This window comes from Streptomyces sp. NBC_00887 (assembly GCF_045207585.1).
Genome location: NZ_CP108788.1, coordinates 916734 through 1147419 on the forward strand (window position 1 = coordinate 916734; position 230686 = coordinate 1147419).

General features: G+C 70.1%; 189 protein-coding genes, 5 pseudogenes and 1 riboswitch (2 of these 195 only partly in view). Of the genes and pseudogenes, 104 read left to right on the top strand and 90 right to left on the bottom strand.

Going from position 1 to position 230686, the window contains the following annotated elements; genetic code table 11:
• From OG844_RS04205 to OG844_RS04215, 3 genes are all read right to left on the bottom strand, one after another.
• Window positions 1–503, bottom strand: the 5' portion of a protein-coding gene (locus tag OG844_RS04205) for an electron transfer flavoprotein subunit beta/FixA family protein (RefSeq protein ID WP_406388168.1). 283 nt of this gene lie to the left of the window's left edge; the window shows 503 of its 786 coding nt (coding positions 1–503); its start codon is at window positions 501–503; the stop codon falls past the left edge of the window.
• Between the two features lie 201 nt (window positions 504–704).
• A complete protein-coding gene (locus tag OG844_RS04210; RefSeq protein WP_406388170.1) occupies window positions 705–1211 on the bottom strand; it encodes a flavin reductase family protein in 507 nt (168 codons plus the stop codon).
• 195 nt (window positions 1212–1406) lie between these two features.
• Complete coding sequence (locus OG844_RS04215) at window positions 1407–1733, bottom strand: TlpA family protein disulfide reductase (RefSeq protein ID WP_406388171.1); 327 nt, start codon at window positions 1731–1733, stop codon at window positions 1407–1409.
• 220 nt (window positions 1734–1953) lie between these two features.
• Between OG844_RS04215 and OG844_RS04220 the strand changes: the two genes are divergently transcribed.
• The gene (locus tag OG844_RS04220; RefSeq protein WP_406388172.1) at window positions 1954–2676 is read left to right on the top strand and encodes a lysophospholipid acyltransferase family protein; all 723 of its coding nucleotides are present in this window, start codon (window positions 1954–1956) and stop codon (window positions 2674–2676) included.
• A 22-nt stretch (window positions 2677–2698) separates the two neighbouring features.
• Here the strand turns inward: OG844_RS04220 and OG844_RS04225 are convergent, their stop codons facing one another.
• From OG844_RS04225 to OG844_RS04240, 4 genes are all read right to left on the bottom strand, one after another.
• Window positions 2699–3391 carry a B3/4 domain-containing protein gene (locus tag OG844_RS04225; RefSeq protein ID WP_406388173.1) on the bottom strand — a complete coding sequence of 231 codons (693 nt, stop codon included), beginning with the start codon at window positions 3389–3391 and terminating at the stop codon, window positions 2699–2701.
• A 169-nt stretch (window positions 3392–3560) separates the two neighbouring features.
• On the bottom strand, window positions 3561–4640 hold the full coding sequence (locus tag OG844_RS04230) for a threonine aldolase family protein (protein ID WP_406388174.1): 1080 nt from the start codon (window positions 4638–4640) through the stop codon (window positions 3561–3563).
• Window positions 4619–5386 carry an SDR family NAD(P)-dependent oxidoreductase gene (locus tag OG844_RS04235; RefSeq protein WP_406388175.1) on the bottom strand — a complete coding sequence of 256 codons (768 nt, stop codon included), beginning with the start codon at window positions 5384–5386 and terminating at the stop codon, window positions 4619–4621. Before OG844_RS04235 ends, OG844_RS04230 begins: the two co-directional genes overlap by 22 nt.
• A gap of 26 nt (window positions 5387–5412) precedes the next feature.
• The gene (locus OG844_RS04240; RefSeq protein WP_406388176.1) at window positions 5413–6810 is read right to left on the bottom strand and encodes a DUF6421 family protein; all 1398 of its coding nucleotides are present in this window, start codon (window positions 6808–6810) and stop codon (window positions 5413–5415) included.
• 278 nt (window positions 6811–7088) lie between these two features.
• Between OG844_RS04240 and OG844_RS04245 the strand changes: the two genes are divergently transcribed.
• The gene (locus OG844_RS04245; protein WP_406395995.1) at window positions 7089–7739 is read left to right on the top strand and encodes a glycerophosphodiester phosphodiesterase; all 651 of its coding nucleotides are present in this window, start codon (window positions 7089–7091) and stop codon (window positions 7737–7739) included.
• 14 nt (window positions 7740–7753) lie between these two features.
• Here OG844_RS04245 and OG844_RS04250 read toward each other — a convergent pair whose 3' ends face one another.
• Window positions 7754–8302, bottom strand: coding sequence for a GNAT family N-acetyltransferase (locus tag OG844_RS04250; protein ID WP_406388177.1), 549 nt, complete (start codon window positions 8300–8302; stop codon window positions 7754–7756).
• Window positions 8303–8478: 176 nt separating this feature from the next.
• On the opposite strand from OG844_RS04250, the gene OG844_RS04255 reads away from it, so the two are divergent.
• From OG844_RS04255 to OG844_RS04275, 5 genes are all read left to right on the top strand, one after another.
• A complete protein-coding gene (locus OG844_RS04255; RefSeq protein WP_406388179.1) occupies window positions 8479–9078 on the top strand; it encodes a DUF5134 domain-containing protein in 600 nt (199 codons plus the stop codon).
• Between the two features lie 87 nt (window positions 9079–9165).
• Entirely contained in the window at window positions 9166–10101 is a 936-nt protein-coding gene (locus OG844_RS04260; protein WP_406388180.1) for a M56 family metallopeptidase, read from the top strand.
• A 35-nt stretch (window positions 10102–10136) separates the two neighbouring features.
• Window positions 10137–10829, top strand: coding sequence for a phosphatase PAP2 family protein (locus tag OG844_RS04265; protein ID WP_406388181.1), 693 nt, complete (start codon window positions 10137–10139; stop codon window positions 10827–10829).
• A gap of 20 nt (window positions 10830–10849) precedes the next feature.
• The gene (locus OG844_RS04270; protein ID WP_406388182.1) at window positions 10850–11575 is read left to right on the top strand and encodes an HAD family hydrolase; all 726 of its coding nucleotides are present in this window, start codon (window positions 10850–10852) and stop codon (window positions 11573–11575) included.
• 79 nt (window positions 11576–11654) lie between these two features.
• The gene (locus OG844_RS04275) at window positions 11655–11834 is read left to right on the top strand and encodes a hypothetical protein (protein WP_383175449.1); all 180 of its coding nucleotides are present in this window, start codon (window positions 11655–11657) and stop codon (window positions 11832–11834) included.
• 227 nt (window positions 11835–12061) lie between these two features.
• Here the strand turns inward: OG844_RS04275 and OG844_RS04280 are convergent, their stop codons facing one another.
• Window positions 12062–13552 carry an LVIVD repeat-containing protein gene (locus tag OG844_RS04280; protein ID WP_406388184.1) on the bottom strand — a complete coding sequence of 497 codons (1491 nt, stop codon included), beginning with the start codon at window positions 13550–13552 and terminating at the stop codon, window positions 12062–12064.
• Window positions 13553–13709: 157 nt separating this feature from the next.
• Here OG844_RS04280 and OG844_RS04285 point away from each other — a divergent pair, with 157 nt between their 5' ends.
• Window positions 13710–14396, top strand: coding sequence for a DUF305 domain-containing protein (locus OG844_RS04285; protein ID WP_406388185.1), 687 nt, complete (start codon window positions 13710–13712; stop codon window positions 14394–14396).
• 88 nt (window positions 14397–14484) lie between these two features.
• The gene (locus tag OG844_RS04290) at window positions 14485–15867 is read left to right on the top strand and encodes an FAD-dependent oxidoreductase (RefSeq protein WP_406388187.1); all 1383 of its coding nucleotides are present in this window, start codon (window positions 14485–14487) and stop codon (window positions 15865–15867) included.
• Between the two features lie 31 nt (window positions 15868–15898).
• On the opposite strand, the gene OG844_RS04295 is transcribed toward OG844_RS04290, so the two are convergent.
• The 10 genes from OG844_RS04295 to OG844_RS04340 form a co-directional block, all read right to left on the bottom strand.
• On the bottom strand, window positions 15899–16246 hold the full coding sequence (locus OG844_RS04295; RefSeq protein ID WP_406388188.1) for a transcriptional regulator: 348 nt from the start codon (window positions 16244–16246) through the stop codon (window positions 15899–15901).
• A gap of 50 nt (window positions 16247–16296) precedes the next feature.
• Window positions 16297–17088 carry a class I SAM-dependent methyltransferase gene (locus OG844_RS04300; RefSeq protein WP_406388189.1) on the bottom strand — a complete coding sequence of 264 codons (792 nt, stop codon included), beginning with the start codon at window positions 17086–17088 and terminating at the stop codon, window positions 16297–16299.
• Between the two features lie 55 nt (window positions 17089–17143).
• Window positions 17144–18247, bottom strand: a complete 1104-nt coding sequence (locus OG844_RS04305; protein WP_406388190.1) for an NADH:flavin oxidoreductase/NADH oxidase — start codon at window positions 18245–18247, stop codon at window positions 17144–17146.
• A gap of 162 nt (window positions 18248–18409) precedes the next feature.
• Window positions 18410–18811, bottom strand: coding sequence for a hypothetical protein (locus OG844_RS04310; protein ID WP_384610511.1), 402 nt, complete (start codon window positions 18809–18811; stop codon window positions 18410–18412).
• A gap of 29 nt (window positions 18812–18840) precedes the next feature.
• Window positions 18841–22044 (bottom strand): glycosyl hydrolase 115 family protein, encoded by a 3204-nt coding sequence (locus OG844_RS04315; RefSeq protein ID WP_406388191.1) that lies wholly within the window; start codon window positions 22042–22044, stop codon window positions 18841–18843.
• A gap of 87 nt (window positions 22045–22131) precedes the next feature.
• On the bottom strand, window positions 22132–22791 hold the full coding sequence (locus OG844_RS04320; RefSeq protein WP_406388192.1) for a sodium:solute symporter family transporter: 660 nt from the start codon (window positions 22789–22791) through the stop codon (window positions 22132–22134).
• Between the two features lie 177 nt (window positions 22792–22968).
• Window positions 22969–25371 (bottom strand): glycoside hydrolase family 3 N-terminal domain-containing protein, encoded by a 2403-nt coding sequence (locus OG844_RS04325; protein ID WP_406388194.1) that lies wholly within the window; start codon window positions 25369–25371, stop codon window positions 22969–22971.
• Between the two features lie 53 nt (window positions 25372–25424).
• The gene (locus OG844_RS04330) at window positions 25425–26321 is read right to left on the bottom strand and encodes a carbohydrate ABC transporter permease (protein ID WP_329213668.1); all 897 of its coding nucleotides are present in this window, start codon (window positions 26319–26321) and stop codon (window positions 25425–25427) included.
• A gap of 4 nt (window positions 26322–26325) precedes the next feature.
• A complete protein-coding gene (locus tag OG844_RS04335; RefSeq protein ID WP_406388195.1) occupies window positions 26326–27255 on the bottom strand; it encodes a carbohydrate ABC transporter permease in 930 nt (309 codons plus the stop codon).
• Window positions 27256–27257: 2 nt separating this feature from the next.
• Window positions 27258–28505, bottom strand: coding sequence for an extracellular solute-binding protein (locus OG844_RS04340; RefSeq protein WP_406395997.1), 1248 nt, complete (start codon window positions 28503–28505; stop codon window positions 27258–27260).
• Between the two features lie 214 nt (window positions 28506–28719).
• Here OG844_RS04340 and OG844_RS04345 point away from each other — a divergent pair, with 214 nt between their 5' ends.
• Window positions 28720–29778 carry a LacI family DNA-binding transcriptional regulator gene (locus OG844_RS04345; RefSeq protein WP_406388197.1) on the top strand — a complete coding sequence of 353 codons (1059 nt, stop codon included), beginning with the start codon at window positions 28720–28722 and terminating at the stop codon, window positions 29776–29778.
• 44 nt (window positions 29779–29822) lie between these two features.
• Here the strand turns inward: OG844_RS04345 and OG844_RS04350 are convergent.
• Window positions 29823–30534, bottom strand: a pseudogene (locus OG844_RS04350) (cupin domain-containing protein).
• Between the two features lie 265 nt (window positions 30535–30799).
• On the opposite strand from OG844_RS04350, the gene OG844_RS04355 reads away from it, so the two are divergent.
• The 4 genes from OG844_RS04355 to OG844_RS04370 all read left to right on the top strand — a co-directional run bounded on the left by OG844_RS04355 (window position 30800) and on the right by OG844_RS04370 (window position 34675).
• A complete protein-coding gene (locus OG844_RS04355) occupies window positions 30800–31885 on the top strand; it encodes a WD40/YVTN/BNR-like repeat-containing protein (RefSeq protein WP_406388198.1) in 1086 nt (361 codons plus the stop codon).
• A 55-nt stretch (window positions 31886–31940) separates the two neighbouring features.
• Window positions 31941–32618: a uracil-DNA glycosylase gene (locus tag OG844_RS04360; protein WP_406388200.1), complete on the top strand. Its 678-nt coding sequence runs from the start codon at window positions 31941–31943 to the stop codon at window positions 32616–32618.
• A complete protein-coding gene (locus tag OG844_RS04365) occupies window positions 32603–33613 on the top strand; it encodes an N-acetylglucosamine kinase (protein ID WP_406395999.1) in 1011 nt (336 codons plus the stop codon). The genes OG844_RS04360 and OG844_RS04365 overlap by 16 nt, the downstream gene beginning before the upstream one ends.
• A 138-nt stretch (window positions 33614–33751) precedes the next feature.
• Complete coding sequence (locus tag OG844_RS04370; RefSeq protein ID WP_384610529.1) at window positions 33752–34675, top strand: sirohydrochlorin chelatase; 924 nt, start codon at window positions 33752–33754, stop codon at window positions 34673–34675.
• A 133-nt stretch (window positions 34676–34808) separates the two neighbouring features.
• Here the strand turns inward: OG844_RS04370 and OG844_RS04375 are convergent, their stop codons facing one another.
• Window positions 34809–35888, bottom strand: a complete 1080-nt coding sequence (locus tag OG844_RS04375) for a lactonase family protein (RefSeq protein ID WP_406388202.1) — start codon at window positions 35886–35888, stop codon at window positions 34809–34811.
• 169 nt (window positions 35889–36057) lie between these two features.
• A complete protein-coding gene (locus tag OG844_RS04380) occupies window positions 36058–37569 on the bottom strand; it encodes an FUSC family protein (protein WP_406388203.1) in 1512 nt (503 codons plus the stop codon).
• A 273-nt stretch (window positions 37570–37842) separates the two neighbouring features.
• On the opposite strand from OG844_RS04380, the gene OG844_RS04385 reads away from it, so the two are divergent.
• The 3 genes from OG844_RS04385 to OG844_RS04395 all read left to right on the top strand — a co-directional run bounded on the left by OG844_RS04385 (window position 37843) and on the right by OG844_RS04395 (window position 40456).
• Window positions 37843–38325: an Lrp/AsnC family transcriptional regulator gene (locus OG844_RS04385; protein ID WP_406388205.1), complete on the top strand. Its 483-nt coding sequence runs from the start codon at window positions 37843–37845 to the stop codon at window positions 38323–38325.
• Between the two features lie 24 nt (window positions 38326–38349).
• A complete protein-coding gene (locus OG844_RS04390; protein ID WP_406388206.1) occupies window positions 38350–39042 on the top strand; it encodes an HAD family hydrolase in 693 nt (230 codons plus the stop codon).
• 223 nt (window positions 39043–39265) lie between these two features.
• Window positions 39266–40456: a serine/threonine-protein kinase gene (locus OG844_RS04395; RefSeq protein ID WP_406388207.1), complete on the top strand. Its 1191-nt coding sequence runs from the start codon at window positions 39266–39268 to the stop codon at window positions 40454–40456.
• 37 nt (window positions 40457–40493) lie between these two features.
• On the opposite strand, the gene OG844_RS04400 is transcribed toward OG844_RS04395, so the two are convergent.
• Together OG844_RS04400 and OG844_RS04405 are read right to left on the bottom strand one after the other, a co-directional pair.
• Window positions 40494–41486 (bottom strand): aldo/keto reductase, encoded by a 993-nt coding sequence (locus OG844_RS04400; protein ID WP_406388209.1) that lies wholly within the window; start codon window positions 41484–41486, stop codon window positions 40494–40496.
• Window positions 41487–41546: 60 nt separating this feature from the next.
• On the bottom strand, window positions 41547–42467 hold the full coding sequence (locus tag OG844_RS04405; protein WP_406388211.1) for a family 16 glycosylhydrolase: 921 nt from the start codon (window positions 42465–42467) through the stop codon (window positions 41547–41549).
• A 189-nt stretch (window positions 42468–42656) separates the two neighbouring features.
• Between OG844_RS04405 and OG844_RS04410 the strand changes: the two genes are divergently transcribed.
• Window positions 42657–43181: a DUF4232 domain-containing protein gene (locus OG844_RS04410; RefSeq protein ID WP_406388212.1), complete on the top strand. Its 525-nt coding sequence runs from the start codon at window positions 42657–42659 to the stop codon at window positions 43179–43181.
• 214 nt (window positions 43182–43395) lie between these two features.
• Window positions 43396–43896: a DNA polymerase ligase N-terminal domain-containing protein gene (locus tag OG844_RS04415; protein ID WP_406396001.1), complete on the top strand. Its 501-nt coding sequence runs from the start codon at window positions 43396–43398 to the stop codon at window positions 43894–43896.
• Window positions 43897–43909: 13 nt separating this feature from the next.
• Here the strand turns inward: OG844_RS04415 and OG844_RS04420 are convergent, their stop codons facing one another.
• The 4 genes from OG844_RS04420 to OG844_RS04435 form a co-directional block, all read right to left on the bottom strand.
• Window positions 43910–44293 carry a MerR family transcriptional regulator gene (locus tag OG844_RS04420; protein WP_406388214.1) on the bottom strand — a complete coding sequence of 128 codons (384 nt, stop codon included), beginning with the start codon at window positions 44291–44293 and terminating at the stop codon, window positions 43910–43912.
• 29 nt (window positions 44294–44322) lie between these two features.
• The gene (locus tag OG844_RS04425; protein ID WP_406388215.1) at window positions 44323–45357 is read right to left on the bottom strand and encodes an MDR family NADP-dependent oxidoreductase; all 1035 of its coding nucleotides are present in this window, start codon (window positions 45355–45357) and stop codon (window positions 44323–44325) included.
• Window positions 45358–45452: 95 nt separating this feature from the next.
• On the bottom strand, window positions 45453–46154 hold the full coding sequence (locus OG844_RS04430; protein ID WP_406388217.1) for a class F sortase: 702 nt from the start codon (window positions 46152–46154) through the stop codon (window positions 45453–45455).
• 128 nt (window positions 46155–46282) lie between these two features.
• Complete coding sequence (locus OG844_RS04435) at window positions 46283–47011, bottom strand: hypothetical protein (RefSeq protein WP_406388219.1); 729 nt, start codon at window positions 47009–47011, stop codon at window positions 46283–46285.
• 490 nt (window positions 47012–47501) lie between these two features.
• On the opposite strand from OG844_RS04435, the gene OG844_RS04440 reads away from it, so the two are divergent.
• Complete coding sequence (locus OG844_RS04440; RefSeq protein WP_406388220.1) at window positions 47502–49685, top strand: discoidin domain-containing protein; 2184 nt, start codon at window positions 47502–47504, stop codon at window positions 49683–49685.
• 74 nt (window positions 49686–49759) lie between these two features.
• Here the strand turns inward: OG844_RS04440 and OG844_RS04445 are convergent, their stop codons facing one another.
• Both OG844_RS04445 and OG844_RS04450 read right to left on the bottom strand, forming a co-directional pair.
• Window positions 49760–51382 carry an FAD-dependent monooxygenase gene (locus tag OG844_RS04445; RefSeq protein WP_406388221.1) on the bottom strand — a complete coding sequence of 541 codons (1623 nt, stop codon included), beginning with the start codon at window positions 51380–51382 and terminating at the stop codon, window positions 49760–49762.
• Between the two features lie 148 nt (window positions 51383–51530).
• Window positions 51531–54233, bottom strand: a complete 2703-nt coding sequence (locus OG844_RS04450; RefSeq protein WP_406388223.1) for a cellulose binding domain-containing protein — start codon at window positions 54231–54233, stop codon at window positions 51531–51533.
• Window positions 54234–54997: 764 nt separating this feature from the next.
• Here OG844_RS04450 and OG844_RS04455 point away from each other — a divergent pair.
• The 4 genes from OG844_RS04455 (at window position 54998) to OG844_RS04470 (ending at window position 61247) form a co-directional block, all read left to right on the top strand.
• Window positions 54998–55225 carry a type A2 lantipeptide gene (locus OG844_RS04455; protein ID WP_329213613.1) on the top strand — a complete coding sequence of 76 codons (228 nt, stop codon included), beginning with the start codon at window positions 54998–55000 and terminating at the stop codon, window positions 55223–55225.
• An 82-nt stretch (window positions 55226–55307) separates the two neighbouring features.
• The gene (locus OG844_RS04460; RefSeq protein WP_406388225.1) at window positions 55308–56111 is read left to right on the top strand and encodes a hypothetical protein; all 804 of its coding nucleotides are present in this window, start codon (window positions 55308–55310) and stop codon (window positions 56109–56111) included.
• Window positions 56108–58387 (top strand): NHLP family bacteriocin export ABC transporter peptidase/permease/ATPase subunit, encoded by a 2280-nt coding sequence (locus OG844_RS04465; protein ID WP_406388227.1) that lies wholly within the window; start codon window positions 56108–56110, stop codon window positions 58385–58387. The genes OG844_RS04460 and OG844_RS04465 overlap by 4 nt, the downstream gene beginning before the upstream one ends.
• A gap of 1 nt (window position 58388) precedes the next feature.
• Window positions 58389–61247, top strand: a complete 2859-nt coding sequence (locus tag OG844_RS04470) for an NHLP bacteriocin export ABC transporter permease/ATPase subunit (RefSeq protein ID WP_406388228.1) — start codon at window positions 58389–58391, stop codon at window positions 61245–61247.
• A gap of 38 nt (window positions 61248–61285) precedes the next feature.
• On the opposite strand, the gene tkt is transcribed toward OG844_RS04470, so the two are convergent.
• Window positions 61286–63475, bottom strand: coding sequence for a transketolase (gene tkt, locus OG844_RS04475; protein WP_406388230.1), 2190 nt, complete (start codon window positions 63473–63475; stop codon window positions 61286–61288).
• A gap of 270 nt (window positions 63476–63745) precedes the next feature.
• Window positions 63746–66013 carry a heavy metal translocating P-type ATPase gene (locus tag OG844_RS04480; RefSeq protein ID WP_406388231.1) on the bottom strand — a complete coding sequence of 756 codons (2268 nt, stop codon included), beginning with the start codon at window positions 66011–66013 and terminating at the stop codon, window positions 63746–63748.
• A 239-nt stretch (window positions 66014–66252) separates the two neighbouring features.
• Between OG844_RS04480 and OG844_RS04485 the strand changes: the two genes are divergently transcribed.
• The gene (locus OG844_RS04485; protein WP_406388233.1) at window positions 66253–67215 is read left to right on the top strand and encodes a hypothetical protein; all 963 of its coding nucleotides are present in this window, start codon (window positions 66253–66255) and stop codon (window positions 67213–67215) included.
• Between the two features lie 117 nt (window positions 67216–67332).
• Here OG844_RS04485 and OG844_RS04490 read toward each other — a convergent pair whose 3' ends face one another.
• Window positions 67333–68412, bottom strand: coding sequence for a GH25 family lysozyme (locus tag OG844_RS04490; protein ID WP_406388234.1), 1080 nt, complete (start codon window positions 68410–68412; stop codon window positions 67333–67335).
• A gap of 184 nt (window positions 68413–68596) precedes the next feature.
• Between OG844_RS04490 and OG844_RS04495 the strand changes: the two genes are divergently transcribed.
• Together OG844_RS04495 and OG844_RS04500 are read left to right on the top strand one after the other, a co-directional pair.
• Window positions 68597–69409, top strand: coding sequence for a peptidoglycan DD-metalloendopeptidase family protein (locus OG844_RS04495; RefSeq protein WP_406388236.1), 813 nt, complete (start codon window positions 68597–68599; stop codon window positions 69407–69409).
• 171 nt (window positions 69410–69580) lie between these two features.
• Window positions 69581–71839 (top strand): HelD family protein, encoded by a 2259-nt coding sequence (locus OG844_RS04500; protein WP_406388238.1) that lies wholly within the window; start codon window positions 69581–69583, stop codon window positions 71837–71839.
• A 43-nt stretch (window positions 71840–71882) separates the two neighbouring features.
• Here the strand turns inward: OG844_RS04500 and OG844_RS04505 are convergent, their stop codons facing one another.
• Both OG844_RS04505 and OG844_RS04510 read right to left on the bottom strand, forming a co-directional pair.
• Entirely contained in the window at window positions 71883–72530 is a 648-nt protein-coding gene (locus OG844_RS04505) for a hypothetical protein (RefSeq protein WP_406388239.1), read from the bottom strand.
• Window positions 72531–72648: 118 nt separating this feature from the next.
• Entirely contained in the window at window positions 72649–72777 is a 129-nt protein-coding gene (locus OG844_RS04510; RefSeq protein ID WP_406388241.1) for a hypothetical protein, read from the bottom strand.
• A 162-nt stretch (window positions 72778–72939) separates the two neighbouring features.
• Here OG844_RS04510 and OG844_RS04515 point away from each other — a divergent pair, with 162 nt between their 5' ends.
• Entirely contained in the window at window positions 72940–76107 is a 3168-nt protein-coding gene (locus OG844_RS04515) for an ATP-binding protein (RefSeq protein WP_406388242.1), read from the top strand.
• A gap of 77 nt (window positions 76108–76184) precedes the next feature.
• Here OG844_RS04515 and OG844_RS04520 read toward each other — a convergent pair whose 3' ends face one another.
• The 5 genes and pseudogenes from OG844_RS04520 to OG844_RS04540 form a co-directional block, all read right to left on the bottom strand.
• Window positions 76185–79580 carry a CARDB domain-containing protein gene (locus tag OG844_RS04520; protein ID WP_406388244.1) on the bottom strand — a complete coding sequence of 1132 codons (3396 nt, stop codon included), beginning with the start codon at window positions 79578–79580 and terminating at the stop codon, window positions 76185–76187.
• A 285-nt stretch (window positions 79581–79865) separates the two neighbouring features.
• Complete coding sequence (locus OG844_RS04525) at window positions 79866–80816, bottom strand: LysR substrate-binding domain-containing protein (RefSeq protein ID WP_406396002.1); 951 nt, start codon at window positions 80814–80816, stop codon at window positions 79866–79868.
• A 3-nt stretch (window positions 80817–80819) separates the two neighbouring features.
• Window positions 80820–81278: pseudogene (locus OG844_RS04530) on the bottom strand (maleylpyruvate isomerase N-terminal domain-containing protein); the annotation flags it as partial.
• Window positions 81206–81520 (bottom strand): annotated as a pseudogene (locus tag OG844_RS04535) (maleylpyruvate isomerase N-terminal domain-containing protein); the annotation flags it as partial. The pseudogenes OG844_RS04535 and OG844_RS04530, both read right to left, overlap by 73 nt.
• 267 nt (window positions 81521–81787) lie before the next feature.
• Window positions 81788–82180 (bottom strand): STAS domain-containing protein, encoded by a 393-nt coding sequence (locus tag OG844_RS04540; protein ID WP_406388245.1) that lies wholly within the window; start codon window positions 82178–82180, stop codon window positions 81788–81790.
• 314 nt (window positions 82181–82494) lie between these two features.
• Between OG844_RS04540 and OG844_RS04545 the strand changes: the two genes are divergently transcribed.
• Window positions 82495–82992: a MarR family winged helix-turn-helix transcriptional regulator gene (locus OG844_RS04545; RefSeq protein ID WP_406396004.1), complete on the top strand. Its 498-nt coding sequence runs from the start codon at window positions 82495–82497 to the stop codon at window positions 82990–82992.
• Window positions 82993–83029: 37 nt separating this feature from the next.
• On the opposite strand, the gene OG844_RS04550 is transcribed toward OG844_RS04545, so the two are convergent.
• Window positions 83030–84217 carry a PP2C family protein-serine/threonine phosphatase gene (locus OG844_RS04550; RefSeq protein ID WP_406388247.1) on the bottom strand — a complete coding sequence of 396 codons (1188 nt, stop codon included), beginning with the start codon at window positions 84215–84217 and terminating at the stop codon, window positions 83030–83032.
• A gap of 291 nt (window positions 84218–84508) precedes the next feature.
• Between OG844_RS04550 and OG844_RS04555 the strand changes: the two genes are divergently transcribed.
• The 4 genes from OG844_RS04555 (at window position 84509) to OG844_RS04570 (ending at window position 89895) form a co-directional block, all read left to right on the top strand.
• On the top strand, window positions 84509–85366 hold the full coding sequence (locus tag OG844_RS04555) for a SigB/SigF/SigG family RNA polymerase sigma factor (RefSeq protein WP_406388248.1): 858 nt from the start codon (window positions 84509–84511) through the stop codon (window positions 85364–85366).
• A gap of 804 nt (window positions 85367–86170) precedes the next feature.
• Complete coding sequence (locus tag OG844_RS04560; protein ID WP_406388250.1) at window positions 86171–87583, top strand: family 2B encapsulin nanocompartment shell protein; 1413 nt, start codon at window positions 86171–86173, stop codon at window positions 87581–87583.
• 109 nt (window positions 87584–87692) lie between these two features.
• Window positions 87693–89003 carry a family 2 encapsulin nanocompartment cargo protein terpene cyclase gene (locus OG844_RS04565; RefSeq protein WP_406388252.1) on the top strand — a complete coding sequence of 437 codons (1311 nt, stop codon included), beginning with the start codon at window positions 87693–87695 and terminating at the stop codon, window positions 89001–89003.
• A gap of 16 nt (window positions 89004–89019) precedes the next feature.
• On the top strand, window positions 89020–89895 hold the full coding sequence (locus tag OG844_RS04570; protein ID WP_406388253.1) for a geranyl diphosphate 2-C-methyltransferase: 876 nt from the start codon (window positions 89020–89022) through the stop codon (window positions 89893–89895).
• Window positions 89896–89986: 91 nt separating this feature from the next.
• Here the strand turns inward: OG844_RS04570 and OG844_RS04575 are convergent, their stop codons facing one another.
• Window positions 89987–91948 (bottom strand): acyl-CoA dehydrogenase, encoded by a 1962-nt coding sequence (locus OG844_RS04575; RefSeq protein WP_406388255.1) that lies wholly within the window; start codon window positions 91946–91948, stop codon window positions 89987–89989.
• Window positions 91949–92140: 192 nt separating this feature from the next.
• Between OG844_RS04575 and OG844_RS04580 the strand changes: the two genes are divergently transcribed.
• Entirely contained in the window at window positions 92141–92566 is a 426-nt protein-coding gene (locus tag OG844_RS04580; protein ID WP_406388257.1) for a VOC family protein, read from the top strand.
• A gap of 143 nt (window positions 92567–92709) precedes the next feature.
• On the opposite strand, the gene OG844_RS04585 is transcribed toward OG844_RS04580, so the two are convergent.
• Both OG844_RS04585 and OG844_RS04590 read right to left on the bottom strand, forming a co-directional pair.
• Window positions 92710–94944 carry a serine/threonine-protein kinase gene (locus tag OG844_RS04585; RefSeq protein ID WP_406388258.1) on the bottom strand — a complete coding sequence of 745 codons (2235 nt, stop codon included), beginning with the start codon at window positions 94942–94944 and terminating at the stop codon, window positions 92710–92712.
• Between the two features lie 202 nt (window positions 94945–95146).
• Complete coding sequence (locus OG844_RS04590) at window positions 95147–95884, bottom strand: DUF4232 domain-containing protein (protein ID WP_406388260.1); 738 nt, start codon at window positions 95882–95884, stop codon at window positions 95147–95149.
• Between the two features lie 300 nt (window positions 95885–96184).
• Between OG844_RS04590 and OG844_RS04595 the strand changes: the two genes are divergently transcribed.
• The 4 genes from OG844_RS04595 to OG844_RS04610 all read left to right on the top strand — a co-directional run bounded on the left by OG844_RS04595 (window position 96185) and on the right by OG844_RS04610 (window position 100949).
• A complete protein-coding gene (locus tag OG844_RS04595) occupies window positions 96185–97693 on the top strand; it encodes a DUF4246 domain-containing protein (RefSeq protein WP_406388262.1) in 1509 nt (502 codons plus the stop codon).
• Window positions 97694–97938: 245 nt separating this feature from the next.
• Window positions 97939–98592, top strand: coding sequence for a hypothetical protein (locus OG844_RS04600; protein ID WP_406388264.1), 654 nt, complete (start codon window positions 97939–97941; stop codon window positions 98590–98592).
• A gap of 350 nt (window positions 98593–98942) precedes the next feature.
• Complete coding sequence (locus tag OG844_RS04605) at window positions 98943–100205, top strand: DUF6357 family protein (protein WP_406388265.1); 1263 nt, start codon at window positions 98943–98945, stop codon at window positions 100203–100205.
• Between the two features lie 252 nt (window positions 100206–100457).
• The gene (locus OG844_RS04610; RefSeq protein ID WP_406388266.1) at window positions 100458–100949 is read left to right on the top strand and encodes a hypothetical protein; all 492 of its coding nucleotides are present in this window, start codon (window positions 100458–100460) and stop codon (window positions 100947–100949) included.
• 66 nt (window positions 100950–101015) lie between these two features.
• On the opposite strand, the gene OG844_RS04615 is transcribed toward OG844_RS04610, so the two are convergent.
• The 4 genes and pseudogenes from OG844_RS04615 to OG844_RS04630 all read right to left on the bottom strand — a co-directional run bounded on the left by OG844_RS04615 (window position 101016) and on the right by OG844_RS04630 (window position 106725).
• Window positions 101016–104267 (bottom strand): GH92 family glycosyl hydrolase, encoded by a 3252-nt coding sequence (locus OG844_RS04615; RefSeq protein WP_406388267.1) that lies wholly within the window; start codon window positions 104265–104267, stop codon window positions 101016–101018.
• 408 nt (window positions 104268–104675) lie between these two features.
• Window positions 104676–104939, bottom strand: coding sequence for a hypothetical protein (locus OG844_RS04620; protein ID WP_406388269.1), 264 nt, complete (start codon window positions 104937–104939; stop codon window positions 104676–104678).
• Window positions 104933–105400, bottom strand: a pseudogene (locus tag OG844_RS04625) (trehalase-like domain-containing protein); the annotation flags it as partial. The pseudogene OG844_RS04625 and the gene OG844_RS04620, both read right to left, overlap by 7 nt.
• 554 nt (window positions 105401–105954) lie before the next feature.
• Window positions 105955–106725 carry a hypothetical protein gene (locus OG844_RS04630; protein WP_406388270.1) on the bottom strand — a complete coding sequence of 257 codons (771 nt, stop codon included), beginning with the start codon at window positions 106723–106725 and terminating at the stop codon, window positions 105955–105957.
• Between the two features lie 490 nt (window positions 106726–107215).
• Here OG844_RS04630 and OG844_RS04635 point away from each other — a divergent pair, with 490 nt between their 5' ends.
• Both OG844_RS04635 and OG844_RS04640 read left to right on the top strand, forming a co-directional pair.
• A complete protein-coding gene (locus OG844_RS04635; RefSeq protein WP_406388272.1) occupies window positions 107216–107527 on the top strand; it encodes a CU044_2847 family protein in 312 nt (103 codons plus the stop codon).
• A gap of 6 nt (window positions 107528–107533) precedes the next feature.
• Complete coding sequence (locus tag OG844_RS04640; RefSeq protein WP_406388274.1) at window positions 107534–111637, top strand: trypsin-like peptidase domain-containing protein; 4104 nt, start codon at window positions 107534–107536, stop codon at window positions 111635–111637.
• Between the two features lie 52 nt (window positions 111638–111689).
• Here the strand turns inward: OG844_RS04640 and OG844_RS04645 are convergent, their stop codons facing one another.
• From OG844_RS04645 to OG844_RS04665, 5 genes are all read right to left on the bottom strand, one after another.
• Window positions 111690–112637: an IS481 family transposase gene (locus OG844_RS04645; protein WP_406388275.1), complete on the bottom strand. Its 948-nt coding sequence runs from the start codon at window positions 112635–112637 to the stop codon at window positions 111690–111692.
• Window positions 112638–112738: 101 nt separating this feature from the next.
• Window positions 112739–112888: a hypothetical protein gene (locus OG844_RS04650; RefSeq protein WP_406388276.1), complete on the bottom strand. Its 150-nt coding sequence runs from the start codon at window positions 112886–112888 to the stop codon at window positions 112739–112741.
• A gap of 196 nt (window positions 112889–113084) precedes the next feature.
• Complete coding sequence (locus tag OG844_RS04655) at window positions 113085–113213, bottom strand: hypothetical protein (protein WP_406388278.1); 129 nt, start codon at window positions 113211–113213, stop codon at window positions 113085–113087.
• A 368-nt stretch (window positions 113214–113581) separates the two neighbouring features.
• Complete coding sequence (locus OG844_RS04660) at window positions 113582–113755, bottom strand: hypothetical protein (RefSeq protein WP_406388280.1); 174 nt, start codon at window positions 113753–113755, stop codon at window positions 113582–113584.
• A 724-nt stretch (window positions 113756–114479) separates the two neighbouring features.
• The gene (locus OG844_RS04665) at window positions 114480–117212 is read right to left on the bottom strand and encodes a KGGVGR-motif variant AAA ATPase (protein ID WP_406388281.1); all 2733 of its coding nucleotides are present in this window, start codon (window positions 117210–117212) and stop codon (window positions 114480–114482) included.
• A 1373-nt stretch (window positions 117213–118585) separates the two neighbouring features.
• Here OG844_RS04665 and OG844_RS04670 point away from each other — a divergent pair.
• Window positions 118586–120511: a DUF262 domain-containing protein gene (locus tag OG844_RS04670; protein ID WP_406388282.1), complete on the top strand. Its 1926-nt coding sequence runs from the start codon at window positions 118586–118588 to the stop codon at window positions 120509–120511.
• A gap of 268 nt (window positions 120512–120779) precedes the next feature.
• Here OG844_RS04670 and OG844_RS04675 read toward each other — a convergent pair whose 3' ends face one another.
• Window positions 120780–121202, bottom strand: coding sequence for a YjbQ family protein (locus tag OG844_RS04675; protein WP_406388283.1), 423 nt, complete (start codon window positions 121200–121202; stop codon window positions 120780–120782).
• 99 nt (window positions 121203–121301) lie between these two features.
• Here OG844_RS04675 and OG844_RS04680 point away from each other — a divergent pair, with 99 nt between their 5' ends.
• Window positions 121302–122402 carry an FAD-dependent oxidoreductase gene (locus OG844_RS04680; protein ID WP_406396005.1) on the top strand — a complete coding sequence of 367 codons (1101 nt, stop codon included), beginning with the start codon at window positions 121302–121304 and terminating at the stop codon, window positions 122400–122402.
• A gap of 610 nt (window positions 122403–123012) precedes the next feature.
• On the top strand, window positions 123013–124851 hold the full coding sequence (locus OG844_RS04685; protein WP_406388284.1) for an SMI1/KNR4 family protein: 1839 nt from the start codon (window positions 123013–123015) through the stop codon (window positions 124849–124851).
• A 340-nt stretch (window positions 124852–125191) separates the two neighbouring features.
• Here OG844_RS04685 and OG844_RS04690 read toward each other — a convergent pair whose 3' ends face one another.
• The 3 genes from OG844_RS04690 to OG844_RS04700 all read right to left on the bottom strand — a co-directional run bounded on the left by OG844_RS04690 (window position 125192) and on the right by OG844_RS04700 (window position 128687).
• Window positions 125192–125788, bottom strand: a complete 597-nt coding sequence (locus OG844_RS04690; protein ID WP_406388286.1) for a hypothetical protein — start codon at window positions 125786–125788, stop codon at window positions 125192–125194.
• Window positions 125789–126211: 423 nt separating this feature from the next.
• Window positions 126212–126829 (bottom strand): hypothetical protein, encoded by a 618-nt coding sequence (locus OG844_RS04695; RefSeq protein WP_406388287.1) that lies wholly within the window; start codon window positions 126827–126829, stop codon window positions 126212–126214.
• Between the two features lie 52 nt (window positions 126830–126881).
• Window positions 126882–128687, bottom strand: a complete 1806-nt coding sequence (locus OG844_RS04700; RefSeq protein WP_406388289.1) for an ABC transporter ATP-binding protein — start codon at window positions 128685–128687, stop codon at window positions 126882–126884.
• Between the two features lie 137 nt (window positions 128688–128824).
• Between OG844_RS04700 and OG844_RS04705 the strand changes: the two genes are divergently transcribed.
• The 6 genes from OG844_RS04705 to OG844_RS04730 all read left to right on the top strand — a co-directional run bounded on the left by OG844_RS04705 (window position 128825) and on the right by OG844_RS04730 (window position 139460).
• The gene (locus OG844_RS04705; protein ID WP_383175683.1) at window positions 128825–129271 is read left to right on the top strand and encodes a MarR family winged helix-turn-helix transcriptional regulator; all 447 of its coding nucleotides are present in this window, start codon (window positions 128825–128827) and stop codon (window positions 129269–129271) included.
• A gap of 45 nt (window positions 129272–129316) precedes the next feature.
• Window positions 129317–132259 (top strand): FAD-binding and (Fe-S)-binding domain-containing protein, encoded by a 2943-nt coding sequence (locus OG844_RS04710; protein ID WP_406388291.1) that lies wholly within the window; start codon window positions 129317–129319, stop codon window positions 132257–132259.
• Between the two features lie 376 nt (window positions 132260–132635).
• Window positions 132636–134072, top strand: coding sequence for a Gfo/Idh/MocA family protein (locus OG844_RS04715; protein WP_406388293.1), 1437 nt, complete (start codon window positions 132636–132638; stop codon window positions 134070–134072).
• 264 nt (window positions 134073–134336) lie between these two features.
• Window positions 134337–136175 (top strand): ABC transporter transmembrane domain-containing protein, encoded by a 1839-nt coding sequence (locus tag OG844_RS04720; protein ID WP_406388295.1) that lies wholly within the window; start codon window positions 134337–134339, stop codon window positions 136173–136175.
• Window positions 136172–137953 (top strand): ABC transporter ATP-binding protein, encoded by a 1782-nt coding sequence (locus OG844_RS04725; RefSeq protein WP_406388296.1) that lies wholly within the window; start codon window positions 136172–136174, stop codon window positions 137951–137953. The genes OG844_RS04720 and OG844_RS04725 overlap by 4 nt, the downstream gene beginning before the upstream one ends.
• Before the next feature lie 145 nt (window positions 137954–138098).
• Window positions 138099–139460, top strand: coding sequence for an NAD(P)/FAD-dependent oxidoreductase (locus OG844_RS04730; RefSeq protein WP_406388298.1), 1362 nt, complete (start codon window positions 138099–138101; stop codon window positions 139458–139460).
• A gap of 63 nt (window positions 139461–139523) precedes the next feature.
• Here OG844_RS04730 and OG844_RS04735 read toward each other — a convergent pair whose 3' ends face one another.
• Together OG844_RS04735 and OG844_RS04740 are read right to left on the bottom strand one after the other, a co-directional pair.
• Window positions 139524–141059 (bottom strand): ATP-dependent DNA ligase, encoded by a 1536-nt coding sequence (locus OG844_RS04735; RefSeq protein WP_406388299.1) that lies wholly within the window; start codon window positions 141057–141059, stop codon window positions 139524–139526.
• Between the two features lie 55 nt (window positions 141060–141114).
• Window positions 141115–141906 (bottom strand): metal-dependent hydrolase, encoded by a 792-nt coding sequence (locus OG844_RS04740; RefSeq protein ID WP_406388300.1) that lies wholly within the window; start codon window positions 141904–141906, stop codon window positions 141115–141117.
• Window positions 141907–142062: 156 nt separating this feature from the next.
• On the opposite strand from OG844_RS04740, the gene OG844_RS04745 reads away from it, so the two are divergent.
• Window positions 142063–144576: a DEAD/DEAH box helicase gene (locus tag OG844_RS04745; RefSeq protein WP_406388302.1), complete on the top strand. Its 2514-nt coding sequence runs from the start codon at window positions 142063–142065 to the stop codon at window positions 144574–144576.
• 34 nt (window positions 144577–144610) lie between these two features.
• On the top strand, window positions 144611–145489 hold the full coding sequence (locus tag OG844_RS04750) for an acyl-CoA thioesterase II (RefSeq protein ID WP_329213498.1): 879 nt from the start codon (window positions 144611–144613) through the stop codon (window positions 145487–145489).
• A 14-nt stretch (window positions 145490–145503) separates the two neighbouring features.
• Here OG844_RS04750 and OG844_RS04755 read toward each other — a convergent pair whose 3' ends face one another.
• Together OG844_RS04755 and OG844_RS04760 are read right to left on the bottom strand one after the other, a co-directional pair.
• Window positions 145504–145734, bottom strand: coding sequence for a DUF6011 domain-containing protein (locus tag OG844_RS04755; protein WP_406388304.1), 231 nt, complete (start codon window positions 145732–145734; stop codon window positions 145504–145506).
• Between the two features lie 54 nt (window positions 145735–145788).
• Complete coding sequence (locus OG844_RS04760) at window positions 145789–147603, bottom strand: glycoside hydrolase family 15 protein (RefSeq protein ID WP_406388305.1); 1815 nt, start codon at window positions 147601–147603, stop codon at window positions 145789–145791.
• 87 nt (window positions 147604–147690) lie between these two features.
• Between OG844_RS04760 and OG844_RS04765 the strand changes: the two genes are divergently transcribed.
• The 3 genes from OG844_RS04765 to OG844_RS04775 all read left to right on the top strand — a co-directional run bounded on the left by OG844_RS04765 (window position 147691) and on the right by OG844_RS04775 (window position 151652).
• Window positions 147691–148644 carry a DUF389 domain-containing protein gene (locus OG844_RS04765; RefSeq protein WP_406388306.1) on the top strand — a complete coding sequence of 318 codons (954 nt, stop codon included), beginning with the start codon at window positions 147691–147693 and terminating at the stop codon, window positions 148642–148644.
• A gap of 116 nt (window positions 148645–148760) precedes the next feature.
• The gene (locus OG844_RS04770; RefSeq protein WP_406388308.1) at window positions 148761–150191 is read left to right on the top strand and encodes a DUF2252 domain-containing protein; all 1431 of its coding nucleotides are present in this window, start codon (window positions 148761–148763) and stop codon (window positions 150189–150191) included.
• Between the two features lie 129 nt (window positions 150192–150320).
• The gene (locus tag OG844_RS04775; protein ID WP_406388309.1) at window positions 150321–151652 is read left to right on the top strand and encodes a chloride channel protein; all 1332 of its coding nucleotides are present in this window, start codon (window positions 150321–150323) and stop codon (window positions 151650–151652) included.
• Here the strand turns inward: OG844_RS04775 and OG844_RS04780 are convergent.
• Window positions 151609–152040 (bottom strand): hypothetical protein, encoded by a 432-nt coding sequence (locus OG844_RS04780; protein WP_329213486.1) that lies wholly within the window; start codon window positions 152038–152040, stop codon window positions 151609–151611. The two genes, OG844_RS04775 and OG844_RS04780, sit on opposite strands and share 44 nt — an antisense overlap.
• A gap of 148 nt (window positions 152041–152188) precedes the next feature.
• Between OG844_RS04780 and OG844_RS04785 the strand changes: the two genes are divergently transcribed.
• Genes OG844_RS04785 through OG844_RS04795 form a run of 3 tightly spaced genes read left to right on the top strand, consistent with a single transcriptional unit; the run spans window position 152189 to window position 153850 of the window.
• Window positions 152189–152764, top strand: a complete 576-nt coding sequence (locus OG844_RS04785) for a helix-turn-helix domain-containing protein (protein ID WP_406388311.1) — start codon at window positions 152189–152191, stop codon at window positions 152762–152764.
• A 19-nt stretch (window positions 152765–152783) separates the two neighbouring features.
• The gene (locus OG844_RS04790; RefSeq protein WP_406388312.1) at window positions 152784–153326 is read left to right on the top strand and encodes a GNAT family N-acetyltransferase; all 543 of its coding nucleotides are present in this window, start codon (window positions 152784–152786) and stop codon (window positions 153324–153326) included.
• A 32-nt stretch (window positions 153327–153358) separates the two neighbouring features.
• Window positions 153359–153850 (top strand): glutathione peroxidase, encoded by a 492-nt coding sequence (locus OG844_RS04795; RefSeq protein WP_406388314.1) that lies wholly within the window; start codon window positions 153359–153361, stop codon window positions 153848–153850.
• Between the two features lie 61 nt (window positions 153851–153911).
• On the opposite strand, the gene OG844_RS04800 is transcribed toward OG844_RS04795, so the two are convergent.
• A complete protein-coding gene (locus OG844_RS04800) occupies window positions 153912–155138 on the bottom strand; it encodes an acyl-CoA dehydrogenase family protein (protein WP_406388315.1) in 1227 nt (408 codons plus the stop codon).
• Window positions 155139–155315: 177 nt separating this feature from the next.
• Here OG844_RS04800 and OG844_RS04805 point away from each other — a divergent pair, with 177 nt between their 5' ends.
• The gene (locus tag OG844_RS04805) at window positions 155316–155966 is read left to right on the top strand and encodes a TetR family transcriptional regulator (RefSeq protein ID WP_383175739.1); all 651 of its coding nucleotides are present in this window, start codon (window positions 155316–155318) and stop codon (window positions 155964–155966) included.
• A 20-nt stretch (window positions 155967–155986) separates the two neighbouring features.
• Here OG844_RS04805 and def read toward each other — a convergent pair whose 3' ends face one another.
• Window positions 155987–156532: a peptide deformylase gene (def, locus tag OG844_RS04810; protein ID WP_406388317.1), complete on the bottom strand. Its 546-nt coding sequence runs from the start codon at window positions 156530–156532 to the stop codon at window positions 155987–155989.
• 114 nt (window positions 156533–156646) lie between these two features.
• Between def and OG844_RS04815 the strand changes: the two genes are divergently transcribed.
• The 7 genes from OG844_RS04815 to OG844_RS04845 all read left to right on the top strand — a co-directional run bounded on the left by OG844_RS04815 (window position 156647) and on the right by OG844_RS04845 (window position 163145).
• Window positions 156647–157885 (top strand): MurT ligase domain-containing protein, encoded by a 1239-nt coding sequence (locus OG844_RS04815; protein ID WP_329213472.1) that lies wholly within the window; start codon window positions 156647–156649, stop codon window positions 157883–157885.
• Between the two features lie 34 nt (window positions 157886–157919).
• Window positions 157920–158648 (top strand): glutamine amidotransferase, encoded by a 729-nt coding sequence (locus OG844_RS04820; RefSeq protein WP_351178879.1) that lies wholly within the window; start codon window positions 157920–157922, stop codon window positions 158646–158648.
• A gap of 202 nt (window positions 158649–158850) precedes the next feature.
• Window positions 158851–159876 (top strand): 6-phosphofructokinase, encoded by a 1026-nt coding sequence (locus OG844_RS04825; protein ID WP_406388320.1) that lies wholly within the window; start codon window positions 158851–158853, stop codon window positions 159874–159876.
• A gap of 111 nt (window positions 159877–159987) precedes the next feature.
• Window positions 159988–160938: a cytochrome c oxidase assembly protein gene (locus tag OG844_RS04830; protein ID WP_406388321.1), complete on the top strand. Its 951-nt coding sequence runs from the start codon at window positions 159988–159990 to the stop codon at window positions 160936–160938.
• Window positions 160939–161004: 66 nt separating this feature from the next.
• Window positions 161005–161163: a hypothetical protein gene (locus tag OG844_RS04835; RefSeq protein WP_351178871.1), complete on the top strand. Its 159-nt coding sequence runs from the start codon at window positions 161005–161007 to the stop codon at window positions 161161–161163.
• A gap of 156 nt (window positions 161164–161319) precedes the next feature.
• The gene (locus tag OG844_RS04840; protein ID WP_406388322.1) at window positions 161320–162030 is read left to right on the top strand and encodes a lysophospholipid acyltransferase family protein; all 711 of its coding nucleotides are present in this window, start codon (window positions 161320–161322) and stop codon (window positions 162028–162030) included.
• An 86-nt stretch (window positions 162031–162116) separates the two neighbouring features.
• Window positions 162117–163145, top strand: a complete 1029-nt coding sequence (locus OG844_RS04845; protein ID WP_406396006.1) for an NAD-dependent epimerase/dehydratase family protein — start codon at window positions 162117–162119, stop codon at window positions 163143–163145.
• 67 nt (window positions 163146–163212) lie between these two features.
• Here OG844_RS04845 and OG844_RS04850 read toward each other — a convergent pair whose 3' ends face one another.
• The 8 genes from OG844_RS04850 to OG844_RS04885 form a co-directional block, all read right to left on the bottom strand.
• Window positions 163213–164790, bottom strand: coding sequence for an alpha/beta hydrolase (locus OG844_RS04850; protein WP_406388324.1), 1578 nt, complete (start codon window positions 164788–164790; stop codon window positions 163213–163215).
• A gap of 150 nt (window positions 164791–164940) precedes the next feature.
• On the bottom strand, window positions 164941–165726 hold the full coding sequence (locus tag OG844_RS04855) for an urease accessory protein UreD (RefSeq protein ID WP_406388325.1): 786 nt from the start codon (window positions 165724–165726) through the stop codon (window positions 164941–164943).
• A complete protein-coding gene (ureG, locus tag OG844_RS04860; RefSeq protein WP_406388326.1) occupies window positions 165723–166400 on the bottom strand; it encodes an urease accessory protein UreG in 678 nt (225 codons plus the stop codon). The genes OG844_RS04855 and ureG overlap by 4 nt, the downstream gene beginning before the upstream one ends.
• Before the next feature lie 32 nt (window positions 166401–166432).
• The gene (locus OG844_RS04865) at window positions 166433–167098 is read right to left on the bottom strand and encodes an urease accessory protein UreF (protein ID WP_406388328.1); all 666 of its coding nucleotides are present in this window, start codon (window positions 167096–167098) and stop codon (window positions 166433–166435) included.
• Window positions 167099–167115: 17 nt separating this feature from the next.
• Complete coding sequence (locus tag OG844_RS04870; RefSeq protein ID WP_406388329.1) at window positions 167116–168837, bottom strand: urease subunit alpha; 1722 nt, start codon at window positions 168835–168837, stop codon at window positions 167116–167118.
• Window positions 168830–169141: an urease subunit beta gene (locus OG844_RS04875; RefSeq protein ID WP_351178849.1), complete on the bottom strand. Its 312-nt coding sequence runs from the start codon at window positions 169139–169141 to the stop codon at window positions 168830–168832. Before OG844_RS04875 ends, OG844_RS04870 begins: the two co-directional genes overlap by 8 nt.
• A gap of 15 nt (window positions 169142–169156) precedes the next feature.
• Window positions 169157–169459 (bottom strand): urease subunit gamma, encoded by a 303-nt coding sequence (locus OG844_RS04880; RefSeq protein ID WP_329213448.1) that lies wholly within the window; start codon window positions 169457–169459, stop codon window positions 169157–169159.
• A gap of 136 nt (window positions 169460–169595) precedes the next feature.
• Complete coding sequence (locus tag OG844_RS04885) at window positions 169596–170225, bottom strand: TetR/AcrR family transcriptional regulator (RefSeq protein WP_406388331.1); 630 nt, start codon at window positions 170223–170225, stop codon at window positions 169596–169598.
• A 107-nt stretch (window positions 170226–170332) separates the two neighbouring features.
• Between OG844_RS04885 and OG844_RS04890 the strand changes: the two genes are divergently transcribed.
• Window positions 170333–171325, top strand: a complete 993-nt coding sequence (locus OG844_RS04890) for an ABC transporter permease (protein ID WP_406388333.1) — start codon at window positions 170333–170335, stop codon at window positions 171323–171325.
• A gap of 77 nt (window positions 171326–171402) precedes the next feature.
• On the opposite strand, the gene OG844_RS04895 is transcribed toward OG844_RS04890, so the two are convergent.
• Together OG844_RS04895 and OG844_RS04900 are read right to left on the bottom strand one after the other, a co-directional pair.
• Window positions 171403–171693 (bottom strand): type II toxin-antitoxin system Phd/YefM family antitoxin, encoded by a 291-nt coding sequence (locus OG844_RS04895; protein WP_406388334.1) that lies wholly within the window; start codon window positions 171691–171693, stop codon window positions 171403–171405.
• Window positions 171694–171840: 147 nt separating this feature from the next.
• Entirely contained in the window at window positions 171841–172236 is a 396-nt protein-coding gene (locus OG844_RS04900) for a PPOX class F420-dependent oxidoreductase (protein WP_406388335.1), read from the bottom strand.
• 725 nt (window positions 172237–172961) lie between these two features.
• Between OG844_RS04900 and OG844_RS04905 the strand changes: the two genes are divergently transcribed.
• Complete coding sequence (locus OG844_RS04905) at window positions 172962–173597, top strand: ATP-dependent Clp protease proteolytic subunit (RefSeq protein ID WP_406388336.1); 636 nt, start codon at window positions 172962–172964, stop codon at window positions 173595–173597.
• Between the two features lie 6 nt (window positions 173598–173603).
• Entirely contained in the window at window positions 173604–173912 is a 309-nt protein-coding gene (locus OG844_RS04910; protein WP_406388337.1) for a hypothetical protein, read from the top strand.
• A gap of 7 nt (window positions 173913–173919) precedes the next feature.
• On the opposite strand, the gene OG844_RS04915 is transcribed toward OG844_RS04910, so the two are convergent.
• Entirely contained in the window at window positions 173920–174606 is a 687-nt protein-coding gene (locus OG844_RS04915) for a TetR/AcrR family transcriptional regulator (protein WP_406388338.1), read from the bottom strand.
• Between the two features lie 75 nt (window positions 174607–174681).
• Here OG844_RS04915 and OG844_RS04920 point away from each other — a divergent pair, with 75 nt between their 5' ends.
• From OG844_RS04920 to OG844_RS04935, 4 genes are all read left to right on the top strand, one after another.
• Window positions 174682–175374 carry an NAD(P)-dependent oxidoreductase gene (locus OG844_RS04920; protein WP_406388340.1) on the top strand — a complete coding sequence of 231 codons (693 nt, stop codon included), beginning with the start codon at window positions 174682–174684 and terminating at the stop codon, window positions 175372–175374.
• A complete protein-coding gene (locus tag OG844_RS04925; RefSeq protein WP_406388342.1) occupies window positions 175371–175775 on the top strand; it encodes a pyridoxamine 5'-phosphate oxidase family protein in 405 nt (134 codons plus the stop codon). The genes OG844_RS04920 and OG844_RS04925 overlap by 4 nt, the downstream gene beginning before the upstream one ends.
• Before the next feature lie 32 nt (window positions 175776–175807).
• Window positions 175808–176680, top strand: a complete 873-nt coding sequence (locus OG844_RS04930) for a haloalkane dehalogenase (protein ID WP_406388343.1) — start codon at window positions 175808–175810, stop codon at window positions 176678–176680.
• 480 nt (window positions 176681–177160) lie between these two features.
• Window positions 177161–177334: riboswitch (cyclic di-AMP (ydaO/yuaA leader) on the top strand.
• 2 nt (window positions 177335–177336) lie between these two features.
• Complete coding sequence (locus OG844_RS04935) at window positions 177337–177807, top strand: C40 family peptidase (RefSeq protein ID WP_406388345.1); 471 nt, start codon at window positions 177337–177339, stop codon at window positions 177805–177807.
• A gap of 68 nt (window positions 177808–177875) precedes the next feature.
• On the opposite strand, the gene OG844_RS04940 is transcribed toward OG844_RS04935, so the two are convergent.
• A complete protein-coding gene (locus OG844_RS04940; RefSeq protein WP_406388346.1) occupies window positions 177876–178514 on the bottom strand; it encodes a LysE family translocator in 639 nt (212 codons plus the stop codon).
• 72 nt (window positions 178515–178586) lie between these two features.
• Between OG844_RS04940 and OG844_RS04945 the strand changes: the two genes are divergently transcribed.
• Window positions 178587–179504 carry a LysR family transcriptional regulator gene (locus OG844_RS04945; RefSeq protein ID WP_406388348.1) on the top strand — a complete coding sequence of 306 codons (918 nt, stop codon included), beginning with the start codon at window positions 178587–178589 and terminating at the stop codon, window positions 179502–179504.
• A 2-nt stretch (window positions 179505–179506) separates the two neighbouring features.
• Here OG844_RS04945 and OG844_RS04950 read toward each other — a convergent pair whose 3' ends face one another.
• Entirely contained in the window at window positions 179507–179938 is a 432-nt protein-coding gene (locus OG844_RS04950; protein WP_406388349.1) for an ATP-binding protein, read from the bottom strand.
• A gap of 232 nt (window positions 179939–180170) precedes the next feature.
• Between OG844_RS04950 and OG844_RS04955 the strand changes: the two genes are divergently transcribed.
• Entirely contained in the window at window positions 180171–181028 is an 858-nt protein-coding gene (locus OG844_RS04955; protein WP_406388350.1) for a helix-turn-helix domain-containing protein, read from the top strand.
• Window positions 181029–181059: 31 nt separating this feature from the next.
• On the top strand, window positions 181060–181281 hold the full coding sequence (locus OG844_RS04960) for a DUF397 domain-containing protein (protein ID WP_406388351.1): 222 nt from the start codon (window positions 181060–181062) through the stop codon (window positions 181279–181281).
• Here the strand turns inward: OG844_RS04960 and OG844_RS04965 are convergent.
• Window positions 181274–182422, bottom strand: a complete 1149-nt coding sequence (locus OG844_RS04965) for an 8-amino-7-oxononanoate synthase (protein WP_406388352.1) — start codon at window positions 182420–182422, stop codon at window positions 181274–181276. The two genes, OG844_RS04960 and OG844_RS04965, sit on opposite strands and share 8 nt — an antisense overlap.
• 143 nt (window positions 182423–182565) lie before the next feature.
• Here OG844_RS04965 and bioB point away from each other — a divergent pair, with 143 nt between their 5' ends.
• From bioB to OG844_RS04985, 4 genes are all read left to right on the top strand, one after another.
• Window positions 182566–183729: a biotin synthase BioB gene (gene bioB / locus OG844_RS04970; RefSeq protein ID WP_406388353.1), complete on the top strand. Its 1164-nt coding sequence runs from the start codon at window positions 182566–182568 to the stop codon at window positions 183727–183729.
• The gene (locus OG844_RS04975; RefSeq protein ID WP_406388354.1) at window positions 183722–185026 is read left to right on the top strand and encodes an adenosylmethionine--8-amino-7-oxononanoate transaminase; all 1305 of its coding nucleotides are present in this window, start codon (window positions 183722–183724) and stop codon (window positions 185024–185026) included. Before bioB ends, OG844_RS04975 begins: the two co-directional genes overlap by 8 nt.
• Window position 185027: 1 nt before the next feature.
• Complete coding sequence (bioD, locus tag OG844_RS04980; RefSeq protein WP_406388355.1) at window positions 185028–185717, top strand: dethiobiotin synthase; 690 nt, start codon at window positions 185028–185030, stop codon at window positions 185715–185717.
• Window positions 185718–185783: 66 nt separating this feature from the next.
• Window positions 185784–186476: a class I SAM-dependent methyltransferase gene (locus OG844_RS04985; protein ID WP_406388356.1), complete on the top strand. Its 693-nt coding sequence runs from the start codon at window positions 185784–185786 to the stop codon at window positions 186474–186476.
• Window positions 186477–186616: 140 nt separating this feature from the next.
• On the opposite strand, the gene OG844_RS04990 is transcribed toward OG844_RS04985, so the two are convergent.
• Complete coding sequence (locus OG844_RS04990) at window positions 186617–186988, bottom strand: fic family toxin-antitoxin system, toxin component (RefSeq protein ID WP_329213409.1); 372 nt, start codon at window positions 186986–186988, stop codon at window positions 186617–186619.
• Window positions 186985–187212 carry an antitoxin gene (locus OG844_RS04995; RefSeq protein WP_329213408.1) on the bottom strand — a complete coding sequence of 76 codons (228 nt, stop codon included), beginning with the start codon at window positions 187210–187212 and terminating at the stop codon, window positions 186985–186987. The genes OG844_RS04990 and OG844_RS04995 overlap by 4 nt, the downstream gene beginning before the upstream one ends.
• Before the next feature lie 356 nt (window positions 187213–187568).
• On the opposite strand from OG844_RS04995, the gene OG844_RS05000 reads away from it, so the two are divergent.
• Complete coding sequence (locus OG844_RS05000; RefSeq protein WP_406388357.1) at window positions 187569–189104, top strand: amino acid permease; 1536 nt, start codon at window positions 187569–187571, stop codon at window positions 189102–189104.
• Window positions 189105–189158: 54 nt separating this feature from the next.
• Here OG844_RS05000 and OG844_RS05005 read toward each other — a convergent pair whose 3' ends face one another.
• Window positions 189159–189794, bottom strand: coding sequence for a TetR/AcrR family transcriptional regulator (locus OG844_RS05005; RefSeq protein ID WP_406388358.1), 636 nt, complete (start codon window positions 189792–189794; stop codon window positions 189159–189161).
• A gap of 181 nt (window positions 189795–189975) precedes the next feature.
• Here OG844_RS05005 and OG844_RS05010 point away from each other — a divergent pair, with 181 nt between their 5' ends.
• The 11 genes from OG844_RS05010 (at window position 189976) to mug (ending at window position 203918) form a co-directional block, all read left to right on the top strand.
• A complete protein-coding gene (locus OG844_RS05010; protein ID WP_406388359.1) occupies window positions 189976–190794 on the top strand; it encodes an urea amidolyase associated protein UAAP1 in 819 nt (272 codons plus the stop codon).
• A complete protein-coding gene (locus OG844_RS05015) occupies window positions 190791–191420 on the top strand; it encodes an urea amidolyase associated protein UAAP2 (RefSeq protein WP_406388360.1) in 630 nt (209 codons plus the stop codon). Before OG844_RS05010 ends, OG844_RS05015 begins: the two co-directional genes overlap by 4 nt.
• Complete coding sequence (locus OG844_RS05020; protein WP_406388361.1) at window positions 191417–194977, top strand: 5-oxoprolinase/urea amidolyase family protein; 3561 nt, start codon at window positions 191417–191419, stop codon at window positions 194975–194977. The genes OG844_RS05015 and OG844_RS05020 overlap by 4 nt, the downstream gene beginning before the upstream one ends.
• Window positions 194974–196653, top strand: a complete 1680-nt coding sequence (atzF, locus tag OG844_RS05025) for an allophanate hydrolase (protein ID WP_406388363.1) — start codon at window positions 194974–194976, stop codon at window positions 196651–196653. Before OG844_RS05020 ends, atzF begins: the two co-directional genes overlap by 4 nt.
• A gap of 64 nt (window positions 196654–196717) precedes the next feature.
• On the top strand, window positions 196718–197158 hold the full coding sequence (locus tag OG844_RS05030) for a GNAT family N-acetyltransferase (RefSeq protein ID WP_406388365.1): 441 nt from the start codon (window positions 196718–196720) through the stop codon (window positions 197156–197158).
• 329 nt (window positions 197159–197487) lie between these two features.
• A complete protein-coding gene (locus OG844_RS05035) occupies window positions 197488–198825 on the top strand; it encodes a hemolysin family protein (RefSeq protein ID WP_406388366.1) in 1338 nt (445 codons plus the stop codon).
• Window positions 198822–199844: a hemolysin family protein gene (locus tag OG844_RS05040; protein WP_406388367.1), complete on the top strand. Its 1023-nt coding sequence runs from the start codon at window positions 198822–198824 to the stop codon at window positions 199842–199844. Before OG844_RS05035 ends, OG844_RS05040 begins: the two co-directional genes overlap by 4 nt.
• 104 nt (window positions 199845–199948) lie before the next feature.
• Complete coding sequence (locus OG844_RS05045) at window positions 199949–200785, top strand: SGNH/GDSL hydrolase family protein (protein ID WP_406388369.1); 837 nt, start codon at window positions 199949–199951, stop codon at window positions 200783–200785.
• A 211-nt stretch (window positions 200786–200996) separates the two neighbouring features.
• Window positions 200997–201791, top strand: a complete 795-nt coding sequence (locus tag OG844_RS05050; RefSeq protein ID WP_406388371.1) for an SAM-dependent methyltransferase — start codon at window positions 200997–200999, stop codon at window positions 201789–201791.
• A 107-nt stretch (window positions 201792–201898) separates the two neighbouring features.
• Window positions 201899–203341, top strand: a complete 1443-nt coding sequence (gene purB, locus OG844_RS05055; protein ID WP_406388373.1) for an adenylosuccinate lyase — start codon at window positions 201899–201901, stop codon at window positions 203339–203341.
• Between the two features lie 19 nt (window positions 203342–203360).
• The gene (gene mug / locus OG844_RS05060) at window positions 203361–203918 is read left to right on the top strand and encodes a G/U mismatch-specific DNA glycosylase (protein ID WP_406388374.1); all 558 of its coding nucleotides are present in this window, start codon (window positions 203361–203363) and stop codon (window positions 203916–203918) included.
• Window positions 203919–204090: 172 nt separating this feature from the next.
• Here the strand turns inward: mug and OG844_RS05065 are convergent, their stop codons facing one another.
• Window positions 204091–204834: an ABC transporter permease gene (locus OG844_RS05065; protein WP_406388376.1), complete on the bottom strand. Its 744-nt coding sequence runs from the start codon at window positions 204832–204834 to the stop codon at window positions 204091–204093.
• Between the two features lie 5 nt (window positions 204835–204839).
• Window positions 204840–205775, bottom strand: a complete 936-nt coding sequence (locus OG844_RS05070; protein ID WP_406388377.1) for an ATP-binding cassette domain-containing protein — start codon at window positions 205773–205775, stop codon at window positions 204840–204842.
• Between the two features lie 108 nt (window positions 205776–205883).
• Between OG844_RS05070 and OG844_RS05075 the strand changes: the two genes are divergently transcribed.
• From OG844_RS05075 to OG844_RS05085, 3 genes are all read left to right on the top strand, one after another.
• A complete protein-coding gene (locus OG844_RS05075; protein ID WP_406388378.1) occupies window positions 205884–207056 on the top strand; it encodes a sensor histidine kinase in 1173 nt (390 codons plus the stop codon).
• A gap of 4 nt (window positions 207057–207060) precedes the next feature.
• Window positions 207061–207711, top strand: a complete 651-nt coding sequence (locus tag OG844_RS05080; protein ID WP_406388379.1) for a response regulator — start codon at window positions 207061–207063, stop codon at window positions 207709–207711.
• A 100-nt stretch (window positions 207712–207811) separates the two neighbouring features.
• Entirely contained in the window at window positions 207812–208969 is a 1158-nt protein-coding gene (locus OG844_RS05085; protein ID WP_406388380.1) for an ROK family protein, read from the top strand.
• An 82-nt stretch (window positions 208970–209051) separates the two neighbouring features.
• Here the strand turns inward: OG844_RS05085 and OG844_RS05090 are convergent, their stop codons facing one another.
• Complete coding sequence (locus OG844_RS05090; protein WP_329213376.1) at window positions 209052–209819, bottom strand: GntR family transcriptional regulator; 768 nt, start codon at window positions 209817–209819, stop codon at window positions 209052–209054.
• Between the two features lie 297 nt (window positions 209820–210116).
• A complete protein-coding gene (sigJ, locus tag OG844_RS05095) occupies window positions 210117–211001 on the bottom strand; it encodes an RNA polymerase sigma factor SigJ (RefSeq protein WP_406388382.1) in 885 nt (294 codons plus the stop codon).
• Window positions 211002–211159: 158 nt separating this feature from the next.
• Here sigJ and OG844_RS05100 point away from each other — a divergent pair, with 158 nt between their 5' ends.
• The gene (locus OG844_RS05100; protein WP_406388384.1) at window positions 211160–211990 is read left to right on the top strand and encodes an alpha/beta fold hydrolase; all 831 of its coding nucleotides are present in this window, start codon (window positions 211160–211162) and stop codon (window positions 211988–211990) included.
• A gap of 168 nt (window positions 211991–212158) precedes the next feature.
• On the opposite strand, the pseudogene OG844_RS05105 reads toward OG844_RS05100, so the two are convergent.
• A pseudogene (locus OG844_RS05105) lies at window positions 212159–212956 on the bottom strand (EamA family transporter); the annotation flags it as partial.
• 47 nt (window positions 212957–213003) lie between these two features.
• On the opposite strand from OG844_RS05105, the gene OG844_RS05110 reads away from it, so the two are divergent.
• From OG844_RS05110 to OG844_RS05130, 5 genes are all read left to right on the top strand, one after another.
• Complete coding sequence (locus tag OG844_RS05110; RefSeq protein ID WP_406388386.1) at window positions 213004–214461, top strand: PLP-dependent aminotransferase family protein; 1458 nt, start codon at window positions 213004–213006, stop codon at window positions 214459–214461.
• Between the two features lie 136 nt (window positions 214462–214597).
• Window positions 214598–216193: an alkaline phosphatase D family protein gene (locus tag OG844_RS05115; RefSeq protein ID WP_406388387.1), complete on the top strand. Its 1596-nt coding sequence runs from the start codon at window positions 214598–214600 to the stop codon at window positions 216191–216193.
• A 73-nt stretch (window positions 216194–216266) separates the two neighbouring features.
• Complete coding sequence (locus OG844_RS05120) at window positions 216267–217658, top strand: SWIM zinc finger family protein (protein WP_406388388.1); 1392 nt, start codon at window positions 216267–216269, stop codon at window positions 217656–217658.
• The gene (locus OG844_RS05125) at window positions 217655–220411 is read left to right on the top strand and encodes a DUF6493 family protein (protein ID WP_406388389.1); all 2757 of its coding nucleotides are present in this window, start codon (window positions 217655–217657) and stop codon (window positions 220409–220411) included. Before OG844_RS05120 ends, OG844_RS05125 begins: the two co-directional genes overlap by 4 nt.
• Before the next feature lie 40 nt (window positions 220412–220451).
• A complete protein-coding gene (locus tag OG844_RS05130) occupies window positions 220452–221855 on the top strand; it encodes a GNAT family N-acetyltransferase (RefSeq protein WP_406396007.1) in 1404 nt (467 codons plus the stop codon).
• Here OG844_RS05130 and OG844_RS05135 read toward each other — a convergent pair.
• Window positions 221773–223005: a trans-sulfuration enzyme family protein gene (locus tag OG844_RS05135; RefSeq protein WP_406388390.1), complete on the bottom strand. Its 1233-nt coding sequence runs from the start codon at window positions 223003–223005 to the stop codon at window positions 221773–221775. The genes OG844_RS05130 and OG844_RS05135 overlap by 83 nt on opposite strands.
• 59 nt (window positions 223006–223064) lie before the next feature.
• Here OG844_RS05135 and OG844_RS05140 point away from each other — a divergent pair, with 59 nt between their 5' ends.
• The 3 genes from OG844_RS05140 (at window position 223065) to OG844_RS05150 (ending at window position 226391) form a co-directional block, all read left to right on the top strand.
• A complete protein-coding gene (locus OG844_RS05140; RefSeq protein WP_406388391.1) occupies window positions 223065–223577 on the top strand; it encodes an Lrp/AsnC family transcriptional regulator in 513 nt (170 codons plus the stop codon).
• A gap of 68 nt (window positions 223578–223645) precedes the next feature.
• Complete coding sequence (locus OG844_RS05145; RefSeq protein WP_406388393.1) at window positions 223646–225331, top strand: DUF885 domain-containing protein; 1686 nt, start codon at window positions 223646–223648, stop codon at window positions 225329–225331.
• 166 nt (window positions 225332–225497) lie between these two features.
• The gene (locus OG844_RS05150) at window positions 225498–226391 is read left to right on the top strand and encodes an ATP-grasp domain-containing protein (protein WP_406396009.1); all 894 of its coding nucleotides are present in this window, start codon (window positions 225498–225500) and stop codon (window positions 226389–226391) included.
• 47 nt (window positions 226392–226438) lie between these two features.
• Here the strand turns inward: OG844_RS05150 and OG844_RS05155 are convergent, their stop codons facing one another.
• Window positions 226439–226924, bottom strand: a complete 486-nt coding sequence (locus OG844_RS05155) for a rhodanese-like domain-containing protein (protein WP_406388394.1) — start codon at window positions 226922–226924, stop codon at window positions 226439–226441.
• Between the two features lie 94 nt (window positions 226925–227018).
• Between OG844_RS05155 and OG844_RS05160 the strand changes: the two genes are divergently transcribed.
• A complete protein-coding gene (locus tag OG844_RS05160) occupies window positions 227019–227465 on the top strand; it encodes an Lrp/AsnC family transcriptional regulator (protein ID WP_351168390.1) in 447 nt (148 codons plus the stop codon).
• Here the strand turns inward: OG844_RS05160 and OG844_RS05165 are convergent.
• Together OG844_RS05165 and OG844_RS05170 are read right to left on the bottom strand one after the other, a co-directional pair.
• Window positions 227455–230529 carry an AAA family ATPase gene (locus tag OG844_RS05165; RefSeq protein ID WP_406388396.1) on the bottom strand — a complete coding sequence of 1025 codons (3075 nt, stop codon included), beginning with the start codon at window positions 230527–230529 and terminating at the stop codon, window positions 227455–227457. The two genes, OG844_RS05160 and OG844_RS05165, sit on opposite strands and share 11 nt — an antisense overlap.
• A protein-coding gene (locus tag OG844_RS05170) for an exonuclease SbcCD subunit D (protein ID WP_406388398.1) crosses the window boundary here: on the bottom strand, window positions 230526–230686 show its 3' portion. The gene runs 1006 nt beyond the window's last position; 161 of the gene's 1167 nt are visible here — the last part of the coding sequence; its start codon lies off the right edge, out of view — the gene reads right to left on this strand; it ends in the stop codon at window positions 230526–230528. The genes OG844_RS05165 and OG844_RS05170 overlap by 4 nt, the downstream gene beginning before the upstream one ends.

Below are 230686 nucleotides of genomic sequence, written 5' to 3' on the forward strand. Positions count from 1 at the left end.
TGCTCGGACGCGGAGTCGCCGTCGCGGCGGCCCTTGACCGTGCCGTCCTCGACCGAGACCTCGGAGAGCAGGGTGACCTGCGGGACGGAGAGCCGCTCGGCGAGCAGCGCCGGGAGCACACCCATGGTGCCGTCCGTCGACGCCATGCCGCAGATGACCAGGTCGTAGCCGGTCTTCTCGATGGCCTTGGCGAGCACCAGCGAGGTGCCGATGACGTCGGTGCCGTGCAGGTCGTCGTCCTCGACGTGGACGGCCTTGTCGGCGCCCATCGACAGCGCCTTGCGCAGCGCGTCCTTGGCGTCCTCGGGGCCCACCGTCAGCACGGTGATCTCCGCGTCGTCCGCCTCGTCGGCGATCTGCAGTGCCTGCTCGACCGCGTACTCGTCCAGCTCCGACAGCAGACCGTCGACGTCGTCACGGTCCAGGGTCAGGTCATCGGCGAAGTGCCGGTCGCCGGTGGCGTCGGGCACGTACTTCACACAGACAACGATCCTCAAGCTCACGCCGGCTCTCCTACTGCATCGTCTTTTCTGGGCTGCCTTGTTGCACGCAGCATAGGCGCCTTATGGGGCGGTTTCCGGTCAGGGCGACCGATGCTCCGGTGGAAATATTACTCGTCAGTACACCCATTGATCTGCCCATAAGCAAGCGCTTGGAACTGTGACGTTGCCAACGCGGTCCGCTCATGTGCCGCATGCGGGTCCTCAGTCTCGCAGAGCGGTGAATCGGCCCTGGTGGTAGACCAGCGGGCGGCCACCTCCGGAGGGATCCCCGGCCACCGCCTGAGCGATCACCACGCGATGATCCCCGGCCGGAATCCGGGCCACCACTCGGCACACGAGCCAGGCGACCACACCGTCGAGCAGGGGCACGCCTTCCGGCCCACTGCGCCAGCCGGTGGACGGGCCGAACCGGTCGGCGCCGCTGCGCGCGAACGCGGCGGCCAGCTCCCGCTGTTCCTCGCCGAGTATGTGCACGCCGATGTGCTCGGCCTCGGCCACCACGGGCCAACTGGAGGACGCGGTGCCCACACCGAAGGAGATGAGGGGCGGCTCGGCGGCGACGGAGTTGAGCGAGGTGGCCGTGAAGCCGACCGGGCGCTTGCCGGCCGCGGTGATCACGGCGACACCGGCGGCATGCTGCCGGAAGACAGAACGGAGAAGTTCGGGCGAGGCCGTCCGGGGGGCGGCGAGATCGGGCGAGGCCGTCATGGGATGTCCTTCTGCGAGGGGATGTACGGGGGCCGTGGGTTCTCAGGCACCCGGACAGCGCGCACTGGCATGGCGTACGAGGTCGACGTGGACCCGGCCGTAGAGAAGGAGTGCTGGCGGCATGCCGTCAGACTTCCGATACGTGGTGTGTGCAGTCAAGCGTGTCCCGCCATGTGGGAGATGCATCACGGTCCGTCACAACGCCCGCCCCAGCGCCGCGACGACGTCGGCCGTCCTCGGCTGCCCCGCGGCCCGCCGGACGATCCTGCCCGCCGCGTCGAGCACGAGGACGGTGGGCGTGCGACCGATGCCGAGTCTGCGTACGAGCGTGAGATGCGCCTCGGCGTCGATCTCGATGTGCGCCACGCCGTCGACCATCCCCGCGACCTCGGCCAGCGTGCGCCGAGTGGCCCTGCAGGGCTGACAGAAGGCGCTGGAGAACTGCACGAGGGTCGCTCGATCCCCCAGTTCCGCGCCGAGTTGGGCAGCGTCCAGGGTCTCGGCAGCCGTCTGCCCGTCCATCCGCGTCCTCCTTCTCAGAGCTCTGCGCAAAGGGTCAGCACCCTATGGCCCCATTACATTCCCGGAGGTTTCACGTGACGAGAATCTCGCGCGCCGGGCCCTTTGGGGCTGGCCACGGCGTCGCGCATGGGGCACGATCGCCACAATGCCGATTACCTACGGCTGCGTAACTTCCGCCGGGAGAACCCACCCCAGGCACTGAAGAAGGGTCTTCATCCAGATGGCAGAACTCGTCTATCGGCCGGTCGTCGGCGCCGCTCGTACGCTGTTCAAGGCGCTCGACCTGAAGATCGACACCCAGGGTTCGGAGCACATCCCGAAGACCGGTGGCGCCGTACTGGTCAGCAACCACATCAGCTATCTGGACTTCATCTTCACCGGACTCGGCGCCCTCCCGCAGAAGCGGCTCGTCCGCTTCATGGCGAAGGAATCGGTCTTCCGGCACAAGGTCTCCGGCCCGCTGATGCGCGGTATGAAGCACATCCCCGTCGACCGCAACCAGGGCGAGGACGCCTACGCGCACGCGCTCGCCTCGTTGCGGTCCGGCGAGATCGTCGGTGTGTTCCCCGAGGCGACGATCTCCCAGTCCTTCACCCTGAAGAGCTTCAAGTCGGGTGCCGCGCGGCTGGCCCAGGAGGCCGGCGTGCCGCTGATCCCGATGGCGCTGTGGGGCACGCAGCGGCTGTGGACCAAGGGCCGCCCGCGCAACTTCCGGCGCAGCCACATCCCGGTCACCATCCGGGTGGGCGAGCCCCTGGATGCGCCCACCGACCAGTACGCGGGCGCGATCACCCGTAGGCTCCGGGAGCGCGTGCAGGAGCTCCTGGAAGCGGCGCAGCGCGCCTATCCGGTGCGCCCCAGGGACGCGAGCGACACCTGGTGGGTTCCGGCGCACCTCGGCGGTACGGCTCCGACGCCCGCCGAGGTCCGCGAGCTCGGCTGACCGGCCGGTCAGCAGCGAATCGTCACGCCGGTTCGTGGAGGGTGATCCGTACCCCGGGGCTCAATTTCTCGAGGGACTCGGCGAGTTCGGTGGCTGCGACCCCGAGCTCGCCGGGCGTCACGGGGGCAAGACCCTCCAGCAGGAAGAGGGCGTTCACCGATTCCTCGGTGAGACGCGTGCGCACGCCCTGACGCCAGTTCCAGCGGCGGCAGGTCACGGCCTCGTCGTCGCGCCAGACGACCTCGCCGGGCTCGGGGTGTTCCACGGCGTCCTCGCCGCCGGCGACGGTGGGGAACGGCTCCAGCCCCGTCGCGCGCACGATCCGCATGGCACCGCCGATGCGGTCCAGGTCCTCGCCGCCGACAGGGATCAGGTGGGCGACGCTGATGGCGTTGTAGAGGTCGACCAGCAGATTGATCCGGGGCAGTCCGGCCTCGGTGAGCGCGCGCCTGGCCAGCGCCTCGGCGGAGTTGCGGGTGCGTGAGGGCTTGGCACCGAATGACGTGTAGGTCTCGCGCCAGGCGGCGATGTGCGGGTCCTCGTGCGGCGCCCGGCCGCCGAGCCGCTCGACCAGCCTGCGGGTCGCATCGTCCAGCAGCGCCGAACTGTCCTCGTTGCTGGGCCCGTTGACCAGACCGTGTGCCTCGACGGCAACATGGGTGAAGCCCGGGGCCAGGCTGCGCACTTCGTCGGTAACCGTGATCGTCAGGGCCATCGTCCGCCTCGCTCCGACGCGTTGCGGGCACAGGTCCGGGCGTTCCGGAACCACCGCACGCGGTACGGCACAGTGTACTGGACAGCCCAATCCACTGGACTTGCGCGTGCGCCCGCCGGGCACAGCGATGCGGCCGACCGGGCGCTCCGGTCGGCCGCATCCCCCACGACTACTTCGACATCTCGTCCTTGAGCGCGAGCACGAAGGCGTCGACGTCCTCTTCCCGGGTGTCGAAGGCACACATCCAGCGGACGTCTCCGGCCTTCTCGTCCCAGAAGTAGAAGCGGAAGCGCTTCTGCAGCCGTTCGCTCACGTCGTGCGGCAGGCGGGCGAAGACGGCGTTGGCCTGGACGGGATAGAGGATCTCCACGCCGTCCACCGAGCGGACCCCCTCGGCGAGGCGCTGCGCCATGGCGTTGGAGTGCCGGGCGTTGCGCAGCCAGAGGTCACGGGCGAGCAGCGCCTCGAGCTGGACGGAGACGAAGCGCATCTTGGAGGCCAGCTGCATCGACAGCTTGCGCAGGTGCTTCATCGCACGGACGGAGTCCGGGTCAAGGACGATGACAGCCTCGCCGAAGAGAGCGCCGTTCTTCGTGCCCCCGAAGGAGAGGACGTCGACGCCGACCGCGTTGGTGAACGTACGCATCGGCACGTCCAGCGACGCGGCGGCGTTGGCTATCCGGGCTCCGTCGAGGTGGACCTTCATGCCCCGCTCGTGGGCGTGATCGCAGATGGCCCGGATCTCGGCCGGTGTGTAGACCGTACCGAGCTCGGTGTTCTGGGTGATCGACACGACCTGTGGCATCGCCCGGTGCTCGTCGTCCCAGCCGTAGGCCTGGCGGTCGATGAGCTCCGGCGTCAGTTTGCCGTCCGGGGTCGGGACGGTGAGCAGCTTCAGTCCGCCCATCCGCTCCGGCGCTCCGCCCTCGTCGACGTTGATGTGGGCGGATTCGGCGCAGATCACCGCGCCCCAGCGGTCGGTCATGGCCTGGAGCGCGACGACGTTGGCTCCGGTGCCGTTGAACACCGGGAAGGCCTCGGCGGTCGGGCCGAAGTGGCTGTGGATGACCCGCTGGAGGTGCCCGGTGTAGTCGTCCTCGCCGTAGGCGACCTGATGGCCGCCGTTGGCGAGGGCAAGGGCGGCGAGGATCTCCGGGTGCGCGCCCGCGTAGTTGTCACTGGCGAAACCGCGTACATGCGGATCGTGGTGACGTCGCGCATCGGTCCTTACGGTTGCGGGGTCAGCCACAGACGCTTTCCGTTCACTTCTCCGGCGGGCATGTCCCAGACGCCGGCGATGGCCTCGGCCAGCTCCTTGACATCGGTGAAGCCCGCAAACTTCGCATTCGGGCGCTCGGCGCGCATCGCGTCGTGCACCAGTGCCTTGACGACCAGGATCGCAGCAGCCGAGGTCGGACCGTCGTCGCCCCCCGCCTTGCGGAAGGCGTCGCCCAGAGCGAGCGTCCAGGCCTCTGCCGCGGCCTTGGCTGCGGCGTAGGCCGCGTTGCCCTCCGTGGGCTTGCTGGCTCCTGCCGCGCTCACCAGGACGTAGCGGCCGCGGTCACTGCGCTGCAGGACGTCCTGGAACGCGAGAGAAGTCGACTGGACCGTACGGATCAGCAGCTTCTCGAGGAAGTCCCAGTCGGCGAGCGACGTCTCGGCGAAGGTCGCGCTGCCGCGCCAGCCCCCGACGAGATGGACGAGGCCGTCGATCCGGCCGAACTCCTTCTCCGTCTTGTCCACCCACTCACGCGCGGCACCCACGTCGAGCAGATCGACGGTGTCTCCCGTGACGGTCGCTCCACCGTGCGCGTACCGCGCGGCGTCGACCGCCTCGGCGAGCCGTTCCGGATGGGAGTCGGACGCCACCACGGTCGCGCCCGCCTCGGCGAGCCTCAGCAGTGTGGCCCGGCCGGCGGGCCCCGCCGCTCCGGCCACCGCGATCACCGCACCCTCGAGCACACCGCTGCCCTCGTTCCTGTCTGTTCCGTTCATGGCCACCGACTCCTCAGAACGCGCGTTCACGCAGCTGCCCGCTCGGCATCCGTCGCCGTGATCCCCTTGGTGGCGGCGATCACGTGCTTCAGCTTCTTGGAAAGCGCCTCATAGAACATGCTCAGGGGAAACTCGTCCGGAAGCACGTCGTCGACGAGCTTGCGTGGCGGCTGGGTCAGGTCCAGGGCGTCCGGACCCTTGGCCCAGCGGGAGCCGGGGTGCGGGGCGAGATAGGTGGCGACCAGGTCGTACGCGGCGAACCAGTGCACCAGCTTGGGCCGGTCGATGCCGTCGCGGTAGAGCTTCTCGATCTCGCCGCAGAGCTGGTTGGTGACCTGCGGGGCGCGGTCCCAGTCGATCTTCAGGGTGTTGTCGGTCCAGCGGACCACGTCGTGCTTGTGGAGGTACGCGAAGAGGAGCTGGCCGCCGAGGCCGTCGTAGTTGCGCACGCGCTCGCCCGTGACGGGAAAGCGGAACATCCGGTCGAACAGCACCGCGAACTGCACGTCGCGGCCCTGGCCGAAGCCGTCGGCCTCCAGGTTCACAGCCTCCCTGAAGGCGGTGAGGTCGCAGCGCAGCTCCTCGAGTCCGTACATCCAGAACGGCTGGCGCTGCTTGATCATGAAGGGGTCGAACGGCAGGTCGCCGTGGCTGTGGGTGCGGTCGTGGACCATGTCCCAGAGTACGAATGCCTGCTCGCAGCGCTTCTGGTCGCCGATCATCTCGCGGATGTCGTCGGGCAGCTCGACAGCCAGGAGCGCGACGGAGGCCTCGGTGACGCGGCGGAAGCGGGCCGCCTCGCGGTCGCAGAAGATGCCTCCCCAGCTGAACCGCTCGGGAGCCTCGCGCACGGCGATGGTCTCGGGGAAGAGCACGGCGGAGTTGGTGTCGTAACCCGAGGTGAAGTCCTCGAAGGTGATGCCGCAGAACAGCGGGTTGTCGTAGCGGGTTGCCTCGAGGTCGGCGAGCCACTCGGGCCAGACCATGCGCAGCACGACCGCTTCGAGGTTGCGGTCCGGGTTGCCGTTCTGCGTGTACATCGCGAAGACGACGAGGTGCTGGAGTCCGTCGGCGCGGTTCTTGGCGGGCTGGAAGGCGAGGAGCGAGTCGAGGAAGTCCGGAACGCCGAAGTCGTCGGCGGCCCAGCGGCGCAGGTCCTGAACGAGGGCGCGGTGGTACGCGGCGTCGTACGGGAGCAGGGGGGAGAGCTCCTCGACCGCGGTGATCACGCGCTCGAGCGTGGCGGTGGCCGTCTCCGTGGAGGGGGCTCCCACGGCCGCGAAGTCGATGGAGCCGTCCTTCGACTGCCAGGGACGCAGCTCTTCCACGGCACTCTTGAGCACGGGCCAGGCCGGGTGCTCGACTACCCGCGGGGCAGCAGCTATCGCGCCGGTGGCGGCGGCGTGCTCAAGAATTTCCGTCATAACACTTCCTTCACAGAAGAACCTCGCGTGGAGCAACGGTAACCACCGTCGGCCACTTCGAACAAGTCGGATCCAGAAAATTATCCTGCGATCCTCCATCATCACCGCTATTTTTCCTGCCACACATCCGCTGGACAACTTCTTCCGCCGCACGGGCAGGACGTTAGCCTTCCTGCGCGCGAGACCTGGTTCCCTGGGGTATGAGCAGCACGCGGGGGCCGACGACGGACGGAAGCGGGATTGCCTTGACTTTTCTCACCATCGGTCACCGCGGAGTCATGGGTGTCGAGCCGGAGAACACGCTGCGCTCCTTCGTGCACGCGGAGCAGGCCGGCATGGACGCCATCGAACTGGATCTCCATCTGAGCAAGGACGGCGCACTCGCCGTCATGCACGACGCCGCGGTGGACCGCACGACGGACGGCAGGGGGCAGATCGCCGAGAAGACGCTGGCAGAGCTCCGCGAGCTCGATGCCGGACAGGGTGAGCGGGTGCCCGTCTTCGAGGAGGTGCTCGACGCGGTCGGCTCACCCCTGCAGGCGGAGATCAAGGACCTGGCCGCGGCGCGGGCGCTCGCCGAGGTGATGCTGCGGCGCGATCTCGCCGGCCGGGTCGAGGTGTCGTCGTTCCATGACGGGGCGGTCGCCGAGATCGCGCAGCTGGTACCGGGGGTGCGGACCGTGCTCATCGCGAGCCACTGGGGCGGGGACGTGGTCGAACGCGCCCGGGCGGTGGGCGCTGCCACGCTTGCCCTGAACATCCGCCGCACCACGCTGGAGGTCGTGGAGCAGGCGCACGCGGCGGGTCTGAAGGTGATCGGCTGGGTGGTGAACACCCAGGACCATCTGCGTCTGGTGCGCGGACTCGGCCTGGACGGAGCGACGACCGACTATCCGGAGATCCGCCGGGCGGGCCGCTTCACCGCCTGAGCCCCGGGACGGGTCTACAGCTCCTTGACGAGCAGCTCGAACGCGAGGTCGTCGCGCTGCGGGATGCCGAAGCGCTCGTCGCCGTACGGGAAGGGGGTCAGCTCTCCCGTACGGCGGTAGCCCCGGCGCTCGTACCAGGCAATCAGCTCCTCGCGGACCGAGATCACCGTCATGTGCATCTCGGTCACACCCCAGCTCTCGCGGACCATGCGCTCCGCCTCGGCGATGATGACCTTGCCGAGGCCGGCGCCCTGGAGCCCGGGCTTCACCGCGAACATGCCGAAGTAGGCAGCCTTGCCCCGGTGCTCGAGCTGGCAGCAGGCGACCGGCTCTCCGTCCCGCTCGGCCACCAGGAGCCGCCCCGAGGGAGCCGTGACCACCTCGCGCACCCCGTCCGCGTCCGTCCGCTGCCCTTGGAGGATGTCCGCCTCCGTGGTCCATCCGGCCCGGCTCGAGTCGCCGCGGTAGGCGGACTGGACGAGCTGCACGAGAACCGGCACATCGGCTTCGGTCGCGTCGCGGAAGGTCAGCTGTGCCCGGTCAGGGGACGGTGCGATGTCCATGGTGGCGTTCTCCGTTTGTCTGCTGCCGACGGTGCGGTCCGAGACTAACCCGGCCGCCGGCCGCCCCCTTCGGGCCCTGGTGCGCTCCCCCAGTACCCCAATGCGCCCCGGTAGGGCGATCCGGCGCTGGGCACCGAGTAGATGACATCGGCGATCACCGTAGGGGGAGGTGCACCGTGCACGGACCGGCGCCGGCCGGCTGGCTGTTGATGGTGCTGTGCGGAGCCACGGGGGCGTACAGCCTGGTGCGTACGCGCAGCGGAACGGAGGAGGAGCGCAGGACGGCGCGCGCGGAAGGACTGATGGGTTTCGGCATGGCCGCGATGGCCGTGCCCGCGGCCGTGTTCACCCTGCCCGGCTGGACCTGGGCGGTGTACGCGGTGCTGTTCGGCGGGGCGGCTCTGCGCGTGCTCGTGGCCGCCCGGTACCGCGCCCACCATCTGCACCATCTGGTCGGTTCGCTGGCCATGGTCTACATGGCGGTGGCGATGGCGCGCAACGCGGGCCGGGGCGTGAGCGGCGGGCACATGGATCACGGAGCCGCCGGATCCGCGGCGTCGGCCGGAGGCATACCCCTGCTGACCGGAGCGCTGCTGGCGTACTACGCGCTGTACGTGCTGCGCTCCGCGGGACGGTTGATCCCGGTGACCGCAGCCGCCGGCCCGGGCAGTCCTGGCCGTGCGGCGGGCCCCGGCCGGGGGTCGCGCCCCGAGCTGGCACTGGCCTGCAGGCTGACCCTGGGGATAGGCATGCTCGCGATGCTGCTCACTCTGTGAGACAGCGGGCCCGTTGTGCCGTGTCGTGCGTCACTTGGCGTGCACGGCCATACCCGCGAGTACCGCGGCCCTCATAGGGTGACGCCCATGCTGGTCTCCCTCGTGCTGCTGGTCCTCGGTGCACTGACCGCCGTTGTGACTCCGCGCCTGATGGCCCGGGCACAGTGGCCGGAGCGCGAGCCGGTCGTGGCCCTGTGGGTCTGGCAGTGCGTGGTCGCCGGGGTTCTGCTGTCCTTCGGGCTCTCCATGATGCTCAGTGCGGCCGCCGCCTGGCAGGCGGTACGGGGACAGGTCTTCGCGCCCGCCCCCCGCGCGGTGGTGGAGGCCTACGCGCTGGCCGCCTACGGGCCCTGGTCGGCCGTCATCGCGGTGCTGCTCGCGCTGGGCGGTCTCTGGACCGTGGCCATGCTCGTACGGGAGATCCACCGGGCGCAGCAGCGGCGCAGGCGGCGCCGGAGCGAACTGCTGGTCCGTTCCCCACTGATGCCCGGCGAGGAGCCCGGCAGCGGCCCTCTGGTGGTGCTGGAGGGCGAGCGTCCGGATGCCTGGTGGCTGCCCGGTGCGGCGCCTCGACTGGTCATCACCACAGCGGCTCTCGGGCGGCTGAAAGGCCGTCAGCTCGATGCCGTACTGGCTCATGAGCAGGGTCACGCGCAGGCCCGCCACGACTGGCTCCTGCACTGCTCGACCGCGCTGGCGACCGGGTTCCCGCAGGTGCCGGTGTTCGCGGCGTTCCGTGACGAGATGCACCGACTGGTCGAACTGGCGGCGGACGATGTGGCGTCCCGGCGCTTCGGGCGCCTCACGATCGCCCTCGCCCTGGTCGAACTCAACGAGGACCGCGGAGTGTTCGGCCCGTGCCCGACCCCGGACGCGCAAGTGCCGCTCCGGGTGAACCGGTTGCTCGCCCCGGTGGAGCGGCTGACCGCGGGCCGTCGGCTGCGGCTGACCGCGGCGGCCGCCCTGGTGCCGGTCGTACCGCTGTTGGTGGCCTTCGTTCCGGGACTCAGCGCACTGGGATGAGTGGGTTTCGCCCCACGTCCGCGAGGATCGTCCCCATGCACTCCCCTTCCCGGCCCCCGCACACCGAAGCCGGCTTTCCGACGACCGGAGTCATCTGCGCGGCCCTGGCCGCTGTGCTGCTGATCCTGGTCGCGGTGCGCTGGTCACCCCTGATGTCGCTGGACCGCACGGTCGCCGAGGCTCTGCACCGCAGAGCGGTGACCGAGTCCGGGCTCGTCCAGGTCAACCGGGTGCTGACGGACTGGGTATGGGACCCCTGGACGATGCGCGCCCTGATCGCCGTCGCCGTGATCGCCCTGTGGTGGCGCGGGGCGCGGTTGCTCGCGGTGTGGGTGGCCGCGACCAGTGCGCTCGCCACGGCGTCTCAGCAAGGGCTGAAGGCCGCCCTGGGCCGCGAGCGCCCCCGGTGGCCCGACCCGGTGGATTCGGCGAACTACGCGGCCTTTCCGTCGGGCCACGCGATGACGGCGGTGGTGAGCTGCGGACTGCTGCTGTGGCTGCTGCGCCTCTACGGCGCGGGGCCGAGGCTGTGGCGTACGGCACTGACGGTGGCGGGGGTCTCCGTGGTGGGCGTGGCCGTCACACGCCTCTACCTGGGGGTGCACTGGATGACCGATGTCGTGGGCGGCCTGCTGCTGGGCGCCGCCGTGGTCGCGTTCTCGACAGCCGGTTACACGGCACTCCGGCGGCGCGGCGGACGGGACGCGGCCTTGTCGCGACGCCCGTGAAACGGCGAGGATCAGGGACCATGGCCGTCAAAGGTGTGCTCTTCGACTTCTCCGGGACCCTCTTCCGTATCGAGTCGGTCGACTCGTGGCTGCGTGCCGTCCTCGACGCACGGGGCGCGACCATGGGACGGGCCGACTTCCGACGGTTCGTACAGCGGCTGACAGCTGCCGGGGCCCTGCCGGGCGGCCCTCATCCGCAGCGGGTTCCGTCGCACCTCACGGCGGCCTGGGCCGATCGGGACAGGAGCGCGGAGCTGCACAGGCAGGCGTACACCGGGCTGGCCCACCGGGCCGAGCTGCCGGATCCCGGCCTGTGCGACGCGTTGTACGACCGCCATATGACGCCCGAGGCATGGCGCCCGTACCCCGATGCCATGGAGGTGCTCCGTGGGCTGCGGCACAACGGGATCGCGGTCGCTGTGGTCAGCAACATCGGCTGGGATCTGCGGCCCGTCTTCCGGACACACGGCCTGGACGGCCTGGTCGACGCGTACGTCCTGTCCTTCGAGCACGGCATCCAGAAGCCGGATCCCCGCCTGTTCCGGACCGCCTGCACGCTGCTGGGGCGCGATCCGTCGGACGTGGTCATGGTCGGCGACGACCGGCACGCGGACGGGGGCGCGGCCGCACTGGGCTGTGACGTGCGTTTCGTGGATCACCTGCCCGTACGGGAGCGGCCGGACGGGCTCCGTGCGCTCGGGCTGGTGGCGCTCGCGGACGGGCGCCCGGATCCGCACGCTTCGTGAAGACTTCTTGGAGACGGTGTGAGGGATGTCCTGTCCGCCGATGGGGCTGATTGTCGGACAGGGGCCTTAGCCTGGACGCATGTCCCCGTATCCGAACACGTCCGGTTCCGTGCGTTCCGCCTCAGTGGTCAACGAAGAGATCCGTGACCTGTGGCAGCGCTCGGGCGGACTGCTGTCCCCGGACGACGAGACGGAGTACCAGAGCCTGCTGGTGGAGTGGGCCGCGGCGGCGGGTACGAGCGTGAGGCCTGCGGCCTGAGAGCCTCCGGTGTGGCACGGGCCCCGGCTGGTACCGCCGTTGCCCCGCCGGTACCGTCCGGCTCCCGCCGGTGTTGCTGGGTCCTCTGATTCCGGCGATCCCCCGCGTCGCCGGATCCAGGGGTACAGCATGTCCCCGCGTGGCTCGTCGGTCAATGAATTAAGCGTGCCCCGCCAGGTGCGATCCACCCGGCGGGGCACGGCGTTTCGTGCGGAGATGCGGCCGGGTCAGCGGTCGAAGTAGTCCGGCTGCGTCTGCACGTTGAGCTCGTGCATCCGCACCCGCTTCGCCGGGTCCGTCCGCCAGTCGTCGAGCCTCAGCACGTCGAAGCCCTTGGCGATGTCGTTGGAGTAGATATAGCCGTTGTAGTAGTAGGCCGACCAGGGACCGGCCGTGGTGACGGCCGCGGTCGTGATGGGACCGCGCTCGAAGAAGGCGATCTCCTTCGGCTTCGCGGAGTTGGTGAAGTCCCATACGGAGACGCCACCCTGGTACCACGCCTGGACCATCAGGTCGCGGCCCTTGACCGGGATGATCGACCCGTTGTGGGCGACACAGACCTCGGTCTCGGCCTGCGGGCGGTCGATCTTGAAGTAGCTGCGGAAGACCAGCTTGCGGTGGTCGCCCCTGCCGATGATGTCGTAGATGCCGTCGGCGCCGCGGTTCGGACCGACCTCGTCGTTGCAGGTGGCCGCGCCGCCTCCGCCGAGCTCATCGGTGAAGACGACCTTGTCGGCACCCTGGTTGAAGGTCGCGGAGTGCCAGAACGCGAAGTTCACGTTGTCCTGGACCCGGTCGATGATCTTCGGGTTCTCGGGGTCCTCGATGGAGAACAGCAGACCGTCCCCCATGCACGCGCCGGCCGCCAGGTCCTTCGACGGGAGCACGGTGATGTCGTGGCAGCCGGTGGTCTTGGAGACACCCGGGTTGTCCGGAGCGCCCGGGTTCCCGCCGTCCGGGAAGAGGATCGGGAAGTTGACGATCCGGGACTCCTCGGGAGCGTTGCGCGGCACCTTGATGACGGAGATCCCGTCGTGCGGCGGCTGGCAGTCCGGGAACGTCGCGTTGGGCGAGTACGAGGAGACGTACACGTAGACGTTCTTGCGCTCGGGAACGATCGTGTGGGTGTGCGAACCACACGCGGTCTCGACTGCGGCGACGTACTGCGGGTTGCGCTTGTCGCTGATGTCGAAGACCTTCATGCCCTCCCAGGAGGACTTCTCCGTGGCGGGCTGGGTGGTGCTGGCGCACGAGTTGTCGCTGCGTGAGGAGTCGGTCGACAGGAAGAGCAGGTCCCCGGAGACCGAGATGTCGTTCTGCGAACCGGGGCACAGGACCTGTGCGACGGTCCTCGGGCTCTTCGGGTTGCTGATGTCGAAGATCCGGAAGCCGTCGTAGTTTCCGGAGAAGGCGTACTTGCCCTGGAAGACCAGGTCCGAGTTCGTGCCCTTCAGCGCGTCCTTCGGAACGTTGGCGACGTGAGTGATGTTGTCGCTGTGGACGATCTCGTCCACGCCGGGTATCTCGCCGCTCTTGATGGCGGCCCTGGCTTCGGCCTGCTGGCTCACGGAGACACCGCTGCTGGTGGCAGCCTTGTCACCGGGGTCGGGTGTCGCGGCCGCGGGCCCGGCCGTGAACAGCGTGGCGATCAGTCCGGCCGCGGCTGCCGCCACACCCAGACGTCTGCGCCGCACTCTGGTGGTGTGCAACGAGGTCACTGCGTCCTCCCTTGTGGCCGTTCATGGTTGAACGGTGCATCGACCCCGGCAGTATCGTCCCTCGCATGTACACACCAACAGATGGCAACAGAGACGTAATAAAAGTTTTTGATCTTTGCCCTGCGGAAGGTGTTAGGACGGTCTGCAACACACCCATGTGGCACAGGAGGTCGCCGTGTTGATTCGCTGTCAGATCCCGCGCGCACGCGCAACCGCTCTCGCGGCGACGCTCGCGGTGGCCGTACTCGCCCTGGGGGCCTGCGATTCCGGAAGCGGCGACAAGGAGACGAAATCCGCGACGGGCAAGGGGCCTTCGGTGGTGGCGCCCGGAAAACCGGGCGAGCCCGCAAGGACGCTCTCCGCCGAGGAGGCGGTGAAGGCCGCCGGGGACGACACCCCCAACTCCGCGGACTTCCGCTACGCCGAGCTGATGATCGAGCACCACAAGCAGGCCCTGGTCCTCACCGCACTGGTCTCCGGACGGAGCGCCTCCACATCTGTCGAACGGCTCTCCGAACGCATATCGGCAGGTCAGAAGCCGGAGATCGGCGCGATGGAAGGCTGGCTGAAAAACAACGGCGGAGACAAGCGCACAGAGTCCCACGACCACTCCGCCATGCCCGGCATGGCGACCGAGGGCCAGCTGAAGAAGCTGCGCGCGGCACGGGGCAAGGCCTTCGACGCACTGTTCCTCGACCTGATGATCACTCACCACCAGGGCGCGATCACGATGGCGACGGAGGCACTCGCCGACGGCAACAACGTCACCGTCGAGGAGATGGCCACCGATGTCGTCGCCCAGCAGACCGTGGAGATCGACCGGATGCGCAAGCTGATGACCTGACGGCCCGGGCGAACCGGACCCCGCGTGCCTCTCCCCCGTTTCGCGCCGCGGTGCGATGCTGGAGGCATCCTGCGGGAAGAGGTGCGCCGTGCTTCGTGTCGCCGTCGTCGGTTCGGGCCCCAGCGGTGTCTACACCGCCCAGGCCCTGCTGCAGCAGTCGCGGGTGCCGGATGTGCGGGTCCATGTACTGGACCGGCTGCCCACCCCGTACGGTCTGGTCCGCTACGGTGTCGCCCCCGACCACGAGAAGATCAAGTCGCTCCAGAACAGCCTCCGGGCGGTTCTGGAGGACGACCGGATCACCTTCGTCGGGCATGTCGAGGTGGGCGGCGAGGGCGGGCTGTCACCCGCCCGGCTCAAGGAGCTGTACCACGCGGTGGTCTACTGCGTCGGTGCGGCGGCCGATCGCCCGCTCGCCGTTCCCGGCGAGGATCTGCCGGGGAGCTTCTCCGCGACGGAGTTCGTCTCCTGGTACAGCGCGCACCCGGACACGGCCGCCGACGGCTTCACGCTCGGGGCGCGCTCGGCCGTGGTGATCGGCGTCGGCAACGTCGCGGTCGACGTGGCCCGGATCCTGGCCCGCGGCGCGGCGGAGCTGCGTTCCACCGATGTGCCCCCGGCAGCCCTGGACGCACTCGCGGCGAGCCGGGTCCGGGAGGTCCACATCGCGGGCAGGCGCGGCCCCTCACAGGCGAGGTTCACCACGAAGGAACTGCGCGAGCTCGGTGCGCTGCCGCGCGCACGGATGGTCGTGGACGGTGCGGAGCTGGCCCTCGACCCTGCTTACGCGTCCCCGGCGGGCGCGCCCGGGACGCCGCCGCTGCCCGCCGTGGTGCGGCGGAATCTGGAGGTGCTGCGCGGGTGGTCGGCCGATCCGCCGCCCCTGGGGGGTGACCCTGAGCGCCGCATCCGGCTCCGCTTCTTCCTGCGCCCGGTCGAGCTGCTGGAGAGGGGCGGACGGGTGGCGGGTGTGAGGTTCGCGCGGACGGCTCCGAACGGTGCCGGTGGAGTGCGGGACACCGGTGGCTACGAGGACATCGAGGCCCAACTCGTGCTGCGGGCCGTGGGCTACCGGGGGACTCCGCTGCCCGGTCTGCCGTTCGACCCGGCGCGGAGCACGGTGCCGCATCTGGCCGGCCGGGTGCTGCGGGACGGGGTCGCGTCGCCCGGGGAGTACGTCGCCGGGTGGATCAAGCGAGGCCCGACGGGAGTGATCGGTTCGAACAGGTCCTGCGCCAAGGAGACGGTCGCCTCGCTGATCGACGACGCGCCGCTGCTGGCGGAAAGGGCAGTGCCCGCCGACCCGCTGGGCGCCCTGAGGGACTGGGGGCTGCGGCCGGTGGAGTGGAACGGCTGGCTGTCGATCGAGCGGGCGGAGGCCGCACTGGGCCGTTCGCTCGGACGTGGACGGGTGAAGATCCCCGACTGGCCCGGACTGCTCGACGCGGCACGGGGCGACGGCACCGGGTGACGGGACAGCCCTTGAGCGGCCCGCCGTGGGGTCAGTCCTCCCCGAGACGTTTCGCCTGCCGGTCCGCCGCACCGAGGACACTGTCGAGCAGGCCCGGAAAAAGGGCGTCCAGGTCCTCCGTCCGCAGGCCGCTCAGCTTGGCGGTGCCACGGTAGATCTGCCGGATCACACCGCTTTCGCGCAGCACCCGGAAGTGATGCGTGCTGGTGGACTTGGTGACCGGAAGCCCGAAGCGGGAGCAGGCCAGTTCATCTGCGGCGCCTGCCAGTTGGCGCACGATCCGCAGTCGTATCGGGTCGGAGAGCGCATGGAGCACGTCCTCCAGGCGGATCTCGTCCCGCGAGGGGTGTGCGAGCGCACGGGCGGCATTCGATGTCACTGTGGCTCCACTTCGTCCGGGCTGTCCATTGTACGAGACCTGTCGTAGTTTTACCGGCGGGTGGCGACCACCAGACGGGCGCGGGGACTGCCGTCCGGGCCCTGGCCGAGGTCCGTGAGGGGAAGCAGCCGCACGGAGAATCCGGTGCGCACGAGATCCTCCGTCACATCCGGAAGCCGGAACGTGCGGTAGTACATGACGAACGGCGGACGCCACAGCACGTTGCGCACGCGCATGGCCGCGTCGAAGCCGAGCAGCGACCAGTAGGCACGCGAACCCACCGGGGGCGGCGCACCGACCGGGAAGACGAACCGGCCACCCGGCCGCAGCGATGCGTACACCTGCCCGAACAGCTCGGGGCGCTCCTTCGGCAGGAAGTGACCGAACGCCCCGAGGCTGATGGCCAGATCGAAGACCGGCGCGAAGGGCAGCGCCAGCGCGTCGGCGCGTACCCAGTCCACCCGCGGACCGCCGTCGCCCCCTGCCTGTGCCGCCCGTGCGGCTTGTGCCGCCTGCGCCACTTGCGCCACTTGCGCCACTTGCGCCACTTGCGCCACTTGCGCCACGGCGAGCATTCCGGCGCTGAAGTCGACTCCGGTGACCCGCTCCCGGCACAGCTCGCCCAGTACGCCCACACCCGCTCCGGTGCCGCAGCAGACGTCGAGCCCCCTGTCGAAGGGGCCGAGGGGGCGCACCGCCCGGGTGACGGCGTCGAGCACCCGGTCCGGGGTCCGGTAGGGCGTCCGGTCGAACTTGGGGGCGAGCAGGTCGTACCCGCGCATCGTGGACGAGAGCGCCTGAACGGCCAGTTCGCGGAGGGTCGGGCCCTGTGGAGTGAACATCGCGGATCAGCGTACCGAGAAAAGCCCGGGCCCCCGCCCCGGGCGCAGCCTCGTGTCAGACAGCCCGCTGGTACTGCTCGGGTGTCGGAACATCTCCGCCGAGTGCGCGCGAGGCGTTGCGGGCGAAGTAGGGGTCGCGCAGCAGTTCCCGTCCGAGCAGAACGGCGTCGGCGCGCTCATCCGAGAGGATCTTCTCGGCCTGTACGGGGTCGGTGATCAGACCGACGGCGGCCACCGGAAGGCCCGCCTCGGTGCGGACCCGCTCGGCGAACGGCACCTGGTAGCCCGGCCCGACGGGGATCTGCGCGCGCGGCGCGAGCCCGCCGGTGGAGACGTCCAGCAGGTCGACGCCGTGCGCCCGCAGCTCGCGTGCGAAGCGGACGGTGTCGTCCGCCGTCCAGCCCTCCCGCTCGTCGTCCGCGTTCTCGGTCAGCCAGTCGGTGGCGGAGATCCGGAAGAACACCGGGAGTTCCTCGGGCCACACGGCCCGGACCGCGTCCACGACCTCCAGGGCGAAGCGGATGCGGTTCTCGAAGGAGCCGCCGTAGGCGTCGGTCCGGTGGTTGGCGTGCGGGGAGAGGAACTCACCGATCAGATATCCGTGGGCGCCGTGGACCTCGACGACACGGAAGCCGGCCGCGAGCGCCCGGCGGGCGGCATCCGCGAACCGGGCGACGACCTGTTGGATGCCCTCGACCGTCAGCTCGGCGGGCACCGGGTGGCCCTCGTCGTACGCGACCGGGCTCGGGGCGACCGGCTGCCAGCCCTCACTGTCCGGGGTCGCCTCGACCGGACCGCCGCCCAGCCAGGGGCGGTCCGTCGACGCCTTGCGGCCGGCATGGGCGAGCTGGACGCCGGGAACGGTTCCGTGGCGCGTGAGGAAGTCGGTGATGCGGCGGAGTGCGTCCGCCTGCCGGTCGTTCCAGATGCCGAGGTCGGCGGGGCTGATCCGGCCCTCCGGGCTGACGGCCGTGGCCTCCACCAGGATCAGACCCGTGCCGCCCGTCGCGCGGGAGGCGTAGTGGGCGAAGTGCCAGTCGTTCGCCGCGCCCGTGTCCGGCCCCGACGTCTCCGCGCTGTACTGGCACATCGGGGCCATCCAGATGCGGTTGGGAATGGACAGCGACCGCAGGGTGTAGGGCTCGAAGAGTGCGCTCACGGGAGACTCCGCTTCCTCTGGATGCGACGATGCGACGGGCAGGACAGGCGGGCGGACATGCCGAGCACGCCTTATACGAGATTCACCGTACTACGAGATCTACCGTACTACGGGAAACGTCGAATTACGAAGCCTCTCGTACAACCGGCCCGGGTCCGCCCTTCACCTCCCCGGCCGCCGCCGCCTGAGCCTGATGTCGGCCTCGGCCGCGTACATCTGGCTCCAACTGCGTCCGCCGCCCGACGTCCACGTCACCTGGACGTTCGCCCCGTCGACCCTGACGCCCTCCACCGTCATGGCCCGGTCGCCGTCGCGTACGTCGCCGCGGAGCAGTTCGCGGGCCTTGACGGTCACCGGATCCGACAGACGCGCGTTCTCCGCCTCCTCGGCCGCCCCGACGAGCGCCGCGGCCAGTTCCCTGGCCGCGGCCGGGGAACAGGACCAGGAGGCGCCGGCCGACGGGCCCTCGATCAGGATCCCGACCCTGGGGGCGCCCTCGGCCGGGCCGGGGGTCACCTCCAGCGCCGCACCGCGTCCCTCGGTGTCCTCGATCTCGATGCTCATGCCTGTCGCGCCTCCTCGTCCCGCTCCGGTCAGCTCAGCCGGAGACTCTCCGGCGGGCCCAGATAGCTGGGCTTGAGGCCGCCGGTGTCCACCACCAGGTTCTGCAGCACCACCGTCGGGTCGACCATCCAGAATTTCAGCACATGGACGCCGGCCCGGCCGATGTGGTGTGCGGTGCTGGTGCGGTTGACGTTGTCCGAGGTGTTACGGGCCCACTGCGGGTTCATGGTGCCGTCGTCGGCGCCGGTGACCGCGGTGACGTTGACGGACTGCGGCGCGTCGTCGTCGAAGGAGACGGCGTACGTGAGCCCGTCGGCCGCCCGTGCGTTGTTCCGGGGCGAGAGGTACGCCCAGACCGTGACCGGCCCGGTAGTGAACAGGCTGACCCGGTACTCCAGCCTCGGCCCCTTCCCGCCCGGCGTCTGGCGTGCGGCCGTGACCGGGAAGGGCTCCATGCCCGAACCGGTGCGGCCGATGCCGGGGATGCGCTGCCAGGAGATGCCGTCGCGGCCCAGCGCCCGGTGGAAGTGGTCCGCCTCGATGGAGACGTAACCGTTGGCCTCGACGAAGCCGGAGAGCTGTGCGCGCCGCGCTTGGGGGCGGTCGATCACGGCCTGGACGACCACCTCGCTGCCACCGGGGCCGGAAACGGTGACCGGAACCCGGGTGACACCCTCGGGTGCCCGTGACCAGTCGACCCTGAAGGTGACCCGGGTCTGGGCGTCCACCCGCCCCTGCGTCCGGTCGGCGATCAGCCACGACGCGCCCGTGCGGATGCGGTAGTCGAAGGGTTCGGAGCCACGGTTGAACACCTCGACGTACTGCGCCGGCTGGCTCTGGTACGGGCTGAAGACCGGCAGCACGGGCTCGGCACCGTCCTGCCCCGCGGCCGGCCACCAGGCGGCCGAGCCGTCGATGGCCACCCCCATCTCGGCCGTGCGCGGGAGTTCGATGCGGCGCACGGCGGGGAAGATCTCGTCGGCGATCGCCACGTTGTTGAGCTCGGGCTGCTGCCAGGGAGCGTTGGGGCCGTAGCGGTCCACATCGCCGTAACCGATGTGCGGCTGGGTCTGGAAGCCCTCCCACTTCCCGTCGGCCACCTCGGTGTTGAAGCGGCGCGCCAGCGCGAAGTCGTCGGCGAGCCTGGCCTCGGCGGTGGCCGCGAGCTGGTTGGTGAGGGCCCTGCCCTGGGGCGCGTAGTGGAGGTTGGTGAACTCGGCCTCACGCAGGGCGTACAGGTTGGCGGTCGCCCGGACCTCGTAACCGACCAGCTGGTACCAGGCGTCCTGGGCCGAGGCGGGGAGCTTGCGCCCGATGCGCGCCGCCGCGGTGTCCAGTCGCTCCCAGTCCCCCGTGACCCGCTCCAGCTCGCGGTAGTCGGTCAGGCTGAAGGGGGTGGCCCGGTCGTCGTAGACGATGGCGGACGAGTCCTTCGCCGGGTCCTTGGCGGGGTCGAGGGTGATCCTCCGGTTGAGCAGTTCGGGCTTGCGGCGGGACTGCAGCTGGGCGTAGGTGCGCAGGACGGCGGCCACGTCCTCGGCCTGCTTCTCGCCGAAGTTCTGCCGGGCGTACTGCTCCTCCCACTCCGGGATCCGGTCCAGGGTCCAGCGGTCGGGGTTCCAGGCGTACTCCAGGAAGAACTGGGTGGGCAGTTCGTTGCCCTTGAGGTCTCCGACGTTGGTGATCCAGAGGCCGTGGTTGCCGTAGGCCGCGCTCTGGTGCAGCTGGTCCCACATGTTGGGGAGCGAGGCGGTGTCGACCCACTTGTAGTTGCGGCCCACCCCGACGTAGTCGAAGTGGTAGTAGAGGCCGTACCCACCGCTGCGGTCGTCGTTCTCCAGGTCGGGCAGCTTGCGGATGTTGGCCCAGTTGTCGTCGGTGAGGACGACGGTGACGTCGTCGGGGACCCGCAGTCCGCGGTCCCAGTAGCGCTGGACCTCCTTGTAGAGCGTCCACACCTGCGGAACGTCGGCGTCGGGGCCGAGTTCCTCGGCGAGGATCTGGCGCTGGGTGGCGATGATCTCGCTCATCAGCTCGATGCCGTCGCCGTCGGGCAGGCTGACGTCGCCGTTGCCACGCATGCCGAGGGTGACCACACCCTCGAAGTCCTCGTCCGCCATGCGGCGGATGCCCTGCCTCCAGTAGGCCTTGATGGCTTCGGCGTTGCGGCGGAAGGACCACTCCCCGGTGCCGCCGTAGGGGTCGTTGCCGGGCTTGGTGATGTTTCCCGCGCCGTCACGGACGGCCGCGACGGCATGCCTGTTCCACTCCTCGATCCCCCGCATCATGGGTGCCTCGTGCGAGGTGCCCATGACGACGCCGTACGCCTTCGCGGTGGCGTGGTTCTGCGGGTCGTCCTCGGCGAAGGCGCGGCCCCAGACGGCGGGCCACAGGTAGTTGGCCTTGAGCCGCAGCATCACTTCGAAGATCTTGGCGTAGAAGTCGGCGTTGAATCCGCCCTCGAAGCCCGGCGCCTTGCCGGGGCCGAAGAAGGCGGGGGCCCAGGTCCCGAGCGCCGGGTTCTCGTCGTTGACGAAGAATCCGCGGTACTTCACGGCGGGGGTGCCCTGGCTGTGCAGACCCGGCAGGACGTACAGCGCGTCACGGTGTACGGGTGCGACGTCGTCCCACCAGTACCAGGGCGAGACGCCGATGCCCCGGGAGACGTCGTACGCGCCGAAGATCGTGCCGCGCTGGTCGCTGCCCGCGATCACGAAGGCACGGTCAACGCCCGGCAGCGGCTTCTCCACCACGGTCTGCAGGCTGGTCTCCCACTGTCCCTCGATCGAGGAGACCTTGAGCTTGCGCGCGGCGACCAGGGCGTCGATCAGCGGGCTGCGGCCGAGGGTTCCCACGAGCACGATCTCGCGGCTGCCCTTGGGAGCGGTGTCGTGCGCGAGCACGGGGCGGACCCCGGTGACGCGCTCGATGTCCGCCCGGAGGTCACCGGCCACCCGCACGACTCCGGCGTAGTCGCTGTCGCTGACCACGATCGGGGCCGCCCTGCCGGCCCTTACCAGCGGGAAGGCGCCGGAGCGCGGGGTGAAGGAGACGTAGGCACCGGGGTCCGTGGGCCGGAGAGGGGCGGGGCCGCCGGACAGCGGTGTCGTCGCTGCCGCCTCACCCGTGATCCCCATCAGGGAGCCGAGGGGTGTGGCCGCGAGCGCGGTCAGCCCCAGGCCGGCCCCCAGGACCGATCGGCGACTGCTGTGGTGCGGGACGTGCTGGTCCATACTGCTCTCCCAGTTTTGTTCACACTCTTGACAAATTGGACGGGTATGAGTCCTTGGCATGTGTTCGGGTGGAGGGGGTGTGGCGCGTCAGTCGATGGCGCCGGACGCGGCGGGCTGGGCAGCGGTGGCTGTCACCGCTTCGCCGTCGCCGTCGGAGGCGGGTGACAGGGCCGCCACGATCGCGTCGGCGGTGTCGTCGGGCTCCGGGCTGATCAGACCGACGGCGATGTACACCACCAGCGAGGTGACCAGCGGGGTGACGATCACCAAGGTCTGGTCCGTGCTCTCGAGCACGGACTTCACGAGGACGTAGCCCAGCAGCCCCGACGCCCAGGAGGACAGGGCCGCGCGGGGCCCGAACCTGCGGAACGCCGGCAGCAGCCCCAGCAGCATCGGGATGGAGATGGGGCCCATCACGGCCACGACGAGTCCGACGATGATGCCCAGCACACCACCGGAATGGTCCGCCTCGATGGCGACGATCATGCTGAGGGTGATGAACACGACGGTGCACACCCGGGCGACGAGGAGTCCGGTCGCCGGGGACAGGTCCCTGGCGCGGCGGACCACCGCGGGGATGATGTCGCGGGTGACGACCGCGGAGACCGCGTTGGCGTCCGACGAGGCCATCGTCATCGTGTGGGAGAACATTCCCGCCAGGGTCAGACCGACGAGCCCTGGGCGACGGCGTGGCAGGCCTCGGAACCATCTGGAACAGGCTGCCGGACGGGCAACTTGAGGCGGCACCGACGGCCAGCGAGCAGGTTGCCTTGAGCATGACAGACGCCTTTTCGCAGTGGCGCCCCGTCCGGAGCCCTCGGCTCACGCCGAGGGCTCCGGGGCAGCCTTCGAAAGTTTCGACAGCACCTCCGCACACCCCCGGGCGTGCGGAGCGGGCGGGCAGGGAACCGCTGCCCCTGCCCGTCAGTTCTCCGGGACCACCGGCTCGTGCGACGTGGTGCAGACGAGGCGGCGCCGGTGATCGACGGTTCGCTCGGGCCCGGTGAGGCGCAGCCGTACCGTGTGCCGAACGTCGGCGTAGTCGCTGGATGCGGCGAAGCGGAGCTCGATGTCACCGGGCTCGACGATGCGGCGCCCGCCCGTCCCGGTGAAGGACACCAGGTCCGCATGGAAGCGGAAGCGGACCCGCCGGGTCTCCCCCGCGGCGAGCGGCACGCGGGCGTAGCCGATCAGCCGCGACTCGGGGCGGGTGGTCTGGGCGACCGGGTCGTGGACGTAGAGCTGGACGACTTCGGCGCCTTCGCGTTCGCCGCTGTTGCGGACGGTGAGCTCGAGGTCGGTCGCGCCGTCGGTGGGCAGCTCGGCCGGGACGGGAGCGCCGGCCTCCCACTCGAAGGAGGTGTACGAGAGTCCGTGGCCGAACGGGTGGAGCGGGGTCGGGTCCAGGTTGCTGACCCCGTTGACCCGGCCGAGCGGCGGCTGCAGGTAGGTCCACGGCTGGCCGCCGGGACCGTGGGGGACACCGATGGGCAGCCGTCCGGAGGGGTTGACCCGCCCCGACAGCACGCCCGCCAGTGCCGGTCCGCCCTCCTCGCCCGGGAAGAAGGCCTGCACGCACCCGGCCAGCCGGTCGGCCCGGCCGCCGAGCGCGTACGTGCGGCCCGTCAGCAGCACGAGGACCACCGGGGTTCCCGTGTCCAGCAGCGCGTCGAGCAGCTCGGCCTGGATACCCGGCAGGGACAGATCGGCCGCGTCGCAGCCCTCGCCCGAGGTGCCGCGGCCGAACAGGCCGGCCCGGTCGCCGAGCACGGCCACGCAGACATCGGCGCCGACGGCCATTTCCACGGCCTGCGCGATTCCGGCAGTGTCCGCCCCGTCGACGTCGCAGCCCTCCGCGAAGTCGATCCCGGCACCCGGGAATTCCTCGCGCAACGACTCGAGCACCGTCGGAACGGCGATGCCCATCGGCATCTCGGGGTGCAGGACGCCCACATGGCTGGGGAAGGAGTAGCAGCCGAGCATGGCCAGCGGGTCGTCGGCGCGTGGCCCCACCACCGCGATCCGTCCGGTGCCGCCGAGCGGCAGCACATCGCCGGGGTTGGCGAGCAGGACACAGGACCGCTCGGCCAGGATCCGGGCCAGGGCCCGGTTCCGCGGCGGGTCGAGGTCCACGGTGCCGCGCGCCCGGTCCGGGTCCACCCCGTCGAGCGCGGCGGGCAGGACCGGCCGTTTCGGGTCGAGCAGCCCGAGCTCGCACTTCTGCAGCAGGACACGGCGCAGAGCCCGGTCCACCAGATCCTCGGCCACCGCTCCCTCACGCACTGCGGCGATGAGCTCGTCGCCGTAACTGCGCACGGTGGGCAGTTCCACATCGACGCCCGCGGTGAGTGCGAGCCGGGCGGCATCGGCGCGACCGGCGGCGACCTTGTGCAGGGTCTCCAGGAACCCGATGCCGAAGTAGTCGGCGACGACGGTCCCGCCGAACCCCCAGGTGTCCCTGAGCAGCTCGGTGAGCAGTGCCGGGTCCGCGGCGGTGGGCACCCCGTCGATCTCGGCGTACGAGTGCATCACCGAGCGGGCACCGCCCTCGCGGAGCGCCATCTCGAAGGGCGGAAGGATCACGTCGGCCATCTCACGGCCGCCCGCACGGACCGGCGCGAGGTTCCGCGCCCCGGCGGACGCGGAGTAGCCCGCGAAGTGCTTCAGCGTGGCGACGATCCCGGCGGACTCGAGGCCCCGGACGTAGGCCGAACCGATCGTCGCGACCAGGTACGGGTCCTCGCCGATGGTCTCCTCCACGCGGCCCCAGCGAAGGTCCCGCACGACGTCCAGAACGGGAGCGAGCCCCTGGTGGACGCCGACCGACCGCATGTCGGCGCCGATCAGACGGGCCATCTCCTCGACGAGCTCGGGGTCCCAGGCCGCACCCCAGGCCAGCGGCACGGGATAGGCGGTGGCGCCCCACGCGGTGAAGCCGGCGAGGCACTCCTCGTGGGCGAGCGCCGGGATGCCGAACCTGCCGGCCTCGGCGATCCGGGTCTGCGCCCGCGCCAGTGCGACGGCGCCGACACCCGGGTCCACCGGGGCGGTGCCGAACGGCCGGGTGAGCTGGCCGAGTCCGCGGGTCGTGAGCTCCTCGAAGTCGACCGGGTCGACCATGTCGTTCTGGTGGGGTGCGACCCCGTCGCCCTCGGCGTCGGCGCCCACCCAGATTCCGTAGAGCTGTGCGGCCTTCTCCTCGAGGGTCATCCGGGTGATGAGATCGGCCACCCGCACCTCTGGGGTGAGCGAGGGGTCGCGCCAGGGGCCGTCGGCCTCGGGTACCGGGTCGGCCTCACGGGCTTGGGGGTGGGGGTGGATCGCCATGGCGGCAGGGGTTCCTCTCAAGAGTGCGGTGGTGCGGGGCGGCAGAGGTGTCGCTACTTGCCGCCCACCCCCATCAGTCCGTTGACCAGCGCACGCCGGGCCACGAGGTACACGGCGAAGATGGGCACGACGGAGAGCACGATCGCCGCCAGCACGGCCGGGATGTTCACGCCGAACTGGGTCATGAAGTTGAACAGCCCGAGCGTGAGCACCCGGTTCTCCTCCGACTGCGTCAGGATCAGGGGGAACAGGAAACCGTTCCACGCCTGCAGTGCGGAGAAGATCGCCACTGTGCTGATGCCGGCCTTGGAGAGCGGTATCGCCAGCTGCCACAGCATCCGCACGGGCGAGGCGCCGTCGAGGGACATCGCCTCGTACATCTCCTCCGATACGTCCCGCATGGTGCCGCTGAGTACCAGGACGGCAACCGGCATGGAGAAGGCCGCGGTCGGCAGGATGATCGCGTAGAGGGTGTCGTAGAGACCCATCTTGCCGATGAGCAGGTACAGGGGAACGATCACCGCCTGCGCCGGTATCGCCACACCGAGCAGGAACGTCCGGAACGCCAGTGAGGAGAGGCGGCTGCGGGTGCGCACCGCCACGTACGCCACCGGGATGGACAGCACCAGCACGATGGCCACCGTGGACACCGCGACGATCGCGGTGTTGCCGAGCAGCGTGAGGAACCCGCTGTGCAGCACGGTGTTGTAGTTGTCGAACGTCGGATCCGTCGGGAAAGCCAGCGGGTCGCCGTTCAGCGCCTCGTCCTGGCGCATGAGCGACGCGGAGACGAGCGTGTAGAGCGGCACCAGGACGATGACGAGCCAGACCAGCGAGCCCAGGCCGGCCAGCGGGTTGCCCAGCAGCTTCCGGCGGCGGGCGGAGGCCTGATGGCGCTTCAGGGACGGCGAGATCCGCTGCGGGGCAACGGGGCGGGTGTCGATCGACATCGCGTCACATACCTTCCCGGGTGGATCGCATCGATCCGAAGCCGCTGAAGCGGACCAGGATGAGCGAGAGACTGGTGGCCACGACGACCAGTGCGGTGGCGATGGCTGCGGCATATCCCAGGTCGTACGTCTGGAAGCCGGTCCGGTACATCAGGTACGGCAGGATCGTCGTGTCCGTGCCGGGACCGCCCTTGGTCATGATGAGCACGGTGTCGAAGTACGTCAGCGAGCCGACGATCATCAGGACCGACGAGGTCGTCATGGTGTGGCGCAGCTGCGGCAGGGTGATGTGGAAGAACTGCCGCACCATGCCGGCGCCGTCGATGGCGGCGGCCTGGTAGAGGACCTCCGGGATCTGCCGGGCACCGCCCTGGTAGATCAGCGTGTGGAAGGGCATGAACTGCCAGCCGCCGACGAACGCCACCATGAGCAGCGCGCCCGTGGACGACCCCATGATGTTGGGATCGATTCCGATCCAGGGGCCGATCTCCTTGATCACGCCGAAGTTGGGGTCCAGCAGGGCGTGGAAGAGCATGGCGATCGCGGTGGTGGAGAGCAGCAGCGGAATGAAGAAGATCGCGGACAGCACGGCCCGGCTGCGTTGGCGTCCCGCCGCCCAGACGCCCAGCAGCAGTGCCACGGGGGTCTGGAAGGCCCAGCTGATCGTGGTGAGCAGGAGGCTCAGCCAGGCCGCCTGGCCGAACTCGGAGTCCTGGAACAACCGGGTCCAGTTGTCCAGGCCCGTCAGGGTCGGGGAGTTGAGCCCGTCCCATTCGCAGAAGGAGAGGTAGACGGCGATCGCCAGGGGGATGATCGCGAAGACGGCGAAGAAGAGGATGCCGGGCAGGGCCCAGGCGACCGGGGGGCGGCCGACGTTGCCGACGGCCGCCTTCCTGTCTCCGCGCCTCTTCGCGTGCGGAGTGTGGTGGGACATCGTCAGTGTGCGGCCTTCATTGCTTCGACGAACTGCTCCGGAGTGCTCTTTCCGGCGAACAGCTTGCTGATTTCGGTGAGCAGCGGGGTGGCGTACTGGGCCTCCAGCGCCTGGTCCCACGAGAGGGTGAAGCTCGGGGCCTTCTGGACCAGCTGGTACTGGTCGTTGGCGAACTCGGGGTTGGGCGAGGTGCTCAGCATCGAGGCCGCGTTGGAGGTGGTGGGGATGTCACCGTTGTCGACGAGGGCCTGGGCGTAGGTCTTCGACGCCATCGTCTTCAGGAACGCGATGGCGGCGTCCTTGTGCTTGGTACGGGCGTTGACGGACCAGTAGTTGGTGGGGTTGCCCACCACGTTCGCCGGGTCACCCACGCCGCCCGCCACGGTCGGGAACGCGGCCCAGCCGAGGTCCTTCTTGGCGAATTCGGGCGCCTTGCCCAGCTGGGTCGAGTACTCCCACGAGCCCATGAGGTGCATGGCGGCCTTGCCCTTGTTGAGCAGGGTCGGGGCTCCGCCGTTGCCGTAGTCGACCGAGTTGAAGTTCTTGCCGAACGCGCCGTCGTCGATCAGCTCCTTGACGGTCTGCGCCGTCTTGAGCACCGCCGGGTCGCCCCAGCCGTCGGTGTCGCCGTTCTGGATCTTCTGGAAGACCTCGGGTCCGCCGATCCGGTCGAGCAGGTACTCCATCCACATCAGCTCGGGCCACTTGTCGGAGCCGCCCAGGGCGAAGGGGGTGATGCCCGCGGCCTTGAAGGTGGTGATGGCCTTCTGGAGGTCCTCCCACGTCTTGGGGACCTCGAGCTTGTGCTCGGCGAAGAGGCTCTTGTTGTAGAAGACCATCACGGGCTGCATGCCGCGCATCGGCACCCCGTATATCTTCCCGTCGAGGCTGCCCGCGGTCATGATCGACGGGAGGAAGCCGTCCTTGAGCGTGGCGTCGTTCTTGACGGTCGAGGTGAGGTCGACCAGGTTCTTGGAGTCGACGTACGGCTTGATGGAACCGCCGCCCCAGTTGAAGAAGACGTCCGGGGCGCTGGGCGAGCCCATGGCACTGCGGAGCTTGTTCACGTAGTCGGTCCCGGGGACCGACACCAGCTTGACCTTGACCTCGGAGGTCTTGTTGAACGTGTCGACCGCGGCCTGCTGTACCTTGACCGCGTCATCGCCGTAGACGTACGCGGTGATGGTGCCGCCGCCGTCGCTGCCGCTGTCTCCCGAACCGCAGCCGGCCAGGAGACCGGCCATCGCCATCGCCGCACCGACTGCGACCCATCTCGTCGTACGTGTGCCCTGAGTGAAAATACCCGACCGCATGACCGCACCCTCTGTCGAATGTTTCGGCTTGCCTTTCGAATGTTGCCGGAACCGTACGGTCGTGTTTCGGGCCCGTCAAGAGGGCAGGACCAAGGATTTACCAACACCGCCCGGCCACCTGTTCGGGGCTTCGGGGAGCTACGATTCGTGCATGAGCGCTGCAAAGGTCCAGCCCCAACAGGAGAAGGTGTCCGTCGACGAGTCGTCGGAGAGCACCGCCACGCTGGCAGAAATCGCCCGAGCGGCCGGAGTTTCGGCTCCGACAGTTTCGAAAGTGCTGAACGGGCGAGCCGATGTCGCCCCCAGCACCCGCACCAGGGTGGAGGAACTGCTGCTGCGCCACGGCTACCGCCGGAGGCGCGGCGCCTCGCAACAGTCCCAGCTCATCGACCTGGTCTTCCACGAACTGGACAGCGCCTGGGCGATGGAAGTCGTCCGGGGAGTCGAGAACGTCGCCCGTGAGGAAGGCCTGAGCCTGGTGCTCTCGGAGAGCGCCGGCAGGCTGACCCCGGGCCAGACCTGGGTGGACGGCGTCCTGGCACGCCGCCCGGCCGGCGTCATCCTGGTGCTCTCGGACCTCGACGCCGCCCAGCGCGCCCAGCTCAACAGCCGCAGCATCCCGTTCGTCGTGGTGGACCCGGCGGGCGATCCCGGTGACGACATCCCTTCGGTCGGCGCGGCCAACTGGCAGGGCGGTCTCGCCGCCACACGCCATCTGACGGGTCTGGGACACCGCCGGATCGGCGTCATCGGCGGGCCGACCCGCATGATGTGCAGCCGCGCCCGCATCGACGGCTACCGTGCCGCGCTGGAGACCTCGGGCATTCCGATGGACCCCGAGCTCGTGCGCGAGGGCGAGTTCCACCACGAAGACGGCTACACGGCGGCCCTGGAGCTGCTGCGCCTGCCGAACCCCCCCACCGCGATCTTCGCCGGCAACGACCTGCAGGCACTCGGCGTGTACGAGGCGGCGCGTGAGCTGGGACTGCGGATTCCGGAGGACCTCAGCGTGGTCGGATTCGACGACCTGCCGCTCACCCGGTGGATCGGGCCGCCTCTCACCACCGTGCGGCAGCCGCTCATAGAGATGGCCGAGACCGCCGCCCGGCTGGTGCTCGACCTCGGCCGGGGCCGGCAGCCCGCCACCACCCGGGTCGACCTGGCGACGAGCCTGGTGGTCCGCAGCAGCACGGCCCCGCCGGCCGGCTGACGCACGAGCGGGACCCTGTCGGCGGGGCGGCGATCGGGAGTCGGTCAGCCCGGGCATACGTCGAGGCGGCCGCACATACCGAACCTCCCGAGTGCGAAAGCCTGTTCTGCCTGCACCCGGGCATCGCGGAGGTGCGCGTCCTCGCCGCGGGCCAGGGCGTCGAGGTGCCGGCCGGTCGCCCGGGACGCGGCCGCCGCGCCCTGCTGCCGGCGTGCGCGCCAGTCCTCGGTCCGGGGGCGCACGAGCTCCGCGGCGGCCCGGTGGAACGCGGCCGGCGGCCCGGGGTCGCCCGCCTCGGTGGCGCCGCGCAGTGCGAGGAAACCTGGACGGCGAGGTCGCGGCGGGTGCGTGCGGCGAACGTCTGCGCTTCCTCGGTGCCGCCGGGAAGGGTGGCTGCCGCACGGTAGAGCCCGGCGTCCGCGAGGATCCGGGGCGGAAACGTGAGCACGGCGTCACCCGCTTCCGGCAGCCCGCTGTTCTGCATGAGGACGACGATGCGCAGCCCGTCCTCGTTGACCAGCCGGTGGATGGTGCCCGGGGTGAACCACACGAGGGCCCCCGGAACCAGGGGGGTCTCCTGGAGCCCGACGCCGTGAGTGTCTGCACGGACCCGCTGCCTCCGACGACCACGTAGCCCTCGGAACACCTCAGGTGCAGATGCGGGGTGCCACCGCGCAGGCCGTCCTCCGTGGGCCAGTCGTAGACCCTGAGGTGGGACACCGCGACAGCGCCCCGCAGCCCTTCGAAGGCCGTCACAGGTGCTCCTCGGTCGGGTGCCGCCTTCGCCTGCCGGGCACGCCGCTCCGTGCGTCCCCGCGCCTGTTCCACCGCCCGCCCCCGGTCTGTCGCGCCTGGGCTGCAAGCGCTTTCCACACCAGACGACCCGGCGTACGACCGGGGGTCAAGAGCGCCTGCCGCAACCGCCCCGGCCAGGGCGGCGACCGAATGTGCGGGCTGCTGTCAGTGGCCCGGTGCAGACTGTCCCCTATCCGGCATAACGGCGTTTCGGGAGGTCTCTGTCATGACCGACGTACTGCTCACCGTGGGCACCCGCAAAGGACTCTTCATCGGCCGCAGGCGCGGCGGCGCATGGGAGTTCGGAGATCCGCACTTCAACGCGCAGGCCGTCTATTCGATCGCGATCGACACCCGCGGGCCGGCACCCCGCCTTCTGGTCGGCGGCGACAGCGCACACTGGGGCCCCTCCGTCTTCCACTCCGACGACCTGGGCGCCACATGGGTCGAGCCGAAGCAGCCGGCGGTGAAGTTCCCCCAGTTCACCGAGGCGTCGCTGGAGCGGGTCTGGCAGCTGCATCCGGCCGGACCCGAGGCGCCCGGCGTGGTGTACGCGGGGACGGAGCCGGCGGCCCTGTTCCGGTCCGAGGACGGTGGCGAGTCCTTCGAGCTGGTCCGCCCGCTGTGGGAGCACCCGACGAGGTCGAAGTGGGTACCCGGCGGGGGAGGCGAGGGTCTCCACACCATCCTGACCGACCGGAGGGACGCCCGTGCGGTGACCGTCGCCGTCTCCACCGCGGGCGTGTTCCGGACGAAGGACGGCGGCGAGCGGTGGGCTCCGTCCAACAAGGGGGTCTCCGCGGTCTTCCTGCCGGACCCCGACCCCGAGTTCGGCCAGTGCGTGCACAAGGTCACCCGTGACGCGGCCGATCCCGACCGGCTCTACCTGCAGAACCACTGGGGGGTCTTCCGCAGCGACGACTCCGGGGACAACTGGACGGACATCGGCGCGGGCCTGCCTTCGGACTTCGGCTTCGCCGCGGTCGCGCATCCGCACCACGCGGACACGGTCTACGTCTTCCCGATCAACGCGGACGCCGACCGCGTCCCCGCAGGTCGCCGCTGCCGGGTGTTCCGTACGCGTGACGCCGGAGCGACCTGGGAGCCCCTGACGCAGGGCCTGCCGGACGGCGCCCACTACGGCACGGTGCTCCGCGATGCGCTCTGTACGGACGACGCCGACCCGGCGGGCGTCTACTTCGGCAACCGCAACGGCGAGGTGTACGCCAGCGAGGACGACGGGGACAGCTGGCAGCAGCTCGCCTCGCATCTGCCCGACGTGCTGTGCGTGCGGGCGGTGGTGCTCGACTGACCCGCAGCCGACCGGTGTGGTCGTAGCACCGGTGGAGACCAGTAGAGTGCGGCCCGTGGCAGCACGACCGTTGAAAGAAATCGTTGAGCCGGGGTGGGCGCAGGCCCTCGAGCCCGTGGCCGAACGCATCGCCGCTATGGGCGACTTCCTCCGCACGGAGATCGCCGCGGGGCGCACCTACCTGCCCGCGGGACCGAATGTGCTGAGGGCGTTCCAGCAACCCTTCGACGAGGTACGCGTCCTGATCGTCGGCCAGGATCCGTACCCGACACCGGGGCATGCGATCGGCCTGAGTTTCGCGGTGGCACCCGAGGTGAGTCCGGTGCCCGGGAGTCTGGAGAACATCTTCCGGGAGCTGCACTCGGATCTTGGCCTTCCACGGCCCTCCAACGGCGATCTGACGCCCTGGGCGCAGCAGGGGGTGCTCCTGCTCAACAGGGCGCTGACGACGGCTCCCAGGCGGCCTGCGGCGCACCGGGGCAAAGGCTGGGAGGAGGTGACCGAGCAGGCCATCCGCGCGCTGGTCGCGCGCGGCACACCGCTCGTGTCGGTGCTGTGGGGCCGTGACGCCCGCAATCTGCGGCCGCTGCTGGGCGACTTCCCGGCGATCGAGTCCTCGCACCCCTCCCCCATGTCGGCCGACCGCGGCTTCTTCGGTTCACGTCCGTTCAGCCGGACCAATGAACTGCTGCAGCGCCAGGGGGCGCAGCCGGTCGACTGGCGGCTGCCGTGACGGCAGCGCCGGACCCGTTCGTCATCGGCGTGGACTCCGGCGGGTCCGGGCTGCGCGTGGCGCTCGGGACCGTAGGCACGGAGCATCCCGTGTCCACCACGGTCTGCGCCGAACCGGTGCGGACGGGAACGGCCGGCATCGATGCCGGGCACATGCTGGAGCAGCTTCTGCCGGCGGTCCGGGGGCTGCTGGAGGAGGCCGGGCCGGGGGCGGAGATCGCCGCTGTGGCCGTCGGGGCCGCCGGGATGGCGACGCTCGGCGGGCAGTTGCGTACCGAGCTGCCGGCAGCTCTGGCGCAGGCGCTGGTCGTGCGGCGGGTGGCGCTGGCCGCCGACGCGGTGACCGCTTACGCGGGTGCCCTCGGACAGCGACCCGGAGCGGTCGTCGCGGGCGGCACGGGCATGATCGCGCTCGGCACCGATCTGACGACGTGGCGAAGGGCCGACGGCTGGGGTCATCTGCTGGGCGACTCCGGCGGCGGTGCCTGGATCGGCCGCGCCGGACTCGACGCGGCGATGCGCGCCCACGACGGGCGGGCCGGGGGTTCCCCCGACCTGCTCGCGCGGCTCCGGAAGATTTTCGGTTTTGCTCCCGATCTTCCGGGGCTCCTCTATCCGCGAGGCGACCGTCCGGCTCTGCTCGCTTCCTTCGCCCCCGAAGTCGCGGCCTGCGCCGCCGAGGACGAGGTCGCGGCCGGCATCCTGCGGGAGGCTGCCGTCCACATCGCCGAAGCCGCAGCGGCGGTCTGCCCCCCGGCCACGGACGCCGGGAACGGCGGGTGCGAAGTCGCCCTGACGGGAGGTCTGTTCAGGATGGGCGATCCGCTCACCGGGCCCTTGTACGCAGAGCTCGCGCGACAGGTCCCGCAGGCCCGCGTGGTGCCCGCCGCAGGTGATCCGCTCCACGGTTCGCTGGCCGTCGCGCGGGCTCTCGCCCTGGCGGAACTGCGGCTGCCCACCCACCCGGCACTGCTGTTCGTGGCGGAGGTGACGTGAGCATACCGAGCATCTGACCGCCCGGACAGAGCAGGGCAGTTGACTGGTATGCCACTCAACAGACATAACCGGACAGATAACGCCCGACCACCCCCTCCCCGAACAGAGGGGCACCCAAAACCAGTAGCATGCGGCGCCATGAGCACCCCCACTGGGCCCGCTTCCGGCCTGCCTGTACGAATGCCGCGACCTCGCCAGTCCGGACGGCACCGCCGCCCGGAGCCCGTGGTCGCACCTGAGGGCGCTGCCGCGCTCGTTCTCGCTGTTCCCGGTACCCCTTCCTCGGCCACGCGCAGCCTCGCCGAAGAAGTGATCAGCATCGCCCGTTCCGAGCTTCCCGGCCTGAACGCACAGATCGGTTATCTCGACGGTGACGACGCCGAGTACCCCACGCTCGTCTCCGTACTCGCGCATACCGCCACCGAGCGCACCGCGCGCTACGAGCAGGCCGTTGCCGCGGGTCGTGAGGTCTCCGAGCCGCAGGGCCCGTCCGCCGTCGTGGTGCCGCTGCTGGCGGGGCCGGACAGCGCCCTGATCCGGCGGATACGGCAGGCGGTCATGGAGAGCGGCACCCAGACCGAGCTGACCGATGTGCTGGGCCCGCACCCGCTCCTCGCCGAGGCACTCCACGTGCGCCTTTCGGAGGCCGGCCTGGCGCGCGCCGACCGTGCCAGGCTGTTCACCGTGGCGACCGCGGCCGACGGCATCGTGCTGGCCACGGTGGGCGGCGACGAGGCCGTGCAGGCCGCCGGGATCACCGGCATGCTGCTGGCCGCGCGCCTCGCGGTTCCGGTGATGGCCGCCGCACTGGATGTGGAGGGTTCGGTCGCCTCGATCGCCGCACAGCTCCAGAACTCCGGTTCCGCCCAGCTCGCGCTCGCGCCGTACCTGGTGGGCCCGGAGGTCGACACCGGCCTGCTGGAGGCCGCCGCGAGGGAGGCCGGCTGCGCGACCGCCGAGCCGCTCGGCGCGTACCCGGCCATCGGCAAGCTCGTGCTCTCGACCTACGCGGCGACGCTCGGCATCACGCCGGCGACACCGCAGGGCGCCCAGGCGCACTGATCGGCGCCCGCACCTCCGACTGATCGGGCGGCACGGACCGGATAGCCCCGGCCCGTGCCGCCTGTCGTTCCCGGGCGCCTCCCCGGGACTCACGGGGCGTCTCCCGGGGCGCCCCGGGGCGCCCCGGGGCGCCTCAGGCGAAGACGACGCAGGAGGCGGCGGGAGCGTCGATGGAGCCCGCGTGGGCCGGAATGCCCGTTTCCGCGTCGACGGCGAACCAGCTGACGTTGCCGGAGTGCTCGTTCGCCACGTACAGCCACTGCCCGGTGGGATCGAGGGTGAGGTCGCGGGGCCATTGCCCGCCGCAGCCCACGGCCGCGGCCAGGAGCGGTTTCTCGGCCGTCTCGTCGAGCGTGAGGACGGAGATGCTGTCGTGGCCGCGGTTCGCGGTCCACAGGAACCGCCCGTCGTACGAGACCACGACCTCGGACGGGTACGTACGCGCGTCCCCGGCCGTGACGCCTTCGGAATCCACGTCGTGGGGCAGCACAGGTGTCTCCCCGAACGGCTCGAGCCGGCCCGTGGCCGCGTCCCAGCGGCATACGGTGACCGTCGGCTCCAGTTCGTTCAGCACGTAGGCGTGTCCCCCCGACGGGTGGAAGGCCATGTGTCGCGGCCCGCTGCCGGGGCGCATGGCCGTCTCCCCGTGCAGCCGCAGCGACCCGGTGCGCGGGTCGAGGGCGCAGACGCGCACGGAGTCCGTACCCAGGTCCACGCTCAGCACCCAGTTCCCCGAGGGGTCGGCGAGCACCTGGTGGGCGTGCGGGCCCGCCTGCCGGCCGGTGTCGGGCCCGCTGCCCTCGTGCCGGAGCACGGAGGCCGCCGGGCCGAGGGAGCCGTCGGCCCGTACCGGCAGCGCGGTCACGCTCCCGGAGCCGTAGTTGGCGGTGACCAGATGACCGGCGGCGAGTGCCAGGTGTGTGGGGCTGCTCCCGTCGACGGACCGCACCGGGCCGGCGGGCCGCAGGCCGTCGTCGCCGATCTCCCATGCGGCGGCGGCGCCGTCGGAGGTCTCGCTGACCGCGTACAGAAGCCTGACACCCGTTGCGGAGGCGGGGCCGACCGTGAGGAAGGAGGGGTCGGGAACGGCGTCCGTGGCCGCGAGCACGGTCAGCGCCCCGGTGTCCGGGTCGACGGCGACCGCGGTGACACCGCGTCCGCCGGCCGAGGTGAACGACCCTATGAATGCCCGCCCGGCGCTTCTGCTGCCCATCGCGCTACCCCGCCTTTGCCGTCTGTGCCGTCTGTCGCGATCTTCCCCGGCGACGGTAGCAGGCAGCCCTTCGTGGTCCAGACCAATCCGGAAAGCCCCTTCGGACACGTACCGCGCGCCTGCGTGCCGGTGGCCGGCCGAGCGGCCCCCTCAAGGGGCCTAGGGGACGTCAGGCACGGATCAGCGGGGCCCGGGGGGAGCTGTGCAGGGGCGCGGCCAGTTCGGCGAGCGCCCGCTCCAGGCTGTGCAGGTGGGCGAGCGCGGGTTCGGCGACACCGGCGGCCGGCAGGTGGCCGGCGGCGGAAGCCGTCTCGTGGCGCCTGCGGTCCGGGGCCGTCAGCGCTTCCACGGAGGCTTCGACACGCCAGCAGGCGGCGGCGAGACGGGCGTCGTGCGACGCCTCCGGGTCCGCCGCGACGGACGCGAGACCGCGTACCTCGCGTGCGCACACGTCGAGCAGTGCGAGCACCTGCCCGGCCCGCGCCTTACGGGCGCGCAGCGGGCTCAGGGGATGCACCAGCGGGCCGAGCGAGAGCCGTACGCGCCCGAGGAGCGCTTCCAGTTCGGCGACGCGGGGGGCCGGGTCCGCCGTCGCCGAACCCGCGAGCCGCGCGGCCGCCTCCGCGGTGCAGGCGTGCACACAGCGCAGGGCCCGCTGGATCCAGGCATCGGTCGTGGCGTGCGTGGTGACCGGCAGCAGGAGGAGCACCGCCGCCATCGCGCCGAGCGCCCCCACACCCGTCTCCACGAGCCGCAGTGCGAGCAGTGAGGGGTCCAGCACGCCGAGAGCCCCGTAGAGCGCACCTGCCATGACGGTCACCGAGAACATCATCCAGGTGTACGAGACCGCCGCCGAGTAGAAGATCCCGAAGACAGCGGCCGCCACGACGACGGCGGTCGGCACGGCGGCACCGTGCAGCGGAACGACGACGACCAGACCGACGGGGATACCGATCAGCGTGCCCAGGACCCGGCGGAATCCCCGCACCAGGGTCTCGCCACGGGACGCGGTGTTCACGAAGACCCACCAGGTGGCGCCGACGGCCCAGTACCAGCGCTCCTCGGAGAGGAGCTGCCCCACCAGGAGCGCGAAGGCGCCACCCGCGGTCGCCTGGATCGCCTGGCGTGTGGTCGCGCGGGCCAGCCCCCGGCCGGCCACCGGGGTGAGCACCGAGGGGGCGGGCAGCCGCCGCTCGTAGCACCAGAAGCCGAAGCGGACGGCGGACGAGGCCAGCAGGGAGAGGGCGACCGCGGAGTACAGCTCGGGCAACTGCGCGGGCAGCGTGTGCAGGAACTGCGTGACGAAGAAGGACATGAAGGCGAACACACCGAGGGCGTGCCCCCGCGGCCCCCACCGCCGGGCGTACACGCCGGCACCCATCACCGCGAGGAAGGCCACGTCGCGCGCCACAGGCTGGTCGTGCAGCAGGGCTGCCAGGGCCAGCACGGGGAGCCCCGCGGCAGGCAGCAGAGCCGTCGTGATGGCCTGCCCGCGCACGGTGGGGTCGGTCACCGTGAACAGGGCCAGCAGTGCGGCGAGACCGCCGGTGATCGCCCCGACGAGCGAGTGGCCGGCCAGCCCGCACACCACGACCGCCAGCCCGATGCCGAGGACGGCCCGGACCCCGCTGCGCAGGCGCAGTCGTCCCGGATCCGCGGCAACGAACATCCTCTTCAGCAACGAAGGCTCTCCCCTGTGAACCCGGCCCGTGCACCGGCATGAAAAAGGCGCCACGGGGATCCGCAGCGCCATCGACAGATACATCAGAGCATCCCGGCACCTCATGGCTCAAATCGAGGCGAAACCACTGGGCCATTGGTACATCTCCGGAGGCGTATGGCGTGCCACAAGTAGGCCAACGGACCCGGTCGCCCGTGGAAGGCACCGATCCCGGGCCGGGCCACGGTTAGAGTCGGGCGAAGGATCACCGAGCCGGGAGGAGAACGGCCGATCATGGCGGTGGACGCCCTCGACACCCGAATCCTGCGGCTGCTCATCGAGCAGCCGCGCACCAGCGTCCGCGAGTACGCGCGCATCCTGGCAGTGGCGCGCGGCACCCTCCAGGCCCGGCTGGACCGTCTGGAGCGGGACGGCGTGATCACCGGCACGGGACCGTCGATCTCCCCCGCGGCACTCGGTCACCCGGTGCTCGCCTTCGTCCACCTGGAGGTCACCCAGGGGCACCTGGACGAGGTGGGGGACGCGCTCGCGGCGGTCCCGGAGATCATCGAGGTGTTCTCGACGACCGGCGGCGGTGACCTCCTGACGCGCGTCGTGGCCCGCGACAACGGTCACCTCGAGGACGTGATCCAGCAGCTGATCCAGCTCCCCGGCGTCGTCAGGACGCGCACGGAGGTGGCCCTGCGCGAGAGGGTGGCGCACCGGGTCCTGCCGCTGGTCGAGGCCGTGGGGCGGGCGGCGGGCAGTCCGGACTGATCACCGTCCGGCATGCTGGGAGCCATGAGTTCCAGGCGCACCCCGGCCCTTCGGGTCATCTTCGATCTCGACGGCACGCTCGTCGACAGCGAGCCGAACTACTACGAGGCGGGGCGCCGCCTCCTCTCCCGGTACGGCGTACAGGACTACGACTGGGAGAAGCACGCGCGCTTCATCGGGATCGGTACCCGGGAGACCCTGACCGTCCTGCGCGCGGAGTACGGGATCGAGGCGCCGGTCGAGGAACTGCTGGCGGGGAAGAACGCCCTGTATCTGGAGCTCGCCGGCGCTTCGACGAAGGTCTTCCCGCAGATGCGGCTCCTGGTCGAGCGGCTGCACGAGGACGGGGTCGCGATGGCGGTGGCCTCGGGTTCGTCCCGGGCGGCGATCGGAGCCACCCTCGCCGTCACCGGGCTGGACGCGTACATCCGGCTGTACGTGTCCGCCGAGGAGGTGGCGCACGGAAAGCCGGAGCCCGATGTGTTCCTGGAGACCGCCCGGCGGCTCGGCGCCGAACCGGCGGACTGCGTGGTGCTGGAGGACGCCGTGCCGGGCGTCGAGGCGGCGTACGCGGCGGGAATGCGCTGCATCGCGGTTCCCTTTGCCGAAGAGATCGCCGGTGAGCCCGCGTTCGCGACTGCGGAACTGCTCTTCCCCGGCGGGCAGGACGAGTTCACCGCACAGGCCGTGTTCGACCGCCTCCGCCAGGGACTTTGATGCGGATCAGGCCGGATTCGGCGGGGTGGTGGCGGCCCCGGCAACCGGAGGCCCGGCGGACGGATATCCTGATCATGCCGCACACCCCACGTACCGTACCGAGCCGTTGAGCCCGATGAGGTCGCCGCTGCGGCAGTCGGAGCGGGCCACAGTTCGAGATAGGTGTGCACAGGTGCTGGTAGCTGGTCGGTACCGGTTGATATCCCCCATCGGTCGTGGCGGCATGGGTGAGGTGTGGCGCGCCACGGACGAAGTCCTGGGCCGGGCCGTGGCGGTGAAACTGCTGCTCGGGGACCATGCCGACGCCTCGTCGACCGCCCGGTTCCGCCTGGAGGCGCAGACCGCGGCGCGTCTGAGCCATCCTCACCTGGTGGCCGTGTTCGACTTCGGCTCGTGGGAGGACCGCTTCTATCTGGTGATGGAGCTGGTCGAGGGCAGGAGTCTCGGGGACCTGCTGGCGGCCCAGGAGTCGGTTCACCCCGAGCAGGTGGCCGACATCGCGGGTCAGGCGGCTGCGGGTCTGGCGGCCGCGCACCGGCAGGGCATCGTGCACCGCGACATCAAGCCGGGCAACCTCATGCTGGATGCCGACGGTACGGTGAAGATCGGCGACTTCGGCATCGCCCAGTTCGTCGACGACCCCTCGACGGCTCTGACCACCGCCGGCCACATCGTGGGCACGAGCCTGTACCTGGCTCCGGAGCGGGCGCTCGGCCGCACCGCCGACTCCGCGTCGGACATGTACTCCCTCGGTTGTGTCGTCTACCAACTACTGGTCGGTCAGCCGCCGTTCCGCTCGGACACCGCGACCGCGACGCTCTACCAGCACGTGGACACGCCTCCGGTGCCGGTGAGACAGCGGGGGGTCGACATCTCCCCCGCCTTCGATTCGTATCTGCTGGGCCTGCTGGCGAAGCAGCCCGAGGACCGGCCGAGTGCACAGCAGGCCTCGGAATGGTTCCGCAGCGGCGCCTGGCGCGGGCGCCCCGAGCCGCTGCCGCAGCAGCATGCCGCCGCCCCGCGGCCCGTCGTCCCTGCCGCTCCGGCGCCGGGTGCCGCCACTCCCGACACCGGGGGCATGTCGGCGTACCGGCTGCCGCAGCCCACCGGGCGCAGACGGGCGACGCCTGCGCCCCGGGCCGCCAGATCAGCGTCCACGCGCCGGCTCCGCGCGGGTGAGGCCATCCGCCGACGGCCCCGTGTGGCGAGTGCCGTCGCCGGAGCCGTCGCCTTCGTGGCGGCGGTGTACCTGGGAACGGTCCTGTTCTCGCCGGACTCCGGTGCGGCGGATACCCCGGATCCCGGTCCTACGCCGACGGCCACACTGCAGCCGTCCGCGCCTGTCGAACCGGCCGGCCCTGCCGGGGACGGGCCCCGGCAGGACGGCGAGGACGGCGAGGAGTCGGACGACTGAGCCCCTCCGCGGTGCTCGGCCCCGGCTCGTGTCCGCGTCACCAGCGCGCGTGGATCTCCGCGCGGATCCGGCGGTCGTACAGCTCCCGCACCGCGTCCAGCGTGCTCAGCGGCAGCGGGGCAAGAACGGCCGCGGCAGCGTTGGCCCGGGCCTGAGCCACGGAACGCGCACCGGGGATGACGCTCGTGACACCGGGCTGCTGGATGATCCAGCGCAGCGCGGTCTGCGCCGAAGTGGCGCCTTCGGGAACGAGTTCGGCGAATTCGGCGGCAGCCGCCACACCGGTCGCGAAGTCGACGCCGGAGAACGTCTCGCCCTGGTCGAAGGCCTCGCCGTGGCGGTTGTACGTGCGGTGGTCCTCGGGAGCGAAGACCGTGTCCTCGGTGTACTTGCCGGACAGCAGTCCGGAGGCGAGCGGAACCCGCGCGATGATCCCGACTCCCGCCGCGGCAGCCGCCGGAAGCACCTCGTCCAGCGGCTTGAGGCGGAACGGGTTGAGGATGATCTGCACGCTCGCGACACCCGGCCTGGCGATCGCCGCGAGTGCCTCCGCGCACGTTTCGACGCTGACCGCGTAGGCCTTGGTCCGCTTTTCCGCGACGAGCGTGTCCAGGGCGTCGTAGACCGCGTCCGAGGAGTAGACGCTGGTCGGCGGGCAGTGCAGTTGTACGAGGTCGAGCGTGTCGACGCCGAGGTTGGCGCGCGAACGGTCGTTCCAGGTACGGAAGTTGTCCAGTACGTAGTTCTCGGGGACCTGGTCGGCGCGCCGGCCCATCTTGGTGGCGACGAAGACGTCCGCGTCCGGACGGTCCTTCAGGTATCGGCCGATGAGCTGCTCGCTGCGGCCGTCCCCGTAGACGTCGGCGGTGTCGAAGAAGGTGACTCCCGACTCGACGGCCGCGTCCAGGACGTCGAAGGCGTCGGCCTCCCGCACCTCACCCCAGTCCCCGCCCAGCTGCCAGGTGCCCAGTCCTACGACCGATACGTCACGTCCGGTCCTGCCCAGTGTCCGCTGCTCCATGAGGATCATGCTACGTCGCCGCCCGGGGCCGGCGGCGTGGTGGACCGCCGGCCCCGGGGTGGGCCCTCGTCAGTTGGTGGTGACGCGTACGTAGTCGACGACGAGCTGCTGGGGGAACGTGGTGCTGCCGTCCGGATCGCCGGGCCAGTAGCCGCCGACGGCGAGGTTGAGTATGAGGAAGAACGGCTTGTTGAAGACCCAGGGATTGCCGTTGAGGTCGGCGGGAGTGCGCCTCTGATAGACGGTGCCGTCGACGGACCAGGTGACGGAGTCCGGTGCCCAGTCGACGGCGAAGGTGTGGAAGTCGTCCGCGAAGGCCGCCCCGCCCGGGAGGCTGTATCCGGCACCGATTCCTCCGGATCCGGAGTAGCCGGGGCCGTGCAGGGTCCCATGGACGGTACCGGGCTCGAAGCCGACGTTCTCCATGATGTCGATCTCACCGCTGTTCGGCCAGCCGACGCTGCCGATGTCGGCGCCGAGCATCCAGAACGCGGGCCACATCCCCTGTCCGCGCGGGACCTTCATCCTGGCCTCGACATGACCGTACGTCTGGGTGAACCTGCCGGAGGTGTTGAGACGGGACGAGGTGTACTCGCAGGTTCCGTACCAGCACCGGTAGTTGCCGGGGTTCTCCTTGCGCGCGGTGATGACCAGGTTGCCCTGGCCGTCGAGGGCGGCGTTGTTGTTGCCCGCCGTGTAGTACTGCCGTTCGTGGTTGTTGACGTTGTCGCCGGTCTCGATCTGCCACTTGCCGCCGTCGACGGCCGAACCCGCGGCTCCGTCGAACTCGTCGGCGAACACCACGGCGGCCGGGGCCGCGGCCTTCGGTGCCGCGGAGGACGCGGTCGTGTGGGGAGACGGGGCGGCCGACGCGCCTGCGGGAAGGGCGGTCAGGGCGGCCGAACAGCAGAGCAGCGAGAGGGCGTACATCATCGTGCGACGCCGTTTCGCCGGACGCCTCATGGTGTGATCAAAGGGGTGCACAGTCATCACGTCACTTCGAGGTGGAGGATGGTGGGGGGCATGTGCATGACAGGTGGACGCCGAGAGGTGAACGGTTGGGGCGCTCATCCCGGGCGTATATTTCAACTCTTGATTTAAGACAGGCGCCGAAGAGCCGTCAAGGTCCCGGTCCGGACCGGGCGGGTAGAAGTCATCGCCATGGGGAACGGACATCTCATGCGTATGCGACCCGTACTCGCCGTTCCCGCCGCAATCGCCCTGGCCCTGCTGGCTCCGACGGGTGCCCTGGCGGCCTCCTCAGCCGTCGCGGCCCCGGTGCCGCCCACCTGCCGAGACAGCCGCCTGGCGGTCGCCGCCACCGCCTCGGACCAGCCCGACGCTGTACGGATCAGCATCACCAACCGCGGTGGCACGGCCTGTGTCGTCGACCGCATCCCCACCGTGGTCTTCGGCGGCTTGGACGGCTCGGCACAGCCGGTGCCCGCGAGCGGGAGCGCACCGTACCGCCTGGCGGCCGGCCGATCGGCGTACGCGGCTGTGCGCACGCTGGCCCCCACGTCGACGGAGCTGCGGGTGGCGGACCGGCTGACGGTCGCCGGGGACCCGTCCCACCGGGGACGCACCTTCGACGCCGCCTCTCTGGGAGCCCCCGACGGTATCCGGGTGTGGGAACCGGTCACCACGTCGTGGCACCCGTCGCAGGCCGCTGCCGACGCGGTGCTCGAGCGGCACACGGACTGACCGCCGGGGCAGATCCCACGGCCCCCCTACGGCCGCCGTCGTGCGCCGCGCGGCCGACGGCGGCACAGTGGAGGTACGGGCCGCGCAGTGCCTGCGCGGGCCTGGCCGGGCGGAGCCGCACGCCTCGTCCGACGGCAGTCCAGGGCGGAAGGATCCAGCCGTGAGCAGCGACGACGCACAACGTTTCGTGGTGCAGATCCATGAGGCCCGGCGGATGCACTTCGACTTCCGCCTGGAACTGGACGGCGTATTGAAGTCGTGGGCCGTGCCCCGCGGCCCGTCGGACAATCCGCGCGACAAGCGGCTTGCCGTGCCGACGGAGGACCACCCGCTGGAGTACCGCGAGTTCGAAGGAGTCATTCCACAGGACGAACAGGGCAGCGGCACCGTCATCGTCTGGGACCAGGGCACCTACCGTCCGCTCAGCCACGACGCCGAGGGCGCTCCCGTACCGTTCGGCGAGTCCCTGGACCGCGGGCACGCCACGTTCTGGCTCGACGGAAGCAAACTGCACGGCGAATTCACGCTCACCCGCTTCCACATCGGCAACGAGGACGACACCGACGGCCCCGAGGCCTGGCTGCTCATCAAGGCCGACGACCGGCAGGCCGTACGCGACAGGCCCGGCACACCCGACCCGTACCACGCCCGCTCGGCCCGCACCGGCCGGACACTGCACCAGGTCGCCGCCGCGGAACGGGAGCGGGCCGGCTGACCCGTGGTCCGGGTCAGGACACGGTCGTCCGCCCCTCGACCCGCGCCGCGAGCTGCTCCCGCAGCCGGCTCAGCCGGGCGATCTCCGCGTCGAGTACGGCAAGCCGCCGCGCCGCCACCCCCTCGCTCTCCGCGCCCCCTTCCCCGGATCCGGCACAGGACCGGAGCGGTCCGTCGACCAGGAGGTCCAGTCGGTCCGAGCAGTGCCGCACATCCTCGACCGTCAGCCCCAGCGACAGCAGCTCACGGATGACGCGGACCCTGGCGACATCACGCGTTCCGTACTCCCGCTGGCCCGTCGTGCTGCGCCCGGGCGGTGGCAGCAGTCCCCGCTCCTCGTAGAACCGCAACGCTCTCGGCGTGGTCCCCGCTGCCGCCGCAGCGTCACCGATCCGCATCCGCCACCCCCAGGGTTCCCGCAGCGTTCTCACAACGTGACGACGACGGTGCCGAGATGGTGACCGCCGATCATCTCGTGCAACGCCCGTGCGGCGTTGTCCATGCCCGCGATCCGCACATGCGGGAAGGTGATCTCTCCGGAACGCAGCCACTGCCCGAACCTCCGGTTCCACTCACCGTGCGCCTCCGGGTGGTCGAGCCCGCTGATGCCGGTCATCGTGACGCGCTTGACGACGAGTTGGAACGAGTCGATCTCGACGGGGGCCGTGGTGCCGCTCCCCCGCTCGGACAGCTGACCCGACAGCGCCCCGACCAGTACGAACCGGGCGCCCGGGCGCGCCGCCCCGACGGCCGCCCGCAGCTGCTCCCCCCCGACCATGTCGACGAACACATCGATGCCCTCGGGTGCCGCTTCGGCCAGCCGATCGGACAGGGAACCCTCCTGCCCCCTCAGTACGACCGCGTCGTACCCCAGGCGCTCCCGCATCACGGCGGCCTTCTCGGGTGAGCCGGTGCTGCCGATCACGCGGCCGGCCCCGAGCAGCCTGGCGGTCTGTCCCGCCATGGATCCGACCGCTCCGGCCCCGCCGGACACGAACACCGTCTCCCCGGCCCGCAGTTCCGCGACCCGGGTGAGTGCCGCGTACGCCAGGGACCCCTGGGACAGATGGGCCACCGGGTCGGGCAGGACGTCACCGAGCGGCGTGCATCCGGCGGCGGGGACCACGGCGTACTCCCGCCAGCCGAGATAGTGCGAGACCAGCTCCCCCACGGCCGGTCCGCCGGGGCCTGGGTTCGTCACGACCTCTCCGACGGCCGCACCGAACAGGGTGTCCCCGGGGCCCACACCCGGGAAGGGGGCTCCCTCGACTCCCCCGCCGATGACCGTACGCAGGGCGGGAAAGACCTGGAAGCAGCCGTTGCGCACCAGGACCTCACCCTCCCCGGGCTGCGGCAGCGGTGTCTCCACGACACGGAAGTGCTCCGGGCGGGGCAGTCCTTCGGGAACGGCGGCAAGCCGCACTTCCCGGGAGGTGCGAGGCAGGGGCGGTCGAACGGTCATGCGGGCTCCTCGTCTGCGGGCCTCCGGCCGATCGGCCGGAGGCCCGCAGACGCTAAACCCTCACCTGTACGTCAGGGGCAAGCCCCGGGCTGTACTCACGCGGGCCTGACGGCTACCAGGTGGGCGAACACCACCACGTTGTCCTTGTAGTCCTTCGCCTTCTTGTCGTACTCGCCGCCGCACGTGATCAGCCGGAGCTGGGCGGTGCCGTCGTCGGCGTACACCCGCTCGTCGGGGAAGTTCGCCTTGCTGAACGTCTCGACCGAATCCACCTGGAACACGGTGACGATGCCGTCCTCGCGGGTGATGCTCACCTTGTTGCCGGGCTTGAGCGTCCCGAGCAGCAGGAACACGGCCGGGCCCGTCATGGTGTCGACGTGACCGGCGACGACCGAGGTGCCGCGCTCGCCGGGGGTCGCCCCGTCCTTGAACCAGCCGGCCAGATTCATGTCGTTCGGGGGCGGCGCGTCCAGCCGCCCCGACGGGCCGATGGCCAGCGGAGTGAACGGGGCGTCGACGGCGATCTTCTTGATCCTGATCCGCGCGGGTTCCGACCGGGACAGCCCGTAGGACTCGGAGGACTCGGAGGGCGCCGGAACGGGCGAGGGCGGGGCGGCGGCGGGAGAGGACGCGGGCGCCGGCGCCACGGCCGCGACGGGCGGCGGGACTCCTGCCGAGGCGTCGAGGGAGTTGTAGACGAGGAGGAAGCCCAGGCCCACCGCCACGGCGGGCCACAGCAGGGAACGGCCGAGGCCGGGGGAAGCGGACTCTGTGTCGGACGGCTGCTGGGCGGCCATGCGCATGCTGCCTTTCGGGTACGAGGAGGGCGGAACGGACCGGGGGACGCCGGGGGAAAATCGGCGCGGCCACCGCCCGGGGAGGGCGGCGGCCGCGACAGGAATATCTTCGGCCCGGCGGATGCCTGTCAGGCTGCCGCGACACCCGAGGTGTTGCGGCGGCGCAGCCGGTATGCGGCCGCCCCGATACCGCCGAGCATCAGCAGGGAGCCCGCTGCCAGGCCGCCGCCGGACAGAGCCATCGCTCCACCGCCGGTGTGGACGCCGCCCTCCGGCTTCTCGTGCTTCCAGGTCTCCGACTTCTCGCTGCCCGTGGTGCTGCCGGACTCGGAGCCCTCTTCCTTGTCCTTCTGCCAGTCGTCCGCCGTGATGCCGGCCAGCGCACCGCCACCGGTGTGCACGCCACCCTCCGGCTTCTCGTGCTTCCACGAGTCCGGCTTCTCACGGTCCGCGTTGTTACCGCCCGCGGACTCCTCCTTGTCCTTCTGCCAGTCGTCCGCCGTGATGCCGGCCAGCGCACCGCCACCGGTGTGCACGCCACCCTCCGGCTTCTCGTGCTTCCACGAGTCCGGCTTCTCACGGTCCGCGTTGTTACCGCCCGCGGACTCCTCCTTGTCCTTCTGCCAGTCGTCCGCCGTGATGCCGGCCAGCGCACCGCCACCGGTGTGCACGCCACCCTCCGGCTTCTCGTGCTTCCACGAGTCCGGCTTCTCACGGTCGTCGTTGTTGCTGCTCGATGAGGAGCCGCTGTCCTTGTCCCAGCCATCGGCCGAGGTCACGGCGTACGCGGCTGGGGCAGAGACCGCGAGGACCGCCGTGACGGCGGCCGATGCGAACAGGGTGCGAGCAGAGCGCATGGATACACAGTCCTTTCACCACCCCCGCGAAGGCCGACACATCGTCGGCTCATCGGATCGCAGGTGCGACGTGATCCACCGTCAGCTGAAATCCCGTGTCCCACCACTGGGGAGAGCCGCATTCGAGGGACTCCATGGGCTCTTCGTGTGACAGCAGGCCAGATGTCACCCGTTGGACGGCACGCCACGCCGAGGCGATGTTTGGGCGGCGGCGGCCCCGTTACGGGACACACGGGGCCGATGAGCCGATCCCCCACTTCCTGAACAGACGAGGTCTCAGATCTCACGCTCCGTCACTGAACAGGACGAATCAAAGGGGCAATCACTGCAGGGGTGTCATCAGTTCTTGTCGTCAACAGGCCCTGATACATCTGTTGTTGCACATCTCTTGACGTGTTCGTAACAAGGGTGGAGTATCTGCCGCAGCCGGAGAGAGCGCTCTCTGGCTGTGCGCGTCGTGTACCCGCCCCACGACTCAGGAGACACTCGTATGTACGCACCCCCTCTGTTCCACAGACACGTTGCCCCGCTGGGCAGAAGACGCGGCGGTGTGCTGGCCGTCGTCGCCGGCCTCGTCCTCTCGCTCCTGGCGTTCGTCCCCTCGACCCCGGCGAGCGCGGCACCCGCGCTCCTGTCGCAGGGCAAGACGGTCACCGCTTCCAGCCAGGAGAACGGCGGCACTCCCGCCGGCTTTGCGGTGGACGGCGACAACGGCACCCGCTGGGCGAGCGCCTTCGCCGACCCCCAGTGGATCAAGGTCGACCTGGGCGCCTCCGCCTCGGTGAGCCAGATCGTGCTGCGGTGGGAGGCCGCCTACGGCACCGCCTACCGCATCGAGTTCTCCACGGACAACAACAACTGGAGCACCGCCTACTCGACCACGACGGGCCCCGGCGGCACGGAGACGCTCAACGTCTCCGGCACCGCCCGCTACGTCCGGCTGACCGGTACCACCCGGGCCACCGGGTACGGCTACTCCCTCTGGGAGTTCCAGGTGTTCGGGACGACGGGCGGCGGGGGCGACCCGCAGATCCCCGGCGGCGGTGACCTCGGCCCCAACGTCCTGGTCTTCGACCCGTCGACCCCGAACATCCAGGGCAAGGTCGACGAGATCTTCAAGAAGCAGGAGTCGGCCCAGTTCGGGACCGGCAGGTACGCGCTGATGTTCAAGCCGGGCACGTACAACAACATCAACGCCCAGATCGGCTTCTACACCCAGATCGCGGGTCTCGGCCTGAAGCCGGACGACACCACCTTCAACGGTGATGTCACCGTGGACGCCGGCTGGTTCAACGGCAACGCCACCCAGAACTTCTGGCGTTCGGCCGAGAACCTCGCCCTCAACCCGGTCAGCGGCACCAACCGCTGGGCCGTCTCCCAGGCCGCCCCCTTCCGCCGCATGCACGTCAAGGGCGGGCTCAACCTCGCGCCGAACGGATACGGCTGGGCCAGCGGCGGCTACATCGCCGACAGCAAGATCGACGGCCAGGTCGGCCCCTACTCGCAGCAGCAGTGGTACACCCGCGACAGCTCCATCGGCAGCTGGGGCAACGGCGTCTGGAACATGACGTTCTCCGGAGTCGAGGGGGCGCCCGCGCAGAGCTTCCCCGAGCCGCCGTACACGACCCTGAACAACACCCCGGTCTCCCGCGAGAAGCCGTTCCTGTACCTCGACGGCAACAACTACAAGGTCTTCGTCCCCGCCAAGCGCACCAACGCACGCGGTGTCTCCTGGAACGGCACCCCGCAGGGCGAGTCCATTCCGCTGAGCCAGTTCTACGTGGTCAAGCCCGGCGCGACCGCGCAGACGATCAACGCCGCCGTCCGCCAGGGGCTGCACCTGCTGTTCACCCCGGGCATCTACCACGTCAACGAGCCCATCGAGATCAACCGCGCGAACACCGTCGCACTGGGCCTCGGCCTCGCCACGATCATCCCGGACAACGGGGTGACCGCGATCAAGGTCGGTGACGTCGACGGCGTCAAGCTGGCCGGCCTCCTGGTCGACGCCGGTACGCAGAACTCCTCGGTGCTCGTCCAGGTGGGCCCCGACGGCGCGGCGGCCGACCACTCGGCCAACCCGACCTCGCTCCAGGACGTGTTCGTCCGGGTCGGCGGAGCGGGCGCCGGCAAGGCGACCACCGGCATGGTCGTCAACAGCGACGACACGATCATCGACCACACCTGGCTCTGGCGCGCCGACCACGGCGACGGGGTCGGATGGGAGACCAACCGGTCCGACTACGGTCTGCGGGTGAACGGCGACGACGTGCTGGCCACCGGGCTGTTCGTCGAGCACTTCAACAAGTACGACGTGCAGTGGTACGGGGAGAACGGCAAGACGATCTTCTTCCAGAACGAGAAGGCGTACGACGCCCCCAACCAGGCCGCCATCCAGAACGGCGGCACCAAGGGGTTCGCCGCCTACAAGGTGGCCGACTCGGTGACCACCCATGAGGGCTGGGGCATGGGCAGTTACTGCTACTACAACGTCGACCCGACCATCCGTCAGGAGCACGGTTTCCAGGCACCGGTGAAGCCCGGAGTGAAGTTCCACGACCTGCTCGTGGTGTCCCTGGGCGGCCAGGGACAGTACGAACACGTCATCAACAGCACCGGATCCCCCACATCCGGCACCTCGACCATCCCGTCACAGGTGGTGTCCTTTCCCTGAGACGGGGTGAGGTGAGCGGAGCTCCACTCACCCGACGGCGCGGGGCCCGGCAGCAGTCACCGCCGGGCCCCGCGTCACGTCCCGACGAGCATCTCCAGGTAGGAACGCAGTTCCGGGCCCGTCGCGGCGGTGATCCGCAGCCCCAGGTAGCCGTCGGGCCGTACGAGGATCGCCTCGCCGCCCCGAGCGCCGTACATCGACCGGAACTCGTCGAGGCCGTCGTGCACGGCGGGCAGTCGCAGCCCGGGTGCCCGCACCTTCGGAGCGAGGACCGCGCAGGCGTTCAGCAGGCCGGGCGCCGCCCGCTCGGCGGCAGCCGCCACCTCGTCGAATCGCGCCGGCTGCTCCTCGTCGTCCGCGTAGAGCAGCAGGGTGTGGTCGCGTCCCCGCAGCAGGGTGAACAGCCGTACGGGGAAGGACGCCAGACCGTACTCGAGGCCGCCGCAGTCGGGAGCGCGGTCGCCCGGGGCGGGGCCGTCGTGCGCGGTGCCGTCCGGGCCCACGACGGGGCTGCCCCGGTAGCCGACCAGGAGCTGTGCCTCCCGGCGCATCATCGTCGCCGGGTCGTCCGGATCGGACTGCATGCCGCTCCGCGCATGACGGACCGTTCGCCGCACCACTTCCTCTCCGACCGGGCGGCGCTCGGAGTCGTAGCTCGCCAGCAGGCCCTCGCCCGCCCGGCCGCGCACGGCGGCGGCCAGTTTCCACGCCAGGTTGTAGGCGTCCTGCACACCGGTGTTCATGCCCTGGGCTCCCGTGGGCGGGTGGATGTGGGCGGCGTCCCCCGCAACGAACACCCGCCCCTGCCCGTAACGGTCGACCAGCCGATGGCTGATGCGGAAGACGGAGGACCAGCGCAGCGACGATGCGGTCGTGGGCACGGGTGAGAGCCGGTCGAGCACCGCCTGGATGTGCTCCAGCCCGGGCTGCGGGCCGCGGTCACCGCTCAGACCGTGCACCACCTCGTCCTTCCCGGTCCGCTGGGCCTGCGACAGTTCCGGCGGAGTCAGCATCGACATCCGGTAGCGGCGGAGCCCGGGCAGCGGGATGCACACCAGCAGGTCGTCGGTGCGCCCGTCGACGACGTGCGAGGACCGGACCGTGTACCCGAAGGGCAGGTCCCAGTCGACCTCGACATCGCCCAGCATGTACTCCTCGGGGAGGGCCGCACCCTCGAAGGTGAGCCCGAGGCCCTTGCGTACGACGCTGTGGGCGCCGTCGCAGCCCACCAGGTAGCGGGCCCGGACCTCCTCCGTTCCGCCGGAGGGCAACGCGAGACGTGCCCTGACCTCGCCGTCGTCCTGCTCGAAGGAGACGAGCTCCGTACCGCGCTCGACCTGTCCTCCCAGGCGGACCAGGAGCTCTTCGAGGAGCCGTTCCGTCTCGTACTGCGGGAGGGCGGCGAAGGCGTAGGGAACGTCCGCGGGCAGGGTCAGGTCGATCCGGCCCTGTTCCTCGCCGTTGACGTAGAGCAGTTGCCCCTTCAATGGGATTGCGGTCTCCAGCGCCTCGCGGACCATCCCCATCCGGTCCCAGATCTCCAGGGTCCTGGGCTGGACGCCCACCGCCTTGGCGAAGGGCTGACGGGCGCGGAGCCGGTCGACGACCCTGTTCCCGATGCCCCGCCGCTGCAGCTCCGACGCGGCCGTGAGACCGACCGGGCCCGCCCCTACGACCAGCACGTCGACGTCGATCACGGTGCCTCCCGGGAGGAAGTGCGTCACTCAAATGCAGCACACCGGGGGCGTTGTGTCCATTTCGCGAATCGGGTGGGCCGACGCGGGAGGACTCGTTCCCTCCCGCGCCGCCCCGAGATCGCCGGCCCGTGCAATCTGCCCGTGGGCGTCAGGCGACGGTGCAGGCCTCACCGCCCAGGGTGAAGGCGGTGGGCTCGACGTTGCTGCCCGACCAGCTGCCCGAGAAGCCGAAGCCCACGGAGGAGCCGGACGCCACCTTGCCGTTCCAGCCGACATTGGCCGCGGTCACCTTCGCACCGTCCTGCCGCGGGGTGGCGTTCCACATCTGGGTGACCTTCTGCCCGCCGGAGAAGGACCAGGCCAGCTGCCAGCCGTCGAGGGCCGCGCTTCCGGTGTTGGTGACCGTCACATCGGCCTGGAAACCACCGGACCACTGGTTGGTGATCGTGTACGTCACCGAGCAGTCGGCGTCCGCCGGAGGCTCCTCCGGGTCGGGACCCGGATCCGGGTCGGGGTCCGGGCTGCCGGAGTCCGAGGACTCGCCCACCTGGATCCCCCGGCCGTTCGTGGAGACGTACACCCGTCCGTAGACCCGCGGGTCTCCGGTGATCGCGGCCCCGGTCCAACCCCACTGGCGGGTGTCGTCGTTGATGCGGGTCCAGTGCGCACCCGCATCCGTGGACCGGAAGATCCCGCGCACCCCACCGATCTTCGCGCTCACGAAGACGGTCTGGTACGAGGCGCCGGGGGCCGCCTTGCCGAAGCCGACGCTGTCCGCCTGCTCCACGCCGGAGAACTTGGTGAAGCTCGTACCGGAGTCGGTGGAACGCCACAGCCCGTAAGCGCCTGTCGACGTGCCGCCCGCGAGCCAGATGTCGCCCTCCTTACCGGGCAACGCCTTGAAGCGGACGTTGCCTTCGGCGGGCAGGCCGTTCGCCTTGGCGGTGAAGGTGGCGCCGCCGTCCGTCGACACGTAGAAGGTGCCGGCCTTGAAGCCGTAGAACTTCTTCGGGTTCTTGCGGTCGGACTCGACCGTCGCCCCGGCCGGAATGCCGGTGGACGCGGTCCAGGAGTTGCCGTAGCCCGTCGTGCGGTGGACGGCCGCGCCGTCCGGGCTCCAGACGAATCCACTGGCGTCCGCCGCTGCGGCGACCGTGCCGCCGCCGGTCACTCCGGAGGGCTCGGAGCCCTGGAACCAGTTGGCTCCGTTGTCGGTGGAGAAGCCGATGTGCGGTGCCGCGTCGGCGTTGCCGACCCGGACGACCGTTCCCGGTGACGCCTCCGCGAAGTCCAGGCTGGTGGTCGAGTCGAGGTTCGGCGAGGTGAACATCAGGCTGGGCACCGCGTCGAGATTCGTGTGGCGGAAGCCTCCGATGTCGCCGAGCGCACTCAGCAGCGGAGCTCCGGAGGGCGGGCTCGCCAAGTCGTTGACGGCCGTCTCCTCCAGCCCCTTGACCATCGGGGTGATCTTGAACTGGCTGCCCGAGTCCCAGGAGGTGAGGTTCTCGGTGCCGTAGACCGTCGCGCCCGTGCCGTACATCATCCGGTCCGAGTCGAACGGGTCGATCTCCAGTGCCTCCGTCATCCAGCCCAGCTTGGGCGAGGTCTCGGGCGGTGACGGGTGGGCGCCCCAGCTGAGCCAGGGGACGGTGGAGACGTCCAGGGTGTAGCGGTTGGAACGGTTCGGGTAACTGGTGTAGTCCCAGGCCTTCGTCCAGGTCGCGCCGCTGTCCGTGGAACGGAAGAGCTGGGTGTCGGGCCACCAGGAGCTGTAGGCGGTGGCCATCAGGGTGCCGGGCTGCTGCCGGTCCACGGAGAGTCCGCTGAAGCCGTAGTAGGTGTCGGCCTCCGCGACCGGGCTGACGTCCGTCCACTCGCCGGTCCCGGTGGCGTACCGCCAGATGCGCCCCTTGCCGCCGTCGTACGGGCCGCCCGTGTCGCTCAGGGTCAGATACAGGTGGCCCGTCGAGGAGTCGAGCACGCCCTTGTGCGCGAGATACCCGGTCGGCTGTCCGGCGATCCGCGACCAGGTGCTTCCGCCGTCCTTCGAGCGGTAGACGGTGTTCGCCTTGTCGGCGACCCCCACGTAGATGTCCTTGGTGGTGCTGCCCGCGCTGCCGGAGCGCTCGTCGAACGTCACCCAGACGATGCCCTGGTTGTCGCTGGCGTACCCACTGGTGTCGGACGGGTCCTGCGCGTAGTTGCCGGGATTCGGAAAGGCCGTCACCTCCGACCAGGTGACCCCTGAATCGGTGGACCTCCACAGCCCGTTGCCGCTGGGGGCACCCAGGTAGAGGACGGAGCTCTTGTTCGGGTCGACCGTGAGGCGCTCACCCATCCCGCGCCCCGGCATGTTGCCGCCCAGCTTGAAGGGAAGCGTGGTCGCCTTCCAGGACGCGCCGCGGTCCGAGGACCTGAGGACGGCGCCGTTCGTCGGGTCCCAGCTGTTGGTGTACGTGCCGACTGCCGCGTACACGTTGTCGGGCTCAGCCGTGTCGGAGGCGAGACTGACGACGCCGGACCAGCCCCATCGGTCCCAGTCCACCCAGTCGAGCAGCGGGGTCCACTGTTTGCCCGACTGGTCCCACCGGTAGGCACCGCCGATGTCGGTACGTGCGTAGGCGAGGTTCTTCTCGGACCGGTTGAAGACGATGCCCGGCACGAAACCGCCGCCGTCGATCCGCGCGTTCTTCCATGTGTAGGTGTCTGCGGCGATCGACACATCGGATGCTTCGGCCGTGCGGGGCACATCGTCGGAGCGTGCCGCCGCCGGGGATCCGGTGACGGCCAACCCGGCGGTCAGGGTGAGTGCCGCCAGTAGTGCGGCGAATGGTCTGGCGCTCAAGCGCACGGAAACGTCCTCTCCGAGCTGGGCCGCCGAGGACGGCGGCTGGGGGGTGGACACAGAGATGGGAGCGCTCCCATGAAGCAACACGATGGTAGCGTCGCGCGCCGCCGGGGAGAAGGGTGGTGCGCACGGTTCATCGGATGAATCGGCCACGAGCCCCGCGCAGACCACCCCGCACCCTTCCGACGGCACCGCCTGCCGACTGCTGACGCCCTCACCCCGCGCCCAGGTCCCCGCAGCATCAGGGAAAGGGGCACATCTCCGCCACATTCCCGGAGGCCGCGTGACGGATGAACACGCAACGAGAGAAATAGCTCCACCTATTCACTGACTGCACTCATTCCCGGCCTCCTCTTCCCAACTCGTGCGGACGGGGATACGCACGCGTTTCTTCACGCGGACACGCATATCGCCGGTTCCGCAAAAACCTGCACACCGCATACGCAGACCGAGCACGCGGCCGCCGAGAAACACCCGGTCCGAACCAGGTACGTACCAGGTCCAGGGCCGTTTGGTACGGGAGTGCCCCACTTGGAGCAAGGAGAGTCACGACCACGAGGAATTCGTCCCGTGAAGCTCGTGAAGGATTTGCCGTCAGAAAATGAACGGGTCTGCACGCGAGGCGATTCGAGGGCGCAGATATCGACCGCGCCACCCTTGTTCGATTGGCTGCGCAAGCCATCGGCGTGCTTTGATCCTGGCCCATACGGGAGCCGCACCACGGGTTTCCGGTTTAAGGAATTTCCAGACGAAGGGCAGCGCTCATCATGAACCTCACCCCCCAGGTTGAGACCCTCGAGATCTCCGACAACGACCTGGACAACGTGTCCGGCGGCCTCATCGGTGGCGTTCTCGGCAATGTCACCGCCACCGCCGACTCGATCGCCCCGGTCACCGGCATCGTGGGCTCCGTCACCGGTCTGGTCGAGTCGACCACCGGCGTGAACACCGGCGCGGTCACCGGTCTGGCCACCGGCCTCACCGCCGGTCTCTGAGAGACGGCAGCACCCACCGAGCCCCGGAACCCGTCGGTTCCGGGGCTCGGTGCCGACCGCCGACAGGTGAGGGAAGAGTTCCGTGCAGTTCCGCCAACAGGCCCTTTCCAAGCTGCAGTCGCCCGAACAGCTCAACCTGCCGGTGCGTTTCGCGCGCCCGCAGGGACTGCTCGTCCTGAGCATCACCGTGGCGGTGATGGCCGCTGCCTGCTTCTGGGCGGTCACCGGCACCGTGGCCACCACACTCAGCGCCCCCGGGATCCTCACACACGCCAAGGGCAGCTACATCCTGCAGAGCCCCGTAGCCGGACAGATCACCGAAGTGCTCGCGGAAGAGGGCGAAAGCCTGCCTGCCGGCGCACCGTTGCTCAAGGTCCGCACGGAGCAGGGCGATCACGTCGTCCGCACCATCGACGCCGGCAGGCTGACCACGGTGACGGCCACGATCGGCGCCGTGGTCACCACCGGCGCCGATGTGGCGAGCGTCGAACGCGTCGACGGCACGGCCGATCCGCTCGTCGTGATGCTCTACGTACCGGGCAACAAGGGGGCGGCCGTCCCGGTGGGCGCCTCCGTCGACCTCACCGTCCAGTCCGTGCCCTCCCAGCAGTACGGGGTGCTGCGCGGCCGGGTGGCCGCGGTCGGCCGGCCCCGGACCCAGCAACAGATCACCCGGTTCCTCGGTGACGGCCAGCTGGGAGAGCAGTTCTCGCGCCGAGGCAGGCCGGTGGCAGTCCTGGTGAAACTCGACCGCTCGGCCGCCACCGAGTCCGGCTACCGGTGGTCATCGACCCAGGGGCCCCCGTACGCGATCGACTCCATGACCCTGGCCACCGGCTCCGTCCATCTGGCCGACCGGCATCCGATCGATTGGCTCCTCCCGTGACCGCACCGCACCCCTCCCCCGCAGCGCAGCGGCTGCCGCCCCCCGGTCGCGGCAGACACCGCCCCGAGAGCGCCTCCGGAGGCAGGCGGCGGTCGCGGCCGCGGCCTGCGCCGAAGACCGGACGGACCAGGACCGTCCGCACGCCCACCGTGCTCCAGATGGAGGCGCTGGAGTGCGGGGCGGCCTCGTTGGCCATGGTGCTCGGCCACTACGGCCGGCATGTGCCGCTGGAGGAGCTGCGCATCGCCTGCGGAGTGTCGCGCGACGGGTCGCGAGCCAGCAACGTGCTGAAGGCGGCCCGCAGTTACGGCCTGACGGCCAAGGGCATGCAGATGGAGCCCGCCGCACTCGCGGAGGTCCAGGCGCCGGCCATTCTGTTCTGGGAGTTCAACCACTACGTCGTGTACGACGGCATCGGCCGGCGGCTCGGACGCCGGGGCGTGCACATCAACGACCCCGACAAGGGTCGCCGTTTCGTTGCCTCCGAGGATTTCGACACCAGCTTCACCGGAGTGGTGCTCGTGCTGGAGCCGGGCGACGATTTCCGGCGCGGCGGCCGGAAACCCGGCGTCATGGGCGCCCTGCCCGCGCGGCTGCGCGGCACCACGGGCACGATGCTGGTGGCACTGCTCGCCAGCCTGCTGCTCGTGGCCGTCGGCGCCACGCTGCCGGCCCTGAGCCGTACGTACATCGACATGTTCCTGATCGGCGATCAGACCTCGCTGCTGGGTGTGCTGTTCGGCGCGATGGGCACGATGGTCGCGCTCACTCTCGTACTGACCTGGCTGCAGCAGGCGAATCTGCTGCGCGGCCGCATCATCTCCTCCACGCTCGGCAGCGCCCGCTTCTTCCGTCATCTGCTGCGGCTGCCGGTGACCTTCTTCGCCCAGCGCAGTCCCGCCGACCTCGTCCAGCGCCTGCAGTCGAACGACGCCGTGGCCGAGACACTCGCCCGCGACCTCACCGCGGCCGGTGTGGACGGAATCGTCGTCATCCTCTACGCGTTCCTGCTGTGGACCTACGATCCGCAACTGACCGTCATCGGGGTGGGAATCGCCCTGCTCAACGTGGTCGCGATGCGCATCGTCGTACGGCTGCGGACCACCGGTACCCAGAAGCTGCGGGCCGACAGCGCCCGGCTGACGAACACCTCGTACACCGGGCTGCAGTTGATCGAGACCATGAAGGCGACCGGCGGGGAGAACGGGTACTTCCGGCGCTGGGCGGGCCAGCACGCGACGACGCTCGACGAGCAGCAGCGGCTCGGAGTGCCGAGCGCCTGGCTCGGCGTCGTCGCTCCCGCGCTCGCGACGCTCAACAGCGCGCTGATCCTCTGGATCGGCGGGCTGAGGGCGGTCGAGGGGCACATCTCGATCGGGCTGCTCGTCGCCTTCCAGGCGCTGGTGACCCGCTTCACCGCACCCGTCACCCGGCTCAACGGGGTGGCCGGGCGGGTCCAGGACTTCGCGGCCGATGTGGCCCGTCTGAAGGATGTCGAGAACTTCCCGGTGGACCCCCTCTACTCCCGCCGCGAGCCCGCGGCGAGTACACGCCGGCTCAAGGGCCATGTGACGCTGGACGACATCAGGTTCGGTTACAGCCCGCTCGACAAGCCGCTGCTCACCGGATTCTCGCTGTCCGTGGGCCCTGGTCAGCAGGTGGCGCTCGTCGGCGGGTCCGGCAGTGGCAAGTCGACGGTCTCCCGGCTGATCTCGGGGCTCTACAGCCCGTGGGAGGGCACGATCCGGATCGACGGGCAGCGCTTGGAGGACATTCCGAGGGGCGCGTTGGCCGCGTCGGTCTCCTTCGTCGACCAGGACGTCTTCCTGTTCGAGGGCACGGTGCGGGACAACGTGGCGCTGTGGGACCCCTCGGTGCCGGACGAAGCCGTGGTCGCCGCGCTCCAGGACGCCGCACTGTACGAAGTCGTCGCCCGCCGCCCGAGGGGTATCCACAGCAGGGTGGAGCAGGACGGCCGCAACTTCTCCGGCGGCCAGCGCCAGCGTCTGGAAATCGCGCGCGCTCTCGTGCGACGGCCCAGCATCCTGGTGCTGGACGAGGTCACCAGCGCACTGGACGCGGAGACCGAGCAGGTCATCATCGACAATCTGCGGCGGCGCGGCTGTGCCTGCGTCGTGATCGCACACCGGCTGAGCACGGTCCGCGACAGCGACGAGATCGTGGTCCTGGACCACGGATCCGTCGTCGAACGCGGGCGGCACGAGGACCTGGTCGCTGCCGGGGGTCCGTACGCCGAACTGGTCAGGGAGCACTGACGTGACGTCCGTACACCACCCTGCGGGCGCGGAGTCCCTAGGACAGGACCCGGTCATCGGAGCGCTGGGAGGGCTCGGCGCTCCCATCGACTGCACCGGGCTGCGCAGCCTCTCGCTCGAAGGGCCCCAGGTGCTGTGGCTCGTCGTGGGCGGTGCCCTCGACCTGTTCGCGGTCGACGCGCTGGAGCAGGGCCACTGGCACTTCCTCGGTCGGCTCGAGCCGGGAACACTGGTGCTGGGACCCGTCGAGGGGCCTCAGCACACGCTGGTCGGCCGGCCCCTGCAGGAGTGCGTGCTGCGCCGGATCCCGCTGCGGGAGCTCTACCGGCCCGAGTACGCGGCCCAGGGGGCGTTCGAGGGGCAGTACCGCAGCCATTACGACACGGGCGATGCCGCTCTGAGTCTGCTGGAGCACGCCTTCTCGCTCGGTGTCGGGCGCAGTCAGCGTGTCCTGTTCGAGGCCCCGCTGGACAGCAGGACCGCTCTCGAAGAGACGGTGGGCGACGACAACATCCTCTGGCTGCCGGTGTCGCCGGGCAGCGTGCAGTACGGTGCCGCTTTCAGCGCCGAGGCGGCCGGTGACCTGCTCGTCGACGGCGCGTTGTGGCAGGGGATGGTCAACCAGCAGTACCGGTTGCTGTCCGCGCTCGACCGCTGGATCGAGCAGCTGGAGCGCGCCCACGAGGACCGTACGGCGGCCGGTATGAAGGCGGGCGAAGCCGTCCGCAAGGAGGCCGACGAGGCGCTGCTGACCTCGATGGGCCGTTCCGGCAGGAGCTCTTCGCGCAGGGCGGGCGCCACCGATGACGCGGTGTACGCGGCCTGCCGGCTGGTGGCGCGTGATTCGGGGATCGTTCTGTCGGAGGCTCCGGCAGGCGGTGCGGTGAGCGACCGGATCGATCCGGTCGAGCGCGTCGCGGTCGCCTCCCGGATCAGGACGCGCCCCGTGCGGCTCGACGGGCGCTGGTGGCGGGAGAACTCCGGGCCTCTGGTGGGCCACCGGGCCGCGTCGGGGGCACCGGTCGCGCTGCTCTGGCGCCGCGGCGGGTACGAGTCGGTGAACCCACTGACCGGCCGGCGCTCCCGCGTCGACAGCACAGCCGCCCAGGACTTCGAGCAGCGTGCCGTCATGTTCTACCGGCCGTTGCCCGAGCGGCCGCTGGGCACGTGGCAGCTGCTGCGCTTCAGCCTGTTCGGCACGCGGGCCGATCTGCGCAGACTGCTGCTGACCGGACTCGTGACGGTGGCGCTCGGTTCGCTGGTGCCGCTCGCGACGGGCCAGGTGCTCGGCGTGTACGTGCCCAATGCCGAGAGCGACCTCATCGTCCAGGTCTCACTGGCCGTGATCATCACCGGTGTCGTGTCGGCCGCCTTCATGCTGCTGCAGAACCTCACCATCCTGCGAATGGAGGGGCGCATCGAGAGCACGCTCCAGCCCGCTGTGTGGGACCGCTTGCTGCGTCTGCCCACGAAGTTCTTCACAGAGCGGTCGACGGGCGAGCTGGCGGGCGCGGCGATGGGTGTCGGTGCGATCCGTCGCGTGCTGTCCGGGATCGGGCCCGTGGCCGTGCAGGCCGGCACCCTCGGTGCGATGAATCTCGGCCTGCTGTTCTGGTTCAGCGTCCCGCTGGCGCTGACCGCCATCGCGATGCTGGTCGTCATCGCGGGTGTGTTCCTCACCCTGGGCATGTGGGAACTGCGGTGGCAGCGGCGGCTGGTGGAGCTCGGCAACAAGCTGAACAACCAGGCGTTCCAGACACTGCGCGGGCTGCCCAAGCTGCGGGTCGCCTCGGCGGAGAGCTTCGCGTACGGGGCGTGGGCGGCGGAGTTCGCGCGCAGCCGCGAGCTGCAGAAGCGGGCGGGCCGGATCAAGAACCTGACGACGGTGCTCAACGCGGTCTATCTGCCGTTGTGTTCGCTGGTCATGTTCATCCTGCTGGCGGGCCCTGCCCGCGGCTCGTTGTCCGCCAGCGAGTTCCTGACCTTCAACACCTCGGTGACCATGCTGCTGACCGCGGTCACGCAGCTCACCGGGGCGTTCGTGTCCGCTGCCGCCGTACTGCCGATGTTCGAGCAGATCAGGCCGGTGCTCGACGAGGCGCCCGAGGTACGGGGTGCCAGCACGCAGCCCGGCGCGCTGTCCGGGGAGATCGAGGCCCGGGGCCTGTCCTTCCGCTACACCGATGACGGTCCCGCCGTGCTCGACGACCTGTCCCTTGCCGTGCGGCCGGGCGAGTTCGTCGCGATCGTCGGTCCCAGCGGCTGCGGCAAGTCGACGCTTCTGCGGCTGCTCATCGGCTTCGACAAGCCGGCTTCCGGCAGCGTCCTGTACGACGGCCAGGATCTGGCGGCACTCGACCAGGCGGCCGTGCGCCGCCAGTGCGGGGTCGTCCTGCAGAACGCCCAGCCGCTGTCCGGCTCGATCCTGGACTGCATCTGCGGCGCCGAGGTCTTCACCCAGGAAGAGGCGTGGGAGGCCGCCGCGATGGCGGGTCTGGCCGAGGACATCACGCGCATGCCGATGGGCCTGCACACCATGATCTCCGGTGGCGGCGCCATCTCCGGTGGCCAGCGTCAGCGGCTGATGATCGCCCAGGCGCTCGTCCGGCGGCCCCGCATCCTGTTCTTCGACGAGGCCACCAGCGCGCTCGACAACGAGACCCAGCGCACGGTGATCGAGAGCACCCGGTCCCTGAAGGCCACCCGCGTCGTGATCGCGCACCGGCTCTCCACGGTCCTGGACGCCGATCGTGTGATCGTCATGTCGGACGGCCGGATCGTTCAGCAGGGGCCGCCCGCCGAGTTGCTCGCGGACACGGGCGGGCGGCTTCATGAGCTGGTGCGGCGTCAGATGCACTAGGCGACAGTTGCGGGCGCCGCTTCCGACGCGGCCACCGCTCAGTCGGACGAGCCGCGCCGGCCGCCGGGCCTCGGAGCGGCCGCGGCGTCGCGGATGCTGTCGTGTGCCGCCGCAGCGACCGCTTCGGCGGTGATCCCGAATTCCCGGTACAGCCGTGCGTAGTCGGCGGACGCGCCGTAGTGCTCGAGGCTCACGATCCGCCCGGCGTCGCCGACCACCTCGCGCCAGCCCTGGCCGACGGCGGCCTCGACACTGACCCGGGCGCGCACGGTGGGCGGCAGGACCTCGTCCTGGTACTCCGGCGACTGCTCGGCGAACCATTCGCGGCAGGGCATCGAGACCACACGTACGGCCAGGCCCTCGCCCGTCAGGAGGGCGCGCGCGTCGAGGGCGATGTGGACCTCGGATCCCGTCGCCACGAGGATGACGTCGGGAACCACTCCGGACGCGTCGGCGAGGACGTAGGCGCCGCGTGCCGCCCCCTCGGCCGGGGCGTTCGCCAGGTTCCCGCGGTCGAGCACCGGGAGGTTCTGCCGGGTCAGGACGAGACCGGCGGGCCGGTCGGTGTGCTCCAGGACCGTCCGCCAGCAGACCACCGTCTCGTTCGCGTCGCCCGGGCGTACGACGTCGAGCCCGGGGATCGCCCGCAGTGCGGCGAGGTGTTCGACGGGCTGGTGCGTCGGACCGTCCTCGCCCAGACCGATCGAGTCGTGCGTCCACACATAGGTGACGGGCAGCTTCATCAACGCGGCCAGGCGGACAGCGGGGCGCATGTAGTCGCTGAACGTCAGGAACGTACCGCCGTAGGGGCGGGTCAGGCTCTGCAGGGCGATGCCGTTGAGGGCGGCTCCCATGGCGTGTTCACGGATGCCGAAGTGCAGGGTCCTCCCGTAGGGACCGCCCTTGAACTCCGCGGTCTGCCGGTCCGCCGGAACGAAGGAGGGCTCGTCCTCCATCGTGGTGTTGTTGCTCCCGGCCAGGTCCGCGGAGCCGCCCCACAGTTCGGGCAGCACGGGAGCCAGGGCACCGAGCACCTTGCCGGACGCCTTGCGGGTGGCCATGCCCTTCGCGTCGGCCGGAAACGCGGGCAGTGCCTCGGTCCAGCCTTCCGGGAGCCGCTGCTCCCGGAGGCGGTCCAGAAGCGCGGCCCGCTCCGGGTTCGCGGCTCGCCAGCTCTCGTACCCCGGCTGCCACTGAGCCCGCGCCGCCCGGCCCCGCTCACCGACCGCGCGGGTGTGGACGAGGACCTCGTCCTCGATGGCGAAGGACACCTCGGGGTCGAAGCCCAGGAGCTTCTTCGTGCCGGCGACCTCCTCGTCGCCCAGGGCCGACCCGTGCGCCTTGCCGCTGTTCCTCTTCGTCGGGGCGGGCCATCCGATGATGGTGCGCAGCATGATCAACGACGGGCGGGTCCGGTCCTCCTTGGCCGCTTCGATCGCGGCGAGCAGCGCGTCGACGTCCTCGACGTAGTCGCCCGTGCGGGTCCAGTCGACCGTCTGCACGTGCCAGCCGTAGGCGGCGAAGCGGGCGGGGACGTCCTCGCTGAAGGAGATGTCGGTGTCGTCCTCGATGGAGATGTGGTTCGAGTCGTAGAACACCACCAGGCTGCCGAGCCGCTGGTGGCCGGCGAGCGACGCGGCCTCGGAGGCCACGCCCTCCATCATGTCGCCGTCGGAAGCCACCACGTACACCTGGTGGTCGAAGGGGCTGGCGCCCGGCGCGGCGTCCGGGTCGAGGAGCCCCCGCTCCCGGCGGGCCGCCATCGCCATGCCGACCGCAGCGCCCATGCCCTGGCCCAGCGGGCCGGTGGTGACTTCGACACCGCGGGTGTGCCGGTACTCCGGATGCCCGGGCGTCGCCGAATCCCAGGTCCGCAGCGCCTCCAGATCCTCCATCTCCAGGCCGTAGCCCGCGAGATAGAGCTGGATGTACAGGGTGAGGCTGGTGTGACCGCAGGAGAGTACGAAGCGGTCCCTGCCCAGCCATTGGTCATCGGCCGGATCGTGCCGCATGACCTGCTGGAACAGCAGATAGGCGAGCGGCGCCAGGCTCATCGCCGTGCCCGGGTGGCCGTTGCCGGTCTTCTGTACGGCGTCGGCGGCCAGCACCCGGACGGTGTCCACCGCCCGCACGTCCACCGGACCCCAGCCGGCCCGGTCCGCCACCGGCAGCGCGAGGCCGGGGTCGCGCGGTGCGGTGCTGCCGGAAGAGGATCGCTCGGGCGCCATGGTGGTGTCTCCCTCGGGATGTCGCTTACCGGCCCGTACGGGCCCGGCCCTGTGGCTCGGTCCCTCTTGGCATCCTCGGTTCCCTGGGCGCCCTTCGCATCCCGGGGCGGGAGCGGTGGAGCGGATCGGGCGATGCTTCGGGGAAGCCGGCCGGGACGACGCGTACCCGTTCCTGCCCGAGACACGCTCGGCACCTGTCACTTCCGGCCTCGTTCCCGGCTCTCCCGGCGCGGTCCGCGCGGGACCGTGCCGATTCTCGCCGTGCCCGGCTCAGTCCGCGGCGCGGAAGCCCCGCAGGCGCAGGCTGTTGCCGACGACGAAGACGGAGGAGAAGGCCATGGCCGCTCCGGCGATCATCGGGTTGAGCAGTCCGGCGGCGGCGAGCGGCAGGGCGGCCACGTTGTAGGCGAAGGCCCAGAACAGGTTCGAGCGGATGGTGCCGAGCGTCCTGCGGGAGAGCCGGATCGCGTCGGCTGCGGCCCGCAGGTCTCCCCGTACGAGGGTCAGATCGCCGGCCTCGATGGCGGCGTCGGTACCGGTGCCCATCGCGATCCCGAGATCGGCCTGGGCGAGTGCGGCAGCGTCGTTGACGCCGTCACCGACCATCGCCACGCTGCGGCCCTCCGCCTGGAGCCTCTTGACGACGGCCACCTTGTCCTCGGGCATGACCTCGGCGATGACGTCGCCGATGCCGACCTCGGCGGCCACGGATTCGGCGACGGCCTTGTTGTCGCCGGTCAGCAGCACCGGGGTCAGGCCCAGTCCGCGCAGCCGCCTGATCGCCTCGGGGCTGGTCTCCCTGACCACGTCGGCCACCTCCAGGACCGCACGCGCCTCGCCGTCCCAGGCGACGAGCACGGCGGTCCTCCCTGCCTTCTCGGCGTCGTCCTTGGCCCTCCTGAGCTGCTCGGGCAGGTCGATGGCCCACTCGATGAGCAGCTTCTCCCGGCCTGCGAGAACGGCGTGGCCCTCGACGACGCCCTGCACGCCGAGGCCGGGGACGCCGGCGAAGTCCTCGGGGGTGGGCAGGGCACCGGCCTTCGCGACTGCCCCGGTGGCGATCGCTCGGGCGATCGGGTGCTCGGAGGCGTGCTCCAGGGCGCCCGCGAGACGCAGGACCTCCTTCTCGTCCGTGTCCCCGACGGTGCGCACGCCGACCAGGGTCATCAGCCCGGTGGTGACGGTGCCGGTCTTGTCCAGGACGATGGTGTCCACCCTGCGGGTGCTCTCCAGTACCTCCGGGCCCTTGATGAGGATGCCGAGCTGGGCGCCACGGCCGGTACCGACCATGAGGGCGGTCGGGGTGGCCAGGCCGAGTGCGCAGGGGCAGGCGATGATCAGGACGGCGACGGCGGCGGTGAACGCGGCCGTGAGGCCGGTGCCGTTGCCGAGCCAGAAGCCGAGCGTGGCGAGCGCGAGCCCGATGACGACCGGCACGAACACCGCGGAGATCCTGTCGGCGAGGCGCTGGGCGGCGGCCTTGCCGTTCTGCGCGTCCTCGACGAGCGCTGCCATGCGGGCGAGCTGGGTGTCGGCACCGATCCGGGTGGCCTCGACGACCAGCCGGCCCCCGGCGTTCAGCGTCGCCCCGGTGACGGTGTCGCCGACGGACACCTCGACGGGTACGGACTCCCCCGTGAGCATCGACGCGTCCACGGCGGAGGACCCCTCGACGACGGTGCCGTCGGTGGCGATCTTCTCCCCGGGACGGACCAGGAAGCGGTCGCCCACCCGCAGATCCGCGGTGGGCACGGTGACTTCGAGTCCGCCGCGCAGGAGGGTCACCTCCTTGGCGCCGAGCTCCAGGAGTGCCTTGAGAGCGGCACCCGCCTTGCGCTTGGAGCGGGCCTCGAAGTACCGGCCGGCCAGGATGAAGGCCGTGACACCCGCCGCGGCCTCCAGATAGATGTTCCCCGCGCCGTCGGTGCGGGCGATCGTGAACTCGAAGGGGTGCGTCATGCCCGGTGTGCCGGCCGTTCCGAGGAAGAGCGCCCACAGTGACCACAGGAAGGCGGCGCCGGTACCGACGGAGATCAGGGTGTCCATCGTGGCCGCCCCGTGCCGGGCGTTGGTGAGGGCGGCGCGGTGGAAGGGCCAGGCCGCGTACGTGACGACGGGCGCGGCAAGGGTGAGCGAGAGCCACTGCCAGTACTCGATCTGCAGGGCGGGGATCATCGCCATCGCGACGACGGGTACGGCGAGGACGACCGCGATGACCAGGCGCTGACGCAACGGCCTCAGCTCGTTGTCGGCACGCTCGTCGTCGCTCATGCCGCTCGCGGCGTCCTCGTCGTTGCCGGTCCGGGGCCGGGTGGGTACCTGGGCGGAGTAGCCGGTCGCCTCTACGGTGGCGATCAGTTCCTCGACCGAGATGTCGTCGCCATGGGTGACCTTCGCCTTCTCGGTGGCGTAGTTGACGGTGGCCTCGACCCCGTCCATGCGGTTCAGCTTCTTCTCTATGCGGGCCGCGCACGAGGCGCAGGTCATACCGCTGATGGCGAGCTCTACCCGGGCGGCGCCCGGCGTCCTGGTGGTCATGTGGCTGCTCCTACGTTCGGCGGGGGGCCCGGGCCGGAAGTACGGGTCGACGGAGGCCGGGGTGCGAGGGCTCCCCCTTGAGATCCTGATACCCCCATGGGGTACCTTGAAGATCTCCAGGTATACCCCCCTCCCGTATCTTGCGCAAGCCGGCGCGGGGCCTTGCGTATACCCCTAGGGGTATAGCCTGATGACGGTGGGCACCGCCCCGGAGCCCGCCCGGACGACAAGGAGCAGCCATGAACACCGCCGGGAGGATCACGTCCTTCACCGCAGCACTCGCTGTGTCCTTCGGCGCCGCCTACGGCCTCGGCAACACCGTCGGCCCTCTGGGCGGCACCGAACCGGCCCCGCAGGCCGACCACATGAACAGCACGGCGTCGGAGGGAAGTGGCGACGGCAGCGACCCTGCGCCATCACCGCCCGGAGGGCTCCAGATCTCCGAAGGCGGCTACACCCTCGACCTCTTCACCCCGCGCCTGAAGGCGGCACAGGAGGGCGAACTGCGTTTCGCCGTACGCGACCGGCCCGGTCGGCCGGTCACGGCGTACCAGCGCGAGCACGACAAGGAACTCCACCTCATCCTCGCCTCACGTGACCTGGCCACCTATCGGCACCTGCACCCCACCCGGGCCGCCGACGGCACCTGGAGCACCCCCGTCACCCTCCCTGCCGCCGGTGACTACCGGGTCTTCGCGGACTTCACCCCCGGCGCGAGGAACGCCCCCGACCTCACTCTCGGCGCCGACCTCGCCGTGTCCGGCGCCTACAAGCCCGCCGAGCTCCCCAAGCCGTCCCGCACCGCCACGGTCGACGGCTACACCGTGACCCTGAACGGGACGCTTCGGCCCGGCGCCGCGGAAGACCTCAGGCTCGACGTCAGCAGGGGCGGCCGCCCGGTCACCGACCTCCAGCGCCACCTCGCCGCCTACGGACACCTCGTCGCCCTGCGCGCCGGTGACCTCGCCCACCTGCACGTCCACCCGACCGGGGAGCCCGGTGACGGCAGCACCGAGACCGGTCCGGAGGTCTCGTTCACCGCGACGGCGCCCAGTTCCGGGACCTACCGCCTCTTCCTGGACTTCAAGCACAACGGCACGGTCCGCACCGCGGCCTTCACGGTCCGGGCCGGAGCGGCGCCGTTCACCCCCCGGCCCGCCGAGCCCACGACGGAGCACGAGGACGGCGGCCACACGCACTGAACCAGGGTCATTTCGGAGGCGGTGCCACGGGCTCGGGTCAAGTGGTGCGCACTCAGCGGGGCGTGCTGATGCCCGCGCACGGCGCGGCGGCCCGGACCGCGGCCTGACCGGGGTGGGTCAGTCCCAGCGGTCCTGGTTGATGAAGTGGCCGAAGCCCCGCCAGGAGTTGGGTCCCATGGCCCCGTCGATGGGTCCGGTGTAGCCGTTGGCGGCGGCCAGTCGTTGGACCGCGGCCCAGGAGTTGGGTCCCATCACGCCGTCGATGGGTCCGGTGTAGCCCCAGTTGCGCATGTTCCTCTGGAGCGCGGCGTATGTGTTGGTCCCGGGGACACCGTCGATCGGGCCGGTGTAACCGGACTCGATCCGCAGCCAGTTCTGCGTCCGCTTCCACATGATCGGACCCGGAATACCGTCCTGCTCGGTCGTCGACTTCGGCAGCGCGTCCCCTCCGGGCGGCGGGTCGGTGGGCTCCGTGAGGTCGAAGGCCCAGGAGCGGGCGAGGTTGAGGTCGACGGGAGAGACTCCGCCCGCGGATCCGACCGACGTGTACTGGTGGGCGGCCCAGGCGGGGTAGCGGCCGCCGAGGTCCGGTGCGCCGGGATAGGTGCCGTTGTCGGACCCCCAGGATGCCGCCCACAGGTGAGCGCCGGCGGCGACGGTGCGGCTCCAGGTACCGGCCCGCAGCGCACCGGCGCTGATGTAGAACCAGGGCACGTAGGCGCCGACCCGTTCCCGTACGCGGTTGAACCAGGCGGACACATCCGTGTCGTTCCACAGCCGGGTGGAGTCGTCGAGCACCTCGACGTCCAGCGCGAGCACGTCACCGACGCGGTAGTCGTGGAGGTGGTCCACGAAGTAGTCGGCGGCGGCGGTGGGAGTGAGGAAGTCCCCCGACAGCCAGTAGTGGCCCACGCGCAGACCTGCGGCGCGGGCGCCGTCCACATGGCCGGCGTAGGAGGACGTGACGTAGGGGCCCTCGGCGAGCTGGCACCCTCCGGCCTTGGCGATGAGGAAGCTACGGCCTTCCCCGACGGCGCGGGCGTAGTCGATGCCGCGCTGGTAGTTCGAGACGTCCACGCCCTGCACGTCGGCAGCGGGAGCCGGCCCGGTGGTGGCCGCGGCGCGGGCGGCCGTGACGATGCCGGCCGGGGCCAGGGCCGTCGCGACGGCGCCACGGATCAAGGTTCTCCTGCGCATGCTTCCTCCGGTGGGGGCGGGGCTCACAGCGGCAAACGTGACATGTTCTTATCAATATCTATGCGCGTAGGCTACCGTGGTGCCGCGTTCCTCCGCCAGCTCAAGTCGCCGTATTAACAAGGGAGTTGCTGTGTGCGAGAACCATCGGCCTGACGACGGCCGGCAGGATCGGCCACGGCTCGAGATGAGCCGCCGCACCCTGCTGCGCGGCTCGGTCACCACGCTCGGCCTGGCCGCCGGCGGCGTACTGTTCTCGGGAACCGCCGCCCACGCCCTGGACATCTACAACCCGTTCAGCGGCTACCGGATGACGGGTACCTGGCAGGATCACCTCAACAGTGGCTCCCTGGGCGGGCTCGACTACGGGATGGGCGTCGGAACTGCGCTGCCCGCCGCCGGCGCCGGCGTCGTCACCAACATCCCGAACAACGGCACGGGTGGACACACGGTGACCATCACCCACAGCGACGGGTACCGGACGCAGTACATGCACCTGTCGCAGTTCCTGCTGGCCAACGGCACCTCGGTCGGCAAGGGCGCCATCGTCGGACGGTCCGGGGGTGCCGTCGGTGCCCCCGGCTCCGGGAGCTCAACCGGACCGCACGTCCACTGGCATCTGATCACCCCGGGCGGCACCCGGGTCAACCCGCTCAATTACCTGGGCGGGGGCGGCGGGCTGCCGAAGTCGACGACCGAGCAGGACGGTATTCCGGGTCCGATCATGTGGAAGCGGACGCAGAACTGGCTGCGGATCGAGTCCGGTTACACCGGCCCGATCGACGGTGTCCCCGGGACCAACACATACGCCGCGCTCCAGAGGAACATGCGCAACTGGGGCTACACCGGACCCATCGACGGCGTGATGGGACCCAACTCCTGGGCCGCGGTCCAACGACTGGCCGCCGCCAACGGCTACACCGGACCCATCGACGGGGCCATGGGACCCAACTCCTGGCGGGGCTTCGGCCACTTCATCAACCAGGACCGCTGGGACTGACCCACCCCCTTCGGCGCACAAGGAAATCCCCGGTCCGCAATTGCGGATCGGGGATTTTCTCACGTATATTGAATTCTTCTGTGTGCCCACAGAAAAGGCCCCGCACAGGGGGCCTACCAGAAACACAGTATCCGGCAGGGAGCCATTTTGTCAAATCGGGAAAGCGTCGAATTGGAGAAGGAGCAGGAATACGTCGACCGGCTCCATCACCGTGTCGACGTGCTGCGCGGGGCCGCCTCGGACGCCGTCGAGGAGGCGCTGACGCCGGTCGGGACCGGCCTGCAGGCGCGCCTCGAACGCGATGTCCGCGTCGCGGAACGCTCGGGTCTGGTGGCTGCCCTCGACGCGGTGGACGGTTCGCTGTGTTTCGGGCGCATCGATCTCGCGAACGGCGACACGCACCACATCGGCCGGATCGGGATCCGCGAGGACGACACCGAACACACTCCCCTGCTGATCGACTGGCGTGCGCCGGTCGCCCGCCCCTTCTATCTCGCCACCGGGCACACACCGATGGGGCTGCGCCGGCGTCGGCACCTCACCACCGAGGGCCGCGTCGTCACCGAACTGCACGACGAGGTCCTCGACCTCGGGGACCGGGAGCGCACCGGCTTCGAGGACCCGAGCGGCGATGCCGTGCTGCTCGCGGCCGTGGACTCCGCCCGCACCGGCCGCATGGGCGACATCGTGCGGACCATCCAGGCGGAGCAGGACCGGATCATCCGCGCCCCGCACCGCGGTGTACTCGTCGTCGAGGGTGGCCCGGGCACGGGCAAGACCGCTGTCGCGCTGCACCGGGCGGCCTTCCTCCTGTACGAGCACCGCGAGCTGCTCGCCAAGCGTGCCGTCCTGATCGTGGGCCCCAACCCCGCCTTCCTGCGCTACATCGGCGAGGTGCTGCCCGCGCTCGGCGAGACGGGTGTCCTGCTCTCCACGCAGGCCGAACTCTTCCCGGGCGTCCACGCACGCGGCACCGACGCCCCGCGCGCCGCCGCCGTCAAGGGCGGCGAACCGATGGCCGAGGCGCTCGCCCTCGCCGTACGCGACCGGCAGCAGCTGCCCGAGCCCGGCGCCCCGCTGATCATCCGGAACGACGACGGGGACCTCGTCCTCGACTGGGAGATCGCCTACGAGGCCCGGCAGGGGGCCCGCGACACCCGCCTCCCGCACAACCTCGCCCGCCCGTACTTCGCCTTCCGGATCATCGACGCCCTCACCGCGCAGCTCGGCGAGCGCCTCGGTGCGGACCCGTACGGCGGCCCCAACTTCCTCGGCCCGGACGACTTCGCCCAGTTGGGCAAGAGCGTCGCCGTCAGTGAGGAGGTGCACGCCGCCATCGACGCGCTGTGGCCCGAGCTCACCCCGGAGGAGTTCCTGACGGACTATCTGGCCGAGCCCGTGTACGTGCCGGACGAGGACGCCGACGCCATCCGTCGAGCGCCGGGCGACGGGGAGTGGACCCCCGCCGACGTCCCGCTGCTCGACGAGGCCGCCGAACTGCTCGGGGCGGACGACAGCGCCGATCGGGCCGCCGCCGAGGCAGGGCGCCAGGAGCGGATCGCGTACGCGCAGGCCGTCCTGGAGATGTCGCGGGGCTCGGAGACGTACGAGTTCGAGGACGAGGAGGAGTCCGAGATCCTCGCCGCCCACGACATCATCGACGCCGAACGCATGGCGGAGCGGCAGGAGGAGGCCGACCACCGCAGCGCGGCCGAACGCGCCGCCGCCGACCGGACCTGGGCGTTCGGGCACATCATCGTCGACGAGGCGCAGGAGCTGTCGCCCATGGCGTGGCGGCTGCTGATGCGCCGTTCGCCGACACGCTCGCTGACCCTTGTCGGCGACCCGGCGCAGACCTCCGAGGAGGCCGGGGTCGGCTCGTGGGACACGATCCTCCAGCCGTACGTCGGTGACCGCTACGAACACGTCAGGCTGGGCGTGAACTACCGTACGCCTGCCGAGATCATGGAGCTCGCCGCCCGTGTCGTACGGGCCGTGGACCCGTCGTTCGAGCCTCCCGGCTCCGTGCGGTCCACCGGTGAGGCGCCCTGGACGCGCGACGCCGGCGAGGATCTGGCGGGCGCGGTGGCGCTCGCGGTCGCTGAGCTGATGCCCGAGGAGGGACGACTCGCGGTGATCGCGCCTGCGGCGCTCCACGAGGAGGTCGCTGCCCGGCTGGACGGTGTGACGGCCGGTGAGGAGCCCGATCTCACCCGCACGGTGGTGCTGCTCGACCCGCGCCAGGCCAAGGGGCTCGAATTCGACCATGTACTGGTCGTGGAGCCCGCCAGGTACGGGACCAGCGACCTGTACGTGGCACTGACCCGCGCCACGCAGCGCCTGGGCATCGTCCACCGTGAAGAGCTGCCGGCTTCGCTGACGACGCCGCCGCCGGGCAGTGCCCCGGCAGCCGCGGGCACTAACGGGTAATGGGTATGGGCGGGTAATGAGGGCTTCCTACCGTGGCGCGGCATCATGGTCCGGCGTACGGAGGGAATGCGGTGACTCCGTCAGCGGTGGAGATCGTCACCATCAGGGTGCTCGGCGGCTTCCGGGTGGACCGCGCCGGTGAGACGGCCCCGGCCGCGCGGTGGTCACGGCCCGGTGCGCGCCGGTTGCTCAAGGCCCTGGCACGGGCGGACGGCGGGCGGATGCACCGCTCGAGGAGCGGGCCGGGGCGGACCAGGACGGAGGCGCTCTGCGTGCCCGGGCCGTCGACGGGCGCGGGCAGGATCGCCAGTTCGCGGTCGACGATCACCATCTCTATTGGAAGCCTGGGTGCTGATCGTGCTTCCTCCCCCGCGTCGACGTACCGGCCGATCCGGCCCGGACCGCCGGGGCTCTCCAGTGCCCGGCGGTCGTAGACCGTCCGGTAGCGCACCCCTGCCGAAAGCTGTTCCATTTCACGGTCGTTGGCGAGCAGGTCGAGGCCGGCGGCGCGGGACACGTACGGCGGGATGCCGAAGACGAGGACCTCCTTGCGCGCGTTGCTCCGGAGCTGGTCGAACCGCTGGGCGACCGTTGCGCCGGGGATGAACTCCACCGGCACGGAGTCGGTCCTCTGCTGCTCCGCGGTCGTTCGGTACGCGGCGGCGAGCCGGCCCATGGCCGCGCGGGCCACGTGCAACTCCTGCATCGCGCAGCAGGACTTCGCCCGCGATGTCCGGCGGGGAGACGATCACCCGGGGCCCCTCACCTTCCGTCCTGGTCAGCAGGCCCCGCGCCGCCAGACCGGTCGGCTACACCTCGATCCGCTCGGGCGGCAGTCCTGTCAGCGCGGGCAACCGGTCGACACGGCAGGGCCCCTGCCGTACGAGCTCTGCATAGATCCGGGTCTCCTCATCGGTCAGTCCCAGCGCTTCGGACATCACAATCCCTCCCTGTTCCGGCACGGTCGGCTTCAGGCTCCCGGTCTGCGCGGGTGGGCGAAACCAGCAGGAACGGGAGGCCCCGCCCGCTGTAACACCCCAGTAACGGCGGCCGTGTACACAGCAGCCGTACAGGTGCCATTTGATCGTTGGGGTGTGCGCATGCCAGTACCGGCCGAACTCTCACGCGCCCCGATGCTGTCCCTGCACCTCCTCGGGGGGTTCGCGGCGGTCCGCGACGACGGCGTGGCGATCCCCCGCCGGTGGCGGCGCAGCACCGCGCAGACCCTGGTGAAGCTGCTGGCGGTGGCTCCTGGTCTGCGCCGCCACCGCGAGGAGGTCATGGATCTGCTGTGGCCGGACGCCCCGATGGACACGGCGGTGCGGAATCTTCGCGTCACCCTGCATGCCGCCCGCCACGCGTTGCAGCCCGAGCTGGCACCGCGGGTTCCTTCCTCCTATCTGATCGCGGAGGGCGATCTGCTGTTCCTGGCGCCGGACCGGGTGCGGGTCGACGCCGACGGGGCCGAGGAGGCCGGGCGCGCCGCGCTCGCTTCGGGGGACGCCGACGTGATCGGAGAGGCACTGCAGGTCCTGGACCGCGAGCTGTTGCCGGAGGACCGGTACGCGGACTGGGCCGGGGAGCGCCGTCGCCGCATCGAGGTGCTGCGCGAGCGGCTCGTACCGGCTCTGGCCGAGCGGCTGTTGGCCGACGGTCGCACCGAGGCGGCGATCGGTGTGCTGCGGGACGCGGTCGACCGCTCGCCCGCCGACGAGCCGTTGAACCTGCTGCTGGCCCGCACGTGGTGCGACATGGGCAGGCCGCGGCAGGCCATCCGCCAGTACCACGCCTGCCGTGAGGCGCTCGACGATGAGCTCGGGGTGCGTCCCGGTGCCGCGCTGGAGGCGTTGCACCGTACCGCCCTGTCCGCACTGGATGCTCTCGGCACGGCGCCGGTCGCCCGGACCGCGCCGGAGCCCACGCCCTTGCCACCCGCGATCCGACGTCCCGAACGGCTCCCGCTGTTCGGCCGCGAGCGCCCTCTGGCGCTGCTCGCCGAGCACGCCTCGGCGTCGGCGGGCGACACCCCGCTCGTCGTGGTGCGCGGTGAGGCGGGGATCGGGAAGACCAGGCTGGTCGCGGAGGCGGCGCGCTGCGCGGCGGCGCAGGGTGTGTGCGTGCTCTGGGGCACGAGCCACGAGGCGGAGGGGCAGACACCGTACGGGGTGTTCGCCGACGCGCTCGACGGTCACCTCGCCGGCTGCAGCGCCGAGGAGCGTTCCCGGGTCAGCGCCGAGCACAGCGGCCTCGCCGCCCTGCTGCCCTCCCTGGGCGGCGGGCCGCCGGCCGCCGCCAGCCCGGAGGAGGAGCGCGCCCGGCTGTTCCGGGCCGTCGCCGGTGTCCTCACCGACCTTGCGGCCACCCGGCCGGTCCTCGTCGTCCTCGACGATGTGCACGCCGCCGATCCGGGTTCGCTGAGCCTGCTGCATCACCTGGTGCGGACCGCGCAGGCCAGACGATGGAGGTTCATCGCCACCTGCCGCGACGACACCCTCGATCCGGACGACGTGCGGCGGCAGGTGCTCGACGGCATCCTGCGGCAGCGGATGGCGATGGAGGTCGACCTGCTGCGTCTGAGCCGTGCCGACTGCGCGGGACTCGCCGCCGCGGCAGCCGGCCGCGGCGGGCCGGCTGAGGACCGCCGTACCGCCTCACGCATCTTCCGGCTGTCGCTCGGGAACCCGCTGTTCACCCTGGAACTCACCACCAGTGCGGAATCGGACCTGGAACGCATGGGACCCCGCCACCGCACCACCGCCGAACCGGCCGCGGACGCCGTCCCGGACAGCATCCGGCGCCTGGTCGGCGGACGGCTGGCCCGGCTCCCCGGGGACGCCCGGCGCACCCTCGTGGCCCTGTCCGTGGCGGGCGGCACCGCGGTCTCGCTCGCCGAGCTCCAGGCCGTCACCTCCGCCGGGCTGCATCCGCCGCTGGACGGGGCGGAGGTCGTGGCGGCGCTCGATGCGGCAGCCGGTTCCGGCATTGTCGAGGAGCGCGATGTGGTCCTCGGCGGCCGTCAGGTCCTCGGCTACGCGTTCCGACACCCGCTGGTACGACTGGCGTGTGCCGAACAGCTCAGCAGGGCCGCGCGACGTCGCCTCCATCAGGCGTATGCCGACACCGTGCTCGGGCTGCGTCCCGATGCCGTCGACACCCTCGCCTTCCACATGTCGGTGGCGGACGACTCACGAGCACCTGTCTTCCTCAGGGCCGCCGCCGACCGGGCCGCCGCCCTGTACGCCAACGACAGTGCAAGCGACTACTACCGCGAACTGGTGGCCCAACTCGACGCCACGGACAGCGTCGCGGCCGCCGAGGCGCGGCTCGCCTGGGGGAATGTGCTCCGCCGCGCGGCACGGTATCCGGAGGCCGAGGAGGTACTGCGGTGTGCGCTCCGCGATCTGGCGTCGGCCGCCGAACACGCCGGGGCGCTCCGTGCCGCGGTGTCCCTGGCCGAGGTGCTCGGACGTGCCGGGCGCCCGCTCGAAGGTCTCGCGGTGCTCCGTGAGGCGCCCTCGCCGAAGCGGTCCACGGTTGCCGACCGGGTCGGTCTTCATCTCGCCGAGGGCGCGCTCAGCTTCTACGCCGGGCGGCCCGACGGGACGATGGCCGCGCTGCGCCGGGCGGAGCTGGAGGCGGCCCGGCTGCCCGAGGACGACCGCGATCCGCTGCTGTCCCGCCTGTTCACGATCCGTGCCGCTTCGCTGCTCACCTCCGGGCAGGTACGCGAGAGCCGCGGGGCGGCCGAGGCGGCACTGCTGACCGGCGAGCGGACCGGTGATGCGGCGCTGATCTCCAGCGCACTCTCCGTCGTGGGTGAACTGGCCCGCGAGGAGGGCCGGACGGAGGCCGCACGGGACTGCGCACGGCGCGCGGTGTCGGTCGCCCGGCGTACCGGGGACCCTACGGTGCTCGCCTTCGACCAGAGCAATCTGGCGGGCGCCGAACTACTGGTGGGCGATCACCGGCGGGCGACGGCACTGGCGAACGCGGCGGTCCGGCTGGCCCGTTCACTCGGTTCCTCGTGGGTGCTGCCCTACGCGCTGGTGGGGCTCGCCGAGGTCGAGCTGCGCTGCGGGCGGCTGGCGGAGGCGGACGAGGCGCTGCGCGAGTGTGCCGACACGGGGGCGCTGGCGCGTGACCCTCAGATACTGGAGGGGATGCGGCGGCTGGCGCAGGAGCTCGTCGCCGCCAGGGCCGCACAGGCGGACGGATCGCAACCGTCACGGCCGAGGGAGCGCATGGGTATTCCGGCCCCAGGAAGGTGAGTCGGCGCTCCCCCGGCCGGCGCGCTCGGACAGCGCGCCGGCCGGGGGCCGGGTCGTGCCCGGTCCGAGGACCGGATCTACCTCCGGGTGGACGCCGGACCGGCGCTGCCGTTGATGACGAACTGCGATCCTGGTTCGACCACGACGTCACCGTCGGCCGAGCCGGTGATGGTCACACCGGTCAGGGTCGCACTGCCCCGCGCACCTCCGTGGGCGAGGATTCCGGACCCGTTGACGGAATTGTCGATGCGGACGTTCGAGATCTGCGCTCCGGGCACGGACCCGCCGCCCGACTTGAACTGGATGCCGTCGTAGGTCGAGTCATGGATGTCGGTGTCCCGGATCGTGACGCCGGGAATGTCCTGACCGGCCGCGAACAGGGTGATGGCACCGAACTCCTGGGCCTCGCCCCAGAACGCACCGCCCGTGCGGTGGAGCGCGTTGTTGGCGATGAGTGTCTGCCCGGAGAAAGGCAGCGGATCATGGTCCGTCGCCAGCATGATGCCCGGGTAGTTCATCGTGTCGGCGATGATGTTGTTCTCGATCGTGTTGCCGTAACCGCCGTATACCGCAATGCCGTTGGCCCTCCAGGGCAACTGGATGGTGTTGTTGCGGAAGTGGTTGTCATGGCCGATGTCCACCGACGGATTCTTGACGTACTTGCTCGACCACACGGCCAGTGCGTCGTCGCCGGTGTTCCTGAACGAGGAGTTGAACACGGTCGAATTGCGCGTGCCGTTCGCGAAGTTGATGCCGTCCGCGTACGTGTTGCGAATCCGCATGCCGGTGAACTCGACGCCGTCGCCCGGTCCCCAGAGGTCCGGGATGTTGTCGTAGTCACGGCCGACCCACACGCCCACGTTCGCGTGCTCCAGCCACACGTTGGTGATCTTGGTGCCATCGCCGAAGCGTCCGTTCAGACCCACTCCGCCCTCGGCGTTGCCGTCTCCGCCCCGGATGGTGCCGGAACCGAAGATCGCCAGGTCCGAGATCTTGGTGTTGTCGTCGATGTCGAAGCCGAAGTTCCCCTCGTGCGGGTGGTTGATGCCGCCCGCGTTCTGGGGCTGGGTGAGGGTGTACAGCTGGGAGTGCCACATGCCCGCGCCGCGGATGGTGACGTCCTTGATGCCGACCTGGTTGAACTGGCCCCGGTTCAGCGGGTCGTCGGTCAGGATCTTCTGCTCCTGCCGCCACTGGCCCTGCGGGATCCACACGCAGCCGATGTCACCGTTCTGATCGGCCGTCACTGCCCGCTGGATGGCGTCCGTGTCGTCGATTCCGTCGTTCGGGACGGCACCGTAGGTGGTGATCGACGTGCATCCGGCCGGCTGGGCGGCGGGCGGCGCCACCTGCTCCAGATCGACGAGGTCGATGATGTAGAAGGAGGCCGAGTCGCCCGCGTCGCGCTGGAGACGGAACTTCGTGCCGGCGGGGTAGGTCTGGCCGAGCAGGGCGTTGGACTCGTCGAACAGCCTGCGGGCGTCGGCCTGCGGCTGGTTGGACAGGCCTTCGGGACTGTCCGTGTCACCGTAGAGCCAGCTGTGCTTGGAGGAGAGTGTCAGCTTGCGGGCGAAGGTGTCGTTGACGTACAGGCTGATCGTGGCTTCCGTCCCGCCGCCACCGGAGGCGTCGGGGATCGAGTTGCGGACCACGAGGGAGTTGGACGGTACGGTCGAGGTGACCTCGACGTACTGGCCGGTGGAGTTCAGCCGCACGGATTCGCGGCCCGAGGATTCGGTGGCGAAGTTGGTGTGCCCGAAGGTGCGCTCCTGGTCGGCCTTCAGCAACGTGCCCTCGTAGTCGGCCTGTTCCGCCTCGTACTCGGTGTACGGGACCGCAGCCCCCCGGCCGACCACGATGGCGCGGGAGAAGACGTTGTTGTTCTCGTTGGTCTCGGTGAGGACTCCGGTCGCGTCCGCGGTGGCGGTCAGGTTGGCCCCGCCGCTCTTCGCGGTCCAGCTCCCGCTGATGGGCACGCTGACCGTACCTCCGGCGGGAACGGCCCCGGTCGCGCCGTTCAGTGTGGTGCTCTCCGCCAGGAGACGAGTGACCGTCGAGGAACTCACCGCCGTGGTACCGCGATTGTGTACGGAGACGGTGAAGGTGACGGCGGCGCCCACCGCGGGATTCGACGGGCTGGAGGTGATGCCCAGCACCTCCAGGTCGGGTCCGGGGCTCTGGGAGACCACGAGCTTCGACGCGGCGGTGCGGCTGTTGTTGCTGTTGTCCTGCTCGACGATCGTGTCGGTCGGGTCAACGACGGCCGAGACGCTGTAGGCGCCCATCGGGCGCTTGCCGACGGCGACCGGCACGGTGGCCGATGCTCCGGCGGCGAGACCGCCCACGGACGCGCTGCCGGCGACCAGGCCTTCGAGGCTGACGTCGACCGTCGTCGCGGCGGACGCCGCCGTACCCGTGTTGCGCACCGTGGCGTTCACGGTGACGTCGTCCTTCTCCGACGGCGTGGCGGGCGACCATGCCAGCTCGGAGACGGTCAGGTCGGGGTTGGGGGCGGCGGTCCCGACGACCTGGATCTCTGCTGCCTGCGCACCGGGCGCACCGGTGTTGGAGAAGAACTTGAGCTGTACGTCCGCGTACCGGCCGCTGACCGGGATGGTCACCGTGTTCTGGTTGCCGGAGGGGTTGAAGGAGTAGTCGGCGCGGTCCTTCAACGAGGCGAATATTGTGGCGTCCTGGGCGCGGCCGAGCACCTGGACGCTCTGCGTACGGGTCGCCCACGCCTGGTCCGGGGAGAGCTTGACGACGACGGCCTCGATGTCGGCGTCGGCGCCGAGCTTCACCGTCAGCGTCGAGGGGTATCCGTTCGACTCCCAGTACGTGGAGAGTTTGTCGTCATTGGCGTTCGCCGCCACATAGGTCTGTGTGACCGACGAAGCCTCGATCGGCTTGTTCAGTGCCAGGTTGGAGCCGTCCGGGGACGGTGGGCCGGGATCCTCCCCGCCGTCCCCGGAGACCTCCACCTGGGAGAGCTGCGCGGCGTTCCAGCCGGTGTTGGCGGTCACGTGCACCCGGATGAACCGTGCCTGCTTCGCGGGGAAGCCGATGGTGACGGTGTTGCCCGCCGAAGGGCTGAACACCCGGGCGGCCGACGCGGACAGGGTACTGAAGCCACTCCCGTCCGTGCTGCCCTGGACGGCGAGCGTCTGCGTCCGCGCCTCCCACGTCGTCGGCAGTTTCAGCACCACCTGGTCGACGTCGAACCGGTTGCCGAGGTCGATCTGGACCCACTGCGGGAAGGTGCCCGGGCTCTCCCAGTACGTCTGCTGACTGCCGTCGGTGACGTTCGACGCCGCGTAGCCACCGTGCGACCCGCTGGTCGTCGCCTGTTTACCGAGAGCCAGGTCGGGGCTCCGGACGGCCGCCGATGCGGCGACGGGCAGGAGCCCGACGGTCATCAGCGCGGCTGCCACCGCTCCGACGGCGAACCGCCGTCCGAGTTGCTTCCATCTCATGCTGTCCTCAGTTCCGTGGGCTGCGGGACCGGGAGGGCACAGCGGCGCGTCACCGACAGCGCGACGCGTTCTGCGTCACGCGGTCGGTGACGGCCGGGTACGGGCTGCCGGTACACCGATGGGGGGACGATCGGGGACGCCGGCAGGGGGAAGGCAGGCCACCCGCCGGAAACTCGCGTGCATTGCCTAGGATTTTGAGTGATCCGGTCAATATTTTGCGGTGCCGAGGTGACAGGTTTCTAGCAGGTCACACTTTTGTCAACGGTCCTCACACCGGCACCACCCTCACGCCCGCCAACTGCGCAGCTCAGCGCCACCAACCGGATCGCAAAGGATCAGGAGTGACCAGCGAAGCCCTCTCCGACGCACCACGGCCTTCGCCGTTCCTTGGCGGCGCAACCGCCAGTTGCCGGTCAGCACAGTCCGGTCGGAGGCGACGTGGCGCAGGTCCGCAGCTTCAACGCCGCCGGCACCGGGGCCGCGGGCAGTGCAATGTGTACGCTCCGGTGCGGGGGGGCCGAGCCGACACAGGACGAGTCCGGCCGGGACCGCGTGGGTCGCCGACGAGGGGACCAGGGCGATCCCCGGTCCGGCGGCGGCACTCCGCGATCCTGATGACCTTCCTGGGCTTGAAGCCCGCCCGTGCCCACGCGCCAGCGAGCATGGCGGGGCTGTCCGAGGGCGCGTCCTGGAGCCAGACCTCGTCGCACAGATAGCGCAGCTCGACGGTCCCGGCTCCCGCCAGGGAATGGCCGTGGTGGAGCGACGAGCAACTCGTCCCCGGGAGAGCCGTCGTCGTGACACCCCCGGCCGGCGGAAGACCGGACGGAGTTCACTGACCACGGCGAGATCGAGATCCCTCTCCGTGAGCTGCCGCATCAGGGTGCCGCTCCGCCCCTCGACCGCGGTGACCTCCACGTCCGGCCCGTCCCGCTTGAACTCGCGCAGGGCCGCGCGCACCAGGGAGATGGTGGCGGTGGCGAACGCACCGATGCGCAGGATTCCGCCGCGGCCCGCGTGCAGCGCGGCGCGTTCGTGTTCCGCCCTGGACCCGGAACAAGCCTTCGGACCGAGCCACCACGGCCTGGCTGCGCCCGTTCTCCCGGAGGCATTCCCTCGACCTTGACGGTGGCGCATCGTCAGGTCCTCCCCCTCCGGCTCCCAGGCGCGGAGCAGGTCGATGAGACCTGCGTCTCCGTCGATCCGCAGGGAGTCCGCCGGGATGCGGTCGTACATGAACAGGACCAGCTCACCGGCCGTGCCGCGGCCGGAGACTCCGGCCGCTTCCTGACCCTCGTCGGCAGCGGTGGCGGGCGGCGTTCCGGGGACGGGGAGACGCGTGGAGCGTGCGCCGTCGCCGTCGGCCGTCAGGCGCCAGGAGTGGCCCTCGGTGGCGTGGAAGCCGAAGGCAGTGGGCTTGTGCGGCCAGGCGCCGGGAGTTGCGCAGCAGGTGGACAGGAATTCGTCGACACCCTCGAGTGCCACCTCGTCCGGCAGCGGCTGCGGGTCACCCGCGGTGACCTGCGCGTCGTAGGTGTGCACCGCGATCTCCTGGAGCTGGTGCCGGGCGACGGCGCCGCAGGTCCTCGGCGACTGCGCCGTGCCCCACCACGTCCAGCAACCACGGTCCGGGCCGGCCTCCCGCAGTTCGTCCAGGAGCTCCTGCGTCGATGCGGCCAGCCAGGCCGGCAGGGCCTCGCGCTCCCGAGGTGGGACCGGGCCTTCCCTGCGGACTTCATCAAGGCGGCAGGGCCTGCCGCGACGGTGGCGGCCCAGGAGCGACACCCCTCGCCCAGGTGCCGCACCAGGTCGAACAGCGTCCACCCGGGGCAGGTCGGCACCTGCACGTCGAGGCTGGGCGCGGAAGCGACGGCGGCGCGGAAGGCCGGCCGTTCGTCGATCAGCCGCAGCAGACCGGGGGACTCCAGATTCTTCCCCACTCCGGATGCCTGACACTGCGCTCCGGCAACCGGACAGCGATTTCCGCTGACAACACGCCTGCCGTGGAACGCCGTTGCACTCCCGGACCCGAGGTCCAGCCTTCGTGGGCCTGGTGGTCCCGGCGGCCCCGTACCGGCTGCTGGCGCGCCGCGAGGCGCCGCAGGCAACGGATGGGCCCCGCGAGTCCTGCCCGCTCCGCAGCAGGCCTGAACTGATGAGATCGAGCCCCGCCCGGCAGTCCCTGGCCTGGGCTTCGTCGTGCCCGTCTAGAGGGGTTCCTGCTGCTCCGGCGTACCCCCGGGCATCGTGATGTGTGTCAGCACCTCGGCCGTGGTGGGTAGTGCGGGTATCAGGTCGCCGACACCCGTGACGCCCAGCAGCCTCGTCAGGTGGGGCGGTGCGGCGGCCAACGACAGGGACCCGTGCCGGTCCTTCGCGTACCGGAGGATGGCGATCATCGCGTTGAGACCGGAGGAATCGCAGAACTCCACGGGCGCCAGGTCCAGGACCAGGTGTGGCCTGCCCTGCCTGATCAGCTCCATGGCCCGGGTCCGCAAGGCCGGCGCACTGTCCACATCGATCTCTCCGGCAACCGTGAGGACGGCGATCGAGTCCGCCGGATACCTGACAGTGAGGATGAGGGTCTGGCTGTGCGTCATGGGTGTCAGTACTCCAGGCCGGGAGCGGGTCGCCGTCACGGCGGGAGCGGCGTGGCCCGCTCGAAGATCACGCATCAGATGTCGACTGCCGAACCGTACCCCATGACAACTGTTGTCGTACGGAAACCCATCGAGCCTCCGTCGCGACCCGGGGAACCTGTGGCGGACGGGGGTAGGATATTCGGGGCCGTGCATGTGTGTCCCGGAACCTCGGTCCTGGCTCTCCGTACGAGCGCAGCGGATGCCCGGCTCGATTGCTCGGTCCGGTGGCCAGACGGACGAGTGAGGCGATGCCGGATCGGAGTGTCATCAATATGGGCCTGAGCCCCGAACCCGACCATCGGTCGCGGGATGTGGCCCGTGAGGGTTCCGAGTTCGTCGAACTCCTCGAAGTCCTCTGGGAGCACGGACGCGAAGCCGTGCCGACAGGCCCGGTCTCCCCTTCCCAGCTCCGCGTGCTGTACACGCTGGACCGGGAGGAGGGCATCAATCTGCGGATGCTCGCCGATGCCCTGGGATCGGCCTCCCCCTCGGTCAGCAGGCTGTGCGACCGCTTGCAGGCCACGGGGTTCGTGGAGCGCACCCCCAGCCCGGTGAGCCGCCGGGAACTGGAGCTCCGGCTGACCAGTCTCGGCAAGGCGTATCTGGTCGACCTGCGCATGCGCAGGGAGGAGGTGCTGATGTCCACGATCGACGCGATGCCGGCCAAGGCACGGCGTTCGCTCCTCGAAGGGCTCAGGGCCTTCCGCGGCGCGGCTGCGTCCTCGGGGCAGGACAGCGACGGGGCGAGACCCTTGCGGTCGACCGGATAGAAGCCGGCCGACCGCACGGCCGCCTGATCGGCCACGGTCACACGAACGTGCCACCGGTGGAGGACTGCCGTCCGAACCAGTCCAGGCAGACCACCAGGGCATCGTCCTCCAGCGGTGTCGCGCCCCGGTAGTCCCGCAGATCGCGGAGAACCGCGAGAGGCACCTGCTCGGAAGGCAGGAAGCGGTGCGCGGACAGTGCCCGTGCGAGGGCACGCTGCCCGTAGTGCTCCCCCGCCGCCGACGCGCTGTCGTAGACACCGTCACTACCGATCAGCAGCCGGTCGCCCGGCTCCACGCGAAGGCGCTCCGCGACGTACTCCGTCTCTTCGAACATGCCCAGCGGGAGCTGCGCGTCGAAGTCGAAGGATTCGACGCCGCGTCCCCTCAGCCGCCACATGCGGGGGGAGCCGGCGTCCACGGCCTCCACCTCGCCCGTGGCCAGGTCGAAACGGAGCAGCAGGACCGACGCGTGCAGGGCGCCCCGGTGCTGGGCGTAGACGGCCTGGTCGGCAAGGCTGGCCTGGCCGGAAAGGTCGAGGCCGGCGCGGCGGGCGTTGCGCAGCGCGTTCACTACGAGATTGGTCAGCAGGGCCGCCTCCATCCCCTTGCCCATACCGTTGGTGACGGTGAGGGTGAGGTGATGGGCCGACACCGACCAGTCGAAGTTGTCGCCGAAGATCGCGTACGCGGGCTCCAGGTGGGCACCCAGCGAGAATTCGGGGCGGGACACGGAGCGGCCGGGCAGCAGCTGCCACTGCATCTCCGCGGCCAGGGTCAGCCGTGTGGCGCGGCGGGCGAGGAGATAGAGGTCGGTGTCCCGTTCGGCTACGAGGATCTCGTGGCCGAGCGCTTCGCAGATCTGCTGCATCTCCGCGAGGCACTCGCGGGACCAGCCGCCCTCCCGCGCCGTGACGCTGAGGACACCGAGCCGGTCTCCCCGGACGGTCACCGGCAGGTGCGCCGTCGCCGGACCCGGCGTGGTCCGGGGCTCCACGTACGCCTCCTGGGCGCCGAATGCCCGCCCTTGCGGGCTGTCATGTATGGGCACCGGCTCGGCGAGAGGCGCCTCGGACACCACTTGGAGCGTGGTCACGCCGTAGTCGGCGAGCCGCAACTCCACGCTCTGTACGTCGTACTGCTCCCGCAGAGTCGTCGTGACGACGTCGAGGAGCTGATGAGGTGCGGCCTTGCGCAGCTCTCGCTCGACGGCAGCGAATCTGTCCACGTGATCCTGTTTCTCGTCGTGCTGCGCCGAAGCCCCGGACCGTCCGTGGGCCTCGGCCGTCAGCCTCCAGCGTACGGGGCCTGTACCCGATCCAGCGCGGCGCGCCCAGGGGGGTCGCACCGGTGATCGGCGCTGCTCATCTTACGATGCCCAGAGACAACTGTTTCCGCACAGCAAGAAAATTCGCGTCACCGCGCATGGTCCTCCCGAGGCGGGGCAAGGGCTCGTCAGGAAGCGAGCTCGTTCCAGGGAGGGTGACAAGAAGTGATTGCTGAACAGACTGCCGGGCTCATGCCGACTGACGTGACGTCGGCTTCGGAGGCTTCGCCGGAGCGTGTCGGTGAGCTGCCCTGGATCGAGGACGCGGGCAAGGTGGCCCCGAAGGACGCGCGCGCCCTGTCGACGCTGTTCTTCGAGCAGCTGCAGGTCCTGGAGGAGGGCACGCGCGAGTACCAGTACGCGCGCAACACCCTCATCGAGATGAACATCTCCCTGGTCAGGTTCGCCGCGCGCCGCTTCCGCAACCGGGGCAGCGGTGAGATGGAGGACATCACCCAGGTCGGAACCATCGGACTCATCAAGGCCATCGACCGGTTCGAGCTCTCCCGTGAGGTCGAGTTCACCACCTTCGCCGTCCCCTACATCATCGGCGAGATCAAGCGCTTCTTCCGTGACACCACCTGGGCCGTCCACGTCCCCCGACGGCTGCAGGAACTCCGCGTGGATCTGGCCAAGGCGAAGGACGAACTCGCCACCCACCTGGACCGTGACCCGACGGCGAAGGAACTGGCCGAACACATGGACCTCACCGAGGACGAGGTCATCGAGGGCATCATCGCGTCGAACGGCTACACCGCGGGCTCCCTGGACCTGCCGACCGACTCCGGGGAAACGCCGGGCTCGGCGTCCCGCACGTTCGCCGACATCCTGGGTGAGCCCGACTCCGCCATGGAGACCGTGGAGAACCTGCACGCCTTGGCCCCGCTCCTGGAGGAGCTCGACGACCGCGAGCGACGCATCATCGAGATGCGCTTCGGCCAGGAGATGACGCAGTCGCAGATAGGCGCCGAACTCGACGTCTCCCAGATGCACGTCTCCCGCCTCCTCACACGCACCCTCGGCAAGCTCCGCGCCGGCATGCTGGCCTGAATACGCCCGCACCCGGAACCTTCGGGACACCGGCGGGCCGTCGTCCGCGCGATGAAGCGGCCTTCCGGCCCGGCACCGATCGGGCTGGGCCCGCCGCCCGGGACGCATCGGTGACCCCACCACGTCCCTGCCCGGCAGGTACCGCCCGTGGATCCGGCACAGTCCCACGCCGGACCGACGGCCACCCCCCGTCGGTCGCCGTGTGCGGCGCGGCGCGCAGCCCGCCCCGCGCCGCACACGGAAGACCGATGACTCTCGGTTCGCACGGCGCCTGAGCCCGCGGCGGCGCGCCTCCCCGACGATGACGACCGGCACCGGCCACCCCTTTCGCCTCAAGTCCGCGAAGATGCCTCGTCGGTGCGTTTCCCCAGCTGTTCCCTGGCCCGAATCCGGGCCTTGTCGCGTTTCTGGCCTCGTGTCGGTGAGGCCGGTCGTGACTCATGCGGAAACGGTCGCGTCAGCGGGCGGTCGACCCGTCGGGCCCGACAGCCCGCAACTCTCTTGGCGTACGGCACTTCCGCCGCCGTCGGCCCGTCGGTCCCACACCGCTGAATCCGAGCCGGCCGATCCCTGGGACGCGCCATCAGCCTCGGCTGAATACAGCCGGTACCCGGACAAACATCGTGCGGACGCGATCATCGTATCGAGCGAATGTCAGCAACTTCCCTTGGTTCAGGGGGCGAAGCGGCCGTTAAGGTTCCTCTGGGTCTGGACGGATTCCCGTTCATATACCGCTTTTCCCTCCTGTTGCCCGGTGGTGTCCGCTTACGCGCGCCACCGCCCTGACCAAGGAGACCTTGCCCGATGACCACTGACTCGACCACGGAAGCGCAAGTGGAGTTGCCCCGGCAGTCCAGCCTGAGCACGGCGGCTGCCCGCAACCTCGCCACCACGACCAAGTCCGCCCCGCAGATGCAGGAGATCACCTCTCGCTGGCTCCTGCGCATGCTCCCCTGGGTGGAGACCCAGGGCGGGGCCTACCGGGTGAACCGTCGGCTGACGTACACCGTCGGCGACGGGAGCGTGGAGTTCATCCAGGACGGCGCCGACGTCCGGGTGATTCCCCGTGAGCTCGGTGAACTGGCCCTGCTGCGCGGCTTCGACGACGTCGAGGTACTGGCAGCCGTCGCGGACAGGTGCGTCCAACGCGACTTCCGCACCGGCGAGACGCTCGTGGAGCGCGGGACACCCGCGGACCAGCTCCACCTGATCGCCCACGGACGCATCAGCCGGACCTCGGTCGGCAAGTACGGCGACGATGCCGCTCTGGACGTACTCGCCGATGGCGACCGGTTCGGGGAGCACGCCCTGCTCGAGGAGGACGCCCGGTGGGAGCACACCGCCACCGCCGAGACCTCGGGCACGCTGCTCACCCTGTCACGCGCCGACTTCCGCGCCGTGCTGTCCACGGCGCCGAGCCTCCGAGCCCACCTCGAAGAGTTCTCCTCGCTGTCCAGCCAACGGCAGAACCACCGCGGCGAGGCGGAGATCGCGATGTCGGCCGGCCACAGCGGCGAAACCGAGCTGCCCGGCGCGTTCGTCGACTACGAACTGAAACCGCGCGAGTACGAACTCTCGGTCGCCCAGACCATTCTGCGGATCCACACGAGGGTCGCCGACCTCTACAACGGGCCGATGAACCAGACGAAGGAGCAACTCAGGCTCACCATCGAGGCGTTGCGTGAGCGCCAGGAGCACGAGCTGATCAACAACCGGGAGTTCGGCCTGCTCCACAACGCGGACTTCAAGCAGCGCATCCAGACGCACTCCGGTCCCCCGACTCCGGACGACATGGACGAACTGCTGTGCCGGCGCCGCGGCACCAAGTTCTTCCTCGCGCACCCTCGGACGATCGCGGCGATCGGGCGCGGGTTCAACGCGCGTGGGGTCTATCCGGACCATGTCGACCTCGGGGGCCAGCAGGTCCCGGCCTGGCGCGGGGTCCCGATCCTCCCCTGCAACAAGATCCCCGTCACCAAGGAGAGGACCAGCTCGATCCTCGCCATGCGTACCGGCGAGGAGAACCAGGGCGTCATCGGTCTGCACCAGACCGGGCTCCCGGACGAGTACGAACCGGGTCTGTCGGTCCGCTTCATGGGCCTCGACGAGAAGGCGATCACGTCCTACCTCGTCAGCACCTACTACTCCGCCGCCATCCTCGTGCCGGACGCGGTCGGCGTGCTGGAGAACGTGCAGATCGCCCACTGGCCCAAGTAGCGGGCCCGGCCCGAAAAGGCCTGGTGCGACACCCCCAACCCCTCTCGGGGCGGTCGCGCATGCCCCGGAGGGCCTCGGGACAGCCGCCCACCCCACGAAGGAGCCACGGATGTCAGAGCCTGAGCTGCCACCACCACAGTCCCACCTGCAAGAGGCCGCTTCCCGCTTCGGGGCGCACGTACTCGCTTCCGCCGCGGCCCGCGCCTTCGACATCGACACCGCGACCGGCGGGCCGCCCTGCGCTCCGGCCTCGCCCGCCCCGCCTGCGCCGGCCTCGCCCGCCCTGACTCCCCTCGACACCCCGGCGATGGAGGTGCCCGCACCGGGCGCCGACCTGGCACGCATCCTGCGTGGCCCCAGCGGTCTGGGCACAGCGGGCCTGCGCCTGATCCTGCGGGAAAGGCCACCGACGTCTTCGGAGCCGCCGACGGACACAGCGGAGGGCACGCCGGTCCCGGGCCTCTACTACCACCCGGTGCCCGAGCCCGACCCGGTGCGGGTCGAAGAAGTCAGCCGAAGGATCAAGTCCTGGGCGTTGGACGAGGTCAGCCTGTATCCCGAGGACTGGGAGGAGGAGTTCGACGGCTTTTCGGTGGGCCGCTACATGGTCGGCTGCCATCCGGACGCGCCCACCGTCGACCACCTGATGGTCGCCACACGCTTGATGGTGGCCGAGAACGCCGTGGACGACTGCTACTGCGAGGACCACGGGGGCTCTCCCGTCGGCCTGGGCGAACGTCTTCTGCTGGCGCACACCGCCCTCGACCCCCTGCACACGACCGAGGAGTACCAGCCGCAGTGGGCGAAGTCGCTCCACGCGGACGCACCCCGGCGCGCCTACCGCTCCGCCATGGAGTACTTCGTCCGAGCTGCCAGCCCTTCCCAGGCGGACCGGTTACGGCACGACATGGCCCGGCTGCACCTGGGGTACCTCGCCGAAGCGGCCTGGGCGCAGTTGGACCACGTACCGGAGGTGTGGGAGTACCTGGCCATGCGCCAGTTCAACAACTTCCGTCCCTGTCCGACCATCACCGACACCGTCGGCGGCTACGAACTGCCGGCGGACCTGCACGCCCAGGCCGCGATGCAGAAGGTCATCGCCCTCGCGGGGAACGCGACGACCATCGTGAACGACCTGTACTCGTACACCAAGGAACTCGACGCTCCGGGCCGGCACCTGAACCTGCCCGTCGTGATCGCCGAACGTGAGGGCCTCTCCGAACGGGACGCCTATCTGAAGTCGGTCGAGGTCCACAACGACCTCATGCACGACTTCGAACGAGAAGCCTCCGCCCTGGCCGAGGCCTGCCCCGCCCCCGACGTGCAGCGCTTCCTCCGGGGCGTGGCCACCTGGGTCGACGGCAACCACCACTGGCACCGGTCCAACACCTACCGCTACAGCCTGCCCGATTTCTGGTAAGAGAATGGAATCATCTGTGACCCACACCGAACTCGCCACCGCGTCCCTCCACATCCCCCGCCCGTCGACGCCCTACCAGGGGGACATCGCCCGCTACTGGGACGGGGAGGCCAGGCCCGTGAACCTGCGTCTCGGCGATGTCGACGGCCTCTACCACCATCACTACGGCATCGGCGACGTGGACCACGCCGCACTCGGTGACTCCACGGACAGCGAGAGCGAGAAGAAACTCATCGCCGAGCTCCACCGACTGGAGTCCGCCCAGGCGGAGTTCCTTCTGGGGCATCTCGGTGACATCGGCGAGGACGACACCCTGGTGGACGCCGGCTGTGGCCGCGGCGGTTCGATGGTGATGGCGCACCAGCGCTTCGGGTGCGAGGTCGAAGGTGTCACGCTGTCGGCCAAGCAAGCCGACTTCGCCAACCGTCGTGCCCGAGAACTCCGTGTCCAGGACCACGTCCGCGCCCGCGTCTGCAACATGCTCGCCACTCCGTTCGAGACCGGGTCGGCCGCGGCCTCGTGGAACAACGAGTCGAGCATGTACGTCGACCTGCACGACCTCTTCGCCGAACACTCCCGCATCCTCGAGGTCGGCGGCCGCTACGTGACCATCACCGGCTGCTGGAACCCGCGGTACGGGCAGCCCTCGAAGTGGGTCTCGCAGATCAACGCGCACTTCGAGTGCAACATCCACTCGCGCCGGGAGTACCTGCGCGCCATGGCCGACAATCGCCTCGTGCCACAGGCCGTCATCGATCTCACCCCCGACACCCTGCCCTACTGGGAGCTACGGGCCACGTCTTCGCTGGTCACGGGAATCGAGGACGCGTTCATCAACTCCTACAGGGACGGGTCCTTCCAGTACCTCCTCATCGCAGCCGACCGCATCTGACCGCCTGCTGACCGGAGGGCCCGCCCCCGGTGGAACGGGCCCTCTCCGTGCCACAGCCACGCGCCCCACTGCGGCTCGGCACGGCGCCCGGTCAGCCCACCAGGTCCGGCGCGCGCAGCATTTCCGACGGGATGCCCCAGGCGTCGACGAAGTCGACCGCGAGGGGCCGGACCTTGCGGCAGAGGTCGTTCACCTCACGGCTGATCGCCTTGGAACGCTGGACGGTCAGCCTGCCGTGCTCCATGAACCAGGCCCGGTCCGCCTCGATCGTCGACAGGGCGAACAGGTCGCACAGCAAGCCCAGCGCGACCTTGTTGCCGCTCTTCGGCAACGCACGCACCTGGTCGACGAACGCTTCCAGCACCAGCCGCTCCACGTGTGCGTGGGCGACCGCGATGACGTGGTCCTGGACCTGCGAGAAGACGGCTCCGGGGTTGCGCTTCTGGTCGATCCCGCGCTTGAGCCTGCGGGCGACGCCGGCGAGCATGTGCTCCTCTCGGTAGCGGAGCATGGCGAGCTGGTATTCCGAGTCTCGCAGCCCGGCTTCCTGGTCCCACTCGTCTCCGCCGGGCAGCAGATCGCGTACCCGCTCGAGCAGCTTGTGGGCCGAAGTCTTCTCGATGACCGTCTCGACGGCGAGGTTGGTGACGTGGCGTACCATGCCGAGCTGGTCGAGGTCCTCGAACTCGCTCGCGTAATGGGTGAGCAGGCCTTTGGCCACGAGTTGCAGCAGGACGTGGTTGTCGCCCTCGAAGGTGGTGAAGATGTCGCTGTCGCTCTTGAGGGCGGCGAACCGGTTCACGGTGAGGTAACCGGCGCCGCCGCACGCCTCGCGGCACTCCTGGATGACCCGGGTGGCGTGCCAGGTGCCGAGCGCCTTGGTGCCCGCGGCCCGTGACTCCAGCCGGCGCCGCGCGTGCGCGTCGTCCTCGATGCCGGAGAAGACGTCGTGCAGCTGCGTGCGCACGACGTCCTGCGCGAAGTGCAACGCGTACGTGCGCGCGACGAGCGGCAGCAGACGACGCTGGTGCAGACCGTAGTCGAGGAGCAGTTGCTCCTCCGCGTCCGGGGACGCCTCGAACTGCCGGCGCCGCACGGCGTACTTGGTGGCGATCGCGAGGGCGACCTTGGCCGCGTTGACCCCGGCGCCGCCGACGCTGACCCGTCCCTGGACCAGTGTGCCGAGCATGGTGAAGAAGCGCCGGTCGGGGTTCTCGATCGAGCTTTCGTAGACGCCGTCGGCGGTGACGTCGGCGAACCGGTTGAGCAGCGCCTCACGCGGCACCCGCACGCCGTCGAACCAGATGCGGCCGTTGTCCACGCCGTTGAGGCCCATCTTTCGGCCGTCGTCCTCGATCCGGACACCGGGGGCCACCTCGCCGCCGACCCGGACCGGCACGACGAACGCGTGCACCCCCTCGGGCTTCCCGCCCACCTCCAGCTGGGCGAAGACGACCGCCAGCTCCGCGTGGCGGGCCGCATTGCCGATGTAGTCCTTGCGCGCCTGGTCGCCGTCCGTGGTGATGACGAACTCCTGGCGGGCGGCGTCGTACCTCGCGTGGGTGCCGAGCGCCTGGACATTGGAGCCGTGCCCGGTCTCGGTCATCGCGAAGCACCCCATCAGCCGCCCGGTGATCAGGTCCGGCAGATGGGCGTCGTGGTGGCGTTCGGTGCCCAGGTGCAGGATCGCGCCACCGAAGAGTCCGAACTGCACGCCGACCTTCACCAGCACCGAAAGGTCACCGAAGGCAAGGGTCTCGAAAGCGGCGATCGAGGCTCCGATGTCGCCGCCCCCTCCGTACTTGCTCGGGAAACCCATACCGGTCTGTCCCGTCGCGGCCATCTCGACCACGAGCTCACGAACCCGCTCGCGAAACGCGTCGACGCCGAGCTCGTCGGCCTCCTCGAGAACGGAGGCATGCGTCACCAGGTTGCTCCGGACCAGGCCGCGGATCTCGGCGTACTCGCCGTCGAGCACCTCGGCCAGGGCCCGGACGTCGACCTCGGGCTGCACGTATCCGCTCGCAGCAGTGGATGTGTTGTCAGTGGCCATGCCATCTCGCTACCCCGCGCGGGGACGATCAAGCGGTCGACCGGCGCTCGCAGGGCCGTACGGGGGAAGCGCGGCGAGGTGACCGAGCAGATGCGTTCCACGCCCCGGCCGGGTGCTGTGGGCCAGTGCGGTTGCTCGACACGCTGGGGCTCACGCGCGGCAGCTGACTGCGGCGCCAGGCACAGTGGAGGCATGACCACGGACAACAGGAACATTCTCGCCCGGGGGCGCGTGGCGACCCGGCTGCCCGCCCAGGACCTGGACCGGGCACGGCGCTTCTACGCCGAGCAGCTCGGGCTGGAGCCCGTCGACGAACGGCCCGGTGGACTGCTGTACCGGTGTGGAGACACCGAGTTCGCCCTGTTCGAGTCGACAGGAGCCTCGCCCGGAACTTTCACCCAGATGGGGTGGCAGGTCGACGACGTGGAGACGATCGTGGCGGAACTCAAGCAACGCGGCGTGATGTTCGAGGAGGTCGACGTGCCCGGTCTCCGGACGAAGGACGGGATCGCCGATATCGACGGGAACTACCCGAGCAAGGGCGCACGGGGAGAGCGCGCCGCCTGGTTCCGCGACAGCGAGGGCAACCTGCTGGGCATCGGCGAGCCGGTCGCCTGAACGGCGCACATCGTGGTCCGGCCGGCGTCCGTGCAGCCGGTCGCCGCGGTGCGCAACCTCCAGGTGGCGCAGCAGATCAGCGGGTGAGCCGGTGAGATCCTGGGCCCCGCAAGGAAGGCGGCCGGCGTCCGGTGCCGCCGGGGTCAGCTCGGCTTCGGCGGCTTCTGTGCGTCGAAGGCGAAGAGAGTGTTCCTGGCCGCGGCCACGATCACCGCACGTCCAGCGACGGTCACACGCGGGCCTGCGCCCTGCTCACCCGTCAGACCGTCGGCCTGCGGATCCGTTGTCCACAGCGCTCTGCCGTCGTGCGGGGACAGTGCGACGACCCGACCGGTGGCCGAGCTGAAGTACAGCGCGTCGGCTCCTGCCGCGGGACCCGACGCGCCCTCCACGCCCGTCTGCCGCGACCACTTCTTCCGGCCGGTCGCGGGGTCGAGCGCCGTGACGAGACCGGTGTGCCCGCTCACGTACACGGTGCCGTCCGCCATGCCGGGCGTCCCCGCGTACGTCTGGGCCAGTCGGGAGTACGTGACCTTCCGCGAGGCCGGGTCAACCCGCGCCACCCCGTCGTAACCGGTCAGCGCCGGTCCCTCCAGGTGCTCCTGAAGGAGTACGAGCCTGCCGTCGGCGCCGCCCACCGGCACGGCGGGACCGTCGACCGCGATAGGCCTGCCCAGGGTCCCCGAGGCGCGGTCGACCGTGGACAGGGTCGGGTGGCGCACCTCCAAGGCATCCACCTCCGCATCCGTCGCGCACATGGCGAAGAGCCGTGGGCCCGCCGGGACGGGAGCGCACTGCGTTCCCGCGGGGAACGACGTCGTCCAGGTGACCTCACCGCTGTGCGCGTCCCGGGCCTCGAAGCGGGAGTTGGAAGCGTCGACCGTCACGACGGCGGAGCCGATCACGACGGCGTCCTGGGTCCGGCCCGTGACGGCGGTCGACTGGGCGCCGGACGGTACGGACCACAGCTCCCTGCCGTTGTCGGCGTCGATGGCCACCACCTCGCTGGGAGGGTCCTGCGGGGCGTCCTGGGCGGCGAAGCGGTAACCGAGCGCCGTGTCGTCGGTGGCGCCCACCAGGTGCATGCCCTGGACGGGGACGCCCGGGCTCTTCGCCGTCCACACCCGCGAGCCGTCCATGGTCCTGATACGGGTGGCGACGACACCGCCGCCCCCGCAGAACAGCGCCTCGCCGCGCGCGACGCAACGCAGCTCGTCGGGGATGTCTTCGCTGCCACCCTGCACGGTCCTGCGCCACGGCTCGAAGCCGTCCGGCAGTGCAGCACCCGGCACCGCGACGCTGTTGCCCTTGTCACCGCCGCTGTTGCCCCCGGAGCCGCCCGCCTTCAGCGCCGCGACTCCCCCGCCGATCGCTGCCACGGCGACCGCGGCCGCGAGCACAGGACGCCACCGGCGGCGCAGACGGTGGCCGATGGGGGTGCCGGTGCTCCCTGGACCGGCCTCGGCGGTGGCCGGGGCATTCGGCTCCGGGGTGGCCCGCGTCGCGTGATGCTGGGTGATCATGTCGCGGGTGCGGCCCGCGCCGAGCCCGCTCACCTCGGTACCGCCGAGGTCGGACGGCAAATCCCGCAACAGCACGAGGAGTTCGTCCGCCGAGGGGCGCCCCTCGGGCTCCTTGTCCAGGCACGGCTCGATGACCGCACGCAGAGCCGCCGGTACCGCACCCAGCGACGGCTCCTCGTGCACCACCTGATACGCCGTCAAATACGGGCTGTCCGCGTCGAAGGGCCCATGTCCCGTTGCCGCGTACACCAGCAGCGTCCCCAGCGAGAAGACATCGGACCGCGGCCCCACACCGCGCGGCGCCTGCAACTGCTCCGGCGACATGAAGGGCGGCGTACCGATGACCCGCCCGGTCATCGTCAGCGTCTGCTGGTCCACGGCGCGCGAAATGCCGAAGTCGATGACGCGCGGGCCCTCGGGCGAGAGCACGACGTTCGAGGGCTTCAGGTCACGGTGGACGACCCCCACCCGGTGGATGTCGCGCAGTGCCTCCGCCAGCCCGATGGCGAGCCTCCTCAGCTCCGCTCCGTTCAGCGGACCCTCCGCGGCGATGCGCTGGGCGAGCGTGTGCCCCTCGATGTAGGTCGTCGCCATCCACGGCTGCTCGGCCTCGGGGGCGGCGTCGACCACGGCGGCGGTGAACGCTCCACTCACCCGCCTCGCGGCAGCAACCTCCTGCCGGAAGCGGATGCGGAACTCGTCGTCCCCCGCGTACTGCTGATGGATGAGCTTGATCGCGACGGGTCGCCCCGAACTCGTACGGGCCAGAAAGACCGTGCCCATGCCACCCGAGCCGAGCCGCGCCTCAAGTGGATAACCGCCGATCTCGGCTGGATCTCCTTCGCGCAGCGACACCCTTCCCGACCTCCCGTCCCCCGTGCACCTGTGCCACCACGGGCCCGCGTACCTGTCCTGCACCCAAACTAGTCGCAGTGCAGTACGGCAGAGCAAAGCGGGTGACGAACAGCGAGCGCAGGGCTGCTCCCGTGCCGCTCACGACGTTCCGCCGTGGGAGAACCATGCCCCGGCAGTGGGGGCATGGGTCGCCCGCCCGGGGTCAGAGCTGGTTGATCGCGCGCATCGCCAGGCCCTCGGTGCCGGCCCAGCCGTTCACCCGCGCCGCGTCGTCGTAGGAGACGGAGGGGAGGCCGTCGGGCAGGTCGAAGATGAGCGTGCCGTTGAGTTCGGTGCCCTCACCGGCGACCAGGGTGGCGGTGAACCGGTCGGCCTGGTCGTACGCCGCCTCGCCGCCCTCGTCGTTGCCGAAGACGTACAGGCCTGCGTACGCCGCGCCGTCTCCTTCGACGACGACGGGCTCGGTGTCAGGCTCTCCGAGCGTCTCGACGGTGGAGGCGTCGTTGCCTGCCCCGAGTCGCACCAGCGGTGCCTCGTTCAGGACGCAGGGCTTCTTGTTGCCGTTGGTGACGGTCAGCAGGAAGTGGCGGGGGGTCTCCCCGGACGGGTCCTGCAACTCGACCGCGGTGGTGAGGTCGGTGACCTTGCAGTCCTGGTAGTCGGTGCCGTTGCCTCCGCCGGTCTCGCCGCTGTCCCCGGTCGCGTCACCGGCCGAGCCACCACTGCCGGTTTCGGTGGCGGTGCCGGTGTCGCCCGATGCCTCGGGACTCTTCGACGCGCTCTCCCCGGCCGACGCGGAGGCCGACGGGGCGGCGTTGTCCTCACCCCCGGAGGCCTGGCAGGCGGTGGCCCCCAGCAGCGCCGCGACCGCCACCACCCCCAAGAGGGTGCCGCGCAGGCCCTGACGTAGCGATCCGACTCTCACTGTCTTCGCGTGCATGCTGTGTTCCACTCCCCCGAGACCGGCCCCCGGGACCGGTCGATGTCTCAAGCTCTGCACAGCCATTCTGGGTTGCCGCCCATCGGTCGGTCGCCCCGGATCCGGGTCTGTTACAGCCCTCGTACGAACTGATGCCTTGGCGTGACGATGACGCCGGCGGCACGGCGGCCGCGGTCCGCAGCCCGCAGAAGGGGGTCATAGCTGACTCCCGGACCGGCGGCGAGAGGGACTACAGCTGCGGTGTCAGTCTGCTGACGTATCCTTCCGGCCACCGCACACCGACTCGGAGGATCAAGAGAATTGACCGGCCTGTCTGCTTTCCCGCTGCCCTTTCGTGCTTCCCGTTCCATAGCGTTCGCAACACCCCGAACACTGCGGGAACTTCAGATGATGCAGTGCAGCTCACACATTCGGGCGAAGCCGGGGTGGTTCGACAAGATGAACGATGCCGACATCGTCGCCAGGTGGACGCAGGAAGCGGTCGCCCAAGGGCTCACCGAAGCGCAGGTTCGTTACGTGCTCGCCGAACTCGTGCATTACGCCGCGCTGCGGGACGGACGAACCGGCATCGAGGTGTCCGCCGTCGACGGGGTGTGGCAGTCGGACACGCTGGTCGACGACACGCTCGGATCCCGGCTGCGCGAGGCGGTCCGGGTTCTGGAGCAGGTCCCCGAAGCGGAAAAGGACTGGCATCCCGGGTCCGACGGCCAGGTACTGGATCTGGTCCATCCCTCACTGTTCTGCCTGGTGAAAGAGGTGAGCGACGCACCCGAGCGGGCTTGGCAGAACGAGACGGGCCGCTACTCGACATACGAACTCTCGGAGAAATTCCAGTGGTTGCCCACGGACGTCGACGTCACTGATGACGGCGATATCACCTTCCGTTCGTACGTCAACAACGTCCACCCCGAGACTCATCACGAACTGGCTTCCGTCCTACCGGACTTGTTCTCGTGCATGCGCCCTCTGCTGGAGAACGTGCTCACCGATCTGCGCCATCCCCGGCCCCTGCGGATCGAGGCCGATCCCTACGGGTGGTACGACTCGGAGCCTGAGCATCCGGACACATCAGACTACAGCGATGATGGGGCCTACGCGGAAGCCCTCCGTGCTTGGGAGGAGGCCGAGGACGACTGGTGGGAAAACCGCCGCCCGGTCATCCCGGACGCCCCGGCCTTCACTCCGCCCGAGTTGCCCGGTGCATCCGCCCGAGTCGACCTGCGAGGCCACCGCCTCCAGGTCATCGTCAAGCTCGCCACCATTCACCTCACCCCGGACAAGCCCGAGTACCCGGGCGGTTCCTGGCATGTCGAGGGGATGCTGAACGAGCGGATCGTCTCGACCGGCATCTACTACTGGGACAGTGAGAACATCACCGAAAGCCGGCTGAGCTTCCGGGCGGCACTCGACGACCCGAACTACGAACAGAACGACGACAACGGTCTGCGTGAGGTCTACGGCCTGGAGGACGAAGACGCACTGAACCAGACGCTGGGATCGGCATCGACCCCAGCGGGCCGCTGCCTGGCGTTCCCGAACATCCTGCAGCACCGCGTCGGCTCATTCCACCTGACGGACCCAACCCGCCCGGGACATCGCAAAATTCTCGCGTTCTTCCTGGTCGACCCGTCGGAGAAGATCGTCTCGACATCCGATGTGCCACCGCAGCAACCATGGTCCGAAACCTCGACCATGACGCTTGAACAGGCCAATGAATTTCGGGAACAACTCATGCGGGAACGCAAGTTCTTCGTCGACGAGCACAACGAGCAGCTCTACGAGCGAGAATTCTCCCTCTGCGAGCACTGAACCAAGGCAGAGGGCGCGGGAGGGGACCCGGGGGCAAGTCCTGCGGCGCCCGCCCCTGTGCCCTCTCGAACTGCGCGCGCGGTGATGGGGTACCGAGCGTGCCGAACAGACTACCGGCGCGCGGGGCTGTGGCTCCGGTGGCCGCCGGCTCTTCCGGCAATTCGTCGGCGATGAACGGCAGGTCCGTCTGCCTGCTCTGATGCGACTACGCTGGCGGAGGTATCACACGTGAAGGAAGGACACAAATGGCTCGCCCTTACAACCCCGGACCGAAACAGTTCGTCTTCGCTGTCGGTGACGGCAACTCCCAGCAGGTCTCCGTAGGCGACCCTCAGGAAGCGTACGTAGCATTCTCCGCGTTCTTCCGGAATCGAGATGCTGATACCTACACCATCGAAGATGCACCTGCGAGCCAAAGCTTGGTGCTCATGCCCGGTCAAGGTGTGATCGCACGGATCGATGTGGCGGATCAGCCTCGGTCTGAATACCTCAAGGTCGATAGGGCCAATCGCTACCTGCCGAGCGCGATGCTGTTTTTCGAGAACGGATATGCCGGCCTCGACTACTTCGGCCAGTGGTTCTCGGACCTCGCGGACCTCGACGCGTCACCGGAGACTCGCGGCGCTACCCGCGCCGCCACGATCACGACCGAAGCCGCGGCAATCGAAGAAGTCGCTCGGATCTGGGGAAATTCGGGCATCGTAGACCCGAGCAACCAGTACTACGTCTTCTTCGACTCGCATGATGTCAGCGATGACCGAGCTGAACGAGCCGAACTGCTCAAGTTGATCGAATTCCTCGGTGTCGAACGAGTCGACGCCCCGGCCGAGGCCGCCGATGGCGAAGTCTGGGTGCGCACCGACACGCGCCTCGACGTCGAATTTGAACGGTGGTCATGAACAGATTTGGTTCGGGATGGGGCTGCAACATCGCCGTGATGCCCGCCGTGGGCCAAGGCCAACCGTGTCCAGCCGGTGCCGTTCGGAAATGACTCGCCTACGCGTCGACCACTGACTGCTGTATTCCTCTGGTGATGGGTAGGCGGCGATTTCCATCTGGTCGCATCCTGTCGAGATCGGTGCCGGATCGAAGTTGCTCTGCACCGGAACTCGGTGGAGTTCAGGTTCGACGTCTGACTCGACCATGACGGGCCTGCTCGCTCCGGGCGGCGTGGGATGACACGAAAGCGGCCGGTCAGGTCGGTGCAGGCAGGACTCGCCAGTCTCTTCTGATGGGGAAGACTGAGTCCATGAGAGACATAGTTTTCACGCGCAGGAGCGGCTGGATCCCGAACGTGATCCGCGAGGCCGGTGAGCTGAAGCTGATGCTCGGTGCCGGGGCCGACGCCAACCATGAGCCTCGCACGTTCACGTTCTCGATCGGGGAAGCCCATCTTGCGGTGATCCGGGAGGACCTGGCCAGACACCTGCTGCTGTGGAGTGCGGTCCTTCCGCTGTGCGACGACGCCGGAACCCGGGGCCGGCTCGAAGAGAACGCTGCCGTCGCGCTCCTGGACCCGATCCTCCTCTCCGCGCCCGCGGACGTCGACGCGCTCTTCCAACGCATCCGGTGGGACAGGGGTCGGCTCATCGCCCATGGGGCTGACATCGATCTGCTCGAGCGCGGTCAGGTCTGCGCGGCGATGCGCGCGGCGACAGAGACGTCCAACGGGAAACGAGCTCAGGAGTACCACGCGGACCGCCGCCGCGCCGAGCGCGGAACAGTACTCGGTCCACTCGACGCCGCGATACTGAGGTACACGGGCCAGTACCTGCACGGCGCGACGGTTCCGAAGCGGATGCCCGATACCGTCGACCCCGTGCTGCTGCCGGAGGTCATGCGTGTGATCGCCACCGCGGAGCGGGCATGCGCCGGGATGCGGATCGGCCGCGATCCGCGACGGGGCAAGCGCGCCACGGACAAGCGCGACTGGGATCGGATGGCGACGGCGGTCGACGCGGCCGTGCGCCGTGCACACCCTGAGCTCGTCGATGACGCGGTGCGTACCGTGAGCTTCCTGATGTGCTCGGAGGCTGCGGACCACTCCAGGAGCACCCCCATGGAGGACGACGAGGAGGCTTCCGGCGACCGCGCCGACTTCGGCGAGAGTGCGAGGAAGACGATCCTGTCGTTCACCGACGACAAGGGCGTCGACAAGAAGTGGATCCAGGACGATCCCCGCACTGCCACCGCGGAGTTCTGGGAGTTCGTCGGCGATCGCTCTGCCGCGGACAACGAAGTGTTCACCATCGAGGACGAGGAGATGGGCGAAGGGATCCAGCTCCACTTCTACGCGGATTCCATCGCCCGGATCACGACGGTGCACGAGGGTGAAGGCGAGTCGGATCCGGAGTACCGGGTCGAGTACAGCCTGGTCGACGGGATCAGCGGGTACCGGAACCTGGTGAGCACCTTCGTCCGCGGCGGCTGCGCCGCACTCGAGCAGCACGGCTCTTGGATGTCGGATGCCGCCGAGTTCGAGCGCGCGCGCCGGCGGCGCGACGCCAAGTAGTCGCCGATGCTTGCCCTCACGATGCGGCGACAGACGGCTCCCATGCCAGGGCTTTCAAGGAGGACTCCCACACGGGCGGTGGTGAACAGTCGGAGCCGGGTCCGTTTCGGTGCCCAGCGGCGGGTAGCACCGGTCCACCGCCGGCAGACTTGTCGCGAGTAGCTCGGCTGTGCGACGCCGTGGCCGCCGCCCGCAGCGCCCCGTGCGCCGCCACCTCGTAGGCCGCCGCACCCCGGACGCCACGCTTATGCGGTGGCGCCCGCTGCGGCCGACCTTGCCGACCCCGCGCGCTGGAGCTACGCGTCCCCCACCGACCCGGGCAGCCGTGCGTACGGGCTGCACTGGGCCGCCGTATGGCTGGAAGGGCGCGCGCTCGGCGAGGAGGCCGACGGCGACCTGTTCACCGCGGTCCGGCCACTGCTCGCCGACAAGATCGCCGCGACCACCCGCCGCGCCCGCGTCGAGCGGGCCCTCGGCCGTGACGGGCAGCCCACCGCGCTCGACCGGCGGTGCCCGTACTGCCGTGGGCCGCTCACCGCGTACACCCGGGCGGCTCCTGTCATGGTGAGGAGGAGCGGAAGGTCGTCACGGTGTCCGTGGCCGGCGTCGTACCCGGAGATGCCGACGGCACGGCAGCCGTGGCCGTCCCGTTCGGGCAGGCGTCGGCGCCAGTTGGACGGTGGGCCGGATGTCGGGGTGGGCGAGCACGCGAAGGGCCCCGGCGCTTTCGCGCCGAGGCCCTGATGAGAGGGGTGCGCCGATCCGGAACGGCGCACCGCAGGCTGGGTTTCGGCGGTCCGCCGTCCCTCTCTAAACGAGCGTCATCGCGTAGATCTCGACGCGGGAGTCGTCCGGCAGCGAGACCGAACGGACCGTCTTGCCCCCGTCGAGCTCGGCGGCCGTACCGAAGAGCCGAATGGACGGCCCGTCGACACCGCTGCCCCGCTTGATGCGGTGCGGCATGTCGAGGACGACCGTGCCGCCGTCCGGCGCGGAGCCCGCCCAGTCGCCGAACGTCACCGGTGCCTCCGTGCTGCTGCCGTCCGTGTAGTGCACGGTCAGTGTGGTGGTCACAGGACCGTTGTGCGCCGAGCCGACCAGCCGCAGCGCACTGTGCTGTCCGGCGGGCAGCAGGAGGGCCTGCCCGCTTGCTTCGAGGAAGTTGTTCGCCGTGCCGGTGGGGTCCGGCGCGTCGTACGTCACCCCGTCCCACGTGACCGGCCCCGCCTTGGGCAGCAGGTCGCCGTCATAGCTCCAGCCATGCCCGTCGAAGTCGCCCTCGTCGGAGTTCGCCACCGTGGCCGTGCCGTCGTGGCCGAGGTCCGCGCGCAGGTCCACTGCGCACTGCCCGTTCGCCTCACTCGCGCAGGTCGTGGCGGCTCCCACCGCGACGGTGGCCTTGCGGGTGACCGAGTTCGTCCCTCGGCCCGCGACCTTCACCTCCACCGGGTAGGACCCGGCCGCGACGCCCGGCGGCACGGTGATGCCGAGCGACACCTCCTTCTGCACCGGGAGATGACCGGAATCGATCACCAGTGGTGAACGCTGTGCCGTCGTGGCCTTCCAGCCGCTGGGCACCTTCGCCGTGACCGACACGTTCAGCTTGCCGGGTGCCTGCCCGAGGACGTCCAGCGTGAACTTCGCGATCTGTGCGGCGTCACCCGTGGGGACGACCGCCGAGGCGGGACGCAGCGACGCGTCGACGTGCTTGCGGCTGTCGGGGGATGCCTGGTTGACGGAGGGCGGCTGGGCGCCCTTGCCCGTGCCCCATGAGGAGGGGGAGGTCCCGAGCCGGTGGGCAAGGGTTCCGCCGTGCGCGAGCTTGTTCCAGCTCAGCCAGGTCTGGGGTACGTCCCGGCCGTTCAGGGCCACGCTCTGCACGTACCGCTTCGTGTCGCTCGCTCCGGGTGCCTCGATCGTCAGCGTGCCGCCCTGACCCTTGGTGCCGGACGCCTTGGGGTAGCTGCCGATCCGGACGGTCGCCGACTCGAACTGCGGGCTGGACACGGCCAGGAAGTCGCCGCCGCTCATCGTCGGGTAGAGGCCGAGGGAGGAGAAGACGTACCAGGCCGACATGGTGCCCAGGTCGTCGTTGCCCGTCATCCCGTCCGGCCCGTTGGTGAACAGCGTCATCGCCGCACGCACCACGGTCGCGGTCTTCGCCGGGGCGCCGACCCAGTTGTACATGTACGGGGCGTGCAGGTCCGGCTCGTTGTTCGGGTTGTACGTCGGCTTGCCGTAGTAGTCGTACGGCTGCGAGATCCAGTCGTTCCGAGCGGTGCCCGCCGGGTCGGTGAGCAGTTTGTCGTGGACGAAGAAGGAATCGAGCCGCTTCTCGGTGGCGCTCCGGCCGCCCATCAGGCTGACGAGACCAGCCGGGTCCTGCGGTACCAGCCACTGGTACTGGTACGCGCCGCCCTCATGGAACTGGTGCGCCGCCTCGACCGGGTCGTACGGCGTGAGCCAGGTGCCGTCGGCCGTCCGCGGCCGGAACTGCTGGATCGAGGAGTCCCACAGGTTCCGGTACCACTGCCCGCGCGTGGCGAACATCCGGGCGTCCGACTTGTGTCCGAGCCGGTCGGCCATCAGTGCGAGCGACGCATCGGCGGCGGAGTACTCCATCGTCGCCGACGCCGGGTGCTTGCAGTCGTTGTCGCCGCCCTTGTCCGCGCAGTCCTTGCCGAGCTCGAGTCCTGACGGGATGTAGCCGCGCTCGGTGTAGTGGTCCGATCCCGAGCGTCCGTTGTACGGCGAGTCGGCGGGCGGGGTGCTGGTCGCGTTCTTCTTCAGCAACGCATAGGTCTCTGCCTCGTGTCCGGCGAGCAGACCCTTCGACCAGGCCTCTACGAGGAAGGGCGTGACGGGGTCACCGGTCATGATGTTGGTCTCGCTGTTGGCGAGCGCCCAGCGGGGCAGCCAGCCGCCGTCCCGGCCAGCCGCGACGACCGACAGCGCGACGTCCCGGGCGACCTTCGGCTCCAGCATCTGCAGAAGCTGGTTCTGCGGCCGGTAGGTGTCCCAGAGCGAGAAGTTCTGGTACGGCGTGTAGTCCTTTGCCGTGTGCGTCTTGTTGTCGAACCCCTGGTACATGCCGTCGACGTCACCGGCGAGGTTCGGGTGCAACTGGCTGTGGTAGAGCGCGGTGTAGAAGGCCTTCTGCCGGTCCGCCGCGCCTCCGCCCACCCGGATGGAATCCAGCTGCTTCTTCCAGGTGTCCTGCAACGCCTTGCGCGTGCCGTCGAAGTCGAAGGACTCCTTGGTCTCCGCGGCCAGGTTCTTACGGGCGCCCTCCACACCGGTGTAGGACAGCCCCACCTTGAGGACGGCGTCCCGGTCGGTGGTCGCGTCGAAGGTCACCCAGGCGCCGTTCTGGCCGCCTCCCTCCGCGTCTCGCGTGCCGGGCTCGGGGTCTGCGCCGTCCCATGTGCCGTAGGCCTTGAAGGGCCGGTCGAAGGTGGCACTGAAGTACACCGTGTGCTCGTCGTGCCCGGCGCAGAAGCCCCCGGCGTGCACCCGGCCCTCGATGGTGCGGTCACCGACGACGTGCACCTCGGAGTCCAGCACGGACTGGTTGGCCTTGCCCGTGTTGAACAGGACGTTGGCCGAACCGGTGGAGGGGAAGGTGTAGCGCTGCCACCCGGTGCGCTCGGTGGCGGTGAGTTCCGCGTCGACGTCGTACTTCTTCAGTCCCACCCGGTAATAGCCGGGACTGGCCTGCTCGTCGTCGTGGCTGTACGGGGAGCGGTAGGCGTTCGGGTCCACGGAGTCGACCGCGCCCGTGGTCGGCATGATGGGCAGCTCGCCCATGACGCCGCAGCCGACGCCGGACAGGTGCGTCTGGCTGAATCCGTAGATCGAGTCCTGCTTGTAGTCGTATCCGCCCTGGCCGCCGGTGTCCGGACTGACCTGAACCATGCCGAACGGCGCGCTCGCCCCGGGGAAGGTGTTGCCGAAGTTCTGGGTTCCGACGAACGGATTGACCAGATCGATCGGTTCCGCGTCCGAGGCGGCGGCGGGCTGGGCGATGCCGACCACTCCACCACTCACGAGGACGGCGGCCATCAGACCGGCTGTTATACCGGAAGCACGGGGACGGAACGGTCTGAAAGCAAACCGCATGGGGTATTTCCCTTCGAATCCTGACCGACTGACAACGTTGTCACTCTGTTCGTTGGCACCGTAACCCCCCACCACCCCGGATGTCACTGGCTGAGCGGGGGGCAAATCCTGACGCGATGAATCGATTCTGCAGAACGGGGCGTCGACAAGTGACCTGCCTGCCCTGGCGCGCGGCCGGCCTGCGAGGCGGATGCGCCACCCAACGGCACACGGAGGTGGGCGTAGCCCTCGCGGCCGGAGAGGAACCGCGCGACGGCTTGGGCCGAGACCTCGTCGGGCACGTCGAGGTACAGGATGGGACGGAATCCCCAGACTCGGAGCGCCAACCGGTAGCCGCTGGCGAGCGGACAATCACGTGAAGCCGAGATCCGGCTCCGCCGGCTGCTGAACGTGCATCCGGGCCAAGTCGGCGGAGAACGGAGTGGGGCCGAGCAGCTGCCGCTGCCAGGCCCGTCTGATCAGAGCGTGGAGCGTGGCGGCCTCCAGAGTCCTTCGGACCGTGCGCGCTATGTAGTTGGCCCGGAACTGCGTCAAACCCTTCTCCCACGCGTACTCCCCGGTCGTTCCCTCGGCGGCGGCCATCCGGATCAGGTGGTACTCCGCAGTCTTCAGCATGCGCGGCTGGGTGGGTGCGGACGGTGGTGTCCGACTCGGCGTCGAGGTAGAGAGCGTGCGGGGCCGGCGACGGCCGAGGCCCGGCCGTCGGTGACCGTGATCCGGGGCGTCGTTCCCCCGTAGTCCATCCGAGGCCGGAACTCCGAGCGCACCGTCATCTGTCCGGTGAGGACCTGGGCGATGCGGATCAGGCGGGGCTGGGTGGTCCGCGCGTCCCAGGGCGGCATGAAGTCGGTGATCTGCAGGGTGCCGTCCTCGGTAATCCAGAAGCTGTCCAGGACGAGGGAGTCGCGCTGGTACTGGCGGTGGTCGGCGGGAGCGGGCAGCCCGTCGTCGGCGGCGGGTCCCAGCTGCCGGAAGCCGTGCTCACGGGTGCCCAGGAGCCCGGCGAACGGGGCCGGGCTGTCGAACCGGGGCAGACACCCCCAGTCCACGCTCCCGGTTCTGCTGATCAGGGCGGCGGTCTGGAGGTCTCCTACAGGGCGTAGTTCTCGATGGGCTGCTCATGATGGTCCGTTCGTTGCGGCTCGGTGGATCATGGGGTGCTGCGGGCGCTTGGTGCGCATGGTGGAGAGGGCGGCGGCCCGGGCGAGGTGCCACGGCGTGCTGCTGGTGCCCGCCGGATAGCCGCCGGTGCGGAGGTGGGAGTCGATCAGGGCGTGGAGGACACCGTCGCGAGGCCACTGGGGAGCCCGGTGGTCGCGGTATGCGGTGAGCGCTCTGTGTCGGGGTTGCCAGGAGTTCCGGTCCGCCGGGCAGGGCGCGCACAGCGGGCCAGCCCTCCACGAGGGTTGCGAACGGCCGTGTCGCTTGGACGAGTTCGCGGGGCAGGGCGGGCGCGGGGCTTGGACTGGGCGATGAGCCAGGCCAGCCCGCTCGCCGTGTCGGGGTGGCAGGCGGTGACGATCTCGATGATGGACGCGGCGGCGAGGACCGCGGGGTCGACACCCTGGTCGTGGGCGAGTTGGTGGGCGACGGTCCGGGTTTCCGCCGCGAGGGCGTCCTCGGGCGCTCTTCAGTCGCAAGAGGGTAGATCGGAAACGCTCAGCACAAGCGCCGCGGTGAGGATCTGCGGTGGCTTCGTCGACATCAGCTGCTGCTGATCGAGCAGTGCGAGACGCCTTCGAAGGCGTACATCGAGTTCGACAGCCTTGCGGCGGAGGCTCTCGGCGGACTCCTTGGGCTTTTCGCCCCTCCGTTCCTTCTCGGCGGCTGCCGCAGCATCGAGGAGCAACCGCTCGGTCTCCGAGGTCAGACGCTTGGTCACCAGTTCCCGGGTCCTGATCAACTCCGCCAGGCGACGGGGCTGGACCTCGGCCAGGTATTCGGGAAGTTGGTTGGCGATGATCCAGCTGGTTGCCTTGTCCTCGGCGTCTGCGAGCCAGGGAAGGCCACATGCAACGTGGGTCGCCGCGCCGTTCGGCGCCGCGGCACAGTCCAGGTAGGGCGCGGGGCCGGCCGGGTGCACGGTGCCGTGGCTGTCGACGTAGGCGTAGGCGAACCGTCGGGCCACCGACTCACCGGTGGCGTCCGCGACCTCCTCGACGACCCCGACGAGGAGGTGCGCTTCCTTGAGGGTGGCTGAGACGAGGACGGTGCCCTGGTTCAGCGCGCCCCCGAAGTTCCGGATGGTTTCGTCCATGACGGCGTCGTGCAGCGGGTGGCCGGGGGCGAGCAGGTCGGCGCGGGCGCGGTCGTCAGGCTGGACGTGGCTAAGGTCGAAGGAGATGCGGTTGTACTTGGTGGCGATCGGTCCGCTGCCTGCCGAGCGGATGTGCTGGGGCACGTTGGCTATCTCGTAACGCCCCTGTTCGCGCTTGACGATCCGGCCACCGAGCCGGGTGAAGGCGTCCTTGAAGGTCGATTCGATGTAGTGCGGCTGAAGACGTAGAGAGCGGGCTGCCCACCTGCCCTGAGACGGAGGTCACCCGGTCGCCTGGGTCACCCGCCAGAGCTGGTCCCTCTCACTTGGTGCGGCCGAGAAACACCCCTACAGTCCCACCTCTTGGGACCTACCCGAGGAACGACAGCCGCACCCGGCGGTCCGCATTATCGACGTTCGTATCCACCAAACTCCGTTAAGGCAACCCCAGGGTATCCGGACCCACGTGGACCTGATCAGTACCGTGGCTACCCTCGACCGCGATGAACTCGGCGGGGGCAGCACGGGGAAGGAGCAAGAGCGACGCATCGGGCAGCCCGCGCGGTCAGCCAACTACCCATGTGAGCGACGGCTTGGCTCTAAGCTGTGTTCGCAATCTATCGAGGGGGCCGCAATGGCAGATCAGGTGGTGTCGTACGCGCTGGACGACGAGACGGTCATCCGGTTCGAGATCGAGCCGACAGACGAGTTCCACCAGGTCAGCGCCGCAGAGATCGTGGGCCAGGTCCGCGAAGCGGTACGGCCGGCTGTGGAAGCCGCCCGGACAGTACTCGACCAGGCTGTGGCGCTCCGCCCTGCGGAGGTCCAGGTGAAATTCGGCATCAAGGTCAGTGGGACGGCCAACTGGCTCGTGGCCAAGGCTTCGACGGACGCGAACTTCGAGGTGTCCATGGTTTGGCGACCCGAGGCGGCGGACGGGGCCTGAGCCTCGATGAACGCCGCTGTCGGTTCGGGCCCGCGCCCGGGCACCGATGCCTGGGTAGCCGCAGCACACGGCACGGAGCACGACGAAAAGGCCCTGGGATCCGGCTTCCTCATAGACGACCATCGGGTGCTTACCTGCGCGCATGTCGCATGCCCAACGTGGGAAAGAACGCGGGAGCTGTGGGTGGCCTTCCCCAAGTCGGACCAGTTCATGGACCGGCGCTTCCGAGTACGAGATGTGTTCGCGCCGGAAGCTCCAGCAAAGCACCGCGCGCAGGACGTAGCCGTCCTCGTACTCTCGGAGCCGGTCTCCGGTGAGCCGGCAGGGCGACTGCGGCGGCCGACGCCTTCCGCCCTCGTAGGTGACGCGTGGTGGGCATTCGGGTTCCCCGACGGCGACCTATTCGGCAATTCGTCGGACGGGACGGTCGGCGAAGCGCTCGCCTACGGGTGGGTGCGACTCGACACGGCATCGCGTTATCCCGTCAAGCCCGGCTATAGCGGTGCCGCATTGTGGTCATCGACGTACCAGGCGATCGTGGGTCTGGTCGGGCAAGCCAGCGGCTCGGGTGACGCCCGAGCCTTTACGCTCTATCAGGCCGATAGGTGTCTGCCCGAACAAAAGATCGCGCTGCTCGCCGACTGGTCGGCCGAGGCAGCGGGCGAAACAGCGCTCGCGGCGTGGGGCTGGACGCTGGACGACGACCCGGAAGCTGGCCGGCACTGGAAGCCGCGCGCCCGCGGCGTGAGCACCGACTCCGAAAAGGGCTTCCGGTTCCGAGGCCGCACCGCAGCGCTCGCCGAGATCATCGGCTGGATGACCTGCGTCACCGCACCGCGGAAAGTCTTGATGGTGACCGGGTCACCCGGCGTGGGCAAGTCCGCAGTACTCGGGCGCGTGGTCACCTCAGCAGATTTCGGTATCGCCGCGTCACTCCCGGCGGATGACGACGCCCTGCGTGCCCCCCTCGGTGCGGTCTCCTGCGCCGTTCACGCCAAGGGAAAGACCGCTCTCGAGGTAGCCGAGGAGATTGCCGCTGCGGCCTCGGCCGCGCCACCCGAACGCGCGAGCGACCTGGCCTCCGTACTGCGGGCCGCGCTGTCCGAACGAGCCGCCTCCGCGCAAACGCCCTTCGTCATCGTCATCGACGCTCTTGACGAGGCCACCAGCGCGCAGCAGGCCCGCCTGATCGCGCGACACATTGCCATCCCGCTGGCTGAGACTTGCGCGGATCTCCATGTCCGGGTTCTAGTTGGTAGCCGCCGCAGGGACGACGCCGGTAGCTTGCTCGACCCATTCGGCGCGGCGGTCCGTGTCATCGACTTGGACACTCCCGAGTTCTTCGCCACAGCGGACCTCGCCGCGTACACCATGGCTACGCTCCAACTGTTGGGCGACGAGCGGCCCGATAACCCATATGCCGACAAGCGCACCGCGCGCCCGGTTGCTGCCCGCATCGCAGAACTCGCCGACGCGAACTTTCTCGTGGCCGGTCTCACCGCGCGCGCTCACGGCCTGCACGATACTCGCGCTGTTGCGCCCGCAGATATTGCCTTCACGCCCACCGTCGCTGCAGCACTGGAGGAATACCTCTCACGACTGCCTGCAGTTGACGGCGCTCCGGCGGCTGATGCCCTAAGCGTCCTGGCCTACGCCGAGGCTCCAGGGCTCCCACTGCCGTTGTGGAGCGCTGCAGTGGAGAAACTTACGGGCCACCACCTCACTGAGAACCAGCTCCGTTCTCTGGCACGCTCGTCAGCCGCGAACTTTCTCATCGAGAGCGGCGTCAGCGATCAGAACACGGGTGTGTTCCGGCTATTCCACCAAGCCCTGAATGACGCGCTGCGGCAAAATCGCGCGCAGCTCGGATCGAACGTGACCGACGAGCGCGCCCTCACGCGCTCCTTCATCTCCTACGGCCGACGGCTGGGCTGGGACCGTGCGCCCGCGTACCTGCTGCGTTCGCTACCCCGGCACGCCGTGGGCGGCCGGGTCATCGACGAGCTGCTTGCGGACGCGGAGTACGCGCTCCACGCAGATCTGCGACGCCTCATCCCGGCGAGCAGTTCGGCGGTCTCCCGGGCGGCCAAGGAACGCGCCCAGGTTCTACGCCGGACGCCGCAAGCCATCGACTGTGTCCCCACCAGGCGCGCGGCCCTTTTCAGCGTAACCGAGGCGCAGGAAGGATTCGGACAGGTCTACGGGCCCTTGGCAGTGAAGGGGCCATACCGAGCCGAGTGGGCAGCAGTCGCCTCCCGCGCCGAAGACGCAATTCTAGAGGGCCACAGCGGCGAGATCCGCGCTGTATGCGCCCTCGGCCCCCCGACCGGCACCCTGCTCGCCAGCGCCGCCGGCGACGGGACCGTCCGGCTTTGGGACCCAGTGACCGCCCGGACGGTACGACGCCTCACTCCCAAGTTCGGGCGCGTCAGTGCGATGTGCGGCCTGATCGTCGACGGGCAGACTTACCTCGCTCTCGCTGCGGACAGGGACGTCTGGCTGTGGAACGAGTCCCTGCGACGCGCAGCGGGGTACCTGCGCGGCCACGTCAGCTCGATCCGAGATCTGTGTGCCTTCGAAACGGCCGACGGGCCTCGCCTTGCAACAGGGAGCGCGGACGGAACAGTCCGGATCTGGGATCCCGCCTCCCGAGAGTGCACAGCGGTCCTGTCGGAGCACGGCGGCTGGGTCGAGAGTGTGTGCACGGTAGCGGTCAACCACGGAACTCTCCTGGCGTCGGGCGGAGACGAAGATGACCGCTCCATCATTCTCTGGCGTCCCGACACCGGCGAACGCGTCCACATCCTCGAAGGGCACGAGAGTTCCGTCATCGCCCTGTCCGCGGTGGAGATGGGAGATCACACCCTGCTGGCAAGTCTCGGAGACGACAAGACGGTTCGTCTGTGGGACCCGATCAGCGGCTGGTGTGTAAGTACCCTCCCCGGGGAGGACCTGGCCTTTAGACTGCGCGCCCTCACAGTCGAGGGAAAGTCGCTGCTTGCCAGCCCGAGCGGCGACCTGGTCCGACTGCTGGACCCGGAGAGCGGCCGCATCGCCATCACCCTCCAAGGCCATTCCGACTCCGTGGACTCCCTCTGCGTGCTGCACGTCAACGGCCGAGACCTGATCGCCAGTGGGGGCGCCGACCACACCGTGCGGCTGTGGGACCCGTCGGCGCCGCGCGCCAGCAGTGTGAGCGCTGTACGCGCGCTCTCCCCCGCATCCAGCGGTAACGGTTTGCTATTGGCCGCTGGCGGTGACGACGGCGTGACCCAACTGCGAGATCCTGGCTCTGGCTCGGTCGTCAACTCGTTGAGTGGAAATCACGACTGGGTGCGGGCTCTATGTACCGTGACCCACCTCAACCGGTCGTACCTCGCCGGGTGCGGTGACGACGGAGCAGTGTGGCTGTCCGACCTTACGGAAGCCGTGCCGCGGTCGTCTCGACGTCCAGGCAACAAACCCGCCTACACCGTGTGCTCCGTGCGCGTCGGCGACCAAACGCTACTAGCTACGGGCCACACCGACGGAAGCGCATGGCTTTGGGACCCACTGAGCAACGAGACCGCACACTTTGCCCGCTTCCATAGCGGGATCTACGCCATGTGTCCCCTGGAAATCGCTGGCCAACCATACGTCGCAACGGCTACGGACGGTCAGGACGGCGCGGTGTGGTTGTGGGACGCCACCTCTGGTCAGCGCCACAAATTGGTCGCCGCAACCGAGACCCTTGCAATGTGCGCGCTGCCCATGATGGGGCAGACCGCGCTCGCCACCGCGCACGCACATGGAGAAGTGTGCCTGTGGGATGCCGCGCGTGGCGAACCCATCGGAGCCCTCTCAGGCCACTCGGGCGCAGTAAACGCAGTGAGCATGATCGGTGAGGGCGGGACATTCCTCGCCAGCGCCAGTAGCGACAGGACCGTACGCCTGTGGGACGTGTCGGGCCAAGCGCTGGTTGAAGAGATTCCCGTACATCATCCTGCACTTGCCGTCACATGGGTGTCACAGCGGCTGATCGTTGGGCTCGACCACGGGCTCCTCGCACTATCGCTAGGGGAGGTGAGTAGTACACCGCCGGTGGGTGAGCCGGAACACCTGAGGCTTTGAATGTGGACAATCGGCCGAACCGTAGCTACGCGCTCCCGTTCCCTACTGAGGGCTAGATGTATTGCCCCTCAGCGTTGTTGACGCGGCTGATCGGCGGGTGTCCGTCGAGTGCGGTGTGGCAGCGGTGGTGGTTGTAGGTGTGCAGGAAGTCTGCCAGGGCCAGAGACCGTTCGTCGTTGCTGGTGTAGGGCCGTAGGGAGGCCCATCCGTCGAGCAGGGTGCGGTTGAACCGTTCGACTTTGCCGTTGGTCTGGGGGCGATAGGGCCGGGTGAGTTTCCCGGTCGCTTCCAGCTTGGTGAGGGCTGCTTTCCAGGCCAGGCCCTTGCGGTAGGCCCAGGCGTTGTCGGTCAGCACGCGTTCGATGCGGGTGATGCCGTGGCTGTGGAAGAACGCGGCCGCGCGGGTGAGGAAGTCCGCGCAGGTCGCAACCTTCTCGTCGGGATGGATCTCGCTGTAGGCCAGGCGGGAGTGGTCGTAGACGGCGGAGTGGACGTAGTCGAAGCCCATCTGGCTGCGGGTGGCCCGGCCGGCCTGGCGGCCAAGGGTCTTGTGTCCGCCGCCGTCGGGGATCCGTCCGAGCTTCTTCACGTCGACGTGGATGAGTTCGCCGGGCCGTTCGCGTTCGTAGCGGCGGATCACGGTGCCTGTGGGGCGGTCGATCCAGGCCAGCCGGTGCCGGGTCAGGATGCGGTGGACGGTCGAGGCGGGAAGGCCCAGGACCGGGCCGATCCGGGCACGGCCCAGCTTGCGGTCGGTCCGCAGGCGGCACACCCTGGCCTCGACGTCGGGCGAGGTGAGGTGCGGTGTCGTGAGCGGCTTGCTGGACCGGTCATGGAGCCCCGCCTCACCCTCGTTCCGCCAGCGGCGCATCCCCTTGTGCGCCGTTGCCCTGGAGACGCCCATCTCCGCAGCAACGTGCGCGACAGGACGGCCCGAACAGACACGTTCGACCAGCAGTCTCCTGCCAAAGACGGTCAGCCGGGCATTACGGTGGGACACGAAGACCTCCAGTGCGGTGCAGTCCTAGACAGCTCCACCACACCGGAGGTCTGCGCCTTTGATCAAGACCCCTGTGTCAACAACGCTCGTGATCAATACAGCTAGACGTTGCTCGCCGCCGGGTCGTTGAGGACGGCGTTGACTGTGGACCAGCACAGGTCGGCTGTATCGAAGTCCGCGCTGTGCTTGGCTCGCTTCTCGGCGAGCGGGTGAACCAGATTGCGGTAAGTCCGCAGGAGTACCGAAGCCAACTTCGCTTCTTGATCGATCCATCCATTGCCGAGGGCATTGCGGAACATGGTTTTGCATGGGTCAGCATCTAGGGGGACTAGTCGTCACGGAGAGTGAGTAGCCTCCCGTGGTCACCCATAACGTCGCCTTCGCCCGGCGGTCTCCCGCGCCGCGGATGGCGAGGTGAAGGGCAAGTTCCTCGGCCGTGCAGGTGGGCTACAGCCGCTGCCCGCGTTCAAGTTCACCGGCGAGATCACCGGCGGCGCCACCGGAGGTCGGCGCGACGGCCAGCTTCGGAAGACAGGCGAACGCTCCCCAGTGGCCATCGTGCTCGTTCAGCACCACGGGCGCGTCACCGGGAGTTGCTCGCGCGTCCCCCAGGCCTACATCGCCGCGCGGCACCGCTCGCCCAGCCCTGCCCAGAGCTTGGGCTCGCTCAGTTGGTGCGGCCGGACATCACCCCTACAGTGACGACACACGCAGCCCTACCCGAGGAACGACAGCCGTACCTGCCGGTCGGCATTGTCCCTGTTGGTATCGACCAACATCCGTTACGGCAACCCGCAGCGTACCCTCACGGTTGGTCTGCACGAACAGTCCAGTGCTGCAATGGAGTTGCGCGCGCTCCTACTTCAGCAGAGGGCCGAACGTGACTGGGGTGAACATGTCGCCGCGACAAGACCAGAAGGACTCACTGTCGAATCGACCGACCGTCACCGGCTCCCGTAGTCCTCGACCAGCTCGCCGATCACAGCGAGGAGCGCGTCGGCCCGGTTCCGATCCTTACGCTGGTCGCGCAGCCTGTGGTCAAGTCCCCGCAGGCCGGACACTGCGGCCGGATCACGGCGCCGCATCGCGTCCAGCCACGGCGTGCTGACGAGGTCCATGCACGTGGAGAACAGGAGCCGGGTGGACGGGGCGGGGCGCCGGGTCGGGGGCGGCGAACCCCGTGGTCACATAACGGGCCGGTTCGGTCAGACTCCAGCCGACGAAGGTACCATCCTGGACGAGGAGTGCCACGTCGGGGCGATTCAGATGCGTGCCTCCAGCAGCTCGTCAAAACCGCGAGGTCACGCAGACAGGTCAGCACGGCGTCCTCCGGGGCACGGCAGAGCTCGGTCGTCACCTCCAGTCGGAAGTCCCGGGCCTCGTCCACGCGAAGACCTCCCGGGTCGATAGCGGGGGTCAGGGATGGCGGGCAGAGTCCTCGGGGTCGGCGGCCTCACCGAAGACCTGGAACTCGGCGCCGGCCAGGTCTTGGTCTTGGCGGTGGACCCGGGACTCATCAGGCGCTTCCCAGCCACGGCCCACTGCCGAAGGTATCCAGATGGAACGCGCCGCGCTCCTCTACGTTCGAATACTCCGCGATGCGCACGCGGAAGTCCCGGAAGTCGAAGCGGGGTGAGACACAGCAGTTCGCCCGCCACCATCACGGTCGATTCCGCCCGGTGTCGAGTGGTACACCGCGTCCGACTTCTTGAGTCTTTCCAGAACCATTTCCTCGGTGAAACGACCGTCGCCTCGGCCGCAGGCATAGCCCCACCGGTACACGCCATTCCGGCCCGGTCGACAACCTGCGCGCCCAGAGATCACCCCACCAGCTCGGGAATGCTATCCACCCCAAAGCACCCGCGCCCGGCGCTCGCTGTTGAAACCCAGGCCGTGCCGGTAGATCTCCGGAACCCAGTAGCGGCCGTCCGTGCCTTTGCTGAAAACCCCGGAGTCGATGAGCGTATCCGCTTCCTGAACCGTGAGACCGACCCGTTCGAGTTCGAACGGGACAGTGACCTGGGTCTCCAGACGCTCCAGCTTGGTGAGTAGCTCACCGATTTCACGATTCTCGGCCCGAATCGACTCGATCTTGTTCTTGCTGCACGCAAGCAGTGCCTTTCGCATCGCGCCAGGCACCAGGACCCGGTCCTCGACCGTGTCGTAAGAGCTAGAGAGTTCGGCAGACTTGGCAAGGAACACCACGACGTCCCGAGCCTGAACCTGGTTATTGAAGTCTCCGAGTGCCGCAGGCACCCACAGGTGCGAACGTGCCTCCCGCGACTTCTCCGTCCCCATCTTCCAACCCCACACTTGAACGAGGCTCTGTACCAAATCGTCCTCGGAAAGTTCAGTGACCGCGACAAGGTCCACAGGAGTGGGCAGGGCTTGCGCGTGTGCGGTTACCCAAAGCGCGAGCCGCAGGGCTTCCTCCTTACTCCAGTGCAGTGCATAGCGGTCGTACCGGCCGAGAAGTTGACCGCTGTTCTGCCGTACAGCCCAGGTGACCAGGTCCCTGCGGACGAAAACCATGAGCCCGAAGGGCCGCCCGCGCAGGGATCGGAGCCAGCCAAGTACATCGATCAGCAGCACCCGCAGCGCCGTGCTCTTCACCTCAGCGTCGAGGCTCTGCAGCAGATCCTCCAGGCCGTCGATCACGAACACGGCCTTGGCTCGCTTGCCGAGCTCTGCTAGCGCCTCCTCCGGACTCCGTCCGTCCGCTGGCTCCACCCCTGCGGCGACGGCCAGACACTCCAGCCAGAGACTCCGCCAGGCAAGTTCGTTCTGACCGTCCAACCTGGCCAGCCCGGATTTCAACCTGTCACTGATGCTTCTCCCCGAAGCAGCATCGACATCCGCTGGGCCACCGTTTTGCCTGGCGAAGTCGTCGCGAAGGTCCTGCGGCTCCAGTTCGCCGTACTCCAAGTTGGCGGACTCCAGCACAGGGACCACTGGTGCGCGCAGATCAACTCCGTCAACCCCAGATTTTTCGGCAAATCTCTCCCACGTGCGCGCCGCACACGCCTTGGAATACAGAAACGTCTTTCCGGCCCCTTTCGCACCGACCACGAGCGCAAGCGGCAACTCAGTGCGGTGGTCGCCCAGAAGCCTACGCAAAGGGTCCGTGACTAGGAATCCGCCGGTCGACGAGAGCCCCTTCTTTTCCGCGTGGATCAGTTCCCCTGCGGTTTGAGCAAGGTTCCGCCGCAGCTGCGCGTAGTCGGTCCTCGCCTTGCCCCCATCCGGCGGCCCGCCTGTGAGGAGCAGCTGAGGGGTGGGGCTAGGAAGAATCGGGTCAAGGGCATCGGCGATCCCGCAGGAGCCGAGAACCCTCAAAACCGCGTCCCAGGTGGAGGGCAGAGCCAGGAGTTCTTCCCGGAAGGGACTCATGACCGGCTGGACCAGCAGCCCTGTATCCACAGCCTCCGTGCCGTCCGCGGAGTCGGCCGTGGGGCGTCCGATCGTCGCCGCAAGTGCGCCGCCAAGCGCGCTACGGGCAGCCTCTGCCTGCGCACCGTGCGCGTCCAGGCGATACTGAGTGACGATCACAGAGCTGGCGGGGTCCAGTCCCTGGACAGCAGGCGCCTTCTGCCCGAGTTGCCGGACCATCAGTTCGACGCCGGCCAAGGACTGATGGCTCAGCGTGGTGACGAAGACACGCTGCACCCGCGGATCAAGGAGGATCGGCGCGGACAGCTCGGACGCTCCCGCACGCAGGTCCACGATCACGGTGTCCGCGCCCATGCGGGCGCCAAGTGCAGCGATGGCCTCGGTCAGAAGGTAGGGGGAACGGCCTGGGGAGAACAGGTCCGCGGGTTCGATACGCGGCGGCCCAAGCAACACCCTACGGCTGGTCGGCACCACGGTGAGACGGCCCCCGCCCGTGTAGTGACCGACCTGCTGGTTGGGCAGGTACTTCGCCGCGATGTCCACGGCCGACTGCCAGCCGTTGTCCTCGTCACCCTGAATCAGTGTGACGAAGTCCTCGTAACTGAAGTCGCACTGACCGCCCTGCTCCTTGTGCATCCAAGAGATACCGGGCGCCTCCAGGTCCGCGTCGATCAGCAGAACGTTACCGCCGCGCCTGGCGAGCTTGTCTGCAGCGGCAACGGCGTGCACCGTGCGCCCGACGCCGCCCTTGAAGGAGTGAAAGGCCATCACCTGGACGTCGTTCGTGAAACCGTCACGCTGAGGGCGTCGCAATGGCTCCGCCAGGTGACGGGTGATGTGCTTCTCCCGTAGAAGCGGTAGCCGTAGGGGTCCGTCGGGCACCTCCGGCTCGATGCTCAGTTGCACCCGGAGGCCCGTGAACTCGTTCGTACGTGGGTCGTCCAGACCCAGCATCAATACTCCGTCGTGCTGAGCCGCGGAGCCCGCCCCGAACGCCTCCTCCAGCCACTGCCGCACCAGCTCCTGGTCCGTGCCGTCGTCGACGACGAGCTCCAGACAGTCCCACCAGCCGTCAGCGGCGACGAGCCACTCCGGCCACCTTCCCAGAGTCGCCAGTCGGGCCAGGTGCTCGTCGACGTCCACCCAGCTGAAAAGGTGCGCGGGAGGCGCTGTGCTGCTGTCCATGGTCCCCAGTTCCTCCGCGGCTCTGTTCATCACGTCTCAGTCCTGCTCGCACCATGCGATGAGTGCGTGCAGTGACGCCTGAGCATTCTTTTCGTCTTCTTCATTCAGTTTCGCACCATAACGCCATGCCTGGTGAAGGTCAGCGAGGGCAACCTTTCCAGCACCCTGAGCGCTCATTCGGCAGCGATCCAGCCTGGCAAGGTGGTCGCTGACCGAACGCGGCAGACACAGCTCCTTGGCAAGCTTCCGCAGGTCGTGCGTGGGCTCCAACCCTGATGTATTCCGCTGTCCCCTACGGCTCAGTACTCGCTCCTTGATCGCGCACTCCGTCGCGTAAAAGAGCAGGAGGTACGACGTGCTGGCATCCCCGCACTCCGCTACTTTGCCTGCGCTACCGCGTAGTTGGCCCCGACGACTGCGAAGGGCGTGCACACCCACATGAAGCACCATGCGTCCCATCGTCTCACCGTCCGGGTAGCATCAGCCTCGATTCCGGCCCACCCCGTCAGCCGGTCCGCAGTTTCGGTATCGCCGGTTCCGGGTCACCGACCGCCTTGGTTACCCGCTTGCCTCGGCGGCCGTTGCGGCAGCCAGCAAGTGGGGACCGGCTCGCGACCTTCCGCTCCGTCCTGCGCGGTGATCTCGGCCTCCATCCGCTCCCCGGAACAACCCGTCGACGACTCCCCCGACAAGGTCTGACGCGTAAGTCGTCACGGTGAGTGGACAGCCTCCCGTGGTCAACCATGTCACGCCCTCATCCCCGCGGTTTCCCGCTTCGCGGATGGAGAGGAAGGGCAAGTTCCCCGGCCGTGCTGGTGGACGCTTGGTCCGGCCGGACATCACTCCTACAGCGACGGCAGACGCAGCTTTACCCGAGGAACGACAGACGGACCTGACGTTCCGCATTGTCGACGTTCGTGTCCGCCAAACTCCACTAAGGCACCCTGAGAATAGCTGGCCACCCTCGCCGTGGGGCTGGACGTGATAGGGACCGTCACGTGCGAGCAGGCGGCAGTTCGTAGGGGTCAACTCGGCGGACAGAGTTGTCTGCCAACCATGCGCTCGTGCTCGTTCAGGGTCTGTCGACCTCGCGGTCGACCTGCGCTGCAATCCAACGACGACACGACGGAGCGGTCTTCCCGCAGCGCGCCACAAGACGTCAGGGAAGTTCAATGAGAGCCGTACCGGGGTGTCGAGGCTCACTCCACGATCGTCTGTGCGGACAAGCGGAGCCACTGGTGAGGGGCTGACGACCGATCGGGCCATGCAGGTGTGGCCATCGCTTGGAGTAGCGCAAAGATCCGAAACCAGCCGGCCGCACCCGGATGGCGGTTACCGTGGATGTGACGGATCACCGGAATGCTGGGGGCGGCATGGGACTGGCGAACGAGAAGATTATTTCCCAGGTGGAGAACCTGCTGCGGGGCATGGTCGTCATTCCCTCCATCCAGCGCGACTTCGTCTGGATGCGGCCTGACGTACGTGATCTCTTCGATTCGCTCTACCGAGGCTATCCGGTCGGCGCCCTGCTGCTGTGGAAGACCGGCCTGAACGTCCCGTTCAAGACTGCCGCCGTCGTCCAGACCGACAAAACGACGAACCAACCCCTCTATCTGCTGGACGGACAGCAGCGGCTGACCTCCCTCGCCTGGGTCTACCGACCCCAGTCGAAGGCCGACGGTCGGCACATAGACCTGCGCTTCGACGTGCGTACCGAGGAATTCGTGACCCCGAGCGCCGTGCAGCGCAAGGATCCGCTCCTGATCCCGGTGTCGACGCTCCTGCAGGAGAACGTGCAGTTCTACCCGGTCCTGAACAAGGCCGGGGTGTCCCCCGACGACCCGGACTTCGGCACCTGGATGCAGCGGCTGCAGAAGGTGAACAACATCCGGTATCACCAGATCGCCGTCATCACCTATGAGTCCGACGACTACGAGGAGGTCGCCGAGCTATTCGCCCGGCTGAACAAGGGCGGCCGACGGCTTTCCAAAGGCGATCTCGTGTACAGCGCCATCGCGGCCCGCTGGTCCGCCGGCCTGGACACCATGGATGCCTTTCACCAGGAACTACGGGACAGCGACTTCGACCTGAACAGGGAAGCCGTCCTGCGCCTCATGAGCCTCCTCGCGGGCACCGGCGCCCATCACATCAAGCTCATCGGAGCGGAGGTGAACGAGACCGCGCTGAAGGAGGCGTGGCACGCCACCGAAAGGGCCCTTCGCTTCGCGATCGACTTCCTGAAAGGCGAGTGCTCGATCCCCCGGTCCGAGATCCTCTCCTCCCCGAACGTCACGATCGTGCCTGCGCTGCTGCTCTATCACCGGAGCGGCAAGCTGCGTCCGGGAGAGGCGCAACTGCTGCGTCGCTGGGTGTACACGGCGATGGCCTTCAGCCACTACTCGCTGCAGGTCGAGGGCAAGCTCGACGCGGAGGCCCGGCTGATCAGGTCCCGTGCCGGGGAGGACCTGTTCGCCGAGCTCATCCGCCGGGCCTCCGGCCCCCGCTCACTGGACAGCGCACTGCACCCGAGGGACCTGGAGCAGAAGTACTCCACGCACGCCTTCTTCAAACTGCTCTACATCGCCGCGCTGCGGGGCAGGGCGCGGGACTGGTCGACCAACATCGCCATCAACGATCAGCCGATGAACAGCGGTTCCAGGATCGAGTTCCACCACGTGTTCCCTCGCGCCCGGGTCCAGGGGACCTGCGCGAAGGAGGAGTGGAACAGCCTCGCCAACCTGGCCTTCGTCACCGGCCAGACCAACAAGATGATCTCCTCCAAGCTGCCAGCCGAGTACATGGCGGGCGTCGCGCCGGAGCGCCTGGCCGAACAGTGGATCCCCAGCGACCCGGAGCTGCGGTCCCTGGACCGGTTCCCCGACTTCCTGGCCGCGCGCAGGAGCCTGCTGGCCAATGTCCTCAACGAGCTCCTGGGTCTGCCCGCCTACGACGGGAGTGCCATCCGTCAGGACGCCGACGAGATGCCGGCCGACGAGACCGTGATCGCTGAGGACACTTCCGCGCCCGCGCTGGTCAAGGCAGACGTGCAGGCGTTGCGCACGGAGCAGGGCGTCGAGTTGCACGCCGTCTACGATGGCCGGCGCACCACCGCCTACTACGATCCGCCCTCCCGCGCCGTGACGATCCCCTCCGGCCCCGGCCGCGGCGTGTACGAATCCCCCAGCGGGGCGGCGGTAGCCATGGTCCGGGCTCTCAACCCGCGCGTCAACCCGAACCGCAACGGATGGTCGTTCTGGACCGTCACGGCCACGGGGGCGCTCCTGCAAAGCATTCGGTGAAGAGCGGCAGCAACGGCCGTGCACGTTGTCTGCCGCCCGGCCTACGTCAGACATCTCGATCAACAGCCCGGGCCTCGCTCGTTGCGCTTCACGGCCCATCACCCGATCGGTGGCCAACTCGAAGAAGCTCACTCAGTGTTCAGCATGGGGGCAGGGTGCTGTACCACTAGCAGACCAAGAACCCGTCGGCAGCATTGACAGCAGCCTCAATCCGGGGGCAGTTGGCGCGGCCGGACTTGCTATCTACAGTCCGCACCGAGTCAGCGTCCTATCCGAGGAAGCTCAACCGCACCTGACGGTTGTGATTCGAGATGTTGGTATCGACCAGGCAGACCGACTGCCACGTCCCGAGCTCCAGCCCTCCACCGATCACCGGCAGGGTCGCGTGCGGCGGTACGAGGGCGGGGAGCACGTGGTCGCGGCCGTGGCCGGGGCTTCCGTGGCGGTGGCGCCAGCGGTCGTCGGCGGGGAGCAGGGTCTGCAGGGCCGCGAGGAGGTCGTCGTCGCTGCCCGCTCCGGTCTCCAGGACCGCGATTCCGGCGGTCGCGTGAGGGACGAAGACGTTGAGCAGGCCGTCCCTGCCGTGGGCGACACGGGCGAGGAACTGTTCGCAGTCCGCCGTCAGGTCCGTGACCGTCTCGGTCCGTCCGGTGGCGATGCTCAGCAGGTGCGTGGCGAAGGAGTCGGGCATGGCTCCATTCTGGCGCCGTCGGCAGGCGGTCGCGCCCCCGGTCGGTCCGGGAAGATCCGGGAGCCGTCCAGAGTTGGTAGAAGGGTGAACAACTTCGGGATGCGCGAGCGGGACGTGGTCGTGATCGGCGCCGGGCAGGCGGGGCTGTCCGCTGCCTACCATCTGCGGCGCGCCGGCCTCGAACCCGACCGGGACTTCGTCGTCCTCGACCACGCCCCGCGGCCCGGGGGTGCCTGGCAGTTCCGCTGGCCGTCGCTCACTTACGGCAAGGTCCACGGCATGCACTCCCTGCCCGGCATGGAGCTGACGGGTGCCGACGACGGCCGCCCTTCGTCCGAGGTGATCGCCGAGTACTTCGACGCGTACGAAAACCGCTTCGACCTGCGGGTGCACCGTCCCGTCGAAGTGAAGGCCGTGCGCGAAGGCAGCGAAGGAGAGGACGGCCGCCTGCTCGTCGAGACGTCCGAGGACACCTACGCCACGCGTGCCCTTGTCAACGCGACGGGGACTTGGGACCGGCCGTTCCGGCCGCGGTATCCGGGCCAGGAGACCTTCCGGGGGCGGCAGTTGCACACTGTCGACTATCCGGGGCCGGCGGAGTTCGCCGGACAACGGGTCATCGTGGTCGGTGGTGGAGCCTCGGGGACCCAGCACCTGATGGAGATCGCCGAAGTGGCGGCCGCGACGTACTGGGTGACGCGTCGGCCCCCGGTGTTCCGGGAGGGGCCGTTCGGCGAGGAGCAGGGGCGGGCCGCCGTGGCGATGGTGGAGGAGCGTGTACGGCGTGGGCTTCCGCCGCAGAGCGTGGTGAGCGTGACCGGACTGCCGCTGACCGACGCTGTCCGACGCGCACGCGAGGAGAGGGTCCTCGACCGGCTCCCCATGTTCGAGCGGATCACCCCGGACGGGGTGGCCTGGGCCGATGGCCGGACTGCAGAGGCCGATGTGATTCTGTGGGCGACCGGATTCCGGGCCGCAGTCGATCATTTGGCCCCGCTGAGGCTGCGCGAGCCGGGCGGCGGCATACGCGTCGAGGACACCCGGGCGATACGGGACGGGCGCGTCCATCTCGTCGGGTACGGGCCGTCGGCCAGCACGATCGGCGCCAACCGGGCGGGACGCGCCGCGGCACGCTCGATCACCCGTCTGCTGGAGCGGACCGGCAGCGGCACGCCCGCCGCGCAGGGCGCCTCCGTCTGACCCGCACCGAGCGCAACAGACCCACCACTGCTCGATCGAGCCGGCAAGGCCCTGCTCTCCCGGAGCTGCGACGAAGTGGCCAGTACTCTCTGCAATTATGTGACGCTCGGTCAGGGACAGTGAGGCGAGGATCGGGGCCGCCCGACGTGTGCGTGCAAACTCCGGAGGGGCCGCCATCCCGATGATCACGACGAAGTGCCCCCGGAGCCGGCCGCGTGAGCGGACCTCATAGCGCGAGCGGTCTTGTAGGCCCTGTTCTCCCGAAGCTACGGCGAAGTAGGACAGCAACACCGGTTCCTCTGGTCCGTTCCTGCCGGGGACCTGGTTCCGGCCAGCTCACGGCCACGCCGAATCCTGTAGCAACACCCACATTCAGTCTCTACAGGCAGCGCATTGCCAGGACGAGCACCCAACGTCACCCCGACATCGCCGCGATACTCACCGACCAGACGAGCGCGTGCAAAGCAGCACACGCCGCCATCGCCGCCGGTGGCGAGGTACGGAACTCGGAAGGGGCGGTGCCCCAGTGGATGGTCGCCCGCCGGGGCTGAGAGGACGACGGACAGCCCGGGCCTGCCCGGTGTCAGTGCCCGCGCCTAGGGTGCCGGGCATGATCGTGTTCACTGTCGAAGAGTCCTGGGACCGCATCGAGAGCTGGCTCGCGCGGCACGCCCCTGTCACCCATGGGCTGCTGCGACCGCCGGCTCCCCCGGCGGCCATCGCGGCGGCCGAACTTCGGCTGGGGGTGACCTTCCCGCCCGACCTGAGGGAGTCGCTGCTGCGGCACGACGGTGTGGAGCTCCAGGACGGAACGCTCAGGCTCGACTACTACGGACCACCGTCCGGAGTCGGGAAGATCATCCAGAGCGCCGAGCTCCTGCGCGAGGCCGGGGAGGACGTTGCCGAGGAGGAGGCCGAGCTCGACGAGGAGGAGCGCGACGAGTATGCGTACTGGCCGCACGAACGACTGCTGATCACCCTGGGCATCGGCTGGCAGTCCTCCGACGGGCTCTTCCTGGTCACCCGCCCCGGCCCGCACCACGGGCGGGTCGGCCGGTACTTCGACGAGACGGGCTCGACCTTCACCCCCTGGCCGGGGCTGCGGCACGTCCTCTCCGACTTCGCCACGGCCCTGGAGCACGGCCTGCCCTTCGACGGGCGGACACCCCTGGCCCACGAGGGCCGGCTGATCTGGGACGGAGGCGGGACAGTCGTCGCCGACCCGATCTCCGCCCTGGGCCTCGCCGCCGGGGCCCCTGAGCCGCAGGTACCACCCGCGCCCGAGCCGGCCGCGCCCGTCCCGCAGCCCGACGGGGTGTACGCCGTCATCACCTTCGGGAGCGGCGGACTCTTCGGACCCGAGCCCGCACCGCCCGTGCAGCCGGACGTCGTGTTCGTGGCAGGCATCGACCCCGGGGAGCTGCTGGACCGGCTGGGCTCCGTGCCCGCGACCGCCGGGCCGCGCAGCCGGGAGCAGGCGCGGCTGTCCGCAGGCGCGCCTTGGGCCGCGCACCGCCCGATGGTCCGGGCCGGGTCCTGCGGCGATGGGTGGTCGTACGCCACGCAGGAGGGCGGTGACGCCCAGTTCGGCCGTCCCGAGGTGCTGGGACGGCTGTCCCGCGGAACCCGGGTGGTGCGGCTGACGAAGCAGGGACCCGAGGTGCGCGTGACCGTCGTGGAAGACGGCACGGAGCGGCCGGAGGCGGGCCACCGGGTCGAATCGCCGCGCGAGGACTACGTGACCGGCCCCGACGGGGAGAAGTGGCAGGAGCTCGGCGTCGATCCCTGGCCCGGCTCGACGGCCGCCTACGCGCGGCTGCTGGCAGGCCTGACGGCGGAGCACGGCATCAGCTGGGACCCGGCGGACGACGCAGCGGCGCCGCTGGCCGGCGCGCTGCTGCTGCCGGTCCTCGACGAGGTGCCGGAGGCGGGGCACCCGGTGACCGTCGTACGCGACTTCGACCTCGGCGCCCTCGTGGAGCGGACCCCGCCGCAGCGGTTGCGCTCCGCGGTGGCGGCGCAGCTCGCCCGGCTGGCGTCGGAGACGGGTATCGACGGCTACCCGGAGATCGCCCGGGCACTGGAGCAGACCGGCCGGGGCGAGTTGGTGGGTCTCCCGGCCGACGGGGCACTCGACCTGCGGATGCGGACCATCCGGGCGGAGACCCGGGCCGTCCGCGGACTGCTCGACGCGGCCCGCCACCAGCCGGACCTTGCGCCCGTCACCGCGGCCGACCTCGCGGCGTGGCACGGACGGGACGCGGCGGCCGGGGCCCTGCGCCGGTTCCTGCTGCTACCCCTGCCCGCAGCGGCGGAGACGGTCCTGAGCCTGCGCATGTCCCTACACTGGCGCGACGAGCTGGCGGCGGACCTGGCCGACCAGGCCGACCAGGCCGACCAGGCCGACCAGGCCGACCAGGCCGACCAGGCCGTCAAGTCTTCGGGATGAGCCCTGCGTGCACGGCCCGGTCGTAGAGCCGCTTGTGCCACTCGTTGGCGTCAGGTCCGGGATCGGTGGTCAGGACGGGGTTCGGATCGGTCTCGATGAGGTGCAGCGGGGTCCCTGCGACGCCGTAGCAGTCGTCGGGGCCGAAGCAGGAGAGGAGCGCTCGGGCTTCCTCTGCCGTGACCGGCTCGGGGATCGCTTCGAGTTGCTCGACACGTCTGTCGATCTCTTCTCCGCTTGCATCCCAGTCTGGGAGCGGGCCGCGGCAACGAACGCCTGCACTTCGGCTCTCATAGGTGAATGATCAGCTTGCATCGCCCACCACGGGCAAGGTCCTGCCCGGTCAGGCGGCGACCGCCGCGGCGTTCTGGCGGTCCGCCTCGGCCTCGATCTCTGCGATACGCGCCCCAAGCTGACGCTGCGCCCGTGCCAGGCGGCGAGGGCTACGCTGCCAGCCCCGCGAGCCGAAGACCTCCCACACAGGCGTGGTGAGCCACTCCAGCAGTTCGGCCTTCCGGTCGTCCTCGCGCTCGGAGATCATCACCGCCCGGGCGTAAGGCACGTAGGTGCCGATCAGACCGCGCAGGAAGTCCGTCGGCCAGCTGACCGCGTACGTTTCCACGTTGTCGACCATCCACTCGGTCGCCTCGTCGAGCTGCTTCACCCAACGGGCCCGCTCCGCCTCAACGCGCTCACGCATAACTGGCGTCCACGCCGCATCGTCCGGGTTCGGTGCCTCGAACTTTTGCAGTCTGCCGCTTGCCGACAAGATCCGCAGCATCGTGGCCAGGAACCGGTCCCGGGCCTGGTGCGCATCCATGATCCGCCGCTTCCGGGCCTCCAACCGCGGCATCACCAACCACCCGGTGCCCACGGTTGTGACCAGCGCCGTCGCCAACGCGATCATGATCGTTTCTGCAACCCCGGGCCCAGCCGACATGCGCACAACCTCTCTCGCTGCGCCGCCGTGGCGCCCTTCAGTCTGCCAGCCTGCGCCGACGCTGCGAACACATCTCACGAAGCGCCTCCGCCCTCCAAGCCCGCTGCATTCCGCACTCGCTGCAAACTCCCGGCCTCATACACGAACAGGGGATCGGGATTTCGCCAGAACATGTGATCGTCTCGCATCTCGTCGATCAACTCCGGTGCGCAGCCTGATGATTGCAGGGCGCGGGCAACGGGCAGACCGCGACTGCGCAGTCCCACCTATGCACCATGCACAAGGAGAGGCACCGAATAGCTTCCTCACCCACCTGCTTGCCGGCGTCGTCCACTCGTGGGTTGGCTCGTCTGGCCATTGCTCGACCGGCGCCGCCGCTCCCCGTCCCACGGGAGCGGCGGCGCCGCCGTGTTGCGCGGCTCGTCAGCCGCGGGGGGCAGGTTCGACCGGGCCCGCGAAAGGCGCCAGCGCGGCAAATCCGGGGTCCACGGTGACCGCCTCGACCAGCGCGTCGAGTGTCCGCCGGACCCGGGGCAGCGGGTGGTCCGGGAATTCCGCGTCCCACCTGGCGTGATCCGCCGCGTGGAAGGGAAGGCCGCCTTGGACCTCGGGGGCATAGGGGTGCGGCCGGAAGTACTGGTCGGGGTCGAGCTTCGCGAGGACGACGGCTTCCCGCATGCCTGTCATTCCGCGCTCGGGCGCCTGGATCTTCACCACCGTGCTGCATCCGGCCCGGGGCACCGTGAAACTGCCGATGAACACCTGCCCGTGGGCCTGTTGGGGCAGCGGCACCTTGAGTATCTGACGCAGTGCAGGCAGCCCGCCCAGCGTCTTCACCGATGCCTCTATGAGCCCGCCGCCCGCTTGCGCGGTCCAGTGCGTCAGCGTGTTGCGCAGGGTCGGGCCGTCTTCCAGCGCGGCAGGAAGGTCAGGCGGCAGTCCGAAGTAGTGCAGCGACAGCACATCACCGTCGTCATTCACCCAGGCGTCGTTGTCCACGGGCCGGTATCCGGGGAGTTCCACCCCGAGCAGAGCTCTCATGGACGGCGATCATGCCGTACGGGCATCCCGCCGCACAGGCGCGATCGCGCCTTCATGTGGCCGCGGGGGCGAGGTCGCCGTCGCGGCGGATGAGGGCCGCGTACCGGCCGTCCTTCTCCAGCAGCTCCGCGTGCGTGCCGCGCTCGGCCGCCCGCCCGCCGTCCAGGACGACGATCTGGTCCGCGTCCCTGACGGTGGAGAGCCGGTGCGCGATGGTGAGGGTGGTGCGCCCCTTCGACAGCGCGTCAATGGCTTGCTGCACGGCGTGTTCCGTACGGGTGTCGAGCGCGCTGGTCGCCTCGTCGAGGATCAGAACGGGCGGGTCACGGAGGATCGTGCGGGCGATGGCCAGGCGCTGCTTCTCACCGCCCGAGAAGCGGTACCCCCGCTCACCGACGAGCGTGTCGTAGCCGTCGGGCAGTGATGCGATGTGGTCGTGGATCTGAGCGGCGCGGGCCGCTGCTTCGATCTCCTCGTCGGTGGCGTCCGGCTTGGCGAAGCGAAGGTTCTCGGCCACGGAGGCGTGGAAGAGATAGGTCTCCTGGGAGACCACGCCGACGGCCCTGGCGAGGGTGTCGAAGTCCAGGTCCCGGACATCGACCCCGTCGATGGTGACCCTGCCGCCGGTGACGTCGTACAGCCGCGGCACCAGATAGCTGAGCGTCGACTTGCCCGAGCCGGTGGGGCCGACGACGGCCAGACTGCGGCCGGCGGGCACGGTCACGTCGATGCTGCTCAGCGTCGGGCCGCTCTTCTCGTCGTAGCTGAAGGTGACGTTCTCGAAGGCGACCTCGCCCCTGATCTTCTCCAGCCGGACGGGCTTCTCGGGCTCGGTGATGTCCACGTCGAGATCGAGGTACTCGAAGATCCGCTGGAACAGGGCGAGGGATGTCTGCATCTGCACGCCGGTGGAGAGCAGGCTCACCGCCGGCCGGAACAGGCCCTGCTGCAGCGAGACGAAGGCGACCAGCGTGCCGATGGAGACGGCCGTGGCACCCGACTGGAGGGTGAGGCCGGCCGCCCAGTAGATGACGGCGGGCATCGCGGCCATGACGATGCCTATCGTCGACATCCGCCACCGCCCGGCCATGTTGGAGCGCACTTCGAGGTCGACCAGGCGTTCCGACTCCTCGGCGAAGCCCTTGGTGAGGGAGTCCGAGCGGCCCATGGTGCGGCCGAGCAGGATGCCGCTGACCGAGAGCGACTCGGTGACCGTGGCCGCCATCGCGGCCATCTGCTTCTGCCGCTGGGTGGTGATCTTCTTGCGCTCACGGCCGACCCGGCGGCTGATCCAGACGAATACGGGCAGCAGGAGCAGCGAGACGACCGTGAGCCGCCAGTCCAGCGCGAGCATGGCGACCACGGTGGCGATGACGGCGGTGAGGTTGGAGACCAGCGAGGTCGCGGTGGAGGTGACCGTCGCCTGCATCCCGCCGATGTCGTTGGCGATGCGCGACTGGACCTCGCCCGTGCGGGTCCTGGTGAAGAAGGCGAGCGGCATCCGCTGCAGCTGGGTGTAGACGGCGGTGCGCAGGTCGTGCATGACGCGCTGGCCGACCGTCGTGGAGATCAGGGTCTGCAGCACGCCGAAGACGCTGGTCATCACGGCGGTGAGGATCATGCCGAGCGCGAGCAGCGTGAGCAGTCCCGTACGCCCCTGGGGAATCGCGGTGTCCAGGATCTCGCGGAGCAGGAACGGGGTGGCGACCGACACCAGCGACGAGGCGCCGACCAGCAGCCCCACGATCGCGAGCCTGCCGCGGTAGGGGCGGAAGAGGCGGAAGATGCGGCGCAGCTCGGCGGGCGGCTGCTGGGCATCACCGGCAGGGGGTGTCCACGTGGGTTCGTCGGGTTTCATGTGCTCCTTCGAGAGCGTGTGGCCGACAGGCCCCGGGTGGAGGCGTGCGGCGGCGGACGTGCGGAATTTCGACGTTACGGAGCTTAGCTCATTGTTACCTCTATTCACAATGAACGAGGTCCTGATATCGTTCCCTCATGGACTCCCCCGATCCCGACGGTCTTCTGGCCGAACAGCTGCTGCGTCTCACCCGCAGACTTCAGCGCATCCAGAGCCGCCAGCTGGAGCCGATCGACATCACTCCGGCGCAGTTCCGGCTGCTACGCACGGTCGCGCACTACGAGGATCCACCCCGGATGGCCGATCTCGCCCAGCGCCTCGACGTCGTCCCGCGCGCGGTCACCACACTGGTGGACGGCCTGGAGGCCAATGACCGGGTGCGCCGCGCGCCGGACCCGACCAACCGCCGGGTGGTCCGCATCGAGATCACCGAGGAGGGCAGGGCCACGCTCCGTTCGCTGCGCAACGCGCGGAAGGCCGCCGCAGAGGAGATCCTGGCTCCACTGACCGCCGAGCAGCGCGAGGTGCTCGGCGGGCTGCTGACCGCTCTGGTGGACGGGATGCCGGAGCGCCGCCGCTGCTGAGGCGCGGTGCGGGGCACCGCACCGTGTCGTCGAGGAGATCCTGAGATGCCGCTGCTGGAGCCGAAGCCGGAAGCCCTCCGTCCTGGTACGGCACGGGCGCCGTCCCCCGACCGGGTGCCGGGCTGGAAGGCCGCGGGCACACCCACACCGCTGCGCGCCGACCTGACCGCCCTGCTCGGCGCGGAGAAGGTGCTGTGGAAGATCTCCGACCTCGTGCGGTACGCCTCGGATGCCAGCCCCTACCGCTTCCTGCCGCAGGTCGTCCTGGTCCCCAAGGACATCGACGACATCTCGGCGATCCTCTCGTACGCCCACGGCAAGGGCCGCAACGTGGTCTTCCGGGCCGCGGGCACCAGCCTCAACGGCCAGGCACAGGGCGAGGACATCCTCGTCGACGTCCGCCACCACTGGACGGGCATCGAAGTCCTCGACGACGGGGCGCGGGCACGCATCCGTCCGGGGACCACCGTCATGCGTGCCAACGCCACGCTCGCCCGGCACGGCAGGCTGCTGGGGCCCGATCCCGCCAGTGCCATCGCCTGCACCATCGGCGGTGTCGTCGCGAACAACGCCTCAGGAATGACCGCCGGCACGACCCGCAATTCGTACCGCACGGTCTCCTCCCTCACCTTCGTCCTGCCGAGCGGCACAGTGGTCGACACGGCCGAACCGGCCGCCGACGAGCTGCTGCGTCACGCCGAGCCGCGCCTGTGCGAAGGGCTGCTGGCCGTCAAGGCGGAGATCGAGGCGGACGAGCGGCTCACCGCCCGGATCCGCGCCAAGTACGAGATCAAGAACACCAACGGCTACCGGCTCGACGCGTTCCTGGACGGATCGACCCCCGTGGAGATCCTCCGCGGGCTGATGGTGGGCTCCGAGGGCACCTTCGGCTTCATCTCGGAGGTCGTCTTCGACACGCTGCCGCTGGACCGCCTGGTCTCCTCCGCTCTGCTGTTCTTCCCTTCCCTCACCGCAGCCGCGGCGGCCGTGCCGCAGTTCAACGAGGCGGGTGCGATCGCCGTGGAGCTCATGGACGGCAACACGCTGCGGGCATCGGTGCGCGTCCAGGGCGTCCCGTCGGACTGGGCGTCCCTCCCCAGGGACACGACGGCGCTCCTGGTGGAGTTCCGCGCCCCGGACGAGGCGGCTCTGGAGGCCTACGAGCAGGCGGCGGCTTCGGTCGTCACGGGGCTCGACCTCGTCGTGCCGGCCGTGTCCGTGACCAACGCGTTCACCCGGGACGCCGCCACGGTCGCGGGCTACTGGAAGGCCCGCAAGGCGTTCGTCACCGCCGTCGGCGGCTCCCGCCCCTCGGGCACCACGCTGATCACTGAGGACTTCGCGGTGCCGCCGTCCCGGCTTGCCGAGGCCTGCGAGGCCCTGCTCGAACTCCAGGCCGTCCATGGCTTCGACGCCGCCGTCGCAGGTCATGCGGCGCACGGAAACCTGCACTTCCTGCTCGCTTTCGACGCCGCGGAATCCGCGGACGTCGACCGGTACGCCGCCTTCATGGACAGCTTCTGCTCGCTCGTCGTCGACCGTTTCGACGGATCGCTGAAGGCGGAGCACGCCACGGGCCGCAACATCGCGCCGTTCCTGGAGCTGGAGTGGGGCCCGAAGGCCACCGAACTCATGTGGCGTACGAAGCAGATCATCGACCCCGACGGGGTGCTGGCGCCGCGGATCGTCCTGGACCGCGACCCGAAGGCGCACCTGCGCGGGCTCAAGACGATCCCCAAGGTCGAGCCGGTCGCTGATCCGTGCATCGAGTGCGGCTTCTGCGAACCGACCTGCCCCAGCGAGGACCTGACCACCACGCCCCGTCAACGCATCGTTCTGCGCAGGGAGATGATGCGCCAGCCGGACCGCTCCCCGGTGGAGGCCGGTCTCCTCGACGCGTACGGGTACGACGCCGTGGACACCTGCGCGGGCGACTCCACGTGCAAGCTGGCCTGCCCGGTCGGCATCGACACCGGCGCGATGATGAAGGATTTCCGTCATCACCGGCACTCGCCGCGCGAGGAGCGCATCGCGGCGCTCACGGCGAAGCACTTCAAGGCGGTGGAGGTCTCGGCACGGCTCGCGGTCGCCGCGGCCGACGCCGTCTCCGACCGGGTCGGCGACCGTCTGCTCGAGTCGGTGACCCGGCTGGCCCGCAAGGCCGTTCGCCCCGATCTGGTTCCGGAGTGGCTTCCCCAGATCCCCGGCGCTGCCGGCCGGAGGATGCCTCCCACCTCGCGGGCGGGTGCGCACGCCGTCTACTACCCGGCCTGTGTGAACCGCATCTTCGCCGGACCCGAGGACGAGGGATCGCCGTCGCTCGCCGATGCGGTCGTCTCCCTGTCCGCCCGGGCCGCAAAGCCCGTGTGGATCCCCGAGGACGTCGCGGGTACCTGCTGCGCGACGATCTGGCACTCCAAGGGGTACGACGTGGCCAACGCCGTGATGGCCAACCGCATCGTGGAGGCGGCATGGGGCTGGACCGCGGGCGGCAGGCTGCCGCTGGTCGTCGACGCCTCCTCGTGCACGCTCGGCATGTCCCACGAGGTGGTGCCCTATCTCACCGAGGCCAACCGGGACCTGCACCGTGAGCTGACTGTCGTCGACTCGCTCGTCTGGGCCGCCGAGGAGCTGCTTCCTTCGCTGACCGTGTTCCGCAGGGTGGGCTCGGCCGTCCTGCATCCCACCTGCTCGATGGAGCACCTGGGAGACGTGGCACAGCTGCGCGCGGTCGCCGAGGCATGCGCGGAGGACGTCGTCATCCCCGACGACGCGGGCTGCTGCGCGTTCGCGGGCGACCGCGGCATGCTGCACAAGGAGCTCACCGACTCGGCGACCGCCAAGGAGGCGGCCGAGGTGAACACCCGGGAGTACGACGCGTATCTGTCGGCGAACCGGATGTGCGAGATCGGCATGGACCGGGCGACCGGCCGCACGTACTACTCGGCACTGATGGAGCTGGAGCGGGCGACCCGGCCGGTTCTCTGAACCCGGGGCGCGCACCACACCTCCGCCCCCCGGCCGGTTCTCTGAACCCCGGCGCGCACCGGCCCTCCGCCCCCCGGCCGGTTCTCTGAACCCAGGCGCGCACCACACCTGCGACCCCCCGGCCGGTCATTGAACCCGGTGCGTACCCCGGTCCCGGGCGTCCGCCGGCCGTCCGGATCCGGCACGCCCGTCCTCCGTCAACACCGCCGGAAAGTCCATGGTTTCGGCGCGAGAGTCCACGCGCGAGTCCAAACGCATCCCTTGCGCAACAGCAGTCCCACCGTCCAGGGTCCTTACCGAGGTTCGGGAACCCGTCATGCCCCAGGGCTTCCCACACCCTTACGCGCACCGTCAGATCCCCCTTCCTGGAGGCTCGATGAACGACGACGCACCAAAGGATCAGGACCCGCAGAACACGGACGACGGCTCTATGAGCCGTCGTTCCGTGCTTCGTACCACGGCCGGAGTGGCCGGAATAGCAGGCGCCGGACTCGGACTCGGAACACTCGGCACCGGCACGGCAGCAGCAACGGCGGAGGCGAATCCGGCGACCGTCCCCGCACGCCAGGGCAGCACCATGGCCGGGGTTCGCTTCGACCGGCGCTCCACCGTGCGGGTCGGCATCGTGGGCCTCGGCAACCGTGGCGGCAGCATGATCGACCTCTTCCTCGCCGTCACCGGAGTACAGGTCGTCGCCGTCTGCGACCCGGTGAAGGCCAAGGCCGAACAGGCGGCCGCGAAGGTGACAGCGGCGGGTCAGCCCGTGCCCGCCGTGTACACGAACGGCGAGGACGACTACGAGAACCTCTGCAAGCGCGGGGACATCGACTTCGTCTACGTGGCGACTCCCTGGGACCTCCACTTCGAGATGGCGAAGACCGCCATGCTCAACGGCAAGCATGTCGGCGTCGAGTGTCCGATCGCTCTCCAGCTCGACCAGCTCTGGCAGTTGGTCGACCTCTCCGAACGGACCCGGCGACACTGCATGCAGCTGGAGAACTGCTGCTACGGCCGGAACGAGATGCGGGTGCTGCGGATGGCGCACGCCGGTCTCTTCGGCGACCTGCTGCACGGGGCGGGCGCGTACAACCACGATCTTCGGGGGCTGATGTTCGACCCCGATTACTACGAGGGTCCGTGGCGGCGCCTGTGGCACACCCGGTTGCGCGGTGATCTGTACCCCAACCACGGATTCGGGCCGGTCGCCAACTACATGGACATCAACCGCGGCGACCGCGCGGTGAGCATCACCAGCGTCGGCTCACCCGCACGCGGTCTCGCCGAGTACCGCGAGCAGCACATGCCCGCCGGTGACCCGAGCTGGAAGGAGACCTACATCGAGAGCGACCGGACGATCAGTCTCGTCCAGACGGCGAAGGGCCGGGTGATCCGCCTGGAGCACGACGTGTCGACGCCCCACCCGTACTCACGCATCAACAGCCTCGGTGGCACCAAGGGCGTCTTCGAGGACTACCCGACACGCATCTATCTGGAGCCCGACCACACCGACGACCAGTGGAAGGACTTCTCCGCGTACGCCGACTGGGACCACTGGCTGTGGAAGGAGCACGCCGACCCGCCCGGTGGTCACGGCGGAATGGACTACATGCTGGTGTTCCGTCTGATGCAGTGCATGCGGCTCGGACTCGCGCCCGACTTCGACGTCTACGACGCGGCCACCTGGACCGCGCCTGTTCCACTGAGCCACCTCTCCATCAAGGCCAAGGGCGTTCCGCAGCAGATCCCGGACTTCACCCGCGGTGAATGGAAGAAGGCCCGTCCGGGCATGGACTCCGACAAGCCCGCGGAGTAGACCGGACGGGGCTCCGCGCCGAACGGCGCGGAGCCCCGCCGCAGGTGCCCGGTACCTGACGGGTCGGACCTGTGTCGGACCTGTGCGGACCGGGCCGGCCTCGCGCCCTGCGTCCCGCTCCGCCGCCCTCGGCTGCCGGCCGCCGTATCCACCAATAATCGCTTGCTTCGGACCGGGGCATGACGCGAACCTTGCACGGTTTGGTCACCTACTGTTCCACGAGATCCGTCACGGATCTCTGCCCCTTCCGATCTTTGGAACGTCATGCAGATTCGCGATCTTCCGTATTCGGATCCCGGCGACCCCGATGTCCGTTCAGGCCCACGTTTTCTGTTCTGGCTCGGGCGCAACCAGCTCACCGGCCAGCTCAAATCCCTCTCCTGGGGGCTGCTGCACCAGTGCGCGATCGCCGGGCTGCCGCTCGCCGTGGGAGTCGCGGTCCAGGCCGTCGTCGAACGTTCCGGCCGGGACCTCGCGCTGGCCGGAGCACTCATCGTGGCCCTCGGCATCCTCATCGCCGTGGGCGACACCATGCTCCACCGCACAGCGGTCACCAACTGGATCACCGCGGCGGCCAGGGTCCAGCAGTTGCTGGCCCGTAAGACCGCCGAGCTCGGCTCGGCGCTGACCCGGCGGGTCGCGGCGGGAGAAGTCGTCGCCGTCTCCACCGGGGACGTCGAGAAGATCGGCTGGTTCGTCGAGGCGCTGTCGCGCTTCGCCGCCGCCGCCACCGCCCTCGTACTCATCAGCATCGGGCTCATCGTCTACCTGCCCTCGCTGGGCGTGCTGGTCGCGATCGCCATGCCTGTCCTGGCGCTCGCCGTCCTGCCGCTGCTCCCCCGCGCCACCCGGCGGGCGGATCTCCAGCGTGAGAAGGCGGGCAAGGCGACCGAACTGGCCTCCGACACCGTCGCCGGCCTGCGGGTGCTGCGTGGCATCGGCGGCGAGGAGCTCTTCCTGGCCCGCTACCGACGTGCCTCGCAGGAAGTCCGCAAGGCCGCCGTGCGCAGTGCGCGGATGTGGGCGCTGATCTCGGCGATCCAGGTGCTTCTGCCCGGAATCCTGCTCATCTCGCTGGTCTGGTACGGGGCGACGCTGGCCCGGGACGGCCGGATCGACGTCGGCCAGCTGGTCACCGTGTACAGCGCGGCGACGCTGATGCTCTTCCCTCTCCGGCACTTCGAGGAGATCGCCATGGCGTACTCCTTCTCGCGGCCGTCGGCGCAGCGTGCGGTCCGGGTCCTGTCGCTGCGGCGCAGTGCGCAGCCCTCGACGATCGACGCCATGTCACCCGAGGGCGATCTGTACGACCCGGTGAGCGGACTGATGGCGCCGCGCGGCCTGTTCACCGCCGTTGTCTGCGGTGATCCCGACGAGGCGGGCCGGCTGGCCGAGCGGCTCGGCGGGCACGCGGAGACGGACGACGCCTCGGACCCGGAACCCTCGGTGCTCCTGGGCGGTGTGGCTCTGGACGAGCTGCCGCTCGACTCGGCGAGGGCCGCGGTGCTGGTGCAGGACAAGGATCCGGTGCTGCTCTCGGGGACGCTGCGGGAGCTGCTCGACGTGCCGTCGTCGGGCAGGGTCACCGCCGAGGACGCGCTCGCGGCCGCCCACTGCGGTGACGTGCTGGATGCTCTGGCCCAGGCGTCCGTGGACACGGACGGCGACGCGATGCGCACCCGGATCACCGAACGCGGCCGGTCCCTGTCGGGTGGCCAGCGCCAGCGGCTCGCGCTGGCCCGCTCCCTGGTCACCGACCCGGAGGCACTCGTGCTCGACGAGCCGACGTCCGCCGTCGACTCGCACACGGAGGCCCGGGTCGCCGCCGGGATCAAGCAACTGCGCCAGGGCCGTACGACCGTCGCGTTCGCCTCGTCGCCGCTGCTCCTGGACCTCGCAGACCGCGTGGTCCTGGTCCACTCGGGCACGGTCGCGGCGGTCGGCGCGCACCGCGAACTGCTGCGGGACGAACCGCGGTACCGGGCGGTCGTCACCCGTGAGACCGACGCGGAGATCGCGGCACCGGCCGTACAGGACGGGCTCGCCGGAATCGGTGCGTCGCAGTCCACCGAAACGAAAGAGGAATTCGAGGAGAGGGCATGATCGGCGTCGCACCCCCCGCATACGACCCGGCCGCACCGCAGTCGGCGACGACCCTGCCGGTCGGCACACCGCTGACCGTACGGTCCTACGTGCGTTCTCTGCTCCGGCGTCACCGGAAGCCGTTCGTGGTGCTCATCGCGGTCAACGCGATCGCGGTGATCGCGTCGATCACCGGGCCGTATCTCCTGGGCGGGCTGGTCGAGGACCTTTCCAACGGCGTCACCGACCTCCATCTGGAGCGCACCGCGGCGGTGTTCGCCCTCGCACTGATCGTGCAGACGGTCTTCACACGGACGATGCGGCTGCGCGGAGCGGTGCTCGGTGAGGAGATGCTGGCCGATCTGCGCGAGGACTTCCTCGTGCGGTCGGTCGGGCTGCCGCCGGGCGTTCTGGAGCGGGCCGGCACCGGCGATCTGCTCTCCAGGATCACGACGGACATCGACCGGCTGGCGAACGCGATGCGGGAGGCCGTGCCGCAACTGGCGATCGGCGTCGTGTGGGCCGGGCTGCTGCTCGGCGCTCTGACGGTCACCGCCCCGCCGCTCGCTCTGGCCGTGCTGATCGCGCTGCCGGTGCTGATCACCGGCTGCCGGTGGTACTTCCGGCGGGCGCCTTCCGCGTACCGCTCGGAGGCCGCCGGGTACGCGGCGGTCGCGGCGATGCTCGCCGAGACCGTGGACGCCGGCCGGACGGTGGAGTCCCATCGGCTGGGAGCGGGCAGGGTCGCGCTCTCCGACCGGCGGGTCAAGGAGTGGGTCTCGTGGGAGCGGTACACGCTGTTCCTGCGCTCGGTGCTGTTCCCCGTCATCAACGCCACGTACGTGACGATTCTCGGGGCGGTGCTGCTGCTCGGCGGCTGGTTCGTGCTGGAGGGCTGGCTCACCGTCGGGCAGCTGACGACGGGCGCGCTGCTGGCACAGATGATGGTCGACCCGATCGGTCTGATCCTTCGTTGGTACGACGAGTTGCAGGTCGCCCAGGTGTCGTTGGCGAGGCTTGTCGGCGTACGGGAGATCGAGCCGGACGCGGGCGACGACGCGGTCGGGCCGGACGGCCGGGAGGTACGGGCCGAGGAAGTGCGATTCGGTTACCGCGCCGGTGTCGACGTCCTGCACGAGGTGTCGCTTGACGTGGCCCCTGGTACGCGTCTCGCCCTGGTCGGGCCGTCCGGTGCGGGCAAGTCCACGCTGGGGCGTCTGCTGGCCGGGATCTACGCGCCCCGGACCGGTGAGGTCACGCTGGGCGGGGCTGAGCTGTCCCGGATGCCGGCGGAGCGGGTACGTACCCATGTGGCTCTGGTGAACCAGGAGCACCACGTGTTCGTGGGCTCGCTCCGGGACAACCTGCTGCTGGCCCGTTCGGGCGCCGAGGACGCGGAGTTGTGGGCCTCGCTCGCGGCGGTCGACGCGGACGGCTGGGCCAAGGCCCTGGCGGACGGCCTGGACGCGGAGGTGGGCTCGGGCGGTCTGGCCCTCACCCCGGCGCAGGCGCAGCAGATCGCGCTGGCCCGCCTGGTGCTGGCGGATCCGCACACCCTGGTGCTGGACGAGGCGACGTCGCTGCTCGACCCTCGGGCGGCCCGGCACCTGGAGCGTTCACTGGCCCGGGTGCTGGACGGCCGGACGGTGATCGCGATCGCGCACCGGCTGCACACGGCGCACGACGCGGATGTGATCGCGGTCGTCGAGGAGGGCCGGATCAGCGAGCTGGGCAGCCACGACGAGCTGGTGGCGGCGGACGGCGCGTACGCGGCGCTGTGGCGGTCCTGGCACGGATGAGCCCGGGGCGGCGGCCGGGGTGACCCTCCGGCCGCCGCCCCACAAGAGGCGGACTGCGGCCCCTCCGGTGAGGATGAGGAGTGACTGGCCCCGGATACGGGGCAGGTGAGCGATGACCGCGTAAGCCCGAGAAGGGACGCACACCGTGGCACGACCCAGGATCCTCGTTGTCGGCGCAGGCTTCGCCGGAGTCGAGTGCGTGCGCCGGCTGGAACGCAGCCTCACCCCCGGTGAGGCGGACATCGCCCTCGTCACGCCGTTCTCGTACCAGCTCTATCTTCCGCTGCTCCCGCAGGTGGCGTCCGGGGTGCTCACCCCCCAGTCGGTCGCCGTCTCCCTGCGCAGGAGCCGGCGCCACCGCACCCGGATCGTGCCGGGCGGCGCCATCGGTGTGGACACGAAGGCGAAGATCTGCGTCATCCGCAAGATCACCGATGAGATCGTGAACGAGCCGTACGACCACCTCGTGCTGGCCGCCGGGAGCGTCACCCGGACGTTCGACATCCCTGGGCTGGTCGACAACGCGCGGGGGATGAAGACGCTGGCCGAGGCCGCCTACATCCGGGACCACGTCATCTCCCAGCTCGACCTGGCCGATGCCAGCCAGGACGAGGCCGAACGGGAGTCCCGGCTGCAGTTCGTGGTGGTGGGCGGCGGATACGCGGGCACGGAGACCGCCGCCTGCCTGCAGCGGCTGACCGCCAACGCCGTCCGGCACTACCCCCGGCTGGACCCGAAGCTGATCAAGTGGCATCTGATCGACATCGCGCCCAAGCTCATGCCCGAGCTCGGCGACAAGCTGGGGCGCACCGCGCTGGAGATCCTGCGCAAGCGCGGCATCGAGGTGTCCCTCGGTGTCTCGGTGGCCGAGGCGGCTCCGGACAAGGTGACCTTCACCGACGGCCGGGTGCTGCCCAGCCGCACGCTCATCTGGACCGCCGGGGTCGCGGCCAGCCCGCTCGTCGCCACCCTCGACGCGGAGACGGTACGCGGCAGGCTCGCGGTGACCCCGGAGATGCAGGTGCCGGGCGTGGACGGGGTGTTCGCCCTGGGCGACTCGGCGGCGGTGCCCGACCTGGCCACCGGCGACGGAGCGGTCTGCCCTCCCACCGCGCAGCACGCCATACGGCAGGGGCGGGTGCTGGCGGACAACCTCATCGCTTCGCTGCGCGGCCGTCCGCTGCAGCCGTACGTCCACAAGGACCTCGGTCTCGTCGTGGACCTCGGCGGCCGGGACGCGGTGTCCAAGCCGCTGGGCATCGAGCTGAAGGGCATGCCCGCCCAGTTGGTGGCACGCGGCTACCACTGGTCGGGGCTGAGGACCAATGTCGCCAAGACCCGGGTCCTGACGAACTGGATGCTGAACGCGATCGCGGGGGACGACTTCGTACGGACCGGATTCCAGGCCCGCAAGCCCGCCACCCTGCGCGACTTCGAGTACACCGACGCCTACCTCACGCCGGAACAGCTCCGCGCGCACACCGCGTCGACGGGCACCCGCGGCTGATCAGCGGTCAGGCGCGGGCCCCCGCCGCACCGGTGGGGGCCGCGCTCGCGTCCGGCGCCGGGTTCAGATCCGTCGGCCGAGCACCGTGTCGACCGTGTCCGCCTCCTGCGGCGACTTGTCCTCGCGGTAGCGCAGCACCCGGGCGAACCGCAGGGTGACGCCCGCCGGGTAGCGGGTGGAACTCTGGAGTCCGTCGTAGGCGATCTCGACGACGAGCTCCGGCCGCACGGTGACGACGTGTCCGTCGTCGCCGGTGGACAGTTCCCGGAGGCGTTCGGTCTGCCAGGCGAGCATCTTGTCCGTGAGGCCTTTGAAGGTCTTGCCGAGCATGGCGAAGGTGCCGTCCTGCCGCCTCGCTCCCAGATGGAGGTTGGACAGTTTTCCGGTGCGTCTGCCGTGCCCCCACTCGGCCGCCAGGACCACGAGGTCGAGGGTGTGCACAGGCTTCACCTTCAGCCAGGAGGCGCCCCGTCGGCCCGCGCTGTAGGGCGCGGTCAGTCCCTTGACCACCACGCCTTCGTGGCCGTGCGCCAGGGTGGTCTCGAAGAACGCCACCGCGCCCCCGCGTGCCGCTTCGTCCCCGGGGTCCGTCACGAGGAAGCGCCGCACCCGCATCGGTTCCGGGACAAGGGCGGCCAGCTCCGTGTGCCGTTCGGTGAGGGGGAGGTCCAGCAGTTCGCGCCCGTCGACGGAGAGCACGTCGAAGAAGACGGCGACCACGGGGACCTCGGCAGCCGCTGTGACGACGTCCCGCCGGGATCCGACCCGGCCGGCGGTCTCCTGGAAGGGCCGCGGTCTGCCGTCGGGCCCGAGAGCGATCACCTCGCCGTCGAGGACGAACCGGTCGCCTCCGAAGCCGGCCACCGCCGTGACCAGCTCGGGAAGCCTGTCGGTGATGTCGTCGAGGGTGCGGGTGTGGACCTGCACCCGCGCCCCGTCTCGGTGCACCTGTACGCGAATGCCGTCGAGCTTCTCCTCGACGGCGCACGGCCCCAGCTTGTCGATGGCTTCGGTGACCGAGCGCGCGGTGTGAGCGAGCATCGGCAGGACCGGCCGGCCGACAGTGAGTCCGAAGGCCGGGAGAGCCCCGGGGCCGTCCGCGAGCAGCGCGCGGGCGACCGCCTCCAGTGATCCGGCGAGCATGACGGCGCGGCGCACCTCTGCGGGCACCGCGCCGGTGGCACCGGCCAGGGCGTCGATGGCGACGGCGTCGAGTGCCCCCTGGCGCACCTCACCGGTGAGCAGCCCGCGCAGAAGATGCTGCTCGTCGGCGGTGGCGGCGCCGAACAGCCGCTGGAGGCGCTCCTTGCGCGCGGCCTGCGAGCCCGGACCGGTCAGGGCCCCGATCGCCGTCAGTTCCGCGTCGACGTCCGTCGCCGTCAGCGTCGCCGTGTCCGCGGGCGCCACGGGATCGCCCAGGGTGCTCCACCCGATGCCGAGCCGCCCCTGTGGGAGGCGGCCGGCGAGGTACGGGATGACCACGGGGACGTCGTCGGGACCGGCCTCCCGGAACAGTCCGGCGAGCAGGGCGACCTTCCGGGTCCGTGCCGATGTCGCGGCGACCTCGAGGGACACGTGGGCGAGCCGGGCGAGCAGCATGGGGTCATGGTGCTACGGCTCGGTGCGCACCGCCCCCGGAACGGGCGCGCGGCGGTCAGATGAAGTTGAGCGCCGCGGCCGCGCCCACTCCCCCGAGCACCATGAACGCGGGCATCAGCACCTTGATCTCCACCCAGCTGCCGGCCCGGAAGCGCATGAACTTCGGGGGTCCGAGTGGGTACCACCGCTTGCGGCCGAGCGGGATCGGCCACAGGATCGGGCAGCCCGAGACGGTGAGCGCGTCGCCGACGCAGTGGACGAGGGACCCGAGCACGATCGGCAGGCCCAGCCACAGGTACTCCTGGCCGGGCTCGGCGAACAGCCAGTCCGAACCGTGGCCCGGCTTGTCGAGCACCCCGGCCAGGATCCACGCGCTGGTCGCGCCGAGCATCCAGACGAGGACGTCGCTGGACATGCGCGCGGCCCGCCACAGCAGGCCCTCGACGGCGAGCACGAGATGGACGAAGAGAATCGCCAGGACCGCCCACCGGCCGCCGGTGATCGCCGCGAGAGAGGCGCCCCCGCCCATCAGCACCGCCCACAGCCAGGTATGGGTGAGGGTTCGGTGTCCGCCCGTCCTGCGCGGGTCGCCGGCTCCCTTGGTCGCCTTGTAGACGGCGTACGAGAGTTTGTCGACGATCTCGCACACGCCCTTGGAGATCGGGCCGAAGGCACGCGAGATCGTGGCGGACTTGTGGTCGAGGTCGGGGGCGAGCGCGGCGCCCGCGCAGATCAGTGCCCCCACGACGAGGACCGGCCAGGGCATCGTGTGGCCCGCGGCGGCGGCCGCGGCGCCCACCCCCAGCCAGGCGGCTGCCCCTGACAGAGAGTGTGCCGGTCCCATCATGGCTGTTTCCGCCCCCATCGTGATTCGGCCGTGCGGCACGGCCGGGCCGCCATTGCCTGTGCGCTGCGGCCGAGTTGAGTGGGCAGCGTATCGTCCGTGATCTTCGGTCGGTCCTCCGGTTCCCGCATCCGGGCACAAGGCAGGCAAGATGGGGGCGTGACCCTTATCGATCAGCTGCCCCCGACCGCCGACCCGGACGCCCTCTTCGAGGCCTTCTCGTCATGGACCGAATCGCAGGGCATCACCCTCTATCCGGCTCAGGAGGAGGCGCTGATCGAGGTGGTCTCCGGGGCGAATGTGATCCTTTCCACCCCCACCGGCTCCGGAAAGAGCCTGGTCGCGGCGGGTGCGCACTTCACGGCCCTGGCCCAGGACAAGGTCACGTTCTACACCGCGCCGATCAAGGCGCTGGTCTCGGAGAAGTTCTTCGACCTGTGCAAGATGTTCGGCACGGAGAACGTGGGCATGCTGACCGGCGACGCCTCGGTCAACGCCGACGCCCCGGTGATCTGCTGCACGGCCGAGGTGCTGGCTTCCATCGCGCTGCGTGACGGGAAGTACGCGGACGTCGGCCAGGTCGTGATGGACGAGTTCCACTTCTACGCGGAGCAGGACCGCGGCTGGGCCTGGCAGATCCCGATCCTGGAACTGCCGCAGGCCCAGTTCATCCTGATGTCGGCCACGCTCGGTGACGTCAGGATGTTCGAGGAGGACCTGACCCGCCGCACCGGCCGCCCCACCTCCGTGGTGCGCTCGGCGACGCGTCCGGTCCCGCTCAGTTACGAGTACCGGCTGACGCCGATCACCGAGACGCTCACCGAGCTCCTGGACACCCGGCAGTCGCCGGTCTACATCGTGCACTTCACCCAGGCGGCGGCCGTCGAGCGCGCGCAGTCGCTGATGAGCATCAACATGTGCACGAAGGAGGAGAAGGAGAAGATCGCCGATCTGATCGGCAACTTCCGTTTCACCACCAAGTTCGGCCAGAACCTCTCCCGTTACGTACGGCACGGCATCGGGGTGCACCACGCGGGCATGCTCCCCAAGTACCGCCGCCTGGTCGAGAAGCTCGCGCAGGCGGGCCTGCTGAAGGTGATCTGCGGTACGGACACACTCGGTGTCGGCGTCAACGTCCCGATCCGCACGGTGCTGTTCACCGCCCTCACCAAGTACGACGGCACCCGGGTGCGCACGCTGCGCGCCCGCGAGTTCCACCAGATCGCCGGCCGCGCCGGCCGGGCCGGTTTCGACACGGCCGGCTTCGTGGTCGCCCAGGCACCCGAGCACGTCATCGAGAACGAGAAGGCCGTCAAGAAGGCGGGCGACGACCCCAAGAAGAAGCGCAAGGTGGTCCGCAAGAAGGCCCCCGAGGGCTTTGTCGCCTGGTCGGAGACCACCTTCGACAAGCTCATCACCTCCGATCCCGAGCCCCTGACCTCGCGCTTCCGGGTCACGCACACGATGCTGCTCTCGGTGATCGCCCGCCCGGGCAACGCCTTCGAGGCGATGCGGCACCTGCTGGAGGACAACCACGAGCCGCGCCGGGCTCAGCTCCGGCACATCCGGCGGGCCATCGCCATCTACCGCTCGCTGCTCGACGGCGGTGTGGTGGAGCAGCTCGACACCCCGGACGCCGAGGGCCGGATCGTGCGCCTGACCGTCGATCTCCAGCAGGACTTCGCACTGAACCAGCCGCTGTCGACCTTCGCGCTGGCCGCGTTCGACCTGCTGGACGCCGAATCCCCTTCGTACGCCCTGGACATGGTCTCCGTCGTCGAGTCGACGCTCGACGACCCGCGGCAGATCCTCGCCGCCCAGCAGAACAAGGCGCGGGGCGAGGCCGTCGGGCAGATGAAGGCGGACGGCGTCGAGTACGAGGACCGGATGGAGCGGCTCCAGGAGGTCACGTACCCCAAGCCGCTGAGCGAGCTGCTCTGGCACGCGTACGACGTGTACCGCACGAGCCACCCGTGGGTCGGCGACCATCCCGTGTCGCCGAAGTCGGTGATCCGGGACATGTACGAACGGGCCATGACGTTCACGGAGTTCACGTCGAACTACGAGCTGGCCCGTACCGAGGGCATCGTGCTGCGCTATCTGGCGAGTGCGTACAAGGCGCTCGAGCACACCATCCCGGACGACCTGAAGTCCGAGGACCTGGAGGATCTGATCGCCTGGCTCGGCGAGATGGTGCGTCAGGTGGACTCCAGCCTGCTGGACGAGTGGGAGCAGCTGGCGAACCCGGAGGTGGAGACCGCCGAGCAGGCTCAGGAGCGGGCCGACGAGGTCAAGCCGGTCACCGCCAACGCCCGCGCCTTCCGGGTCCTGGTGCGCAACGCGATGTTCCGCCGGGTGGAGCTGGCCGCCCTGGACCGGGTCCGCGACCTGGGCGAGCTCGACGCCGACTCGGGCTGGGACGAGGACGCCTGGGGCGAGGCGATGGACGGCTACTGGGAAGCGCACGAGGACCTGGGTACGGGTCCGGACGCGCGCGGCCCGAAGCTGCTGAAGATCGACGAGGACCTCGAGCACGGTCTGTGGCGCGTGTGGCAGGCCTTTGCCGACCCGGCGGGTGACCATGACTGGGGTATCCGTGCGGAGGTCGATCTGGCGGCCTCCGACGAGGAGGGCCGTGCGGTTGTCCGCGTCACGGCCGTCGGCCAGCTGTGACGACGCACCGGCTTCGAGAGTGGAGAAGAACCGCATGACGACGAACCCCGCCGAGCGCTTGGTCGATCTTCTCGACCTGGAGCGGATCGAGGTCAACATCTTCCGTGGCCGCAGCCCCGACGAGTCCCTGCAACGGGTCTTCGGCGGTCAGGTCGCGGGACAGGCCCTGGTCGCGGCAGGCCGCACCACGGACGGGGACCGTCCCGTCCACTCGCTGCACGCCTACTTCCTGCGGCCCGGCCGCCCCGGTGTGCCGATCGTGTACGACGTCGAGCGGGTGAGGGACGGCCGGTCCTTCACCACCCGCCGGGTCACGGCCGTCCAGCAGGGCCGGACGATCTTCAATCTGACGGCGTCCTTCCACCGTCCCGAGGAGGCGGGCTTCGAGCATCAGCTGCCGCCCGCCCGTACGGTGCCGGACCCCGACGACCTGCCCACGGTCGCCGACGAGGTGCGCGAGCACCTGGGCGGGCTGCCGGAGGCGCTGGAGCGGATGGCGCGGCGTCAGCCCTTCGACATCCGCTACGTCGACCGGCTGCGCTGGACGCACGAGGAGATCAAGGACGCGGACCCGCGCAGCGCGGTGTGGATGCGCGCGGTGGGCCCGCTGGGCGACGACCCGCTCGTGCACACCTGTGCGCTGACGTACGCGAGCGACATGACGCTGCTGGACGCGGTCCGGATCCCGGTGGAGCCGCTGTGGGGTCCGCGCGGCTTCGACATGGCGTCGCTGGACCACGCCATGTGGTTCCACCGGCCGTTCCGGGCGGACGAGTGGTTCCTGTACGACCAGGAGTCGCCGATCGCCACGGGTGGCCGCGGACTGGCCAGGGGCCGGATCTACGACCGCCAGGGGCAGTTGCTGGTGTCGGTGGTGCAGGAGGGCCTGTTCCGCCGTCTCGACGGCGCGTAGCGCCCACTGCGGGGTCAGATGCCGGGCAGCGTGTCCTGCTCGACGTCGTGACGGCGGGTCCGGATGTCCGGGCCTGCCGGATGCAGTTTGGCGTCGCAGGAGGGGCCGAGTCCGGTGCGGCGTGAGTCCGCGCCGGTGAGGGGGCGTCCGCACAGGCCGCAGCGCACCGTACGGCGGCCCTCGGTCCGGCCGGCTTCGGGCTGCGGTCCGGGGAAGAGTTCAGGGAAGGGCTCGGGGGACTTCACGTACGGATCCTCTCAAGCCAGGGCGGCAGGCACGACCGGTGACCGTGCGACCTGTCAGTCGCGCAGCCGGTCGAGTGCCTCGTCGAGGGTGCGGGCTGCCGTGATGAGGGAGAGGTGGGTGAATGCCTGGGGGAAGTTGCCCAGTTGCTCGCCGGTGGGGCCGATCTCCTCGGCGAACAGGCCGACGTGGTTGGCGTAGGTGAGCATCTTCTCGAACGTGTAGCGGGCCATCCGCAGTCGCCCGGCGCGGGCCAGCGCGTCGACGTAGAGGAATGTGCAGAGGCTGAACGTGCCCTCGGAGCCGCGCAGGCCGTCCGGGGAGGCGGCCGGGTCGTAGCGGTAGACCAGGCTGTCGGAGACGAGGGTGTCGTTCATGGCGTCCAGGGTGGACAGCCAGCTGGGGTCCTTGGGTGCGAGGAATCCCACCCTGGGCATCAGGAGCAGCGAGGCGTCGAGAACGTCCCCCTCGTAGTGCTGGACGTACGCCTTTTCCTGCTCGCTCCAGCCCCGTTCCATGACCTGTTCGAGGATGGAGTCCCTGGCCCGGGTCCACCGGACGGTATCGGCCGGTCTGCTGAACGCGGTCGCGAGCTTCAGCCCGCGGTCGAACGCGGCCCAGCACATCACCCGGCTGTAGGTGAAGTCCTCGCGTCCGCCGCGCGTTTCCCAGATGCCCTCGTCGGGGCCGTCCCAGGAGTCGGCGAGCCAGTCCAGGGTGCGGGAGACCTTCTTCCAGCCGCGGTAGCCCGCCTGGATGCCGACCTCGTGCCCTTCGGAGAGTGCGTAGAGGGCCTCGCCGTAGATGTCGAGCTGCAACTGGTCGGAGGCGGCGTTGCCCAGGCGTACCGGATGGGAACCGCGGTAGCCCTCGAGGTGCGTGAGAATCTCCTCCGCCGGCAGGGGTTCGCCGTCGACGCGGTACATGGTCTGCAGTGCCTCGCCGTCGATGTCCCCGTCCCCGAGGCGGGCGCCCAGCCAGCGGGTGAAAGCGGTCGCCTCCTCGACGAATCCCAGGTCCAGCAGGGCCCGCACCGACAGTGACCCGTCCCTGACCCAGGTGTACCGGTAGTCCCAGTTGCGTTCACCACCGATCTGCTCGGGCAGGCCCATCGTGGCGGCGGCGACCGGTGCGCCGGTGGGGGCGTAGGTGAGGAGCTTCAGGGTGATGGCGGAACGGTTGACCATGTCCGACCAACGGCCCCGGTAACGGGAGGTGCGCAGCCAGTTCTGCCAGAACTCGACGACCTCCCAGAGCTGCTCGTCGGTCCCCTCGACGGTGGGCCGCGGCGGCGCGGGTCCGTCGGGCCCGCAGACGGTGAAGACGGCGACCGCCGACTCGCCCACGCCCAGCGTCACCGTTCCGCGCACATCGTGGCCGTCGCGCTCCAGGGGAAAGCCTGTCCGCAGATGCCCGCTGATCCCCGCAGACCTGAACACGGCTCCCTCCGGGCCGAGTTCGAGCTCATGGGACGCACGCCCGTAGTCGAACCGGGGCCTGCACTCCATCGAGAACCGTACGGTCCCCCGCACCGCGCGCACTTTCCGTACCAGTGTGTGCCGGCCGGTGGCGCCGCCGGAGGTGATCGGCGCCATCCAGTCGAGCACTTCGCCGACTCCGTCGGGCGACATGAAGCGGGTGACCAGCACGGCGGTGTCCGGGTAGTAGAGCTGCTTGCAGGAGCTCTCCGGGCCGTCGGGCGACAGCCGGAAACAGCCGCCCCGGTCGTGGTCGAGCAGTGCGGCGAAGACGCTCGGGGAATCGAACCGGGGGACGGCCAGCCAGTCGACGACGCCCTGCGAGGAGATCAGCGCGCAGGTCTGCAGGTCGCCCACCAGACCGTGGGTGGCTATGGGAGGGTATCGGTCCATGACCGTCCAATCTCCGGCATGTCACTGTCTATGCCACTATCAGCCACCCGGCATCCGGCCGCCCGCCCTGCCTCGTGGGGGCACGGAATGGACATGATCCATGTCCGCGCGGTGAGCCCCCCGGACCGCACCGACCGGGTCGTGGAGCTCCTCGCCGGTGACCCTTACGTCCTGAACCTGATCGTGCAGCGTGGCGCCGCGCGCCACCCCGACGGTGACGCCTTCGCCTGCGATGTGCTGGCGGGGGCGGCGAACGATGTACTGCGGGGCCTGCGGGGACTCGAGATCGACGTGGACGGTTCCGTCGTCATCGAGCCGGTGGACATGGCGTTCTCGGGGCGGGCATCGGAGAACGCGGCCCGCCGCCTCGGGGCACTTGTCAACGCCCCGGTCTGGGCCCAGGTGGAGGCGCGCATCAGGTCCGAGGGGAGGTACCCGCCGAGCTTCTACCTCTACCTGGTCATCGCGGGTCTCATCGGCTCGGTCGGCATCGTCACCAACTCCCAGATCCTGATCGTCGGGGCCATGGTCGTCGGCCCCGAGTACGGCGCTATCGTCGCCGTGGCGCTGGGCATCGACAGGGGCGACCGGACCATGATCCGCGCAGGGCTGGGCGCCCTGTGCACAGGCTTCCTGCTGACGATCGTGGTCACCTTCCTCTTCAGCCTCCTCATCCGCGGCTTCGGTCTTCAGTCGGAGGCTTTCGACCTGGGGCTCCGGCCGGTCTCCGACCTGATCAACACCCCCAACTTCTTCTCCTTCGCCGTCGCCGCCCTCGCCGCTGTCGTCGGCATCGTGTCGCTCACGGAGGCCCGCGCGAGCGCCCTCCTCGGGGTGTTCATCTCAGTCACCACCATTCCGGCCGCTGCGGCCATCAGCGTGTCGACTGCTTTCGCCAGCTGGTCCGAGGCACGGGGTTCCCTCATCCAGCTCCTGGTGAACATCGTGGTGCTCATCGTGGTGGGCGCGGGTGCGCTGCGGTGCCAGCGTGCGATCTGGCGGAGGGTGGGCCGCCGGGCCAGGAAGCGGGGACACGCCTGAGTCCACACGGCGACCCCCGCCGCCGGAACGCGCCGGGCGGGCGGAATCCGTCCGGCCGGGGATGATGGGAGGCAGGGGCCGCCCGCACGGCCCCGCGCGCAGTCAGGAGGGCCGCCATGCCCCAGGAACGCACCTCACCGCTCCGTGCCGTACCGGGCTCGACACCGAAGGAACGGGCCGCGCTCGGCAAGGCAGCCCGCAAGCGGGCTCCCCGGTCGAGCCACCAGGTGTACGAGCCACCGGCGGACCGGCCGGATCCACTGGCCCTCCTGGAGGCCCAGTCGGCGGCCAGGGTGCAGGAGCTCGTCCCGATCCGCTACGGGCGGATGACGGAGTCACCCTTCCGTTTCTACCGGGGCGCCGCGGCCGTCATGGCCTCCGACCTGGCCGGGACGCCCGCCTCGGGAATCAGGGCGCAGCTGTGCGGTGACGCCCATCTGCTGAACTTCAGACTGCTGGCCTCCCCCGAGCGCCATCTGCTGTTCGACATCAACGACTTCGACGAGACTTTGCCGGGTCCCTGGGAGTGGGACGTGAAGCGGCTGGCGGCCAGCCTCGTCATCGCGGGGCGCGCCAACGGCTTCTCGGACAAGGAGCGGGCCCGCATCGTACGGGCCACCGTCCGGTCGTACCGGGAGTCGATGATCCGGTTCGCGGGCATGCGCAATCTCGATGTCTGGTACACGCAGACCGACGAGGGTCGTCTCAAGGCCCTGGCCGCCGACAGACTGGCCTCCCGGGGCCGCAAGCGCATGGCCAGAGCGACGGCCAAGGCCCGCACCCGGGACAGCCTGCAGGCGTTCGACAAACTCACCGAGGTGGTCGGCGGGCAGCTCCGGATCGCCGCGGATCCACCCCTGATCGTGCCGGTCGCGGACTTGCTTCCCGACGCGGAACGCAGCGCGACGGAGAAGCAGTTCCGGACGCTTCTCCGGCGCTACGGCCTCAGCCTTCCTTCGGACCGGCGGTCCCTGCTCGCCGACTTCCGGCCCGTGGACATGGCCCGCAAGGTCGTGGGCGTGGGAAGCGTCGGGACGCGCTGCTGGATCATCCTCCTGCTGGGCAGGGACGGCGGGGATCCGCTCGTCCTCCAGGCCAAGGAGGCCGACTCCTCGGTGCTCGCGGCGCACGCCGGGGCGAGCGCCTACCGGAATCAGGGCGAGCGGGTGGTGGCCGGTCAGCGCCTGATGCAGGCTGCCGGCGACATCTTCCTGGGCTGGGAGCGGGTGGAGGGGTTCGACGGGAAACGCAGGGACTTCTACGTACGCCAGTTGCGCGACTGGAAGGGCATCGCCGAACCGGAGCAGATGGTGCCGCGCGGAATGGCCGCTTTCGGCGAGTTGTGCGGGATGACGCTGGCCCGTGCGCACGCGCGGTCCGGTGACCGGATCGCCATCGCGGCCTACTTGGGCCACGGCGACGGGTTCGACCGGGCGCTGCAGACGTTCGCCGAGCGGTACGCCGACCAGAACGAGCGGGACCACCGGGCACTGGTCGATGCGGTGGCCACGGGCCGTCTTCCCGCGACCGGGGCGGGCACGAAGTAGCGAGACCCGGATTCACCCCACCTCAACAGCGGGTACACCGCGGACATAGCGGGACATCGTGGTATCACGTGAGGAGCCCGGCGGGGCAGGACGAGCCGGCCGGGACCCGAAACCGAGGAGACCATGACGATGTCGGCCGCACCGGTCGGAACACCCGGCACGGAGTCCCCGGATCCGCGCGCGGTGATCCGCACGCGGAGTTACGCAGTACTTCTGGTCATGGTGGCAATCCTCGGAGTCCCCATCTCCGCCGCGGCGTTCGGGTTCCTGGCGCTCGTCCACGAGCTCCAGAACCTGACCTACAAGGACCTGCCCCACGCACTGGGCTTCGACGATACGCCGACGTGGTGGCCGGTCCCGTTGCTCGCCGTCGCGGGCCTGCTGACGGCACTGAGCATCCGTTACCTCCCGGGAACGGGTGGACACAAGCCGGCCGAGGGCCTGGTGAAATCAGGGGCACCGACGGCCGCGGAACTTCCGGGGGTCGCGCTCGCCGCCCTCGCGTCCCTCGGCCTCGGCGCGGTCCTCGGACCCGAGGCCCCGCTCATCGCCATCGGCGGCGGGCTGGCCGTGTGCGCGGTGCGTCTACTGAAACCCGGCATCGAGCCGAGCGCGAGCGCCATGGTTGCGGCCGCAGGCAGCTTCGCCGCCATCAGCGCCCTCCTGGGATCACCGCTCGCCGGCGCGTTCCTGCTGATGGAGGCGTCCGGCCTCGCCGGGATGATGCTCGGCCTCGTGCTCGTGCCGGGGCTGCTCGCCTCGGGCATCGGGGCGCTCATCTTCGTCGGGCTGGGATCGTGGACCGGGCTGGGGACGTACTCCCTCGCCATCCCGCACGTGCCGCACACGCCCACGCCCACCGTCGCCGAGTTCGGCTGGGCGCTCGCCCTCGGAGTCGCGGCGGCCTTCGCGGGCACGGGCATCAGAAGGCTTGCCCTGCTCCTGCAGGAGTGGGTCGAACAGCGGAGGGTGATCGCCACCGTGGGAACGGGCGTGGCCGTCGGCGTACTCGCGCTCCTGTATGCCGAGAGCACGGGCGGGGACGCGTCCGAGGTGCTGTACTCGGGCCAGGACGCCCTCGGGGGTCTGCTCACCGAGGACGCCGAATATTCGGTCGGAACGCTCCTGGTACTGATCACCTGCAAGGCGCTCGCGTATGCCTTGTCGTTGAGCAGCTTCAGAGGTGGCCCCATCTTCCCGTCGATGTTCCTGGGGGCGGCAGGCGGGCTGGCACTGTCGCACCTGCCCGGCCTGAACGCCACCTCGGGTTTCGCGATGGGACTCGGGGCGATGTGCGTGGCGATGCTCAAGCTGCCGATGACATCGGTACTGCTCGCCACGCTGCTGCTGGGATCCGAGGGCATCACGGTCATGCCGCTCGTGATCGTCTCCGTCGTGGTCTCCTACGTCCTCGTACTCAGGCTCGAGCCTTCTGCGACCCCGAACACAGCGCCCAGATGATGAAGACGTTGATCGCGATGAGCACGATGGACCAGAACGGGTAGTAGGGGAGCCACAGGAAGTTGGCGATGGCCAGGAGTCCGGCCAGCACGACACCGACCGCACGCGCCCAGAGCGCTCCGGTGAACAGGGCGCAGCCGGCGAGAACGACCACGATGCCGAGGATGAGGTGCACCCAGCCCCAGCCGGTCAGGCTGAACTTGAACACGTAGTTGCTCGTGGAGACGAAGAGATCGTCCTTGGCCAGGGCGGCTATCCCCTCGAGGATGGCCATCGCACCGCCGAAGATCATCATCACTGCGGCGAAGACGGTCCAGCCGGACTGAACCTCCTTGTGCGCGTCCGGGGCGTCGTGGCCCGTTCGCGTCCCACTCATGCTTCCAGCCATGTCAGTCTCCTAGGTTCCGCAGCCGATGTGCGGCGCAGGACGCGCCGCACATATGGCTTATGTCGCATTTATCAGACTGACACACCATCACCCGATCGGCACGTAGACCGCCTGACACCTATCTCCGATCAGAGATACAATCCCGCATATGAGAGAACAGGGTGCGCCGGAGTCCGTCGATGCCCGGCTCGCGACCCGGCTGGGCCTGCTCCGCACCGAACGCGGCTGGTCGCTGGACGAGCTGTCCCGCCGCGCCGGCGTGAGCCGCTCGACGCTGTCACGACTGGAGCGCGGCGAGCTGAGTCCCACCACCACCGTGCTCGGACAGCTGTGCACGGTGTACGAGCGGACCATGTCGCGGCTGCTGATGGAGGTGGAGGCGGAGCCGCCAGGACTCGTGCCCGCCGCACAGCAGCCGGTGTGGCGGGACGAGCGCGCCGGATTCGTGCGCCGTTCCGTGTCGCCGCCGCACGCCGGCCTGCGTGCCGAGGTCATCGAGGGCGCGCTCGCCGCGGGCTCCGTCGTCACGTACGAGAATCCGCCCGTGCCCGGCGTGGAGCAGCACATCTGGGTACTCGAGGGGACGGTCGAGATCACCGTCGAAGGCACGGCGCACACCGTCGGCCCCGGAGACTGCCTGCGCTTCCGGCTGCACGGCCCCTCGCAGTTCCACTGCCCCGGCCCCGACCGGGTCCGCTACGCCCTGATGATCGTCCTGCCGTGAATGTGAAAGGACCTGTCGCATGACCGAGATCGTCTCCGTGTCCGGCCCCGAACTGGTCACGTACGCCGACGAGTTGGCTGCCCTGCTGGTCGAGACCGTGGAGGGCGGATCCTCGGTGGGCTTCCTGGCACCGCTGGACCGCGGGGCTGCCGCCACCTGGTGGCGGGAGCGGGCGGCCTCCGTCGAGACGGGCTGCCATCAGGTGTGGATCGCCCGTGACGGGGAACGGGTGGCCGGCACGATCGGGCTGGTCAGGCCCGCGCTGCCCAATGCCGGGCACCGCGCGGAGGTCGCCAAGCTGATGGTGCGGCCCTCCTCCCGCGGCCGAGGAGTCGGCCGCGCCCTGCTCACGGCGGTCGAGCGGTCGGCCGCCACCGAGGGGCTCTCCCTGCTGATCCTCGACACCGAGACCGGCAGTCCCGCCGAAGGGCTCTACCGCTCGGCGGGCTGGACGGAGTGCGGCTCGATCCCCCGGTACGCCATGGACCCCGCCGGCACCCTGCGGGCGACCACCTTCTACTACAAGGCGGTCGGCCCCGCGAATCCCCAGGAGTCACAATGAACAGCGACGCCACGCTATCGAGGAGATACCCCATGACCCTGCACGACATCCCGCTGAGCACCCTCACCGGCGAGCCGACCACGCTGGGGGCCTACGAGGGCTCCGCGGTCCTGCTGGTGAACGTCGCTTCGAAGTGCGGGCTCACCCCGCAGTACGCCGGTCTGGAGCGGCTCCAGAAGGAGTACGGCGACCGCGGGTTCACCGTCCTCGGCGTGCCCTGCAACCAGTTCGCGGGCCAGGAGCCGGGCACGGCTGAGGAGATCCAGACGTTCTGCTCGACGACGTACGGGGTGAGCTTCCCGCTCCTGGCGAAGATCGATGTCAACGGCGAGGACCGGCACCCGCTCTACACGGAGCTCACGAAGGTCGCGGACGCCGAGGGCGCGGCCGGTGACGTCCAGTGGAACTTCGAGAAGTTCCTGATCTCCCCGGCCGGCGAACCGGTCGCCCGGATCCGCCCCCGTACCGAGCCGGACGCGCCCGAGGTCATCGCGGCGATCGAGGCGAACCTGCCGCAGAAGTAGAACGGCTCGCGGGGCCGGACCGTTGCCCGGTCCGGCCCCGCGGTACGTCCGAGGGCCGGCGCTAGCGGATCGGCATCCCCGACAGGGTGCGGGCGATCACCAGGCGCTGGATCTCGCTCGTGCCCTCGAAGATGGTGTAGATCGCCGCGTCACGGTGCATGCGCTCCACCGGGTACTCACGGGTGTAGCCGTTGCCGCCGAGGATCTGGACGGCCTGGGCGGTCACCGACTTCGCCGTCTCGCTCGCGAAGAGCTTCGACATCGATCCCTCGGCCGAGGTGAACGGCTTGCCGGCGCTCGCCATCCAGGAGGCGCGCCAGACCAGCAGCCGGGCCGCGTCGATCTGCGTACGCATGTCGGCCAGCTGGAAGGCGATGCCCTGGTTGTCGATGATGGGGCGGCCGAACTGGGTCCGGGTCTTCGCGTAGTCGAGGGCGACCTCGTAGGCGGCACGGGCGGTGCCGACCGCCATGGCGCCGACGGCCGGGCGGGACGCCTCGAAGGTGGCCATCGCGGCGTTCTTGACGCGCTCCCCGCCGGACTTGGCACGCTCACGGGCCCGGGCGAGGCGCTCGTCGAGCTTCTCCTTGCCGCCGAGCAGGCAGTGCCCGGGGACGCGTGCGTCCTCGAGGACCACCTCGGCGGTGTGCGAGGCGCGGATGCCGTGCTTCTTGAACTTCTGCCCCTGGGAGAGGCCCGGGGTGGCGGGCGGGACGATGAACGAGGCGTGGCCCTTCGAGCCCAGCTCCGGGTCGACGACCGCGACGACGACGTGGACGTTGGCGATACCGCCGTTGGTCGCCCAGGTCTTGGTGCCGTTGAGGATCCACTCGTCCTTGGCCTCGTCGTACACCGCGCGGGTACGCATGGAGCCGACGTCGGAGCCGGCGTCCGGCTCGGAGGAGCAGAAGGCGGCGACCTTCACATCGTTCGCGTCGCCGTACATCTGCGGGATCCAGGTGCCGATCTGCTCCTCGGTGCCGTTGGCGAGGACGCCGACGGCCGCCAGGCCCGTACCGACGATCGACAGGGCGATGCCCGCGTCACCCCAGAAGAGCTCCTCCATAGCCACGGGGATGCCGAGACCCGTAGGGTCGAAGAACTGCTGGGCGTAGAAGTCGAGGGAGTAGATGCCTACCTTGGCCGCCTCCTGGATGACGGGCCAGGGCGTTTCCTCACGCTCGTCCCACTCCGAAGCGGCCGGGCGGATCACTTCCGCGGCGAAGCCGTGGAGCCAGTCCCGGACCTGCTTCTGGTCGTCGTTGAGATCGAGCGTGAACTCGGCCATGTTCCCTCCATGCACTTCAGTGAAAAACATGCGTTACTCGCGGTAACAACAGTCTGTTACCAGCAAGTAGCCACTGTCAACCGGTCACACGCGGATCCGCGCCCGGCAGGTCATGGTGTTACGTTGCCCGGGCGTCAAGAGATCGCATGACAGCTGGCCGGGGCGGGGAGATACGACATGGAGACCACACGAGGGGCCGAGCGACAGCGGACGGCGGCCGAACGCCGGCGCCGGGAGCTGCTCGAAGCGGCGGACCGCGTGGTGCTCAGGGACGGGCCGAAGGCGTCGATGAACGCGATCGCGGCGGAGGCCGGGATCACCAAGCCCATCCTCTACCGGCACTTCGGCGACAAGGGCGGCCTCTACCGCGCGCTCGGCAAGCGCCACACGGACGCACTGCTGAGTGCCCTGCGGGCCGCGCTCGACGCCCCCTCCGAGCGGCGCGAGCGGGTCGAGGCGACTCTGGACACCTATCTCGCAGCGATCGAGGCCCGCCCCCAGGTCTACCGCTTCCTGATGCACCCGTCCGACGACGCGGCACCTTCTCCCGAGCAGGGCTTCGACGTGGGCCGGCACTCCGCCCCGCTGCTGCGCCGCCTCGGCGAGGAGCTCGGCAAGGTGATCGCCGAACGGGTCGACCTCGGCCCGGACAGCGAACAGATGGCCCGCATCTGGGGCCACGGCATCGTCGGCATGATGCATGCGGCCGGCGACTGGTGGCTCGGCGACCGCCCGTGCTCGCGCGAACAGCTCGTACGCAGCCTCGCCGACCTGCTCTGGGGCAGGCTGGCCGAGGCCGGCGACCTGCCGGGCGGCCAGGGCTTCTGAACCGCCTTCCACTTGAGGAGTCAGTCCGTCCGCCCCCACGGCGCCCGCCGGGCCGCGCGCAGCGCCCTGGCGCGGCGCAGTCCGGTCAGCCGGTCGGTGTAGACCCTGCCGTCCAGGTGGTCGCACTCGTGCTGGAGGCAGCGGGCGAACCAGCCGGTACCGGTGACCCGTACCGGCTCGCCCGTCATGGACCTGCCCTCGACCACCGCACGGTCGAAGCGCTGGGTGCCGGCTTCGAGGCCGGGAAGTGAAAGGCACCCCTCCGGTCCGCGTACGGTGATGCCGTCCGCCTCGACGAGCACCGGATTGACGAGATGTCCCAGATGTCGGACTTCTTCGTCGTCCGGGCAGTCGTAGACGAACACCTTCAACGGGACGCCGATCTGGTTCGCGGCGAGCCCGACCCCCTGCGCCGCGTACATGGTGGCGAACATGTCCTCGACCAGCCGGGCGAGCGAGGGCCCGAAGTCGGTGACTTCCTCGCACGGTCGGTGGAGCACCGGGTCGCCGAGCAGACTCAGGGCGCGAACGAGTCCGGAACTGCCGGGGATCGGGCGGTTTCGCATGGGGAGAAGCGTACGTTCCACGTGACCTCCACGTTCCCCGTGGTGCCGAGGTGCGGTCGACGCGCCGGACATCGATAGGCTGGGCGCGGACTGATGCAAGGAGGATCTAGGACGATGGCAGGCAACACGGAGCCGTTGTCGCCGCGGGCCAAGCTCGCCGTGACGGCGGGCAAGGCCGCGGCGGCGGTGTCGCGCGCTGCGGGGCGTGGCAGCGGATCGGTGATCGGCGGCCGGGTGGCGCTCAAGCTCGACCCCGACCTGCTGGGGCGGCTGGCGCAGCACCTGGACGTGATCCTCGTGTCCGCGACGAACGGCAAGACGACCACCACCCGGCTGATCGCCGAGGCGCTCCGGGCCGCTGGGCCCGTCGTGTCGAACGCGCTCGGCGCCAACATGCCCGCGGGAATCACCTCCGCGCTGGCCGGCGGATCGGACGCGAAGTACGGCGTGATCGAGGTCGACGAGAAGTATCTCGCCGGCGTCGCACGCGATACGACGCCGAAGGTGATCGCGCTGCTCAACCTCTCCCGCGACCAGCTGGACCGCGCCGCGGAGACCCGGATGCTGGCCGAGAAGTGGCGTGAGGGCCTCTCCGGCTCGAAGGCCGTGATCGTCGCCAACGCGGACGACCCGCTGATCGTCTGGGCGGCGTCCTCCTCCCCCAACGTGGTGTGGGTCGCGGCCGGACAGGCGTGGAAGGACGACGCCTGGTCCTGCCCGTCCTGCGGCGGTGTGATGCAGCGCCCCGGCGACGACTGGTTCTGCGGCGAGTGCGGCTTCCGCCGCCCCGCCCCCAGCTGGGCGCTCAACGGCGACTACGTCCTGGACCCGCACGGCTCCGCATGGCCGATCCACCTTCAGCTGCCGGGCCGGGCCAACAAGGCGAACGCCACCAGTTCGGCCGCGGTCGCCGCGGTCTTCGGTGTGCCGCCGCAGGTCGCCCTGGAGCGGATGTACCAGGTGCAGGCCGTTGCGGGACGCTACGACGTCGTGACCTTCCTCGGCCGCGAGCTGCGCCTCCTGCTGGCGAAGAACCCGGCGGGCTGGCTCGAGACGTTCTCCCTGATCGACCCCCCGCCCACCCCGGTGATCCTCTCGGTGAACGCCCGAGGGGCGGACGGCACGGACACCTCCTGGCTGTGGGACGTCGACTACACCCAGCTGTACGGCCACCCGATCTTCGTACTCGGTGACCGCAAGCTGGACCTCGCGGTGCGGCTCGAGGTCGCCGGACTGGACTTCCGCGTCTGCGAGACCCTGGACGAGGCCGTCCAGATGGCTCCGCCCGGCCGCATCGAGGTCATCGCCAACTACACCGCCTTCCAGGATCTGCGCCGTCGTGTCGGCAACTGACCCCGGCGCGGGCCACCCCCGGAGAGGACGAAGCATGAGCAACAACAGCCTGCGGCTGGTGTGGGTCTACCCCGACCTCCTCAGCACCTACGGCGATCAGGGCAACGCCCTCGTGGTCGAGCGCCGGGCACGCCAGCGCGGTCTCGACGTGTCGCGTGTCGACGTGCGCAGCGACCAGCCCATCCCCACCTCGGGCGACATCTACCTGATCGGTGGCGGTGAGGACCGTCCGCAGCGTCTCGCCGCGGAGCGGCTGCGCCGCGACGGCGGGCTGAGCAGGGCCGCGTCCAACGGCGCGATCATCTTCTCCGTCTGCGCGGGCTACCAGATCCTCGGCCACGAGTTCATCAACGACCTCGGCGAGCGGGAGCCCGGGCTCGGGCTGCTCGATGTGGTCTCCACGCGCGGCGAGGGCGCCCGGTGCGTCGGCGACGTGCTCGGTGACATCGATCCGAACCTGGGGCTCCCGCCCCTGACCGGATTCGAGAACCACCAGGGCATCACGCACCTCGGCCCGACGGCCCGGCCGTTCGCCCGCACCCGGATCGGGCGGGGCAACGGCACGGGCGACGGCACCGAGGGCGCGTACAACGACACGGTCTTCGGCACGTACATGCACGGTCCCGTACTGGCACGCAATCCGTTGATCGCGGACCACCTGCTGAAGCTGGCCCTCGATGTGAACGCGCTGCCGCCGTGCGACGACCGCTGGTACGAGGCGCTCCGCTCCGAACGGATCGCCGCGGCGACGCAGCCCGCCTGACTCCTCCCGGCCGTCACGGTCTCCCTACGGGCACGCCCTGTTGACAGGCTGCACCTAGCTGTGGGGTTCCGTGTACGGCCGGTGGACGTCCAGCAGGCGGACGGTGGTTTCGGTCCCGCCACCTTGCGCCGGTAGGGTGGCGGGGATCCAACCGGACGACGTGGTCCGGTCGTCGGCCCACGTTGCAAAGGTTTCCCGGGCAATGCGAATTGGTGTGCTCACCTCCGGCGGCGACTGCCCCGGCCTGAACGCCGTCATCCGTTCCGTCGTGCACCGCGCGGTGGTAGATCACGGCGACGAGGTCATCGGCTTCCACGACGGCTGGAAGGGCCTCCTCGAGTGCGATTACCGCAAGCTCGACCTCGATGCGGTCGGCGGTATCCTCGCCCGCGGCGGCACGATCCTCGGCTCCTCCAGGGTCCAGCCGGCCCATCTGCGTGACGGGGTCGAACGGGCCAAGGGCCACGTCGCCGACCTCGGCCTCGACGCGATCATCCCGATCGGCGGCGAAGGCACGCTGAAGGCGGCCAACCTGCTCTCCGAGGCGGGGCTGCCCATCGTCGGTGTGCCGAAGACCATCGACAACGACATCGCCTCCACCGATGTGACCTTCGGTTTCGACACGGCTGTCGGTGTCGCGACCGAGGCCCTCGACCGGCTGAAGACCACGGCCGAGTCGCACCAGCGGGTGCTCATCGTCGAGGTCATGGGACGGCACACCGGCTGGATCGCGCTGCACTCCGGCATGGCGGCCGGCGCGCACGCCATCGTGGTCCCCGAGCGGCCCTTCGACATGGACGAACTGACCGCGCTCGTCGGGCAGCGTTTCTCGGCCGGCAAGAAGTTCGCCATCGTCGTCGTCGCCGAGGGTGCGAAGCCTCGCGCGGGTTCCATGGAGTTCAACCAGGGCACCAAGGACATCTACGGGCACGAGCGCTTCGCCGGTGTGGCGACGCAGCTCTCCATCGAGCTGGAGCAGCGCCTGCAGAAGGAGGCCCGCCCGGTGATCCTCGGTCACGTCCAGCGCGGCGGCACCCCGACCGCGTACGACCGCGTCCTGGCCACCCGCTTCGGCTGGCACGCGGTGGAGGCGGCTCACCGCGGTGAGTTCGGCATGATGACGGCGCTGCGCGGCACCGACATCACGATGGTCCCGCTGGCGGAGGCCGTGGAGACCCTGAAGACGGTTCCCGCCGAGCGCTACGCCGAGGCCCAGTGCGTGCTCTGACCGACACAAAGGTCCACGAACCGCCCCCGCCCGCAGCCGCGGCCGGGGGCGGTTCTAGTCTGGACCGGACAACCGGCACGAATCGGGGACGCCCCCGGCGGGAGTGAACAGATGGATCACAGCGGGCACGGCATGAACATGGATCTGCCGCCGTTCACGCTGGGACGCGGGCTCGAATTCTCCGCGGACCCGTTCTTCCTGGCCGGCTCCGTCGCCGCGCTGGCTCTCTACGGGTACGCGGTGCTGCGTCTGCGCAGGCGCGGCGACGGCTGGCCGGTCAACCGGATCACCTTCTTCGTCGTCGGCGTGCTGTCCATCGCCCTGGTGATGTGCACCAAGCTCAACGACTACGGCATGGTCATGTTCAGCGTGCACATGGTGCAGCACATGGTGATCAGCATGCTGTCGCCGATTCTCCTGCTGCTGGGCGCCCCGGTGACGCTGGCACTGCGGGCGCTTCCGGTCGCGGGGCGGGACCGCACCGGGCCGCGCGAGCTGCTGCTCATGCTGCTGCACAGCCGCTACATGAAGGTCGTCACGCATCCGGTGTTCACGATCCCGCTCTTCATCGCGAGCCTGTACGCGCTCTACTTCACGCCGCTGTTCGACTTCCTGATGGGGTCGAAGCCCGGCCATCTGGCGATGATGGTGCACTTCCTCGGCGTCGGCCTGGTGTTCTTCTGGCCGATCATGGGCGTGGACCCCGGGCCGCACCGGCCGGGCTATGTGATGCGGATGCTGGAGCTCTTCGCGGGCATGCCGTTCCACGCGTTCTTCGGTATTGCCCTGATGATGGCGAGCGGGCCGATGGTGGAGACGTACAAGACGCCTCCGGCGTCCCTCGGCATCGATCCGCTGAGCGATCAGAACTGGGCGGGCGGCATCGCCTGGGCGTTCAGCGAGATCCCGTCGGTGCTGGTCCTGATCGCTCTGGTCTTCCAGTGGTACCGCTCCGAACAGCGGACGGCAAAGCGTGCGGACCGGGCGGCCGACCGGGACGGCGACCGCGAGCTGAACGCGTACAACGCCTATCTCGCCTCATTGCAGGCACGCGGGCAGTAGCGGCGGGCACGCCTGTGGGGTGACCATGGCCTCAACGGCCGTGCGGCCGATGAGGAGAGTGCGCTCATGTCCGGATCCACGAAGATCATGGGAGTGCTTACCGTCGGGGCGCTGGTCGCGGTGACGGCGTACACGGTGGCGCTGGGGAGCAACGGCTGGCTCTGGTTCGGCTGGGTGGTCCTGGGGCTGGCCACCCTGGGAATGGTGGCCACCCGCGACACCTGAGTTACGTCCCTGTCTCACAGGGCAACCGATGGGTGTCCCGCATGACCGGTGGGGCCCGGCCGCAGGCGATCACACACGCCGATCGGCGATGTGCGAGGTTGTGTCCTGTGACCTGGCTGAACACGGTCACCAGCCCGAACCAGAGTGGGAGAGACCTTGTTCTATTACGTCCTGAAATATGTCGTGCTCGGACCACTGCTCCGGCTGGGGTTCCGGCCCCGTATCGAAGGACTGGAGCACATTCCTGCCGAGGGCGCGGCCATCGTCGCGGGCAATCACCTGTCGTTCTCCGACCATTTCCTGATGCCCGCGATCATCAAACGGCGCATCACGTTCCTCGCGAAGGCGGAGTACTTCACCGGCCCCGGCATCAAGGGCAAGCTCACCGCGGCGTTCTTCCACAGCATCGGGCAGATTCCGGTGGACCGGTCGGGCAAGGAGGCCGGTCAGGCGGCGATCCGCGAAGGGCTGGGGGTGCTGAGCAAGGGTGAACTGCTGGGGATCTACCCGGAGGGCACCCGCTCGCACGACGGGCGCCTGTACAAGGGCAAGGTCGGGGTCGCCGTGATGGCGATCAGGGCAGGCGTCCCGGTCGTCCCGTGCGCGATGGTCGGTACGTTCGAGATCCAGCCGCCCGGGAAGGTCGTGCCGCGGATCAAGCGGGTCACCATCCGCTTCGGCGAGCCCCTGGACTTCTCCCGCTACGCCGGGCTCGAGGACCAGAAGGCGGCGATCCGCGCGGTCACCGACGAGATCATGTACGCCATCCTCGGCCTCTCCGGGCAGGAGTACGTCGACGAGTACGCGGTCAAGGTGAAGGCCGCGCAGGCGGAGCCGTCCAGAAAGTTCCCTCGGCGGCAACGCTGAGCGTGGAGTCTGCTCCTGGCAGATCTCCCTGGTCCGGCGTCGTGGCGCCCCGTAGCGTCTCCCGTATGAGCAGAGGACGAGCGTTCGTGCTGGGCGCCACGGGGCAGGTCGGCCGGGCCGCCGTGCGGGCCCTGGCGGAGGACGGCTGGGACGTGACGGCGGGGTCGCGCGGGGGCGGCCGGGACGGTGCGTGGGGGTCGGCCGTCGGCAGTGTGTCGCTCGACCGTGAGGACGAGGGGGCGCTGGCCGCCGCGCTCGGCGACGGCTGCGACGTCCTGGTCGACATGGTGGCGTTCGACGGCGCCCACGCCCGGCAGTTGGCCGGGCTCACCGGCCGTGTCGGTTCGGCCGTCGTCATCTCCAGCGGTGCCGTCTACGAGGACGGCAGGGGACGCGGCTTCGACACCCAGGGCGAGCCCGACGGCACTCCTCACTATCCGCTGCCGATCCCTGAGACACAGCGCACGGTGGCCCCGGGCGACGCGACGTACGCGACGCGGAAGATGCAGCTGGAGCAGGAGCTGCTCGCGGCCGGCGGCGAACTCCCGGTGACGCTGCTGCGGGCGGGCGCGATACACGGGGAGTACTGCCGCACGCCGCGCGAGCTGTACTTCGTCAAGCGTCTGCTCGACGGACGCGGGCGGCGGGTGCTCGCGTACGACGGGAGGTCCCGCTTCCATCCGGTCCATGTGTCCAACCTCGCCGAGCTGATACGTCTCGCCGCTCTGCGGCCGGCTTCGCGGGTGCTCAACGCAGGGGATCCGCAGGCGCCGACCGTCTCCGAGATCGGCGCGGCCATCGACGACGTGCTGGGCCGGAGGACCGAAACGGTCCTGGTGGCGGGTGCCCCTCCCGAGGGTCACGTCGGCGAGACGCCGTGGACCAGCGCTCATCCCATCGTCTACGACATGGCGCTCGCCCGGCGCGAGCTCGGCTACGTGCCCGTGACGGACTATGCGCAATCACTTCCGGGGACCGTCGAGTGGCTCGCGTCCGAACTGCACGGACAGGAGTGGACGAAGGCCTTCCCGAAGATGGCGCGGAACTACGGCGAGGCCCTCTTCGACTACGCGGCGGAGGACGCCTGGCTGGAACGGTACGACCGCAGGGCATGAGCCCGGTCGGCGCAGCGGGCGGCCGGTTGGATCTCCGGCCGCCCGCCCGCTCACTTCAGATCGACGCTCACGGCTTCGGTGTGGCGTGCGGGGTGCACGTCACATCACGCGGGTCGGTCTTCCCGGTGAGCAGGTAGGTGTCCACCCGCTCGTTGATGCAGGGGTTGGCCAGACCGGTGACGCCGTGGGAGCCGGCGTCCTTCTCGGTGATGAGGCGGGAGCCCTTGAAGCGCTTGTGCAGTTCGACGGCGCCCCCGTACGGAGTGGCGGCGTCGCGCGTGGACTGCACGATCAGCACGGGCGGCAGGCCCTTGCCGGTCCTGACGTCCAGCGGGGTCTGCTGCTTCGTCGACCAGGTCGCACAGGGCAGGTTCATCCAGGCGTTCGCCCAGGTCATGAACGGGTTGTCCTTGTGCAGCCTGGTGTTGTCGCGGTCCCACTTCGACCAGTTGGTGGGCCACTTGGCGTCCGCGCACTCGACCGCCGTGTACACAGCGTTGCCGTTCTCCGAGGAGGCGTTGCCCTTGGTGTCCGACAGGTCGGGGGCAGCGGCGTCGATCAGCGCCTGGGTGTCGCCGCCCAGGTAGTCGCTCCAGATCTGGGCGGTGGGTGCCCAGGCGGAGTCGTAGTACGGCGCACCCTGGAAGAACCCGATGAGTTCGGCGGGGCCGACGACGCCGCCGATCGGGTCCTTCTTGGCCGCGGCGCGCAGCTTCAGCCACGCCTGCTCGACCTTCTCGGGCGTGTCACCGATGTGGTAGACGGAGTCGTTCTTGGCGACCCACGTCTTCCAGTCCTGCCAGCGCACCTGGAAGGCGACGTCCTGGCCGAGGTTGGCCTCGTACCAGATGTTGTCCTTCGAAGGATCGACCACGCTGTCGACGATCATGCGGCGCACGTGGTCCGGGAAGAGCGTGCCGTAGACCGCACCCAGGTAGGTGCCGTAGGAGACGCCCAGGAAGTTGAGCTTCTTCTCGCCGAGCGCGGCACGGATGACATCCAGGTCGCGTGCGGTGTTGGGCGTGGTCATGTGCGGCAGCATGTCGCCGCTGCGTTCGGCGCAGCCGGCCGCGTACTCGGCGGCGAGCTTGCGCTGCGCGCGCTTGTCGGCCTCGCTGTCGGGTACGGGGTCCGCCTTCGGGGCCTTCACGAACTCCTGCGGGTCGATGCAGGAGATCGGCGCCGAGTGGCCGACACCGCGTGGGTCGAAGCCGACGAAGTCGTATGCCTTCGCCACGTTCACCCAGAGCGGGTTCTTGGTGACGATGCGCCTCGGGAACGCCATACCGGAGCCGCCGGGGCCACCGGGGTTGTAGAGGAGCGCGCCCTGGCGCTCCTCCTTCGTGCCCGTGCTGACGTGCCGGTCGACGGCGAGCTTGATCTGCTTGCCGTTCGGCTTGGCGTAGTCGAGCGGCACGGTCACCCATCCGCACTGGATGGGTGTGACGATCGCCCAGTCGGCCGGACAGTCCGTCCAGTCGATGCCGGCCTTCGCCGCTCGGGCCGCGGCGACCTGGACGCCGCGCGCCTCGGAACCGCCGTGGTGACGGCCGTCGGCACTGGCTGCCGGTGCGGCTATCGCCCCCGCTACGAGCGTGCCCGCGATCAGAGTGCCGGCCGAGCCGAGCACTGCTGTGCGTCTCAAGTGGAACCTCCCCCTGTGTGTTGCGCCCGCTGGTGGCGCAGGTGTTCGTACGTCCAGCGGATCCTTTCGTCTGTGGGGCTACTGAGAACAGGGCGAACGCATGTTTCTTTACCGAACCAATAACCGGTGACCGCGTCCCGCTGAGCGGACTCAGGCCCCGTGGCAGTCCTTGAGTCCGTCCAACAGCCCGGCGAGCGCCTCGTCCAAGACGCCGCGCAGCAGCCGGGCGTCGGCTGCGAGCGCTGTCACCAGGACGGCGGGACCGGCCAGCGGGGCGAGCGCGGCGGTGGGTCCCAGAAGCCGGGGTTCAGGCAGGTCCTCCTCGAAAGCCGGGTGGACGACGAGTAGTTGACCTACCGCCCGGTGACCGCCCAGGACCGCAGCGCCGTCCCATCCGCCGGGCGCCCCGGGCCCGTACCCCAGCTGTTGGTCGAGCAAGGGGCGGCCGGCCCGGCGGACCGTCAGACGGGTGGTGAGGCTGCCGGTGACCTCGCCGTGCCGTCCCAGGATCTGTTCCTCGCGCAGCACCAGACGTGCGGAGGCGGCGAGTTCGACCCGGGTGCTCTGGTCGAGCTCGCTGCCGTACGCGGAGATGAGCTGCTCGGGAAGCCAGCGGAGTTCCGCGCCCTCCCCCACGCTCAGCCGCAGGTCGTACGAGGCGCGGCCCGCGTCCGGACGGGCGCCGGGGAGCGCCACGGTGGCCGCGGCGGAGTCCACCGCCAGCCGTGCGCCGTCCTCGGCCCGCACCTCGATGGCGAGGCGGTCGCCGCCCAGCGGCGCGCTCATCGCTCCGACCACGGTGACGCGGGCGCGTCCGGGCTCCGGTGATCTGGTGCGGCGCAGGGCCAACGGTCCCGCGCTCTCCAGCACGGGGAGCGCGGTGGAACCTCGCCCGTCGGGGACCGCGGTGATGCGAGCGGTGGCGTCGATGCTCATGCGGTCCAGGCCGCGAGCTGCGCCCGCACCCAGTCCGCGACGGGCGCCACGCCCTCGGCGGAGGTCAGGGAGGTGAACACGACGGGGAGTTCACCGCGCTGCTCGGCGGCGTCGCGGGCCATCCGGCCCAGGTCGGAGCCGACGTACGGGGCGAGATCCGTCTTGTTGATGACGAGGAGGTCGGCGGTGGTGACTCCCGGGCCCCCCTTGCGCGGGATGTCGTCTCCCCCCGCCACGTCGATCACGAAGACCTGGGCGTCGACGAGTCCCTTGGAGAAGGTCGCGGTGAGGTTGTCGCCGCCGGATTCGACGAGGATCAGGTCGAGCGGTCCCACGGAGTCCTCCAGGTCCTCGACGGCTTCGAGGTTGGCGGAGATGTCGTCGCGGATGGCGGTGTGCGGGCAGGCGCCGGTCTCGACGGCCTGGATGCGCTCGGGCGCCAGCACGGCGTTGCGCAGGAGGAAGGCCGCGTCCTCGCGGGTGTAGATGTCATTGGTGACGACGGCGATCGACAGCCGGTCGCGCAGGGCGCGGCACAGGGCGGCAACCGTCGCGGTCTTCCCGGAACCGACGGGTCCGCCGAGGCCGATGCGCAGGGCGCGCCGGGTGCCGTCGGGGCGTGCGGCGTCGGCGCTGACGGCTGCGGGGCCGCTGTGGGTGTGGTCGAGGTGCATGGGGGTGACTCCTGGTGGCAGGTGTGGAGTTCTCAGGACGCGAACAGCCGGACCGGCCAGGCCGCGTGTGCTTCGGCGGTGATGTCGAGCAGCGGCGCGGAGGCGGCGGGCAGTGCGTCGATGCCCTCCAGTGCGGCTGCGGCGGCCTGTTCGGCGACCAGGTCGAGTTCGGGCGCGAGGCGGGCGAGGACGGCGGTGGCCTCGAAGGGGTCCAGGGAGAGCAGCCGGACGACCGCGGTGGCCGGGCCGCTGACTGCTTCGTAAAGGACGCAGTGTGCGGCGTCCTCGGGCCCCAGGCCCGCCGCGCGTGCGGTGAGGCCGAGGACGACGGGCTGGTGGGCGCCCCGCGGCCGGGCCGCTGCGAGCGCGGCCAGTTCGGTGCTGGGCCAGGTTGCCCGCGCGGCCCGCATCAGCTGGCGGCCGAGCTTGCGTGCGACGGCCCGCAGCGCGGGCGAGGGCGTCCGGGCGTCGGCGGCCTCGTCGAGCGCGAGCGGGTCGAGGCCGTGGGCCGCCGCCGCGGCGAGTGCGGCCGAGGTCAGTCCCGTGGTGTGGAGCCGGCCCAGGCAGAAGCCCGCCAGGTCCTGGGCGTTGCGGATGTGTCCTGCCTTGACGGCCGGTTCGGCGCCACCCGAGTGGGCGTGGCCGCCGGCGGGGAACCGGCCGTCGGCGAGGACGAGCAGTGCGGCGCGTGTCGTCATGGAGGCCTGACCCGCCCTCAGAAGAGGAAGTAGCGCTGGGCCATGGGGAGTTCGGCTGCCGGAGCAGGTTCGACCTGCTCCCCGTCGATGGTGACCGCAAAGCTGTCGGGGTCGACCTGGACCCGTGGCATGGCGTCGTTCTCCCGCATGTCCGCCTTGGTGACCCCGCGGGTGCTGGTGATGGGCACGAATGCCTTGCCCAGCCCCAGCCGGTCCGGCAGCCCGTCCTCGATGGCGGCCGTGGACACGAAGTTGAAGGAGTTGGCGGCGGGCGCACGCCCCACGGCGCCGAACATCGGACGGGGCATGACGGGCTGCGGGGTGGGGATCGAGGCGTTGGCGTCGCCCATCTGCGCGTACGCGATCTGACCGCCCTTGATCACGGTCTGCGGCTTGACGCCGAAGAAAGCCGGGTCCCACAGCACGAGGTCGGCGAGCTTCCCCGTCTCGACCGAGCCGATCTCCCGGTCCAGGCCCTGGGCGACTGCCGGGTTGATCGTGTATTTGGCGACATAGCGACGAGCCCGGTGGTTGTCGGCGGCCCCGTCGCCCGCCAGGGAACCGCGTCGCCGCTTCATCACGTGGGCCGTCTGCCAGGTACGCAGGATCACCTCGCCGATCCGTCCCATCGCCTGGGAGTCGGAGGAGATGATCGAGATGGCGCCGAGGTCGTGGAGGATGTCCTCGGCCGCGATGGTCGAGGGCCGGATCCGGGACTCGGCGAAGGCCAGGTCCTCCGGCACGGCGGGGTTGAGGTGATGACAGACCATCAGCATGTCGAGGTGTTCCTCGATCGTGTTGACGGTGTGCGGCCGGGTCGGATTGGTGGAGCTGGGCAGGACGTACGGCTCCGAGACCACGCTGATGATGTCGGGGGCGTGCCCGCCGCCCGCGCCCTCGGTGTGGTACGCGTGAATGGAGCGCCCGGCGATGGCGGCGAGGGTGTCGGCGACGAATCCGGCCTCGTTGAGCGTGTCCGTGTGGATGGCCAGTTGCGCGCCTGTCTCCTCGCAGACGCTCAGACAGGCGTCGATGACGGCGGGGGTGGCGCCCCAGTCCTCATGGATCTTGAACCCCAGCGCTCCGGCGCGCAGCTGGGAGTGCATGGCCTCGCGGGACATCGTGTTGCCCTTGCCGAGCAGGCCGATGTTGACGGGATAGCCCTCCAGGGCCTCGAACATCCGGGCGAGGTGCCAGGGCCCCGGGGTGATCGTGGTGGCCTTGGTCCCTTCCGCCGGGCCCGTGCCACCACCGACGAGCGTGGTGATGCCGGAGGAGAGCGCCTGGTCGACGAGGGTCGGGGAGATGAAGTGGACGTGCGCGTCGATGGCACCCGCGGTGATGAACTTGCCGTTGCCCGCGATGATTTCGGTCTCGGGACCGATGACCAGATCAGGGTGGACGCCGTCCATCGTGTCGGGGTTGCCGGCCTTGCCGATGCCGGTGATCCGGCCGTCGCGGATACCGATGTCGGCTTTGACGATGCCCCAGTGGTCGATGATGACGGCGCCCGTGATGACCGTGTCGGGTGCTCCCTCGGCGCGGGTGGTGCGCGCCTGGCCCATCGATTCGCGGATCACCTTGCCGCCACCGAACACCGCCTCGTCACCGGCCCTCCCGGGGCCGCCCGAGCGGTCCTCCTCGATCTCGACGACGAGATCGGTGTCGGCGAGCCGGATATGGTCGCCTGTGGTCGGCCCGAACAGATCGGCGTACACGGCGCGGCTGAGCTCAGGCATCGAGGGAACCTCCGGTTTCGCCGCGCAGCCCGGGGACGGTGCGCAGGCCTGCGAGCGGGACGAGTTCGACGTCGACCGGGACACCGGGCTCGAAGCGCACGGCGGTACCCGCTGCGATGTTCAGCCGCAGCCCGTGCGCTGCCCGGCGGTCGAAGTCCAGACCGGGGTTGGCCTCGGCGAAGTGGTAGTGCGAGCCGACCTGGACGGGCCGGTCGGCAGCGTTGAGGACGGTGATGCGGGTGACGGGGCGCCCCTCGTTGAGCCGCACCGTGCCTTCCGCGTACAGGATCTCTCCGGGAATCATCCGGCCGCTCCCCCGTCAGACGATCGGATCGTGGACGGTGACGAGCTTGGTGCCGTCCGGGAAGGTGGCTTCGACCTGGACGTCGTGAATCATCTCGGGGATGCCGTCCATGACGTCCTCGCGGGTGAGCACCTTCCTGCCGGAGGCCATCAGTTCGGCGACGGTCCGGCCGTCGCGCGCGCCCTCCAGGAGGTGGGAGGTGATCAGAGCGATCGCCTCGGGGTGATTCAGCCGCAGCCCGCGCGCCCTGCGCTTCTCGGCGACATCGGCCGCCACATGGATGAGCAGGCGTTCCTGTTCGTGCGGAGTCAGTTGCACGCTTCCACCTCTTCGTCTTCCGCCCGGGACCGGCCCGGGCGCAGCGGGACCCTATCCCCGTTCAACACTCTGTTGAACGATGAAGCGGATCGCGCGGCCAGGTATTGCACGTTAGGGCGGAAGTTTTTCCGGCGCGTTAACTGATCTTTTGCAGATCCATGGACATCAGCCCGCGCAGGCCGCTTTCGAGGACTTCCGGGCCGACGTCGCCGAACATGGCCAGCTGGGCGATGTACCCCTGGGCGACGGCGATCAGCGTGCGGGCGACGTGCTCGTCCGGCACCTCGGCGGTGAGCATTCCGGCCGCGCGGTACACGCCGACCAGTTCCGCCCAGGCCACACGCAGACCCGCATAGGCCTCACCCAGGGTGTCCGCCAGCCGCTCACTGCGCAGGGTCTCGGACCACACCTGGACGATCAGCCCGGCGTAGGCCCTGCGGTCCAGCCCGCCCGCCCTGTCCGTCCCGTCACCGAAAAGCGTGCGCACCACACGGCCGATCAGGACATCGGGAGTGGGCGGCGGACTGTCCCGGGAGGCCCGCTCGAAGGCCTGACGGACTCCACCGACCGCCTCCCCCGCGATGGCCGCGATCAGGTCCTCCTTGCCGCTGAAGTAGCGGTAGACCGCCCCCGCCGACAGCCCGACCTCCTTCAGGACGTCCTGCATCGAGGTGCCGTGGAAGCCGTCGCGGGCGAAGGCGCGTGCGGCGCCGTCGAGGATCTGCCGGCGGCGGGCGTCGAGGTGTTCCTGGGATACACGGGCCATGGACCCAACCTAAAACGAACGTTCCTTCTTGACAAGGTGCCGAGCCGGAAGGACAGTGGGATGAGCATAAAACGAACGATCCTTCTCTTTGAATCGAGGCACTCGTCATGCCCGGACAGAACCGCCGCGCGGTGGCGGTCATCCTGCTCGTCCCTCTGGTGGTGACGCTCGCGCTCTGGGCCTTCTCGTGGCCCGCCGCCCGGACGGCACCTCGGGACCTGCCCGTGGGCATCGCGGGCACCGCACCGGCGGCCGACCGGCTGCAGGAGCAGCTCGAGCGGCGCGAGGGTGCGTTCGAGATCCACCGCTACGACGACGCACCCGCCGCCCGCGCCGCCATCGAGGACCGGGTCGTATACGGCGCCGTCGTGGCCACGGAGAAGGGCCCGCAGCTGCTCACCGCGTCGGCGGCGAGCCCGGCCGTCTCCCAGCTGCTGCGCGAAGCGGTCACCGCTGCGGCCCCTGCGGGCAGCGAGGTACCGGTCACCGACGTCGTCGCCGCGCCCGGAGCCGATCCCCGGGGCAGCGTGCTCGGCGCGAGCATCCTGCCGTTGGCCCTGGCCGGAGTCGCTTCCGGGGCGGTGGTGACCCTCATGAAGCTGCGCGGCGCCCGTGCCGCCGTGACGCTGACCGGCGCGGCAGTCCTGGTGGGTGTCGCCGCCACGGCCGTGGCACACAGCTGGCTCGGCGTGATCACGGGCGACTGGTGGGCCGAGGCCGGCACCATCGGACTGACCGTGGTGGCGATCGGTGCGGCCGTGGCGGGGCTCGCCGCCCTGATCGGCACGCCGGGCATCGGTCTGGGGGCGCTGCTGATGGTGCTGCTGGGCAATCCGTTCTCCGGGATCACCAGCGCCCCCGAACTGCTCCCCGAACCGGTCGGCATGATCGGCCAGTGGCTGCCGCCGGGCGCGGGCGGATCACTCCTGCGATCCGTGGCGTTCTTCGACGGAAGTGCGGCCGGCGGGGCCATGGCGACCCTGGCGATCTGGGCGGTGCTCGGCCTCACCGCCGTCCTGATCGGCGGCCGCGCCCGCCCGGGGAACCCCGACCAGATCGAATCCTCCGAGCGCGACCCCGCACCCGCCCTCGCGGGCTGAGCGACTCCGCACCGGAACCGCCGCGCACCCCCGCCGTAGCGGACGGGGGTGCGCGGCTCTTGTCGTCGTGCCCGGAGTCAGTCGTCCCGGTCGTCGTGGCCGCGGTGCTCCGCGGCGATACCGAAACGGCGGCGTTCGCCGGGAGCGGATGTGATGGAGCCGATCGAGGACACCGTACGAACGATCTGCTCCTCGGCCTCGGCCGCGACCTCGTCACTCTCGAGTCGCTGCAGGTCAGCCGCCGACACCAGGGCCACGAGCGGCTTGCCGTGCCGTGTCACGACCACTCGCTCACCACCGTAGACAACGCGGTTGATCAGTTCGGCGAGCTCTGCTCGGGCTTGCGTCACCGGAATCTCGTAGGCCATGGTCCCCAGCTTAAGGCGCGTATCTCACCGTCACGGAGTCCGTGCGGCAGCGGAGAAGCCCAGCTCCTGTCGGCATCCATTCCGCCCGAGGTCGACGGCGAGGGCCTCGTCCCGAGCGACGTTCTTCCGGTCCAGGAGTTGTCGGCCTCAGACAGAGAAACCGGAGATCCTCTGCGGAGTCACCCGGACGATCAGCCGCAGGACATCGTCCGACTCGGCGGGCGGGTCCTCTCCGAGGTACTTCTGCGAGAGCTCGCGCGGAAGTGACTTTTCCCGGTCCTCGATCAATTCGACGGTGCCACGGATGTCCACCGAGTGGTACGGGTTCTCGATGTCGTAGACGGTGAGGCTGACCCGTGGGTCCCGGGTGAGGTTTCGCGCCTTCTGCCGCCCGGCCGTGGTGGAGAACAGCACCGCGTCTCCGTCCCTCGCCATCCAGACCACCGAGGTCTGCGGCCCTCCGTCCCGGTTCAGCGTCGCGACGGTGGCGAAGTTCCTCCCGTCCAGAAGCTTCCGCGTCTCCTCGTTGAACGCTACTGACACTGCCTCACCCTTCTGTCCCGCAACCCCTGTTGTCCACTGCTCGGGTGGAGAACGGATGCGAGGGCCGAGTTCTTCCCGATGGAGGATCGAACAGGCGGCACCCTCCTGGGGAACTCGAAGCAGGGCGCCGCCGCTCCTGGACATTGACCGGAAGCCGAGCCGGTAACGGCAGCGCACCCTCAGGCGAGGGGTACACGTCAACGTGCACCCCTCGCTCTGCCGACGGGCCGAAGGCAGTCGACGCCGGCCCTGTCGCGGCGCCGGGCCCGCAGACCGCGCGCCTGTCGAGCACCCTCCAGCCAGGGCACTTCTCGGGCCGGCCAGGGGCGTCGACGTGGCGGACACGTGCGGCCTGGTCGTGGCGGGCCGGAGAGACGGCGATGGTGCCGCCGCACTTCGTACAGACGGTGGTGGCATCACTCTCGGACATGGAACCGACCTTTCCTGTGGAGTCCCTACGCCCCCAGGTTCACCCGGCGTACGGCGGACAGCGGTGCCCTCCAGGAATGCTCAGCGTGTCGCCCACAGCCCCCTGTCGGCGTCGAGGTTGCACGAACGCGAGCCTCCTCGGCCCCCGATGTGATGGGTTATCAGGTTTCGTCCCTCGCCGAGAGCGAAACAGCCTCGGCCCTGTTGCTTCCCCCTGGACCCCTGAGCCATAGTTCCCATCGAAGCTTCTGTACGTCCTGTACATTTTTTACGGACTCGAAGGAAGAGGCAACGCCGTGCACCGTCCTGCCGCCCGCCATGTACTGCCCGAGTTCACCGAACGCACCGCGACCGGCACCCGGACTCTGGATCCGTACTCGAAGCTGCTCGCCGAGCGGATCGTCTTTCTCGGCACGCCCATCGACGACACCGCGGCCACCGACCTCATCGCGCAGTTCATGTACCTGGAGTACTCCGGGCCCGACCGGCCGGTCTCCCTCTACATCAACTCGCCCGGCGGCTCGTTCAACGCCATGGCTGCGGTCTACGACACCATGCAGTACCTGATCTGCGAGGTGGAGACCTTCTGCCTCGGCCAGGCGGGCTCCTACGCCGCCGCTCTGCTCGCAGCCGGCGCACCCGGCCGCCGACATGCCCTGCCCGGCGCCCGGGTAGTCATTCAGCAGCCGGCTCTCGACGAGCCGGTGCAGGGCCAGCCCTCCGACCTCGAGATCAAGGCGCGCGAGCTGATGCGTGAGCGAGAGTCGCTCACCGCGATGCTGGCCCGCCACACGGGGCGTTCCGCACAGGACATCGGCACCGACCTCGAGCGGGACACCATCCTCGACGCCCCGGCCGCCAAGGCGTACGGGCTGGTCGACCACATCACGGAGAACCGCACACCGCACCGGCCGCCACACCCCGCGAGGTGATCCCCGTTGCTCTCTCCCCAGCTTCCGCCGCTCCCCGCGCTGACCCGCGCCGAGGGAGAGTTCATCGACTGCTACCTGGAGGTGCTCGACCAGGTCGGCCGGATCAACCCCGCCCGCGGCAGCGACACCTACGCAGCGCTCCGGGCCGCCCAGGCGCTGGCCTCACGGGCGACCGCCCTGCGCGACGCCCTCGCGCTGATGCATGAGCGGGGCGAGTCCCAGATCCATGCGGGCACGCTGGCACGGGCGTTGAGGGTGCTGGACGGTGAGCGGCGCGCCGAGCGGGTCACCGTGCCTCCCGCTTCGGAGGGTTGACCGCTCCTCAGGCCGTCTCCCTTGCCGTGAAGTCGTCCTGACGCCGTTTCATGGCGTCTCCTCCGGCGGGAGGCGAGCCGCGACGGTCCGTTCCGGCCGCCGCCGTGCGCGACCTCGGGGCCAGCGCGGCGCGCAGTGCCGGCGTGAGGACGCGGCGGGTCTCGGACGGGGTGAGTGCGGCGGGGGTGGGAAGGGGGTTGAGGTAGCGCGTGTAGATGAGGCCGCCCAGAACCGTCACCACAGCCGTGGCGCGGGCGGTCGCGTCGCGTCCGCCGAGAAATTCAACAAGCCGGGCCAACAGCTCGCGTTCCAGGTATTCGCGGATCACCTCGGCCGCCTCCTCGCCCCGGATGGTGAGCTGCCGGAAGTCAGCGTCCTCCCACAGGTCCGTCACGGCGTCGATCAGACGGTCGGGGAGGGTTGCCGTATCGCCGCCGAGGACATCGTCCACCGCAAGCGCGTTGGCGCACTGGAACTGCATCACGTCCGCGAACAGGCCCTTCTTCGAGCCGAAGTGGTACGCGATCAGCGCCGGGTCGACGCCGGCGGCCCCGGCGACCGCGCGCAGGGTGGTGAGCCGGTAGCCGCGTTCCAGGAACAGTTCACGAGCCGCCGAGACGATCGACTCGCGGGTGGGCGGGTTGCCGCGGGGGCGGCCTCGGGTGCGGACGGAGGCGGGGGCGGCGTTATTCATCAGCGTTGAGCCTGCGTTTCGCGGTCGGCACAGTCAAGGGCGTTCCGGAAGCCACACCAAGGGATGGCCCACACCATGCGTATCGCAGTCTTCGGCGCCAACGGACCGACCGGGCGCCACCTCACCGAACAAGCCCTCGCGGCCGGCCACGAGGTCGTCGCCGTGACCCGCCGCCCGGGTTCCCTCCCCGCACGGCCGGGCCTCACCGTGGCAGTCGCCGATGCCACCGACCCGGAGGCCGTCGACGCCGTGATCGGCGGGACGGACGCCGTCCTCTCCGCGCTGGGCGCACGCTTCTCCAAAGAGAACATCACCACGTACTCGGCAAGCGCCACCGCCCTCACCCGGGCCATGGCCCGGCACGGTGTCGAACGGCTGCTCACCGTGAGCTCCAGCATCGCCGACCCCGACTGGCGGCCCACCGGCGCCCACTTCTTCAACCATGTGCTCGACCCGCTCGTCAACCGGCGCCTCGGCCGCACCCTGCACGAGGACATGCGCCGCATGGAGGCCGTGATCGGTCGTACCGACCTCGACTGGACGCTCGTCCGCCCCTCGGGCCTCTTCGAGCACCCCGCCGTCACCCGCTACCACACCGCCGAGACCAGCGCCGACGGCGTCTTCACCGCTCGTGCCGACCTCGCCGCGAGCATGCTGCGCGAGCTGGAGGAGCGGCGGTACGTCCGTACGGCCATGGGGGTCATCACCACTGCCGTGAGACCGAACATCGCCAAGCTGATCTGGAACGAGGGCGTGAAGAAGAGGTGAGCCGGGCGACTGCCGGACTGCCGGCCGCCGCAAGGGCGTTCCTCGCTCTGCCCCACACGGCCGCGCTGACCACCCTCCGCCCGGACGGGACACCGCACGCCACGCCCGTCCGCTTCACCTTCGACGCGTCCGCCGGTCTCGTCCGGGTGACCACCCGGGCGGGAGCCCGCAAGGCCCGGAACGTGGCGGCAGGTGGCGCTGCGGCCCGTGTCGCGCTCTGCCAGGCGGACGGCTTCCGCTGGCTCACTCTCGAAGGCCGGGCCGCCGTCACCGACGACCCCGCCCGCCTGGCCGAGGCCGTTCGCCGCTACACCGACCGCTACCGCACGGCCTCGCCCGCCCCGCCGGACCTGGTCGTCGTCGAGATGGCCGTCGACCGCGTCCAGAGCCTCAATCTCTGAATCTCCCGCACAGAAAGCGAAGTGACACCGCGATGCCCACCCTTCCCGTCCTCGATTCCGCCCTTCACTACCGCGAGTCCGGCGACCCCGACGGCCTGCCGTTCGTCTTCCTCCACGGCAACCCCACCTCCTCGCACCTGTGGCGGAACGTCCTGCCGGGCGTGGCCGCGCCCGGCCGCCGTCTCCTGGCCCCCGACCTCATCGGCATGGGCGACTCCGGCAAGCCCGACCTCGCCTATTCCTTCGACGACCACGCCCGCTACCTCGACGCCTGGTTCGACGCCCTCGGCCTTGCCGAGGCTGTCCTCGTCGGCCATGACTGGGGCGGAGCGCTCGCCTTCGACCGCGCAGCCCGCCTCCCGGACAGCGTGCGTGGCCTCGCCTTCACCGAGGCGATCATCAAACCGCTGGTCGGCGACGAATTCCCGTCGGCCGGAAGGGAGTTGTTTACTCTTCTGCGCACCCCGGGGGTGGGCGAGGAGATGATCCTGGAGAAGTCGCTGTTCATCGACGGGCTCCCGGGCACGCTCGCCACCCCACTGGATCCGGCCGATCTCGAGGTCTACCGCCGCCCCTTCCCGACCCCGCACAGCCGCCGCCCGATCCTGGCGTGGACGCGCATGATGCCGCTGGACTCCGAACCCGCCGACGTCGTGGCCCGCATCGAACGCTACGACGCCTGGCTGGCCGCCAGTCCCGAAGTCCCCAAGCTGCTCGCCTCGTTCGATCCCGGTCCGGGCGCGATGACCGACCAGGGGGCAGTCGCCTGGTGCGAGGAGAACATCGCGGGTCTGGAGGTCTCCCGCCACGGGCCGGCCGGCCACCACTCCCCGGAGGACCGCCCCGCGGACCTGGCCGGGGCGATCAACGTCTGGGCCGACCGCCACGGGCTGGCACGCCCGTAGACGTCCTCGAATTGCGGAAGGACGGTCACCGGCCCGTCTCCCGCCGAGGGGTGCACGCGCCTCGCTCACCGCCACCGTCGAACACCCGGGCTACGGAACCCTCGGCTGCCCCGAGCCGCCAGATCTTCGAACAGTTCCGTCAACGGCTGCACCGATGCCCCCGAAGCCGGACACGCCCGATGCGCAGATCAATTTTACTCACCCGTTCGGCGTAGACCATCCCCCTCACGGGGGACAGCTCAACTTGCGCAGTGCGCGCGGACACTGAGTGGAATTCACCGTTCCGCTGCTGGTACGAGGCCGGTCACACAGCGTCGCCTCAGCTTCGGTCCCGCCCCGTCCACCCGAACGGATCAGTCGTGATGACTCTCACAAAACAACCTTCACCGCGGAAATCCGGCAGCCCGTGAGTAAAGATCCCTGAGACGACAAGCCCCCGCCACCGCGACGGGGCGGTCCGGGCGGACGCCGAGTCCTGCCGCTGTCCGGATGCCTGGTCGACAGAAGTGGATCGGCAGGAGTGGAGGACCCGAGCACAACGGGTCGACGGGATATCCCTTCGACCCTCGGGGTGAAGCCGCCAAGTGCGGCCGGGCAACTTCGCCAGCCCGAACCCGACAGGTCATCCTTCACAGGCGGCTGACGAAGGGTTGCGCATGACTGCGCAGGTTCATGTCCCGTCTCTTTTCGCCCGGGTCGGTACGGCCTCGGTTCTCACATTCGCTGTAGGTACCACCATGCTCGCCCCCGGCCTCGTCAACGAGGCCGGGGCCGCTACCCACTCGACGAGGGCGCTCGACATCGCCGCCTCGAAGAAGGGAGCGCCCTACAGGCACGGCGCCAGCGGCCCCCACCGCTTCGACTGTTCGGGCCTCACGCTCTACGCGTTCAAGAAGGCGGGCAAGAAGCTCCCCCGCACGGCCCAGCAGCAGTACAACAAGACCCGCCACATCTCCTCGTCGCAACGGCGGCGCGGCGACCTGGTCTTCTTCCACGCGGGCCGGAGCGTCTACCACGTGGGCATCTACGCCGGCGGCGGCAAGATCTGGCACTCGCCGAAGACCGGGGCGGTGGTCCGGCTGGAACGGATCTGGTCGAAGAGCATCTGGTACGGGCGGGTCCGCTGACGGCTGCCCCCGGCTGACACCGCCGCCGGCCGTCCCTGCCAGCCCCGCAGGAGGCCGGTCCTGCCGAGTCAGTGCAGCAGGGGCCCGGTCACCAGCACGAGCCCCAGCGCGGTGAGCGCCGCGCCGCTGCCGCCCTCGATCGCGCGGGCGGTACGCGGCCGGCGCAGCCAACGGCCGAGGCGGTCCACCAGCAGGGCCACGGCCGGGAACCAGAGGAGGGCCAGCACCACGACCACGGCCGCCAGCAGCAGGGTTCTGGGAAGCGGCGGCTGCCCCTCGGGGACGAACTGGGGCAGCAGGCTGAGGAAGAGCACAGGCGCCTTCGGGTTCAGGGCGTTGGTCAGGAAGCCCTGGCGCAGTGCCCGTACCGGCCCCCGTTCGGTTGCGGGCGCCTCATCCGGTGCGGAGGCGCCCGCAACCGCCCGCCGCCGGACCGCGTACAGGGCGCTCACCCCCAGGTGGAGCACATAGGCGCCACCGAGCAGCTGCACGGTGCGGAACAGGACGGGCACCGCCACCAGCACCGCCGCGAGTCCGGCGACGGCCAGCGCGGTGTGCACGAGCAGCCCCCCGGCGACACCCACCGCCGCAGCCATCCCTGACCGGCGCGAGGCGAGGGCGTTGCGTACGACCACGGTGAAGTCCGCGCCGGGCAGGGCGACCATTCCCGCGGCGACCGGGACGAAGGCGAGAAGTTGTGCGTCCATGGGTACACCCTGACCCGGCCGGCCCTTTAGCGTGTACTTGCAATCTTCTGGGTCTGCCAAAAGGAATGCTTTATGTACGATCCGACGCGGCTGGCCGCACTGGTGGCGGTCGCCGAGGCCGGTTCGATCACGAAGGCGGCCGCGAGGCTCGGCTACACCGCGCCCGCCCTCTCCCAGCAGCTCGCGAAACTGGAGCGGGAGTCCGGGGCCGCGCTGCTGGTGCGCCACCATCGCGGGGCCCGCCTGACGGCTGCCGGTGAGCTACTGGCCGGGCGTGCCCGACGGGTCCTGGACGAGATGGACCAGGCGCGGCACGAGCTGGCCCGGCTCGCGGGGCTGTCGGGAGGGCGGCTGCGGGTCGGCACCTTCACCACGGCCGGTATTCATCTGCTGCCGCCGGTGCTCAGTGCGTTCCGCCGCGCCCACCCGGACGTGGAACTCACCGTGACGGACTACGAGCCGCCCGGCGGGGTCGCAGCCGTGGCCGCGGGCGACGTGGATCTGGCGCTGACCCATGCGTACGAACCGGCTGTCGCCGATCCGCTGCCCTCCGGGGTGTACGCCGAGCCTCTGCTGGTCGAGGAGCTCGTACTGATCACAGCCGTGGGGCAGGCGCTGTCCGAGGGCAGCGGCCGGCTCCCGGTGACCGAGCTGGCGGGCCGTCCGCTGATCAGCAGCGCACCCGCGCATCCACCCCGACAGGGGGTGGAGCGCGCGCTGGCCGACGCCGGGGCGACGCCGGCCGTGGTGTGCGAGTCCCCCGGCTACGCGCTGGTGTGCGCACTGGTCAGCGCGGGTGTAGGCGTGGCGGTGGTGCCCGAGATGGTCGCGTCGATGTCTCCGACGCCACTCGCCGTGCGGCGCCTCGACCCCTCCGCCTTCCGCCGGACGATCTCCGTGGTGCACCGCGGTGACCGGTCGACGGCCGCGGCCGCGACACTCAGGGCTCTGCTGCGCAGCGGCTTCGGCCGCGCCACGGGGGCGCGGTGACGTCAGGCCTGAGCGGGCACGACCCAGGGAAGCGCGATCGACACGGTCTTGCCGCCGTCCGGGGTGGGGCTGACGCTCAGCCGGCCGCCGCATTCCTTGGCGAGGGCCCTGATGATCACCATCCCGCGGCCGTTGTCCTGCTGGACTGCGGCGGGTAGCCGTTGGGGCCAGCGGGGGTGACTGTCCGTCACTCCCAGATAGAGTTCGACGTCCCGGTCGAGGCGGAGGTCCACCGTGAAGGTGGGCGACTGCCCGAAGGTGTGCTGGACGGCGTTGGTGGCGAGCTCCGAGACGATCAGCCGGATCGTGTCGGCGGCGTCGGTCCCGTCGGGGAGGCCCCAGCCGGCGAGAACGCCGGCCACGTACCTCCGTGCCCGGGAGACCGAGACCGGGTCGCTCGGCAGAGTGGCGGTTGCTTCTTGATGGTCTGCCATGGCGACGCCGTCCCTTTCCCGCCCTGACCGACCTGCGATCGGCCTGGATTGTGCTTCGCGCCAGATTGCCACTGATGCCGCCCTCTGTAACGGCAATCCATCAAGATATGCATATATCTGTCGCCCAATACGGTGAACTCTGCCCCGGAAGCCGTATACGGGCGCAACACTGGCCCCCTTCCGAGCCGGACCCGGTACGGGCCGGCTCCCCGCAGAGCGGAAGGAGGCCGGCATGCGGCACGGCCCAGCGGTACGCCGACGCAAGCTCGGGGAGGAGCTGCGGAGTCTGCGCCACACCACGGGACTCACCAGCCGGGAGGCAGCCCGTCTGCTGGGCTGGCACCAGTCGAAGGTGAGCCGGATCGAGACGGGTGCGAGCGGAGTGACTCCGGGCGATGTGACCCGGTTGCTGGACGCCTACGACGTGGACGACGTTCACCTCCGGTCCCTCCTGGAGGTGCTCGCGGGCTCGGCGGGCGGTGGGGGCACAGGGTGGTGGCATGCCTACCGGGGCCTCATCCCACCCCAGTACCGCGACTTCATCAGCCTGGAGTCCCAGGCGGGAGCCGCCCGCACGCTGGAGACCTCGGTGGTCCCGGGGCTGCTCCAGACCGCGGGCTACGCACGGGCGGTGACCCGGTCCTCGCTGGACGGGCTGCCGCCCGGACAGCTGGACTCCCTGGTGGAGGTCCGGCTCGCCCGCCAAGGGGTGCTGTACGCGCAGCGCCCGCTGGAGTTGAGCGTCGTGCTCGACGAAGCCGTGCTGCGGCGCGGAGTCGGCGGCCCCCAGGTGATGAGGGAGCAGCTGGACCATCTGGCCCACGCAGCTCAACTACCGCACGTGCAACTGCAGTTACTGCCTTTCGAGGCCGGCAGCTATATCGGCCTCACGGGACCTTTCGTTATCTTCTCCTTCCCGAACATTTCTGATCTGGATGTGGTCGTTCTTGACCATTTGACGAGTAGTCTCTATCTGGAGCGGAGAGAAGACCTCGAGGCGTACAGCTCGGCCTTCCGCACGATGCAGGCTCACGCGCTGTCGCCGGAGCGATCGCTGGACCTCATCGCCGCAGTCAGCCGCGGCGACTGACCGGACCTACAGACTGCCCGAGGGGGGCACGATGTCCGACCGTCTCGCACAGCACCGTCTCGAAGCGCACGCACCGCGGTGGCGCCGCAGCAGCCGCAGCACCGGGATGAACAACTGCGTGGAAGCTGCCCGGCTCGGCGCTGGGCAGCTCGCCGTACGCGACTCCAAGGACGTGGACCTGCCGCCGCTGCGCTTCTCGGCGACGGCCTGGACCTCCTTCGTCGGCGGGCTGGGTGACCGCCGGGTCAGCTGACCCCGGAGGGTGCCGATGCCACGATCGTGGCCACCGCGGTCGCGATCTGCTCACGGCTGAGGTCGGCCCGTGCGGTCAGCCGCAGCCTGGAGATCCCGTCCGGTACCGACGGGGGCCGGAAGCACCCGACCGCGAGACCGGCCGTGCGGCAGTCCGCCGCCCAGCGCACCGCCGCCTCCGCGGACGGCGCGCGGACGGAGACGACCGCCGCGTCGGGGCGCACCGCTGTCAGACCTGCCGCGGTCAGCCGGCCGTACAGGTCGCCGGCGACCTCCCGGGCCCTGGCCGCCCGTTCCGGTTCGCGGCGGAGCAGCCGCAGAGCACCCAGGGCCGAGCCTGCCGCCGCCGGCGCGAGACCGGTGTCGAAGATGAACGTGCGGGCCGTGTTGACCAGATGGTCGATGACACGGGCGGGGCCGAGGACCGCTCCACCCTGACTGCCCAGGGATTTGGAGAGGGTGAGCGTGGCGACGACACCTTCGCCGCCGGCCAGCCCGGCGGCGGCGAGCGCTCCACGCCCGCCCTCGCCCAGCACGCCCAGGCCGTGCGCGTCGTCCACGAGGAGTGCCGCGCCCTCGGCGCGGCAGACAGTGGCGAGCTCCGCCAGCGGCGCGGCATCGCCGTCCACCGAGAAGACGGAGTCCGAGACGGCCAGCGCACGTCCGTCGTGCGCCTGGAGCGCCTTGCGCACGGCGTCGGGGTCCGCGTGCGGCACGACCGCCGTGGCGGCCCGCGAGAGCCTGCACCCGTCGACGATCGAGGCGTGGTTGCCCGCGTCGGACACGATCAGCGAGCCGTGTCCGGTCAGTGCGGTGAGAGCGGCGAGGTTGGCCGCATAGCCGGACGAGAGCACCAGGGCGGCTTCGAACCCGCAGAAGTCCGCGAGCGCGCGTTCGAGTTCGGCGTGCAGCGCGGTGGACCCGGTGACCAGCCGTGAGCCCGTGGCGCCGGCCCCCCAGCGCCGGGCCGCGTCCGCCGCCGCGGCGGTGACTTCGGGGTGCCGGGTGAGGCCGAGATAGTCGTTGCTCGCGAGGTCCAGCAGTTCCGCTTCGGCGGGCCGGGGGCGCAGGGTCCGGACGAGTCCGGCGGCGGCACGGCGACGGGCCTCGTCATCGATCCAGTCGAACGGGGCGAAGGGCATGGGAGGGTCCCTTTTGTAGGCAGCTCACAGACCCTAGCCCGGTGCGCAGCAGGTCAGGATGTGGCAATACACACACCCTTGGCCGCCTCTCCTGTCCGGTTCCTCCTTGGCCGGAGGCCGTGCCGTACGTAAGGATCAGGTCCATGGACCTGCTGAACACGCTGGTGGACAAGGGGCTGCGGCGCGAACTGCCGACCCGTGAAGAAGCGCTCGCCGTACTGGCGACCTCCGACGACGAACTGCTCGACGTGGTGGCCGCGGCCGGAAAGGTGCGCCGCCAGTGGTTCGGGCGGCGCGTGAAACTGAACTATCTGGTCAACCTCAAGTCCGGGCTCTGCCCCGAGGACTGCTCGTACTGCTCGCAGCGGCTCGGCTCCAAGGCGGAGATCCTCAAGTACACCTGGCTGAAGCCGGACGAGGCGACGAAGGCCGCGACCGCCGGGGTCGCCGGTGGCGCGAAGCGCGTGTGCCTGGTGGCGAGCGGCCGAGGGCCGACGGACCGGGACGTCGACCGGGTGTCGAAGACCATCGAGGCGATCAAGGAGCAGCACGAGGACGTCGAGGTGTGCGCCTGCCTCGGTCTGCTGTCCGAGGGGCAGGCGGACCGTCTCAGGTCCGCGGGAGCCGATGCGTACAACCACAATCTCAACACCTCGGAGGGGACGTACGGGGACATCACGACGACCCACACGTACGCCGACCGGGTGGATACCGTGCAGCAGGCCCAGGCCGCGGGCCTTTCGGCGTGCTCCGGGCTGATCGCGGGCATGGGCGAGACCGACGCCGACCTGGTGGACGTCGTCTTCTCGCTGCGCGAGCTGAACCCGGACTCGGTGCCGGTGAACTTCCTGATTCCGATGGAGGGGACCCCGCTCGCCAAGGACTGGCACCTCACCCCTCAGCGGTGCCTGCGCATTCTGGCGATGGTCCGTTTCGTCTGCCCGGACGTCGAGGTACGTCTCGCCGGCGGGCGCGAGGTCCATCTGCGCTCGATGCAGCCGCTCGCCCTGAACCTGGTCAACTCGATCTTCCTGGGCGACTATCTGACCAGTGAGGGCCAGGCGGGCCAGACCGACCTCGACATGATCGCGGACGCCGGTTTCGAGGTGGAGGGTGCGGGCACGACGACGCTTCCCGAGCACCGCGCCCAGGTGGGCGGCGGCTGTGGTTCGCACGACGGCGGCTGCGCACCCTGCGGTGACGCTCCCGAGGCGGCCGCGGAGGACGCCGAGGTCCCTGCGGCACGGACGGATCTGGTGGCGGTCCGACGCCGCGGTGCCGGGACGGACCTCGCGCCCAATGCGTGAACCGCTCGCGCCCGGACGGCTGCGCGCCCTGGACCGGGCCCACGTCTGGCACCCCTACGGTCCGATGCCGGGCCGTCAGGAGCCGCTGGTCGTGGAGTCCGCGTCCGGTGTGCGGCTCCGGCTCGCGGAACCCGCCGAAGGGCACCGCGAGCTGGTGGACGGCATGTCCTCGTGGTGGTCGGCGGTGCACGGCTACAACCATCCGGTTCTCAACGAGGCCGCACGCGGCCAGCTGGACCGGATGAGCCATGTGATGTTCGGCGGGCTCACCCACGAGCCCGCCGTCCGGCTCGCCACCCGGCTGGTGGAGATCACTCCGGAACCGCTGCAACACGTCTTCCTCGCCGACTCCGGATCGGTTTCGGTCGAGGTCGCGGTGAAGATGTGCCTGCAGTACTGGCGCTCGGCCGGGCAGCCCGCCAAACACCGGCTGCTGACATGGCGCGGGGGCTACCACGGGGACACCTGGCAGCCGATGTCGGTGTGCGATCCCGAGGGCGGGATGCACGAACTGTGGTCGGGGGCCCTCCCGCGCCAGATCTTCGCGGACGCTCCGCCGGACGGCTTCGACGCCGAGCCGGACGACGCCTACGTGCGTCATCTGCGGGAGATCGTCGCGGACCACGCCGACGAACTGGCGGCGGTGATCGTGGAACCGGTGGTACAGGGTGCCGGCGGCATGCGGTTCCACTCGCCCGCGTACCTGCGGGTGCTCCGCGAGGCGTGCGACGAGAACGACGTACTCCTCGTGTTCGACGAGATCGCGACGGGATTCGGCCGCACGGGGCAGCTGTTCGCAGCCGGGCACGCCGGGGTCTCCCCCGATGTCATGTGTGTCGGCAAGGCTCTGACCGGCGGCTATCTGACGCTGGCCGCCACGCTGTGCACCTCACGTGTGGCGGAGGGCATCTCGAGCGGAGATGTGCCGGTGCTGGCGCACGGGCCGACGTTCATGGGCAATCCGCTCGCCGCGTCAGTGGCCTCGGCCTCCATCGATCTGCTGCTGGGCCAGGACTGGGAGCAGGAGGTGAAGCGGATCGGCGCAGGGCTGCGGCACGGGCTCGCGGAGGCCTCCGGTCTGCCTGGTGTCCGGGACGTACGGGTGCTGGGCGCGATCGGAGTGGTACAGCTCGATCACGAGGTGGACATGACGGCCGCGACACGCGCCGCGGTCCGCGAGGGCGTCTGGCTGCGGCCGTTCCGCGACCTCGTGTACACCATGCCGCCCTATGTGACGGGCGACGACGATGTGGCACGGATCTGCCGGGCCGTGTGCGCGGCAGCGCGGGAAGGGTGACATGACGATTCTGGTGGTGTCGGGTACGGGCACCGAGATCGGCAAGACGGTCGTGACAGCCGCGGTGGCCGCGGCCTTCCGGGGCCGCCGGGTCGCGGTTCTCAAGCCCGCCCAGACCGGGCTGGCGCCCGGCGAGCCGGGGGACGCCGCCGAGGTGGCACGGCTCGCGGGCGCCCATGTGACCGCGGTCGAACTGGCACGTTTCCCGGAGCCGCTGGCCCCTGCGACGGCCGCGCGCCGTGCCGGAATGGCACCGGTGCGTCCGTACGAAGTGGCCGAAGCCGCCCAGAAACTGGCGACGGAGCACGATCTGGTGCTCGTCGAGGGTGCGGGCGGACTGCTGGTCCGGTTCGACGACGAGGGTGCCACCCTCGCGGACGCCGCACGACTGATGGGAGCGCCCGTGCTGGTCGTGGCACCCGCGGGCCTGGGGACCCTGAACGCCACGGCGCTCACGGCCGAGGCACTGCGGGCGCGTGGCATCGAGTGCCTCGGCGTGGTGGTGGGCAGCATGCCGCCCGAACCGGATCTGGCCGCCCGCTGCAATCTCGACGACCTTCCGGTCGTGGCGGGCGCCCCGCTGCTCGGCGCGGTCCCGGCCGGGGCGGGATTTCTGCCTCCGGCCGACTTCCGTGCGCGGGCCGCGAGTTGGCTGGCACCGGAGCTCGGCGGGAACGGGTTCGGCCGTTGAGCGGCTGAGCGGGCCCGCACGGGGGAGAATCGAGGTAGCCGTACCTGTCCCTCGAGGAGGTCCGTCATGCCGAGGTCCGTCACGCACCTGCGCAACACGAAGATTCCAGGGGATGCGGTGCACCACCCGGTCTTCGCCCGGTTCTACGCCTGGATGAGCGTGACCGCCGATCTGAAGGGCGGCATCGCCGCCCACCGGGAGGAGCTCCTGTCCGGGCTCTCGGGCCGGGTGATCGAGATCGGCGCGGGCAACGGACTCAATTTCGCGCACTACCCCGGGTCCGTCTCCGAGGTGGTGGCGATCGAACCCGAGCGCAGCCTGCGTCAACTGGCGGCCCGCGCCGGCCTGCGTGCGGAGGTCCCGGTCGATGTGGTGCCGGGCACGGCCGAGGCCCTGCCGGTCAAGAGCGAGGCCTTCGACGCGGCCGTGGCCTCGCTCGTCCTGTGCACCGTCCGGGATCTGCCCCGGGCCCTCGGTGAGATCAAGCGGGTGCTGCGGCCGGGCGGTGAACTGCGCTTCTTCGAGCACACGCTGGCGTCAGGCCGGGCGCTGTCGACCGCTCAGCGCGCGGTGGACCGCACCGTCTGGCCGCTGCTCTTCGGGGGCTGTCACACGGCGCGGGACACCCTCGCGGCGATCGAGGCTGCCGGCTTCGAGCTGGGGACGTACCGCAGGCTGCGGATCCCGGAACGGGGTGTGCAGCTGCCGTCCTCACCCTGCGTGCTCGGGGTCGCCCGGCGCCCCATGGTCGTGGACTGAGGCACCCGGCGCGCGGCCGTGGACCCAGGCACGGGGCCGTGGACCCAGGCGCGCCGCCACGGGGACTCAGGCACACAGCCCCGCACTCGGACGCGCGGCCGTGGACTCAGGTACGCGGCGCGTGGGAGCAGCCTGCCCGGTCACAGGGTCCACTGGCGCAGTTCGTCCGCGATGGCCCGGACATCCGCCTTGCCCTCCTTCACCAGCAGGGCCAGGTCGCGGACCTGTTCGGGCGACGTGATGACCTTCAGGCCCGACGCGACGAGGTAGCCGTACGCGACCGCGGACGCGAACATCGCGTTGGAGTGCTCCAGAGCCGGTACGTGGAGAAGCAGTTGCAGCAGGGCTGCGGCCCGGGAGTGCGGATCGCTGTAGACGGGACTGCCGAAGATCTCCGCCTCGTGCCGGCCGACCGCGGCGACGAGCGCACCCCAGTCGACGACCTGTGGATCACCGGGTGTCTTGTGCTCGGCGACCATGAGCAGCCAGGAAAGGTCGATCTGGAGGTTCAACGGCTGCCTTTGCGCTCCGTGCCGAACTCCTCGGCGAACACCGACTCGTACTGCTTCATGAAGTCGGCCGCGGCCTCGACGAAGGTGTGTCCCACCTCGCCCGCATCCTGTTTGACGAGCTCCTCTATGTAGCGGTTCACGCTCATCCCCCGCTGCAGCGCGCGCTGGCGCGCTGCTTCGGCGGTGGCCTCGTCCACTCGAACGTTCAGCTGAGTCTTGGGCACACCATCACGCTAGCGTGCCTGCGCTAGCACCGGCAAGAGGAACCGGCGCGTGCCCCGTGCACCGGTGACCGCCGCACACAGGACGCACGACCGCGCACCGTCCGGCGGGACGCCGGTGAGCTGGGAATACGCCGCCGCGCCTCCCCCATCACGTCGCACGCACCCGAGTGCTGGACACCTGCGGGCTGCGGGCGCGCCCCGTGGCGGAGTGAGCGCTTCGGCTCCGTGCGGACACGACCGCGTCATCCGGCGGAAACACCCTCTCCCTAATTTCTATCGTCCGACAGGAATACGGCTTCGGCCGACTGCCCCGCGCTCCCGGAACCGTCCGCCCTCCCCTGAGAGCAGGTCCAGCCATGGCCGCCACCGCCCCCGCCGACCTACGTCCCGACCCGCCCGTACCCCCGGCCCCGGAAGCCGGCTCCTCCCTCCAGGAGTTCGGCTACCGACAGGAACTGCACCGCAGCCTCGGCCGGTACGCCTCCTTCGCCGCCGGATTCTCGTTCATCTCCGTCCTGACGACGGTCTTCCAGTTCTTCGCGGTCGGCTACGCCTTCGGCGGTCCGGTCTTCTTCTGGACCTGGCCGGCCGTGCTGGCCGGACAGCTGCTGGTCGCCGCGTGTTTCGCCGAACTCGCCGCCCGCTACCCGATTTCGGGTGCGATCTACCAGTGGTCGTCCCGGCTCAGCAATCTCACCTTCGGCTGGTTCGCAGGCTGGATCATGGTCATCGGTCAGGTCGTGGTGGTGGCCGCGGCGGCCCTGGCTCTCCAGATGGTGATGCCCCCGATCTGGTCCGGTTTCCAGATCCTCGGCGGCGACCCGGCACCGCTGTCGCGGACCGGGGCGGCCAACGCGGCGGTCCTCGGGACTATTCTGCTGGCCCTCACGACGCTGGTGAACGTCATCGACAACCGCGTGATGTCGGTGGTCAACCGGATCGGGGTCACGGCCGAGATCATCGGTGCCGTCCTGATCGTGGTACTGCTTCTGACGCACTCCGAGCGCAGTCCGGGCATCACCTTTCACACAAGCGGCGCGGAGACGGGTGTGTTCGGCGCCCTGCTGGTGGGTTCGTTCACGGCCGCGTACGTGATGATCGGCTTCGACAGCGCCGGGGAGATGAGCGAGGAGACCCGCGATCCCCTCCGGACCGCCCCGCGCACGATCCTGTCCGCGCTCGGCGCGGCGGGCCTGCTCGGCGGGCTCCTGGTCCTGGGCGGGCTGCTGGCCGCGCCGAGTCTCACGGACGGGAACCTCGCGACCGACGGCATGAGCTACGTCCTGACCAGCAGTCTGGGTGACGGCCTGGGCAGGGTTCTGCTGGCCGATGTGGTGGTCGCCGTCGTGGTGGCGACGCTGGCGGTCCAGACCGCGGCGTGCCGGATGCTGTTCTCGATGGCACGTGACGGGCAGTTGCCCTGTTCCGGCCTGCTGTCCAAGGTCAACCGGCGGACCGGGATGCCGACCGCACCCGCACTGGTCGTCGGGGTGCTCGCCGCGGTCCTGCTGCTCCTCAACTTCTCCTCGCCGGACGCGTTCCTGGCCATCGGCACCACGTGCATCGTGATGCTGTACCTCGCGTACTCGATGGTGACGGGCCCGCTCCTGGTCCGCCGGCTGCGCGGCACGTACAGCTCCCGCACCGATGCCCTGGACGAGGCGGGCAAGCCGCTGTTCTCACTGGGGCGCTGGGGCCTGCCGGTCAATGTTCTCGCCCTGCTCTACGGCCTGTTCATGACGGTCAACCTGGCCTGGCCCCGGGCGGAGGTCTACGACCCGGCGGGCGGTCACTGGTACTTCCAGTGGTTCACGGTCCTGTTCCTGACCGGCACGGTCGCCCTGGGCGCCGCGTACCGCACGTACCGGAGGCGAGCGGTTTCCACCCGCTGACCCGTCGGCCCCGGATACCGGCAGAACCGCCGGTGCCCGGGGCCGCCGCGTGGCCTACCCGTCGCGCCGCGACCCGGCGATGCGCAGCGCCGCGTCCGCCGTCGCGGCGGCGAACACGTCGGCCGACCGCTCCGGGTCCGAGCGGTGCACCAGGATCACGCCTTCGATCAGGCCGAAGACCAGATCGGTGCGCAGCGCCAGCTCCCCCTCGTCGAGGTCCGCGCACGCCTCCGTGTCGGCCAGCAACTCCCCGTACGCGTCCTTGAGCTCGGTCCGGACGCGATGGAATCCGGCGAACCGTTCCGCCCGCACCTCGGGCAGCACGTACAGCGCGCCCAGATTGTGCGGGCCCGCGCACAGCAGTGCCACATCCGAGCGGCACAGCTCCCACAGCCGGTCCTCCGCACTCGTCGCGTCATCGGCGAGCAGTCGCCGTGCCACCGCCAACGACGGGGTGACCGTGGACTCGAGGAGCTCCGCGAGCAGGTCCTCCTTGCCCGCGACGTAGTGATACATCGTCGCCTGGCGCATGCCTGCCCGTTCCGCGACGGCCCGGGTGGTGGTCGCCGAGTAGCCGCGGCTGGTGAACAGCTCGGCGGCCGCGCTCAGCAGTTCGTCTCGCGCGGACAGACCGCTGTCGGGCCGCTGCTGGGCGCGCGGGCGACCGACCTTTCTTCCGGTGGGAGGCATGAGGCCGATCGTCGCACATCCCGGGCTGCGGGGATCTTGGTGAGCAGTCGGTAACGCACCCGCAACGGACGGGCAACGAACCCGAATCCCGGGCGACTTAATTTCTGTCGAGCGACAGAAACTGGCGCGGGGCCCCGCAGCGAGCCGCGCACTGATGCCACCGCCGACCGGAGGTCCAGCCATGGCGACAGCGACAACACACGGAGCGCGGGAGCACGCCCGCTCCCAACACATCACCCGTACCCGTGACATGCCGGTGGTCCCCGCGGCCGACTGGCCGGCCGGCCTGCCGGGCGAGCCCGTGTGGGCCGAGACCGTCGCGGGAGGCAACTACACACACCGCGTCCTCGCCCGCGGTACGGAACTGCGCCTCACGGACCTCGACGGTGACGCCTGCGCCCATGTGCTCCTGTACGCCGACGGCCGCCCGTGGGAGCGGCTGAACACCGCCGACACGGTCAAGGTCCAGTGGAACGCCTATCTCGGCGCGGACCGGCTGCTCCTGTCCGACCAGGGGCGTGTCCTCGCTTCGGTGATCGCCGACTCCTCGGGCCGGCACGACGCGTTGTGCGGTACGTCAACCCTCCTGCGCAACACCGCGCGGTACGGGGACGGCACTCCGCAGTCCGCCTCCCCCGCCGGGCGTGAACTGCTGAAGCTCGCCGCCGCCAAGAACGGCCTCGAGCCCCGGGATCTGCCGCCCTCCCTCTCCTTCTTCCAGGGCGTGCAGATACGGGAGGACGGTGCCCTGGACTTCACCGGCTCGGCGGGAGCGGGCACGGCCGTGACGCTGCGCGCCGAGCAGGACCTGACGGTGCTCGTCGCGAACGTCCCGCATCCGCTGGACCCCCGCCCGGCGTACACCTGCACCTCGCTGGAGGTGCTCGCCTGGCGTGCCCGGCCGACGCGGCCCGGCGACCCGCTCTGGGACGCATCGCCCGAGGGGCGCGGGGCCTTCCTCAACACGAACGACTTCCTCACCGCCAGGGGGCGAGCATGACCGACACGACCACCACCGCCACGATCCCCGCACGGGCCGCGTGGTCCGCCGTGGTCCGCGCCGGCGAACACCTCACTCTCACCGACCTGCACGGCAATCAGGCCGTCGACTTCCTCGTGTACGACGCCCGGGACACCGCCGTCCGCTACAGCGCGCCGGACACCCTCCACGCGCAGGGCAACATCTTCCTCACCACCGGCAGCGTGCTGATGTCGAACGAGCACACCCCGCTCATGACGGTCACCGAGGACACCTGCGGCCGGCACGACACCGTCGGCGGCGCGTGCTCCAAGGAGTCCAACACGCTGCGCTACGGACACCACACCTGGTCGCAGCACGCCTGCGTGGACAACTTCCTCGCGGAGGGCGCCCGGCACGGGCTCGGCAAACGGGATCTCGTCTCCAACATCAACTGGTACATGAACGTGCCCGTCGAGAAGGACGGCACGCTCGGCATCGTGGACGGCATCTCGGCGCCCGGCCTGAAGGTCACCCTCCGCGCCGAGACGGACGTCCTGGTCCTGGTCTCCAACTGCCCCCAGATCAACAACCCGTGCAACGGCTTCGACCCGACAGCCGTCGAGGCCACCATCACCGCTCCCGCCGCAACGGGGGCCGCGCGATGACCTTCGACACCCTCCTGATCGCCAACCGCGGCGAGATCGCCGTCCGGATCATCAGGACGGCCCGCGAACTGGGCCTGCGTACCGTCGCGGTGTTCTCCGACGCCGATCGCTCCGCACCCCACGTCCGGCTCGCCGACGAGGCGGTGCGCCTCGGCCCCGCGCCGGCCAAGGAGTCGTACCTCGACGCCGATCTGGTCCTCAAGGCCGCCAAGGACACCGGCGCGGGCGCCATCCACCCGGGCTACGGATTCCTGTCCGAGGACGCGGAGTTCGCCCGGCGTTGCGAGGACGCCGGAATCGTCTTCGTCGGTCCGACCGCCGATCAGCTTGAACTGTTCGGCGCCAAGCACACCGCCCGCGCGGCGGCCGAGGAGGCGGGTGTCCCCCTGGCGCCCGGCACCGGGCTGCTCCCCGACCTGCCCGCGGCCCTCACCGCGGCGGAGCGCATCGGCTACCCGGTGATGCTCAAGGCCACCGGAGGAGGCGGCGGAATCGGTCTGTCGGCCTGCCGGTCCGCCGAGGAGCTGACCGACGCATGGGAGCGCGTGCAGCGCGTCGCCGCCGCGTCCTTCTCCTCGGCGGGGGTCTTCCTGGAGCGGCTCGTCGAGCACGCGCGGCATGTGGAGGTGCAGGTCTTCGGCGACGGCCGGGGCCGCGTGGTCACCTTCGGCGACCGCGACTGCTCGCTCCAGCGCCGCAACCAGAAGGTCCTGGAGGAGGCCCCCGCCCCGGGCCTCCCGGATGCCGTCCGCAGCCGACTGGCCGCGTCGGCACGCGAGTTGTGCGCCTCGGTCGGCTACCGATCGGCGGGCACGGTGGAGTTCGTGTACGACGCCGCCCGCGAGGAGGCGTACTTCCTGGAGGTCAACACCCGTCTCCAGGTCGAACACCCCGTCACCGAGGAGATCTTCGGTGTCGACCTCGTCGCCTGGATGCTGCGCCTGGCGCAGGGCGACACCGACGTCGTGCGGGAACCGTCGGAGCCGCGCGGCCACGCGGTCGAGGCACGCGTGTACGCGGAGGACCCGACGCGCGACCACCGTCCGGGCGCCGGCCTGCTGACCCGCGTCGCGTTCCCCGAGGCCGAGGGCATCCGTGTGGACACCTGGATCGAGACGGGTACGGAGGTGACGACCTCGTACGACCCGATGCTGGCCAAGGTCATCGCGTACGGCACCGACCGTGCCCACGCGCTCACCCGGCTGGACGAGGCCCTGGCCGCGACCCGGGTGGACGGCATCGAGACCAATCTGGGATTGGTGCGGGCAGCCCTGGCCGACGACCGGTTCCGGGGCGCCGCACACTCGACCGCCACCCTGGCCACGGTCACGGACCCGACCCCCCGCATCGAGGTGGTGGCCGGCGGCACTCTCACCACCGTGCAGGACTGGCCCGGTCGCACGGGCTACTGGCAGGTGGGCGTACCGCCTTCGGGCCCCATGGACGACCTCTCCTTCCGGCTCGGCAACACCGCTCTGGACAACGCCCCGGGCGCACCCGGCCTCGAATGCACGCTCCAGGGCCCGACTCTGCGCTTCACCCGTGCGACGACGGTGTGTGTCACGGGTGCACCCGCCCCCGTGACGCTCGACGGCGCGCCGGTCGGGCAGTGGGAGCCCCTGACCGTCCCGGCCGGCGCCACCCTCGCCGTCGGCACCCCGGCCGCGCACGGACTGCGGACCTACATCCTGTTCGCGGGTGGCGGCCTGGACGTCCCCGACTTCCTGGGCAGCGCCGCCACGTTCACGCTCGGCGGCTTCGGCGGCCACGGCGGGCGGGCCCTGCGCACCGGCGACGTCCTGCACGGCGGGAGCGGCGCGGCCGGCGCGACCGACGGGAGCGGCGCGGCCGCGGGCGTCGCCGTCCCGGAGAGTGCACGTCCGCACTTCGGCTCCGTGTGGCGAATCGGAGCGGCCGAAGGCCCCCACGCAGCGCCCGAGTTCTTCACCGAGGAGGACATCCACGACTTCTACGCGGCCGACTGGAAGGTCCACTTCAACTCGGCCAGGACCGGTGTGCGCCTGGTCGGTCCCAAGCCGCGCTGGGCCCGCACCGACGGCGGCGAGGCGGGCCTGCACCCGTCCAACATCCATGACACCCCCTACTCCGTGGGCGCCGTCGACTACACCGGCGACATGCCGGTGCTCCTCGGTCCCGACGGGCCCTCGCTGGGCGGGTTCGTCTGCCCGGCGACGGTGGTGACGGGCGAACGCTGGAAGCTGGGGCAGCTGCGCCCCGGCGACACCGTCCGCTTCCGGCCGGTGACGATCACCGGTGCGCCGCGCCCCGCGATCGTCGACGGCGGCATCCTGTTCCAGGACGGCACCCTCACCTACCGCCGCAGCGGCGACGACAACGTCCTGGTCGAGTACGGGCCGATGCAGCTGGACCTGGCGCTGCGGATGCGCGTCCACGCGCTGATGGAGGCGCTGACGGCGCAGGCCGTCCCCGGCATCACCGGCCTCACGCCCGGTATCCGCTCGCTCCAGATCCAGACCGACCCCTCGGTCCTTCCGCAGGAACGGCTCCTGGAGCTGCTCCACCGCACCGAGGCGGCCCTCCCGCCGACCGACGCCCTCGTCGTACGGTCCAGGACCGTGCATCTGCCGTTGTCCTGGGACGACCCGGCGACCCGGGAAGCCATCGCGCGCTACACGGCGGGGGTACGGGACGACGCCCCCTGGTGCCCGTGGAACATCGAGTTCATCCGCCGGGTCAACGGCCTGGACTCCGTGGACGAGGTCTACCGCACGGTCTTCGACGCCGAGTACCTGGTGATGGGGCTCGGTGACGTCTACCTGGGCGCGCCCGTCGCCACCCCGCTGGACCCGCGCCACCGGCTGGTCACCACGAAGTACAACCCGGCCCGCACCTGGACGGCCGAGAACTCGGTCGGCATCGGCGGCGCGTACCTGTGCATCTACGGGATGGAGGGCCCCGGCGGCTACCAGTTCGTGGGCCGAACGACCCAGGTGTGGTCGGGCTGGCAGCAGCGCGGTGCCTTCGAGCCGGGTTCGCCCTGGCTGTTGCGCTTCTTCGACCGCATCAAGTGGTATCCGGTGGAGGCGGACGAACTCCTCGAACTCCGCGCGGACATCGCGTCCGGGCGCTTCGTACCGCGCATCGAGGAAGGCGAGTTCTCGCTGGCGCGGTACCGGGCGTTCCTCGACTCGAACGCCGAGTCGATCGCCGCGTTCCGCACCCGGCAGGGCACCGCGTTCGGCGCCGAGCGTGACGCCTGGGAGGAGGCCGGCGAGTTCACCAGGGCCGAGGCGGCAACCGCCCCGGCCGAGGTGCCCGCGGAGATCGAGGTACCTGAGGGGGGCCGACTGCTGGAAGCCGAGTTCGCCGCATCCGTCTGGCAGGTGAATGTGGCCGCGGGGGACACGGTCACGGCGGGTCAGCCGCTGCTCGCGCTGGAGGCGATGAAGATGGAATCCCGCGTCCATGCCCCGATGGACGGCACGGTCGTCCGGATCCTCACCAAGCCCGGCGCCCAGGTGGAGTCGGGAACACCGCTGCTCGTCCTGTCCCGCCGACCCGAGGTGGCACCATGACCGACCCCAGCCCCGTTCTCCGGCGGGTTCGTGCGGCCCACGCGCGTGTCCGGGCGGTCGACCGGCCCGAGATCTGGATCGACCTGCGTCCGCTGGCCGATCTGGAGGAGGAGGCCCGCGCTCTGGACGCCCGCGTCGCCGCGGGCGAACACCTTCCGCTGTCGGGCCGTCTGCTGGCGGTGAAGGGCAATATCGACGTGGCCGGCCTGCCGACCACGGCCGGCTGCCCCTCGTACGCGTACGAGCCCGCCGCCGACGCCCCCGCCGTGGCCCGTCTGCGCGCGTCCGGTGCGCTGGTGATCGGAACGACGAACCTCGACCAGTTCGCCACCGGTCTGGTCGGGACCCGCTCCCCGTACGGTGCGGTGCGCAACGCCGTCGACCCTTCCCGCGTGAGCGGCGGTTCAAGCTCCGGGTCGGCGGTCGCGGTGGCCCTGGGCATCGCCGACCTGGCACTCGGCACGGACACCGCGGGCTCGGGGCGCGTTCCCGCGGCGTTCAACGGCATCGTCGGTGTGAAGCCGACCCGAGGTCTCGTCCCGACCGAGGGGGTGGTGCCGGCCTGCGCGAGCCTGGACTGCGTCACGGTGTTCGCCCGTACGCTCCCCGAGGCGGAGCAGGCACTGGGCCTGATGAGCACTCCCGCACCGCGCGCCGTCCCTCCCCGGGCACCGGGTCCCTGGCGCGTCGCCGTTCCTCCCGTCCAGCAGCTGGGGGCGCTCGACCCCGGCTGGGCAGAGGCGTACGAGGCCGCCGTCGAGCGGCTCCGCGCGGCGGGTGCCGAGATCAGACCGCTCGACCTCACCCCGTTCACCGAGGCGGCCGCCCTTCTGTACCAGGGGGCGTTCGTGGCCGAGCGCTACACCGCCGTGGGGGACTTCATCGACGGCACTCCCGCGCCCACGGATCTCGACCCCACGGTGGCAGCGATCATTTCCGCGGCCCGCGACATCCCCGCGCACCGCCTCTTCGCCGACCGGGACCGCCTGGCCCGTCTCCGTACAGCGGCCCTGAGCGCGCTGGGCGACTCCGACGCCCTCCTGCTCCCCACCGCGCCCGGGCACCCCACCCTCGCCGAAGTGGCCGCCGACCCCGTCGGCGCGAACACCCGACTGGGACGGTTCACCAACTCCACCAACCTGTTCGACCTGTGCGCGCTCGCCGTGCCCGCGGGCGACGTCGCGGAACTGCCCTTCGGGGTCATGCTGATCGGCCCGGCCGACACCGACGAACGGCTGCCCCGGATCGCGGCGCTCCTGACCCCACCCGTACAGCTCGCCGTGGTCGGCGCCCATCTGACGGGCCAGCCGCTCAACTCACAGCTCCTCGCGCTGGGCGCCCGGCTGATCCGTACGACGAGGACAGCGCCCTCCTACAGACTGCACGCGCTGCGCACGACTCCCGCAAAGCCGGGCCTGGAACGGGTCGCCGAGGACGGCGCATCCGTCGAGACGGAGATCTGGGAGTTGCCCCCGGAAGGGCTGGGGACACTGACGGCACAGCTCCCGCACCCTATGACGCTGGGCCGGATCGACCTCGCCGACGGCACCACGGCCCCTGGATTCCTCTGTGAGCCGTATGCGCTGCACGGGGCCGCGGACATCACGGCCCACGGTGGCTGGTGCGCGTACCGCACTGCGGGAACCGGCGGGGGCGGGCACGCGGCCGCACCGTGACCACGCCGTTCCTGGGCGAGGAAATGGCTCGCAGAACAGGTCGGTGCTCTGCTTGGTTGGCCACATGAGCGATCTCCATATACGTTCCGCATCCCTCGCGATCCGTTGCGCGACCCCGGCCGACATCAGCAGCGTGCTCCGGTTCTGGGATGAGGCCGCAGAGGGAACGAGCATCAGCGACGACTACGACGGGGTGGCCGGGCTCATCTCGAGAGACCCGGAAGCCCTGCTCCTCGCAGAGCGCGACGGCGTCCTCGCAGGAACGATCATCGCCGGTTTCGACGGCTGGCGATGCTCTGCCTACCGGCTCGCCGTACACCCGGACCACCGCCGGCAGGGCGCCGCCACCGCACTGATGGACGCGGCGGAACAGCGGTTCATCGCCCTGGGCGGGCGCCGGGTCGACGCCATGGTCCTGGAGGCCAACGAGACGGCGCACCACACATGGGCGGCGGCCGGATACCACCGCGAGGACCACTGGCGGCGCTGGGTGAAACCGCTGTAGACACGTGCGGGGGCGCCCTGCCTCCGCCTCTGCCTCCGCCTCTGCCTCCGTCGGATTCTGACCTCCCCTGAGGATTCGGGCTTCCTCCGGCGCATGCCCGAATCCGATGCGGGCAGAGGACTGAAGCACCTCACCGGTTGCGACCATGGGTAACCTCCGGGAACGCCCGACGCACCCGGCATTTTGCCGACCCTTTACTATGGACCCTCAACCGTCCCACTTTTCGAAAGGTGTGAGCGTCCGCCCATGGGCGAGCCTCCCAGTAGTAGACACCGCCGACATCGCGCGAACCTCCTGCCCCTGCCCGATCATGGGACGGAGGTGAACCGATGACCGAAGTGCTACTGCTCCTCGTGGCGGTGCTGCTCTCACTCGCCTGCGGCGCTTTCGTGGCGGCGGAGTTCTCCCTGACCACCGTGGAGCGCGGCGAGCTCGAACGGGCCGTCGAGCGGGGGGAACGAGGTGCGGCGGGAGCACTCAAGGCTGTCCGCAGCCTCACCTATCAGCTCTCCGGCGCTCAGCTCGGCATCACCGTCACCAACCTCGTCGTCGGCATGCTCGCCGAGCCGTCCATCGCCAAGCTGATCCGGGGACCGGTCGAGGCCATGGGGTTCTCCCCCGGCGTGGCTTCCACGCTGGCACTCGTCCTCGGTACCGCCCTGTCCACCGTGGTCCTGATGGTGGTCGGCGAGCTCGTCCCGAAGAACTGGGCGATCTCGTCCCCGCTGGCCGTCGCCAAGGTGGTCGCCACTCCACAGCGGGTGTTCACCGCCGTCTTCCGTCCGTTCATCAGCCACCTCAACAACACCGCCAACCGGATGGTGCGCCGCTTCGGCCTCGAACCGACCGAGGAGCTGGCCTCCGCGCGCAGCCCGCAGGAACTGGTGGCCCTGGCACGTCACTCCGCGAAGGAGGGCGCCCTGGAGGCGGACACCGCGGAACTGTTCGTGCGCACCCTCAACCTGTCCGAGCTGACCGCGGAGAACGTGATGACCCCGCGCGTCCAGGTGACCGCCCTCGAGGTCCGGGCCACCGCGGAGGACGTCGCGAACGCCACCCGGGCGACCGGTCTCTCCCGCTTCCCGGTCTACCGGGGCAGCCTGGACTCGGTCGTGGGAGTCGCGCACATCAAGGACGTGCTGGCCATTCCCGCAGCGCAGCGGCCCCGCAAGCCGGTCTCGGACATGCTGCGCGAGCCGCTCCTCGTGCCCGAGACCCTCACGGTGGACCGGTTGCTGGACCGGCTGTCGGGCAAACTCGCCATGGCCGTCGTCATCGACGAGTACGGCGGCACGGCAGGCGTCGTGACGCTGGAGGACATCGTCGAGGAGGTCGTCGGCGAGGTACGTGACGAGCACGACCCGCACGAGACGCCCGACCTCGCACCCGCCGGTGAGGACGCCGACGGACGCACCCTGTGGTCGGCCGACGGTGCCGCCCGCACGGACCAGCTCCGGACCATCGGGCTGCGGGTCCCGGACGGCCCCTACGAGACACTCGCCGGGCTCATCGCCACCGAGGTCGGCCGCATCCCTGTGGTCGGCGACACCGTCGAGCTCACCGGCTGGCGGATCGACGTCGTGGACGCCTCGGGGCACCGCGCCGCGCGCGCCCTGCTGCACGCACCGCTGCCCGGTACCGACGATCCGACGGAGAACGAACGATGATCGCCGTGCAGCTCTTGATCGGGCTGCTGACCCTGGTCGTGAACGCCTTCTTCGTCGGCGCGGAGTTCGCACTGATCTCCGTACGGCGCAGCCAGATCGAGCCGGAGGCCGAGGCCGGGAACCGGCGGGCACGCAGCGTCATCTGGGGCCTCGAGCATGTCTCGGCACTCCTCGCGGCGGCGCAGCTGGGCATCACGCTCTGCACGCTGGTGCTCGGCATCGTCGCCGAGCCCGCCATCGCACACCTGCTGGAGCCCGTCTTCGACGCTGTGGGGGTGCCGCACGGACTGGTTCACCCGATCTCGTTCGTGATCGCCCTGACGGTGGCGACCTACCTGCACATGCTGCTCGGCGAGATGGTGCCGAAGAACGTCGCGCTGGCCGAGCCGGCCCGCACCGCGCTGCTGCTCGGACCGCCGCTCGTGACCCTGGCCAGGGCGCTGCGCCCGGTGATCTTCACCATCAACGCCTTCGCCAACGCCCTGCTGAAGCTGTTGCGGGTGGAGACCAAGGACGAGGTGTCCGCGACCTTCTCCGACGACGAGCTGGCCCGGCTCGTCAAGGACGCCGGTGACGCGGGCCTCGTCGACGACCGCTCGGCGGAGCGGCTGCGGCATGCCCTGGAACTCGGCCGCCGGCCGGTCCGGGACGTCCTGCTCCCGGTCGACCGGGTGCTGTACACGCGGGTCGGGACGACGCCCGAGGAGCTGGAGCGCCTCTCGTCGGAATCCGGCTTCTCCCGCTTTCCCGTCATGGACAGCGAGCAGCGGATTCTCGGGTACCTCCACGTGAAGGACGCGCTGGACGCCACACCCCGCGACGTTCCGTTCCCGGTGACGGCGATGCGGCCGATCGCCCGGGTACGGGCCAATACGCCGCTCGACGATGTCCTCACCGCGCTGCGGCGGAGCCGTACCCACCTGGCAGCCGTGCTGGACGAGGACGACGACCGGCTGGTCGGCATGGTCACGATGGAGGACGTGCTGCGGGAGCTGGTGGGAAGGGCCCAGGCGCGCTGACCTCGGTGTCCTGTGGGAGGGAGTGGCGAGGGGCGCGGCTGCGGTCGCGCCCCTCTTCCGGCGGGATCCGGCCGCGGTTCCCACCACGGTAGGATCGCATGGCCATGGAATTGAATGCCTCCTACACCAGTCTTGTCGCCCTCGGCGACTCGTTCACCGAGGGCATGTCGGACCTGTTGCCCAACGGTTCCTACCGCGGCTGGGCCGACGTCCTCGCCGCCCGGCTCGCGGCCCGCACTCCCGGATTCCGGTACGCGAATCTCGCCGTGCGCGGAAAACTCATCAGCCAGATCGTCGACGAGCAGGTTGCCGTCGCGGCGGCGCTGCAGCCCGACGTGATCACGCTCGTCGGCGGGCTCAACGACACCCTGCGGCCGAAGTGCGACATGGGCATGGTGCGGGGTCGGCTGGAGGAGGCCGTGGAGCGTCTCGCTCCGTCGTGCAAGCAACTGGTGCTGATGCGCAGCCCGGGACGCAACGGTCCCGTGATGGAACGCTTCCGTCCGCGCATGGAGGAGCTCTTCTCGCTGGTCGACGACCTCGCGGAACGGCACGGCGCGGTGGTGGCCGATCTGTACGGTGCGCCCTCCCTGGGGGATCCCCGGATGTGGGACGTCGACCGTCTGCATCTGACACCCGAGGGGCATCGGAGGGTCGCCGAGGCGGTCTGGCAGACGCTCGGGCTGCCGGCGGAGAGCGACTGGCGGACCCCCGTGCCGGCTTCCCAGCCCGCGCGCTGGGCCAAGAGGCGCGTCGATGACGTCCGGTTCGCCCGGCAGCATCTGATGCCCTGGATCGGGCGGCGCCTCACCGGACGCTCGTCCGGTGACGGACGGGCCGGCGCGCAGTTCGACGCCGGGCTCGGGCGCGCCTTCTACGTCACGCCTGCGGACGCGGCGAACCCCGGCCCTGTGACGGAGTGGCGCCGGCTGGAACACTGACGCCCCGCGCGCCCCGATGCCTCTCCGCGCGTGCCCTGGCGTCCATTCGTGCGTGCGCGATGGTGCCGTCCGCCCGTGCGGGCCTTGGCTTCCCGACTTCATCGCCCAGCAGCCGAGTTGGCGCAGTTGCACCTGGTACGCAAGGGGCGGATGAGCCAGGCTGGTCGTCGACCGCGCAGGGGCACCCTGGGCACCAGGACAGGGATGAACGATGAGTGACGACACCGCGGCGCCGACGGACCGGATCGACACGGGCACACCGCACTCGGCACGCGTCTGGAACTACTGGCTCGGCGGCAAGGACAACTACGAGGTGGACCGCCTGCTGGGCGCGGCCATGGAGGAGTCGTACCCGCAGATCATCGACATCGCCCGTGCCTCCCGCCTGTTCCAGGCGCGGGCCGTCCGCTACCTTGCCCAGGAAGCGGGGATACGGCAGTTCCTCGACCTCGGCACCGGCCTGCCGACAGCGAACGCGACGCACGAGGTGGCCCAGGCGGTGGCCCCTTCCGCTCGTATCGTTTACGTGGACCACGATCCGATCGTGCTGGCCCACGCTCGTGCCCTGCTGACCAGCCGGCCCGAGGGCGCCACGGACTACGTGCACGCGGACCTGAAGGATTCCGGGACGGTACTGCGGGAGGCCGCCAGAACACTGGACCTCCAGCAGCCGGTTGTCCTGATGGTGCTGTCGACCCTGGGGCATATCGCGGACGGGGGCGAGGCCGCCGCCCTTCTGCGCAGCTATCTCGACGCGTTGCCCGTCGGAAGCTTCCTGATGCTGTGCGACACGATCGAGACGGAGGAGACCCGGGCTGCGTCCGACGACTACGCCAGCGGTGGCGCGATGCCCTACATCTCACGGCCCAGGGAGATCATGCGCTCCTTCGCGGACGGCCTGGACCTGGTCGAGCCCGGCTTCGGTTCGATCAGCCTGTGGCGCCCGGAGGAGCCCGTCACCGGTGAGCCGGTCGACCAGTGGGGATTCGTGGCCGCGAAGCGGTAGGGCAATCTCATCATGAGGCCTTGGGCAGGCCGGGCATCGCGTTCGTAGGAAAGCACACACCGGCCCGCGGCGTCGGCCTGCAGAAACCGCCAGTAGAATCTGGACACGTGACTGCTGTGTCTGCGAAGCCTCGCATCCCCAATGTCCTGGCCGGCCGCTATGCCTCTACGGAGCTGGCCGTCCTCTGGTCCCCCGAGCAGAAGGTGAAGCTGGAGCGTCAGCTGTGGCTGGCGGTGCTGCGCGCTCAGAAGGACCTCGGGATCGAGGTGCCCGACGCAGCGCTCACCGACTACGAGCGGGTGATCGACCAGGTCGACCTGGCCTCGATCGCCGAGCGCGAGAAGGTGACCCGGCACGACGTCAAGGCCCGGATCGAGGAGTTCAACGCCCTCGCCGGCCACGAGCAGGTGCACAAGGGCATGACCTCCCGGGACCTCACCGAGAACGTCGAACAGTTGCAGATCCGGCTCTCGCTGGAGCTCATGCGCGACCGTACGGTGTCGGTTCTGGCCCGGCTGGGCAAGCTGTCGGCCGAGTACCGCGAGTTGGTCATCGCGGGGCGCTCGCACAATGTCGCCGCGCAGGCGACGACGCTCGGCAAGCGTTTCGCGACCGCCGCGGACGAGCTGCTCGTGGCCTACGGACGGCTTGAGGACCTGCTCGACCGTTACCCGCTGCGTGGCATCAAGGGCCCGGTCGGAACGGCGCAGGACATGCTGGACCTGCTGGGCGGCGACGCGGACAAGCTGGCCGACCTGGAGCAGCGCATCGCCGGGCACCTCGGCTTCGCGCAGGCCTTCACCTCGGTCGGCCAGGTCTACCCCCGCTCTCTCGACTACGACGTGGTCACCTCGCTGGTCCAGTTGGCCGCTGCGCCCTCGTCGGTCGCCAAGACCATCCGGCTGATGGCCGGCCACGAGCTGGTGACCGAAGGCTTCAAGCCGGGTCAGGTCGGCTCCTCGGCCATGCCGCACAAGATGAACACCCGTTCCTGCGAGCGCGTCAACGGCCTGATGGTCATCCTGCGCGGCTACGCGTCGATGACGGGCGAACTGGCGGGCGATCAGTGGAACGAGGGCGACGTGTCCTGCTCCGTGGTCCGCCGGGTCGCACTGCCGGACGCGTTCTTCGCGTTCGACGGGCTGCTGGAGACCTTCCTGACGGTCCTCGACGAGTTCGGCGCGTTCCCTGCGGTCGTGGCCCGTGAGCTGGACCGCTACCTGCCGTTCCTCGCCACGACCAAGGTGCTGATGGGCGCGGTACGGGCAGGAGTCGGCCGTGAGGTCGCCCACGAGGCGATCAAGGAGAACGCTGTCGCCTCGGCGCTGGCCATGCGTGAGCAGGGTGTCGAACGCAACGAGCTGCTGGACAAGCTGGCCGCCGACGAGCGCATCCCGCTCGACCGCGGGCAGCTGGACGCCCTGATGGCGGACAAGCTGTCCTTCACCGGCGCGGCCGGCGACCAGGTTGCCGCTCTGGTGGCCCGGATCGAGGAGATCACCAAGCAGCACCCGGAAGCGGCCGGCTACACGCCCGGTTCCATCCTCTGATGGTCCCCACCACCGGCGCATGACACCCGAAGAGCTCCTGGCCGCCCGCGACCGCATCGTCCCCGATGTGGTCGCGGGCGGTCTGCGTGTGCTGTTCTGCGGCATCAACCCGAGCCTCATGACCGGGGCGACCGGACACCATTTCGCCCACCCCGGCAATCGGTTCTGGCCGGTTCTGCATCTGTCGGGCTTCACTCCGAGGCAACTGAAACCGTCGGAACAGAACGAGCTGCTCACCCATGGGCTCGGCATCACCAACGTGGTTGCCCGTGCCACGGCACGTGCGGACGAGCTGAGCACCGCGGAATTCCGCGAAGGAGGCGAACTTCTGTCGGCGAAGGTGGAACAGCTCGGGCCTTCGTGGCTCGCTGTCGTCGGCGTCACCGCCTACCGCACGGCTTTCGGTGAACGCCGTGCGCAGATCGGTCCGCAGGAGCCGACCATCGGGGGCGCCCGTGTCTGGGCACTGCCCAACCCGAGTGGACTCAACGCCCACTGGACCGTGAGGACGATGGCGGAGGAATTCGCCCGCCTGCGCACGGCCGTGGGACAGGACACACCTCCCCCCACCCCCTGACCGCTGCACCCTCCGAGGCCTTGAGAGCCCGAGCCATTGAGCCCCCGAGCGATTGAGCCCCGGAGCCCCTGAGCCCCTGAGCTCTTGAGCTCTTGAGCTCTTGAGCTCTTGAGCTCTTGAGCTCTTGAGCTCTTGAGCTCTTGAGCCATTGAGGCCGCCGGGCGGGCACCGGTCAGGCGTCCCTCTTACGCACGGCCCACCAACCGGCGAGCAACGCGGCACCGGCCCATGCTGCGGTGACGGCCAGCCCCGTCCACGGCCCGAGGTTTCCTTCGGGATTCTGGTGGAGAACCACCTGCCCTGCCCGGTCCGGAAGATACTGCGCTACCCCGCCCGCGATGTCTCCGACCACGAAGGAGACGATCAGGATGAAGGGGATGAGCAGACTGAGTACGGCAACCGCGCTGCGCAGCAGCGCTGTCAGTCCGGCCGCGAACAGAGCCATCAGCGTGAGGTAGACGCCCCCGCCGAACGCCGCTCGCAGTGCACCGGGCTCTCCCAGACCGATCGCGTAGTCGCCCATGAACATCTGTCCCACGAGGAACGTGGTGAAGCTGGTGATCATTCCCACGGCGAGAGCGAGTCCGCCGACCACGGACATCTTTGCTGCGTAGAAGAGGCCTCGACGCGGAACGGCCGAGAGCGATATCCGCATGGCCCCGTTCAGGAACTCGGAGGACAGGGCAGTCGCACCGAAACTGATGGCGGCGATCTGGCCGAAGTTCAGCGCGTAGAAGGCGCCGAAGACCAACTCGGTATCAGCGTTGTCCGCCTCGGCCTGTCCGACGGTGGCGAACGTGAGCACGGTGATGGCGAGGGTGGCGGCGAAGACCGCTATCAGGGATCCGGACACGGACCGCACCGACTTGATCTTGATCCACTCGGAGTGCAGAACGGCAGTTGCCGACATCGTCACGGCGGTCAGACCTCCTGGTGTGCGTTGGGTGATGTGGAGGCGGCGAATTCCGTTTCGGCCGCGGTGAGGTCGAGATACGCCTGTTCCAAGGTGACCTGCTCATCAAGGAGTTCAAGGATGGGGATCCCTTCGAAGGCGGCTAGGGCACCGATTTGCTCCGCCTTGGCTCCCTCCACCGTCCAGCGGCCGTCGCCTCCCTGCTCCGGCTCGTATCCCTTGCGGATCAGCGCATCCCTCAGACGCGTGGATTCGGTTGTCCGGAGCCGTACGCGCGGCCGGCTCCGGGAGTCGAGGAACTCCTGCATCGGCAGATCGACGAGGAGCCTGCCCCGGCCGAGGACCACCAGGTGGTCGGCGAAGGACGAGGTCTCGTACATCAAGTGACTGGAGACGAGTACGGTGCGGCCCTCGCGTGCCAGCCGCCGCATCAGCTCACGGATCCACATGATGCCTTCCGGGTCCAGTCCGTTGGACGGTTCGTCCAGCATCACCACCTCGGGATCTCCGAGCAGGGCCGCGGCGATACCGAGACGCTGGCGCATGCCGAGCGAGAACGTCTTGATCCGCTGCCCGCCGACCGCGCCGAGGCCGGCTTCCTCGAGCACCTCCTCGACCCGTCTGCCTGCTATGCCGTTGCTCGCGGCGAGTGCCAGCAGGTGATTGCGCGCGGTCCGCGAGCCGTGCGCCGCCTGCGCGTCGAGCAGTGCGCCGACCCGGCGCAGCGGGTTGCCGAGCGAGGCGTAGGGCTGTCCGCCGATCGTGGCGGAACCGCCCGTGGCCCGGTCCAGGCCGAGGACCAGTCGCATGGTGGTGGACTTCCCGGCGCCGTTCGGGCCGAGAAAACCCGTCACTCGGCCCGGCCGCACGCTGAACGTGAGGCGGTCCACGGCGCGGGTGGATCCGTAGTCCTTCGTGAGCTCGTGAACGTCGATGCTGGTCATGACCCCAGACTGGCCGCCGGCCCCGGCCCGTGGCCTCCCCCGCCCGAGTGGATCGTCTCCCTCTCGCGGGGGGAGCCTCCGGCCGCTCGGCACTGGCACGATGGCAGCATGCGCCGCCTCCTCAGACCGCTGGCAGTCCCCGCCACCTACAGCCGATGGCTTCATCTGCTCATCCCGTCCGCGGTCGTCAGCGTGTGGATGTTCATTTCCCCGGCCAATCCATGGGTTCCCTTCTTCCTCGCGGTTCCTGTGGGGCTGATTCCCGCGATGCGTCTCGCCGAAGGAGTACAGGCTCAGCTGCTCCTCACACCGCAGGAGCGCGGCCGTCCGGACGCCGCGATCTCCATTGGGCCTGCGGCGACATGGGCGGACCGCTGGCGCACCGTGGCCTGGCTGGAGATACGGCTGCTGCTTGCGGCCGCGGCCACCTTCGCGACTGTCTGGCTGCCTGCCACGACGGTCGACCTCGTCAGCGCCTTGTTCGGGACCCGGTTGAGCGGTGACTGGCTGGTCCGTGGTGTCGAGCCGAGCTGGTGGTTCGTGCTGCTCGCCCCCCTGCCGATGCTGGTGCTGCTCGGGCTGGTCGTCATGCTCGGCCATCTGGTCACCGCTGTTGCCCGGTGGTTGCTCGGTCCGTCACCCGTGGAGCGGATGACCGCCTTGGAGGAGCGCACCGAGCAGTTGCTCGAGCGGAACCGGATAGCGCGGGAGCTCCATGATTCGATCGGGCACGCGCTGACGGTCGCGGTGGTGCAGGCGGGGGCAGCCCGGACTGCGCGCGACCCCGAGTTCACCGACCGGGCACTCGCCGCCATCGAGGAGACCGGCCGCAGTGCGCTGGACGATCTGGAGCGCGTGCTGCGAGTGTTGCGCGAATCGGGCACCCCGGTCAGCCGGCGGCCCACGTTGCTCGAGGCCGACAGGCTGCTGGACTCGGCTCGCGGCGCCGGAGCGAAGGTCAGTGCGAATGTGTCGGGTCCGCTGGGTCTGGTCCCCGACCCCGTGTCCCGCGAGGGCTACCGAATTCTTCAGGAGTCACTCACCAACGTGCTGCGTCACGCCGGCCCCGTCCCCATCCGGGTGAGACTCACGGTGATGGACGGGTGGCTGGAGCTCGAAGTGGCCAATCCGATCGGTGGATCACCGAAGGGGCGGGGCGGTGGCAGCGGCCTGCAGGGCGTACGTGAGCGAGCCTCCCTGCTGGGTGGAAAGGCCAAGACGGGCCCGTTCGGAGGAGAGTGGATGGTGCACGCGAGCCTCCCGCTGGACCACATACGCTGACCGGATGCCGGTTACCGTACTTCTGGTCGACGACGAGCCCCTCGTCCGCACGGGACTGCGTGCGGTCCTTGAGGCGCAGCCCGATATCACCGTGGTGGGCGAGGCCGCCGATGGCGCCGCGGTGATCCCCCTCGTGCGTCAACTGCGTCCCGATGTCGTGGCGATGGACGTCCGTATGCCCTTGATGGACGGGATCGAGGCGACCCGGCTGGTGCTGCGCACGGTTCCCGATCCGCCGAAGATCCTCGTGGTGACGACCTTCGAGAACGACGAGTACGTGTACGAGGCGCTGCGTGCCGGTGCGGACGGGTTCCTCCTCAAGCGCGCCCGGCCCGCGGAGATCGTGCACGCGGTGCGGCTGGTGGCGGAGGGGGAGTCGCTGCTGTTCCCCGCTGCGGTCCGCCGGCTCGCGGCGGAGTACGGCACGAGCAAGGCGCGGGAGGCGATGGACCGTGCGGCTCTCACCGACCGCGAGGCAGCGGTGCTCCGGTTGATGGCACGGGGCCTGTCCAACGCGGAGATCGCAGCGAAGCTCACGGTCGGAGTGGAGACGGTGAAGAGCCATGTCAGCGCGGTCCTGGCGAAGTTGGGCGCCAGGGACCGTACCCAGGCGGTGATCGCCGCCTACGAGTCCGGCTTCGTGGCTCCAGGCTGACTCAGGTCACCTCTCGGTACCGGCTTCCGGAGCCGGTCGCCGCAGCCTGGGTCAGCGAGTACGATCCGGCAGACATGCGCGCGACCTGGGAGGACACACCGTGGGCCGGCTGACCGGTGGGGACCCGTCTCTGCTCCGGCGGATCAATTCCGCGGTGGTGCTGCACGCCCTGCGGGGTGCCCAGTCACCCACTCTCACGGACCTGACACGACTCACGGGGCTGTCCCGCCCCACCGTCGAGGGAGTCGTCGAGGGCCTCTTCGAGGCAGGTCTGGTCGTCGAGGCCCTGCCGGACGAGAGTGAGACACGGCGGCAGGGGCGGCCTGCCCGGCGGTTCCGGTTCCGTGCCGAGGCCGGGTACTTGCTGGGTGTCGAGATCGGCGCCCACCGGGTCTCCGCGCTGCTGTCCGGGCTGGACGGAAGGATCGTGGGCGCGGGCTCGCGCGAGGTCTCCGAGACGGCTTGCGCGGATGACAGGATCGATCAGGTCAGGGCCGTGATCGCCGATGTGCTGCGGCGCACCGGAGTCGCGCGGAGCAGCTTGCGCGCGGTCGGGGTGGGCAGCCCCGGCATTGTCGAGGCCGACGGGACCGTACGGCTGGCCACCGCCCTGCCGGACTGGACCGGCCTGGCGCTCGGCGAGAAACTGCGGCGTTCCTTCCGGTGTCCTGTACTGGTGGAGAACGACGCCAATGCCGCGGCGGTGGCCGAGCACTGGAAGGGTGCGGCAACCGAGTCCGACGACATCGTCTTCGTTCTCGCGGGCTTGAGCCCCGGGGCGGGTTCACTGATCGGGGGGCGGCTGCACCGCGGATTCGGCGGGGCGGCCGGCGAGATCGGCGCGCTGCACCTGCTGGGCCGGGATGTCACCCCTGAGCATCTCCTCTCGACGACCGACACCCCGCTGGACCCGCTGGACGAGCACGCCGTGGCCGCCGTCTTCTCGAAGGCCAAGCACGGCGATGACGGAGCGCAGGCCGCTGTCGAACGGTTCATCCAACGTCTGGTTCATGATGTCGCGGCCCTGGTGCTGGCGCTGGATCCGGAGCTCGTGGTCATCGGCGGCTGGGCCGCCGGACTGGACGGTGTCCTCGACCCTCTCCGGGACGAGTTGGCCCGTTACTGTCTGCGGCCGCCCCGGGTGGCCCTGTCTCTGCTGGGCGAGGCGGCCGTGGCCACCGGCGCCCTGCGGCTCGCGCTGGACCATGTCGAGGAACAGCTCTTCGCGGTGGAGGCAACGGTGACGGCCCGCCGCTGACTGCGACGGGCCGCACGTTGGGCATGACACGAGTGAGTGGCGGGCCTCGGGTGCCGAGGACAGGAACCGCGGCGCCCTCGGGTCAGGAAGCCTGCCGTTCCTGCTCGTCGTGACTGATTTCCAGCGCCCCCGAGTCCCCGAAGGTCAGACGGCAGGTGTCCGCCCGGTACGTGGCGACAGATACGGCCGCTGTACCGGAGGCGGCGAAGTAGCGTGTCGTGACCACGAGAACCGGGGCACCGGGAAGCCGGTCGAGCTCCTTGGCATCGTCCGCGCGTGCCGATCCGAGCTCGACCGAGCGGTCCTGGCCGTCGAGGCCGAGTCGGTGCAGCTCGCGCAGGACGCTGCGGGCCCGGGTGGGCCCGGACGGCGCTTCGATCGCGGAGAGTTCGGGTACGGACGACGAGGGGACGTACAGGAGCTCCGCCGCCACCGACTGCCCATGGGTGACACGTATGCGGCGCACCACGTGCACAGGTTCCTCGGCGTCGCACTCCAGTACGGCGGCAACCGCGGCGGGAGCAGTCGCGACGGTGCATTCGACGGGCTGCCAGGCCTCGTCCGAGCCCCCGCCCGCCCAGTCGTGCTGCGCGGCAGCGACGGCCACACCGACACGAGGCGGAGCGACGGTCGTGCCGACGCCCCGGCGTCGCTGCAGTCTTCCTTCGAGTTCGAGCTGCTCCAGAGCCTGTCGGAGCGTGGCCCTGGCGACTCCGAAACGCGCCGCGAGGTCACGCTCGTTGGGCAGGATCTCTCCTACCGCAAAGTCCGAGTCGAGTGCCTCACTGAGCACGGTCTTGAGGTGCCAGTACTTCGGCTCCTGTACCGATTCCAGCTGCGTGGTCCCCACCCTGTCCTCCGCATTCGCCCGGCGTCTTTCCGCGACGTTATTTATTAAAGGTCCCTGTCTTAACATGGAGACCTTAGGACGGCGTACCACCTTGGTCAAGACCAATCCTCACCCCGTAACAGAGCGAAACGGGCTGCTGCCGCAGAGCGTTCACAGGACGTTCGCGGAGCCGTGAGCCCCGCGCAGCAATGAGCCCCGCGACCGAGGAGGCTCGTGGGGCTCGTGAGGTTCATGGGCTCGCGGGTGCCGGAGGAAGGTCGGCGGAGAGAAAGCAGACGGCTATCCGCCAGCCGGCACTTAACTCACGGACAATCCAGAAAGTTTGTCTGGATTACGAATGATATAGACGCATTGAATGAATCCCTCTTCGACGTCCACCTGGAAGACGGTGTCCACTTTTCCGTCGATGAACAAACCCACGGCCGGACCCCCGTTGAGCTCCAGGACCCGCGCCTCCATTTCCACGGACATGTCCCTCCCGACAGCGAAGAGGAAGCGGCTGACCTTGTCCGCGGTCTCGATGATCCGCCGCGGCGCCTTCGACTTGCCCCCGCTGTCGCTGACCAGCCGCACATCGGGCGCCAACAGGACGAGCAGCTCTTCGATGTCGCCACCCGACGCGGCCGAGAGGAACCGCTCGGTGAGATCACGGCGTACGGCCGGATCCACGTCGTAGCGCGGCTTGCGCTCCTCCACGTGCCGCTTGGCACGTCCGGCGAGCTGGCGCACCGCTGCCTCGGTCCGGTCGAGGGTGACCGCGATCTCGGCGTAGGGAAACCCGAATGCCTCACGGAGGACGAACACCGCCCGCTCCAGGGGCGAGAGCGACTCGAGGACGACCAGCACGGCGAGGGACACGGAGTCGGCGAGGACCGCCTGCTCCGCGGTGTCGGGGACGGAAGGGCCGAACTCGGTGACGACAGGCTCGGGCAGCCACGGCCCCACGTACGCCTCGCGCCTGGACTGCAGGTGACGCAGCCGGTCGATGGCCAGCCGGGTGGTGATGCGTACGAGGAAGGCCCTCGGTTCGCGCACGTCCTCGCGTCCGGCCGACGACCAGCGGAGCCACGCCTCCTGCACCACGTCCTCGGCGTCGGCGATGCGGCCGAGCATGCGGTAGGCCACCCCGGTGAGGACGGGCCGGCTTTCTTCGAAGAGATCGGTCACGGTATCGACAGTCACTTCCCCATCCCAGCGGACACGTCAGGCGCTGTCCAGCAGGAACAACAGGAATCGGGCGCACCTATTGAACTGGAAGCTACTCGGCGGTAATCATTGCTGACGAGGGGTCCGTCCCCTCATTCCCCGCCCGCACGGGGCCGGATCACCCGAGGAGCAGCATGGCCACCACGGTCTCGTTCGCAGTCGATTCGGCCGTCGGCCGGCACACCGTGTCCATGGCGTACGAACGAGCCGGGTCCGGCGAGCCGTTGCTGCTTCTCCACGGCATCGGTCACCACCGTCAGGCCTGGGACCCGGTCGTACGGATCCTGGCCGTCGAGCGGGACGTCATAGCGGTGGACCTGCCCGGGTTCGGGGACTCACCGGCTCTGCCGGACGGCCTCCCTTACGACCTGGGGACCGTGGTCCCGGTGCTCGCCGCGTTCTGCGAGGCAATCGGGGTGGAGCGTCCCCATGTCGCGGGCAACTCCCTCGGAGGGCTCCTGGCTCTGGAGCTGGGCCGCGAGAAGCTCGTCTCCTCGGTGACGGCCCTGTCCCCGGCCGGGTTCTGGACGGAGGGCGAGCGACGCTACGCGTTCGGGGTGCTGCGCACCATGCGACGCGGCGCGCTGACGATGCCGATGCCCGTGATCGAGCGGCTCTCGCGGAGTTCGGCCGGCCGTGCGGCGCTGACCAGCACCATCTACGCACGGCCCGGCCGCCGTTCACCCGATGCCGTCGTGTCGGAGACGGTCGCTCTGCGCGGGGCGACGGGCTTCCACCAGACTCTTGCCGCCGGCCGGGGCCTCACCTTCTCCGACGATGTGCCTGATCTCCCGGTCACCATCGCCTGGGGCAGCCGGGACCGTCTGCTGCTGCGCCGGCAGGGAATCCGGGCCAAGGGGCTCATCCCCGGTGCCCGGCTCGTACAGCTCCCCGACTGCGGTCATGTTCCGATGAACGACGACCCCGCCCCCGTGGCGCGCGTCATCCTCGACACGAGCCGCTGAACGCCCGACGCGCAGTGCCGCGGCCTCGGTCCCGGAACGGCCCGCACCGCTCGCGGCGCCGGCCGGCTTCCCGGCCGCGGGAAGGCGGCGCCTGAGGACGCCCGAGCCGAGGGCCACACCCGCGCCCACCAGAATGCTGCCCGCACCCTGCGCGATGCCGTACACCCCCGCACCGACGACAGGCGCGGTGAGCGCGGCCGATACCGGGATCAGCCCGGAGAAGAGCGTCGCGCGCTCGGCACCGATGCGCCGCATACCGCTGTACCAGCAGACGAATCCGATCACTGTGACGACGGCCGCCTGCCACAGCAGGGCCAGCGCCTCCTCCACCGCGGGCACCCGTACGAACCCCGCCCCGTCCAGCAGTACACCCAGCAGCGCCGACTCCAGGGCGGCGACGCCACAGACGGTCGCCGACAGCAGCTTCGGGCCCAGCGGACGCAGCACCGGCACGGCCAGTACCGCGAAGCCGACCTCACCGACGAGCGCGCCCATCGAGCAGAGGATGCCCGCCAGGTCGGTCCGGCCCCAGCCCTGGACGGTGAACGCCCCGGCCGCGACGAAACCGGCCGCGTACAGGACGGTCCGGGAGGGGCGGCGGCCTTCCAGCACAGGGACCATGACGCCCACGACGATGGGCGCGCAGCCCACGAACACGCCTGGAACGGCCGGCTCCGCCGAGCGTTCGGCAACCAGCACCGCAAGGTTGAAGCCGACCATGCCGATGGCCGCGAGGGCCGCGAGGCGGACCCACTGACGGCGGGTGAGGGTACGAAGAGGGACGAGCCCTGACGTGCCGCGGCTGCGCAGGAGCGGGAGCAGTAACAGCGCGGCGAGGCCGTACCTCAGTGCCTGCCCGCCCGCGTACGGATAGTCGCCCAGGAGGCTGTTCGCGGTGAAGGAGGCACCGACCAGAGTGCAGGCGAAAGCAGCGAGAAGGGCGCCGCGCAGATCGGTAGCGTTCATGGAACCGACGCTAGGTTCCGGCACGGTCCGGTTTAAGGTCCACTTCCATGACGTCTTCGGAGACCAATCCACGACCCGGTCCGGGCGTTCAGGAAGAGCGGCCCATCGCCTCCGCCGCTTGGGAGCTGTTGATCCCCGCAGTCTCCGCGCCCGCCCGTCAGCGCGGTCGTGCGCTGCAGTCGGCGTTGCGCGAGGCCGTGCGTTCGGGTCGGCTCGCGGCGGGCACCAGGCTTCCGGCCAGCCGTGAACTCGCCGCCGACCTCGGGGTGTCGCGGGGTCTGGTGACGGAGGCGTACGAGCAGCTGACGGCGGAGAGTTATCTGCGCAGCGGCCGGGGCGCGGGCACGTGGGTGAGCGGCGGGGTGCGACCGGCTGCCCGTGGGGCGCGTGATCTGGCGCCGCGTGCGCCCGGCGTACGGGTGGACTTCCGCCCGGGCACCCCCGATCTCTCCCTCTTCCCGCGGAGCGCCTGGGGCGCCGCCCACCGCGCGGTCCTCGGCCGGCTGCCGCACAGCGCTCTCGGCTACCCGGACCCGCGCGGTCTTCCGGAGCTGCGCGAGGCTTTGGCCGCCCTGCTGACGCGGCGTCGCGGAGTGGTGGCCGATCCCGAGCGGCTTGTGGTGTGTTCGGGCGTGGCACAGGCGACGACGCTGCTCGGCTTCGTGCTGCGGGGGCGCGGCGCCGCGGAGGTCGGTGTGGAGGACCCGGGAAGCCCGGAGCACGCAGCGCTGTTCGCCTCGGCCGGGCTCGGGACGGTCCCGCTGCCGCTGGACGGCGAGGGTCTCGCTGTGGCACCGCTTCTGCGTTCCGGTGTGCGCGCTCTCGTGACGACCCCGGCGCATCAGTTCCCCACCGGGATCGCCTACTCGGCCGAGCGCCGCAGCAGGCTCCTCGACTGGGCCCGCAGCTCCTCGGCCGTGATCATGGAGGACGACTACGACGGTGACTTCCGCTACGACAGGGCGCCTGTCGGGGCTCTCCAGGGACTGGACCCGGAGCATGTCGTGTACACGGGCTCGGTGAGCAAGTCGCTGGCGCCGGGACTGCGGCTGGGCTGGCTGATCGCCCCCGCGTCGATGACCGACGAGATCGTCGACCGCAAGCGCACCATGGACCTCGGCAATCCCGCCATCGACCAGGCCGTCCTCGCGGACTTCGTCACCCGGGGCGGCTACGACCGTCACCTGCGGCGCTGCCAGCGCGCCTACCGGGAACGACGGGACGCCATGACCGCAGCGCTGGAGGAACACTTTCCCGGTGCCGAAGTCAGCGGGATCGCCGCGGGGCTGCACATCATCGCCCGTCTGCCCGAACGCTGCGGTTCCCGGGCGGACATCCTGGTCCGGGCGGCGGCAGCCGGGATCGCCCTGCGCCCGCTGAGCGACTACGGGACGGCTGACGCCGAGGACCCCGCGGTCCGTCTGGTGCTCGGCTACGCGCATCTGGCCCCGGCCGATATCGCGCACGGGATCCGTCTGCTGGCCCGCGGGCTCACGGCGTCCTAGGGAAGGAACAGGCCGCCTGTTCATCTGGGGTTGGCGTTCCGGCCGCCGCCAGGCACTAGGCATGAGTCGGCAACCAGCCATGCGCGCACAGCCGTTCCGGCAGGCCGTCCGCCCCGTCGCCCCTGGAGGCATCCCGATGTCGAACCGTCCTCGCATATCGGCCCCGGGCCGTCGCACCGTGCTGCGCGGCTCGCTGCTCGCCTCGGCCGCGGCCGCAGTGCCCACCACCCTGGCAGCCGCTCCGGCCTTCGCGCTCTCCGGCAGGCCGAGCGCGGCATGGGGTGTGCAGGTGGGCGATGTGACGGCGTCGTCGGCGCTGGTATGGGTGCGTTCGGACCGTCCGGCCCGGATGCTGGTCGAGACGTCGGCCACCGAGTCATTCCGCAAGGCACGCAGATGGCACGGTCCGCTGATGGGGGCGCGCACGGACTTCACGGGCACGACCCCCCTGTACGGTCTGCCCGCCGGCGAGCAGGTGCACTACCGGGTGACGCTCGCGGACCCGCACGACCCGCGCCGCACGGGCAAGCCGGTGTACGGAACCTTCCGCACCGCCCCCGCCAGGCGCCGTGAGGGGGTGCGCTTCCTGTGGTCCGGCGACATCGCGGGCCAGGGCTGGGGCATCAATCCGGACATCGGCGGCTACGTGGTGTACGACGAAATGCGGCGCCTCGACCCGGACTTCTTCCTGTGCAGCGGCGACAACATCTACGCGGACGGGGTGCTCGAACCGAGCGTGGCACTGCCCGACGGCCGGACCTGGCGCAACATCACGACCCAGGAGAAGTCCAAGGTCGCCGAGACCCTCGACGAGTACCGCGGCAACTTCCGGTACAACCTGCTGGACGACAACCTGCGCACGTTCAACGCACAGGTTCCCTCCGTCATCCAGTGGGACGACCACGAGGTCCGGAACAACTGGTATCCCGGTCAGATCCTCGACGACGTGCGCTACACCGAGAAGAACGTCGATCTCCTGGCGGCCCGGTCGATGCGGGCGTTCCGCGAGTACTTCCCGGCGTCGGCCCTGCACGGCCCCTCCGCGCACGGTGCGTCCCGGGAAGGGCGCATGCACCGCGTCGTGCGGCACGGTCCGCTGCTCGATGTGTTCGTCCTGGACATGCGGTCCTTCCGTAACGCCAACTCCCCCGGGCGGCAGCCCGACGACACCACCGGCATCCTCGGCTCCGAGCAGCTGAGCTGGCTCAAGCGCGAGCTCTCGCAGTCGCGCGCGGTGTGGAAGGTGATCGCCGCGGACATGCCGCTGGGCCTGGTCGTCCCCGACGGGGCCACCGACTTCGAGGCGGTCGCCCAGGGGGATCCCGGCGCACCGCTGGGACGTGAGCTGCAGATCGCCGAACTGCTGCGGTACATCAAGCACCGGCGGATCACGGGCACCCTCTGGCTGACCGCCGATGTGCACTACACCAGCGCCCAGCACTACTCACCCGAGCGTGCGGCATTCAAGGACTTCGCGCCTTTCTGGGAGTTCGTCTCGGGTCCGCTGGCCGCAGGCGGCTTCCCCGCCAACGCGCTCGACGGCACGTTCGGTCCCGAGCGGGTCTTCGTCCGGGCTCCGGACCGGGCGAACGTGTCGCCCATGGAGTCCCCGCAGTACTTCGGAGAGGTCGATATCGACGGTGGGAGCGGGGAACTGACGGTGCGGCTGCGGGCGCAGGGTGGCACGGTTCTGTTCACCAAGGTGCTGCAGCCCGGGCGTACGGGGCAGTGAGCGGGCGTCGTCGGGAACCGGTCCCGGGCTCGCGTCCGGGGCCGTTGTCAGTGGTGGGTCCTACGGTTTTCCCATGACCCGAACCGTTCAGGCCCTGGCCTACTCACGCCCGTCCGTCCTGGAGTCCTCGCAGGCCGGGCGGTTGCTCGGACTGGAGACCGCCGGCGGTCTCACGCCGCGCGGCGCCGAGGCGCACCCCCGGTTCTTCTCCGGGTTCCTCACTTCGCCGAGGATCGCCGCGCGGGGGCTCCTGGCCGTCGCCGATGTGGCGTCCGCCCGCTACTACCAGCGGACGCTGCCGTCGTCCCTCGACCCGGTGGTCACGGGCAACGGCGACCGGCTGCGCTTCGAGTCGTTCTCCGGCTGCTGCGGGGTGTACGCGCGTCTTGATGTGCTGCAGGAAGGCCTCGACGGGGCGGAGACGGGGCACGGGACGACGAATGTGGACGTCAACCACCCCTTGCGTGAGGCGCTGTCGCGGATAACCGCGGACGATCCGCTGCACCTGCGGGTCGGGCCCGACGAGATGGCGGTCACCACCATCGACGGGCCGGTGGTGGAGAAGAAGGTGCCGCTGCCGGGACGCTGGCTGCGCGGTTTCGCCGAGGCCCAGGTGGTGTCCGCCGGATTCGATCTGCGGGCCGAGCTCCCGGCGGCGGAGGCTGTCCGGTTCCTCCGTTCGCTGCCGCGCTCCTCGGGGAACGCCTCGCGGGGAGCCCGGTGGGTCGTGCCCGCCGGGAAGACCCTGCGACCGACGACCCGCCCCGTCGCGGGCGCGGTCTGCCTGCCGGGTCCGGAGCGACTGGTGGCGCTGCAGCGGGTGTTGCGGCATGCGACGGCTCTGCGGATCTACGGTCCGGTGGCCGACGGTACGGCGACGGCGAGTGCCTGGGAGGTGGTGTTGCCGGGAATGCGGCTGACACTGACCCTGTCGCCGGACGCGTCACGCGGATTCTCCGGTGAGGGAGGAGTGCTGGAGGCGCTGGCAACGGACGATGCCGCGGCGGACGCCGAACTGGTGTCCGTGCTGCTGGCCTGGGAGCCCAGGATCGACCCTGCCGATCTGGCCGAGCAGTCGGGGCTGACGGTGGAACGGATCCGGGCGGCGCTCACCCGGTTGGGCACGGCCGGGCGCGTGGGGTACGACCTCGCGAACGCCGCCTACTTCCACCGGGAGCTTCCCTACGACGCACGCCGGGCCGAGCGGCACAATCCACGTCTGGTCGCGGCACGGCAGCTGGCCGGTTCGGGAGCGGTCGTCGTCGACGGTGAGCTGGCGGCCGTCTCCTCCGGTGAACGCCGCTACCAGGTGCGGGAGAGGGACGGAGTGCTGAGCTGTACCTGCCAGTGGTGGGCGGACTACCGAGGACGCCGCGGCCCCTGCAAACACGCCTTGGCGGTCCGTATGGTCCGCCGCGGTGCCGCGGTCGCCGGCGGTGCCGCGGTCGCCGGCGGTGTGCGATGAAGGAGCTCCTCACCGCCGTACGGGAAGGCCGCACACAGGATGTGCCCGCACTGGTGGCCGGACTCGACCGCGAGGGACGCAGGGCGGCCCTCGCCGAGTTGAAGTCCCTGCGCAAGGAGGCCCGGGGCTGGGACTGGCGGCAGCGGGCAGCCGTCCAGAACACCCTGCTGGTCGCGGGCGCGGGGTGTCACACCGGCGCAGCCGCCTGCGCGGCCTGGATCGGCGGCAGGGATCTGCGCGACTGGTCGAGCACTCCCTACCCCTTGGTCCTGAAGGTCCTCGCGGACCGTGATCCGGACTGGCTCGCCGATCTCGCCCATCGGCTGGCGGCACGTCCGTCGATGGCCTCGACGGACGCCGACTACCGGTTCGTCGCCGAACTGGTGCGCATCGCGCAGTGCCCGATGCCGGTCACCGACACCATCGTGGAGGCCTGGCTGTCGTACGTCGGCTCCAGCAGGTGGCACGACAACAAGCGGACCCCCCTGATCGAGGTCCTGCGCGCCGACCCGCACCTCACGGCCATGGTGCCGAGGCTGTTCGAGGGCTCCGAGCCGCCGTCCGCTCTGTACTGGTACGACGATCCCGACTCCGGTGATCATTGGCCGGCAGCCCTGGCGACGCTGGCCGCCGAAGGGATGCTGGACCGTGCCGTGCTGGTCGACGGGGCCGTGAAACGGCTGCTGCGCGGGGGGAAGCCGGGGAGTCTGAGGTTCTACCTCGCCGTGGTGCGTGCACTCGGCCTGACCGAGGAGGAGGAGAATGCGCGTGTCCCGGACTGGTCGGGGATGGCCGGGGACGGCATCGCGATCGTCGCGGGCCATGCGCAGGAGGTGCTGTCCCGACTGGACGCCCGCGGGGAACTGACCACGCGTGTGCTCGCAGAAGTCTCGGGCCCGGTGCTGTTCCGCACGGAGAAGAAGCTGGTGCGGACCCAGTTGACACTGATCGGCAAGGTGCTGCGCCGGGACGCGTCCACCGCCGATGAACTGCTTCCGGTCGTCGCCGAGGCTTTCGGGCACGAGGACATGGACATCCAGGAGCGGGCCCTCAAGCTGACGGCACGTCATCTCCGTTCGGCCGGTGACACCGCCCGTGAGGATCTCGCCGTTGCCGCGGCGCAGCTGGGACCGATGCACCGGGCCGCCGCCCGTGAGGTGTTCGGGGACCTGCTGGACGAGGGGACCGCCGAGGAGGCTTACGAGGAGACTCTGCCTCCGGCACCCGCCGCGCGCCTCGTCGGACCCGCCCCGGAGACGGTGGCCGAGCTCGTCGAAGAGGTCGCCGCCCTGATCAACTCCGGTTCTCGGGAGGTCAGTTCGTTCGAGCGAGCCCTCGACGGGCTGATCCGTCACGCCCGGACCGACCGTACGGCGCTGACGGAGGCACTGCGCGAGGCGATGGCCGGACAATGGTGGCTCGATGACCTTCGGCAGGAGCAGGTGGACCGGTGGTTCTCCAGGAATCCAGGCGGTCTCGATCTTGTCGCGGCAGCGCTGCTCGGCCGGATCTCGTTCCGGTCCCTCCACGACGGACGCAACCGTTGGACGGCAGCCGGCACCTGCCCGCACGCCGCGCTGGACAGGGTGATGCACGCGAGGCTCTGGGAGGCGGCCGACTTCGCGACGACGGGGCGGGTGCCTTTCCTGCTGGCCACGCCGACCTGGCACACCGGTTCGCTGGACCCCGACGAGCTCGTGGAGCGGCTGCGTGCCTACCGTCGGCTCGGCGTCCCGCCGGGGCCCGCCGACTTCGCGCAGGCGCTGCTTCGCGTGCGAAGGACCGGCAGCCTGCGGGCAGCGGCCGACGCCGCCCTGCTCGGCACGACGGAGGGCGACCGGCTCGCCTCGTGGTTGCGGACGGACACACCGGTCGCCCCCGTACTGCGGCACAGGTCCGACAGCGACCGTCCGACCTCCGGTACCTGGTGGCAGCGCTCCGCCACCGGGACCCGGCGGGTGCTGCTCGCCACGAAGGAACGCCTCGACATCCAGCAGGAGTTCCCACCCGCGTTCCACTGGCTGGGCCGTCCGCACCACCCCGATCAGAGTCCCTGCTACCACTGGGACGCCGCCCGCTCGGAGCACTGGCTCGCGGCCCTCCCGGAGGACGGCGAGGCCCTCGCGGCCTGGCTGATACCCACCCTCATGCACGGTGCGGACGACGGTCCGGACGGTGGGGCGTGGGTCCTGCCGGGACTCGCCGAGGCGGGTGGACCTGCCGCCGACGCCATTCATCTCGCCCTGGCGTACGGACTGGGGGCTCGCCGTCCGGAGGACCGCCTGTCCGCGGTGGACGCCCTCCTCGTCCTCGCCTCCCAGGGGCGCCTGGACGCGGGGCTGCTCGGGCGGGAGCTCGCCGTTCTCGTCGACCACGATCTCGTGAAGCCGAACCGGCTCGCGGACTCGGCCCGTACGGCCGCCGCCACCGGCGCGTACCGGACGGTCCTTTCGGTGCTGACGGCAGCGCTGCCGAGCCTGCTGGCCTACGAGAAGGCGCCCCACGGGCTGGGCGACGTCCTGGCCGTGGCTGCCGCGTGCGCGGAACGCTGCGGACCGGTGACCTCGGAACCGATCGCCGGCCTCGCCGCGACGGCCGGCCGACGGGGCTCCTCGCAGCTGGTGCGGCAGGCCGCCCGGCTGCTGGCGGCGTCCGGATCCGGGTATGACGGGGGTGCCGTCGAGGGGGACAGCCAAAAGGTGTTGATAGGAGCCAGATCCACACGTAACCCATCAGTCACAATGCGTTCGTGATCAGGCAACACCGTTCGGTCACAGTGAAGACATGACTGATGTGACATCCGCAAAGAGTGCCCGCCGCCCCCACCACTGGCGGCGGGACCTGATCGAGCTGGCCGCCCTCTTCACGGCGGTTGCGGTGGCCGACGCGATCGCCAATCTGATCGGGCACACCCCGGACGGCCCGTACCTGCTGGTCGCCTCGGCCGTGGCCCTCGCGGCCACGGCCGCGTTCCACACATGGTGGGCACGACGCCACAGCCACGCCCCGCCGCCGCAGCCGGACAGCGATACGGACACCGGCGGCGCAGGCAGCGCGCTCACGTCCTCCGGCGTGGAGGCGGACGTGGAGACCGTGCTGTGGCGGATGCGGACGACGGTGCGGGACACCCCCGGCACCCTCGCCGCGCTCTGCATCGCTCTCGCCCGGCACCGGATCGACATTCTCACGCTGCAGACGCACCCGCTGGCCGAGGGCACCGTCGACGAGTTCCTGCTGAGGGCTCCCGCGGCGCTGCCGGCTCAGCAGCTCACCCGGGAGATCTCCGCCGCGGGTGGTTCCGCCACCTGGATCGAGCGCGCCGACGCGCACGATCTGGTGGATGCGCCCACCAGGGTCCTCGGCCTCGCGACCCGCACCGCTCTGGACGCGGCGGAACTCCCTCTCGCGCTGCGCCAGCTGCTCGGCCGTTGCACCATCCACTCGCTGCCGGCCCTGTCGATCACCGGACGGCCCACCGGGGAGAGTGCTCCCGTGGAGGGAGTGCTGGAGGAGACCGTGATGAGGCTTCGCGATCCCTCCGGCGGCGTCATCACCGTCGAGCGGCCCTATCTTCCGTTCACCCCGACCGAATTCGCCCGGGCCCGCGCCCTGGTGGAGCTCGATGCCCGTCTCGGGCCCCGCGTACCGCGCAGCGAGGACGTCCTCACCCTTCCCGAGGGCAACGAGATCACGGTGCGGCGCGCGGACCGCGGCGATCTCGCTGCCGCCCGCGCCATGCACGACCGCTGCTCCGACAACACCCTCGGTCTGCGCTACCACGGCCCGGTGCGTGATGCCGACCGCTATCTGGACCACCTGCTGAGCCCGCGTTTCGGCCGCACGCTCGCCGTTCAGACGGCTTCCGGCCGGCTGGTCGCGCTCGGCCACCTGCTCTGGGACGGCGACGAGACCGAGGTCGCTCTGATGGTCGAGGACGACTGGCAGCGCAGGGGCATCGGTTCCGAACTCCTGGGCCGGCTGGTGGCCATGGCCGTCGAGGCGGGCTGCGAGAGCGTGTACGCCGTCACCCAGGCGCACAACACGGGCATGGTCGCTGCCATGCGTGCGCTCTCGCTGCCCCTCGACTACCAGATCGAAGAGGGAACCCTCGTCATCACAGCCCGGCTGGATGCGACACCAGGTCTGCCGGCCGCCCCGCACGGGCAGTCCGAGCAGACACCGCAGGCCCGTCGCTGAGCGCCTGACACAGATCGGCCCAGAGGTCCTCGACGTCCTCCAGGCCGACGGACATCCGCAGCAGCCGGTCGCCGACGCCCGCGGCCTGCCGGTCTCCCTCATCCACAATGCGGTGGCTGATGGAGGCCGGATGCTGGATCAGGGTGTCGACGCTGCCGAGACTCACGGCGGGCGTGATGAGCCCGACTCCCGCGATCACGCGGTGCGGATCCCCGTACACCTCGAACGAGACCATCGCCCCGCCCAGCTTCGGGTAGTGGACCCGCGCGATGCGGGGGTCGGCGGAGAGCCGTCGGGTGAGTTCGGCGGCGCTCGCCGACGCGGCCCTGACCCGCACCGACAGGGTGGAGAGGCCGCGCAGCAGCAGATAGCCGGCCAGCGGATGCAGCACACCACCGGTGGCGAACCGCACCTGCCGGAGCTTCGCCGCGAACTCCTCGTCGCACGCCACGACCCCGCCCATGACGTCGCCGTGGCCACCGAGGTACTTGGTCGCGCTGTGCAGCACGACCCGGGCACCGTGCTCGACCGGACGCTGGAGTACGGGGGTCGCGAAGGTGTTGTCGACGAGCAGCGGCACCGAACCGCAGGAGTGCGCCACCGCCCGGATGTCGATCTCGGCCAGCGTGGGATTGGCCGGAGTCTCGACCATCACCAGCCCGGTGTCCGGGCGGATCGCGTCGGCGATGCCCGCCGGATCGGTCCAGGTCACCTCGGTCCCGAGCAGCCCGGCGCCGAGGAGGTGGTCACTGCATCCGTACAACGGCCGGACGGCGACGACATGGCGCAGCCCCATGCTCGCGCGGGCCAGCAGCACGGCGGTGAGCGCCGCCATTCCGCTGGCGAAGGCCACAGCGCTCTCGGTCCCCTCCAGACGGGCCAGTGCCGTCTCGAAGCGGGCGTTCGTCGGATTGTCCAGCCGGGCGTAGACGGGCGGCCCGTCCGGCTTGGCTCCGGTGGCGGCGAAGGCATCGATCCGCTCGGCCTCACCCCGTGAGTCGTACGAGGGGTAGGTGGTGGACAGATCGATGGGCGCGGCGTGCAGTCCCAGAGAGGCGAGATCGTCGCGTCCGGCGTGCACGGCTTCGGTGGCGAGCGCCCTGGACCGGAGGAGGGCCGGGGATGTCAGCGATGAGGCTTCGGTGTCCATGCCAGTACTCTGAACACTGAGCGGCCGATCGAGCGAAAATCCCGTGTTACGTTCGCCCAATGGCTGAATCTGTCGCTCTGGACCCGGTGGATCTACACATTCTGCGACTGCTGCAGAACGATGCACGGACGACGTACCGGGAGCTGGCCGCCGAAGTCGGGGTGGCGCCGTCCACCTGTCTGGACAGGGTGGCACGGCTGCGCCGCTCCGGTGTCATCCTCGGGCACCAGCTGCGGCTCGATCCGGCCCGGCTCGGCCGGGGCCTCGAGGCACTGCTCCTGGTGCAGGTCCGGCCGCACCGCAGGGAACTCATCGGACCGTTCGTCGAGCGGATCCGCGCACTGCCCGAGTCCCGCGCGCTCTTCCATCTCACCGGGCCCGACGACTATCTCGTCCATGTGGCCGTCGCCGGCACGGCGGACCTGCAGCGCCTGGTCCTGGACGAGTTCACCTCGCAGCGTGAGGTGGCGCGGGTGGAGACGCGGCTGATCTTCCAGCAATGGGAGTGCGGTCCGCTGCTGCCGCCCACCGCGGGCACGGACGAGGCGCACCCCGACTCCACAACGCCGTAAAGGACCTCCACCGGGACCTAGGTCCTATCCGGGTGACGCGGAGCCCTTCGGCGTACGAGGATGTCCACATGTCAGACACATCGAGCAGCACGCTGCCGCGCCAGGTCGCCGACGCCTACGTCGACGCGTTCATCGAACTCGACCCGATCACCGGTACCTACCTCGGTGTCGCGGAAAGCTCTCGTCGGCTGCCCGATTTCTCTCCGGCCGGCCAGGAAGCCGCTGCCGAGCTGATCCGCCGCACCCTGGCGGAGCTCGACGCCGCCGAGCGGGCGCCGGGCGCGGACACCGACGCCGAGCAGCGCTGCGCGCGACTTCTGCGCGAGCGGCTGACGGCCGAACTCGCCATCCACGAGACCGAGGAGGGCATGCGGGCCGTCTCCAACATCCACTCACCGGCGCACAGCCTGCGCGACGTCTTCACGGCGACGCCGACCGCAACGGACGAGGACTGGGCGGCGGTCGTGGACCGACTGCTCGCGGTCCCCGCGGCGTTGGACGGGTACCGGGCCTCGCTCGCGCTCGGTCTCGATCGCAAGCTGTACGCGGGCCCGCGCCCCACGGCCACGTTCATCGAGCAACTGGGTTCCTGGGCCGGGGAGGGCGGCACCGGGTTCTTCCAGGACTTCGTGGCCCCGGGACCGGAGTCGCTGCGCGCGGAGCTGGACGACGCCGCACGCCGGGCGACCGAGGGGCTCCTCGCGCTGCGCGGGTGGCTGAGGGAGGTCTACGCCCCCGCGATCGAGGGTGCCCCCGACACCGTCGGCCGTGAGCGCTACGCACGTTGGGCACGCCAGTACAACGGCACGGACCTCGATCTCGACGAGGCGTACGCGTACGGCTGGTCCGAATACCACCGGCTGCTGGCCGAGATGAGGACCGAGGCAGACAAGATCCTTCCGGGCGCCGGCCCCTGGGAGGCTCTCGCCCATCTCGATGTGCACGGCAAGCACATCGAGGGCGTGGACGAGGTCCGTGTGTGGCTGCAGGAGCTGATGGACGAAGCCATCGACGCGCTCGACGGAACCCACTTCGAACTCGCCGAGCGGGTACGGAAGGTGGAGTCCCGGATCGCCCCGGCGGGAGGAGCCGCCGCTCCGTACTACACCGGTCCTTCCGAGGACTTCTCCCGGCCCGGCCGCACGTGGCTGCCCACCATGGGCGAGACGCGTTTCCCCGTGTACGACCTGGTGTCCACCTGGTACCACGAGGGAGTGCCGGGCCACCATCTGCAGATCGCCCAGTGGACCCACGTCGCCGACAGCCTTTCCCGCTACCAGGCGTCGATCGGCCATGTCAGTGCCAACGCCGAGGGCTGGGCGCTGTATGCGGAGCGGCTGATGGACGAGCTGGGCTTCCTGCCCGACGCCGAGCGGCGGCTCGGCTATCTGGACGCGCAGATGATGCGTGCCTGCCGGGTGATCGTGGACATCGGCATGCACCTGGAGCTGGAGATCCCCGCGGACTCGCCGTTCCACCCGGGCGAGCGGTGGACGCCGGAGCTGGCCCAGGAGTTCTTCGGCAGCCACAGCGGCCGGCCTGCCGACTTCGTGGAGAGCGAGCTGACCCGCTATCTGTCGATGCCGGGGCAGGCCATCGGCTACAAGCTGGGCGAGCGCGCCTGGCTGCTGGGCCGGGAGAACGCACGCAAGGCGCACGGGGACGCGTTCGACCTCAAGGCCTGGCACATGGCGGCTCTCTCGCAGGGTTCGCTCGGCCTGGACGATCTGGTGGACGAGCTGTCCAGGATCTGACGCCGGATCGAACGTCGGGGATCTGATCCGCGAGCGGTTCCGCGTTCCGATCCGCGCGGCCGACGGGTCCGGTGGAACCATGGCCCTGTCCGCTCGCGACGCCTCCGCCGGCGCGCCCTTCCGTATCCGCCCGAGTCCCGAGCGAAAGCTCAAGAAACGGTTCCGCATGACGCCGACCGGTTTCCTGTTCTGCTCCGACCCCCTGCGCCCCGGACGCCCGGACCCTCAGTTCGCCCAGGAGGCTGCCGCCGCCCGCAGGGCGGGGGCGCAGATCGCCCTGGTCGACCACGACGCGCTGCTCGCCGGGGACCCGGAAGCGTCCGTCGGCCGGGTCCGGCGGGACTCGGGGGCGTACTGGTACCGAGGCTGGATGATTCCGCCGGTGCGGTACGAGGAGCTGGAGGGGGCGCTGGCAGGGCGCGGCTGCTCGCTCCTCACGGATGCCGCCGCATACCGCACGGCGCATGAACTGCCCGGCTGGTACGGGGTATTCGCCGGTCTCACACCGCACAGCGTCTGGTGCGCGCTGACCTCCGACGCCGCCGCAGGTACAGGCACGGAGTTCTGGGCACGCCTCGCCGGACCTCTCGGCTCCGGGGCGGGCGTCGTCAAGGACTTCGTGAAGTCCCGTAAGCACGAGTGGGACGAGGCCTGCTACGTACCGGCGCTGTCGGACGCTCCTCGGCTCGCCTCGGTCGTCGGGCGGTTCGTCGAGCTGCAGGGCGACTTCCTGGCCGGTGGTGTGGTGCTGCGGGCCTACGAGTCGTTCGTTCCGGGCGGCGAGGCCCGGGTGTGGTGGGTGGACGGTGAGGCCGTGCTGGTGACCGCCCACCCCGACACGCCCGCCCAGGTACCCACGCCCGGGCTCGATGCCGTCGGTGAGGCGGTGCGTGGCCTCGGCTGGCGTTGGGTGACGACGGACATGGCCCTGCGCGACGACGGGGTGTGGCGGGTGGTGGAGGTCGGCGACGGGCAGGTCAGCGGACTGCCTGCCGGCCACGACGGGGAGGGCGTGTTCGCTGCCCTGCTCGACACCGCGGGCACTTCCCAGGGGCGCTGACCGGCCGGTGACCGGCAGTCGCCGCAGTCGTCGGCACGACGCGGTGGTCAGCAACCGCAGTCGTCGGCACCCGCCGGCGCGGTGAGCGGGTCGGCGGGGCGCCGTTCCAGGCCCTGCCAGGTCTCGAACTCGAATCCCTCGCGCGCCCAGTACTCGAATCCGCCGAGCATCTCCTTGACCTGGTAACCGAGTTCGGCGAGGGCCAGGGCGGCGCGGGCGGCACCGTTGCAGCCGGGGCCCCAGCAGTAGGTGACCACCGGTACCGCCGGGTCGAGAAGTTCCTGTGCCTGCTCCGCCACGAGTGCGGTGGGCAGGTGTACCGCGCCGGGAATGTGTCCCTGGTCCCAGGACGCGGTGGACCGGGAGTCCAGCACGACGAAGCCCGGGTCGCCGCCCGCCGCCAGTGCCGCGGCCACGTCGGAGGCATCGGCGTGGAAGGCCAGCGAGGCACCGAAGTACGCGGCGGCGGCCGCAGGGGAGGCCGGGGCGACGCGCAGGACGGGGTTGTCTGTGGTGGTGAGCTGTGAGGTCATGCCCAGAAATCTACGGTCGGTGCTCCTCTGCCGGAAGTGAGGATCCCCGCCACATCGCTTGATCTGCCGGGGATCTCCCTGTTGTCTGAGGAGCATGACCGACTATTCCCCGGACGCCACGGACTGGCGCATCCTCGACGTCCTGCAACGCGACGGACGTGCGACCTTCGCCGAGCTGGCCCGCGCCGTCGCCATGTCGCCGAGCGCCGTCACCGAACGCGTGCGCCGCCTCGAGGAGGTGGGCGTGATCAGCGGTTACACCGCAGTGGTGGAACCCGAGCGGCTCGGGATGCCGATCATGGCCCTCGTACGGCTGCGCTATCCGAACGGCAACTACAAGCCTTTCCACGATCTGACGGACACGACGCCGGAGATCGTGGAGGCACATCACGTGACGGGGGACGACTGCTTCGTGCTGAAGGTGACCGCCCGTTCGATGCGCCACCTCGAAGAGGTCACGGGGAGGATCGGCACCCTCGGCTCCGTGACCACCAGCATCGTGTACTCCTCGCCTCTCCCCCGCCGGGCGATCAGCCGCTGAGCGTGCCCGCCACGCGATGCCGCACCGCCGAGCCGTGTCGTTCCTTGACCAATTCCAGCTGTGCGGGGATGCGGCGCCGCAGGTCGGCGACATGACTGACGATGCCGACGCTGCGGTCGCGTTCGCGCAGCGAGTCCAGGACGTCGAGGACCTCGTCCAGGGTCTGCTCGTCCAGGCTGCCGAAGCCCTCGTCGATGAAGAGCGTGTCCAGCCGTACGCCGCCCGCCTCGTCCGTGACGACATCGGCGAGGCCGAGCGCGAGGGCGAGCGACGCGAAGAACGTCTCGCCGCCGGACAGGGTCGCCGTGTCGCGCTCCCGGCCCGTCCAGGAGTCCACGACGTGCAGCCCGAGTCCTGCTCTGCGCCCACCGCTCCGCGCGTCGGAGTGGACCAGGGTGTAGCGGCCCGACGACATGCGCTGGAGACGGGCTGTCGCGGCCGCGGCGACCTGTTCCAGCCGGGCGGCGAGCACATACGCCTCGAGCCGCATTTTGCGCTCGTTGTCGGCCGAGGTGCCCGCGGTCAGCCCGGCGAGACGTGCCACCCGTTCGTGCTCCTGCCGGAGCGGCCCCATCCTGCGCACCTCGTCCGCGGTCTGCCGGGAGAGCCGGCCGAGCTCCGTGCAGCGCTCCTGGGCGGCGGCGAGGGCGGCGGCGCTGTCGCGCAGCTGCCGTCCTGACGCGTCGTACGCCGACTGCGCGGCATCCGGCGTCGCGGGCGGGTGCGCCGCGGCTGCCCGGGCGTCCTCCTCGGCGAGCCGGTCGGCGACGGCTGCGGCCTCCGCCTGCCAGGCGTCGATCCGGTGCTGGAGTTCCCGCTGGGCTGTACCGTCGACGAGCGCCGAAGCCGCGGCCTGCGGGGTGTCGAACCCGGCCCGGAAGGCGGCGTCGGCGAGTGTGCCGTCGGCCTCCTTGCGGCGCTGCGCGGCGCTCTGTTCGGCCCGCAGCGCATCAGCGGCATCGGCGAGCAGCGAGACCCGGCGCTCCAGCAGGTCCGCGTGTGCGGCGACGGAGCCCGAGGCCCCCCGTGCCGCCACCAGTTCGGTCTCCAGTGCGGCCTGTTCGCGGTCGAGTGCTTCCCGCTGTGAGGTACGGGCCGCCGAGCGCCGTTCGGCCTGCTGCCGGGCGTCGAGCCGTCCGAGGTGTTCCCGCTCGGCAGCGGCGAGTGCCTCCCGCGCGCCGTGCATCCCGGCTGCCAGCCGGTGCGCTTCCGCGTGTTCCCGGGCCAGCCCGGTGACGACCGCCTCGAGTTCCGCGACGGAGGCCGTACCCCGGCCGGAATCCTGCGCCGCCCCCTCGGCCTCCGGCACCTCCAGATGCTCCGACAGGTCCCCCGACGCCTCCGCCCGCGCCACGGCGAGCCGTTCGCGCAGCACGCCGAGCTCGCGCTCCGCCTCCGCGCGGGACTGCTCCGCACGCCGGTGGTCGGCGAGCGCCGCTTCCTCCGTCGCGCGGTCCACATGGCCGTCTCCCGGGCGGGCCGGCTCCGGGTGATCGGCCGACCCGCACACCGTGCAGGCCACGCCGTCGGCGAGCCCTGCGGCCAGCTCCGCCGCGATGTCGCGCAGCCGCCGCTCACGCAGCCCCAGCCAGGTCTCGTGCGCGGCGAGGGCGTGCTCGCGGGCCGCGGTCAGACTGTCCTCGGCGGTCCCTTCCCGGACGACGAGTGCGTCGCGCCGCCGTGCCGCGTCGAGCCTTCTGCGCGCCGGTTCCAGCCGGCCGGCCAGCTGCTCGGCCCGGGTCGCGGCCTCCTGCGCGCTCTCGATGCGCTCCCGCAGTTCCCGGTGGATGCCGTCCCAGCCCGCCAGCCAGTCCGCCGACTCCTGGATCAGTTCGTCGTCGGCACGGGACTGCCGTTCGATCCCCGCCCGTTCGGCGTCGATCTGCCTGCTGCGCCGTTCGGCGCGGCGCGCCGCTTCGAGTGCGCCGAGGTCCGACCGGAGGGTGCGCTCAGCGCCGGAAAGCTGTTCGACGCCCGCGTCGGCCAGCTCCGGGGGCAGCTCCGCGCGAGAGCGTTCACGGGCCCCGCTCGCCGCCCGGTGGGCGCGTTCGGCCTCCTCGCGCAGCTCGAGCGCCGGAGCGACGAGGTCCGCCTTGCGTGCGCGCGTGAGCTGTTCGTGGCAGCGGTCGCGCTCGATGCGACGCTCCTCCAGTCCTGCGGCGCGGCGGCGCGTTTCCCCGTACCGCTGCTGCAGCCGGGCGAGCTCGCGCTCGGCGTCCAGGGCGTCGCGCGCGGCGTTGTTCCGGGCCTCCGCCGCCGACAGTGCGCACCGGGCGATGTCGAGCCGCTCGTGTGCGCCGCCACGCGCGACGGCTGCCCATTGCAGTACGCCGTCGGCGAGTCCGGGTTCACCGGGCCGGTCCTCGGGCAGGGGCGATTCGCTGGCGGCCGGTCCGGCGGCCTGCGCGATGCGCTGGGCGAGGGCCAGGATGTGTGCGTCGCCGGTTCGGACCTGCGCTTCCGCCCTACGGCGCAGCTCGGCCAGGTGGTCCTCCACCGCGGCGAACCGGCGGGTGTCGAAGAGCCTGCCCAGGAGTTTGCCGCGTGCCTCGGCGTCGGCCCGCAGGAAGCGCGCGAAGTCTCCCTGGGGAAGCAGGACCACCTGGCAGAACTGGTCCCTGCTCATCCCGATGAGCCGGCCGATCTCCTCGCCGATCTCCTGGTGCGAGCGGCTGAGCGCCTGCCAGCCCTTCTCGGGGCCGTACTCGCGCAGCAGGCTCTGTGCCTTTTCTGTCGTGAAGCCGTGTCCCCGCTTCCTCGGACGGGGCTGGGCGGGCCGACGGGTGACCTCCAGGCGACGTCCTCCCACGGTCAGCTCCAGCCGGACCTCGGTCGGCAGGTCGGCCGGGGCATGGTCGCTCCGCAGCGAGGTGCCGAGGCTCTGCCGGGCGCCGGGTACGGCTCCGTACAGGCCGAAGCAGACGGCGTCGAGGACGGAGGTCTTGCCCGCGCCGGTCGGACCGTGCAGCAGGAAGAGCCCGGCCGAGGAGAGCGCGTCGAAGTCGACTTCCTGGGTGGCGCCGAAGGGGCCGAAGGCGGTGAGGGTGAGCCGGTGCAGTCTCAACGGGACACCTCGTGCACGCCGTCGCTCACCCGTACGTCGTCGAACGCGGCGCGCAGCACCGTGCGCTCCTGCTCGCTGGGCCCGCTCCCGCCGCGCACATGGGCCACGAAGTCCTCCGCGATCTGCTGGTCGTCCCGGCCCCGGAGCCGCTGGGCGT

Excerpts from the sequence above, each read along its gene's own strand:
- OG844_RS04945 (WP_406388348.1), top strand. The coding sequence starts at position 178,587 with ATGTACGATCCGACGCGGCTGGCCGCACTGGTGGCGGTCGCCGAGGCC.
- OG844_RS04885 (WP_406388331.1), bottom strand. The coding sequence starts at position 170,225 with ATGGCCCGTGTATCCCAGGAACACCTCGACGCCCGCCGCCGGCAGATC.
- OG844_RS04735 (WP_406388299.1), bottom strand. The coding sequence starts at position 141,059 with ATGCTGCTCGCCCGGCTCGCCCACGTGTCCCTCGAGGTCGCCGCGACA.
- OG844_RS04985 (WP_406388356.1), top strand. The coding sequence starts at position 185,784 with ATGCCGAGGTCCGTCACGCACCTGCGCAACACGAAGATTCCAGGGGAT.
- OG844_RS04250 (WP_406388177.1), bottom strand. The coding sequence starts at position 8,302 with ATGGACATCGCACCGTCCCCTGACCGGGCACAGCTGACCTTCCGCGAC.
- atzF (WP_406388363.1), top strand. The coding sequence starts at position 194,974 with ATGACCGACCCCAGCCCCGTTCTCCGGCGGGTTCGTGCGGCCCACGCG.
- OG844_RS04245 (WP_406395995.1), top strand. The coding sequence starts at position 7,089 with ATGGGTGTCGAGCCGGAGAACACGCTGCGCTCCTTCGTGCACGCGGAG.
- OG844_RS05070 (WP_406388377.1), bottom strand. The coding sequence starts at position 205,775 with ATGACCAGCATCGACGTTCACGAGCTCACGAAGGACTACGGATCCACC.
- OG844_RS05110 (WP_406388386.1), top strand. The coding sequence starts at position 213,004 with ATGACGTCTTCGGAGACCAATCCACGACCCGGTCCGGGCGTTCAGGAA.
- OG844_RS04300 (WP_406388189.1), bottom strand. The coding sequence starts at position 17,088 with ATGTTCACTCCACAGGGCCCGACCCTCCGCGAACTGGCCGTTCAGGCG.
- OG844_RS04965 (WP_406388352.1), bottom strand. The coding sequence starts at position 182,422 with ATGCCCTTCGCCCCGTTCGACTGGATCGATGACGAGGCCCGTCGCCGT.
- OG844_RS04315 (WP_406388191.1), bottom strand. The coding sequence starts at position 22,044 with ATGGACCAGCACGTCCCGCACCACAGCAGTCGCCGATCGGTCCTGGGG.
- OG844_RS04580 (WP_406388257.1), top strand. The coding sequence starts at position 92,141 with ATGACCACGGACAACAGGAACATTCTCGCCCGGGGGCGCGTGGCGACC.
- OG844_RS04270 (WP_406388182.1), top strand. The coding sequence starts at position 10,850 with ATGGCCGTCAAAGGTGTGCTCTTCGACTTCTCCGGGACCCTCTTCCGT.
- OG844_RS05100 (WP_406388384.1), top strand. The coding sequence starts at position 211,160 with ATGGCCACCACGGTCTCGTTCGCAGTCGATTCGGCCGTCGGCCGGCAC.
- OG844_RS04920 (WP_406388340.1), top strand. The coding sequence starts at position 174,682 with ATGCGTATCGCAGTCTTCGGCGCCAACGGACCGACCGGGCGCCACCTC.
- OG844_RS04565 (WP_406388252.1), top strand. The coding sequence starts at position 87,693 with ATGTCAGAGCCTGAGCTGCCACCACCACAGTCCCACCTGCAAGAGGCC.
- OG844_RS04785 (WP_406388311.1), top strand. The coding sequence starts at position 152,189 with ATGAGAGAACAGGGTGCGCCGGAGTCCGTCGATGCCCGGCTCGCGACC.
- OG844_RS04405 (WP_406388211.1), bottom strand. The coding sequence starts at position 42,467 with ATGACTGTGCACCCCTTTGATCACACCATGAGGCGTCCGGCGAAACGG.
- OG844_RS04520 (WP_406388244.1), bottom strand. The coding sequence starts at position 79,580 with ATGAGATGGAAGCAACTCGGACGGCGGTTCGCCGTCGGAGCGGTGGCA.
- OG844_RS04495 (WP_406388236.1), top strand. The coding sequence starts at position 68,597 with ATGAGCCGCCGCACCCTGCTGCGCGGCTCGGTCACCACGCTCGGCCTG.
- OG844_RS04835 (WP_351178871.1), top strand. The coding sequence starts at position 161,005 with ATGTCCGGATCCACGAAGATCATGGGAGTGCTTACCGTCGGGGCGCTG.
- OG844_RS04265 (WP_406388181.1), top strand. The coding sequence starts at position 10,137 with ATGCACTCCCCTTCCCGGCCCCCGCACACCGAAGCCGGCTTTCCGACG.
- OG844_RS05020 (WP_406388361.1), top strand. The coding sequence starts at position 191,417 with ATGACCTTCGACACCCTCCTGATCGCCAACCGCGGCGAGATCGCCGTC.
- OG844_RS04815 (WP_329213472.1), top strand. The coding sequence starts at position 156,647 with ATGGCAGGCAACACGGAGCCGTTGTCGCCGCGGGCCAAGCTCGCCGTG.
- OG844_RS05125 (WP_406388389.1), top strand. The coding sequence starts at position 217,655 with ATGAAGGAGCTCCTCACCGCCGTACGGGAAGGCCGCACACAGGATGTG.
- OG844_RS04515 (WP_406388242.1), top strand. The coding sequence starts at position 72,940 with ATGCCAGTACCGGCCGAACTCTCACGCGCCCCGATGCTGTCCCTGCAC.
- OG844_RS04235 (WP_406388175.1), bottom strand. The coding sequence starts at position 5,386 with ATGAACGGAACAGACAGGAACGAGGGCAGCGGTGTGCTCGAGGGTGCG.
- OG844_RS05135 (WP_406388390.1), bottom strand. The coding sequence starts at position 223,005 with ATGGACACCGAAGCCTCATCGCTGACATCCCCGGCCCTCCTCCGGTCC.
- OG844_RS04215 (WP_406388171.1), bottom strand. The coding sequence starts at position 1,733 with ATGGACGGGCAGACGGCTGCCGAGACCCTGGACGCTGCCCAACTCGGC.
- OG844_RS04390 (WP_406388206.1), top strand. The coding sequence starts at position 38,350 with ATGAGTTCCAGGCGCACCCCGGCCCTTCGGGTCATCTTCGATCTCGAC.
- bioB (WP_406388353.1), top strand. The coding sequence starts at position 182,566 with ATGGACCTGCTGAACACGCTGGTGGACAAGGGGCTGCGGCGCGAACTG.
- OG844_RS04540 (WP_406388245.1), bottom strand. The coding sequence starts at position 82,180 with ATGACGCACAGCCAGACCCTCATCCTCACTGTCAGGTATCCGGCGGAC.
- OG844_RS04750 (WP_329213498.1), top strand. The coding sequence starts at position 144,611 with ATGACGACGAACCCCGCCGAGCGCTTGGTCGATCTTCTCGACCTGGAG.
- OG844_RS04420 (WP_406388214.1), bottom strand. The coding sequence starts at position 44,293 with ATGCGGATCGGTGACGCTGCGGCGGCAGCGGGGACCACGCCGAGAGCG.
- OG844_RS04210 (WP_406388170.1), bottom strand. The coding sequence starts at position 1,211 with ATGACGGCCTCGCCCGATCTCGCCGCCCCCCGGACGGCCTCGCCCGAA.
- OG844_RS04635 (WP_406388272.1), top strand. The coding sequence starts at position 107,216 with ATGGCAGATCAGGTGGTGTCGTACGCGCTGGACGACGAGACGGTCATC.
- OG844_RS04310 (WP_384610511.1), bottom strand. The coding sequence starts at position 18,811 with ATGAGCATCGAGATCGAGGACACCGAGGGACGCGGTGCGGCGCTGGAG.
- OG844_RS04765 (WP_406388306.1), top strand. The coding sequence starts at position 147,691 with ATGGACATGATCCATGTCCGCGCGGTGAGCCCCCCGGACCGCACCGAC.
- mug (WP_406388374.1), top strand. The coding sequence starts at position 203,361 with ATGACACCCGAAGAGCTCCTGGCCGCCCGCGACCGCATCGTCCCCGAT.
- OG844_RS04855 (WP_406388325.1), bottom strand. The coding sequence starts at position 165,726 with ATGAGCATCGACGCCACCGCTCGCATCACCGCGGTCCCCGACGGGCGA.
- OG844_RS04490 (WP_406388234.1), bottom strand. The coding sequence starts at position 68,412 with ATGCGCAGGAGAACCTTGATCCGTGGCGCCGTCGCGACGGCCCTGGCC.
- OG844_RS04700 (WP_406388289.1), bottom strand. The coding sequence starts at position 128,687 with ATGAAACCCGACGAACCCACGTGGACACCCCCTGCCGGTGATGCCCAG.
- OG844_RS04620 (WP_406388269.1), bottom strand. The coding sequence starts at position 104,939 with ATGCTGAAGACTGCGGAGTACCACCTGATCCGGATGGCCGCCGCCGAG.
- OG844_RS04435 (WP_406388219.1), bottom strand. The coding sequence starts at position 47,011 with ATGCGCTCTGCTCGCACCCTGTTCGCATCGGCCGCCGTCACGGCGGTC.
- OG844_RS04660 (WP_406388280.1), bottom strand. The coding sequence starts at position 113,755 with ATGGACCTCGTCAGCACGCCGTGGCTGGACGCGATGCGGCGCCGTGAT.
- OG844_RS04555 (WP_406388248.1), top strand. The coding sequence starts at position 84,509 with ATGCCGACTGACGTGACGTCGGCTTCGGAGGCTTCGCCGGAGCGTGTC.
- OG844_RS04875 (WP_351178849.1), bottom strand. The coding sequence starts at position 169,141 with ATGATTCCCGGAGAGATCCTGTACGCGGAAGGCACGGTGCGGCTCAAC.
- OG844_RS04325 (WP_406388194.1), bottom strand. The coding sequence starts at position 25,371 with ATGGCGATCCACCCCCACCCCCAAGCCCGTGAGGCCGACCCGGTACCC.
- OG844_RS04705 (WP_383175683.1), top strand. The coding sequence starts at position 128,825 with ATGGACTCCCCCGATCCCGACGGTCTTCTGGCCGAACAGCTGCTGCGT.
- OG844_RS04410 (WP_406388212.1), top strand. The coding sequence starts at position 42,657 with ATGCGTATGCGACCCGTACTCGCCGTTCCCGCCGCAATCGCCCTGGCC.
- OG844_RS04830 (WP_406388321.1), top strand. The coding sequence starts at position 159,988 with ATGGATCACAGCGGGCACGGCATGAACATGGATCTGCCGCCGTTCACG.
- OG844_RS04430 (WP_406388217.1), bottom strand. The coding sequence starts at position 46,154 with ATGGCCGCCCAGCAGCCGTCCGACACAGAGTCCGCTTCCCCCGGCCTC.
- OG844_RS04335 (WP_406388195.1), bottom strand. The coding sequence starts at position 27,255 with ATGTCCCACCACACTCCGCACGCGAAGAGGCGCGGAGACAGGAAGGCG.
- OG844_RS04715 (WP_406388293.1), top strand. The coding sequence starts at position 132,636 with ATGAACGACGACGCACCAAAGGATCAGGACCCGCAGAACACGGACGAC.
- OG844_RS04975 (WP_406388354.1), top strand. The coding sequence starts at position 183,722 with ATGCGTGAACCGCTCGCGCCCGGACGGCTGCGCGCCCTGGACCGGGCC.
- OG844_RS04800 (WP_406388315.1), bottom strand. The coding sequence starts at position 155,138 with ATGGCCGAGTTCACGCTCGATCTCAACGACGACCAGAAGCAGGTCCGG.
- OG844_RS04370 (WP_384610529.1), top strand. The coding sequence starts at position 33,752 with ATGAGCACCCCCACTGGGCCCGCTTCCGGCCTGCCTGTACGAATGCCG.
- OG844_RS05040 (WP_406388367.1), top strand. The coding sequence starts at position 198,822 with ATGATCGCCGTGCAGCTCTTGATCGGGCTGCTGACCCTGGTCGTGAAC.
- OG844_RS04960 (WP_406388351.1), top strand. The coding sequence starts at position 181,060 with ATGTCCGACCGTCTCGCACAGCACCGTCTCGAAGCGCACGCACCGCGG.
- OG844_RS04400 (WP_406388209.1), bottom strand. The coding sequence starts at position 41,486 with ATGATCCTCATGGAGCAGCGGACACTGGGCAGGACCGGACGTGACGTA.
- OG844_RS05145 (WP_406388393.1), top strand. The coding sequence starts at position 223,646 with ATGTCAGACACATCGAGCAGCACGCTGCCGCGCCAGGTCGCCGACGCC.
- OG844_RS04870 (WP_406388329.1), bottom strand. The coding sequence starts at position 168,837 with ATGCCTGAGCTCAGCCGCGCCGTGTACGCCGATCTGTTCGGGCCGACC.
- OG844_RS05140 (WP_406388391.1), top strand. The coding sequence starts at position 223,065 with ATGGCTGAATCTGTCGCTCTGGACCCGGTGGATCTACACATTCTGCGA.
- OG844_RS04695 (WP_406388287.1), bottom strand. The coding sequence starts at position 126,829 with ATGAGAGCTCTGCTCGGGGTGGAACTCCCCGGATACCGGCCCGTGGAC.
- OG844_RS05080 (WP_406388379.1), top strand. The coding sequence starts at position 207,061 with ATGCCGGTTACCGTACTTCTGGTCGACGACGAGCCCCTCGTCCGCACG.
- OG844_RS05015 (WP_406388360.1), top strand. The coding sequence starts at position 190,791 with ATGACCGACACGACCACCACCGCCACGATCCCCGCACGGGCCGCGTGG.
- OG844_RS04600 (WP_406388264.1), top strand. The coding sequence starts at position 97,939 with ATGGCTCGCCCTTACAACCCCGGACCGAAACAGTTCGTCTTCGCTGTC.
- OG844_RS04865 (WP_406388328.1), bottom strand. The coding sequence starts at position 167,098 with ATGACGACACGCGCCGCACTGCTCGTCCTCGCCGACGGCCGGTTCCCC.
- OG844_RS04740 (WP_406388300.1), bottom strand. The coding sequence starts at position 141,906 with ATGATGGGACCGGCACACTCTCTGTCAGGGGCAGCCGCCTGGCTGGGG.
- OG844_RS05160 (WP_351168390.1), top strand. The coding sequence starts at position 227,019 with ATGACCGACTATTCCCCGGACGCCACGGACTGGCGCATCCTCGACGTC.
- OG844_RS04665 (WP_406388281.1), bottom strand. The coding sequence starts at position 117,212 with ATGGACAGCAGCACAGCGCCTCCCGCGCACCTTTTCAGCTGGGTGGAC.
- OG844_RS04340 (WP_406395997.1), bottom strand. The coding sequence starts at position 28,505 with ATGGCGATGGCCGGTCTCCTGGCCGGCTGCGGTTCGGGAGACAGCGGC.
- OG844_RS04385 (WP_406388205.1), top strand. The coding sequence starts at position 37,843 with ATGGCGGTGGACGCCCTCGACACCCGAATCCTGCGGCTGCTCATCGAG.
- OG844_RS04220 (WP_406388172.1), top strand. The coding sequence starts at position 1,954 with ATGGCAGAACTCGTCTATCGGCCGGTCGTCGGCGCCGCTCGTACGCTG.
- OG844_RS04955 (WP_406388350.1), top strand. The coding sequence starts at position 180,171 with ATGCGGCACGGCCCAGCGGTACGCCGACGCAAGCTCGGGGAGGAGCTG.
- def (WP_406388317.1), bottom strand. The coding sequence starts at position 156,532 with ATGCGAAACCGCCCGATCCCCGGCAGTTCCGGACTCGTTCGCGCCCTG.
- OG844_RS04725 (WP_406388296.1), top strand. The coding sequence starts at position 136,172 with ATGATCGGCGTCGCACCCCCCGCATACGACCCGGCCGCACCGCAGTCG.
- OG844_RS04510 (WP_406388241.1), bottom strand. The coding sequence starts at position 72,777 with ATGTCCGAAGCGCTGGGACTGACCGATGAGGAGACCCGGATCTATGCA.
- OG844_RS04640 (WP_406388274.1), top strand. The coding sequence starts at position 107,534 with ATGAACGCCGCTGTCGGTTCGGGCCCGCGCCCGGGCACCGATGCCTGG.
- OG844_RS04915 (WP_406388338.1), bottom strand. The coding sequence starts at position 174,606 with ATGAATAACGCCGCCCCCGCCTCCGTCCGCACCCGAGGCCGCCCCCGC.
- OG844_RS05050 (WP_406388371.1), top strand. The coding sequence starts at position 200,997 with ATGAGTGACGACACCGCGGCGCCGACGGACCGGATCGACACGGGCACA.
- OG844_RS04680 (WP_406396005.1), top strand. The coding sequence starts at position 121,302 with ATGCGCGAGCGGGACGTGGTCGTGATCGGCGCCGGGCAGGCGGGGCTG.
- OG844_RS04890 (WP_406388333.1), top strand. The coding sequence starts at position 170,333 with ATGCCCGGACAGAACCGCCGCGCGGTGGCGGTCATCCTGCTCGTCCCT.
- OG844_RS05035 (WP_406388366.1), top strand. The coding sequence starts at position 197,488 with ATGACCGAAGTGCTACTGCTCCTCGTGGCGGTGCTGCTCTCACTCGCC.
- OG844_RS05030 (WP_406388365.1), top strand. The coding sequence starts at position 196,718 with ATGAGCGATCTCCATATACGTTCCGCATCCCTCGCGATCCGTTGCGCG.
- OG844_RS04575 (WP_406388255.1), bottom strand. The coding sequence starts at position 91,948 with ATGGCCACTGACAACACATCCACTGCTGCGAGCGGATACGTGCAGCCC.
- OG844_RS04720 (WP_406388295.1), top strand. The coding sequence starts at position 134,337 with ATGCAGATTCGCGATCTTCCGTATTCGGATCCCGGCGACCCCGATGTC.
- OG844_RS04930 (WP_406388343.1), top strand. The coding sequence starts at position 175,808 with ATGCCCACCCTTCCCGTCCTCGATTCCGCCCTTCACTACCGCGAGTCC.
- OG844_RS04895 (WP_406388334.1), bottom strand. The coding sequence starts at position 171,693 with ATGGCCTACGAGATTCCGGTGACGCAAGCCCGAGCAGAGCTCGCCGAA.
- OG844_RS04820 (WP_351178879.1), top strand. The coding sequence starts at position 157,920 with ATGAGCAACAACAGCCTGCGGCTGGTGTGGGTCTACCCCGACCTCCTC.
- OG844_RS04225 (WP_406388173.1), bottom strand. The coding sequence starts at position 3,391 with ATGGCCCTGACGATCACGGTTACCGACGAAGTGCGCAGCCTGGCCCCG.
- OG844_RS04675 (WP_406388283.1), bottom strand. The coding sequence starts at position 121,202 with ATGCCCGACTCCTTCGCCACGCACCTGCTGAGCATCGCCACCGGACGG.
- OG844_RS04455 (WP_329213613.1), top strand. The coding sequence starts at position 54,998 with ATGAACCTCACCCCCCAGGTTGAGACCCTCGAGATCTCCGACAACGAC.
- OG844_RS04440 (WP_406388220.1), top strand. The coding sequence starts at position 47,502 with ATGTACGCACCCCCTCTGTTCCACAGACACGTTGCCCCGCTGGGCAGA.
- OG844_RS04525 (WP_406396002.1), bottom strand. The coding sequence starts at position 80,816 with ATGTACGACCGCATCCCGGCGGACTCCCTGCGGATCGACGGAGACGCA.
- OG844_RS04950 (WP_406388349.1), bottom strand. The coding sequence starts at position 179,938 with ATGGCAGACCATCAAGAAGCAACCGCCACTCTGCCGAGCGACCCGGTC.
- OG844_RS04685 (WP_406388284.1), top strand. The coding sequence starts at position 123,013 with ATGATCGTGTTCACTGTCGAAGAGTCCTGGGACCGCATCGAGAGCTGG.
- OG844_RS05120 (WP_406388388.1), top strand. The coding sequence starts at position 216,267 with ATGACCCGAACCGTTCAGGCCCTGGCCTACTCACGCCCGTCCGTCCTG.
- OG844_RS04690 (WP_406388286.1), bottom strand. The coding sequence starts at position 125,788 with ATGTCGGCTGGGCCCGGGGTTGCAGAAACGATCATGATCGCGTTGGCG.
- OG844_RS05005 (WP_406388358.1), bottom strand. The coding sequence starts at position 189,794 with ATGCCTCCCACCGGAAGAAAGGTCGGTCGCCCGCGCGCCCAGCAGCGG.
- OG844_RS04605 (WP_406388265.1), top strand. The coding sequence starts at position 98,943 with ATGAGAGACATAGTTTTCACGCGCAGGAGCGGCTGGATCCCGAACGTG.
- OG844_RS04805 (WP_383175739.1), top strand. The coding sequence starts at position 155,316 with ATGGAGACCACACGAGGGGCCGAGCGACAGCGGACGGCGGCCGAACGC.
- OG844_RS05000 (WP_406388357.1), top strand. The coding sequence starts at position 187,569 with ATGGCCGCCACCGCCCCCGCCGACCTACGTCCCGACCCGCCCGTACCC.
- bioD (WP_406388355.1), top strand. The coding sequence starts at position 185,028 with ATGACGATTCTGGTGGTGTCGGGTACGGGCACCGAGATCGGCAAGACG.
- OG844_RS04395 (WP_406388207.1), top strand. The coding sequence starts at position 39,266 with ATGGGTGAGGTGTGGCGCGCCACGGACGAAGTCCTGGGCCGGGCCGTG.
- OG844_RS04590 (WP_406388260.1), bottom strand. The coding sequence starts at position 95,884 with ATGCACGCGAAGACAGTGAGAGTCGGATCGCTACGTCAGGGCCTGCGC.
- OG844_RS04825 (WP_406388320.1), top strand. The coding sequence starts at position 158,851 with ATGCGAATTGGTGTGCTCACCTCCGGCGGCGACTGCCCCGGCCTGAAC.
- OG844_RS04710 (WP_406388291.1), top strand. The coding sequence starts at position 129,317 with ATGCCGCTGCTGGAGCCGAAGCCGGAAGCCCTCCGTCCTGGTACGGCA.
- OG844_RS05115 (WP_406388387.1), top strand. The coding sequence starts at position 214,598 with ATGTCGAACCGTCCTCGCATATCGGCCCCGGGCCGTCGCACCGTGCTG.
- tkt (WP_406388230.1), bottom strand. The coding sequence starts at position 63,475 with ATGGCGCCCGAGCGATCCTCTTCCGGCAGCACCGCACCGCGCGACCCC.
- OG844_RS04260 (WP_406388180.1), top strand. The coding sequence starts at position 9,166 with ATGCTGGTCTCCCTCGTGCTGCTGGTCCTCGGTGCACTGACCGCCGTT.
- OG844_RS05150 (WP_406396009.1), top strand. The coding sequence starts at position 225,498 with ATGACGCCGACCGGTTTCCTGTTCTGCTCCGACCCCCTGCGCCCCGGA.
- OG844_RS04275 (WP_383175449.1), top strand. The coding sequence starts at position 11,655 with ATGTCCCCGTATCCGAACACGTCCGGTTCCGTGCGTTCCGCCTCAGTG.
- OG844_RS04240 (WP_406388176.1), bottom strand. The coding sequence starts at position 6,810 with ATGACGGAAATTCTTGAGCACGCCGCCGCCACCGGCGCGATAGCTGCT.
- OG844_RS04345 (WP_406388197.1), top strand. The coding sequence starts at position 28,720 with ATGAGCGCTGCAAAGGTCCAGCCCCAACAGGAGAAGGTGTCCGTCGAC.
- OG844_RS04775 (WP_406388309.1), top strand. The coding sequence starts at position 150,321 with ATGTCGGCCGCACCGGTCGGAACACCCGGCACGGAGTCCCCGGATCCG.
- OG844_RS05155 (WP_406388394.1), bottom strand. The coding sequence starts at position 226,924 with ATGACCTCACAGCTCACCACCACAGACAACCCCGTCCTGCGCGTCGCC.
- OG844_RS04485 (WP_406388233.1), top strand. The coding sequence starts at position 66,253 with ATGAACACCGCCGGGAGGATCACGTCCTTCACCGCAGCACTCGCTGTG.
- OG844_RS04355 (WP_406388198.1), top strand. The coding sequence starts at position 30,800 with ATGACCGACGTACTGCTCACCGTGGGCACCCGCAAAGGACTCTTCATC.
- OG844_RS04615 (WP_406388267.1), bottom strand. The coding sequence starts at position 104,267 with ATGGCCGCCGTCCTCGTGAGTGGTGGAGTGGTCGGCATCGCCCAGCCC.
- OG844_RS04760 (WP_406388305.1), bottom strand. The coding sequence starts at position 147,603 with ATGGACCGATACCCTCCCATAGCCACCCACGGTCTGGTGGGCGACCTG.
- OG844_RS04375 (WP_406388202.1), bottom strand. The coding sequence starts at position 35,888 with ATGGGCAGCAGAAGCGCCGGGCGGGCATTCATAGGGTCGTTCACCTCG.
- OG844_RS04425 (WP_406388215.1), bottom strand. The coding sequence starts at position 45,357 with ATGACCGTTCGACCGCCCCTGCCTCGCACCTCCCGGGAAGTGCGGCTT.
- OG844_RS04770 (WP_406388308.1), top strand. The coding sequence starts at position 148,761 with ATGCCCCAGGAACGCACCTCACCGCTCCGTGCCGTACCGGGCTCGACA.
- OG844_RS05010 (WP_406388359.1), top strand. The coding sequence starts at position 189,976 with ATGGCGACAGCGACAACACACGGAGCGCGGGAGCACGCCCGCTCCCAA.
- OG844_RS04940 (WP_406388346.1), bottom strand. The coding sequence starts at position 178,514 with ATGGACGCACAACTTCTCGCCTTCGTCCCGGTCGCCGCGGGAATGGTC.
- OG844_RS05045 (WP_406388369.1), top strand. The coding sequence starts at position 199,949 with ATGGAATTGAATGCCTCCTACACCAGTCTTGTCGCCCTCGGCGACTCG.
- OG844_RS04795 (WP_406388314.1), top strand. The coding sequence starts at position 153,359 with ATGACCCTGCACGACATCCCGCTGAGCACCCTCACCGGCGAGCCGACC.
- OG844_RS04560 (WP_406388250.1), top strand. The coding sequence starts at position 86,171 with ATGACCACTGACTCGACCACGGAAGCGCAAGTGGAGTTGCCCCGGCAG.
- OG844_RS04790 (WP_406388312.1), top strand. The coding sequence starts at position 152,784 with ATGACCGAGATCGTCTCCGTGTCCGGCCCCGAACTGGTCACGTACGCC.
- OG844_RS04480 (WP_406388231.1), bottom strand. The coding sequence starts at position 66,013 with ATGACCACCAGGACGCCGGGCGCCGCCCGGGTAGAGCTCGCCATCAGC.
- OG844_RS04330 (WP_329213668.1), bottom strand. The coding sequence starts at position 26,321 with ATGTCGATCGACACCCGCCCCGTTGCCCCGCAGCGGATCTCGCCGTCC.
- OG844_RS04670 (WP_406388282.1), top strand. The coding sequence starts at position 118,586 with ATGGGACTGGCGAACGAGAAGATTATTTCCCAGGTGGAGAACCTGCTG.
- OG844_RS05075 (WP_406388378.1), top strand. The coding sequence starts at position 205,884 with ATGCGCCGCCTCCTCAGACCGCTGGCAGTCCCCGCCACCTACAGCCGA.
- OG844_RS04780 (WP_329213486.1), bottom strand. The coding sequence starts at position 152,040 with ATGGCTGGAAGCATGAGTGGGACGCGAACGGGCCACGACGCCCCGGAC.
- OG844_RS04415 (WP_406396001.1), top strand. The coding sequence starts at position 43,396 with ATGCACTTCGACTTCCGCCTGGAACTGGACGGCGTATTGAAGTCGTGG.
- OG844_RS04545 (WP_406396004.1), top strand. The coding sequence starts at position 82,495 with ATGGGCCTGAGCCCCGAACCCGACCATCGGTCGCGGGATGTGGCCCGT.
- ureG (WP_406388326.1), bottom strand. The coding sequence starts at position 166,400 with ATGCACCTCGACCACACCCACAGCGGCCCCGCAGCCGTCAGCGCCGAC.
- OG844_RS04935 (WP_406388345.1), top strand. The coding sequence starts at position 177,337 with ATGACTGCGCAGGTTCATGTCCCGTCTCTTTTCGCCCGGGTCGGTACG.